This window comes from Lysobacter tyrosinilyticus (genome assembly GCF_054779815.1).
Genome location: NZ_BAAGXN010000001.1, coordinates 914,863 through 1,141,483 on the forward strand (window position 1 = coordinate 914,863; position 226,621 = coordinate 1,141,483).

General features: G+C 65.4%; 204 protein-coding genes, 3 tRNA genes, 1 other RNA gene, 1 pseudogene and 2 riboswitches (1 of these 211 cut by a window edge). Of the genes and pseudogenes, 136 read left to right on the forward strand and 73 right to left on the reverse strand.

Annotated elements, in window-relative coordinates; translation table 11 throughout:
- Window positions 1–169, forward strand: partial view of a dicarboxylate/amino acid:cation symporter gene (locus ACYVGK_RS03830; protein ID WP_460731909.1) — the 3' end only. Its footprint begins 1,151 nt before the window's first position; 169 of the gene's 1,320 nt are visible here — the last part of the coding sequence; its start codon lies beyond the left edge, outside the window; it ends in the stop codon at window positions 167–169.
- Between the two features lie 6 nt (window positions 170–175).
- On the opposite strand, the gene ACYVGK_RS03835 is transcribed toward ACYVGK_RS03830, so the two are convergent.
- A complete protein-coding gene (locus tag ACYVGK_RS03835) occupies window positions 176–796 on the reverse strand; it encodes a phosphatase PAP2 family protein (protein WP_460731910.1) in 621 nt (206 codons plus the stop codon).
- Between the two features lie 298 nt (window positions 797–1,094).
- On the opposite strand from ACYVGK_RS03835, the gene tkt reads away from it, so the two are divergent.
- Both tkt and ACYVGK_RS03845 read left to right on the forward strand, forming a co-directional pair.
- Window positions 1,095–3,077, forward strand: coding sequence for a transketolase (gene tkt, locus ACYVGK_RS03840; RefSeq protein WP_460731911.1), 1,983 nt, complete (start codon window positions 1,095–1,097; stop codon window positions 3,075–3,077).
- Between the two features lie 17 nt (window positions 3,078–3,094).
- A complete protein-coding gene (locus ACYVGK_RS03845; protein WP_460731912.1) occupies window positions 3,095–5,200 on the forward strand; it encodes a tetratricopeptide repeat protein in 2,106 nt (701 codons plus the stop codon).
- A gap of 72 nt (window positions 5,201–5,272) precedes the next feature.
- Here the strand turns inward: ACYVGK_RS03845 and ACYVGK_RS03850 are convergent, their stop codons facing one another.
- Complete coding sequence (locus ACYVGK_RS03850; protein WP_460731913.1) at window positions 5,273–5,731, reverse strand: hypothetical protein; 459 nt, start codon at window positions 5,729–5,731, stop codon at window positions 5,273–5,275.
- A 298-nt stretch (window positions 5,732–6,029) separates the two neighbouring features.
- Here ACYVGK_RS03850 and ACYVGK_RS03855 point away from each other — a divergent pair, with 298 nt between their 5' ends.
- The 4 genes from ACYVGK_RS03855 to ACYVGK_RS03870 all read left to right on the forward strand — a co-directional run bounded on the left by ACYVGK_RS03855 (window position 6,030) and on the right by ACYVGK_RS03870 (window position 10,622).
- Window positions 6,030–6,356, forward strand: coding sequence for a hypothetical protein (locus ACYVGK_RS03855; protein WP_460731914.1), 327 nt, complete (start codon window positions 6,030–6,032; stop codon window positions 6,354–6,356).
- 133 nt (window positions 6,357–6,489) lie between these two features.
- Window positions 6,490–8,535, forward strand: coding sequence for an oxidoreductase (locus ACYVGK_RS03860; protein ID WP_460731915.1), 2,046 nt, complete (start codon window positions 6,490–6,492; stop codon window positions 8,533–8,535).
- 160 nt (window positions 8,536–8,695) lie between these two features.
- Window positions 8,696–9,064, forward strand: coding sequence for a BlaI/MecI/CopY family transcriptional regulator (locus ACYVGK_RS03865; RefSeq protein WP_460731916.1), 369 nt, complete (start codon window positions 8,696–8,698; stop codon window positions 9,062–9,064).
- Complete coding sequence (locus ACYVGK_RS03870; RefSeq protein ID WP_460731917.1) at window positions 9,051–10,622, forward strand: TonB family protein; 1,572 nt, start codon at window positions 9,051–9,053, stop codon at window positions 10,620–10,622. Before ACYVGK_RS03865 ends, ACYVGK_RS03870 begins: the two co-directional genes overlap by 14 nt.
- A 58-nt stretch (window positions 10,623–10,680) precedes the next feature.
- On the opposite strand, the gene ACYVGK_RS03875 is transcribed toward ACYVGK_RS03870, so the two are convergent.
- The 3 genes from ACYVGK_RS03875 to ACYVGK_RS03885 form a co-directional block, all read right to left on the reverse strand.
- Complete coding sequence (locus tag ACYVGK_RS03875) at window positions 10,681–12,630, reverse strand: acetyl-CoA hydrolase/transferase C-terminal domain-containing protein (protein WP_460731918.1); 1,950 nt, start codon at window positions 12,628–12,630, stop codon at window positions 10,681–10,683.
- An 87-nt stretch (window positions 12,631–12,717) separates the two neighbouring features.
- Window positions 12,718–13,590: an MBL fold metallo-hydrolase gene (locus tag ACYVGK_RS03880; RefSeq protein ID WP_460731919.1), complete on the reverse strand. Its 873-nt coding sequence runs from the start codon at window positions 13,588–13,590 to the stop codon at window positions 12,718–12,720.
- The gene (locus tag ACYVGK_RS03885; RefSeq protein ID WP_460731920.1) at window positions 13,587–14,486 is read right to left on the reverse strand and encodes a S1/P1 nuclease; all 900 of its coding nucleotides are present in this window, start codon (window positions 14,484–14,486) and stop codon (window positions 13,587–13,589) included. Before ACYVGK_RS03885 ends, ACYVGK_RS03880 begins: the two co-directional genes overlap by 4 nt.
- Window positions 14,487–14,697: 211 nt before the next feature.
- On the opposite strand from ACYVGK_RS03885, the gene gap reads away from it, so the two are divergent.
- The 11 genes from gap (at window position 14,698) to ACYVGK_RS03940 (ending at window position 31,199) form a co-directional block, all read left to right on the forward strand.
- Complete coding sequence (gene gap, locus ACYVGK_RS03890) at window positions 14,698–15,702, forward strand: type I glyceraldehyde-3-phosphate dehydrogenase (RefSeq protein ID WP_460731921.1); 1,005 nt, start codon at window positions 14,698–14,700, stop codon at window positions 15,700–15,702.
- A 601-nt stretch (window positions 15,703–16,303) separates the two neighbouring features.
- A complete protein-coding gene (locus tag ACYVGK_RS03895) occupies window positions 16,304–19,063 on the forward strand; it encodes a DUF2339 domain-containing protein (protein ID WP_460731922.1) in 2,760 nt (919 codons plus the stop codon).
- A complete protein-coding gene (locus tag ACYVGK_RS03900; protein ID WP_460731923.1) occupies window positions 19,060–20,487 on the forward strand; it encodes a DUF3999 domain-containing protein in 1,428 nt (475 codons plus the stop codon). Before ACYVGK_RS03895 ends, ACYVGK_RS03900 begins: the two co-directional genes overlap by 4 nt.
- A 398-nt stretch (window positions 20,488–20,885) precedes the next feature.
- Window positions 20,886–22,058 (forward strand): phosphoglycerate kinase, encoded by a 1,173-nt coding sequence (locus tag ACYVGK_RS03905; RefSeq protein ID WP_460731924.1) that lies wholly within the window; start codon window positions 20,886–20,888, stop codon window positions 22,056–22,058.
- A 51-nt stretch (window positions 22,059–22,109) separates the two neighbouring features.
- Window positions 22,110–24,140 (forward strand): DUF3857 domain-containing transglutaminase family protein, encoded by a 2,031-nt coding sequence (locus tag ACYVGK_RS03910; protein WP_460731925.1) that lies wholly within the window; start codon window positions 22,110–22,112, stop codon window positions 24,138–24,140.
- Window positions 24,137–26,404 (forward strand): tetratricopeptide repeat protein, encoded by a 2,268-nt coding sequence (locus ACYVGK_RS03915; protein ID WP_460731926.1) that lies wholly within the window; start codon window positions 24,137–24,139, stop codon window positions 26,402–26,404. The genes ACYVGK_RS03910 and ACYVGK_RS03915 overlap by 4 nt, the downstream gene beginning before the upstream one ends.
- 17 nt (window positions 26,405–26,421) lie before the next feature.
- The gene (locus ACYVGK_RS03920) at window positions 26,422–27,060 is read left to right on the forward strand and encodes an HAD hydrolase-like protein (protein WP_460731927.1); all 639 of its coding nucleotides are present in this window, start codon (window positions 26,422–26,424) and stop codon (window positions 27,058–27,060) included.
- A gap of 115 nt (window positions 27,061–27,175) precedes the next feature.
- The gene (locus ACYVGK_RS03925; protein WP_460731928.1) at window positions 27,176–27,391 is read left to right on the forward strand and encodes a DUF6289 family protein; all 216 of its coding nucleotides are present in this window, start codon (window positions 27,176–27,178) and stop codon (window positions 27,389–27,391) included.
- Between the two features lie 146 nt (window positions 27,392–27,537).
- Entirely contained in the window at window positions 27,538–29,004 is a 1,467-nt protein-coding gene (gene pyk, locus ACYVGK_RS03930; RefSeq protein WP_460731929.1) for a pyruvate kinase, read from the forward strand.
- Between the two features lie 273 nt (window positions 29,005–29,277).
- On the forward strand, window positions 29,278–30,006 hold the full coding sequence (locus ACYVGK_RS03935) for a hypothetical protein (RefSeq protein ID WP_460731930.1): 729 nt from the start codon (window positions 29,278–29,280) through the stop codon (window positions 30,004–30,006).
- Between the two features lie 182 nt (window positions 30,007–30,188).
- Window positions 30,189–31,199 (forward strand): class I fructose-bisphosphate aldolase, encoded by a 1,011-nt coding sequence (locus ACYVGK_RS03940; protein ID WP_460731931.1) that lies wholly within the window; start codon window positions 30,189–30,191, stop codon window positions 31,197–31,199.
- 62 nt (window positions 31,200–31,261) lie between these two features.
- Here the strand turns inward: ACYVGK_RS03940 and ACYVGK_RS03945 are convergent, their stop codons facing one another.
- Complete coding sequence (locus ACYVGK_RS03945; protein ID WP_460731932.1) at window positions 31,262–31,933, reverse strand: DUF6498-containing protein; 672 nt, start codon at window positions 31,931–31,933, stop codon at window positions 31,262–31,264.
- Window positions 31,930–32,457 (reverse strand): O-acetyl-ADP-ribose deacetylase, encoded by a 528-nt coding sequence (locus ACYVGK_RS03950; RefSeq protein ID WP_460731933.1) that lies wholly within the window; start codon window positions 32,455–32,457, stop codon window positions 31,930–31,932. The genes ACYVGK_RS03945 and ACYVGK_RS03950 overlap by 4 nt, the downstream gene beginning before the upstream one ends.
- Before the next feature lie 144 nt (window positions 32,458–32,601).
- Between ACYVGK_RS03950 and ACYVGK_RS03955 the strand changes: the two genes are divergently transcribed.
- From ACYVGK_RS03955 to ACYVGK_RS03965, 3 genes are all read left to right on the forward strand, one after another.
- Entirely contained in the window at window positions 32,602–33,660 is a 1,059-nt protein-coding gene (locus ACYVGK_RS03955) for an efflux RND transporter periplasmic adaptor subunit (protein WP_460731934.1), read from the forward strand.
- Window positions 33,661–33,858: 198 nt separating this feature from the next.
- Window positions 33,859–36,984, forward strand: coding sequence for an efflux RND transporter permease subunit (locus ACYVGK_RS03960; RefSeq protein ID WP_460731935.1), 3,126 nt, complete (start codon window positions 33,859–33,861; stop codon window positions 36,982–36,984).
- Window positions 36,985–37,165: 181 nt separating this feature from the next.
- Window positions 37,166–38,143 carry a TrmH family RNA methyltransferase gene (locus ACYVGK_RS03965; protein WP_460731936.1) on the forward strand — a complete coding sequence of 326 codons (978 nt, stop codon included), beginning with the start codon at window positions 37,166–37,168 and terminating at the stop codon, window positions 38,141–38,143.
- Window positions 38,144–38,213: 70 nt separating this feature from the next.
- On the opposite strand, the gene ACYVGK_RS03970 is transcribed toward ACYVGK_RS03965, so the two are convergent.
- The 4 genes from ACYVGK_RS03970 to ACYVGK_RS03985 form a co-directional block, all read right to left on the reverse strand.
- The gene (locus ACYVGK_RS03970; protein WP_460731937.1) at window positions 38,214–39,638 is read right to left on the reverse strand and encodes a M28 family peptidase; all 1,425 of its coding nucleotides are present in this window, start codon (window positions 39,636–39,638) and stop codon (window positions 38,214–38,216) included.
- 152 nt (window positions 39,639–39,790) lie between these two features.
- Window positions 39,791–40,195: a large-conductance mechanosensitive channel protein MscL gene (gene mscL, locus ACYVGK_RS03975; protein WP_460731938.1), complete on the reverse strand. Its 405-nt coding sequence runs from the start codon at window positions 40,193–40,195 to the stop codon at window positions 39,791–39,793.
- Between the two features lie 90 nt (window positions 40,196–40,285).
- Window positions 40,286–41,008: a fumarylacetoacetate hydrolase family protein gene (locus ACYVGK_RS03980; RefSeq protein ID WP_460731939.1), complete on the reverse strand. Its 723-nt coding sequence runs from the start codon at window positions 41,006–41,008 to the stop codon at window positions 40,286–40,288.
- A 3-nt stretch (window positions 41,009–41,011) separates the two neighbouring features.
- Complete coding sequence (locus tag ACYVGK_RS03985) at window positions 41,012–41,296, reverse strand: hypothetical protein (RefSeq protein WP_460731940.1); 285 nt, start codon at window positions 41,294–41,296, stop codon at window positions 41,012–41,014.
- 106 nt (window positions 41,297–41,402) lie between these two features.
- Here ACYVGK_RS03985 and ACYVGK_RS03990 point away from each other — a divergent pair, with 106 nt between their 5' ends.
- Entirely contained in the window at window positions 41,403–41,756 is a 354-nt protein-coding gene (locus ACYVGK_RS03990) for a Rieske (2Fe-2S) protein (RefSeq protein ID WP_460731941.1), read from the forward strand.
- Between the two features lie 94 nt (window positions 41,757–41,850).
- On the opposite strand, the gene ACYVGK_RS03995 is transcribed toward ACYVGK_RS03990, so the two are convergent.
- From ACYVGK_RS03995 to thiS, 4 genes are all read right to left on the reverse strand, one after another.
- On the reverse strand, window positions 41,851–43,695 hold the full coding sequence (locus ACYVGK_RS03995; RefSeq protein WP_460731942.1) for an SLC13 family permease: 1,845 nt from the start codon (window positions 43,693–43,695) through the stop codon (window positions 41,851–41,853).
- Between the two features lie 122 nt (window positions 43,696–43,817).
- Entirely contained in the window at window positions 43,818–44,558 is a 741-nt protein-coding gene (trmB, locus tag ACYVGK_RS04000) for a tRNA (guanosine(46)-N7)-methyltransferase TrmB (protein ID WP_460731943.1), read from the reverse strand.
- Complete coding sequence (locus ACYVGK_RS04005) at window positions 44,558–45,364, reverse strand: thiazole synthase (protein WP_460731944.1); 807 nt, start codon at window positions 45,362–45,364, stop codon at window positions 44,558–44,560. The genes trmB and ACYVGK_RS04005 overlap by 1 nt, the downstream gene beginning before the upstream one ends.
- A 211-nt stretch (window positions 45,365–45,575) precedes the next feature.
- Window positions 45,576–45,665: riboswitch (cyclic di-GMP riboswitch) on the forward strand.
- Window positions 45,666–45,735: 70 nt separating this feature from the next.
- On the reverse strand, window positions 45,736–45,936 hold the full coding sequence (thiS, locus tag ACYVGK_RS04010; protein WP_460732440.1) for a sulfur carrier protein ThiS: 201 nt from the start codon (window positions 45,934–45,936) through the stop codon (window positions 45,736–45,738).
- Window positions 45,937–46,117: 181 nt separating this feature from the next.
- Between thiS and ACYVGK_RS04015 the strand changes: the two genes are divergently transcribed.
- From ACYVGK_RS04015 to ACYVGK_RS04040, 6 genes and pseudogenes are all read left to right on the forward strand, one after another.
- On the forward strand, window positions 46,118–47,947 hold the full coding sequence (locus ACYVGK_RS04015; RefSeq protein WP_460731945.1) for an autotransporter outer membrane beta-barrel domain-containing protein: 1,830 nt from the start codon (window positions 46,118–46,120) through the stop codon (window positions 47,945–47,947).
- 97 nt (window positions 47,948–48,044) lie between these two features.
- Window positions 48,045–48,118: transfer RNA gene (locus tag ACYVGK_RS04020), tRNA-Gly, on the forward strand.
- 119 nt (window positions 48,119–48,237) lie between these two features.
- Entirely contained in the window at window positions 48,238–48,780 is a 543-nt protein-coding gene (locus ACYVGK_RS04025; RefSeq protein ID WP_460731946.1) for an ATP-dependent zinc protease family protein, read from the forward strand.
- Window positions 48,777–49,649, forward strand: a pseudogene (rimK, locus tag ACYVGK_RS04030) (30S ribosomal protein S6--L-glutamate ligase); the annotation flags it as partial. The gene ACYVGK_RS04025 and the pseudogene rimK, both read left to right, overlap by 4 nt.
- 489 nt (window positions 49,650–50,138) lie before the next feature.
- Complete coding sequence (locus ACYVGK_RS04035; RefSeq protein ID WP_460731947.1) at window positions 50,139–50,819, forward strand: response regulator transcription factor; 681 nt, start codon at window positions 50,139–50,141, stop codon at window positions 50,817–50,819.
- 88 nt (window positions 50,820–50,907) lie between these two features.
- Window positions 50,908–52,254 carry a sensor histidine kinase gene (locus ACYVGK_RS04040; RefSeq protein ID WP_460731948.1) on the forward strand — a complete coding sequence of 449 codons (1,347 nt, stop codon included), beginning with the start codon at window positions 50,908–50,910 and terminating at the stop codon, window positions 52,252–52,254.
- Between the two features lie 31 nt (window positions 52,255–52,285).
- Here ACYVGK_RS04040 and ACYVGK_RS04045 read toward each other — a convergent pair whose 3' ends face one another.
- The 8 genes from ACYVGK_RS04045 to ACYVGK_RS04080 form a co-directional block, all read right to left on the reverse strand.
- Complete coding sequence (locus ACYVGK_RS04045; RefSeq protein ID WP_460731949.1) at window positions 52,286–53,017, reverse strand: 2OG-Fe dioxygenase family protein; 732 nt, start codon at window positions 53,015–53,017, stop codon at window positions 52,286–52,288.
- A 7-nt stretch (window positions 53,018–53,024) separates the two neighbouring features.
- Entirely contained in the window at window positions 53,025–53,672 is a 648-nt protein-coding gene (rpiA, locus tag ACYVGK_RS04050) for a ribose-5-phosphate isomerase RpiA (protein ID WP_460731950.1), read from the reverse strand.
- Between the two features lie 52 nt (window positions 53,673–53,724).
- Window positions 53,725–54,192: an EVE domain-containing protein gene (locus tag ACYVGK_RS04055; protein WP_460731952.1), complete on the reverse strand. Its 468-nt coding sequence runs from the start codon at window positions 54,190–54,192 to the stop codon at window positions 53,725–53,727.
- Between the two features lie 16 nt (window positions 54,193–54,208).
- Complete coding sequence (locus ACYVGK_RS04060) at window positions 54,209–54,814, reverse strand: 5-formyltetrahydrofolate cyclo-ligase (RefSeq protein WP_460731953.1); 606 nt, start codon at window positions 54,812–54,814, stop codon at window positions 54,209–54,211.
- Between the two features lie 148 nt (window positions 54,815–54,962).
- Window positions 54,963–55,149: non-coding RNA, 6S RNA (gene ssrS, locus ACYVGK_RS04065), on the reverse strand.
- Between the two features lie 145 nt (window positions 55,150–55,294).
- On the reverse strand, window positions 55,295–55,603 hold the full coding sequence (locus ACYVGK_RS04070; RefSeq protein WP_460731954.1) for a cell division protein ZapA: 309 nt from the start codon (window positions 55,601–55,603) through the stop codon (window positions 55,295–55,297).
- A complete protein-coding gene (locus ACYVGK_RS04075) occupies window positions 55,600–55,821 on the reverse strand; it encodes a TIGR02449 family protein (protein ID WP_460731955.1) in 222 nt (73 codons plus the stop codon). Before ACYVGK_RS04075 ends, ACYVGK_RS04070 begins: the two co-directional genes overlap by 4 nt.
- A 50-nt stretch (window positions 55,822–55,871) precedes the next feature.
- Window positions 55,872–60,425, reverse strand: a complete 4,554-nt coding sequence (locus ACYVGK_RS04080) for an EAL domain-containing protein (RefSeq protein ID WP_460731956.1) — start codon at window positions 60,423–60,425, stop codon at window positions 55,872–55,874.
- 102 nt (window positions 60,426–60,527) lie between these two features.
- On the opposite strand from ACYVGK_RS04080, the gene ACYVGK_RS04085 reads away from it, so the two are divergent.
- From ACYVGK_RS04085 to ACYVGK_RS04095, 3 genes are all read left to right on the forward strand, one after another.
- Window positions 60,528–61,091, forward strand: a complete 564-nt coding sequence (locus tag ACYVGK_RS04085) for a UPF0149 family protein (RefSeq protein ID WP_460731957.1) — start codon at window positions 60,528–60,530, stop codon at window positions 61,089–61,091.
- 16 nt (window positions 61,092–61,107) lie between these two features.
- Entirely contained in the window at window positions 61,108–62,436 is a 1,329-nt protein-coding gene (locus ACYVGK_RS04090; RefSeq protein WP_460732441.1) for an aminopeptidase P N-terminal domain-containing protein, read from the forward strand.
- Window positions 62,437–62,570: 134 nt separating this feature from the next.
- Window positions 62,571–63,380: a lytic transglycosylase domain-containing protein gene (locus ACYVGK_RS04095; RefSeq protein WP_460731958.1), complete on the forward strand. Its 810-nt coding sequence runs from the start codon at window positions 62,571–62,573 to the stop codon at window positions 63,378–63,380.
- 163 nt (window positions 63,381–63,543) lie between these two features.
- Here ACYVGK_RS04095 and ACYVGK_RS04100 read toward each other — a convergent pair whose 3' ends face one another.
- Window positions 63,544–64,047 carry a hypothetical protein gene (locus ACYVGK_RS04100; RefSeq protein ID WP_460731959.1) on the reverse strand — a complete coding sequence of 168 codons (504 nt, stop codon included), beginning with the start codon at window positions 64,045–64,047 and terminating at the stop codon, window positions 63,544–63,546.
- A gap of 160 nt (window positions 64,048–64,207) precedes the next feature.
- Here ACYVGK_RS04100 and ACYVGK_RS04105 point away from each other — a divergent pair, with 160 nt between their 5' ends.
- The 7 genes from ACYVGK_RS04105 to ACYVGK_RS04135 all read left to right on the forward strand — a co-directional run bounded on the left by ACYVGK_RS04105 (window position 64,208) and on the right by ACYVGK_RS04135 (window position 68,398).
- Complete coding sequence (locus ACYVGK_RS04105) at window positions 64,208–64,396, forward strand: CPXCG motif-containing cysteine-rich protein (RefSeq protein WP_460731960.1); 189 nt, start codon at window positions 64,208–64,210, stop codon at window positions 64,394–64,396.
- Window positions 64,397–64,679: 283 nt separating this feature from the next.
- On the forward strand, window positions 64,680–65,057 hold the full coding sequence (locus tag ACYVGK_RS04110; RefSeq protein WP_460731961.1) for an EF-hand domain-containing protein: 378 nt from the start codon (window positions 64,680–64,682) through the stop codon (window positions 65,055–65,057).
- 189 nt (window positions 65,058–65,246) lie between these two features.
- Entirely contained in the window at window positions 65,247–65,984 is a 738-nt protein-coding gene (locus ACYVGK_RS04115) for an HAD family hydrolase (RefSeq protein WP_460731962.1), read from the forward strand.
- Between the two features lie 141 nt (window positions 65,985–66,125).
- Window positions 66,126–66,617, forward strand: coding sequence for a hypothetical protein (locus ACYVGK_RS04120; RefSeq protein ID WP_460731963.1), 492 nt, complete (start codon window positions 66,126–66,128; stop codon window positions 66,615–66,617).
- Between the two features lie 145 nt (window positions 66,618–66,762).
- Window positions 66,763–67,179 carry a hypothetical protein gene (locus ACYVGK_RS04125; protein ID WP_460732442.1) on the forward strand — a complete coding sequence of 139 codons (417 nt, stop codon included), beginning with the start codon at window positions 66,763–66,765 and terminating at the stop codon, window positions 67,177–67,179.
- A gap of 102 nt (window positions 67,180–67,281) precedes the next feature.
- Complete coding sequence (locus ACYVGK_RS04130; RefSeq protein WP_460731964.1) at window positions 67,282–67,977, forward strand: hypothetical protein; 696 nt, start codon at window positions 67,282–67,284, stop codon at window positions 67,975–67,977.
- A 16-nt stretch (window positions 67,978–67,993) separates the two neighbouring features.
- Complete coding sequence (locus ACYVGK_RS04135; protein ID WP_460731965.1) at window positions 67,994–68,398, forward strand: GFA family protein; 405 nt, start codon at window positions 67,994–67,996, stop codon at window positions 68,396–68,398.
- A gap of 14 nt (window positions 68,399–68,412) precedes the next feature.
- On the opposite strand, the gene ACYVGK_RS04140 is transcribed toward ACYVGK_RS04135, so the two are convergent.
- Entirely contained in the window at window positions 68,413–71,820 is a 3,408-nt protein-coding gene (locus tag ACYVGK_RS04140) for a galactose oxidase-like domain-containing protein (RefSeq protein ID WP_460731966.1), read from the reverse strand.
- A gap of 131 nt (window positions 71,821–71,951) precedes the next feature.
- On the opposite strand from ACYVGK_RS04140, the gene dusA reads away from it, so the two are divergent.
- From dusA to ACYVGK_RS04165, 5 genes are all read left to right on the forward strand, one after another.
- Complete coding sequence (gene dusA / locus ACYVGK_RS04145) at window positions 71,952–72,953, forward strand: tRNA dihydrouridine(20/20a) synthase DusA (RefSeq protein WP_460731967.1); 1,002 nt, start codon at window positions 71,952–71,954, stop codon at window positions 72,951–72,953.
- A 25-nt stretch (window positions 72,954–72,978) separates the two neighbouring features.
- Window positions 72,979–73,890 carry an arginine deiminase-related protein gene (locus tag ACYVGK_RS04150; RefSeq protein WP_460731968.1) on the forward strand — a complete coding sequence of 304 codons (912 nt, stop codon included), beginning with the start codon at window positions 72,979–72,981 and terminating at the stop codon, window positions 73,888–73,890.
- 154 nt (window positions 73,891–74,044) lie between these two features.
- Window positions 74,045–74,416 carry a PepSY domain-containing protein gene (locus ACYVGK_RS04155; RefSeq protein WP_460731969.1) on the forward strand — a complete coding sequence of 124 codons (372 nt, stop codon included), beginning with the start codon at window positions 74,045–74,047 and terminating at the stop codon, window positions 74,414–74,416.
- A 159-nt stretch (window positions 74,417–74,575) separates the two neighbouring features.
- Entirely contained in the window at window positions 74,576–75,259 is a 684-nt protein-coding gene (locus tag ACYVGK_RS04160) for a response regulator transcription factor (RefSeq protein ID WP_460731970.1), read from the forward strand.
- Window positions 75,260–75,415: 156 nt separating this feature from the next.
- Window positions 75,416–76,813, forward strand: coding sequence for an ATP-binding protein (locus tag ACYVGK_RS04165; protein ID WP_460731971.1), 1,398 nt, complete (start codon window positions 75,416–75,418; stop codon window positions 76,811–76,813).
- A 70-nt stretch (window positions 76,814–76,883) separates the two neighbouring features.
- Here ACYVGK_RS04165 and ACYVGK_RS04170 read toward each other — a convergent pair whose 3' ends face one another.
- Window positions 76,884–77,639 carry a M90 family metallopeptidase gene (locus ACYVGK_RS04170; RefSeq protein WP_460731972.1) on the reverse strand — a complete coding sequence of 252 codons (756 nt, stop codon included), beginning with the start codon at window positions 77,637–77,639 and terminating at the stop codon, window positions 76,884–76,886.
- A 19-nt stretch (window positions 77,640–77,658) separates the two neighbouring features.
- A complete protein-coding gene (locus tag ACYVGK_RS04175) occupies window positions 77,659–77,922 on the reverse strand; it encodes a hypothetical protein (RefSeq protein WP_460731973.1) in 264 nt (87 codons plus the stop codon).
- A 126-nt stretch (window positions 77,923–78,048) separates the two neighbouring features.
- Between ACYVGK_RS04175 and birA the strand changes: the two genes are divergently transcribed.
- The 8 genes from birA to ACYVGK_RS04215 all read left to right on the forward strand — a co-directional run bounded on the left by birA (window position 78,049) and on the right by ACYVGK_RS04215 (window position 82,596).
- Window positions 78,049–79,053, forward strand: coding sequence for a bifunctional biotin--[acetyl-CoA-carboxylase] ligase/biotin operon repressor BirA (birA, locus tag ACYVGK_RS04180; RefSeq protein WP_460731974.1), 1,005 nt, complete (start codon window positions 78,049–78,051; stop codon window positions 79,051–79,053).
- Window positions 79,050–79,787 carry a type III pantothenate kinase gene (locus ACYVGK_RS04185; RefSeq protein WP_460731975.1) on the forward strand — a complete coding sequence of 246 codons (738 nt, stop codon included), beginning with the start codon at window positions 79,050–79,052 and terminating at the stop codon, window positions 79,785–79,787. The genes birA and ACYVGK_RS04185 overlap by 4 nt, the downstream gene beginning before the upstream one ends.
- 23 nt (window positions 79,788–79,810) lie before the next feature.
- On the forward strand, window positions 79,811–80,524 hold the full coding sequence (locus ACYVGK_RS04190; protein WP_460731976.1) for an SPOR domain-containing protein: 714 nt from the start codon (window positions 79,811–79,813) through the stop codon (window positions 80,522–80,524).
- 70 nt (window positions 80,525–80,594) lie between these two features.
- Window positions 80,595–80,670 (forward strand) — tRNA-Thr (locus tag ACYVGK_RS04195).
- A gap of 14 nt (window positions 80,671–80,684) precedes the next feature.
- The gene (rocF, locus tag ACYVGK_RS04200; RefSeq protein WP_460731977.1) at window positions 80,685–81,608 is read left to right on the forward strand and encodes an arginase; all 924 of its coding nucleotides are present in this window, start codon (window positions 80,685–80,687) and stop codon (window positions 81,606–81,608) included.
- A gap of 121 nt (window positions 81,609–81,729) precedes the next feature.
- Entirely contained in the window at window positions 81,730–81,864 is a 135-nt protein-coding gene (locus tag ACYVGK_RS04205) for an entericidin A/B family lipoprotein (protein WP_460731978.1), read from the forward strand.
- A gap of 207 nt (window positions 81,865–82,071) precedes the next feature.
- Window positions 82,072–82,224: an entericidin A/B family lipoprotein gene (locus ACYVGK_RS04210; RefSeq protein ID WP_460731979.1), complete on the forward strand. Its 153-nt coding sequence runs from the start codon at window positions 82,072–82,074 to the stop codon at window positions 82,222–82,224.
- A 171-nt stretch (window positions 82,225–82,395) separates the two neighbouring features.
- Entirely contained in the window at window positions 82,396–82,596 is a 201-nt protein-coding gene (locus tag ACYVGK_RS04215) for a CsbD family protein (protein WP_460731980.1), read from the forward strand.
- 97 nt (window positions 82,597–82,693) lie between these two features.
- On the opposite strand, the gene ACYVGK_RS04220 is transcribed toward ACYVGK_RS04215, so the two are convergent.
- On the reverse strand, window positions 82,694–83,500 hold the full coding sequence (locus ACYVGK_RS04220; RefSeq protein WP_460732443.1) for a hypothetical protein: 807 nt from the start codon (window positions 83,498–83,500) through the stop codon (window positions 82,694–82,696).
- A 169-nt stretch (window positions 83,501–83,669) separates the two neighbouring features.
- On the opposite strand from ACYVGK_RS04220, the gene ACYVGK_RS04225 reads away from it, so the two are divergent.
- Both ACYVGK_RS04225 and ACYVGK_RS04230 read left to right on the forward strand, forming a co-directional pair.
- Window positions 83,670–85,232 (forward strand): tryptophan--tRNA ligase, encoded by a 1,563-nt coding sequence (locus ACYVGK_RS04225; protein WP_460731981.1) that lies wholly within the window; start codon window positions 83,670–83,672, stop codon window positions 85,230–85,232.
- A 95-nt stretch (window positions 85,233–85,327) separates the two neighbouring features.
- Window positions 85,328–86,440 carry a GGDEF domain-containing protein gene (locus tag ACYVGK_RS04230; protein WP_460731982.1) on the forward strand — a complete coding sequence of 371 codons (1,113 nt, stop codon included), beginning with the start codon at window positions 85,328–85,330 and terminating at the stop codon, window positions 86,438–86,440.
- Between the two features lie 12 nt (window positions 86,441–86,452).
- Here ACYVGK_RS04230 and ACYVGK_RS04235 read toward each other — a convergent pair whose 3' ends face one another.
- The 5 genes from ACYVGK_RS04235 to ACYVGK_RS04255 all read right to left on the reverse strand — a co-directional run bounded on the left by ACYVGK_RS04235 (window position 86,453) and on the right by ACYVGK_RS04255 (window position 94,396).
- Window positions 86,453–86,839: a VOC family protein gene (locus ACYVGK_RS04235; protein ID WP_460731983.1), complete on the reverse strand. Its 387-nt coding sequence runs from the start codon at window positions 86,837–86,839 to the stop codon at window positions 86,453–86,455.
- Window positions 86,840–86,919: 80 nt separating this feature from the next.
- Window positions 86,920–88,302 (reverse strand): dihydrolipoamide acetyltransferase family protein, encoded by a 1,383-nt coding sequence (locus ACYVGK_RS04240; RefSeq protein ID WP_460731984.1) that lies wholly within the window; start codon window positions 88,300–88,302, stop codon window positions 86,920–86,922.
- Between the two features lie 163 nt (window positions 88,303–88,465).
- Complete coding sequence (locus ACYVGK_RS04245; RefSeq protein ID WP_460732444.1) at window positions 88,466–89,476, reverse strand: alpha-ketoacid dehydrogenase subunit beta; 1,011 nt, start codon at window positions 89,474–89,476, stop codon at window positions 88,466–88,468.
- 14 nt (window positions 89,477–89,490) lie between these two features.
- Window positions 89,491–90,564 carry a pyruvate dehydrogenase (acetyl-transferring) E1 component subunit alpha gene (gene pdhA / locus ACYVGK_RS04250; RefSeq protein WP_460731985.1) on the reverse strand — a complete coding sequence of 358 codons (1,074 nt, stop codon included), beginning with the start codon at window positions 90,562–90,564 and terminating at the stop codon, window positions 89,491–89,493.
- A gap of 169 nt (window positions 90,565–90,733) precedes the next feature.
- Entirely contained in the window at window positions 90,734–94,396 is a 3,663-nt protein-coding gene (locus tag ACYVGK_RS04255) for a Calx-beta domain-containing protein (RefSeq protein WP_460731986.1), read from the reverse strand.
- 185 nt (window positions 94,397–94,581) lie between these two features.
- On the opposite strand from ACYVGK_RS04255, the gene ACYVGK_RS04260 reads away from it, so the two are divergent.
- The 3 genes from ACYVGK_RS04260 to ACYVGK_RS04270 all read left to right on the forward strand — a co-directional run bounded on the left by ACYVGK_RS04260 (window position 94,582) and on the right by ACYVGK_RS04270 (window position 97,626).
- On the forward strand, window positions 94,582–95,472 hold the full coding sequence (locus ACYVGK_RS04260) for a tryptophan 2,3-dioxygenase (protein ID WP_460731987.1): 891 nt from the start codon (window positions 94,582–94,584) through the stop codon (window positions 95,470–95,472).
- 9 nt (window positions 95,473–95,481) lie between these two features.
- The gene (locus ACYVGK_RS04265; protein WP_460731988.1) at window positions 95,482–95,886 is read left to right on the forward strand and encodes an NUDIX hydrolase; all 405 of its coding nucleotides are present in this window, start codon (window positions 95,482–95,484) and stop codon (window positions 95,884–95,886) included.
- 231 nt (window positions 95,887–96,117) lie between these two features.
- Entirely contained in the window at window positions 96,118–97,626 is a 1,509-nt protein-coding gene (locus ACYVGK_RS04270; protein WP_460731989.1) for a peptide MFS transporter, read from the forward strand.
- A gap of 68 nt (window positions 97,627–97,694) precedes the next feature.
- Here ACYVGK_RS04270 and ACYVGK_RS04275 read toward each other — a convergent pair whose 3' ends face one another.
- Window positions 97,695–98,240 carry a MarR family winged helix-turn-helix transcriptional regulator gene (locus ACYVGK_RS04275; RefSeq protein WP_460731990.1) on the reverse strand — a complete coding sequence of 182 codons (546 nt, stop codon included), beginning with the start codon at window positions 98,238–98,240 and terminating at the stop codon, window positions 97,695–97,697.
- Window positions 98,241–98,315: 75 nt separating this feature from the next.
- Between ACYVGK_RS04275 and hppD the strand changes: the two genes are divergently transcribed.
- From hppD to hmgA, 3 genes are all read left to right on the forward strand, one after another.
- Window positions 98,316–99,407 (forward strand): 4-hydroxyphenylpyruvate dioxygenase, encoded by a 1,092-nt coding sequence (hppD, locus tag ACYVGK_RS04280; RefSeq protein WP_460731991.1) that lies wholly within the window; start codon window positions 98,316–98,318, stop codon window positions 99,405–99,407.
- A gap of 84 nt (window positions 99,408–99,491) precedes the next feature.
- The gene (locus tag ACYVGK_RS04285; protein WP_460731992.1) at window positions 99,492–99,881 is read left to right on the forward strand and encodes an endonuclease domain-containing protein; all 390 of its coding nucleotides are present in this window, start codon (window positions 99,492–99,494) and stop codon (window positions 99,879–99,881) included.
- 15 nt (window positions 99,882–99,896) lie between these two features.
- Window positions 99,897–101,195: a homogentisate 1,2-dioxygenase gene (gene hmgA / locus ACYVGK_RS04290; RefSeq protein ID WP_460731993.1), complete on the forward strand. Its 1,299-nt coding sequence runs from the start codon at window positions 99,897–99,899 to the stop codon at window positions 101,193–101,195.
- A 96-nt stretch (window positions 101,196–101,291) separates the two neighbouring features.
- On the opposite strand, the gene ACYVGK_RS04295 is transcribed toward hmgA, so the two are convergent.
- A complete protein-coding gene (locus ACYVGK_RS04295) occupies window positions 101,292–101,867 on the reverse strand; it encodes a hypothetical protein (RefSeq protein ID WP_460731994.1) in 576 nt (191 codons plus the stop codon).
- Window positions 101,868–102,040: 173 nt separating this feature from the next.
- Window positions 102,041–102,709, reverse strand: coding sequence for a hypothetical protein (locus tag ACYVGK_RS04300; protein WP_460731995.1), 669 nt, complete (start codon window positions 102,707–102,709; stop codon window positions 102,041–102,043).
- A gap of 95 nt (window positions 102,710–102,804) precedes the next feature.
- Here ACYVGK_RS04300 and ACYVGK_RS04305 point away from each other — a divergent pair, with 95 nt between their 5' ends.
- The 3 genes from ACYVGK_RS04305 to ACYVGK_RS04315 are packed head-to-tail and all read left to right on the forward strand — an operon-like array spanning window position 102,805 to window position 105,949.
- Window positions 102,805–103,827: a sodium:calcium antiporter gene (locus tag ACYVGK_RS04305; RefSeq protein ID WP_460731996.1), complete on the forward strand. Its 1,023-nt coding sequence runs from the start codon at window positions 102,805–102,807 to the stop codon at window positions 103,825–103,827.
- Window positions 103,828–103,836: 9 nt separating this feature from the next.
- Window positions 103,837–105,066: a Na+/H+ antiporter NhaA gene (gene nhaA, locus ACYVGK_RS04310; protein WP_460731997.1), complete on the forward strand. Its 1,230-nt coding sequence runs from the start codon at window positions 103,837–103,839 to the stop codon at window positions 105,064–105,066.
- A gap of 13 nt (window positions 105,067–105,079) precedes the next feature.
- Entirely contained in the window at window positions 105,080–105,949 is an 870-nt protein-coding gene (locus ACYVGK_RS04315) for an NAD-dependent epimerase/dehydratase family protein (RefSeq protein ID WP_460731998.1), read from the forward strand.
- 6 nt (window positions 105,950–105,955) lie between these two features.
- Here ACYVGK_RS04315 and ACYVGK_RS04320 read toward each other — a convergent pair whose 3' ends face one another.
- The 3 genes from ACYVGK_RS04320 to ACYVGK_RS04330 all read right to left on the reverse strand — a co-directional run bounded on the left by ACYVGK_RS04320 (window position 105,956) and on the right by ACYVGK_RS04330 (window position 108,453).
- Window positions 105,956–106,843, reverse strand: a complete 888-nt coding sequence (locus ACYVGK_RS04320; RefSeq protein ID WP_460731999.1) for a DMT family transporter — start codon at window positions 106,841–106,843, stop codon at window positions 105,956–105,958.
- Window positions 106,844–106,868: 25 nt separating this feature from the next.
- Complete coding sequence (locus tag ACYVGK_RS04325) at window positions 106,869–107,348, reverse strand: Mpo1 family 2-hydroxy fatty acid dioxygenase (protein WP_460732000.1); 480 nt, start codon at window positions 107,346–107,348, stop codon at window positions 106,869–106,871.
- A gap of 175 nt (window positions 107,349–107,523) precedes the next feature.
- Complete coding sequence (locus ACYVGK_RS04330) at window positions 107,524–108,453, reverse strand: phosphoribosylaminoimidazolesuccinocarboxamide synthase (protein WP_460732001.1); 930 nt, start codon at window positions 108,451–108,453, stop codon at window positions 107,524–107,526.
- 302 nt (window positions 108,454–108,755) lie between these two features.
- On the opposite strand from ACYVGK_RS04330, the gene ACYVGK_RS04335 reads away from it, so the two are divergent.
- The 12 genes from ACYVGK_RS04335 (at window position 108,756) to ACYVGK_RS04390 (ending at window position 119,296) form a co-directional block, all read left to right on the forward strand.
- Window positions 108,756–109,088 (forward strand): J domain-containing protein, encoded by a 333-nt coding sequence (locus tag ACYVGK_RS04335; protein WP_460732002.1) that lies wholly within the window; start codon window positions 108,756–108,758, stop codon window positions 109,086–109,088.
- 3 nt (window positions 109,089–109,091) lie between these two features.
- Complete coding sequence (rpe, locus tag ACYVGK_RS04340) at window positions 109,092–109,763, forward strand: ribulose-phosphate 3-epimerase (protein ID WP_460732003.1); 672 nt, start codon at window positions 109,092–109,094, stop codon at window positions 109,761–109,763.
- A 387-nt stretch (window positions 109,764–110,150) separates the two neighbouring features.
- Complete coding sequence (gene trpE / locus ACYVGK_RS04345) at window positions 110,151–111,644, forward strand: anthranilate synthase component I (RefSeq protein ID WP_460732004.1); 1,494 nt, start codon at window positions 110,151–110,153, stop codon at window positions 111,642–111,644.
- 199 nt (window positions 111,645–111,843) lie between these two features.
- A complete protein-coding gene (locus tag ACYVGK_RS04350; protein WP_460732005.1) occupies window positions 111,844–112,542 on the forward strand; it encodes a hypothetical protein in 699 nt (232 codons plus the stop codon).
- A gap of 185 nt (window positions 112,543–112,727) precedes the next feature.
- Window positions 112,728–112,946: a hypothetical protein gene (locus ACYVGK_RS04355; RefSeq protein ID WP_460732006.1), complete on the forward strand. Its 219-nt coding sequence runs from the start codon at window positions 112,728–112,730 to the stop codon at window positions 112,944–112,946.
- Window positions 112,947–113,303: 357 nt separating this feature from the next.
- Window positions 113,304–113,981, forward strand: a complete 678-nt coding sequence (locus tag ACYVGK_RS04360) for a response regulator transcription factor (protein WP_460732007.1) — start codon at window positions 113,304–113,306, stop codon at window positions 113,979–113,981.
- The gene (locus ACYVGK_RS04365; RefSeq protein ID WP_460732008.1) at window positions 113,978–115,351 is read left to right on the forward strand and encodes a sensor histidine kinase; all 1,374 of its coding nucleotides are present in this window, start codon (window positions 113,978–113,980) and stop codon (window positions 115,349–115,351) included. Before ACYVGK_RS04360 ends, ACYVGK_RS04365 begins: the two co-directional genes overlap by 4 nt.
- Before the next feature lie 84 nt (window positions 115,352–115,435).
- Window positions 115,436–116,014 (forward strand): anthranilate synthase component II, encoded by a 579-nt coding sequence (locus tag ACYVGK_RS04370; RefSeq protein WP_460732009.1) that lies wholly within the window; start codon window positions 115,436–115,438, stop codon window positions 116,012–116,014.
- Between the two features lie 63 nt (window positions 116,015–116,077).
- On the forward strand, window positions 116,078–117,112 hold the full coding sequence (gene trpD / locus ACYVGK_RS04375; RefSeq protein WP_460732010.1) for an anthranilate phosphoribosyltransferase: 1,035 nt from the start codon (window positions 116,078–116,080) through the stop codon (window positions 117,110–117,112).
- 174 nt (window positions 117,113–117,286) lie between these two features.
- Window positions 117,287–117,625, forward strand: a complete 339-nt coding sequence (locus tag ACYVGK_RS04380) for an antibiotic biosynthesis monooxygenase family protein (RefSeq protein ID WP_460732011.1) — start codon at window positions 117,287–117,289, stop codon at window positions 117,623–117,625.
- A 38-nt stretch (window positions 117,626–117,663) separates the two neighbouring features.
- Entirely contained in the window at window positions 117,664–118,455 is a 792-nt protein-coding gene (trpC, locus tag ACYVGK_RS04385) for an indole-3-glycerol phosphate synthase TrpC (RefSeq protein WP_460732012.1), read from the forward strand.
- 97 nt (window positions 118,456–118,552) lie between these two features.
- Entirely contained in the window at window positions 118,553–119,296 is a 744-nt protein-coding gene (locus ACYVGK_RS04390; protein ID WP_460732013.1) for a haloacid dehalogenase-like hydrolase, read from the forward strand.
- 113 nt (window positions 119,297–119,409) lie between these two features.
- On the opposite strand, the gene ACYVGK_RS04395 is transcribed toward ACYVGK_RS04390, so the two are convergent.
- Genes ACYVGK_RS04395 through crp form a run of 3 tightly spaced genes read right to left on the reverse strand, consistent with a single transcriptional unit; the run spans window position 119,410 to window position 120,921 of the window.
- Window positions 119,410–119,781 carry a TFIIB-type zinc ribbon-containing protein gene (locus tag ACYVGK_RS04395; protein ID WP_460732014.1) on the reverse strand — a complete coding sequence of 124 codons (372 nt, stop codon included), beginning with the start codon at window positions 119,779–119,781 and terminating at the stop codon, window positions 119,410–119,412.
- 27 nt (window positions 119,782–119,808) lie between these two features.
- Entirely contained in the window at window positions 119,809–120,270 is a 462-nt protein-coding gene (locus ACYVGK_RS04400; protein WP_460732015.1) for a GNAT family N-acetyltransferase, read from the reverse strand.
- Between the two features lie 15 nt (window positions 120,271–120,285).
- Entirely contained in the window at window positions 120,286–120,921 is a 636-nt protein-coding gene (crp, locus tag ACYVGK_RS04405; protein WP_460732445.1) for a cAMP-activated global transcriptional regulator CRP, read from the reverse strand.
- Window positions 120,922–121,214: 293 nt separating this feature from the next.
- Between crp and speD the strand changes: the two genes are divergently transcribed.
- On the forward strand, window positions 121,215–122,006 hold the full coding sequence (speD, locus tag ACYVGK_RS04410; RefSeq protein ID WP_187712885.1) for an adenosylmethionine decarboxylase: 792 nt from the start codon (window positions 121,215–121,217) through the stop codon (window positions 122,004–122,006).
- Between the two features lie 297 nt (window positions 122,007–122,303).
- Here speD and coq7 read toward each other — a convergent pair whose 3' ends face one another.
- Window positions 122,304–122,945, reverse strand: coding sequence for a 2-polyprenyl-3-methyl-6-methoxy-1,4-benzoquinone monooxygenase (gene coq7 / locus ACYVGK_RS04415; RefSeq protein WP_460732016.1), 642 nt, complete (start codon window positions 122,943–122,945; stop codon window positions 122,304–122,306).
- A gap of 25 nt (window positions 122,946–122,970) precedes the next feature.
- On the reverse strand, window positions 122,971–124,119 hold the full coding sequence (locus ACYVGK_RS04420) for a (Fe-S)-binding protein (RefSeq protein WP_460732017.1): 1,149 nt from the start codon (window positions 124,117–124,119) through the stop codon (window positions 122,971–122,973).
- A gap of 171 nt (window positions 124,120–124,290) precedes the next feature.
- Between ACYVGK_RS04420 and rplM the strand changes: the two genes are divergently transcribed.
- From rplM to maiA, 5 genes are all read left to right on the forward strand, one after another.
- Window positions 124,291–124,719 (forward strand): 50S ribosomal protein L13, encoded by a 429-nt coding sequence (gene rplM / locus ACYVGK_RS04425; RefSeq protein ID WP_386746969.1) that lies wholly within the window; start codon window positions 124,291–124,293, stop codon window positions 124,717–124,719.
- A 12-nt stretch (window positions 124,720–124,731) separates the two neighbouring features.
- The gene (gene rpsI, locus ACYVGK_RS04430) at window positions 124,732–125,124 is read left to right on the forward strand and encodes a 30S ribosomal protein S9 (RefSeq protein ID WP_460732018.1); all 393 of its coding nucleotides are present in this window, start codon (window positions 124,732–124,734) and stop codon (window positions 125,122–125,124) included.
- A gap of 57 nt (window positions 125,125–125,181) precedes the next feature.
- A tRNA-Gln gene (locus ACYVGK_RS04435) sits at window positions 125,182–125,256 on the forward strand.
- Window positions 125,257–125,417: 161 nt separating this feature from the next.
- A complete protein-coding gene (locus ACYVGK_RS04440) occupies window positions 125,418–126,404 on the forward strand; it encodes a fumarylacetoacetate hydrolase family protein (protein ID WP_460732019.1) in 987 nt (328 codons plus the stop codon).
- 117 nt (window positions 126,405–126,521) lie between these two features.
- Entirely contained in the window at window positions 126,522–127,181 is a 660-nt protein-coding gene (gene maiA, locus ACYVGK_RS04445) for a maleylacetoacetate isomerase (protein ID WP_460732020.1), read from the forward strand.
- 43 nt (window positions 127,182–127,224) lie between these two features.
- Here the strand turns inward: maiA and ACYVGK_RS04450 are convergent, their stop codons facing one another.
- Window positions 127,225–128,331: a PilT/PilU family type 4a pilus ATPase gene (locus tag ACYVGK_RS04450; protein WP_460732021.1), complete on the reverse strand. Its 1,107-nt coding sequence runs from the start codon at window positions 128,329–128,331 to the stop codon at window positions 127,225–127,227.
- 147 nt (window positions 128,332–128,478) lie between these two features.
- On the opposite strand from ACYVGK_RS04450, the gene ACYVGK_RS04455 reads away from it, so the two are divergent.
- The 14 genes from ACYVGK_RS04455 to ACYVGK_RS04520 all read left to right on the forward strand — a co-directional run bounded on the left by ACYVGK_RS04455 (window position 128,479) and on the right by ACYVGK_RS04520 (window position 144,237).
- A complete protein-coding gene (locus tag ACYVGK_RS04455) occupies window positions 128,479–129,660 on the forward strand; it encodes a DUF4398 domain-containing protein (protein WP_460732022.1) in 1,182 nt (393 codons plus the stop codon).
- A 353-nt stretch (window positions 129,661–130,013) separates the two neighbouring features.
- Window positions 130,014–130,232, forward strand: coding sequence for a YdcH family protein (locus ACYVGK_RS04460; RefSeq protein ID WP_460732023.1), 219 nt, complete (start codon window positions 130,014–130,016; stop codon window positions 130,230–130,232).
- Between the two features lie 218 nt (window positions 130,233–130,450).
- Window positions 130,451–131,827, forward strand: a complete 1,377-nt coding sequence (locus ACYVGK_RS04465; RefSeq protein WP_460732024.1) for a pyridoxal-phosphate dependent enzyme — start codon at window positions 130,451–130,453, stop codon at window positions 131,825–131,827.
- Between the two features lie 78 nt (window positions 131,828–131,905).
- Complete coding sequence (locus tag ACYVGK_RS04470) at window positions 131,906–133,078, forward strand: cystathionine gamma-synthase (protein WP_460732025.1); 1,173 nt, start codon at window positions 131,906–131,908, stop codon at window positions 133,076–133,078.
- Between the two features lie 6 nt (window positions 133,079–133,084).
- A complete protein-coding gene (locus ACYVGK_RS04475) occupies window positions 133,085–133,912 on the forward strand; it encodes an ABC transporter permease (RefSeq protein ID WP_460732026.1) in 828 nt (275 codons plus the stop codon).
- Window positions 133,912–135,315 carry an ABC transporter ATP-binding protein gene (locus ACYVGK_RS04480; RefSeq protein ID WP_460732027.1) on the forward strand — a complete coding sequence of 468 codons (1,404 nt, stop codon included), beginning with the start codon at window positions 133,912–133,914 and terminating at the stop codon, window positions 135,313–135,315. The genes ACYVGK_RS04475 and ACYVGK_RS04480 overlap by 1 nt, the downstream gene beginning before the upstream one ends.
- Window positions 135,302–135,937, forward strand: coding sequence for a CmcI family methyltransferase (locus tag ACYVGK_RS04485; protein WP_460732028.1), 636 nt, complete (start codon window positions 135,302–135,304; stop codon window positions 135,935–135,937). Before ACYVGK_RS04480 ends, ACYVGK_RS04485 begins: the two co-directional genes overlap by 14 nt.
- Before the next feature lie 22 nt (window positions 135,938–135,959).
- Window positions 135,960–136,550 (forward strand): methyltransferase domain-containing protein, encoded by a 591-nt coding sequence (locus ACYVGK_RS04490; RefSeq protein ID WP_460732029.1) that lies wholly within the window; start codon window positions 135,960–135,962, stop codon window positions 136,548–136,550.
- Window positions 136,547–137,713, forward strand: a complete 1,167-nt coding sequence (locus ACYVGK_RS04495) for a class I SAM-dependent methyltransferase (RefSeq protein WP_460732030.1) — start codon at window positions 136,547–136,549, stop codon at window positions 137,711–137,713. The genes ACYVGK_RS04490 and ACYVGK_RS04495 overlap by 4 nt, the downstream gene beginning before the upstream one ends.
- Window positions 137,714–137,741: 28 nt before the next feature.
- Window positions 137,742–140,246 carry a glycosyltransferase family protein gene (locus tag ACYVGK_RS04500; protein WP_460732031.1) on the forward strand — a complete coding sequence of 835 codons (2,505 nt, stop codon included), beginning with the start codon at window positions 137,742–137,744 and terminating at the stop codon, window positions 140,244–140,246.
- On the forward strand, window positions 140,243–141,229 hold the full coding sequence (locus ACYVGK_RS04505; protein ID WP_460732032.1) for a CgeB family protein: 987 nt from the start codon (window positions 140,243–140,245) through the stop codon (window positions 141,227–141,229). Before ACYVGK_RS04500 ends, ACYVGK_RS04505 begins: the two co-directional genes overlap by 4 nt.
- On the forward strand, window positions 141,226–142,008 hold the full coding sequence (locus tag ACYVGK_RS04510; protein WP_460732033.1) for a methyltransferase domain-containing protein: 783 nt from the start codon (window positions 141,226–141,228) through the stop codon (window positions 142,006–142,008). Before ACYVGK_RS04505 ends, ACYVGK_RS04510 begins: the two co-directional genes overlap by 4 nt.
- Window positions 142,005–143,606, forward strand: coding sequence for a hypothetical protein (locus tag ACYVGK_RS04515; RefSeq protein ID WP_460732034.1), 1,602 nt, complete (start codon window positions 142,005–142,007; stop codon window positions 143,604–143,606). The genes ACYVGK_RS04510 and ACYVGK_RS04515 overlap by 4 nt, the downstream gene beginning before the upstream one ends.
- Before the next feature lie 46 nt (window positions 143,607–143,652).
- Complete coding sequence (locus ACYVGK_RS04520) at window positions 143,653–144,237, forward strand: hypothetical protein (protein ID WP_460732035.1); 585 nt, start codon at window positions 143,653–143,655, stop codon at window positions 144,235–144,237.
- A gap of 45 nt (window positions 144,238–144,282) precedes the next feature.
- Here ACYVGK_RS04520 and ACYVGK_RS04525 read toward each other — a convergent pair whose 3' ends face one another.
- The 6 genes from ACYVGK_RS04525 to ACYVGK_RS04550 are packed head-to-tail and all read right to left on the reverse strand — an operon-like array spanning window position 144,283 to window position 150,408.
- Window positions 144,283–144,681, reverse strand: coding sequence for a GtrA family protein (locus ACYVGK_RS04525; protein ID WP_460732036.1), 399 nt, complete (start codon window positions 144,679–144,681; stop codon window positions 144,283–144,285).
- Window positions 144,678–145,997: an NAD(P)/FAD-dependent oxidoreductase gene (locus ACYVGK_RS04530; protein ID WP_460732037.1), complete on the reverse strand. Its 1,320-nt coding sequence runs from the start codon at window positions 145,995–145,997 to the stop codon at window positions 144,678–144,680. Before ACYVGK_RS04530 ends, ACYVGK_RS04525 begins: the two co-directional genes overlap by 4 nt.
- Entirely contained in the window at window positions 145,978–146,922 is a 945-nt protein-coding gene (locus ACYVGK_RS04535) for an NAD-dependent epimerase/dehydratase family protein (protein ID WP_460732038.1), read from the reverse strand. Before ACYVGK_RS04535 ends, ACYVGK_RS04530 begins: the two co-directional genes overlap by 20 nt.
- Window positions 146,923–146,924: 2 nt before the next feature.
- The gene (locus ACYVGK_RS04540; protein ID WP_460732446.1) at window positions 146,925–147,665 is read right to left on the reverse strand and encodes an SDR family oxidoreductase; all 741 of its coding nucleotides are present in this window, start codon (window positions 147,663–147,665) and stop codon (window positions 146,925–146,927) included.
- A complete protein-coding gene (locus ACYVGK_RS04545) occupies window positions 147,650–148,969 on the reverse strand; it encodes an FAD-binding oxidoreductase (protein WP_460732039.1) in 1,320 nt (439 codons plus the stop codon). The genes ACYVGK_RS04540 and ACYVGK_RS04545 overlap by 16 nt, the downstream gene beginning before the upstream one ends.
- Window positions 148,969–150,408, reverse strand: a complete 1,440-nt coding sequence (locus ACYVGK_RS04550; RefSeq protein WP_460732040.1) for a UbiA family prenyltransferase — start codon at window positions 150,406–150,408, stop codon at window positions 148,969–148,971. Before ACYVGK_RS04550 ends, ACYVGK_RS04545 begins: the two co-directional genes overlap by 1 nt.
- A gap of 204 nt (window positions 150,409–150,612) precedes the next feature.
- On the opposite strand from ACYVGK_RS04550, the gene ACYVGK_RS04555 reads away from it, so the two are divergent.
- Both ACYVGK_RS04555 and ACYVGK_RS04560 read left to right on the forward strand, forming a co-directional pair.
- Entirely contained in the window at window positions 150,613–151,107 is a 495-nt protein-coding gene (locus ACYVGK_RS04555) for a hypothetical protein (RefSeq protein ID WP_460732041.1), read from the forward strand.
- 96 nt (window positions 151,108–151,203) lie between these two features.
- On the forward strand, window positions 151,204–152,283 hold the full coding sequence (locus ACYVGK_RS04560) for a hypothetical protein (protein ID WP_460732042.1): 1,080 nt from the start codon (window positions 151,204–151,206) through the stop codon (window positions 152,281–152,283).
- Window positions 152,284–152,352: 69 nt separating this feature from the next.
- Here ACYVGK_RS04560 and ACYVGK_RS04565 read toward each other — a convergent pair whose 3' ends face one another.
- Together ACYVGK_RS04565 and ACYVGK_RS04570 are read right to left on the reverse strand one after the other, a co-directional pair.
- Window positions 152,353–153,291 (reverse strand): electron transfer flavoprotein subunit alpha/FixB family protein, encoded by a 939-nt coding sequence (locus ACYVGK_RS04565; RefSeq protein ID WP_460732043.1) that lies wholly within the window; start codon window positions 153,289–153,291, stop codon window positions 152,353–152,355.
- Entirely contained in the window at window positions 153,291–154,037 is a 747-nt protein-coding gene (locus ACYVGK_RS04570) for an electron transfer flavoprotein subunit beta/FixA family protein (RefSeq protein WP_460732044.1), read from the reverse strand. Before ACYVGK_RS04570 ends, ACYVGK_RS04565 begins: the two co-directional genes overlap by 1 nt.
- Before the next feature lie 375 nt (window positions 154,038–154,412).
- Between ACYVGK_RS04570 and ACYVGK_RS04575 the strand changes: the two genes are divergently transcribed.
- The 6 genes from ACYVGK_RS04575 to ACYVGK_RS04600 all read left to right on the forward strand — a co-directional run bounded on the left by ACYVGK_RS04575 (window position 154,413) and on the right by ACYVGK_RS04600 (window position 165,108).
- The gene (locus tag ACYVGK_RS04575; protein WP_460732045.1) at window positions 154,413–155,480 is read left to right on the forward strand and encodes a hypothetical protein; all 1,068 of its coding nucleotides are present in this window, start codon (window positions 154,413–154,415) and stop codon (window positions 155,478–155,480) included.
- Between the two features lie 189 nt (window positions 155,481–155,669).
- Complete coding sequence (locus ACYVGK_RS04580) at window positions 155,670–156,389, forward strand: CoA transferase subunit A (RefSeq protein ID WP_460732046.1); 720 nt, start codon at window positions 155,670–155,672, stop codon at window positions 156,387–156,389.
- Between the two features lie 16 nt (window positions 156,390–156,405).
- Entirely contained in the window at window positions 156,406–157,038 is a 633-nt protein-coding gene (locus ACYVGK_RS04585) for a CoA transferase subunit B (RefSeq protein ID WP_460732047.1), read from the forward strand.
- Window positions 157,039–157,143: 105 nt separating this feature from the next.
- Entirely contained in the window at window positions 157,144–159,501 is a 2,358-nt protein-coding gene (locus ACYVGK_RS04590) for an FG-GAP-like repeat-containing protein (RefSeq protein WP_460732048.1), read from the forward strand.
- A gap of 774 nt (window positions 159,502–160,275) precedes the next feature.
- Window positions 160,276–162,462 carry a reprolysin-like metallopeptidase gene (locus ACYVGK_RS04595; RefSeq protein ID WP_460732049.1) on the forward strand — a complete coding sequence of 729 codons (2,187 nt, stop codon included), beginning with the start codon at window positions 160,276–160,278 and terminating at the stop codon, window positions 162,460–162,462.
- A 279-nt stretch (window positions 162,463–162,741) separates the two neighbouring features.
- Window positions 162,742–165,108 (forward strand): reprolysin-like metallopeptidase, encoded by a 2,367-nt coding sequence (locus ACYVGK_RS04600; RefSeq protein WP_460732050.1) that lies wholly within the window; start codon window positions 162,742–162,744, stop codon window positions 165,106–165,108.
- 89 nt (window positions 165,109–165,197) lie between these two features.
- Here ACYVGK_RS04600 and ACYVGK_RS04605 read toward each other — a convergent pair whose 3' ends face one another.
- A complete protein-coding gene (locus ACYVGK_RS04605) occupies window positions 165,198–167,216 on the reverse strand; it encodes a glycoside hydrolase family 99-like domain-containing protein (protein WP_460732051.1) in 2,019 nt (672 codons plus the stop codon).
- A gap of 9 nt (window positions 167,217–167,225) precedes the next feature.
- Window positions 167,226–168,842, reverse strand: coding sequence for an electron transfer flavoprotein-ubiquinone oxidoreductase (locus ACYVGK_RS04610; RefSeq protein ID WP_460732052.1), 1,617 nt, complete (start codon window positions 168,840–168,842; stop codon window positions 167,226–167,228).
- Window positions 168,843–168,959: 117 nt separating this feature from the next.
- Here ACYVGK_RS04610 and ACYVGK_RS04615 point away from each other — a divergent pair, with 117 nt between their 5' ends.
- Window positions 168,960–169,550, forward strand: a complete 591-nt coding sequence (locus ACYVGK_RS04615; protein WP_460732053.1) for an alpha-ketoglutarate-dependent dioxygenase AlkB family protein — start codon at window positions 168,960–168,962, stop codon at window positions 169,548–169,550.
- A gap of 117 nt (window positions 169,551–169,667) precedes the next feature.
- Here ACYVGK_RS04615 and ACYVGK_RS04620 read toward each other — a convergent pair whose 3' ends face one another.
- From ACYVGK_RS04620 to ACYVGK_RS04635, 4 genes are read right to left on the reverse strand one after another with little or no spacing between them, the layout of a single operon-like run.
- The gene (locus ACYVGK_RS04620) at window positions 169,668–170,324 is read right to left on the reverse strand and encodes an ABC-type transport auxiliary lipoprotein family protein (RefSeq protein WP_460732447.1); all 657 of its coding nucleotides are present in this window, start codon (window positions 170,322–170,324) and stop codon (window positions 169,668–169,670) included.
- 5 nt (window positions 170,325–170,329) lie between these two features.
- Window positions 170,330–171,256, reverse strand: coding sequence for an MlaD family protein (locus ACYVGK_RS04625; protein WP_460732054.1), 927 nt, complete (start codon window positions 171,254–171,256; stop codon window positions 170,330–170,332).
- Window position 171,257: 1 nt separating this feature from the next.
- A complete protein-coding gene (locus ACYVGK_RS04630; protein ID WP_460732055.1) occupies window positions 171,258–172,073 on the reverse strand; it encodes an ABC transporter ATP-binding protein in 816 nt (271 codons plus the stop codon).
- Window positions 172,070–173,185, reverse strand: a complete 1,116-nt coding sequence (locus ACYVGK_RS04635; RefSeq protein WP_460732056.1) for an ABC transporter permease — start codon at window positions 173,183–173,185, stop codon at window positions 172,070–172,072. Before ACYVGK_RS04635 ends, ACYVGK_RS04630 begins: the two co-directional genes overlap by 4 nt.
- Before the next feature lie 214 nt (window positions 173,186–173,399).
- Between ACYVGK_RS04635 and ACYVGK_RS04640 the strand changes: the two genes are divergently transcribed.
- Complete coding sequence (locus tag ACYVGK_RS04640; RefSeq protein WP_460732057.1) at window positions 173,400–174,653, forward strand: threonine/serine exporter family protein; 1,254 nt, start codon at window positions 173,400–173,402, stop codon at window positions 174,651–174,653.
- Window positions 174,654–174,820: 167 nt separating this feature from the next.
- Here ACYVGK_RS04640 and ACYVGK_RS04645 read toward each other — a convergent pair whose 3' ends face one another.
- The 4 genes from ACYVGK_RS04645 to ACYVGK_RS04660 all read right to left on the reverse strand — a co-directional run bounded on the left by ACYVGK_RS04645 (window position 174,821) and on the right by ACYVGK_RS04660 (window position 177,755).
- Window positions 174,821–175,207 carry an H-NS histone family protein gene (locus ACYVGK_RS04645; RefSeq protein ID WP_460732058.1) on the reverse strand — a complete coding sequence of 129 codons (387 nt, stop codon included), beginning with the start codon at window positions 175,205–175,207 and terminating at the stop codon, window positions 174,821–174,823.
- 37 nt (window positions 175,208–175,244) lie between these two features.
- The gene (locus ACYVGK_RS04650; protein WP_460732059.1) at window positions 175,245–176,960 is read right to left on the reverse strand and encodes a proline--tRNA ligase; all 1,716 of its coding nucleotides are present in this window, start codon (window positions 176,958–176,960) and stop codon (window positions 175,245–175,247) included.
- Window positions 176,961–177,061: 101 nt separating this feature from the next.
- Window positions 177,062–177,355 (reverse strand): DUF4124 domain-containing protein, encoded by a 294-nt coding sequence (locus tag ACYVGK_RS04655; protein WP_460732060.1) that lies wholly within the window; start codon window positions 177,353–177,355, stop codon window positions 177,062–177,064.
- Between the two features lies 1 nt (window position 177,356).
- Window positions 177,357–177,755, reverse strand: a complete 399-nt coding sequence (locus tag ACYVGK_RS04660) for a DUF4124 domain-containing protein (RefSeq protein WP_460732061.1) — start codon at window positions 177,753–177,755, stop codon at window positions 177,357–177,359.
- A gap of 76 nt (window positions 177,756–177,831) precedes the next feature.
- Between ACYVGK_RS04660 and pssA the strand changes: the two genes are divergently transcribed.
- The 3 genes from pssA to rimI are packed head-to-tail and all read left to right on the forward strand — an operon-like array spanning window position 177,832 to window position 179,413.
- Entirely contained in the window at window positions 177,832–178,602 is a 771-nt protein-coding gene (pssA, locus tag ACYVGK_RS04665) for a CDP-diacylglycerol--serine O-phosphatidyltransferase (RefSeq protein WP_460732062.1), read from the forward strand.
- Window positions 178,599–178,931, forward strand: coding sequence for a hypothetical protein (locus ACYVGK_RS04670; RefSeq protein ID WP_460732063.1), 333 nt, complete (start codon window positions 178,599–178,601; stop codon window positions 178,929–178,931). The genes pssA and ACYVGK_RS04670 overlap by 4 nt, the downstream gene beginning before the upstream one ends.
- Window positions 178,928–179,413 (forward strand): ribosomal protein S18-alanine N-acetyltransferase, encoded by a 486-nt coding sequence (rimI, locus tag ACYVGK_RS04675; protein ID WP_460732064.1) that lies wholly within the window; start codon window positions 178,928–178,930, stop codon window positions 179,411–179,413. The genes ACYVGK_RS04670 and rimI overlap by 4 nt, the downstream gene beginning before the upstream one ends.
- Window positions 179,414–179,631: 218 nt before the next feature.
- Here rimI and ACYVGK_RS04680 read toward each other — a convergent pair whose 3' ends face one another.
- The 3 genes from ACYVGK_RS04680 to ACYVGK_RS04690 all read right to left on the reverse strand — a co-directional run bounded on the left by ACYVGK_RS04680 (window position 179,632) and on the right by ACYVGK_RS04690 (window position 184,529).
- Window positions 179,632–182,406 (reverse strand): valine--tRNA ligase, encoded by a 2,775-nt coding sequence (locus tag ACYVGK_RS04680; RefSeq protein ID WP_460732065.1) that lies wholly within the window; start codon window positions 182,404–182,406, stop codon window positions 179,632–179,634.
- Window positions 182,407–182,608: 202 nt separating this feature from the next.
- Complete coding sequence (locus ACYVGK_RS04685; RefSeq protein WP_460732066.1) at window positions 182,609–183,034, reverse strand: DNA polymerase III subunit chi; 426 nt, start codon at window positions 183,032–183,034, stop codon at window positions 182,609–182,611.
- Window positions 183,035–183,047: 13 nt separating this feature from the next.
- Window positions 183,048–184,529, reverse strand: a complete 1,482-nt coding sequence (locus tag ACYVGK_RS04690; protein ID WP_460732067.1) for a leucyl aminopeptidase — start codon at window positions 184,527–184,529, stop codon at window positions 183,048–183,050.
- Window positions 184,530–184,715: 186 nt separating this feature from the next.
- Between ACYVGK_RS04690 and lptF the strand changes: the two genes are divergently transcribed.
- Window positions 184,716–185,801, forward strand: coding sequence for an LPS export ABC transporter permease LptF (gene lptF, locus ACYVGK_RS04695; RefSeq protein ID WP_460732068.1), 1,086 nt, complete (start codon window positions 184,716–184,718; stop codon window positions 185,799–185,801).
- 13 nt (window positions 185,802–185,814) lie between these two features.
- The gene (lptG, locus tag ACYVGK_RS04700; protein ID WP_460732069.1) at window positions 185,815–186,918 is read left to right on the forward strand and encodes an LPS export ABC transporter permease LptG; all 1,104 of its coding nucleotides are present in this window, start codon (window positions 185,815–185,817) and stop codon (window positions 186,916–186,918) included.
- A 133-nt stretch (window positions 186,919–187,051) separates the two neighbouring features.
- Here lptG and ACYVGK_RS04705 read toward each other — a convergent pair whose 3' ends face one another.
- A complete protein-coding gene (locus tag ACYVGK_RS04705; RefSeq protein WP_460732070.1) occupies window positions 187,052–187,546 on the reverse strand; it encodes an RDD family protein in 495 nt (164 codons plus the stop codon).
- Window positions 187,547–187,571: 25 nt separating this feature from the next.
- Between ACYVGK_RS04705 and xerD the strand changes: the two genes are divergently transcribed.
- The 3 genes from xerD (at window position 187,572) to purL (ending at window position 193,846) form a co-directional block, all read left to right on the forward strand.
- Window positions 187,572–188,525 (forward strand): site-specific tyrosine recombinase XerD, encoded by a 954-nt coding sequence (gene xerD, locus ACYVGK_RS04710; RefSeq protein ID WP_460732071.1) that lies wholly within the window; start codon window positions 187,572–187,574, stop codon window positions 188,523–188,525.
- 307 nt (window positions 188,526–188,832) lie between these two features.
- Window positions 188,833–189,711, forward strand: a complete 879-nt coding sequence (locus tag ACYVGK_RS04715) for a DsbC family protein (RefSeq protein WP_460732072.1) — start codon at window positions 188,833–188,835, stop codon at window positions 189,709–189,711.
- A 187-nt stretch (window positions 189,712–189,898) separates the two neighbouring features.
- Window positions 189,899–193,846, forward strand: coding sequence for a phosphoribosylformylglycinamidine synthase (gene purL, locus ACYVGK_RS04720; RefSeq protein ID WP_460732073.1), 3,948 nt, complete (start codon window positions 189,899–189,901; stop codon window positions 193,844–193,846).
- 66 nt (window positions 193,847–193,912) lie between these two features.
- On the opposite strand, the gene ACYVGK_RS04725 is transcribed toward purL, so the two are convergent.
- A complete protein-coding gene (locus ACYVGK_RS04725) occupies window positions 193,913–198,859 on the reverse strand; it encodes an HYR domain-containing protein (RefSeq protein ID WP_460732074.1) in 4,947 nt (1,648 codons plus the stop codon).
- A 108-nt stretch (window positions 198,860–198,967) separates the two neighbouring features.
- Entirely contained in the window at window positions 198,968–199,627 is a 660-nt protein-coding gene (locus ACYVGK_RS04730) for a helix-turn-helix transcriptional regulator (protein WP_460732075.1), read from the reverse strand.
- A gap of 149 nt (window positions 199,628–199,776) precedes the next feature.
- Here ACYVGK_RS04730 and gspE point away from each other — a divergent pair, with 149 nt between their 5' ends.
- From gspE to ACYVGK_RS04800, 14 genes are all read left to right on the forward strand, one after another.
- Complete coding sequence (gene gspE / locus ACYVGK_RS04735; RefSeq protein WP_460732076.1) at window positions 199,777–201,498, forward strand: type II secretion system ATPase GspE; 1,722 nt, start codon at window positions 199,777–199,779, stop codon at window positions 201,496–201,498.
- 4 nt (window positions 201,499–201,502) lie between these two features.
- Complete coding sequence (xpsF, locus tag ACYVGK_RS04740; protein ID WP_460732077.1) at window positions 201,503–202,720, forward strand: type II secretion system protein XpsF; 1,218 nt, start codon at window positions 201,503–201,505, stop codon at window positions 202,718–202,720.
- A gap of 240 nt (window positions 202,721–202,960) precedes the next feature.
- Window positions 202,961–203,395, forward strand: coding sequence for a type II secretion system protein GspG (locus tag ACYVGK_RS04745; protein ID WP_460732078.1), 435 nt, complete (start codon window positions 202,961–202,963; stop codon window positions 203,393–203,395).
- Window positions 203,396–203,433: 38 nt separating this feature from the next.
- Window positions 203,434–203,886 (forward strand): type II secretion system protein XpsH, encoded by a 453-nt coding sequence (gene xpsH / locus ACYVGK_RS04750; protein WP_460732079.1) that lies wholly within the window; start codon window positions 203,434–203,436, stop codon window positions 203,884–203,886.
- Window positions 203,883–204,314, forward strand: coding sequence for a type II secretion system protein XpsI (gene xpsI, locus ACYVGK_RS04755; RefSeq protein WP_460732080.1), 432 nt, complete (start codon window positions 203,883–203,885; stop codon window positions 204,312–204,314). The genes xpsH and xpsI overlap by 4 nt, the downstream gene beginning before the upstream one ends.
- A complete protein-coding gene (locus ACYVGK_RS04760; RefSeq protein ID WP_460732081.1) occupies window positions 204,311–205,030 on the forward strand; it encodes a prepilin-type N-terminal cleavage/methylation domain-containing protein in 720 nt (239 codons plus the stop codon). Before xpsI ends, ACYVGK_RS04760 begins: the two co-directional genes overlap by 4 nt.
- Window positions 205,027–205,902, forward strand: coding sequence for a type II secretion system minor pseudopilin (locus ACYVGK_RS04765; RefSeq protein ID WP_460732082.1), 876 nt, complete (start codon window positions 205,027–205,029; stop codon window positions 205,900–205,902). Before ACYVGK_RS04760 ends, ACYVGK_RS04765 begins: the two co-directional genes overlap by 4 nt.
- A gap of 46 nt (window positions 205,903–205,948) precedes the next feature.
- Window positions 205,949–207,124, forward strand: a complete 1,176-nt coding sequence (locus ACYVGK_RS04770) for a PilN domain-containing protein (protein ID WP_460732083.1) — start codon at window positions 205,949–205,951, stop codon at window positions 207,122–207,124.
- The gene (gene gspM, locus ACYVGK_RS04775) at window positions 207,105–207,755 is read left to right on the forward strand and encodes a type II secretion system protein GspM (protein ID WP_460732084.1); all 651 of its coding nucleotides are present in this window, start codon (window positions 207,105–207,107) and stop codon (window positions 207,753–207,755) included. The genes ACYVGK_RS04770 and gspM overlap by 20 nt, the downstream gene beginning before the upstream one ends.
- Window positions 207,745–208,539, forward strand: a complete 795-nt coding sequence (locus tag ACYVGK_RS04780) for a type II secretion system protein XpsN (RefSeq protein WP_460732085.1) — start codon at window positions 207,745–207,747, stop codon at window positions 208,537–208,539. Before gspM ends, ACYVGK_RS04780 begins: the two co-directional genes overlap by 11 nt.
- 10 nt (window positions 208,540–208,549) lie before the next feature.
- Window positions 208,550–210,808 carry a type II secretion system secretin GspD gene (gene gspD / locus ACYVGK_RS04785; RefSeq protein WP_460732086.1) on the forward strand — a complete coding sequence of 753 codons (2,259 nt, stop codon included), beginning with the start codon at window positions 208,550–208,552 and terminating at the stop codon, window positions 210,806–210,808.
- Between the two features lie 9 nt (window positions 210,809–210,817).
- On the forward strand, window positions 210,818–211,660 hold the full coding sequence (locus tag ACYVGK_RS04790) for a glycosyltransferase family 2 protein (RefSeq protein WP_460732087.1): 843 nt from the start codon (window positions 210,818–210,820) through the stop codon (window positions 211,658–211,660).
- A 10-nt stretch (window positions 211,661–211,670) separates the two neighbouring features.
- Window positions 211,671–212,543 (forward strand): glycosyltransferase family 2 protein, encoded by an 873-nt coding sequence (locus ACYVGK_RS04795; protein ID WP_460732088.1) that lies wholly within the window; start codon window positions 211,671–211,673, stop codon window positions 212,541–212,543.
- A 69-nt stretch (window positions 212,544–212,612) separates the two neighbouring features.
- The gene (locus tag ACYVGK_RS04800; RefSeq protein ID WP_460732089.1) at window positions 212,613–213,410 is read left to right on the forward strand and encodes a DUF3667 domain-containing protein; all 798 of its coding nucleotides are present in this window, start codon (window positions 212,613–212,615) and stop codon (window positions 213,408–213,410) included.
- Between the two features lie 17 nt (window positions 213,411–213,427).
- Here ACYVGK_RS04800 and pyrF read toward each other — a convergent pair whose 3' ends face one another.
- The 4 genes from pyrF to ACYVGK_RS04820 all read right to left on the reverse strand — a co-directional run bounded on the left by pyrF (window position 213,428) and on the right by ACYVGK_RS04820 (window position 217,763).
- A complete protein-coding gene (pyrF, locus tag ACYVGK_RS04805; RefSeq protein WP_460732090.1) occupies window positions 213,428–214,243 on the reverse strand; it encodes an orotidine-5'-phosphate decarboxylase in 816 nt (271 codons plus the stop codon).
- A 38-nt stretch (window positions 214,244–214,281) separates the two neighbouring features.
- Window positions 214,282–214,761, reverse strand: coding sequence for a cupin domain-containing protein (locus ACYVGK_RS04810; protein WP_460732091.1), 480 nt, complete (start codon window positions 214,759–214,761; stop codon window positions 214,282–214,284).
- 189 nt (window positions 214,762–214,950) lie between these two features.
- Window positions 214,951–216,612: an energy-dependent translational throttle protein EttA gene (ettA, locus tag ACYVGK_RS04815; RefSeq protein WP_460732092.1), complete on the reverse strand. Its 1,662-nt coding sequence runs from the start codon at window positions 216,610–216,612 to the stop codon at window positions 214,951–214,953.
- 119 nt (window positions 216,613–216,731) lie between these two features.
- Window positions 216,732–217,763 (reverse strand): YeiH family protein, encoded by a 1,032-nt coding sequence (locus ACYVGK_RS04820; protein ID WP_460732093.1) that lies wholly within the window; start codon window positions 217,761–217,763, stop codon window positions 216,732–216,734.
- 72 nt (window positions 217,764–217,835) lie between these two features.
- Here ACYVGK_RS04820 and ACYVGK_RS04825 point away from each other — a divergent pair, with 72 nt between their 5' ends.
- The 10 genes from ACYVGK_RS04825 to nusB all read left to right on the forward strand — a co-directional run bounded on the left by ACYVGK_RS04825 (window position 217,836) and on the right by nusB (window position 226,555).
- On the forward strand, window positions 217,836–218,717 hold the full coding sequence (locus ACYVGK_RS04825) for a LysR family transcriptional regulator (RefSeq protein WP_460732094.1): 882 nt from the start codon (window positions 217,836–217,838) through the stop codon (window positions 218,715–218,717).
- A gap of 110 nt (window positions 218,718–218,827) precedes the next feature.
- Window positions 218,828–220,078 carry a serine hydroxymethyltransferase gene (gene glyA / locus ACYVGK_RS04830; RefSeq protein WP_460732095.1) on the forward strand — a complete coding sequence of 417 codons (1,251 nt, stop codon included), beginning with the start codon at window positions 218,828–218,830 and terminating at the stop codon, window positions 220,076–220,078.
- Window positions 220,079–220,164: 86 nt separating this feature from the next.
- On the forward strand, window positions 220,165–220,683 hold the full coding sequence (gene nrdR, locus ACYVGK_RS04835) for a transcriptional regulator NrdR (protein ID WP_460732096.1): 519 nt from the start codon (window positions 220,165–220,167) through the stop codon (window positions 220,681–220,683).
- Window positions 220,680–221,102 carry a hypothetical protein gene (locus ACYVGK_RS04840; RefSeq protein ID WP_460732097.1) on the forward strand — a complete coding sequence of 141 codons (423 nt, stop codon included), beginning with the start codon at window positions 220,680–220,682 and terminating at the stop codon, window positions 221,100–221,102. Before nrdR ends, ACYVGK_RS04840 begins: the two co-directional genes overlap by 4 nt.
- Window positions 221,095–222,198, forward strand: coding sequence for a bifunctional diaminohydroxyphosphoribosylaminopyrimidine deaminase/5-amino-6-(5-phosphoribosylamino)uracil reductase RibD (gene ribD / locus ACYVGK_RS04845; RefSeq protein WP_460732098.1), 1,104 nt, complete (start codon window positions 221,095–221,097; stop codon window positions 222,196–222,198). Before ACYVGK_RS04840 ends, ribD begins: the two co-directional genes overlap by 8 nt.
- Window positions 222,199–222,449: 251 nt before the next feature.
- Entirely contained in the window at window positions 222,450–223,202 is a 753-nt protein-coding gene (locus ACYVGK_RS04850; RefSeq protein WP_460732099.1) for a class I SAM-dependent methyltransferase, read from the forward strand.
- 173 nt (window positions 223,203–223,375) lie between these two features.
- Window positions 223,376–223,538, forward strand: a riboswitch (FMN riboswitch).
- A 132-nt stretch (window positions 223,539–223,670) separates the two neighbouring features.
- Window positions 223,671–224,276 (forward strand): riboflavin synthase, encoded by a 606-nt coding sequence (locus tag ACYVGK_RS04855; protein ID WP_460732100.1) that lies wholly within the window; start codon window positions 223,671–223,673, stop codon window positions 224,274–224,276.
- Between the two features lie 124 nt (window positions 224,277–224,400).
- Window positions 224,401–225,522: a 3,4-dihydroxy-2-butanone-4-phosphate synthase gene (gene ribB / locus ACYVGK_RS04860; RefSeq protein ID WP_460732101.1), complete on the forward strand. Its 1,122-nt coding sequence runs from the start codon at window positions 224,401–224,403 to the stop codon at window positions 225,520–225,522.
- A 110-nt stretch (window positions 225,523–225,632) separates the two neighbouring features.
- Window positions 225,633–226,100 carry a 6,7-dimethyl-8-ribityllumazine synthase gene (gene ribH / locus ACYVGK_RS04865; protein ID WP_460732102.1) on the forward strand — a complete coding sequence of 156 codons (468 nt, stop codon included), beginning with the start codon at window positions 225,633–225,635 and terminating at the stop codon, window positions 226,098–226,100.
- Window positions 226,097–226,555, forward strand: a complete 459-nt coding sequence (nusB, locus tag ACYVGK_RS04870; protein ID WP_460732103.1) for a transcription antitermination factor NusB — start codon at window positions 226,097–226,099, stop codon at window positions 226,553–226,555. Before ribH ends, nusB begins: the two co-directional genes overlap by 4 nt.
- Window positions 226,556–226,621: the final 66 nt, after the last annotated feature.

The window sequence follows — 226,621 nt, forward strand, 5'->3', positions numbered from 1 at the left end:
CGCCATGGTCGGGGTGCGGCCTGAGGGCATCGGCCTGATTCTGGGCGTCAACCACTTCCTCGACATGTGCCGGACCACGCTCAACGTGACCGGCGATCTGGCCATCGCGGCGATGGTGTCGCGGGATGAGAGCGCTACCCCGGCCGCTCGGGCCGACGCAGCGGGCTAGTCCGCATCAGAACTTTTTTGCGTAGCCGAGCATCACCCCGCCATGGGGCATCAGCCCCATGATCAGCGGCGTCTTGCGATGGTGTGCGTACAGGCCGATGCCCACGCCCACGGCGGCTCCGACCAGCACATCGCTCTGCCAGTGCCCGCGTACCTTGACTCGCGCCACTGCGTCGTAGGCGGGCAGCAGCGCGAGCGCATACACGGCCGGGTGGTCGTCGTGGTATTCGGCGATGAAGGGCGTGACGACGGCCGCCATCTCGGCGACTTCGCCGCTGGGAAAACTGCCGTAGCCGCTGCCGTCGAAGAAGTCGCTGGAGCTGGCGTTCTGGCTGGGGCGCTCGCGCGAAAACACGAACTTCATCGCCGTGGTTGTGCCGGCGGTGAGTACCATCGAGTCCAGCGCCTGATCGAAAGTGCGGCCAAGCCGCGTGTCGTTATCGCCGAACACCGCTCCGCCGATGGTGGTCAGTGCGAGGCCGGCGGCGAGGTCTTTCTGGTAACTGCGTTTCCAGATGCCCGAGTCGTCGTAGGTAACCCGGTGGTCGATCAGGAAGGGCCCACCCGCCCGCGCCGGCAGTGGCAGCAACCACAGGGTGCAGAGGGCGAACAGCGGCAGGGCGCGCATCGCGAGGTCTCCGCAGGAGATGCTCGAATCGTTGGGGGTGCCGGGTCGGAAAGGTGTCGGACTGCGATTAAAGAAAAGTTTATGCAGACGCTTCTGCCGACAAGAGGCTGTCGCTGGCCGCGTAACGGCATCGGGCTCACGCCCCCTGAAGCTCGCGCTCCCTACCGCGGGCTTGGGCGCCCTACGAATCCCGGGCAGGACCCCGGCCCCGCCTTCATGGGACAATGGCCGCCTTTCCGGCAGCCCCATGGACGATTCGGGTCGCCGCACCTCTTTTCCGCCTCAATTCCCAGCACCCATGACGACGCGCCGCGACCTCGCCAACGCCATCCGTTTCCTTGCCATCGACGCGGTCCAGGCCGCCAACTCCGGTCACCCGGGCATGCCCATGGGCATGGCCGACATCGCCGAAGTGCTGTGGAACGACTTCCTGCGCCACAACCCGAACAACCCGCAGTGGTTCAACCGCGACCGCTTCCTGCTGTCGAACGGCCACGGCTCGATGCTGCAGTACGCGCTGCTGCACCTGGCCGGCTATGACCTGTCGATCGACGACCTCAAGGCGTTCCGCCAGCTCGACTCCAAGACCCCGGGCCACCCCGAGCAGTTCATGACCCCGGGCGTGGAGACCACCACCGGTCCGCTCGGCCAGGGCTTCGCCAATGCCGTGGGCATGGCGCTCGCCGAGAAGCTGTTGGCGCAGCGCTTCAACCGTCCCGAGTTCGAAGTCGTCGACCACCACACCTGGGTGTTCATGGGCGACGGCTGCCTGATGGAAGGCATCTCGCACGAAGCCGCGTCGCTGGCCGGCACGTGGGGCCTGAACAAGCTGATCGCGTTCTGGGACGACAACAAGATCTCGATCGACGGCAACACCGACGGCTGGTTCACCGACAACACGCCGGCGCGCTTCGAGGCCTACGGTTGGAATGTCGTGCGCGGCGTCAACGGCCACGACGCTGTCGAGATCAAGACTGCGATCGAAACCGCGCTGAAGTCGAGCGACAAGCCGACCCTGATCTGCTGCCGCACCACCATTGGTTTCGGTTCGCCTAACAAAGCCGGCAAGGAATCCAGCCACGGCGCGCCGCTGGGCAAGGACGAAATCGCCGCCACGCGCGATGCGCTGAACTGGCCGCATGGCGCGTTCGAAATCCCGCCGGCGATCTACGACGGCTGGCGCGCCAACAACACCGGCACCGTGCGCGAACACCAGTGGAATACGCTGTTCGACAACTACGCCAAGCAGTACCCGGAACTCGCCGACGAGCTCGTCCGCCGCAACCGCAACGAGCTGCCGGAAGGCTTCATCGAAGCCGCCGATGCCTACATCGCCAAGCTGCAGGCCGAAGGTCCGGTGGTCGCTTCGCGCAAGGCGTCGCAGATGGCGATCGAAGCCTACGCGCCGCTGTTGCCGGAACTGGTCGGCGGCTCGGCCGACCTCGCGCATTCGAACCTGACCCTGTGGAAGGGCAGCAAGTCGGTCGCCACCGACGATCCGAATGCCAACTACATCTACTACGGCGTGCGCGAATTCGCGATGACCGCGATCAGCAACGGTCTGGGTCTGCACGAGTGCTTCATCCCGTACGATGCGACCTTCCTGGTCTTCAGCGACTACGCGCGCAACGCGGTGCGCATGAGCGCGCTGATGGGCGCGCACGCGGTCCACGTCTACACGCACGACTCGATCGGCCTGGGCGAAGACGGCCCGACCCACCAGCCGATCGAACACCTCGCCTCGCTGCGCTACATCCCGGACAACGACGTGTGGCGTCCCTGCGACGCGGTCGAGTCCGCGGTGTGCTGGAAGAAGGCGATCGAGCGCTACAACGGCCCGAGCTGCCTGATCTTCTCGCGCCAGAACCTCGCGCATCAGCCGCGTAACGCGCAGCAGGTCGCCGATATCGAACGTGGCGGCTATGTGCTGAAGGATTCGGTCGGCGCGCCGGAGATCATCCTGATCGCCACCGGCTCCGAAGTCGGCCTGGCCATGCAGGCCGCCGAGCAGCTCGGCGACAAGGTGCGCGTGGTGTCGATGCCCTCGACCGACGTGTTCGATCGCCAGGACGCGCAGTACCGCGACTCCGTACTGCCCAAGGCCTGCCGCAAGCGCGTCGCGATCGAAGCCGGCGTCAGCGACTTCTGGCGCAAGTACGTGGGTCTCGATGGCGCGGTGATCGGCATCGATACCTACGGTGCCAGCGCACCGATCGAGAAGTTGCTGCCGCACTTCGGCTTCACGGTCGAGCACGTGATCGCCGCGGCGAAGTCGCTGTAAACCACCGCCAGGCGGCGATGAGCGCAACGCAGGGACGCGCAGTCTGCAGCGTGGCGCTCGTCGCCACGCTGGGCCTGGCCGCATCGGTCGCCGATGCGGCCCCGGCCTGTGTTGCACGTCTGCTGCCGCCCGCCATGCCGACGGCAGCGCAATGCCGGCGCGAGCATTCGCCGGCCGATCCGATGGCCGCGGCTCAGGCATGGCTTGATGCCGCCCATGCCGACACCGGCGCCGGCCGCTTCGATGCGGCGGCGCAAGCACTCGATTGCGCCCAATCAGCCATTGCGAACCGCGAAGGGCCGCAGCTGTACCAGCTGGTTCGCCGCCGTGGGGCGTTGGCCTATCGGCGCGAAGACATTCCGCAGGCGCTGCGGCACTTCGAATGCGCGCTCGCCGTGGCGCGCGATCAGGACGACACCAGCGCTATTGCGCGCGAGTTGAGCAACATCGGAACCGCACTGCGCCGGTTGGGAGACCTGCGCGGCGCGTTGCAGGCGCTGATCCAGAGCCTGGACCTGCAGCGTCGCACCGGCACGGTCGGCGGCGCAGTGTTCAACAACATCGCGGACGTCTATCGCAAACAGGACGATCCGGTTCAGGCGATGGCCTACTACCAGCAGGCGCTGGAGGCGTTCCGTCGCGCCGACAACGCGATCGAAGCCGCACATGTGCTGGAAAGCATGAGCGCGCTCGATCTGGATCGCGGTATCGACAGTCACGCCGATGCCTGGTTACAGCAGGCGTTGCATACCTATCGCGAGCACGATCATTACGCGTATCAGCTTCGCGTGTACGCCGGCCTCATCCGCGTGGCCTTGCTGCGCAAGGAGCAGGCACAGGCCGGGCAGTGGCGCATACAGGCCATGGAATTGGCCCGGCGGCAGCTGCTGCCCGTGCCCGCGGACCTGTATCTGCAGGCCGTACGCAGTTTGCGTAAGACGGGGCAGGTCCCCGACGCGCGGACGTTGGTGAATCAGGCCCTGGCGGTCACACCCGCCGATGCACCAGAGCGCGTCGAGCTGCTGCTGGAGCTGGCGCAGCTGCAGCAGGCTACGGGCGATATCGCCAGCGCGTTGGAAAGCGAGCGCCGGGCGCACACACTCGAACGTGAGTCGGCCAGGGCGCAATACGATCGCCAGCTCGGTTGGTTGCGCACGCGTTTCGAAACCGCTCAGCGCGATCGCACCATCGCCAATCTGGCGGCGGAAAACCGGCTGAAGCAGGCGCAATTGCATCAGCGCAACCTGCTGCTTGGATTGACCATCGTCCTTGCTGTAGCCGTCGGGCTTGCCGTCTCGCTGGTGTGGTTGCGGCGGCGTCAGCGGACGCGCGTGCTGGAAGCGCAGCGTCAGGTCCATCAGGACGCCGCGCTGGCGAGCTATCGCCGAGAGACCGAGGCACTGAATGCCGATCGCGCGCGTCTTCAGGCGCTATTGGATAGCCGCGAAGACGCGGTCTGCCTGCTCGACGCCGAAGGCCAGGTGCTCGCCGCCAACCGCGCCGCGCGCGATCTGCTGCAAGGATCCGCCGAGGCGATGGGAACGCTCGGCGACTACGTGATTCCCGATGACCGCGAGTTGCTGAGCACCGCGCTGGAGCGCTGTGAGGACATCGCTTCGCAGCGCATCGAACTGCGCACCCCGGCATCCGCGCGGCCGCTGCAGGTGCAGCTCACCGCATGGAGTGGCAGCGAAGGCCTGATTGTCTTGACCCTGCGCGAAGGCGATCATCCGATGGATGCGGCGCCGGCATTGGAGTCCGGACCCGGCGAACCGCAGAGTCCGCTCGAAGAGGATCTGCGCGACGGGTTCCGGCGCGCGCTGGTCGAGTTGATGCTGTCGGTAGTGGAGGCGTGGGAGCGCGCCAGCGGACATAACTCCCTGGAGCTGGCCGAGCGCAGCCGCATCTGGCGCGTGACCATCGATGGTGGCCGGCTGCGCGCACGTGCCATGGAGCGCTATCTGACCCTGGCCAAGCTGCCGCGCCAGCCACGTTGGCGCGACGTCCTGCGCACGGCTTACTTCGTACAGGGCCACTGCGCGCTGAGCAGCGACGATCAGACGATCGTGCAGCAGCGGGTGGAAGCGCTCCTGACCTATACCCGCCGGCGCGCGCTGGTGTGAACCGGCTCACGACGTCCGGTAGCGGCCGCATCGTGCGGCTTTCGAGTCGATAGAGCCGAAGCAACGCGCAGTTCAGTACGTGCTGGTGCTGCTGCTTTCCGGTTTGACGCACACCACGCACACGCCGGTCAGGCCGTCCTTGAAACGGTAGAGCTTGTGATGGTCGGGCGCAGGCGCATAGAAGTAGGTCGGCAGCTGGACCTTGGGTGCCGGCGTGTCCTGCGCCAGCAACGACTTCTCCATCGGCGCGCACTGTTCCATCGCCATCGCACTGGCCCAGTACCAGTCATCGACGATGCCGCAGGATTTGTCTGGGCATTCCATCGGCGAGGCTTCGCCCGCGGCGATATGGGCGTCGCGGTATTGCTGCAGCTGTTGCGGGGTCAGGGTGAAGTGCGAAACCACCATTTCGGTCCCGCCGGCCGGGCAGAAGTTGGCCGGTCGCGTGTCGTGCGCATGCACCGTGGACACCAGCACCAGCCCACCGGCAAGCAGCGAGCGGAACACGAACGAGCGAAAACGACGATGCATGGCGAGCACTCCCCGGGTGCGTGATGGTCGCTGCAAGTGTAGAAGCCGCATCGGCCATCGTGACCTGCGTTCGGTGGCACAAAGTGGGCACAACTTGCGCGTAACTGATTGATTGCCTGTGGGCTTGTCCGCGGCATGCGCCAGAAGCCGGCACGGCAGCGGCATCGAATCGTTCCCACCTTCGCCCCAATTCGTCCCTGCTTCGTAGTGTTCGTCGGCGAGGCGGCTCTCTAGCGTGACCGTGCCCTGCAGTCAGGCCCGCCCGACTGCCGCAACGGCCAACTTTCGAGGACGACTCATGAGCCTTTCGCGTTCCACACTGGTTACCGCGCTTTCCACCACCTTGGCCATCGCGGCCCTGTGCGGCATCAGCGGCCCCGCCGCCGCTATTGATCCCAGCCACCCCAATCCCACCGGACCCACGCCGTATGAGCCTGGCGTGTGGCGCGCCCTGATCCGCTACCACGTGCCGTCGTACTACGTGAAAGGCCAGCTCTACTCGTGGAAATACGTCGAGATCACCGGCGAAACCCAGCAGTACTGCCAGAACCAGGTGCAGGCCTACGTCGACGGCGGCAACACCCAGGTCATCGACGCCTGTTACTGGGACGCGTACTACGACTGATCAGCATCACAGGGCTGAATCGGCCAGCCGCGCGAAACGGCGCCTCCGGGCGCCGTTTTTGCTGCACAGACCTCTTGTGGCGAAACCGGTTTCCCGGCATCGTGCGCGATCCATACGCACGCGTACGCTTGGCATGACGGCCGATTCCGCCTTTCCCCATTTGCTGGCCCCGCTGGAGCTCGGCTTCTGCACATTGCCCAACCGCGTGCTCATGGGTTCGATGCATACCGGCCTGGAGGACAAGGCGCGCGACTTCCCGAAGCTGGCCGCCTATTTCGCCGAGCGCGCGGAGGGTGGCGTGGGTCTGATGGTCACCGGCGGCTTCTCGCCCAACCTCGAAGGCTGGCTCAAGCCGTTCGGCGGAACGCTGCGCTGGCCGTGGGACGCGGGCAAGCATCGCGAGGTCACGCGTGCCGTGCATGCGCATGGCGGACGCATCTGCCTGCAGATCCTGCATGCCGGTCGCTACGGCTATCACCCGCTGCAGGTCGCGCCGTCGAAATTGAAGGCTCCGATCAATCCCTTCACTCCGCGCGCGCTGTCCGCCGGCGGCGTCGAACGCCAGATCAAGGCCTTCGTGCGCACCGCAAAACTCGCGCGCGATGGGGGCTACGACGGCGTCGAGGTGATGGGTTCGGAAGGCTATCTGCTCAACCAGTTCACCGTTCCGCGTACCAACAAGCGCGGTGATGCGTGGGGCGGCGATGCGGCCAAACGCATGCGCTTCGCGGTGGAGATCGTGCGCCGCATCCGCGAGGCTTGCGGTCCCGACTTCATCATCATTTACCGCCTGTCGATGCTCGACCTGGTCGAAGACGGCGGCACCTGGGACGATGTGGTCGCGCAGGCGCAGGCCACCGAAGCCGCGGGTGCGACGCTGATCAACACCGGTATCGGCTGGCATGAAGCGCGCATTCCCACCATCGCCACGTCGGTGCCGCGCGCGGCATTCACCGGCATCACCGCGCGGCTGAAGCCACACGTCGCGCTGCCGCTCATCACCACCAACCGCATCAACATGCCCGACGTCGCCGAACGCATCATCGCCAGCGGCGAAGCGGACATGGTGTCGATGGCGCGGCCGTTGCTGGCCGATCCGCAATGGGTGAACAAGGCGCGCGCGCGCCGCGTCGACGAGATCAACACCTGCATCGCCTGCAACCAGGCTTGCCTGGATCACGTGTTCCAGAACAAGACCGCGAGCTGCCTGGTCAATCCGCGTGCGTGCGCCGAAACCGAACTCGTCTATCGCGCCGCCGCCATGCCGAAAAAGATCGCCGTGGTCGGCGCCGGCCCGGCGGGGTTGGCAGCCGCCACGGTCGCGGCCGAACGCGGCCATCGCGTCACCCTGTTCGATTCCGCCGCGGACATCGGCGGCCAGTTCAATTTCGCCAAGCGCATTCCGGGCAAGGAAGAGTTCTACGAAACCCTGCGCTATTTCCGCCGCAAGCTCGAACTTGCCAAGGTGGATGTGCGCCTCAACACGCGCGCCGATACCACCACGCTGGCGACGTCGTTCGACGAAGTCGTGCTCGCCACCGGTATCAAGCCACGCCAGGTCGATTTCGCCGGCGCGACGCATCCCAAGGTGGTGAGTTACGTCGACGTACTCAGCGGCCGCGTGGTGCCGGGTGCGAAAGTCGCAATCGTCGGCGCCGGCGGCATTGGCTTCGACGTCGCCGAATTCCTGGTGCACGAAGGCCGATCGTTCGACAACGCGATGCCGTCGCTGGACGCGCAGCGCTGGCGTGCGGAGTGGGGTGTCGACCTGGGCTATGACGGTAACCGTGGCGGTCTGCGCGAAGCCGCGCCGGAAGCGCCGACGCGCGCGGTGTGGCTGCTCCAGCGCAGTGCCGGCAAGCCCGGTGCGAAGCTCGGCAAGACCACCGGGTGGATTCATCGCGCGACGCTCAAGGCGAAGCAGGTGCGGATGCTCGGCGGTGTCGAGTACGTGGGCGTCGACGACGATGGTTTCCACATCCGCGTCGATGGCGTGCAGCAGACCTTGCCGGTCGATCATGTCGTGATCTGCGCAGGGCAGGAGCCGCACCGGCCGCTGGCCGACGACCTGCGCGCGGCCGGCGTGCCCGTGCATGTGATTGGCGGCGCCGATGTCGCCGCCGAGCTGGATGCCAAGCGCGCGATCAATCAGGGCAGCCGCGTAGCGGCGCAGCTGTAGGGCGTTGTAGAGCGGAGCTTGCTCCGCTGCTCTTCCCGCAGACCAAGGCCGCGGCAGCGGAGCAAGCTCCGCTCTACAAAGCTTCTGCGACCGACGTTGGGCGGCCCTTGACACAACCGTTTACACCTGTAATCTGAAGAAAAGATTACGGATGTAAACGATGCAGATCAGCGAAGCCGAATCCGTCGTCATGGACGTGCTCTGGCGTCAGCACCCGCTGGCCGCCGAAGACGTCGTCGCTGCATTGGGCGACGTGCAGCAATGGCAGGAAGCCACGATCAAGACCCTGCTCAACCGCCTGCTCAACAAGGGCGCGATCACCGCCACCCGCGAGGGCCGGCGCTACCTGTATGCGCCGGTCCTCAGGCGCGAGGACTGGGTGCTCGAGGAAAGCCAGAGCCTGCTCGAACGCCTGTTCGACGGCCGCGTCGCGCCACTGGTCGCGCACTTCAGTCAGCACCGCAAACTGACCAGGAAGGACATCGACGAACTGCGCAAGCTGCTGGAGAAGCTCGATGAACAGCGCTGACTTCCCGTTGCTGCTGATCGAAACCACTTTCTGCAGCACCGGCGCGTTGCTGCTGGTATTGCTCCTGCGCCGGGTAACGCGACGCTACTTCGGTGCCCGCATCGCCTATGCGTTGTGGTGGACGGTGCCGGCGGCGCTGGTCGCGGTGCTGCTGCCTGCATCGGAATCGCCTGTGGTCGCGCCGGTACTGACTTTCGTACGTGCCAGCGTGCAGCCGGTCCTGGCAGTGCCGGTCGCAACAGCGCCGGACTACGGCGTGTGGCTGCTCGTGGCATGGGTGCTGGGCGTCACAGCCGCGACGGCGTGGTTCATCCATTTGCAGCAGCAGTTTCAACATGGCCTGGGTCGCATGCGGAAGCGCGCCGATGGCCTGTACGAAGCCGGGTCCGTGCAGGGGTTGCCCGCTGCAATGGGATGGTTGCACCCGCGCATCGTGGTGCCGTACGACTTCGACACCCGCTATGACGCGCAAGAGCAATTGTTGCTGCGCACGCACGAACACCAACACATCGAACATGGCGATCTGCGTTGGAACGCGTTGGCGGTGCTGTTGCGCAGCCTGTTCTGGTTCAACCCATTGCTGCACTACGCCGCGCGGCATTTTCGCCACGATCAGGAACTCGCCTGCGACCAGCGCGTGATCACCCTGCATCCGAAGGCCCGCCGTGTCTACGGCGAAGCCATGCTCAAGACCCAGCTCGCCGCACAGCCCCTGCCGCTGGGATGTCACTGGGGCTTCAGCCATCCACTCAAGGAGAGAATTGCCATGCTCGGACAACCTTCGCCTTCCACCCGGCGCCGCATCATCGGCCGCGCCGCTGTCGTCGCTCTGGCGCTGGCGTGCGGTTACACGGCGTGGGCCGCGCAACCGAAGAACATGCCCGCGGCTGCAGTGCCTGCCGGGCGCATCCAGGTGAAATCGGTGCTGCGCATCGATGGGGGGGATCCAAAGACGTTCACCTATACCGTTGCGCCGGGTGCGCAGCTGACCCTGTCGCAAGCACAGAACGGTAAGGACTGGACCATCGACGCAGTAGTGACCAAGAGCGAGGACGTGCGGAAAGGCATGCTGATGTATGCCGCCACGATCCGTCGCGACGGCGTAGTAGTAGGGACGCCGAAGATCGGCGTGAATAGCGGCGTGCCCGGCACGATCCGCATTGGCGAGGAGGGACCATCGGCTGCGTTCGAGGGCATCGAACTGGTGGTGACGCTCACCGATGGCGATGCGAACAACGTGGCAACTGCCAACAGCAGTGGCATCGGCGCGGCCGATGGCCTGCCGCCGCCCGCCTATCCCGCCGAAGCATTGGCGAAGAAGCAGGATGGCAAGGTAGTGCTGCTGGTCGACATGGACGCGACCGGGACTGTGACCGGCGTGAAGGTGGAGCGCTCGGAACCGGCCGGAGTCTTCGACGCCGCTGCGGTCGAGGCAGCATGGAAGTGGCGTTTCAAGCCCGAGCAGGAAACTGGCAAGGCCGTCGCAGGACGCGTGCGCGTGCCGGTCACCTTTGAGGGCGCCAAGGAAAGGGCCGGTAGCGCGACGCCGAAGGCGTGAGCCGCAAGCGACACACTGCATCGCATGAGACGAATCGAACGGCGCCACGGCGCCGTTCTTAGCTTCCTGCCGTCCTGTGCAACGTCTGCTGCAAACCCAACGCCAGCAGGCGCCCTTGCAGCCACTCGCCCGCGCTTGCGGGCTGTATCAGGCCCATGCGTTCGACCGCTTCCACATCGCTCGCCCGATCTGCAGTCAATGCACGCAGCACAGTACGAAGCTTGCCGCCGCGCGTGGCGGTGCTGCTCTTGAGCCAACCAAGCGCTCTGACCAGCCGCTGCTCGACCGGCGTGAAGTCACAGCCCAGCGGATAGTCGGGCAAGGTGCCGTCCGCGCGGAAGGATGCGAGTGCCGTACGAAGCTGTTGCGGCGTGTTGCGCCGCGCGCGGGCAGGGATGGCGTAGTCGTCGCGCAACTTGCCGTGGTCTACGGCGGTGCTCACCAAGTCATCCTGGAAGCGCGCATCGGCGATCGCCACCATGGCGGTAACGCAGTCCTCGTCGGCCAACCCGCGAATGTCGGCCAGGCCGTATTCGGTGACATACACATCGCGCAGATGGCGCGGAATGGTGGTGTGGCCGTAGTTCCACAGGATGCTAGAACGAACCTGCCCCGCCGCTTCGCGCGCGGCGCGCAGCATCAGCACCGAGCGCGCATCGGGCAGCGCGTGGGCCATCGCGACGAAGTTGTACTGGCCGCCAACGCCCGACACGACGCGGCCATCGCCCAGCGCATCAGACACCGCGGCACCCAAGGCCGTGGCCATCATGCACGTGTTGAAGAAGCGCGCATCGCGGCGTTGGAGGCGTTCCAGCGTTTCGTTGCCGCCGTAGAGTTCGTTGACTTCGCTCACCCGCTTCATGCCGATGGCGCGACTCTGGTCGGCGGGTAGATCGCGCAGCCACTGATAGAACTCGGACGAACCGAGGTAGAAGGCACCGTGCAGATACTCGCCGTCGCGTTCCAATCGTTGCCGATCCTCGTCCGTGGCCGAGCCATCGCCGAGTCGCCGCATCAGTGCCACGTCGTCGAGCACCTTGCGCCGGATCACGCCGACTTCGACCAGGCGACGGAAACCTTCGTTGAGCATCTCGCTGCAGCCATACAGGCCCTGCGCGAAAGGCGCTAGCGATGCGTCGTCCGCGCGCGGCGATCCCAATGCCGTAAGCACGCGGTGATAGGCGCGGTTGTCGGTATGGCGCAGCACCAGCGCATGGCACAACGCGTCGGCCAACGCGCCGATGCCGATCTGCAAGGTGCCGCCATCCATCACCAGGGTGCTGGCATGGAAGCCGATGGCGTAATCGGTGTCGTTGACCGGCTGCCGCGGCAAACCGAACAGCCTGGGATGCGGGCCGGGTGGAGTGACGATGAGGTCGAAGAAATCCGCATCGACCGCGGCGCTGCCGCCGAGCCAGGGCAGCTCCGGATCGACTTCCGCCACCATCAGCGGCCGCGGCAGGCCGCGCCCGACGATGGCATCGATCGCATCCGCGGTGAGGTCGGTATTGCTCGAAAGCGAGAGCCGCATGCCATCGGCCGAACGCGCCACCTTCTGCACGATGACATTGACACCGCGATCGGCCAGCGCCCGCGCGACATGGGTGTAGTTGAGACTGGCGTAGCGGCGCTGCGCCTGCGCTGCGTTCAGCAGCGCGCCCGACTGCAGGTAGAACTCCTCGACTTCGATATGCGCCGGCAACGTCCCGTGCTTGAGCGCGGCCACGTACGCAAGCCGCGGGAAGTCACTGCCGAAATGGCGCTGCACGAAAGGACCGAGGAAGCGCGCCTCCAGTCCCTTGCCTGGACCCGGCGGGTCCAGCGAGAGCGCCGTATAGAGATGCAGCCTGCGCGAGGGGTCGCGTTCCGCTGATGCGTACAACGCGTTGAGCAGGCGATGCGGCTTGCCCAGGCCCAGCGGCGCGCCGACATGCAGGTCGCCATCGATGCGCGCGAGCAGGGCATCGACGGCATGTTCCAGCGACTCGAGGTAAACGGGATCTGCCATGCGGGCAGTATGCAGCGGCGGCGCAAACTGCGGAATTCCATGCCGTCATCCCGGCGTTCGCCGGGATGACGATTCACTCAGAGGCGCCTAGAACTGATTGAGCGGGACGCGCAGATAGCGGATGCCGTTCGAAGCCGCGCTCGGCAGCGCACCCGCGCGCAGGTTCACCTGCAGCGACGGAATAATCAGCGCAGGCACCGCCAGGGTCGCATCGCGCGCCTCGCGCAGCGCGACGAACTCCGCTTCGCTGGTCTCGGCGCGCACGTGGATGTTACTGCGCTTCTGTTCGCCGATCGTGGTTTCGCAGGCGACCGCGCGTCCGCCCGGGCCGTAGTCGTGGCAGATGAAGACCCGCGTCGTTTCGGGCAGCTCGTACAGATGCTGGATAGAGCGGAACAACATCGCGGCATCGCCGCCGGGGAAATCGCAACGCGCGGTGCCCGCATCAGGCATGAACAGCGAGTCGCCGGTGAACAGCGCGTCGCCGATCAGATACGCCAGGCTGTCGCGGGTATGCCCCGGGACCGGAATCACCCGCGCGCCGATGCCACCCAGATTGAATTCGTCGTTGTCGCCGAACAGACAATCGAAGTTGTCCGCCGCGGCCTCCTCGTTGAGCTCGAACACGGGCGCGAAGGTGCGCTGCACTTCGCGGATACCCTGGCCGATCGCGACCATCGCATCCGGAAGCTGGGCCGCGAGCCACTGCGCCGCGGTCAGGTGGTCGGCATGGGCGTGGGTTTCGAGCAGCCAGCGCACCTGGTAACCGTGCTCGGTGACGCAATCGAGCAGCTGCTGCGCCGAGGTTTGCGAGGTGCGACCGGACTTGACGTCGAAGTCGAGCACCGGGTCGATAACCGCCGCCTGGCCGCTCTCGGCATCGGCGACGACGTAACTCCAGGTGCCGGTGTCGGCGTGATGGAAAGGATGGACCTGTGGCGGCGCGGCGTTTGCGTTCATGGCGAGGTCAATGTCTCGTTGAGCAGCGTCGCCAACCGGTATGCGGCGATGCGGATGCGCTGTTCGGCCAGCGCCCTGTGTTTGTCGGCATAGCTGCGGTCCAGCTTGTGCACTTCCTGGCCGTTCTGGGTGGGATACAGCCCGCGCAGTTCGGTCAGGCCGCAGGATTCGCTGGCCCACGAAGCGGGTGTCAGCGCGTTGCGATCCATCGCCGGCGGCCATGGCTCGTGGTCGAGACGGTCGGCGTACTGCGCCAGGTCGAGGCCGCGCTCGGCGAGCACGTAGTAGTCCCATACCGAATGCAGGTTGGTGCCCATGATCCCGCCGACGTAGCGGTCGCGTGCGTAGGCTTCAGGCTCCAGATCGGTGCGCAGGCTGATTTGGTACTTGTTGCCGCCCTGGTCGTTGCGCGAGTTCGCGTGCAGCGGCTGGTGCACGTCGCCGACGAGATGGACGAGGAACTTGAGCGCGTCGCGACGGGCCGCGAGCGGCTGGCTGCGATCGGCGAGGATCGCCCGCTGAGCGGCGATCGCCGCGACCACGCACTGGCCGTCCTTGCAGTCGCGCTCGGGCGAGTAACGACAGCTGTCGTTGGACAGGTTGACGTAGTGCCAGCGCGAGGTCTGCTTGAAGCGTTCCGGATCGCTGTCGCGCAGGGTGTCCGCCCAGGTGGCGACGCCGGCGAGGGTGGGGTCGGGCTCTCCGGCCAGCAGGCGCGCGACTTCGGCCTTCGCCGCCGGGGTGAGATGGCGCTGGGCCAGCTCGCCGACCAGCTTGTGGCCCAGGGCGCTCCAGGCGATGACCGGGCCCGCGACGAACAGGCCGAGGAGGACGACCAGCCAGGCCAGGCGTCGGGCAAGGCGGGAGGAGGGGGGGCGGGAGGTGGTTTGGCTCATGGCCGCACTTTAACGGAGCCGGGCCGCGCCTCCATTGCAGAGTCGGCCATTAGCCCCTCGGGCCGGATCTGCGGGAAGGCCGCTGGGGCCGGCCCCGTCGGGCCAAGACCGCGGCGACTCCGCGGTCCCGGCCGGACCGGGCGCGCCTGCTAAAATGACGGTTCCCCATCACCATCCCGCCGCGCCGACGCGGCCGCAGGAGTTTGCAGCAATGACGATCAAGGTAGGCATCAACGGCTTCGGCCGCATCGGACGCAATGTGTTGCGTTCGGCCGTGCAGAACTTCGGCAACGACATCGAAATCGTGGCCATCAACGATCTGCTCGAGCCCGACTACCTGGCCTACATGCTGCGCTACGACTCCGTGCACGGCCGCTTCAAGGGCGAAGTGTCGGTCGACGGCAACACCCTGATCGTCAACGGCAAGAAGATCCGCCTGACCCAGGAACGCGATCCGGCCAACCTCAAGTGGGACGAAGTCGGCGCCGATGTCGTCATCGAATCCACCGGCCTGTTCCTCGACAAGGTCACCGCGCAGAAGCACCTCGACGCCGGCGCGAAGAAGGTCGTGCTGTCGGCGCCGTCGAAGGACGACACGCCGATGTTCGTCTACGGCGTGAACCACACCAAGTACAACGGCGAAGCGATCATTTCCAACGCTTCGTGCACCACCAACTGCCTGGCGCCGATCGCCAAGGTCGTGAACGACAAGTGGGGCATCAAGCGCGGCCTGATGACCACCGTGCACGCCGCCACCGCCACGCAGAAGACCGTCGACGGCCCGTCCAACAAGGACTGGCGCGGCGGCCGCGGCATCCTCGAGAACATCATTCCGTCGTCGACCGGCGCGGCCAAGGCCGTGGGCGTGGTGATTCCGGAACTCAACAAGAAGCTCACCGGCATGGCGTTCCGCGTGCCGACCTCGGACGTCTCGGTGGTCGACCTCACCGTCGAACTCGAGAAGCCGGCCACCTACGCCGAGATCTGCGCCGAGATGAAGGCGCAGTCGCAGGGCGCGCTGAAGGGCGTGCTGGGTTACACCGAAGACAAGGTCGTGGCCACCGATTTCGTCGGCGAGACCTGCACCTCGGTGTTCGATGCCGAAGCCGGCATCGCGCTGGATGGCACCTTCGTCAAGCTGGTCAGCTGGTACGACAACGAGTGGGGCTACTCGAACAAGTGCCTCGAAATGGTCAAGGTGGTTGCCGGTAAGTAAGCGCCGGTTTTCGCCGAAGTCGAAAAGCCCCGCCTTGTGCGGGGCTTTTTGTTTGTGATGAGGAGGTCGTGGCGCTGCCTGGCTTGCTGATGTCGACTCCCGCGCTGGCTCTCGCTGTCGCGGTTGTTATTCCCTTGCCGGTGTCGCATTTGTCTTTGCTGCCGTCGTGCTGTTGCTCGTCATCCCGGCGAATGCCGGGATCCAGTTATTGATTTTGCTGTTCGCATTGAAGGCAAAGACAACAGCTGGATCCCGGCGTTCGCCGGGATGACGAGCCAAGGCGAAGCAGCGACAAGGCGAAGCAGCGACAAGGCGAAGCAGCGACAAGGCGAAGCAGCGACAAGGCGAAGCAGCGACAAGGCGAAGCAGCGACAAGGCGAAGCAGCGACAAGGCGAAGCAGCGACAAGGCGAAGCAGCGACAAGACGAAGCAGCGACCAAGGCGAAGCAGCGACCAAGGCGAAGCAGCGACCAAGGCGAAGCAGCGACCAAGGCGAAGCAGCGACCAAGGCGAAGCAGCGACCAAGGCGAAGCAGCGACCAAGGCGAAGCAGCCCTCAGCGCCCTGGTGTAACGTTCCCGCCAGCGAAACGGGGGACAGCGATGGAAGGACTGGTCATGCTCGCGGTACTGGTCGTACTGGCGGTGCCGGTACTGCTGATCGCCGCCCTGGTGATGATCGGCGGACTCAAGCGGCGCGTGAGTCAGCTGGAAAGCGATGTCACGCAGCTGCGCGCCGAGCGCACGGTAGTCGCTGCGTCGGGGGCACGGGAGCCGACGCTGGGCGACTGGATGCGCGAACGCGCCCCAGCGCCCGCGCCACCGGCACCCGCTCCCGCTCCCGCTCCCGAAACGCCAATGCCCCCGGTGCCCGTGACGGCAGCGACGCCGCCACCAGTCGAAGCTGCTCTGCCCGCCCAGGCAGTGCCGCCACCGCTGCCGGAGCAGCCTGCGCCACGCATCCCTGCACCGCGTCGTCCACAGGCACCGGCGCGCCCGGATCCGCTGACCCTGGCCGCGCGCGCGATCCGCCACTGGTTCACCGAAGGCAATGTGCCAGTGAAGGTCGGCGTGCTGGTGCTGTTCGCCGGCGTCGCCGCATTGCTCAAGTACGCCAGCGATCAGGGCTGGATGAGCTTCCCGGTCGAGTTGCGCCTGGCCGGTATCGCGGCTGCAGCGCTGGCCGGGCTGGTATTCGGTTGGCGCCAGCGCGAGGACAAGCGCGGCTTCGCCCTGAGTCTGCAGGGCGGTGCAATCGGCGTGTTGCTATTGGTGGTGTTCGCTGCGTTCAAGCTTTATCACCTGATTCCCGCGGGCGCGGCATTCGGGTTGAGCGTGGTGATCGTCGCCGGTGCCGGTGTGCTCGCGGTGGTGCAGAACGCCTTGGCGCTGGCACTGCTGGCAGTGCTGGCCGGCTTCCTCGCGCCGATCTGGCTGTCCACGGGTGGGGGCAGTCACGTCGCGCTGTTCGGTTACTACGCGGTGCTCAATGCGGCGATCTTCGGCATCGCCTGGTGGCGGCCGTGGCGTGTACTCAACGTGCTCGGCTTCGCCTTCACCTTCGGTATCGGCACGTTGTGGGGGCTGTGGAATTACCAGGCGGACAAGTTCGATAGCACCGAACCATTCCTGCTGCTGTTCTTCGCCTTCTACCTGCTGATCCCGATCCTGTACGCGCGGCGGCGCGCGGCAGGTCGGCGCGATCTGGTCGATGGCTGCCTGGTGTTCGGCACGCCCCTAGTCGCGTTTTCGTTGCAGGCGGGCCTGTTGAAAGGCCTGGGTCTGGAAGCCGCACGGATGCCGCTGGCGTACTGCGCGTTGGGCCTGGGCGCCTTGTATGCGCTACTCGCCTGGTTGCTGCAGAAGCGTGAGCACTACGCGGCCCTAGCCACGTCGTATGCGCTGCTGGCCGTCGGCTTCGCCACGCTGGCGGTGCCATTGGCGCTTTCGGCGCAGGCCACGGCGAGCGTGTTCGCGCTGGAAGGCGCCGCGCTGATCTGGCTCGGTTTGCGCCAGGGTCGGCGGTTGCCGCAATTGTCGGGGCTGCTGCTGCAATTGCTCGCGGCCGGCAGCTTCGCGATCGGCGTCAGCGATACGCTGCCGCCGCCCGAAGCGGTGTTGAATGCGCGCTTCATGGGCGCGCTGCTGATCTCGCTGGCCGGCTTCTTCAGCGCATGGAGCTACCGGCGCAACGCATGGCAACCGCAGCTCGCATTGCCGTACTACCTGTGGGGCCTGGCGTGGTGGATCGGTAATGGCGTCACCGAGATCGCCCGCTATGTACTGCAAGACACCCGCCCCGATGCGGTGCTGGCATTCGTGATCGTCAGCGGCTGGATCGCCGCGGAGTTTCATCGCCGCATGCCGGCGCGCGCATTGGCCTGGACGAGCGCCCTGGCGCTGGCATCGGGCTTCATTCTGGCGATCGTGCAGGACACGGTGCATGGCCAGCCGTTCCGCGACTTCGGCGCAGTGGCATGGCTGGCGTATGCGATCGCGGGCTGGCGCAGCCTGGTCGGTCTGCGCGATGGCGCTTACGGTGAACGCGAGGACATCGAGCATGTGGGCGGCGGTGCCGCTGGGTTCGGCCACTTCGCCTGGTTGTGGTCATGGCCGTTGGCGTTCGGATTGCTGCTTGAACAGCTCGCGCATGACGCACATCTGGGCGATGGCTGGCGCGTCGCTGCGTTCGGCCTGCCATGGCTGGGGATAGCCGCGCTGCTGCAATGGCGCGAACGCGTGGTCGCCGCACCGTTTGGCGAGATCTTCCGCCGCTGGGGTGCGCTGGTGCAGGGAACGATGGTGGCAGCACTGGCGCTGGCAGGTTTGTTCGCGCTGTTCTCCGCGGGCGACAGTCAGCCGCTGCGCTGGATTCCGTTGCTCAATCCGCTCGACCTCGCACAGCTGGCCGTACTCGGCCTGGTGCTGAAGTGGCTGGGCTCGGATGCCGCGCCGGAAGATCTGCGCGAACGCCGCATTCCTCTCATTGCCGCAGCCGCGTTCGCGCTGATCACCACGATCACCTTGCGCACCACGCATCACTGGGGCGGCGTGGCGTGGGACGACAGCATGTTCTCGACCAGCCTGGTGCAGACCACGCTCACCATCGTGTGGAGCGTGCTGGGCGTGGCAGGCTGGATCCTCGGCTCACGGCGCGGTCAACGCGGTCTGTGGCTGGCCGGTGCAGTCCTCATGGCGGTGGTGCTGGCCAAGCTGGTGCTGGTCGACCGCAGTCATCTCGGCAATCTGCTGGGCATCGCCTCGTTCATGGCGTATGGCCTGTTGTGCACGGCGGTCGGGTACTTCGCGCCCGCGCCGCCGCGCAGTGCCCCGTCCGATCATCCGGTGGAGGAATCCGTATGAAGCGCTTGGTATTCCTGGGCTTGCTCCTTCCCGTGATGGCGATCGCCGCGCCGCGCGACGAGTACGCGCAACAGTGGCCGCTGACCCTCGGACGCGACAATGCCGGTGCGTATCGCGTGACGCTGGATGAAAGGGTCTACCGGCAATTGCGTGATCCTTCGATCCGCGACGTCGTCGTGATCAATCACGATGGTGCCGCCGTACCGACCGACGTGTTCGCTCCGGAAGCGCCGCTGGCGAAATCCGCACCGCGAATAGCGTTGCCATGGTTCCCCCTGCCATCGACACCACCCGGCAATGCGGCCCAAGGTTGGGAGCTGGTGAGTCAGGCCGATGCCGACGGCCGCCTGCGCCGCGTCGAGGTGCGTACCACCGATGCCGGTGCCGCCGCGTTGCCGCGCACCGCGTTGTTGGTGGACGTGAGCCGCGTCCGTGAGGCGATCGCTGCGCTGGAGCTTGAATGGCTGCCCGTGGAGTCGCTCGATCTGGGCTATCGCGTCGAGGCCAGCGACGATCTCGACCACTGGCAGCTACTGGCGACACGCGGACGCATGGTCGATCTCACTCGCGAAGATCGTCGCCTGCTGCACCGGCGCATCGAGCTGTACGGATTGCTGCCGCAATATCAGAAGGTGCGCTATCTGCGCCTGACGCCGGACCGCAGCGACCAGCTCATCAGCGTCACCGGCGTGTTTGCCGACCTGGCTTCGGCTGGTGCGGCCGCGGTGCCGAATTGGGTCGAGCCACGCGGCCGTAGCGTGGATGTGCGCGGCAGCCCTGCCGGCACGGTGTTCGATTTCGACAGCGGCGGGCGCTTCCCGGTACGCCGGGTGGATGTCGTGCTGCCCGGCAACAGCGCGGTGGAATGGCGCCTGGAGAGCCGCGACAGTGACGAAGCCGACTGGCGTCTGCGTGCCGGACCCTGGGTCGCGTTCCAGGTCGGGCCCGACGGTGCTGCAACGCGATCGCCGGAGCAAAACCTTGGTGCCATGGTGCGCGATCGCCACTGGCGGCTGCGCGCGAGCACGCCAGTCGCGGGCGTGCCGGTTCTGCGCTTGGGTTACTACGCCGAAGTGGTGGTCTTCGTCACGCAAGGTGCCGCGCCTTATGCATTGGCAGGTGGCAGCACCCGATCCCGACGTCCGGATTCGCCGCTGCCACAGTTGGTGGCGGAAATGCGTCGGCAACGCGGCGCGCAGTGGCAACCGACCCCAGCCTATCTCGGTACACCGCAGGTGCTCGCCGGTGAGCGTGCGTTGAGTGCAGTGCGCGACTGGAAGTCGTGGCTGCTGTGGGGCGTGCTCAGCCTGGGTGCGCTGGTGGTGGCTGGTTTCGCGATTGGATTGCTGCGCGGCAAACCCGAGCCGGCTCCCGACAGTGCCGATTCGGCGGGCGAGGTGTCATCGGATCCGCCGGGCAGCTGACATCTACAGGACAAAAGCCCCGCTCATGCGGGGCTTTTGCTTCATCGCGGCGACGTAGCCGTTGCGGACGTTCCAGTGCGCCAAGGCTGTTCGGCGAGCTGCAGACCGTACCGTCGTATTCGATGCCCGCTTGCGCCGGCAGGAGTCCGATTATCGCCATGGGCGACGTGCGGAGGGCCGGGTGCCCGCGGGATCGCCGGTTCCCAGCACCGTGAAGCGCGGATCGGCACTGGCATCGCCGCTCCCGCGCTTCCGCTGTATCAGCCGTTGCGTTCGAACACACCCGCAACCCGCTCTGGCGGCCGTGCCCGCGCCATCCGCGCCTGGCGCGTTTGAAAGCCATGGCCGGGGGCCGGACAATGTGCGCCCGTTTTTGCCTGTCCGCCTCTGGAGCCCCAATGTCCATCCTCCGCATGACCGACCTCGACCTCGCCGGCAAGCGCGTGCTGATCCGCCAGGATCTCAACGTGCCCGTCGCCGACGGCAAGGTCACGTCCGATCAGCGCCTGACCGCTTCGATCCCCACGCTGAAGTTCGCGCTGGAAAAGGGCGCCGCGGTGATGGTGATGTCGCACCTGGGCCGGCCGAAGGAAGGCGTGTGGACCCCGGACGATTCGCTGGCGCCGGTCGCCGCGCGCCTGGGTGAACTGCTCGGTCGTGAAGTGCCGCTGGCGAAGGATTGGGTCGACGGCGTTGAAGTCGCGCCGGGCCAGCTTGTCCTCCTGGAGAACTGCCGCATGAACGTCGGCGAGGGCAAGGACGACGAGAGCCTTTCGAAGAAGTACGCCGAGCTGTGCGACGTCTTCGTCATGGACGCCTTCGGTACCGCGCACCGCGCGCAGGCGTCGACCCACGGCGTCATCAAGTTCGCGAAGCAGGCCGCGGGCGGCCCGCTGCTGATGGCCGAACTCGACGCACTGGCCAAGGCGCTCGACAACCCGGCGCGCCCGCTGCTGGCGATCGTCGCCGGCTCCAAGGTCTCGACCAAGCTCGAGCTGCTGTCGTCGCTGGTCAGCAAGGTCGACCAGCTGATCGTCGGCGGCGGCATCGCCAACACCTTCATTGCCGCGATGGGCTACAGCGTGGGCAAGTCGCTGGTCGAAATGGACCTGCTCGACACCGCGAAGCAGATCATGGCCGACGCGAAGGCACGTGGCGCCGACATTCCGATCCCGAGCGACGTGGTCGTCGCGCCGGCGTTCGCCGCCGATGCACCGGCGACGGTCAAGGCCGTCGATGCCGTGGGCGCCGACGACATGATCCTCGACATCGGCCCGCAGACCGCCGCGCGTTACGCCGAACTGATCAAGAGCGCAGGCACAGTGGTATGGAACGGCCCGGTCGGCGTGTTCGAATTCGACGCCTTCGGCAAAGGCACCGAGACTCTGGCGCGCGCGATTGCCGCGTCGAAGGCATTCTCGATCGCCGGTGGCGGCGATACGCTGGCGGCCGTGGACAAGTACGGCATCGAGCAGGACGTCTCCTACATCTCCACCGGTGGCGGCGCGTTCCTCGAATTCCTCGAAGGCAAGGAGCTGCCGGCGGTGGCTGCGCTCAAGGCGCGTGGCTGATCACTCGTTGCCAATGTGCGAACGCTAGAAGACTGAAGTCGGGGCCGATCGATGCGCGTTTTGTGGGGAGTGGTGCTCTCGCTGTTGATGGCGGGAGCGGCGGTAGCGGGTGAGGTGGAACACAAGCGTGGGGAATTCCGGTTCTCGGTCGGAACCCCGCCCACCTTCGTCGAGCCGGCAAAAATGCCGGAGTCATGGGACGCGAAGGCACCAGGAAGTACCGGTGCGACCTGGCGCGTGTGGCTGTACGACGAGCAGGTGGATCGTCGCGCCGGCCGCAACCATGCCTACGTCGACTACGCCTATGAAGCCAAGGCGTCGTCGCTGCTCGGCGATGCCGGTCGCTACCAGATCGTCTTCAATCCCGAGTACCAGCGACTGGTGATCCATGGCGTCGAGCTGCGCCGTGCCGGACATTGGCAGGATCGCCTGGATCCCGAGCGTATTTCGCTCGCGCGCCGTGAAGAGGATTTCGAAGAGGACATGGCCGATGGCAACGTCACCGCACTGATCGTGCTGGAAGACGTTCGCGTGGATGACGTGGTGCGCATCCGTTACTCGATCATCGGCGCCAATCCCATCCTCGAAGGGCAATTGCTGGATCTCAATGCCTTCGGCTGGCAGAGCCCCGTGCTCTACAGCCGTTTGCGTGTACTGCACGATCCGGGTAGCCAGCTGGATGTTCGACGTCGTTCGGGTGCGCCTACGCCGGTCACTCGCAATAGCAGCGACGCGTCCATGGTGTCGGTGGAGGCTTCTCGCCTGCCTGCGTATGCGGACGAGGGTTCCTATCCGCTGTGGTACCAGCCGTCCCCGACGGCGTATGTCTCCAGGAAGCGGCAGTGGGCGGACGTCGTCGCCTGGGCCTTGCCTTTGTATCCGGCACCGGGTGCGCTGCCCGCGGACCTTGAAGCCGACCTCGCTGCATGGTCGAAGCTTCCCGACCCGTATGCGCGCATCAAGGCCGCACTGCGGACGGTGCAGGAGCAGGTTCGCTACTTCGGCGTGGAAATGGGCGCGAACACGCATCGGCCCACCGCGCCCGCGGACACTTGGAAGCGCCGCTATGGCGATTGCAAGGACAAGGCCTATCTGCTGAAGACCCTGCTGGAACGCATGGGCATCCAGGCCGTTCCGGCACTGGTATCCACGAGTCGTGGTCGTGGAATCGAGGAAATGCCGCCGGCGGCCTCGGTCTTCGATCATGTGATCGTGCGGGCGCAGGTCGATGGAACCACGCTGTGGCTCGATCCCACCATTACCTCGCAAGGCGGAGACCCACGCGACAGCGATGCCAGCCTGTACGGAGTGGCTTTGCCGGTCGCCAAGGGTGTATCGGCGCTGGAAACGATCGTCGTTCCGGCGCAGCCCAAGAGCTCGATCAACGTGAGCGAACGCTATGAGCCCGCCGCCAACGGCCGCGAAGTGGCGTTGTTCATCGAGACGACGTACGAAGGCAAGCGGGCCGACAGCGCCCGCCAATCATTCTCCGGCACGCGCGACGACGAACTCTCCAGGCGTTATGCCGAGTACTACCGTAAGCGGTTTGGCGAACTGACCGTGGTCAAGACACCGACCATCCGGGATGACCTGGATGGCAACCGCCTGACCGTGACCGAGCAGTATCTGCTCAAGGCACCCTACGACACCGCAGGGCGAACGCGCGCGCTGGAGGTCTATGCCGAATCGCTGTCCGAAGTGGCGCGTCTGCCGGACTCGACGGTGCGCGACAGCCCGTTGTACGTGGGCATGCCGGCCCACTACCACCATACGATCGAGGTCCGGTTGCCCGAGCGCTGGAGTACGTCGCTGCGCGACGAATCGCAGAACTTGAATTCCGAAGCGTTTGCCTTCCAACGCCTGCTGACTGTTTCGGCGCGCAAGGTCGAGGTCTCGTACGACATGAAGGTGAACATGCGCGACCTGCCGGCGGACAAAGTGGCGGGACATCTGGCCGAGCTGCGCAAGGTGCGCGACAGCCTGTCGGCGCGGCTGCCACTGCAGCTGGCTGAAGGTGATCAACGCCAGGAGCGCGATGCTCGACTCAAGGCGTTGCTGAAAGACATTGGGGACCAGAAATGAATCTGCTGCGTACAGCCTGTGCCGGTTTACTGCTGGCGACCACCTCGGTGGCGATCGCCGCTCCGACGAATGCATCGAAGCCCGATGCAACGAAGATGTGGGCGGATTTCCTGGCCAAGGCCGACGACGAGAGCCTGAACGCCTTTGATGCGCTCGAAGCCGTGGGCTACGAGGGGGATGAGGTCGACGCGAAGCTGTGTGCCGACAACACCTCCGTGCTTGCGGCGGCCGTAAAGACCATACCTGTCAGCCTGGGCATTCGACGCGCGGCCTACCTGTGCGCCGACGCGACGGGCGACGCACCAGCCGCCGAATCCGAACTCCAGGTCCTGGCGGCGCTGTCGCGCCACGCGCTGAAGCAAGCGGGCGATCCGTCGCTGGCCAAGCCCATCCGCATCGTCGCCCCGGTGGATGCCTATGCGTTGCTGCGGAGCAGCGGCATGGAGCAGGCCTACGAGTACTACCTGTTTGCCCGGCCGGCGCGTTACTTCCCGCTGGTCGTGGTCGGGTGGGACGCAGACGCCAAGATCGAACGTCATTACGCCTTCGATTACGTGGACACGCTGTTGCAGCTGAAGAACCGTCAGCCTTTTGCCGGCACGCCGATCATGCGCGCTGCCCTGGCCGATGCGTACGTAAAGGCGAGCCAGGATACCGACGGGCTGGCGGCGGTCGACATCGCCGCAATACGCGCCGGGGCTGCCAGCGCCAGAGGCGACAAGGTCGCCAAGCTGCGCGGGGCTGCCACGGCTGGCGGAATCCAGTCGGCCAAGGCATGGTTGCTGGTGTGTTCGGGCCGATCCGCTACGCCGGATTGCACCGAGGGCCTGGTCGATGCGCTGATGCAACAGGCGGAGAGCAAGAACGCCTTCGCCATGTCCATGTTGGCGTACGCCTATCTGGAAGGCATCGGCACCAAGGCCGATCCGAAGTCGGCATGGCTTCTGCTCGACGCCGCGGATCGCCGCTGGCCGCAGGGCGCGTTGCTCGAGTTCGCCGATGTCTGGGTGAGCGCGCATGACAGGCAGCCCTTGCCCAAGGAGCTTGATAAGCGCCTTGCACGCGCGGCAGCTGCTGGCAATCGGCCGGTTAAGCGTCTGCTGCTTGGACTGAAAGCCGCGGCGGAAAAGCCACAGCTCAGCGACAGCGATATCGCATTCCTGGCGTCCCCGGAGCTGAACGGACGTGGCTTGGGATACGGCCTGCTCGTCGACTACTACAAGAAGCTGAAACAGCCGCACGACGTGTGGAAGTGGACGGTCCTGGGTGCCGAAGCCGGCAATGCGACGCTGCAGTCCTGGTACGCATCGGCGCTGATCTACGGCGATCAGACCGAGTTCAAGCGTGACCTGGTGAAAGGTGTGGCGATGGCGCAGGCTGCGGCGCACGGCGGAGATGCCTGGGGCGCGCTCGAAGCGGCCCGCCGCAGCAGGCTGGACCGTGATTTCAAGGCTGCCGAAGGATGGCTGATGGGGCCGGCGGATGTCGGTGATATCGACTCTTTCATGGCCTTGGCGGCCCTGTATGCCGAAGATCAGCCGGGCCTTTCCGGTGATGCCAAGCGAGCGGTGGAACTCTACGGAATGCTCGCCTCCGACAAGGCCCAAGGGGCTCCCGCACGCCGTGCGCTTGCGCAACTCGCCATCGCAGGCCACGGCATGGCGAAGGATCCTTCCAAGGCCCTGCAGTGGCTGAAGGAGGACGCGGAGCAGGGCGATCACGATTCGGAGCTCCAGCTCGGCAGTCACTACCTGCTGGGAGACTTCGGCAAAGTGGACGAAGCCGAAGGCACGCGATGGATGCGGCGGGCCATGAAGGGCGGCATCGAGGATGCCTACACCCTCTACAGTTCCTGGCTCTACTACAACAAAAACACCGACGAATCCCGCAAGCAGGCGCTGGCATTGCTGGCCGAAGCCGATGCCGCGGGAAACACCGGGGCCACCAACAACTACGCATGGACCCTTTGCACATCGCCGCGTGCCGATATCTTCGATCCCAAACGCGGACTGGACGTGAGCCGCAAGCTTGGCGACGTCGATGTCATGGGTGCGGGCGCGATCGACACGGTTGCTGCGTGCTATGCCGCCAATGGCGACTTCAAGAAGGCAGTGGAACTGCAGGAGCGTGCCGCCAAGGTAATGGCTGCTCTCGAGACGCCGGATTCGCGGAAGAAGCTCGGCGACAAGGTCCCCGGTTACCAGAAGCGCCTGGCCCTCTACCGCGACGGAAAGCGGTACCAGGAATTCGACCGCAATAACTGACAGAACGGCAGGGCTGAATGGCTACGGTTTTCTTCGACATGGACGGCACGCTGATCAATTCCGAGATCGGCATCACCCGCTGCGTCGCCCATGCGCTGACGCAGATGGGGCTGGAAGTGCCGCCGGATTCCGAGTTGCGGCGCTGGATCGGCCCTTCGTTGCGGACCAGCTTCGCGCCGCTTCTTCGCGACGAAGTGTTGGTGGAACGTGCGGTCGAACACTATCGCGACCGCTTTGAATCCCATGGCTGGGCCGAGCACGAGGTGTACGACGGCATCGCCGATACCATCGAGGCATTGCATGCAGCGGGGCACCGTCTTGCGGTGGTCACCGCGAAGAACGAACCGCATGCACGCAAGATCGCCGCGCATCTGCCTTTCGGTCATCGCTTCGTCGACATCATCGGCGCGACCATCGACGGTAGCCGCAGCGACAAGCCGGAACTGATCGCCGAAGCGCTGCGTCGCCTCGACGTGGCGCCCGATGCGTGCTGGATGATCGGCGACCGTCGCATGGATATCGAAGGCGCCCTGCACCACGACATGCGCCATGTCGGCGTGCTGTGGGGTTTCGGGGGCGAGGCCGAACTGCTCGATGCAGGTGCGGACACACTCGCTAGCCACCCGGAACAATTGCGCGAACTGCTGGCGGCCTGATGGCGTCGGTGGTCCGCCGCAGGGCGGAACCTGTGCGCTCCGTCATCGATTACCGACAAGGGACGACGCAGGATGCGCGGGCGGCATGAGGCCGCGATTCGACAAGGAAGCAATCATGCGTCGTACAAGGATTTTCGCTGTTGCTTTTGCGCTTCTGGCCGTCTCCGGCCTGACTTCCGCAGGCGGTTGCCTGCAGGGCACCTGGCACTACTACAACGCGTCCGGCCAGCTGGTGGGTGAGGAAACCTTCGGCTGCGGCGACATGGATGGCATGTGGGGCACGCCCACCGCCAACAAAGGCTTCACCCCGGGCTGCGCCTCGGCCATGTGATCGTGAACACACGAACGCCCTGCATTGCAGGGCGTTCGTGCAATCGGGTGCCGCCTGTGTTCGTTTTCATGGCACGCCGCAAGCGGGTGCAACTTTGGCTGTGCTACGTTCGGACTTCTCCAACGACCACACCGCCAGCGCAGCGCATGTCCAACAACCGTCGACGCACCAAGATCCTTGCCACCCTGGGCCCGGCCACCGATGCACCGGGCGTGCTCGATGCGCTCCTCAACGCCGGCGTGGACGTGGTTCGCCTCAACTTCTCCCATGGCGATCCGTCGGCACAGGTCGCACGTGCCCAGGCCCTGCGCGAAGCCGCGCATCGCGCGGGGCGTGAAGTCGGGATCCTGGTCGATCTGCCCGGCCCGAAGATCCGCATCGAACGCTTCGCCGAAGGCCGTGTGCAACTCAAAGCCGGCGACCGCTTCGACCTGGTCGCTTCCGACACTGCGCCGCCCGGTACGACCAGCGAAGTCGGCGTCAGCTACCTCGGCCTGCCCGGCGATGTGATTCCCGGCGACACGCTGCTGCTCGACGACGGCATGATGCAGATGCGCGTGGAGCGCGTAGAAGGCGAGCGCATCATCAATACTGTGCTCAACGATGGCGCGCTTTCGGACCGCAAGGGGCTCAACAAGCAGGGCGGCGGTCTGTCGCTGGGTGCGCTGACCGAGCGCGATCGCGAGCTGATCAAGGTCGCCGCTGAGCTCGGGGCCGACTTCATCGCGGTGTCGTTCTGCCGCAACGCCGAAGACATGGAGGAAGCGCGCCGCATCGCCCGCGCCGCCGGCAGCGATGCTGCGCTGGTTTCGAAGATCGAACGCGCCGAAGCGATCGAGAACCTGCGCGAGATCGTGCAGGCCAGCGACGTGGTGATGGTCGCGCGTGGCGACCTGGGCGTGGAGATCGGCGACGCCGAATTGCCCGGCCTGCAGAAGAAGATCATCCGCGAAGCGCTCGAAGGCGGCCGCGTCGTGATCACCGCGACGCAGATGCTGCAGTCGATGGTCGACAGTCCGATCCCGACGCGCGCGGAAGTACTCGACGTCGCCAACGCCGTCATCGACGGGACCGACGCAGTGATGCTGTCGCAGGAATCCGCAGCTGGTAAATACCCGGTGAAAGCGGTCGAAGCGATGGCGCGCATCTGCCTTGGCGCCGAACGCCAGTTCGAATTCGATACCGATTTCGAAGCAGCGCCGCGCAACCTCGAGCGCGCCGACCAGGCGATCGCGATGGCGGCGATGTTCCTGTCCGAACACATCGGCGTGCGCGCGATCCTCGCCGCGACCGAATCCGGCGGTACCGCACGATTCCTTTCGCGCTTCCGCTCCTCCGTGCCGATCTACGGCCTGTCGCGCCATGACGGTGCGCGTCGACGCATGGCGCTGATGCGCGATGTCTTCCCAATCGACTTCGACAGCCGCGGCTTGGCTTCGCGCGAAGCCGCACGGCAGTCGGTGAAGCAATTGTTCGATGCCGGCTTCCTCGCCGTGGGCGAGCGGGTGATCTTCACCAGCGGCGATCACATGGAGCATCACGGCGCGACCAATACGCTGCGCCTGTTGCAGGTGGGTCTGGGCGGCAAGGCCGAAGGCCTGGGCGAGCTGTAACGCACACTCGCAAGAGCGGCGCATCGAGTGGATGCGCCGCGCACTGAGTTTGCATCGACTGGCGGAAGCCAGGTTTTGCGGCGTCCCGTTACGCCGCTTTTACGCTTGTTTCACCGACTTCTCACAATTCGTGGCGCCGAATGGCCCGCAGTGCCTCTCGTCTCGCAGTTCCGCGTCTTGCGCGGGTGATGCAGCTCGTGGGCGTTGTCCGATGGCCCCCCTGCAGCGCGTTGGGCTTAGGCATGAACCCTTTTATGGAGAAGGGGGTGGGCCGTGGGGAAGCGTATCGACGAAACGTCCGCGCCGCGCGTGTCGTGGCCGGTGTGGAAGATGCCGGTGTGGAAAATGCTCGTTGTCCTGCTGCTGCTCGGACAATGCGCCTGCACCAGTGTCGGCGTGCATACCCGAAGTCAGTCCGCTCGCGACTATGGGCCACCCGCGCAACTGCGCGTCTGCCTGTTGCGCGCGGAAGGCGTCAGTCAGCAGCGTGCCGATGATCTCATCGCAGCGGTAAACGACGAGTTCAAGACATACGGAATCGAAGTAGTCGTGCCGTGGGTGCGGTCATGGGAGCGCCCCGGATTCGGGCATCGCACCCTGATCGACGATGTCGTTGCGCGCGAACTGGAACCGCCCTGCGATCGACTCGTTGCGCTGGTGGATCGCAATGCCGGTGACGCGCTCTGGGGCATGCTGATGCCGGAAGTGCTGGGCGCCGTCGATGATGCGACGCATACCCGCGGCTTCGTTGTGGCCAACGCCGCATCGCTCAACCAGTTGTTCATGCCGCCGTCGAAGGTCGCGGTGCATGAGTTCTATCACTTGCTCGGTTGCCCGCACGCCGCCTCGCTCACGCGGTGCTACGGGCAGATCGAACGCCTGAAGCGACAGATCGCCACCCGTCAGCCGGAGTTTTTCCCTGCCATGGATGCCTACGGCACCCTGCTGGTCACCCGGGACGAGGCCAACTCCGAGTTGCGCCGGGCACTGGCAGTGAAATAGGGGCGGGAAGCCCGGGGCGTCCACGCGAGGGCGCCCCGGGAGCCGGTGCGGCGGCTGCAACTGGTATTGGATTCGGGTGTGTGGGGCGCGCAAGTCCTTGATTTATTGCTGACTGCGCCGACGCGGGGCTCATGGCAGCCGCTATAATGTGCGGCTTCCCACCCGCACCCCGCAGGACTCCCATGAGCATCGAACAGCTCGCCGAAATTGCCCAGGCCATGGTCGCCCCGGGCAAGGGCATCATCGCGATCGACGAATCCACCGCTACCTGCGCCAAGCGTTTCGCTGGCGTCGGCATCGAGAACACCGAAGAGAATCGTCGTCGCTACCGCGAGCTGCTGCTCACCACGCCGAACCTGAGCGACTACATCTCCGGCGCGATCCTGTTCGACGAAACCATCCGTCAGTCCACGAGCGACGGCGTGCCGTTCGCGAAGTACATGATGGACAACGGCATGATCCCGGGCATCAAGGTCGACAAGGGCACCCACAACCTCGCCGGTTGCCCGGGTGAAGTCGTGACCGAAGGCCTCGACGGCCTGCGTGACCGCCTGGCCGAGTACTACAAGCTCGGTGCTCGCTTCGCCAAGTGGCGCGCGGTCATCAACATCGGCGACGACATCCCGTCGGGCACCTGCATCGAAGCCAATGCCCACGCGCTGGCGCGCTATGCCGCGCTGTGCCAGGAACAGGGCCTGGTGCCGATGGTCGAGCCGGAAATCATCATGGACGGCTCGCACGACATCGACGAATGCTTCCAGGTCACCGAAGTGATGCTGCGTTCGCTGTTCGCGTCGCTGGTCGAGCACAACGTCGTGCTGGAAGGCTGCATCCTGAAGGCCTCGATGGTCGTCCCGGGCACCACCAGCGGTGAGAAGGTTTCGGTCGAAGAAGTCGCCGCCGCCACCCTGCAGTGCTTGAAGTCGACCGTGCCGGCGATCCTGCCGGGCATCGTGTTCCTGTCGGGCGGCCAGTCGGATGAGGACGCCACCGCGCACCTCAACGCCATGAACCAGATGGGCCCGAACCCGTGGCCGCTGTCGTTCTCCTACGGCCGCGCCATGCAGGCCGCCGCGCTGAAGCTGTGGTCGCAGGACCTGGTGAACAACTTCGCCGCCGCGCAGAAGACCGTGTACGCCCGCGCCAAGGACAACGGCCTGGCTGCGTTGGGTGAGTGGAAGAAGGTCGCGTAAGCAACCTGCCTCACGCTACGGAAACGCCGGCCTCGTGCCGGCGTTTTTGTTTCCGGAGTCGGCTACTCGACCACGTTCGGCAGGGACTTGCCGCCTGCCTCCGCGCGCTGCAACCAGCGATGCTCGATCTTGTGCATCGCCACGTCCGCCACGGTCTTGAGCGAGCCGAACAGCAGCCGGCCCCAGTCGTCGCCCAGCGCCATGCCTAAGATGATCGTCAGATGCATCGGGAGCACGCGCAGGTAGGGCAGGAACATCAGCGTACCGATGTTGGGTACGCGTCGCAGGTCGGCGGCGACATGCTCGCGGTAGGAAGCCCGGTGCGAGAACCAGAACGAGAGCGCCAGGCCGAGGATCAGCAGCACATCGGAGCGATGCATGACGCCACCCGCTGACGCGGGCTCTCCAGACACGGAGCTCATCGTCAGCAGAAAGATCAGATAGACGAAGTGGAAGAGCCCGTAGTGCAAGGCGAAGAAATTCGCCGTAACCCGCTGGGTTTGTGGGGTGGGTTCCACTGCCTGGTCGTTGATCTTGAAGCCTTCGGTCGAGAACGTGTGCAGAGCCAGGATCCGCTTGCGCGCGAACCAGCCAATCACCAGCGACTGGCACCAGTACGGCCACAGCATCAGCGCGAGCGGCCAGTCCTGCCACCAGGCCGTCACCAGGGTGAGCAGGTTGGAGGCGACGATGCCGAGCGTGGCGCGGTCGTTGCGTATCGGCGTTGCAGTCATGGTTGGTGTTCCAGTGCATCGAGGTAGTGCCGCTCCATCCCGGCATCGAAGCAGCACAACAGCACGCGTTGCGGCAGCGCGTGATCCGATAGCCACTCGCTCACGACCGCGACCGCAATCCGTGCCGCCAGCACGGGCGGATAGCCGAATACCCCGCAGCTGATCGCCGGAAAGGCGATGGATAGCAGACGGTATTCCTCGGCCAGGTGCAGGCACTGCCGATAGCCGCTGGCGAGCAGTTCCGCCTCGCCGATGCTGCCTCCGTGCCAGACCGGCCCGACCGTGTGGATGATGTGGCGAGCGGGCAGGTCGTGGCCGCCGGTGATGCGCGCTTCACCCGTGGGGCAGCGCACATGGGGCCGGACCAAGGGAATGTCGCGGCATTCCTGGCTCAACCCCGGCCCTGCGGCACGGTGGATGGCGCCGTCGACCCCGCCGCCCCCGGACAGGGCTTCGTTGGCCGCATTGACCACGGCGTCCACGGACAGTCGGGTAATGTCGGCCCGGAGGACTTCAATCGGCATGTCGTGGTCCATCGTGGGCCGGGAGTGCCGGGCGATTTTGCCGCATCAGGGGGCAACCATTGGCCCATACGTGCGGTCATGGGTGGCCCGTAGAATCCGCCGTTCGCCTTCCCTCCCGCCGATGCCGCCTTTCCGGAGCCGCGCTTGATCCGCTCGCGCCTGACCACCGTTACCTTGGCCCTCGCGCTCCTCGGCGTTGCAGGCTGCAACAAGGACGCCGCATCGCAGCGCGATGGCAAGGGCGACCGGCCCGCGACCGTGACCACGCAAGTCGTGCGACCGCGGCCCTGGAGCGACAGCGTGCAGGCACTGGGTACGGTGCATGCGCGCGAGTCGATCACCGTGACCGCCAAGGTCAGCGAGATCGTGCAACAGGTGCATTTCGACAGCGGCGATGTCGTCGCCAAGGGCGCGCCGCTGGTCACGCTCAGTGGACAGGCGCAGCAGGCCGCGCTCACCGAAGCCAAGGCCGAAGCAAACGAAGCGGACAAGCTCTACCGCCGCCAGAGCGAACTGGCCGAACAGCAACTCATCGCGCGCTCCGCACTCGACACGCAGCGCGCAGCGCGCGATGCCGCCAACGCGCGCGTCGCGCAGATCCACGCGCAGCTCGGTGACCGCGTGATTCGCGCGCCGTTCGCGGGCGTGCTGGGCATCCGTCAGGTCAGTCCCGGTTCGCTGGTGACCCCGGGCACGTCGATCGCCACGCTCGATGACACCGCACGCGTCCATGTCGATTTCCCGGTGCCCGAGATCATGCTCGCGCAGCTCGCGCCGGGGTTGCAGGTCAGCGGCCGCAGCGAAGCCTATCCGCAGCGCCGCTTCGATGGCGTGGTCAGCACGGTCGATGCGCGCATCGATGAAGCCACGCGTTCGGTGACCGTGCGCGCCGACTTTCCCAACACCGATCGCGCGCTGCGTCCGGGCATGCTGCTGGAGATCGCACTGCAGCGACCGCAGCGCCAGGCGTTGCTGGTACCGGAAATCGCGATCGTGCAGGTGGGCAGCGATTCGTTCGTGTATCGCGTGGATGCCGACGGCAGTGTCGAACGCGCCGACGTCGAAGTGGGTGCGCGTCGCGACGGTCTGGCCGAGATCACCTCGGGCGTGAAGACCGGTGAGCGCATCGTCGTCGACGGCACGGTGAAGCTGCATCCCGGTAGCAAGGTGGTCGAAAGCGGTGAGAAGACCGCGGCGAAGTAGGCGTCGATAAACAGATCGCCGTCGCGCGCGGCGATTTTCCCCCTCCCTTTCGCCGCAGGCGAAGGGGAGGGCCGGGGAGGGGTGCTGTTGCTTTTGCTGTTGTCGAGAAAAGCAGAAGCAAAGACAAGAGCACCCCTCCCCAACCCTCCCCTGCGCTGCGCGCAAGGGAGGGGGTAAAAAACCAAGGGCAATGGCTGCATGAAACTCTCGGATCTCTCCATCAAGCGCCCGGTCTTCGCCACCGTGATCAGCCTGTTGCTGATCGTGCTGGGCGTGATGGCCTTCACCCGCCTGACCCTGCGCGAACTGCCGGCGATCGACCCGCCGGTGGTGTCGGTGGAAGTTGCCTATCCGGGCGCATCGGCCGCGGTGGTGGAGACGCGCATCACCCAGATCCTCGAAGACGCGCTCGCCGGCATCGAGGGCATCAACACGATCGAGTCGCGCAGCAGCAGCGGCCGCTCCAACATCAGCATCGAATTCAACCTGAGTCGCGACATCGAAGGCGCGGCCAACGATGTGCGTTCCGCGGTGAGTCGCGTCAGCGACCGCATGCCGGAAGAGGCCGACGCGCCGCAGGTATCCAAGGTCGAGTCCGATACCGACCCGATCGTCTGGGTCAACATGGACAGTTCGACCATGGACACGCTGCAGCTGTCCGACTACGCCCAGCGCTACATCGTCGATCGCCTGTCCAGCATCGATGGCGTTGCGCAGGTGCGCCTGGGTGGCCAGCAACGTTATGCCATGCGCATCTGGCTGGACCGTGATGCGATGGCTGCGCGCGGCGTTACCGCGGCCGATGTCGAAACTGCGCTACGCGCGCAGAACGTCGAGTTGCCGGCGGGACGCATCGAGTCGGAAACGCGCGATTTCACCCTGCGCGTCGCGCGCAGCTTCGAGAAGCCCGTCGACTTCGCGCAGATCCCGCTGCGCAAGGGCGCGGACGGTTACGTCATCCGACTGGGCGACGTGGCGAAGGTCGAACTCGCCTCCGCTGAGCGTCGCAGCTACTACCGCAGCAATGGCGAGCCCAACATCGGCCTGGGCATCATCAAGACCTCGACCGCGAACAGTCTCGACGTCGCGCGGGCGGTGAAAGCGGAAACCGAACGCATCCAGGAATCGCTGCCCAAGGGCACGAAGATCTTCATCGCCTTCGATACCACGACCTTCATCGATGCGGCGGTCGAGCGCGTGTACCACACGCTGTTCGAGGCGATCGCCTTGGTGCTGATCGTGATCTGGCTATTCCTGGGCAGCGCGCGGGCGGCGCTGATTCCGGCGGTGACGGTGCCGGTGTGCCTGATCGCCGCGTTCATTCCGCTGTACGCCTTCGGCTATTCGATCAACCTGCTTACGCTGCTCGCGCTGGTCCTGTGCATCGGACTGGTCGTCGACGACGCGATCGTGGTGCTGGAGAACATCCAGCGCCGCGCGGACCTGGGCGAGCCACGCCTGGTGGCCGCGCGCCGCGGTACGGCGCAGGTCGCGTTCGCGGTGATCGCGACGACGGCGGTATTGGTGTCGGTGTTCCTGCCGATCGGCTTCATGCAGGGCAATACGGGGCGCTTGTTCCGTGAGTTGTCGGTCGCGCTGGCAGGCGCGGTGGCGATCTCCGCCTTCGTCGCGCTGACGCTCACGCCGATGATGTCGTCGAAGCTGGTGAAGCCACATAGGGAAGAGAAATCGAATCCGCTCACGCGCTGGGTCAACGCGCGGCTCGATGCGGTGAGCGTGGGCTATCGCCGCTTGATCGACCGCAGCGTGGAACGGCCGTGGTTCTTCGGTGCATTGATGCTGGCCGCGCTCGGGTTGAGCTATGGCCTGATCAAGCTGGTGCCGTCCGAACTGGCGCCGGCGGAAGACCGCGGTGTGTTCTTCCTCATGTTGAACGGGCCGGAAGGCGCGGGCTTCGATTACACGGTCAAGCAGGTGCAGGCCGCCGAAAAGATCATCCGTCCGTATGTTGGCAAGGGCGGCCCGATCGAGCGCGCGAGTCCGCGCGTGCCCGGTTCGTTCGGTGCCACCGACGACATGCAGATGGGGCGCATCAGCGTGTTCCTGCGCGACTGGCGCGAGCGCGATCAGGACACCGCTGACGTCGCGCAGAAGATGCAGAAGGAACTGGGCAAGCTGCCGGGCGTGCGGGTGTCCTCGCAGGTGACCGGCGGTCTGGTGCGCACGCGCGGCCAGCCGATCCAGCTGGTGATCGGCGGTCCCGACTATGCGCAGCTGGCGCAGTGGCGCGACCGCCTGCTGGCGCGCATCGAACAGAACCCGAAGCTGGTCGGCGCCGATTCGGATTACAAGGAAACCCGGCCGCAGATGCGCGTGCAGATCGATCATCAGCGCGCGGCGGATCTGGGCGTCAGCGTCGGCGACATCGGTGGCACGCTGGAATCGATGATGGGTTCGCGTCGCGTCACCACGTTCGTGCGCGGTGGCGAGGAATACGACGTGATCGTGCAGGCATCCAAGGCGATGCGCGGTTCGCCGGCGGACCTCGCCGCGATCCAGGTGCGTACGCGCAGCGGCGATCTGGTCCCGCTGTCGAATCTGGTGACGCTCAAGGAAATCGCCGAGCCCGGTAACTACAACCGCTTCAATCGCCTGCGTGCGATCACGATCAGCATGGGTCTGGCGCCGGGCTATCGCATGGGCGACGCGATCACCTGGCTGCAGCAGGCGGTGAAGGAAGAACTGCCACAGCAGGCGCAGATCGACTGGAAGGGCGAGTCGCGCGAATACCAGGCCGCGGGCGGCGCGGTGTTGCTGACGTTCGCGCTGGCGCTGCTGGTGGTGTACCTGGTGCTGGCCGCGCAGTTCGAAAGCTTCATCCATCCCTTCGTTATCATGCTGACGGTGCCGCTGGGCGTGCTTGGTGCGCTGCTGGGCCTGTGGATCTTCGGCAGCACGCTCAATCTGTTCTCGCAGATCGGCATCGTGATGCTGGTGGGCCTGGCGGCGAAGAACGGCATCCTGATCGTCGAGTTCGCCAACCAGCTGCGCGACGAAGGCCGCAGCATCCACGAGGCCATCGTCGAGTCCTGCTCGGTGCGCCTGCGCCCGATCCTGATGACCTCGATCGCGACGGTGGTGGGTGCGATTCCGCTGGTGCTGGCCGGTGGTCCCGGTTCGGCCAGCCGCGCGACGATCGGCGTGGTGGTGATCTTCGGCGTGTCGTTCTCGACGCTGTTGTCGCTGTTCGTGGTGCCGGCGTTCTACAGCCTGCTGGCGCGCTACACGCGTTCTCCGGAAGCGGTCGCGCACGAACTGGCGAAGCTGGAGGAAGTCACGCCGCAGGCGGGCGGGCACGCCTGATTCCTCAGCTGCACGCCGCATTGAATCGTCATCCCGGCGAATGCCGGGATCCAGCCCCTCCGCCTTTGATCGTCATCCCAGCACGCGTAGGGCGGGCCTCGACCCGCCGTATGGACGTCGCGATGCCGCCCGCCCCGGCAGATTTCCTGATGGCGGGTCACGCCCGCCCTACAATGGCGGCATGTCCCACGATCATTCCCGCCCCCCGCGCCGCCCTTCGGCAGCTGGCCCCTGGAAGTCCGCGCCGACCGGCGAGCGCGCCCCCCGTTTCGAACGCGGTCCGCGTTCGCCGCGCAGCCTTGACGATGCGCCTTCCCGCGGCCCGCGTCCGCCCCGCAGTCACGACGATGCGCCTTCCCGCGCACCGCGCGACGACGCGTGGCACGACACGTCGATGGAAGACGCGCCGCAGCATCCCGCCCGCGCCCGTCGCGACACCGAATTGCGTCTGTACGGCCTCAATGCCGTGCATGCCGTCTTCGCCCGTCGTCCGCAGGCGATCCGCAAGCTCTATCTGCTCGAAGCGCGCATCCCCGCGGTGCAGCCGCTGCTGAAGTGGTGCGTCGCCCATCGCGTGGGCTATCGCATCGTCGAAGAAGCCGACCTCGATCGCCTCGCGGCCAGCACGCACCACGAAGGCATCATCGCCGACGTGCTGCGTGACGAGCCGCAATCGATGTCGAACTGGCTACGCGACCTCCCGGCCGGCCCGCAATGCGCTCTGTGGCTGGATGGCGTCGGCAACCCGCACAACTTCGGCGCAATCCTGCGCTCGGCGGCGCACTTCGGTGTCAGCGCGATCCTGCTGCCCAAACATTCGCCACTGGCGCTGTCCGGCGCGGCCGCGCGTGTGGCCGAAGGCGGCGCCGAAGCCGTGCCGATGGTGCGGCTGGGCCGGCAGGACAACGCGCTGGCGCAACTGCGCAGTTCCGGCTTCGCCCTCGCGGCGACGGTGGTGAAGGGCGGCAGCGATGTCTTCGACACGACGTTGCCGCAGCGGATGGTGTTCGTACTGGGCAGCGAAGGCGAGGGCATGGATCGCGAGCTCGCAGCGGCCTGCGATACGCGCGTGTCGATCCCGGGCAGCGGCGCGGTGGAGAGTCTCAACGTCGCCGCGGCGACGGCGGTGCTGCTGGCGGCGTGGCGTTCGCGGCTGTAACGGCATCGCATCATCGCAATGAAAAAGCCCGGGAATTCCCGGGCTTTTTCGTATCCAGCGAGCGGAAGTTTTATTCCGACGGCGGATTGACGGTCTTAGCTTCGCTGCCGAAATCGCCATCCGCACTCGCGGCGAGGTAGGAGAACACCGCATACGCCGCGACGTTCTGCGCCAGCGCCTTCGGGTCGATCTTGTCGAGCGTGTCGTCAGGTGTGTGGTGGTAATCGAAGTAGTCGGTGCCGTCCTGACGCAATGCGGCCCAGGCCAGGCCCTGTTCGGCGAATGGGCTGATGTCCGGACCGGGGCCGCCTTCCTGCGGTGCGTGCGCGATACCCAGCGGCGCCAGCACGTCGGCGATCTGCTTCACCGCGCCCTGCGCGTATTCCGGCGCGCCGCTGCGGAACGCGTAGATGCGACCGGCACCGAAATCGCTTTCGGCGGCGATCTGATGCTTGCGGATGTCGCCGATGTGCTTGGCGGCGTAGGCCTTGCCGCCGTACAGACCCTGTTCCTCGTTGGCGAACGCAACCACGCGGATGGTGCGCGCCGGACGCTGCGGCAGCTTGCCGATCAGCGCGCCTGCAGCCATGGTCAGGCCGACGCCGGCGCCGTCATCGATCGCGCCGGTGCCCGGGTCCCAGGAATCCAGGTGCCCGCCGATCAGCACGATTTCCTGCGGCTTGGACTTGCCGCGGATCTCGCCGATCACGTTGTGCGAGACCGCTTCGCCGTTCCAGCCGCAGTCCAGTGCCATGTGCACCCGCACCGGCCCACCGGCAAGCAAACGGCTGAGCTGATCCGCGTCCGGGGCGGACAGGGCGGCCGAAGGAATCGGGGTGAGTCCTTCATCGAAGCGGGTGATGCCGGTATGCGGCACACGGTGCGAGTCGGTACCGGCCGAGCGCATCAGGTAACCGGCCGCGCCGGCGCGGATCGCGGCCGACGGGCCACGACCGCGGACCTTGCCGCCCATGCCGTACCCGGCGCCATCGCGGGCGCGCTCCATGCGGTAATCGATGAAAGCGATCTTGCCGGCCAGGGAGCCGGCCGGAGCCTGCTCGAGCGCGGCCAGGTCGGCGAAGCGCACCACTTCAGCCTCGACCGTGCCGCCCGGGCTGCCGCCGAGCGCGAGGATCGACAGTCGTTGTGAGTGTGCGCCGACCACGGTGGCCTGCTCGCCGCGACGCTCCCACTTCGGGAAGCGCACTTCCTCCACCCATACCTTGTCATAGCCCAGCGCCTTGAACTTCGCCTGCGCCCACTCGACCGCCGCGGCATCCGCGTCGCTGCCGGCCAAGCGTGGACCGACTTCGGTGGTCAGCGACTGGGTGATCTCGTAGCCGAGGTTGCTGGCCAGCGCCTGCTCGCGCAGCTGCGCCGCCGCGGCCATGGCCTTGTCGGGGATGCGGGTCGGGGACTTGGCTGCGGGAGGCGCGGCGACCGCCACGCTGGTGAAGAGGAGGGAACTGGCGAGTAACCACGGCGCAACGCGCATCACGACTCCAGGAGCGGCAGGGAACATCGGGAAAAAACAGCGAAGCCGCGAGCTTAACCGCCCGCGGCCCCGTTCCGGTGTGCGCCATGCCAAAGCAGGCGTGAGACTTTTTGGCGGCAGCCGCGAATCGCGTTCGTGGCTGGCGAGGGCACTCAGCGCTTGAGCGAATCGCGGATCTCACGCAGCAGCAGGACTTCCTCCGCCGGCGCCGCCGGTGCGGCTTCGGCCGGCTTGCGCATGCGGTTGACGACCTTGACCACCATGAAGATCGCCAGCGCGATGATCACGAATTGGATGATGGCGTTGACGAATTCGCCAAGTCCGAGCACCACGGGGGGCACCTCCTTGCCGGCGGCGTCCATCGTCGCTTCCTTCAGCGTGATCACCCACTTCGAGAAATCCACGCCGCCGATCAGCAGGCCGATCGGCGGCATGATGATCTTGTCGACGAAGGCGGTGACGATCTTGCCGAACGCCGCGCCGATGACGACGCCGACCGCGAGGTCGAGCACGTTGCCGCGCGAGACGAATTCCTTGAATTCCGCAATCAGGCCCATCTGTCCCTCCGAGTGGAATATCGGCAACGAACGCCGCGGCCGACTATACCCGGCACTTCGGTGTCATGACGATTGGGGCGCGGACCGCGGTTATGGCGGAAGGATGCTGCCGCGCAGCACGATGGCATCGTCGAGCGAGGCCTCGAAGGCATCGCCCGGTTGCAGCGGACCCACGCCCGCCGGCGTGCCCATGAAGATCAGGTCGCCTGCGCGCAGGGCGTACAGCTTCGACAGCTCGTGGATGATGTCGGGGATGTTCCAGATCAGATCGGCCAGCGTGCCGTGCTGGCGCACGTCGCCGTTGATGCGCAGCGTCAACGCTCTTGCTTCGAGCGCACCGATGTCGCCGGCCGGCACGATCGCGCTGATCGGTGCGGCATGTTCGAACGACTTGCCGGTATCCCACGGCAGGCTCTTCGCCTTGGCAGCGGCCTGCAGATCGCGACGGGTCAGGTCCAGGCCGACCGCATAGCCGTAGACCAGCGCCATTGCGTCGGCTTCGGGCACGATTCCGGACGGCGCATCGCGTCCCAAGGCGACCACGAGTTCCACTTCGTGATGCAGCTCGCGAGTGCCACGCGGATAGCGCACCTGGCCGTCGATGACGAGGCTGTCGCTGGGCTTGAGGAAGAAAGTCGGGTTACCGCGTTCGGCCGCGGAGGCCGGTGCGGTCGCGCCCATCTCGCGGGCGTGATCGGCGAAATTGCGGCCCACGCAATACACGCGGTGGACAGGGAACTGGCCGTCAGTGGGAATGCCGGTGCCACGCACCGGAACACGCGGTTGCGGTAGCGCGGAGACGACGTCGGTCATGCGTCAGCGCGGGAGCGAAACGGGCTTCACCACGCGGAACTCGCCATCGAGTACGCGCGTATCGCGCGCGACGGGCTTGCCGCGCTGCTTCAACAGCTTCACCAGCAGGCCCGCGCCGATCATCGCGGCGCCCACGAACACACCGAACATCACCAGTACCGCAAGCAGGGCCAGACCGACGAGGCCCAACAACACACGCAGCGCGCGATGACGCGGCTTGCGCGGTGCGGAGAACACGTTGCGCACACGCGCATTGACCTGATCGAAGCGGAAAGTATGGGCAAACATTCGTCGTCGAACCCCTGTGGTGACACAATCCCGTCACGAAGACCGGGCGCGCAGTATCGGCCGGGCTTCGGGCCCAAGTGTGAGAACTGCGTTAAACAACGAGACCGTGGACACATCCAGCACATCCCAGCGTCATCCGCTGATTGCACTTGACAACATCGCCGACGGTGCCCTGGTGGAGACCGAGGTCACACTCGGCGACGATGCCGAATCGCTGATCCTGCATCGCGAAGGCGATGCCGTACGCGCGTGGCTCAACATCTGTCCGCACGCGGGCCGCCGCCTGGATTGGGCGCCCGGGCAATTCCTCAAGAGCAAGGAAGGCTTGCTGGTGTGCGCTGCGCACGGGGCCAGCTTCGAATTGCAGCACGGTGACTGTGTCGCCGGTCCTTGCCGCGGCGAGGCGTTGCGTGCGGTCGCTGTGGAAGTGCGCGACCGACAGGTGTGGCTGGTCGAGTGAGGCGCGTCAGTAGCGCCGAGCCTGCTCGGTGGGTCTTATCGTGCTCGGTACAAGAAGCAATCCGAGCAGGCTCGGATCTACGGGAGCGCAGGCGCTAGAACATCAGCTGGATCACGGCAACGATCACGACCGTATAAAGCAGCGCCAACGGTCCACCGATCCGCCACAGTTCCTTGCCGGTATAGCCGGCCGGACCGACGACCATCGAGATCACCGGATTCGAGGCGGTCATGAAGTTGTTCGACGCCGACAGCGCGACGATCAGCGCGAATGCGGTGGGGTTGCCTTCCGAAGCCAGAGCGAGATTGATCGCCAACGGCACCATCACGATGGTGGCGCCGACATGACTGATCACCAGCGAGAACGCGGTGGTCAGCACACCCACCAGCAGCTCCAGCACCCATACCGGCGTGCCATGCGGCAGTTGTTCCAATGAATGTCCGGCGACCCACGCTGCCGCACCGCTGGAGTCCATCGCCCAGCCCAGTGGAATCAGGCACGCCATCAGGAACACGGTGCGCCAGTTGATCGCGGCGTAGGCCTCTTCGATGTGCAGCACACCGGCGATCAGCATGCCGGCGACACCGGTCATCAGCGCGATCGACACCGGCAGGCGCGAGGACAGGGCCAGCAGCATCGACACCGTGAAGATCGCCAGCGCGATCTTGAGCTTGTGCGGCCGCTGTTCGCCCTTCGGGTAATCGGTGACGACGACCAGATCCTTGCTCTCGGCGGCTTCGGCCAGGTCGGTCCAGATGCTGTGCAGTACGAGCATGTCGCCGCTGCGCAGGGTGATGTTGCGCAGGTCCTCGCGCAGCACATGCTTGTCGCGATTCACCGCGAGCAGGCTCAGGCCGAGGTTCTTGCGGAAGCCCAGGTCGCCGGCCTTCTTGCCGAGGAATTTCGAAGTCGGCGGCACCACCGCTTCGGAAATGCCGGCGCGGCTGGGATTGAACAGGTCGGCGAAGTTGCGCAGGCGTGAACTCAGGCGCAGGAACTGGTTCTGCGCGAAGTCGGCGACCGCCTGCTTCTCGCCCATCGCACCGAGCACGCTGCCCACCCAGATGCGGGCATCGGCCGGCGGCGAAAGGCGCGAATCGTCGCCGTCTTTCAGCGCCAGCAGCAGCGGCGCACCACGCAGCGCCTCGGCTTCGCCGATCGACATGCCCACCAGCGGGCTGTCGGCGCTAACCGTGAGTTCGTACACATCGCCTTCGATGCCGTAGGTCTTGGCGAAATAGCTCTGTGTGCGCGCCGGGGTGGCGCCGCCTCCGGCTTCCTGCTTGTCGCGCAGCAGCTTGTCGCCGAAGAAATGGAAGTAGGCGAGCGAAGTAGCCAGCAGAGCCACGCCGATCGGCAGTGGCGCGAACATCTTCAGCGGTTCGATGGTCGCCGCACCTGAAGGCAGATTCGAATTGGCCGCGCTGAGCAGGTCGTTGAGCAGCATCAGCGGCGAATTGCCGACCATGGTCAGCGCGCCGCCCATGATGATCGCCGCTGCGATCGGGAACAGGAACCGTGGCAACGATACGCCGGTGCGCGAGGACAGGCGCGAGGCGACGGGCGTGTAGAGCGCCATCACCGACGGGTTCTGCATGAAAGAGGAGTTCAAGCCGGCGATGGCGGTGGTGAACAGCAATAATCGCTGTTCCACACCTTTCGCTCTTCGCAGCAACCAGCCGGCGAGACGATTGAGCGCGCCGGTACGGTCGAGGCCCGCGCCCAGGATCATCGTCGCGATGATGCTGATGACCGCGTTACCGGAGAAGCCGTTGAACAGCAGTTCCGGTTCGACCAGGCCCGACAGGCCGAGCAGGACCAGCACGACCAGGGCGACGACGTCCGCGCGGATCCGCTCGAACAGGAACATCACCATCGTGAACACCACCAGCCCGAGAACGAGCTTCATGTCGGTGGTGAGCGGGAGGGCGGTGTCCATCGCGATGTCTGGTTGCTCTGCTTTTCTGTAGAGCGGAGCTTGCTCCGCTGCCTTTTCTCAAGCGCGCCCGAAAGCAAGAAGCAGCGGAGCAAGCTCCGCTCTACAAAGCTGTGCCTTGCGCCTTAGGGCTTGTCGTACAACAGGTCCCACACCCCGTGGCCGAGCTTCTGGCCGCGGGTCTCGAAATGCGTTTGCGGACGCCACTCCGGTCGCGGCACCATCCCGCGCTCCCCGGCGCGATTGACGATGCCCTTTGTTGCGTCGAGCACATCCCACATCTGCTCGGCATAGTCCTGCCAATCGGTGGCGAGGTGCAAGCGCCCGCCGCTGGCGATTTTGCTGACGAGCAGTTTCGCGAAGTCAGGTTGCACGAGGCGGCGCTTGTTGTGGCGCTTCTTGTGCCAGGGATCGGGGAAGTAGATGCGGATCTCGTCCAGCGAGCCGTCGGCGATCTCGTTCGTCAGCACTTCCACTGCATCGTGGTGATACAGGCGCACGTGGTCGCTGCCGTCCTGCGCCAGAGCATTGAGCAGCCGGCCCACGCCGGGCGCGTGCACTTCGATGCCGATGTAGTTGCGCGAGGGATCCTGCTGTGCGGCGAAACGCAGCGCCTCACCGTTGCCGAAGCCGATTTCGACCACACGCGGGGCCTTGCGTCCGAACACGGCATCGTAGTCGCGCGCGCTGCCTGCGTAGTCGAGGCCGAACCGCGGCCACAGCTCGTCGAACGCGCGCTGTTGCGCCGGCGTGAAGCGGCCCTGACGCAACACGAAGCTGCGGACCTTGCGGTGGCCTTCTTCGACGGTGAAAGGCTTGGGCGGGGCCTTCTTGCTGCCCTGTCCATTGGTGTCCTGATCGACCATCAGGCGATCAGCCCATCCACCGGCGACGAAGCGCTGGCGTAACGCTTGCGCGGAATGCGACCGGCCTTGAACGCGGCGCGGCCGGCTTCGACCGCGAGCTTCATTGCATGCGCCATCAGCACCGGATCCTTCGCGCCGGCGATCGCTGTGTTCATCAGCACGCCGTCGCAACCCAGTTCCATCGCGATCGAGGCATCCGAGGCGGTGCCGACGCCGGCGTCGACGATGATCGGCACCTTCGCGTTCTCGACGATCTCGATCAGGTTGTACTTGTTCTGGATGCCAAGGCCGGAACCGATCGGCGCGGCCAGCGGCATCACCGCCACGCAGCCGATTTCCTCCAGGCGCTTGCACAGGATCGGATCGTCGCTGGTGTAGACCATCACGTCGAAGCCGTCCTTCACCAGCGTTTCGGCGGCGGCCAGGGTCTGCACGACGTCGGGATACAGGGTCTTCTGGTCGCCCAGCACTTCGAGTTTGACCAGGTTGTGGCCATCGAGCAGCTCGCGCGCCAGGCGGCAGGTGCGGACTGCGTCGTCGGCGGTATAGCAGCCGGCGGTGTTGGGGAGGATCGTGTACAGGTGCGGCGGCAGCACGTCGAGCAGGTTGGGCTCGCCCGGGTTCTGGCCGATGTTGGTGCGGCGGATCGCGACCGTAACGATCTGCGCGCCGGCGGCATCGGTGGCCCGGCGCGTCTCGTCGAGGTCCTTGAACTTGCCGGTACCGGTGAGAAGACGGGAGTTATAGGCCTTGCCGGCGATGACCAACGGGTCCGCGGGCGGCGTGAAGAGGGCGGGAAGCGTCATCCGGCGATTTTAGCAGTGCCGCTCACTTTGCCGGCCTGCTGGTGGGCGGGCGATGTCGACGGCATCCCCCATCTGGGGGGTGGGACCGGCTGGCCTGCAGGGCCATGCCTTCGCGTTGAATCGGAGAGCAGGAAACCTCGGGCCCGGAAGGGGGCGTTCCCCTGCGCTTCCCCGGCGAAGACTGCCTGCCACGCGCGGTTTGCACCGTGCGGTACGCAAAGAGCACACCCGGCGAGAGTCGGGGCCGCAAAGCCCACGGATCCAGACGCCTCCCTCCGTCTGTGATGGCCGGGTTCCCTTACCGCCGGTGCGGACCGCGTCCTTGCGCCGGCGGCGCCCGGCCCGGTCAGCCTCGAGGCGATAAGGGCAACTCAGCCGCCGCCCAGTGCGTGCACGATCTCGACGCGATCCCCGGCTTGCAGAGCATGTTCGCCATGGCGACTGCGCGGGACGATTTCGCCATTGACTTCGACCGCCACACGACGCGCGCCCAGGCCTTCGGCCTGCAGTAGTTCGAGCACGGTCGCCGGGGCAGCGAGCGCGCGCGGCTCGCCGTTGAGGATGACGTTCAAGGACTGGGATTCCATGCGCGTATTGTCCCCGCGCGCCGCGGTCACGGCCAGCGCGGATAGCGCTTGCGGCGTTGCGGCTTGTGCGCCGCGTCACGGCATGGTTCGATGCGACGCCATGCGTTGGCGTATGCGCCAACGCACAGGACCAACCATAAGAAAACCCATCGGGGAGAGAAAAGGAATGATGAACAAGCCCGTCCGCTGCCTGCTTGCCACGGCTCTGGCGCTCGCTGCGGCACCTGCATTTGCGGGAACCTTCAGCAATACGGTGTTCTTCGGCGACAGCCTGACCGACTCGGGCTTCTACCGCCCGTTCCTGGTGCAGAACGCCGGTCCCAGCGCCGCTACTGTCGGCCGCTTCACCACCAACCCGGGCCTGGTGTGGTCCGAGTACCTCGCCAACTATTACGGCACCGATGCTTCGTCCGCGTGGGGCCTGACCAATACCGGCATCGTGGCCGGCACCGGCAACAACTACGCCGCCGGCGGCGCTACGGTGAAGCTGGGGCTGGGCTTTCCGCCGTCGGTGCCGACCCAGTTCGCGCCGTCGCTCGGGCTCCAGGTCGGTGCCTATCTGACCCGCACCGGTGGCGTGGCCGATCCGAACGCGCTGTACACCGTTTGGGGCGGCGCCAATGACCTGTTCTACACGCTCAACGGCGGCATTACTCCGGCGCAGCTGATGGGTTCGGCGACGATGCAGGTCGGCCTGATCAACCAGCTGACCACGGCCGGCGCGCGCTACATCCTCGTACCGACCATGCCGGACGTCGGCGTCACTCCGTTCGGCCTGTCGCAGGGTCCGACCGGTTCGGCCAACATCACCGCGCTGGTGAACGGTTACAACCAGACTCTGTTCGGTGGCATCGCCGCGGCGAACCTGCGCGTGATTCCGCTCGACACCTACACGCTGCTGCACGAGATCAGTGCGAATCCCGGCGCGTACGGCTTCAATAGCGCGGTCATTCCTGCTTGCGCCGGCACTTCGCTCACCTGCGTGAGCGTGGGCAGCGGCCGCGCCTTTGCCGACGGCGTGCATCCGAGCAGCGAAGCGCACGCCATCCTGGCGGACTACGCCGTGTCGATCCTTGAGGCCCCGCGCCAGATCGCATTGCTGCCGAACTCGGCCTCGATGGTCGGTCGCTCGCGCGCCGAGCGCGTCGCCGCACATGCCGGCAAGCCCGACGCCGATGGCATGAAGTGGTGGAGCGATGTGCGTGGCGATTTCCAGCGTTACGGCGACGGTGATATCTACGACGGCGCTGGTCCGACGCTGACCTTCGGTGTCGACTGGAACCGCGGCAACCTGGTTTACGGTGCCTTCGCCGGTTACGGTCGCCAGGGTCAGGACTTCGGCCGTCGCGGCGGCAGCTTCGATCAGACCGACATGAGCCTGGGTGGCTTCGCCGGCTGGTACGGCGATAACGGCGCGTGGGTCAATGGCCAAGTGAGCTGGAGCAAGGTCGACTTCGACATCGATCGCGACGTGGTGCTCGGCCCGGTCGTGCGCAGGCACAGCGGCTCGGCAGACGGCGAGAACCTCAGCGCCGGCATCAGCGCGGGCTGGGAGTTCGGCGAGGGCGCGCTGCGCCATGGTCCGGTGGTGAGCGTGCTCGCACAGCGCATCGATATCGACGGCTACGCCGAAAACCATCCGGAGCAGTCGACTTCGCTAGCCTACGCGGACCAGAGCTTCGATTCGATGATCAGCAGCGTCGGCTGGCAGGCCAGCTACGCGATCAATGATCACCTCAAGCCGTACGCGCGCCTGACCGCGGACCACGAATTCGAAGACCAGGACAAGGAAGTGTTCGCGCAGCTCCAGTCGATGCCGAACACCGCGCCGTATGCCGTGCCGGGCGTCAAGTTCGACCAGAGCTACGCGACGCTGACCTTTGGTACGCGCACCAAGCTCTTCGGCCTGGATGCGAACATGGGTGCGAGCGTGACCACGGGGCAGAAGAACGCCGACCACGCTACGGTGTTCGTCACCGTCGGTGGCGGCTTCTGACGCTGCACCGCAGGTGAAAAACAGCAAGGGCCCTGCGGGGCCCTTTGCTTTTGCGTTGCCAAGCCGCCAAGCCGGGGCATAGACTGCGCCCCGTCAGGCGGGTGTAGTTCAATGGTAGAACTTCGGCTTCCCAAGCCGATAGCGTGGGTTCGATTCCCATCACCCGCTCCAGTTCGATGCGTGCAACAGGTGGCTGTAGTTGAAGGCTGCAACCAGTTGCCACGCAGCAACAAAACCGTAACGGCAGTCGCGTCACAGTGACTGCCGTTTTCTTTTCGCGAGTGCTGGACGTGAAGCGACAGATTTCCCAGGAGCGGATCGTGCTTGGCTGGCGGGAGTGGGTGGGCCTGCCGCGGCTGGGCCTGCCTGCGGTGCGATGCAAGATCGACAGCGGCGCACGCAGTTCGGCGTTGCACGTCGATGGTTGCTGGCGGTTCAGCGAACGCGGTGCGCCCTGGGTCGGCTTCCGGCTCAGCAACGACGGGCACGGCGAGGCGATGCTGCAGGCGGCCGCGCCGATCTACGATGAGCGCGATGTCATCGATTCCGGCGGACACCGCACGCGGCGCATCTTCCTGCGCACGACCCTGGCGCTGGCCGGACTCGAGCGCGAAATCGAAATAAACCTGACCGATCGGCAAGGCATGCTGTTCCCGATGCTGCTTGGACGCACGGCGATGGCCGGGCTGTTTGCGGTCGATCCGGGTCACTCGTTCCTGCACGGAAAGCCACGCCTTGCTCACCGGGAGCGTGGTTTCGCCAGGACGCCGGCCGTGACTGCCACCTTCAACGACACACGCAATCCGCTTACCTCTTTACGGCGTCTTCCATGAAACTCGCGATCCTTTCGCGCAACAGCAAGCTCTACTCCACACGGCGCCTGGTGGAAGCCGCGCGGGAGCGCGGCCACAGCGTGCGCGTGCTCGACCCGCTGCGCTGCTACATGCGCATCGCCAGCGACGGCTTCACCATGCACTACAAAGGCCGGGAACTGGCGGACTACGACGCGGTGATCCCGCGGGTGGGTGCGTCGATCACGCGCTATGGCTCGGCGGTGCTGCGCCAGTTCGAGCTGATGGGCACTTATTCGCCCAACTCTTCCGATGCGATCCTCAAGGCGCGCGACAAGTTGCGCTGCCATCAGCTGTTGGCGGCGCAGGGCATCGGCCTGCCGGCCACGGTGTTTGGCGACAACCCGGACGACACCCACGACCTGCTGGCGATGCTTGGCCCGCCGCCTCATGTGATCAAGCTCAACGAGGGCACCCAAGGCGCCGGCGTCATGCTCACCGAGAAGCCCTCGGCTTCGCGTGGCGTGATCGAGGCCTTGCGCGGCCTCTATGCCAATTTCCTGGTCCAGGAATTCGTCGCTGAAGCGAAGGGCGCCGACTTGCGTTGCTTCGTCGTCGGCGACGCGGTGGTCGCCGCGATGAAGCGGCAGGCACCTAAGGGCGACTTCCGTTCGAACCTGCATCGTGGCGGCACCGCCAAAGGCGTGAAAGCGACGACAGGCGAACAGGAGGTTGCGATCCGTGCAGCGCAGGCATTGGGATTGGGAATTGCAGGCGTTGATCTGATTCGATCCAAGCGTGGACCGCTCGTGCTTGAAGTGAATGCATCGCCCGGACTCGAGGGCATCGAGGAAGCCAGCGGAGTCGATGTCGCGGGCGCCGTGATCGACCACGTGGGGGCTCCGTTCCGGCGTCGCGGAGCCCGGGGGAATGGGGGCGAACGAGTTCTTAACGAAAAATCCGCCGCAAGCAATTTGCCAGCAAAATCATATGGTTAATTGTTAAATGCTGGTTTTTTTTCGGGGCGGGAGCGCCCAAATAACAGATTCTTACACCCCCGTTTTAACGGACTTTTAGTCCCGGCAGGCGTAGCCTGAGCACACCGGAATCCCGCTGCTTCCTCGTCAGTAGTCGGTTGCTGGATGACGGTAATCGGGGCAACACCCTTTTTGACCCGGATGCGGCGGCCCCGTATCCGGGTCTTTCTTTTTGCGCCTCTAATGCGTGATCGCGATTGCGGATTGCGTGCGCCATGCGCGGCGTCGGCGCGGCTCCTGCATTTCGAACAGATTTGTTAAGACAGATTTGTTAAGTTCGCACCGAACGCTCCGTCGCGCGTCGTGCCGACGGAACCCGGCGGCGACCGCAGGGTCGAAGCCCTACCTGATACGGACGGTCTCATGCGCATCCTCGTCATCGAAGATAACCAGGACATTGCCGCCAATCTCGGCGACTTCCTCGAGGACCGCGGCCATACCGTGGACTTCGCCGCCGACGGCATCACCGGCCTGCATCTGGCGGTGGTGCACGACTTCGATGCGATCGTGCTCGACCTCAACCTGCCTGGCCTGGACGGGTTGGAGGTGTGTCGCAAGCTGCGCAACGAGGCCCGCAAGCAGACGCCGGTGCTGGCGCTGACCGCGCGCGATTCGCTGGAGAACAAGCTGGCCGGCTTCGATGCCGGCCTCGACGACTACCTGATCAAGCCATTCGCGCTGCAGGAAGTCGAAGTGCGCCTGAATGCGCTGGCTCGTCGCGGCCGTGGCGTGCAGACCCGCGTGCTCAATGTCGCCGACCTCGAATACAACCTCGACACGCTGGAAGTCCGTCGCCAGGGCAAGCTGCTGCAGCTCAATCCGACCGCGCTGAAGATCCTGCAGGCGCTGATGGAAGCTTCGCCGGCGGTGGTGACGCGGCAGGAACTCGAAACCCGCGTGTGGGGCGAAGAACTGCCGGATTCGGATTCCCTGCGCGTGCACATCCATGGCCTTCGTGCCGTGGTGGACAAGCCTTTCGAGACGCAGTTCATCCAGACCCGCCATGGCATCGGTTATCGCATTGCGCCGCCAGAGCACGCCTGAGTGCGAATCACGGCGGCCCGCCGAAGCAGCGGTGGCGTGATTGCGTAATTCCGGTCGACGTCCCGCGCGCGATCTTTCGCTGTCCGACATGTCCAACGAACCCGGCCCCACCCCCGCCCGCAAGCCCAAGATCCGGTACCGGCGCCAGCTGCGCAGCCGCATCATCCTGGCGTTCGTGCTGCTCGGCTTCGGTTTGACCGCGTTGTTCGCCTGGGCGACCAATCTCACGCGTTCTCGCGTCGAGAACGCGCTGGTTGAAGACGTGATGAATCGCAATATCGACGAGTTCGCACGCCGCTACTTCGCCAATCCGGCGCGAAGCCCCGACCTGCCGGTGAAGCAGATGCTCGCCCGCGTAGTGAAGAGCAAGGATTTCGAGCAACTGCGTACCGAGCAGCCCGACTGGTATGTGTTTGGCGATGGGATCCACAGCGTCAGCGGTACCAATCCGGACGGCACGCCGTTCTCGTACAAGCTGGCCGTACGCAAGACTTCGAACGAATGGTTTTTCCTCGCCTACGACATGACCCAGACCCTGCGCGGCGAGGAGCAATTCAATCGCGCGATCTATGTCTCGGTGGTCGTGTTCACGCTGCTGTCGCTGGTAGTGGGTCTGTGGGCGTCTTCCCGCGTGATGAGCCCGGTGACCGAGCTCGCGAACCGGCTGAAGCAGTCCGGCAGCAGCTCGCAGCCTGAGGCGCTCGCCGCGCACTTTCCCAACGACGAGGTCGGCCAGCTGGCCGAGGCGCTGGACGATTACGCCGAACGCCTTACCCATGTAGTCCAGCGCGATCGCGAGTTCAATGCCGACGTCAGCCACGAATTGCGCACGCCTCTGGCGGTGATCAAGGGCGCGATCGAACTGCTGCTGTCAAGGCCGGAGCTCGATGAGAAGACCCGAGCCCGCCTGCAGCGCATCCAGCGCGCGGAGCAGCAGTGCACCGACCTGATCAACGCTCTCCTGCTGCTCTCGCGGAACGAGCGCGGCCACGGCGCCACCGACGTGGCGCGCGTCGCCGAGCAATTGCTGGACGCGCACCGCGCGCAGCTGGGCGGAAAGGCGCTCGACCTCATCATTGAGGGGCCGCGCGGCCTGGTCGTGGACGCGCCCGAAGCCGCGGTATCGGTGGCGCTGGGCAATCTGGTCGGCAACGCGGTGAAGTACACGACGCAGGGCGAGGTGGTGGTGCGCCTGCATCCGACCGCGGTCGAGGTGATCGATTCCGGGCCGGGGCTCAGTCCGGAAGATGCAGCGCGGTTGTTCGAGCGCGGTTACCGCGGAACCCACGCTGGCCATTCGCAGGGCGGCGGCATCGGTTTGTCGATCGTGCGCCGCCTGTGCGAATTGTACGGCTGGGATGTCCGCGTCCTGCCCGGCGAAGAGAAGGGCGTGGTGGCGATCCTGACCTTCGGCAGTCGGGAAGTGATCCCGTAGAGCCAGTCCGTTCCGTGGCGACCTGCGCCGCTCAGTCCGTTCCGCGCAGGGTCACCACCAGCACGTCGCGATGCGACGGCGCAGCCGGATCGAGCGGCGTGACCGGGGTTACGCCATGGAAGACGCGGGCGTCATCGACCAGCGCCGCGTCCAGCGCGTGTGCCAGGGTGAAACTGCCCAGCAGGGTGCCATCCTCGTGGTGGATGGTCGTGGTGCCGCTGGCGATGTTCTGCCGATCGATCAGCAGGACCAGCACGTAATCGACGCCGTCGCGATGCACGCCTTCGGGAGTGGGTTCGCCGGGCGCGTCGGGACGGGCTTCGATGCGGAACTGATGTACTTCGATGTGCCAGCGCCGGGTGGCGGGGGCGAGCTGCGCGAACAGGTCGCGGCTGAAACCCAGAATCGTATGCAGGCACGCGCTGGCACCGATCTCGTCGGTGATCGGCGCGAACCAGCGCTCGATGTCGCCCTGCAGGACGTTGTAGTTGCTCGACTGGTAATGCGGCTGATGGGCCTCGCGCACGACGGCGCCTTCGCCACTGGCCGAATAAACCGCGTGGCGCCGACGCCGCTGCCGACCGACCTGGGCGAGGTAGGTATCGGGCTCCAGTTCGTTCCAGCTGGCGGCGAACGCGCTCCAGTCAGGCAATTCGCCCGTTCCAAGCAGCAGCTCGCGCATCGCGTCGGCTTCGACGAATTCGAAGCCGTTGCGTTGCAGGGAGTCGAGCAGGCCGCGGTTGGAAGGGGCGGGTGCGTTCATGGCTTCGTCAGAACACCAGCGGCGGTTCGCCACCGACGATCACGACGTCGGCAGCACGGCGCGCGAACAGGCCGACCGAGACCACGCCCGGAATCTGGTTGAGCGCGGCCTCCATGCCAACCGGATCGACGATCGACAGGTTGTGCACGTCGAGAACGAGATTGCCGTTATCGGTGACCACGCCTTCGCGCCACACCGGCTGACCGCCGGTCTTGGCGAGGATCTGGCGCGCGACCAGGCTACGCGCCATCGGGATGACTTCCACCGGGAGCGGGAACTTGCCAAGCACGTCGACGCGCTTGGCAGGATCGATGATGCAGATGAACTTGTCGCTGGCCTCGGCGATGATCTTCTCGCGGGTCAGCGCCGCGCCGCCGCCCTTGATCAGGCGCTTGTGCGGATCGCATTCGTCGGCACCGTCGACATAGAGCGACAACGGGCCGGTGGCGTTGAGGTCGAGTACCTCGATGCCATGCATCTGCAGACGCTGTGTGCTCTGCTCGGAGCTGGACACGGTGCCGCGGATGCGATCCTTGATGCGGGCGAGGGCATCGATGAAGTACGCAACGGTCGACCCGGTGCCGACCCCGACGATCATGCCGTCTTCGACGTAATCGATGGCTTTTTCGCCGGCCAGACGCTTGGCTTCACTCATGGGATTGCGACTTTCTGTTTGGGAATTCGGAAAGGAGAGCGCGGTAGCGCGCTCACTCCAGCGAGAGCAGCAGCTTCCACTGCGCAGCCGTGACCGGCAGCACCGACAGGCGCGAGCCACGCTGGATCAGCGGGAAGCCTTCGCCCAGTTCTTCGGCGTGGCCGCGAATCTCGTCCAGCGCGATGGTCCGCTTGAGCTTGCGTTCGAAAGTCACGTCAACCAGATCCCAGCGCGGCTGTTCCTGCGTCGCCTTGGGATCGAAGTAATCAGACTTCTTGTCGAACTGGGTCGGGTCCGGGTACGGCGTGGTCGCCACGGTGGCGGTGCCGACGATGCCGGGAACGTCGCAGCTGGAGTGATAGAACAGCACGCCGTCGCCGACCTGCATCGCGCGCATGTGGTTGCGCGCCTGGTAATTGCGCACGCCGGTCCATGGTTCCGTGCCGATGCGCTGCAGGTCGTCGATGGAGAAGGCATCCGGCTCGGACTTCATCAACCAGTAGCGGCGGCGTGCGGTCATCGGAGAACTCGGAAAGTCAGGTGTTCGCGGCGAGGAAATCGATGCTGGCCGCTTCCGTGCAGACCGCATCCAGGCGCACGTCCCAGGCTTCGGCATCCAGTGGCGCCACCTGTTGCAGTGCGAATGCCGCGCCGACCAGATGCGGGGGCGCGGGCTGGTCGCGACGGAAATGGAAGGTGCGATCGTACCAGCCGCCACCCATGCCCAGCCGGTTGCCGCGGGCATCGAAGCCCACCAGCGGCATCACCACCAGTGATAAGGCTGTCGCTTCCAGCAATGAGGACGGCGCTACGTCCGGTTCCGGAATGCCGTAGCGATTGCTGACCAGTCCATCGCCCGGGCGCCAGGGGGCGAAGCGCAGGCGCTGGTCGTCGCTCAGCACGGGTAGGCAGTAAACGCACCCGCGCGGCAGCCGCAATTGCCAGGCGTGCAGGGCAATCTCGCCGTCCATGGCCCAGTAGCCGGCCACGTAGCCGGCCTGAGGCGCGAACGGGAGCGCGAGCAGATGCCGGGCGAGCGTGTCGGCGGCGGCGATGCGTTCGGGGGCGGGCAGGGCGCGGCGGCGTGCGCGCAGGTCCTGTCGCAATTGGCGGCGTTCGGCCGCGAGACTTCGGTCGTTCATGCGGTCAGCGCGGCGGAGTGATGCTCGCGGGACAGGCGGAGTCGCGGTTGCGATTCCACCATTCGCGAGTCTGGAAGTAGCGCTTCGATCGAATCGCTGCGCTCTGAATAAGCCATGCGGCGCCGGAGCGCCGCATGCGTGAAATAAGAAGTCCTCCGCCGGTGGGCGATGCCTGCGAAACGACCTTGAACCCGGGGTTCAAGTGGGAACGCTTGGATGCCTTCGGGCTTTCCGCTACGAGGCGGACTTGCACTCCAGGCTTCCGCTGCGCCCCCGTGGTCGTCATAAGGGACAAGGCGAATGTTTGCGCAGGCTGTCGCGCACAGCAGAGGACGTGCGCGAAGTATAACGCGGCAACTTCGATCGAGTAGCCCGCTCGTCGGCGCGAGAGTGTTGCGATTCAGATGTTGCGTAATCCAAACCACTTGATTTGTGTGCGCTGACGCAACATTTGTATGCCACGCCTTTGTCAGGAAAGTTTCAGCGCGGCGTGCCGTCGAACAAACCGTCGAGCTTGCGATGCAGATCGTCGAGCGTACGCACGAGTTCACGATCGCGGCCTTCGCCTTCATTGCGTAGCTGCTGCAATTCATGCGCAAGGTTCAATGCCGCAAGCACCGCCACGCGATCGAGCGCGGCCATGCGGTTGTTGCCGCGGATCTCGCGCATCTTGCTGTCGAGCAGTTTGGCCGCGGCCATCAGGCTGTCGCGCTCGTCGGGTTCGCAGCCGATGGTGTATTCGCGATCGAGCAGGCGGATGCTGACCGGTTCGCTGGTTTTGGAACTCACGTGTGCTGCTCCAGCGACTTGAGCCGGGCGATCATGGCTTCGACGCGCGTGCGTGCCTGCTCGTTCTTCGCCAGCAGGGTGGAGCGCTCATTGGCCAGCTGCTCCTGCTGCAAGCGCAGGCTGCGGTTTTCCTCGCTCAGACGACGTGCCTGCGCGCCCAGTTCGTCCAGGCGGGCCGACAGGTTCTGCAGTTCGGCGATGAGTTGGGAGCGATCCATAAGCGGGATGATGGGGAGCGGGCGGGGGGCGGTCAAGGCGACGCCAGCAACTAGCCCGGCACGGCCTGACGGTCGGTTTCGGCGGTCGCCGTCGCCCAGCTGTGCAGGAAGGTCAGGCACTCATCGGCGCCCAGCGGTCGCGCCAGCCAGTAGCCCTGGATCTCGTCGCAGCCGTGGTCATGCAGGAACTTGACCTGGGCCTCGGTTTCAACGCCCTCGGCGACCACCACCAGTTCGAGCGAATGCGCCATCGCGATGACCGCGCTGGTGATCGCCTCGTCGTCGGGATCGCGGGTCAGGTCGCCGATGAATTCCTTGTCGATCTTTAGCGTGGTGAGCGGCAACCGCTTGAGGTATGACAGCGACGAGTAGCCAGTGCCGAAGTCGTCGATTGCCAGGCCCACGCCGAGATTGCGGATCGCCTGCAGCATCGCCGAGTTCTGCTCTGGGTTCGCCATCAGCACGCTTTCGGTGAGTTCGAGCTGCAGACGTTCAGGTGGAATGCCGCGTCCGGACAACGCCCGCGCCACCACGTCGGGCAGATGGCCGCGGGCGAGCTGCAATGCGGAAACGTTCACCGCCACCGACACGTCTTCCAGGCCCTGCTCACGCCATTGCTGCAGCGTTGCGCAGGCTTCCTGCATCGCCCACTCGCCGATTTCCAGGATCAGGCCACTCTCCTCGGCCAGTGGAATGAAGCGGTCCGGCGGGATCTCGCCGTAGTCGGGACTGTGCCAGCGCAACAGCGCCTCGACGCCGGTGATGCGCATCTGGGTCAGCGACAGCTTGGGCTGGAACATCAATCGCAGCTCGTTGCGGTCCAGCACCTTGCGGAGCGCCGCGGAGATCGTCGCGCGCTGGCGGATCTCCACATCCATAGCGTCGGTGTAGCGCATGAACGTGCAGCGACCCGCGGCCTTGGCCTGGTACATCGCCGTGTCGGCGTGCTTGAGCAGGTCGGTCGGAATCTGCGCATGGTCCGGATACAGGCTGATGCCGATCGAAGGCGAGATCGACACATCGTGGCGATCGTCGATGTCCAGCGGCGCACCGAAGGCCTCGATGATCCGGCGCGCCATCTGTTCGGCTTCTTCCATCGTGTCGAGGTCTTCGAGCACGACGGTGAATTCATCGCCGCCCAGGCGCGCCACCGTGTGTTGCGGTCCCACCGTGCTCTGCAAGCGCGATGCGGCGGCGCGCAGGATGCGGTCGCCGGCGGCGTGGCCGAGCGAGTCGTTGATGTCCTTGAAACGGTCGAGGTCGAGGAACAGCACCGCGATCCGCTTGCCCTGTCGGCGCGCACGCACGATCGCCCGCGACAGCCGTTCCGACAGCAGCGTGCGGTTTGGCAGGCTGGTGAGCGTGTCGTAGTTGGCGAGATAGCGCAGTTCCTGCTCGGCGCGCTTCTGGTCGGTGATGTCGCCCAGCACGCCGACGTAATGGCTGCGCTGGCCGGTGGCGTCCAGCACGGCGCTGGCCTGCACCGAGCACAGGAATTCCTGGCCGTCCTTGCGTTGCTGCCATACCTCGCCCGACCAGCGTCCGTCGCGCTCGAGACGGAAGCGCATCTGCCGATAGAACTCGGGATCGTGCTGCGAGCTGTTGAGCAGGGAGGTATCGCGACCCAGTACTTCCAGGTCGGTGTAGCCGGTCATGCGGGTGAAAGCGGGATTGACCGACACGAAGCAGAAGTCGCGGTCGAACACGCATACGGCTTCGGCCATGCTGCGCAGCACTTCGCTGGCGATGCGGCGTTCGCGTTCGGCATTGCGGGTAGCGGTGACGTCGCGCGCGGTGCCGGCGATGCGCAGGGCGCGACCGCTGGCGTCGCGGTCGACCACGCGGCCACGTGCCAGCATCCAGGCCCAGTGACCGTCCGGCAGGCGCACGCGATGCTCCGACAGCAGCAGCGGCGTTTCACCGCGTAAGTGCTGGCGCATCAGCTCGCGCACCCGCGGCATGTCGTCCGGGTGGACCTCGTGCTGGTCGACGACTTCCATCTGCACCGCGTTGTCGGCGTCGACCAGGCCGTGTTCGTCGATTCGCATCGCGTGCATTTCGCCGCGTTGCAGGTCGTAATCCCAGAAGACTTCGCCGGAGCCCCACAGCGCGAGTTTGAGGCGCTGCTCGCGTTCGCGGATCGCATCGAACAGGCCGCGCTCGCGGCGGATCTGCTGGTGACGACGCAAGGCCAGTGCCGCCGCCAAGGCCAGCAGACCCAGGGTGGCTATCGCGATGACGCGCGGATGCCGCCACCACGGCGGCAGAACTCGGACCGGGACGCTGAGCTCTTGTGGCGTCCACACGCCGTCACGGTTCGTGGCTTGCACCCGCAACGTGTAATTGCCCGCCGGCAGGCGGGTGTAGGTGATGTCCTGCTGGTGACCGTTTTCGATCCATCCGGGATCGAAACCGTCCAGGCGATACCGGTACTGGATGTCGGCGGACGGGGCGTAGTCGAGCGCGCCCACGCGCAGGCGCAGCAGTCCGGCGCCATCCGGTATCGACAGGGTGCGCGACTGCCACGGCGTGCCTTCGTTCCCCGCGCCAGCCCCGATGCGCGCGGAAATCAGGCGCAACGGCGGCAGGTAACCCGAGTCGGTGATGTGGCGTGGGTCGAACAGATTCAATCCACGCACGCCACCGAAAGCGAGGCGACCGTCGCGAAGCATCGCGGCCGCGGCACCGTTGAATTCCAGGTCCTGCAGGCCGTCGGCGAGGCCATACAGACGGTAGCGGTCGGTGCGAGGTTCGAAACGGGTGATGCCGTTGTCCGTGCCCAGCCAGAGCGTGCCGGCAGGCGCTTCGGCGATCGAATACACCACCGGCACCGGACGATCGCGCAGGGCGTCGGCCAGCGGGTGGGCGAAGGAGATGCGGCCGTCACGCTCTTCGATCACGCGGCTCAGGCCCGCATGGGTGCCCACCCAGATCTGTCCGTCCGCCGCCTGCAGCAGCGCGCGCACCAGATTGCCCGGCAAACTGCCCGGCGCGTCGATGTTGTGGCGGAAGTGACGCAGCCGTCCGCTGGTTGGATCGAGCAGGTCCAGGCCGTCGCCGGTGCCAAGCCAGATGCGGCCGCGGCGGTCCTCGAGCATGGCGTGCACGGCCGGATGCGAGAGTTGGTGCGGATCGCCGTCGCGGTAACCGTAGTGCAGCACTTCACCGTCGGCCGGCGAATAACGCAAAGCGCCGTTGTCGCCGGTGCCGATCCAGAGGGCGCCGCTGCGCGCCAGCATCAGGCTGCGAATCCCGGTGCCGTTGTAGCTGCCCAGCGTCACCGGTGCCAGCGTGCCCTGGCGCGGGTCCAGCCGGAGCAGGCCACGCCCGGTCGCGACCCAGATCTGGCCGTCCGCGCCGCGCGCCAGCGCCATCACGCGCGAAGGAGTCTCGCCGGGCGCCACCGGAACGCGAGCGGTGTAGTCGTCGAAACGATCGCCGGCCAGGTCGTAGCGCAGCAGGCGCGCATCGTCCGTGCCGAGCCATAGCCCGCCGCTGGTGTCCTGGGCGATCGAGCGCACGCTGTCGTCGGTCGCCGGATTGTGATGGCCGCCAGCCGAGAGGTTGAGCACATAAGTGAAGCGGGTGCCCAGCGGATCGGTGACGGTCACGCCGCGAAACTGGCCACCCAGCCACAGCATTCCGCCACGGTCGATCATCAGGGTGTTGATGCCGTCTTCGGGCAGACCGGACAGCACGCCGGGCTGCTCGCGCAACTGCAGGGTGCGACCACTGCCCGGGTCGAAGCGGAGCATGCCTTGCGAAGCCACGGCCAGCCACAGCTGGTGATCGGGCGCTTCGACCACCGCGCGGACCTCGGTGCCCGGTGCGTCGGCTGCCGGCCATGCGCGCAACAGCGAATGGCCATCGGAGGCCAGTCGGAACAGCCCTTGCTCCGCGGCAATCCACAATTGGCCGCGATGGTCGAAGGTGAGGGCGCGTACCGACAATCCCGGCCGTAACCGTTCCACGCCGCCCCGTGCACCAACGCGATAGAGACCGGTTTGGGTGCCGTACCAGATCTCCCCTTCACGACCTGCCACCAGGGCCTGTCGCGGCCCCGCACGCAGCGCGCGGGGGTCCAGGGTGATCACCCTGTCGCGCGTGCCTGTCGCCGGATCCAGCCGCTCCAGGCCGGTCAGGGTGCCAACCCACAGCTTGCCCGCTTGGGGCAGTAGGGCCGCGACCTGGCGCTGGGCCTGTTCCCCGTTCGCGGCGACATCAAAACGGTGGATTTCCCCGGTGGTCAGGTCCAGCCGCGAGACGTACTGCGAATACGAGCCGACCCACAGGAAGTTGTTGCCTTCTGTCGCCAACGCGGTGACGTAGCTGTCGGGAAGGCTCGCCGGGTCGCGCGGATCGTGCCGGAGCTGGACATAGCGCTGCCCGTCATAGCGGTGCAGGCCGCCCTGCGTGGCGACCCAGACGAAGCCCTGGGCGTCCTGCACCATGGCGTTGATCGTGTTCTGGCCCAGCCCGCGGTCGCTGCCGATCCGCTCGAAGTAGTAATCGCGCGTCAACGCGGCGGCATCGAGTGGCATGCCCGCGAAGAAGCCTGCGAGCAAGGTGATCAGACAGGCGGAGAAGGAGGGAAAGAGACGCACGGACCCCGGCCGTTGGGCGCTTGCCGGCAGTGTAAGCCACCTCGCGGCTGCCGCCAGTCTGGCTAGTGCCGCTAAACTGCTGCCGTCCCCCGTTCGCACCCGATGTCACTTAACTACGTGTCCACCCCCGACCTGCCCCCGCTCAGCCTTCTGGATGCCGAAATCCGGAACCTCTCCCTGTCCGTTGCCGCGCCCGAGCTGCATGGCAGCCTCTGCGGCTGGCTAGCCGGCGGCGGCGCCTCAGAGCGCGGCTGGCTCGCGAAAGTGCTCGCGGATGCAAGCTTGCCCGAGGTCGCCGAGGGCAGCGCATTGGACGACATGCGCCTGGCCAGTGCCGCGCAGCTCGCCGATCGCAGCTTCGAATTCGAATTGCTGCTTCCCGATGCCGACGCCTCGCTGTCGGAACGCAGCGGCGCACTGTTCGACTGGTGCCGCGGATTCCTCGGCGGATTCGGCCTGGCCGCAGGCAAGGCGGAATCGCTTTCCGAAGACAGTCGTGAGGCGCTGGCCGACCTGGCCAAGCTTGCCGCCGCGCAGCCACAGGACGACGGCGACGAAGAGGACGAAGAAGCGCTGGTCGAACTGGAAGAATTCGTTCGTGTCGCCTCGCTGTTGCTGCACGGCGACTGCGTGATGGCGGCGCAGCATCGGCAGCGATTCAACTGACTCTGCAGCCGTGCGGATCGACCACAAGCCCCTGATCATTCCTTCCCGCACCTACGCCCGCCGGCGCAAGCAGCTGATGCGCATGGCCGGCGATGAAGCCATCCTGATCCTGCCCGCGGCGAAGGAAGTGGTGCGCAGCCGCGACACTCACTATCCGTATCGCCAGGATTCCGATTTCTGGTACCTCACTGGCTTCGCCGAGCCCGACGCCGTGCTGGTGCTGGTGCCGGGCCGCAAGCACGGCGAGACCCTGCTGTTCTGCCGCGAGCGCGATGCGGAGCGCGAAGCCTGGGATGGACCGCGTCATGGACCGGAAGGGGCAGTGGAAGCCTTCGGTTTCGACGATGCGTATCCGATCGGCGACCTCGACGACATCTTGCCCGGCCTGCTCGAAGGCCGTACCCGCGTCTACTACCACTTCGGTCGCGACCAGGAATTCGATCTCAAGCTGATCGGCTGGCTCAATCGCGTGCGCGCGCTGGTACGCCAAGGCGCGCAACCGCCGCACGAATTCCTCGAGCTCGGGCATCTGCTCGACGAGATGCGACTGTTCAAGGATCGCGACGAACTCAAGTTGATGCAGCGCGCCGCCGACATCAGCGTGCTCGCGCACGAAGCCGCGATGTGCGGCGTGCGCGTCGGCATGCGCGAATACGAGCTGCAGGCGGAAATCGAGCGTGTCTTCCGCCAACACGACGCGGAACCTGCGTACGGCAGCATCGTGGGCGCTGGCAGCAACGCCTGCGTATTGCATTACCGCGCCAATAACGCCTCGGTGCGCGATGGCGAACTCGTGCTCGTCGATGCCGGTGCCGAATACCGTGGCTATGCCGCCGACATCACGCGCACGTTTCCGGTCAGTGGTCGCTTCAGCAAGGAGCAACGCGCGCTGCACGACCTGGTCGATGCAGCGCAGTTGGCTGCACGCGTGCAGGCGCGGCCGGGTATTCCCTACGAAGCCGGCCACAACGCCGCCGTGGCCACGCTCACCGAGGGCCTGCTGCGACTAGGGCTGCTCAAGGGCAAGCTGGAAAAGAACATCGCCGACGGCAGCTACCGTCGTTTCTATCGTCACAAGACCGGTCATTGGCTGGGCCTGGACGTCCATGACGTGGGCGAATACCGCTTCGACGGCGAATCGCGTCTGCTCGAACCGGGCATGGTGTTCACCATCGAACCCGGTCTCTATATCGCGACGGACGACACCAGCATCGACGCGAAGTGGCGCGGCATCGGCATCCGCATCGAAGACGATGTGCTGGTGACGAAAGACGGCCACGAAGTGCTGACTCACAATCTGGCGCGTAGTGCGGACGAGATCGAAGCCTTGATGGCGCGGGCCTGATCTGCGCGTCAGCCACCGATCCAACGGTGGCGCCGGGCCGCGAGGCGCAATCCTGAGGGTGTAGCGCCTCTGCGTCGGTGGTTGGTAAGCCATCCGCACATGGTGATAACGCAGGATTCATAGACTCTGCGTCCATGGCCAGACGCCATGCCTCCGCCGGTTGCGCCTTCCCACGGGTGGTGCTCACCCTGGCGCTGCTGTGCGGCGCCACCGCTGCGGAAGCGCGCACGGTCTATCGCTGCATGCGCGACGGCATCATCAGTCTCGCCACCGCACCCGAGCCGGGCTCGCGATGCCTGGCGCAATACATCCAAGACGATGCCGTCAGGGTGCCCAACCTCTGGGGCGCGCTTGGTCGGGTCAATGGCACGCTTTACCAGCGCCAGCAGGACGGGCGCACGGTATACAGCACGCGCAATTTGCCGGGCTCGATACCGATCCTGTCGTTCACGGTGAATACGCCCGCGAGGGAGCCCGCGCATATCGGCATGGGGCGCGTGGGCAAACCGCGGCTCGACCGTTACGCGGCGCAGTTCCGTCGTGCGGCCAAGAAGCACAACGTCGATGACGCCTGGCTGCGTGCGATCGCACACGCCGAAAGCGGCTTCGACGCCAAAGCAGTTTCGCCCAAGGGCGCGCAGGGCGTGATGCAGCTGATGCCGGAAACGGCGCGCTCCTATGGCGTGACGGATGCATTCTCTGCTGGGCAGTCGATCGACGCGGGCGCGCGTCATCTGCAGGTGCTGCTGCGTCGCTATCGGGGCGACTTCACCCTGGCTACTGCGGCGTACAACGCCGGCATCGGCGCAGTGGCGCGTTTTGGCGGCGTGCCGCCCTATCGCGAGACCCAGGCCTATATCGCCAAGGTCGAAGCGCTGCGTGCCAGCTATCGCAGTGCGCTCGTTTCGGGGAACGTGGCCACGAACGGCCGAACGGCGCCTTGAAAAGAAGCGCCACGCAGCGCGGTTCGACAGCATTAGCGATGGCCTCTTGTCGAGCGCCGAGTGCCCGGCCTGGAAGGCCAATCGCAAATAGCTCGCCGACGAAAAGCAGTAGTAGCAAGGGCGCCTCAGGGCGCCCTTGTTTGTCCGGCCGCTACCGTCGCGATCAGCGGATCAGCGCCGTCGGCGATTCGAACGGCAGGGACAGCGCGCCGGTCCGGGTCACCGCACTCTCCACGGCGGGCAACAGGTCAACGGCTCCGTCGACCAGCACGAGAATCTTGCCTGCCTTAATTTCGCCATCGAATTTCTGGCGCACCGGATCAGGCAGCGACGAACCGACCAGTGCGGACGCAAATACGCCGACCAGCATGCAAGCCAGCGTCACCAGGCCTGCGCCGGCCCAGCTCATCCCGATCGAGGGAAATATAAGCACGGCAATCGCGCCTGCGATGAGGCCAGCGAGCCCGCCGAACAGGGCGCCGCGGAAGGCCGCCGGCACGAAGTCACTGTCGGCCTCCTTGCGCCGATTGGGGATGTGTCCGACTTCGATATCCGGTCGGGCCACCAGGGAGATGTCCTCATCGTGGATGCCGGCCTCCCGTGCGGCCTGTATGGCGGCGCGAGCGGTGACCAGGTCCGGAGTACTGAAAACGCGTCGGGTCTTCATCAGGTACTCCTCGTCGTCGCCGCGATCGGACAAGGGGCAGTGCGCCGCGCGGCTCCCAGCGCGCTGGCAGCTTTGCGCCGAAAAGGTTAGTGGCGCGTGACGACTCAGTCCTGGTGCCGGGAGCTACGCTTGGTCGACAGTCAGCTCCGGAGACCGCTCCATGCTGCCCACCATTGCCGTGCCCTGCCCGTATTGCGGCGAACGCGTCGAATTGATGATCGACGAGACGAATGACCTGCAGCGCTACGTCGAGGACTGCCCGGTGTGCTGTCGACCCATTGAGGTCTCCGTTGCCTTTGGTGCCGGCGGCGAATTATTGGTGAACGCCACCCGCGACAGTGATGCGTGATCGCAGAGACCGTCGCATTCACTTCGGCACTGCGAGCGCGCATTCGTAAATGTTGTGTTCTGTTCAGCTGTGGCGATAGCGCGTTTGTCGACGTGGATCACGCTTCAACGGGGTTGCATCGATAGCGCTAAACGCAATCGCTCCGCATGTGGTTAACACCGCGTGGAGATAGCGCATGCGAAGAGGCATTTCATTCATTTTGAAGCGGGCAAGGTTCAGCCCGTGCGGGCATTTCCCCCGATTCGTTATTCGCCACGCACGATCCTTAAGGAGAGAAAAGCTGATGAACTTCACCCGCAAGTCCCTGCTCGGTGCCTTCGCTGTCGTTGCCTCCCTGTCTGCCCCGCTGGCATTCGCCCAACAGTCCGATCCCGCCGGCGCTTCGGCGCAGGCGACTACGTCGACCGACGCATCCGCGCAGGCCACCGCCGCTGCACAGCCGACCACGTCCAATGACGCTGCAGCCGCGACTCCGGCCAGCGTTGCGAAGAAGAGCTGGGCCGACGTCGACCTCGACAAGGACGGCAACCTCAGCAAGGCCGAAGCCGCCGCCGTTCCGTCGCTCGGTCAGGTATTCGACAAGGCCGACAGCAATGCCGACGGCTCCCTGACCGCCATCGAGTACAAGGCCTACGTCAAGACGCAGGGCGGCAAGAAGTAGGGCATCCGCACCAAATCCCAGTCCTGCCGGAGACCTCTGGCCGGAGTTCCGGTTTGCCGGCGACCTGACCTTGCCGGTACAGCGGGGCGCGGATTCCTCCGCGTCCCGCTGCTTTGCGAAGTCTGCGCTCCGGCGGCCATGCCTTTTGCTGGAGAACGGCGCGGCCGGCGCGGCTGGCATACTGCGCACATGACTTCCAATGACGACACTTCCATTCGCCTGGTCGGCTTCGACGGCGATGACACGCTCTGGCGCAGCGAAGACTACTATCACGCCGCGCAGGCCGACTTCGAGCGCATTCTGCAGTCCTACGTGGATCTGCACGACGCGCGTACCCACGAGCGGTTGTATGCGGTGGAGATGCGCAATCTCGCGCTGTTCGGTTACGGCGTGAAGAGCATGACCTTGTCCATGGTGGAAGCCGCGGTGGAGATCACCGAGGCGCGCATCAGCGCATCCGACCTGCACCGCATCGTCGCGCTGGGCAAGGAGCTGTTGCAGCATCCGGTCGAGTTGCTGCCAGGCATTCGCGAGGCAGTGGAAGCCATCGCCGCGGATCACGAGATCGTGCTGATCACCAAGGGCGACCTGTTCCACCAGGAAAGCAAGGTGAAGCAGTCCGGTCTGGCCGACCTGTTCCATCGCATCGAGATCGTCAGCGAAAAAGATACGTCGACTTATGCGCGGGTGCTGTCCGAGTTCGACCTGCCGGCGTCACGCTTCGCGATGATCGGAAATTCGCTGCGCTCCGACATCGCGCCGGTGCTCGAACTGGGCGGCTCGGGCATCTACATGCCGTACCACGTGACCTGGGCCCACGAGACCGAGGCTCAGGTCGACGACAACGCGCCGCGTCTGCGTCGTGTTGCGACCCCTTCGGAGCTACCGGCAGCGGTGCGGTCGCTGACAATGCCCGTGGTGGTCTGACCGCTGCGTTGGATCTGCGCGATTAACTGGTGCCTGAGCGACGCTGGCGTTCACGTAAAAATTACAAGCCCGTTCACCGAGCCAGTCGCATCTTCCCTCGCATGCCCGCCAATGGTGGTGGGTAAAAGAGAGGAGAAGGCTATGGCCACTGTGACCCGCTGGCTTGCTTCGACCGCGCTGGCCGCCGGCCTCGGCCTGGCAACGCTGGCCGCGCCGACGCCGGTCCAAGCTCAAAGCAACGATGACCTGGTTCGCGTGATTGTCGACGTCGCCGACGTGATCTTCCGCGGCGGCTATCCGTACTACCGGTATGGCGATTACGGCTACAACGATAGGCTGATCGTGCAACGTGATCGTTACGGCCGTCCGGTCTATTACCGCTACCAGCCTCGCGACTATCGCTACGGTCCGCCGTACGGCAATGCGAACGGCTACTGGAAGAAGCATTCGCAAGAACGCCGGATGAGCTGCGACCATAGGGGTCGCTGCGTAACGCGCTACTACGATCCGCGTTACGACCGTCGGGACGATAACCGTTACGACAACCGCTACTACAGCTACGACCGCGACAACTACCGCGATCGTGACCGCTACTGGGATGGCCGTCGTTGGCGCGACCGCGACGACGATTGACCTCCGCTAAAGTACTGTAGAGCAAGGGCGGCGCCGCAAGGTGCCGCTCTTTTTTGTACTCGCGTCACTGATGTCGCCCGCAGTACACAGTGTTAGCCTTGCCGCACTCAAGCTTTGGAGTCGTGCAATGAAGTCTCGTCTGGCAATGCTGCTCTGTGCCGGCTTTCTGGTCAGCGCATCCACCCCTGCGTTGGCCGGTGGTCCGATCACTTGCAAGCTGACCTTCAACCTTTCGGGTTGGTCAATTTTCTACAAGACGGCGGGCGGTGATGGTCAGGTCAGTTGCGACGACGGCCAGAGCATGCCGGTGCACATCCGTGCCAAGGGCGGTGGCCTCACGGTCGGCAAATCGAAGATCGAGAATGGCCACGGCGAGTTCTCCGGCGTCTACAACATCAACGACGTACTCGGGACGTATGCCAGCGGCGAGGCGCATGCCGGTGCATCGAAGTCGGGAAAGGCGATGGCCATGACCAAGGGCAGCGTGTCGCTTGCGTTGGCGGGCAAGGGCGAGGGTTGGGACCTGGGAATCGCCTTTGGCAAGTTCGTGATCGAACCCTGATCCACGGGTGCCGCTGGAACTCACAACGAATTCATATCCCGCCACTGAACATGACCGCGCCGTCGAACCGCGGCTCCCGCCGCGAAGTACAGGAGTACTGGCATGCATGAGTCGCTTTCGACATTGAAGCGCGGCGCCTTCGCGTTGATGCTTGCGGCCGGTGTATTTGCCGCGGGCTCCGTTGGTGCACAGGACCTCACCGTTGGCTGGAATCCGCGCAGCGGTGATGTCTGGGTGGATACCTGGCTCGGCGATATGAATCGCTACGGTGCCCGCTATCCCGAGCCTTTCATCGACGAAATGGTGCGCTATCACGATGTTCCGCGCCCACTGGTCGTGGATCTGCTGCGGAGCCGGCATTGGGCGCCGGGCGATGTCTACTTCGCCTGTGCATTGGCGTCGGCATTAGGGCGGCCTTGCCGTTACGTCGTCGACTACTACGACGCTGCGCCCGGCCAGGGTTGGGGTGTCATTGCGCAGCGCCTGGGCATCAAACCTGGATCACCCGAATTCCACCGCTTGAAGAAGGGCTTCGTGCCGACCTACGACCGCTGGGCGCGTCCGATCGATCTCGACGACGATCTGCACCGCGACTTTCCCAATCGTGGCAAGGGTCATGACACCGCTGCGCACAGCAATTCCAAGGGCAAGGCCGCGGCTTCTGATAGCCATGGTTCCGGCAAATCATCCAAGACCGAGCATGGCCCGGCATCCGGCAAGGGCAAGTCGGACGAACACGGGTCAGGCGCTTCGCAAGGCAAGGGCCAAGGGGGCAAGAAGGGCAAAGGCAAGGGCTGAGTCTTAGACTACGAGCATGAACACGCCTGTACCTCTCGTGACGCATCGCGGCGGCTGTCATTGCCGCCGCGTACGTTTTGAAGTCGATGCCCCGGCGCAGATCGAAGTCCTCGACTGCAATTGCTCGATCTGCCGCATGACCGGCTTCCTGCACTTGATCGTCCCGGCGGCGCGGTTCCGCCTGATATCGGGGGCGGATGATCTCGGCGAATATCTGTTCAATACCGGGGCGGCGCGTCATCTGTTCTGCCGCCACTGCGGCATCAAGAGCTTCTACATACCGCGCAGTCATCCCGATGGTGTCGACGTCAACGCGCGTTGCCTCGACGACGGCACCATGGTTGGCATGCTAATCACGCCCTTCGATGACAACGACCGCCAGGCCGCCACGGCGGCGATCGCGCACCTGTCTTCCACATAGCGGATCGCCCTCGACTACTGGACCACGAACGACCCGGTGGCCACGGCAGTGGCGCCGGCGCTGGTGACCGTGGTCGTCAGCTGGTACGTGCCGATCGAACTCGACCCGGTGCCGGATACGAAGGATGCCGCCGCGTCGCCGTTGGTATCGGTCGTCGCGGTAAGTCGCACGTGATTGACGCCGTTGGGCTTGAGCGCGTCGAAGCTGACCTGCGCGCCCGATACCGGGGCGCCACCCCGGACCACGTGCGCAGTCAGTGTCACCGTTTCGCCGCGCGTGTATACGGACTTGTCCGATCCCGTAGTGGCCGCGAGCCCTGCGGTGTCGTTGTTGGTGATCGTGCAGGTTGCCGTCGCGCCCGATGCCAGGACGACGTTGGTGCAATTGGACAGGCTGGCGCTGTAGCCGGCCACCGTGGGCTCGGTGACAGTGTAGGTGCCGGCCGCAACGCTGAGTGCATTGCTGCCGTCGGCCTCGAATGCGACCGGCGCTGCACCGTTGACCGAAAAGCTGAAGTCCGATGCGATCTTGCTGCCGCCATCATCGTTCACCACGACCTTGTTGACGATCAGGGTGGCCGGCTGTGGCGCGCTGCTCTGCACGACGAAGCTTGCGTACGCCGTCGCCGTGGATCCGCTGCGGGTTGCGGTGGTCGTCAGCTGGTAGGTCCCGATCGAACTGGGCCCGCTGCCTGAGATGAACGAAGCGCTGGCATCGCCATTGCTGTTGCTGGTTGCGGTGAGCCGCACGTGGTTGACGCCGTTGGGTTTGAGCGCGTCGAAGTTCACCAATGCGCCACTTATCGGTACGCCGCCGTTGAGCACACGCGCCATCAGCGTCACCGTCTCGCCTGCGGTGTAGGTGGCCTTGCTGGTGCCAGTGGTAACGATGAACGAAGGTGTGTCGTGATTCGTGATCGTGCAGGTCGCGCTGTCGCCAGCCGCCAGCACGATGCCGGTACAGTTGGCCAAGCTGGGTGTGTAATCCGAGACCGGCGTTTCGGTCACCGTGTACGTACCGGCCGCCAGGTTGAGCACGTTGCTGCCGTCTGCCTCGAACTGCATCGGCGCGCCGCCGTTGATGGAGAAGGTGAAGTCCGACGGTTCCTTGGTGCCGCCGTTTTCGTTCACCATCACCTTGCGCACTGTAAGCGTCGCCGGCAAGGCATTTTGGACGGCGAAAGAACCGAACGCCTGGGCCGAACGCGTTCCGCTGGTTGCCGTCGTCGTCAGCTGGTAGGTGCCGATCGAACTCGGTCCCGTTCCGGATACGAACGAGGCGCTGGCGTTGCCATTGCTGTCGGTGGTCGCGGCAAGACGGACATGGTTGATCCCGTTCGGCTTGAGCGCATCGAAATTCACCTGGGCGCCGCTCACTGGAGCTCCCATCAACAGCACGTGCGCAGTCAATGTCACGGTTTCGCCTGGCAGATAGCTGGACTTGCTGCTGCCGGTGGTAACGAAGAACCCTGGAATGTCGTTGTTGGTGATGGTGCAGGTCGCGGTACTTCCGGCCGTCAGCACGATGTTGCTGCAATTCGCATAGCTGGCGGCGTAGTCGCTGGGGTTGGGCTCGGTAACGGTGTAGGTGCCCGCAGCAAGGTTGATGACGTTGCTGCCGTCCGCTTCGAATTGAATGGGGGCGCCGCCGTTGAGGGAGAAGCTGAAATTGGCGGCAACCCGGCTGCCACCGTCGTTGTTCACGACCACCTTGTTGACGGTCAGGCGTGCAGGATTGATGGTGTTGATGCGGAGCATCGCCGCTTCGGACGGCACGCCCTGGTCGTCAATCACGAACAGCATGTAGTAGCCCGGCGGCGTCAGGAATTGATTTGCCGGCAGGCTCGCCTGCAGCCCGTTACCACTGACCACGAATGGCAGCTCGAGGAAGCGCTGGTCCATGTCGAACGAATGCGTGACCGAACCGGTCTTTACCAGCGTCACGCGCGTAATCGCGGAGGGAACCGGTGTTCCGATCGCGATCGTCTGCGACGGAGCGGTGGTCATCGGAGCCGTGGAGATGATGGGTCGCGGCGCCGGCGTGCCATCGCCGTTGAACAAGTAGGGCGGGTAATAGACTTCCGCATTGAGGTTGAGTTGCGGTCCATTCGCGCCGCCGCCGAGCGTCAGAACGGTGGCATCGGGCAACAGCAGCGCGGACGAGTGATACAGCCGCATCCGCTGCGCGGTAGCGGCTTCCGACCAGGTATTGCTCACCGGGTCGTAGATCTCGCCGATGTAGTCGACACCGTTGACCGGATCGTTGTCGGCCACGCTGCCGCCGGAAAGGAACACGCGACCGTCCGGCAGCACCGTGCTGGTGCCCCAGTGGCGGCGATACAGCGGCGAAGCCACTTGCTGGACGACCGGTGTCGCCGAATTGATGTCGATCACATGCGCGTTGGGGCTGGCGAAGTCGATGTCGTAGCCGCCACCCGTCTGCAGGATCTTGCCGGGGCGGAACATCACTGCCGTCGAGCTCGCGCCCATGTTGCCGCTGAGGAAGCGGCCGGCCTTGGTGATGTGGCCGGTTCCAGTTGCGTCAACGCGATACATCTCTTCGTAGCGCGTGCCGAAGATATTCCCGTCAGGTGCGACGAAGTTGCGCGGATACAGGCCACCCAGGTAGGTCGTAGGTGCGCCGCTCAGCAGGCGGAAGTTGCCGGTGCTGGTGCGGACTTCGGGAAAATCCTCGCCACCGGTGCCGCCCTGGATGTAGACCTCGCCGTTGGGCAGGGTGGTCGCAGTGGCGTACCAGCGCTTGCGGAACATCTTCGCGGTGCGCGCCAGACTGTTGTCGAGAGGATTGAACAGCGTGGAATCGTCGTTGGGCTGCAGCGTGGCCTTCCCGGTGTCCAGGTTCACCACGTCGCCGCCCCACATCTCGATGTTGCCGCTGGGCAACAGCAGCTGGGCGTTACAGAAGATGTCGACCTGCGTGCTGTTGGGCAAGGTCGTGTGCGAACTGCTGCCCAGGCCGAGCTGCGGGTCCCATACGTCGTAAATGAAATATCCCGTTCGAAAGCCAGTGGCCGAAGTGCCGTAGCTCAGCACTCGACCATCGGGGGTGAGCACCGCATGGATGCCGACCAAGGGCCAATTGGCGACCGGCGAGAACGTTCCCTTGGCCGGATCCCCTTGCGCCGGCAAGGCGGTCAGGGCACCGCTGGTGCGCACAGTAGCAAACGATGCCAGCGCATCGGCATCGCCGTACATGACGCGATTTTCGTTGGCCCGGGTCTGGACGGCCGCGAGGATCGCCGGATCTCCACGGGCGGCGGCTACCGCTATCGCCTGGCGATCGTCAGAGGGAGCGACTCCGCTCGCCACATACACCATCGCCGCGGCCGTGAGTGCCGCCAGGAACAATGCCAATGCGATGGTGAAGCCACGGCGTGCAGGGGCAGGGGGTGAATCGCTCATCTTGTTCGTGCCTCGGCGCTACGGATTTGCCCCCAACCGTGAGTTCATTCCCCCAGTTGGGTTAACGCACCGCAGGGGCCAAGACGGACACGGGCGAACTCCGTGCGCGTCCCCTTTACAATTGGCGCCCAATGATCACGACTCCCGCCATTCCGCCGCCGCAACTCCGGCTTTCCGTCGCTCCGATGATGGATTGGACCGACTCGCACTGCCGTACCTTTCACCGCGTGCTGGCACCGCATGCGCGGCTGTACACCGAAATGGTGCATGCGAACGCCGTGATCCATGGCGACCGCGGGAAATTGCTGGCGATGGATTCCGACGAACATCCGGTTGCCCTGCAGCTAGGTGGCAGCGAGCCGGAGCTCTTGGCGCAGGCCGCGCGAATTGGCACGGATCATGGTTTCGACGAGATCAACCTCAATTGCGGCTGCCCCTCGGATCGCGTGCGGGCCGGGCGCTTCGGCGCCTGCCTGATGCGCGAACCCGGCGTGGTTGCGGAAAGCGTCGCGGCGATGATCGCGGCGTGTGACGTGCCGGTGACGGTGAAGTGTCGACTTGGCGTAGACGACGACCACGACTGGGATCGCTTCGCTCATTTCATCGACACGGTCGCTGCGGCCGGTTGCCGCATGTTCGTGATTCACGCGCGCAATGCCTGGCTGCAGGGACTGTCGCCGAAGGAGAATCGCGAAGTGCCGCCGCTACGCTACGACTGGGCGTACCGCTTGAAGAGCGATCGCCCGCAGCTGCAGATCGTGGTCAACGGCGGCATCGCGACGATGGAAGAGGCTACCCAGCACCTGGATCACACCGATGGCGCGATGCTCGGTCGCGCTGCCTACCACGATCCGTATCTGCTGCATCGTATCGATGTCGCCTGGTTCGGCGGCGAGCTGCGCACGCGCGGTGAACTGCTGCGAGCCTACCGGCCCTACGTCGAGGCGCAGCTCGCGCAGGGCGTCTATCTGAAGCACATCACCCGGCATCTGCTCGGCCTGTTCGCGGGCGAACGCGGTGGTCGCGCCTTCCGCCAGGTGTTGAGCGAGGGCGCGCACAAGCCGGGTGCCGATTGGTCGCTGGTCGAGCATGCGCTGTCGCTGACCGATTACCGCACCGCTGCTGCCGCCTGACAGCCGCCTTCAAGCAGGGACCCGCATGATCACCCGCGATACGCGCGCCTTCCTCGCCTTTGCCCGCGGCAGCGCAACCGATTTCGGTCCAGCCACGGCGCGTGCGGCTTTTTTGGTCGCTCCCGATGGATTCACGCTGGCCGAGCAGTCCGCGCAGGACAACCGCTACATGGCGCAGGCCGAGGCGTTCGACGCCACACGCGCTTCCCGACAGCACCGCGAGCTGCACTGCGCTTTTTCCGCCGAACTGCCTACGGTCTGTTTCGCCGGCAACCCGCGCACGCCCGACGCTTTGTTCCCCAACAACGTGTTCGGTACCACGGCCGGGCGCTATGTCGTGGGTCGCATGCGTCATGAGGTGCGCCAGCGAGAGGCCGAGCGCGACGACATCCGGGGCTTCTTCGCTGGTGTGCTGGACTATGCCGAGATCGACCTGTCGACGCAGGAACACCCGTGCGAACTCACTGGCGCATTGGTCATCGATCGTGCGCGCGGGCTGGGGTTCTGCGGCCTGTCGGAGCGCTGCGACGAGGAGGGCGCGCGGTTGATGCACGAGGCCTTCGGACTGCGTGCGACGCTGTTGTTCGACCTGGCCGCGGGCGAATACCACACCAATGTCGTGCTCGCCGTACTGGCAGGGCGTGCCGCGATCATTTGTCCGAGAGGGTTTGCCGACGCGGCCGTGGTCGACGCGATCGCCGGGCTTTACGCGCCCCACGCGATCCTGTGCTCGCCGGCGGAACATGCGGCTTTCGTGGGCAACGCGATCGCGCTGTCGCCGGACAAGGTGTGGATGAGTGCACACGCGGGGCGCGCGCTTTCGGCCGGGCACCGCGACCAGCTGCGTGGTGCCGGCTTCGAAGTGATGACGGTCGAGCTCGATGCCATCGAGGCCGGCGGCGGCTCGCTGCGGTGTTGCGTCGGCGAGATCTTCTGATACAGCAACCTCTGTGGTCCTACTTGAATCGCAGCACGGCGAGGGCTGAACCGCGGCCTCGCTGTGAAGGAAAAGTTCAGACCGGATTCACTGCCTCGTTCCAAGAATGCACACTCGTCGTTCCACCTTCGCCGCGCTGTTGCCTATAGCCCCCATGTCCCTGTCCGTTTCCCGCTTCGCGTCCCTGATCCTTGCTGTCGCCCTCGCGGTGCCGGCCGGGCAGGTTGCCGCGCAGAGCCTGGGCGGGCTGCTCGATCGGGGCGGTGCCGGTCGCGATGCCGCCGACCGCGCCAGCCGCGCGGATGATCGCCACAACCGGGGGGAGGACCATCGCGCCCTGTCGGACGCAGTCCGCCGGGTCGAGCGGCGTACTGGTGGCCAGGTCCTGAGTGCGGAGCGGGTCCCCTTCGACGGCCGCAACGTCAATCGGGTAAAGGTCATCGACTCCAGCGGTCGGGTCCGCGTCTATATGGATGACCCGCAGGGTCAGAACCAGCCGCCGCGTCAGCAGGGCGACGACGACTGAGACCGGTAGTTCCTCGGAGCCGATCAGCCCCGTTGGGACGAATTCATGAAGCTGAACGAAGGCAGGGTCGCCCGTCTGCCTACACGCGCCGGCGACAACCTGAACGACTAACCTGAATGCACCTGGCCACGACGGCCGTACTGCTCAAGGAGTCTCCCCATGCGCATTCTCCTGGTCGAGGACGAAGCTCCCCTCCGCGAAACCCTGGCCGCCCGCCTCAAGCGGGAAGGGTTTGCCGTCGACGCCGCCCAGGACGGCGAGGAAGGCCTGTACATGGGCCGCGAGGTTCCCTTCGACCTCGGCATTATCGACCTCGGCCTGCCCAAGATGTCCGGCATGGACCTGATCAAGGCCCTGCGCGAGGAAGGCAAGAAATTCCCGGTGCTGATCCTGACTGCGCGTTCCAGCTGGCAGGACAAGGTCGAGGGCCTGAAGCAGGGCGCCGACGACTATCTGGTCAAGCCTTTCCACGTCGAAGAGTTGCTCGCCCGTATCAATGCCTTGGTCCGCCGCGCCGCCGGCTGGAGCAAGCCGTCGCTGGAGTGCGGTCCGGTCACTCTCGATCTGGCCGCGCAGACTGTCAGCGTCAGCGGCGCCAACGTCGACCTGACCAGCTACGAGTACAAGGTGCTCGAGTACCTGATGATGCATGCCGGCGAGTTGGTCTCGAAGGCCGATCTCACCGAGCACATCTACCAGCAGGACTTCGACCGCGACTCCAACGTGCTGGAAGTCTTCATCGGCCGTCTGCGCAAGAAGCTGGATCCGGAGGGTGCGCTCAAGCCGATCGAGACCGTGCGCGGTCGCGGCTACCGCTTCGCCATCGCGCGAAGCGGCGACTGACGACGCGCGCTCGTAACGACGGCTGAGGTAGCGGATTGACCACTGCGTCGGATTTCGAGCGTCGGCTGATCGCGCGCAGCGCCCGCTCTTTGTACGCTGGCGGCACATGAATCCCGTGTCCGCCAGCGTTTCCCGCACCCATCACGAGGCCGTGCCATGAGCTGGCGCCAGCCACGCTCACTGCAGATCCGCCAGTTGCTGGCGGCCAGCCTGGGTCTGGTCGGATTCCTCGCGCTGGCCGGTTATGCGCTCGACCGTGCGTTCCAGCAGACTGCCAAGGACAACCTGCACCAGCGCCTGGAAAACTACGCGCTGGCCTATGCCGACAAGGGCGAATTCGCGCGCAACGGCGAGTTCATCCCTCCTTACGACCCGATCGACCCGCGCTTCGAGCGTCCGGGCAGTGGCTTGTACGCGGAAGTGGTGTTGCCCAATGCGCATTGGGATTCGCATTCGGCGCAGGGGCCGATGCTGCCGAGCTCGAAGATGCTCGATTCGAATGAAGAGCGCTTCGAAGGCCCGCTGCCAATTACCCAGATCAAGGGTTCGGCGGGTGAGGTGTACCGCTACGGCCGCGGCTTCATCTGGAGCGCGGAAGGCGATGCCAAGGCGGAGTTCCCGTACACGATCTACATTCTGGAAGACACGACCGCGCTCGCCCAGCAGGTCGCGGTATTCCGCGCGGCGCTGTGGCGCTACCTCGGCGGCGCGGGCCTGATCCTCGTGCTGCTGCAGACAGTGGTGCTGCGCTGGAGCCTGCGTCCGCTGCGCAACGTCATCCATGAGCTCAAGCGCGTGCAGCGCGGATTGGCTTCGCGCATGAGCGAGCGCCACCCGCGCGAGCTGGAACCCCTGACCGAAAGCATCAATGCTTTCATCGAGAGCGAACGCGAGAACCTCGATCGCCAGCGCAACACACTCGCCGATCTCGCCCACAGCCTGAAGACGCCGCTCGCGGTGCTGCGCGCGCGGCTGGATCATCCGGGACCCGAGGACGAATTGCGCGAAGAAGTAGCGGTGCAGCTGCGGCGCATGAACGATCTGGTGTCGTACCAGCTGGCGCGTGCGGCGCGCTCAGGGCATCACTTGTTCGCCGCGCCGGTCGCCATCGAGCCGCATGCCGAGCAGATCGTGACCGGCCTGGAAAAGGTGTATTCGAGCAAGGGCGTGCTGTGCGAATTCGATATCGCACCAGGCGTGCAATTCCACGGCGAGCCTGGCGATCTGCAGGAGTTGCTGGGCAACCTGTTGGAGAACGCGTTCAAGTGGGCGCGTTCGCGCGTGCTGTTGACCGTGCAGTTTGGCGAACGCGCGCCCAATCGGCGCCCCGGCCTACTGATCGCGGTGGATGACGACGGCCCGGGCATTCCGCAGGAAAAGGTCGCGCTGATCCTGCAGCGTGGTGTGCGCGGCGACGAGCGGGTGCAGGGGCATGGCATCGGCCTGGCGATCGTGCAGGACCTGGTGCGCGGGTATCGCGGCACGCTCGAAGTGATCGCGTCGCGGGAACTCAGCGGCGCGCGATTCGAGGTCAAATTGCCGCCGGGGTTGTAGCGGCCCCGCCAAGCGGCAGCACCGAGCCGGTTCGGCCTATTGCTGTCCGGGCCGCCGAGCAGGCTCGGCGCTACACGTGCAATGCAAATGGCGAGGGACCGTAGAAGCGCTCCAGATGCGCTGCCACCTTGGGCATTTCCGCGCGCAGCAATTGCGGATCGCTGAAGTGGTACTCGCTGACCACGGCGAAAAATTCCTCCGGTGCCTCGGCCGCATAACCATCGATCGCGGTCTCGCGACCTGCATCGATTTCCGCGGCGAGCGCGTCGTATGCAGCCTGGAAATCGCGCGCCCAGCCGCGCTGCCATGGGCCGGGCAGGGGTGGCGTTCCATCGAGCTCGCCGTCGAGCACGTCGATCTTGTGCGCCATCTCGTGCACCGCCACGCAGAAGCCGGCACGCGGATCTTCGCAGTCGGCCAGCACGTCGGCCCACGACAGGATCAACGGCCCAATCTCCCATGACTCGCCGATGAGTTCGTCTTCCCATTCGTGCAGCACGCCTGCGGCATCGACATGCGTGCGATTCACGCGGAAGGCTTCGGGATACACGATCAGCTGCGACCAGCCACGCAGGCCGGCTTCACCGAATTTCAGCAACGGCAGGCAGCACGCTGCGGCGAGCAGGCCGCGGTCGCGTTCGTCCAGGGTCAGATCGCCGATCGGCGTGATGGTCTTTTCGTGCAGGAAGCGCGCGACCAGCTGCGACAGGCGTGTTGCGCGTGCCTCGTCCAGCGCGGTCGCCCATGGCAATGCAGCGCGGATATCGCGCCAGAGATCGGGATCGATGGCCTGCGGAGATCGTCCGAGGCGCAGCCAGCCAAACAAGCGGAAGCGTTGGGTCGGCTTAGCGGAACATGCCCGGCAGGAAGCGGTGCCAACGTGGCGAGGGGAGGCGAACGTCGTCGCCGCCACCGCCGTTGGTGCTGGGCAGGGACTTGGTCTTCTTCGCCGGTGCCGGCAAGGCGGGGGTGTCGCGTTCGGCCGTGCGGGCTATCGACGTCTGGGCGCCGCGGCAGCTGCCGCCTTCGGCGTCGCTGAGTCGGGTTTCGCGCGCGGCTGCGCCGGTGCTGGCCAGTGCGATCAGCAGGCAGACGACAATGCGGCGCATGGGAAAGTCCTCTCCCGGAAGTCGGGAACCGCCGGACTATATCGCACTCCTTCGAGCAACGGGATTGCATTCGTCGGGCGGCTTGTGGTGCGCCGCAACACCAGTCGCGCCCCGCATAATTCGTTCATGGACGATCGTGACCTGCTGCTACATCTGATCCGCGGCCCCGCCAGCGGGGATGCCCTGGCCAAGGCCGCCGGACAGACCCGGGCGGCAGTCTGGAAGCGGATCGAAGCCCTGCGCCAGGCCGGGGTTGGCATTGCTGCCCAGGCCGGGCGTGGTTACGCCTTGACCCAGCCGCTGGACCTGTTGGACCCGGCGGCGATCCTTGCGGCACTCCCGGCAGATGCCCAATCCGGGCTCGCTGGCCTGGAGGTGGCCTGGAGCATCGATTCCACCAACAGTGAACTGCTGCGTCGCCGAGGCCCCGAAGCCGGCGCTCAGGTGTTGCTGGCGGAACGCCAGACCGGTGGCCGCGGCCGTCGTGGCCGCGTTTGGGCCTCGCCGCTGGCCGCGCATCTCTATCTGTCGCTGGCGCGCGGCTTCGGCGGCGGGCTGGCGCGGCTGGGAGGCCTGAGCCTGGTGGCGGGCGTGGCGGTCGCCGAGGGGCTTCAGGGCCTGGGCTTCAGCACGGTGCGCCTGAAATGGCCGAACGACATCGTGGTCATCGACCCGCAGGGCCTGCGCAAGCTCGGCGGGCTGTTGATCGAGGGCAGCGGCGAACATGCCGGACCCGCACGCGCGATCATCGGCCTGGGCCTCAATGTGCGCATGCCCGAGCCCGCGGCGCGCGAGATCGATCAACCCTGGTGCGACCTCGCCGGATTGGCAGAGGAATCCGGATCGGCGCTTCCCGATCGCAACGTGATCACTGCGAAGGTACTGGGGCGGTTGCTGCCGGCGCTCGACCAATTCGATGCCGAAGGCCTGGCGCCGTTCCTGCCTCGCTATGCGGAGCTGGATGCGCTCGCTGGCGAGCCGGTGACGCTGCATTCCGCCGGCGTGCCGCAGTCGGGAACGGCCATGGGTGTCGCCGAAGACGGTGCTTTGCGATTGCGCCTCGATGACGACGGTCGCGAACACCGCGTGCATGCGGGCGAAGTCAGCGTGCGCAAGGCGACGACCGCATGACTGCGTGGCTCTTCGACCTCGGCAACACCCGGCTAAAGTGTGCACCTCTGGTCGATGGCCGCGTCGGTGAGGTCATCGCGCTGCCGCACCGCGAGGCAGATCTGGCGGCCGTGCTCGCACAAGCACTGCCACCGCGCATCGATGTGGCCTATGTGGCCAGCGTCGCCAACGAAGACCTCCGCGTGGGACTGCTGCAGGCACTCACCATGCGTGCTCGCCGCATCTCGCTGGCGCGCACGCAGAAGGTGTTCCGCGACTTCCATATCGCTTATGCGCAACCGCATAAGTTGGGTGTCGACCGCTTCCTCGCGATGCTCGCCGTGCATGCGCGAAGCGAAGGGCCGGCACTACTGTGCGGTGTCGGCACCGCGCTGACCGTCGACCTGCTCGACGCGCAGGGCCAGCATCTGGGCGGCCGCATCGCGCCATCGCCCACCTTGATGCGGGAGGTTCTGCACGAGCGCGCGCCGCATCTGCCGGTACAGGGTGGCGATTTCACGGAGTTCGCGCGCGACACCGAGGATGCGTTGGCGTCCGGATGCGAAGGCGCCGCGCTGGCGCTGATCGAATCCAGCCGCAGCGCGGCGCAGCGCATGCTGGGTGAGCCCGCACGCCTGCTCGTGCATGGCGGAGGGGCAGACGAACTCATCGCTCTGCAGCCCGATGCCACCCGCGTCCCCAACCTCGTACTGGAGGGTTTGGCGATCTGGGCAGCGGTCGACGCCACGGGCTAAGGCGCTTCCCCTAGAATCCGGGGATGCTCGCACGCGCGCTCATCGTCCTGTTGTCGGTGCTCAACCTCGGCGTTGCCGCGTGGTGGATCGCGCACGACCCGCCGCCCGCCAAAGCAATGCCGCAGGTGCCGCCCGGCGTGGCCCGTCTGCTGCTCGTGCAGGAAGGCGCTCCGGGACCTGCGCCGACCGCGGTCGAGCAAGTCGCACCGAGCACCGCTGCGGATGCGAGCGCAACCTCCTCCGTAGCTGACGTCGTGGCGCCGGCGGCACCGCAGTGCTTCAGTTTCGGGCCGTTCGCTTCCAAGGATGCAGGAACCAAGGCGGCGGCCAAGCTTCGACCGCAGGTACAGAAGTTGAGCGAGCGCGAGCAGCCCGCGCCTGCGGCCGCGCGCGGCTGGCGTGTCTATCTGCCACCGCTGCCGTCGCTCGAGCAGGCGCAGACGACGGCCCAGCGCATCGGCGCCGCCGGTTTCAGCGATTTCCTGGTGGTTCGCGAAGGCGCGGAGGCGAATTCGATCGCCCTCGGGCGCTTCAGCAGCGAGGACGCGGCGAACAAGCATGCCGATGCGCTCAACGCCGCCGGCTTCGCTGCCCAGGCCGAAGCCGTGGGCGAGGCCGGCAAGGCCACTAACTCGCTGTGGCTGGATGTCGTCGCGGATGCGGCCTTCGATCCGCGCCGTGCACAGGCCGCCATCGCCGCGGGGCAGTACCGCAAGGCCGATTGCGCCGCGCGCTGACCGGAGCGATGCCGCGACAGGCTAGAATGCTCCGCTCGGCCCGAGCGACGTTCGTGGCCGCAACTCCCACGCCGGCTTAGCTCAGTTGGTAGAGCAACCGCCTTGTAAGCGGTAGGTCGTCAGTTCGATTCTGACAGCCGGCACCACACGGACCCGGTGCATGAGCCGCAGCTATCCTTCCGTTTCCCTGATCGGCGCACCTACCGACGTTGGCGCCGGTCATCGCGGCGCGCGGCTTGGGCCGGAAGCACTGCGCATCGCAGGTCTGGGCGAGGCGCTGGCGAAGCGGGGCGTCGACGTGATCGATCGCGGCAACCTCGATGGACCGCGCAATCCGTGGCAGAAGCCGGTCGAGGGCTATCGCCATCTGCCCGAAGTCGTCGAATGGAACCGCATCGTCATGGAGTCGGTCGCAGCGGAACTGCGCGAAGGCCGTATGCCGATCCTGCTTGGCGGCGACCACTGCCTTGGCTTGGGTTCGATCACGGCGGTCGCACGTCACTGCCGCGAAACCGGCAAGCAATTGCGCGTGCTTTGGCTCGATGCCCACGCTGACTTCAATACCAGCAAGGTGACGCCTTCGGGCAACGTGCACGGCATGCCGGTGGCCTGTCTGTGCGGTCTCGGTCCACGCGAGCTCACGCACCTGGGTGGCGACGCGCCGGCGGTCTCGCCCGACGTGATCCGCCAGATCGGCATCCGTTCGGTCGACGAAGGCGAGAAGCGCCTTGTCCAGGAATACGGCCTCGATGTCTACGACATGCGCTACATCGACGAAGTGGGCATGAAGCGGGCGATGGAGGAGGCGCTGGAAGGCGTCGACGACAACACCCACCTGCATGTGAGTTTCGACGTCGACTTCCTCGATCCGAGTATCGCGCCAGGCGTCGGCACTACCGTGCCCGGCGGCCCGAACTACCGCGAGGCGCAGCTGGTGATGGAGATGATCGCCGACAGCGGCCGCATGGGCTCGCTCGACATAGTCGAGCTGAATCCGATCATCGACAAGCGCAACCGCACCGCGAAGCTGGCGGTGGATCTGGTGGAGAGCCTGTTCGGCAAGTCGACCCTGATGCGCGACTGATCGCTGAACGCGACCGCGAACACGTGACCGGGGCCCTTGCACGGCTCACGCGACCGTCACACCATGCGCCGGCGCGGTGAGCCCCACCGCATCCCCCTTCGCATAGCTCTGGAGATTTCGAATGAAGCGTCTCGCTGCCGTGGCCCTGCTGGCCATTTTCTCGATCGCGACCCTGTCCGCCTGCAACACGATGGAAGGCCTGGGCAAGGATGTGAAGAAGCTGGGTGAGAAGGTCGAAGACAAAGCCAGCAACTGAGTCTGGCGTTCAAGATTCAAGTGACAAGGGCCGGAGCAATCCGGCCCTTGTGCTTTCCGGCGGAAGGGAAACTGGAAGCTGAATGTGTCGTGGCGCGGGGGGCCGTCTGCACAACGGGTTCATGCCCGTACGCGTTAGATGCGGAGGCGGAGGCGGCAAAAGTCGGCTCCCGAAGAAGGGTCATCCGACATCCCGAAGGAGAGCAATATGAAGCGTGTGATTTTCCTGCTGCTGCTGATCACCATCTCGTCCGGCTTCGTGACTGCGTGCAACACCATGGCGGGCGCCGGTAAGGACGTGCAGAAGGTTGGTGAAAAGGTCGAAGACAAGGCCGAGGACTGCAAAGACTCGCATTGCTGATCGCTTGAATCCGATGCATGCAAAGGCCGGGAATTCCCGGCCTTTTGCATTCTTCCGCCTGTTCATTCATGTAACAAAGGCTGCTAACGCCATCGTGATGCGCGCACAACATTACTGCCTGCATCCTCGCACGGCATCGAATGTCCGGTGCGGAACTTCAGGAGCGCAGGAATGAATAAAGACATCATCCAGGGAAAATGGACGCAGCTGAAGGGGCAGATCCAGTCACGCTGGGGCGAACTGACCGACGACGTGCTGGATGTGCGCGAGGGCAATACCGAATATCTCGCCGGCAAGCTGCAGGAACGCTACGGCTGGGACCGCGCTCGCGCCAATCGCGAAATCGAGGATTTCACCAAGACGCTGCATTGAGCCGAGCCTTGCGGCTCGTGTCGCGTTGACATCAGCAAGGACAACGGGCCGGTTTTCCGGCCCGTTGTATATCCGATGCTGTTTTCTGGGCGCGCGCCTACCACTGTGGATCGGCGACGAATCCATCCGGGAATGCGCGCGGTTCTTCGGCGTACCGACGCCACTCCGGCTGACGCGGCAGCACGCCGCGCGCCACCAACGTGTAGTGATCGTCGTAGCGCAGCTGCGTGACCTGAGTCGGTGAGCGCGTTGCGCGCACGAAGCCGGTGCGTGAAGCCGGCGCCCATTCACGCTGGCCGTGTCCGGTGCCCAGGGTCTGCGCTTCGGCTTCGTCGCGTTCCGAGCTGCGCGCCTCCGCCGCGGGGGCCGCCGCGCCCTGCATCGATCGCGCCTTCGCCGGCGATGCGCTGTCGCTGGCGACCGGCGGACTGCGACGCCAGATCGGTGCCGATTCGTACATCACGCGCGCCTCCTCAAATACGGCAATACCGATCACGCCCACGTTGTCCGGACGTCCGGTGCGCGCCGCATAACTGTCCGGGAGATCGGTGAAAACGAACTGGGCGACGTCGTCGAGTGACTTGCGCCAGCCGTTGATCTCGGCGCTTTCCCACGGCTCCAGGACGTAGCCGGCCTGCGACGGGTTTGCGGTCTGCCCGGTCACGGCGTTGATGCCGTCGACCGACAGCACCACCAGCACACGACCGCCGGTGGTATTGGTCAGGCGCACCGAATAGCGATGCCCGGGCTCGCCCTCGATCCAGTCCTGACCGCGGTGGTGGATCTCGCCCAGCCAGTCGCCGCGATCGCGATCGACCACGCCGATATCGACCAGGGGGCGGGCCTGCGCGGAGGAACAGGCGGCGAGTGCCAGACAAAGGGTGGCGGTGGCGATGCGGCGCAACATGGCGGTGGCTCCGGGTGAGGTACGCGGGCTAACGCACCGCCACCGCCAGCGGGGTTGCGAAACGCAGACGCGGGCGGTCCCGCTCAGCCAGCGGTCAGGGCCTGTTAACGCTACTGGGATAGGCCGCATTGCTCCTCAGAGGCCGTCAGGTGGTGCTGCGCGCCGAATGCGCCTTGCTGCTTGCAAGGTCAAGGTGCGCAGCGCCGCATGGCGGCCTCTGAGGAGCAACCCGAAGGGCCGGGTGTGGGGTGTGCGCGGTGCGGCGTCATCACTCGGTTGCGTATCGACATACGCGCCCTCGCTCTTCCTTGCATCGCGCACACCCACGCCCGGCGCGGCCTATCCCAGTAGCGTTAGCAGGCCCTACACTGCGCGACCGCGTCCTGAACCTCGGTCAGTTCCCCGCATGTCCCGCATCCGTGTCCTTACCGGCATCACCACCTCCGGCACGCCGCATCTTGGCAACTACGTCGGCGCGGTCCGCCCGGCCATCGCCGCTAGCCGCGATCCGAACGTGGACAGCTACTACTTCCTCGCCGACTACCACGCGCTGATCAAGGTCACCGATCCGGCCCGCGTGCAACGTTCGACGCTGGAGATCGCTGCGACCTGGCTCGCCTGCGGCCTGGACCCGAAGTCGGTGTGGTTCTATCGCCAGAGCGATATCCCCGAGATTCCCGAACTCACCTGGTTCCTCAGCTGCGTCGCCGGCAAGGGCATCCTCAACCGCGCGCACGCCTACAAGGCGTCGGTGGACAAGAACCGTGCGGAAGGCGTCGACGACGATGCCGCGATCACGGCCGGACTGTTCATGTATCCGGTGCTGATGGCCGCGGACATCCTGTTGTTCAACGCGCACAAGGTACCGGTCGGTCGCGACCAGGTGCAGCACATCGAGATGGCGCGCGATTTCGGTCAGCGCTTCAACCATCTCTACGGCGAACACTTCACCTTGCCGGAAGCGGCGATCGAAGAGCACGTGGCAACGCTGCCCGGTCTCGACGGCCGCAAGATGAGCAAGAGCTACGACAACACCATTCCCTTGTTCGCGCCGCGCGAGCAGCTGAAGAAGCTGATCGCGGGCATCGTCACCGACTCGCGTGCGCCGGGCGAGGCCAAGGACACCGAAAACTCCAACGTGTTCCAGCTGTACCAGGCCTTCGCCAGTACCGCGGAAACCGCCGCGATGCGTCAGGCCTACGCCGATGGAATTGGTTGGGGCGACGCGAAGCAGAAGCTGTTCGAGCGCATCGATAGCGAAGTCGCTCCGCTGCGCGAACGCTACGAAGCCCTGATGGCGAAGCCGGCGGAGATCGAGGCGATCCTGCGCGATGGCGCGGCACGACTGCGTGCGACCCATGCGACGCCGCTGCTGACCCGTCTGCGCGAAGCGGTCGGGCTGCGCAACCTGTCGAGCAGTGCAACGGCGGCAACGCAGAAGAAAGAAAAGGCGGCGCTGCCGCTATTCAAGCAGTACCGCGAGGCCGATGGTCGCTTCTACTTCAAGTTCGTCGATGGTGAGCGGATCCTGCTCCAAAGCGTTGGCTTCACTTCGCCGAAGGACGCGGGCCAGCTGATCGCACGCCTGAAGAAGGAGGGCGGCGCCCTGCTGCGGCATGCGGAGGCCGATGCGCTTCATCTGGGCGATGAGCTGATCGGGCACCTGCACGACGCCGCAGAACTGGCCGATGTGGTGGATGCGCTGGTGCAGCTGGCCGAGGAAGCGTGAAGCCAGGCTTTCCTGCCTGATAGCCGGGCTGCCCGCGGACTGCGGCAGCCGCCGCGTCACTTGACTGCACCCCGTTCGCGGCGGGATCGTGGGCCATGTCCCGTCGCGTACCCGCGCCGACCGTCGACACCGAAGCCGCACGCCAGGCGGCGTTGGACGCCTATGCCATCGTCGACACCGGGCCCGAACAGGCTTTCGACGACATCGTCACTCTCGCCGTAACGCTGTGCGGGGTGACGGCGGCTTCGATCTCGCTGATCGATCAGGACCGTGTCTGGTTCAAGGCGCAGATCGGCGTCGACCAGTCGCAGGTCGCCCGGGAACTGTCGCTGTGCAATCACGCCATCGATCAGCCTGGGCGCACGCTGGTGATCGACGACCTCGACATCGACCCCATTCCTGCGGCTAAGCGCCGGCGCCTGCACGGCAAGCCGCCCCGCTTCTACGCCGGTGTGCCGCTGCTCAGTCCCGACGGATATCCGTTGGGCACGCTGAGCGTCGCCGATGTGGTGCCGCGACATCTCACCCCGGAACAGATCAAGGCCCTCGAGCTGTTGGCGCGGCAGACACAGCATTTGCTGGAGCTACGACGCTTGATGTTCGAACAAGGCAAGTTGCTGACGGCACGCGAAGCCGCTGCGCAGCATGCCGAACAGGCGCGCGCCGAATTGCAGCGCCGCAATGAGGAGCTGCAGCGTACCGCGACCCGGGATCCATTGACCGGCCTGCTCAATCGCGCGGCGATGGAGGAAATCCTGAGCGAAACGCTCAAGCGCGATCCTTCGGAGCGCGTGCACTACACACTGCTACTGCTCGACATCGACCACTTCAAGCTCGTCAACGACGTGCACGGACATCTCGCCGGCGACCAGGCCCTCCGCGCAGTCGCGGATGCGGTGCTCGCTTCGACCCGCAAGAGCGACATCGCGGTGCGGTTCGGCGGCGAGGAGATCGTGGTGTACCTGCCGGGCACGGCACTGGACGGTGCGTCGGAAGTCGCTTATCGCATCCGCGAGCGTGTCGCGGGGGCGCCGCTGCCATTTCCAATCACGGTGTCGATCGGCATTGCAGCCGGCGATCCGCGACGCGATCGGCCGGAACAGACGTTCGATCGCGCCGATCAGGCGCTGTATCGCGCCAAGGCAGGTGGCCGCGATCGCGTGGTAATCGACGATACGCCGTTGTTCACGAGCATCAATCCGGTCTGATCCGGGCGACGATCAATCCCATTCGTTCGGCGCTGCGCCACGCTCGGGTTGCTTCATCTTCACCACGCAGAAGCGGTGGCCGGTCGGTGCTTCCATCACCCACCAGCGTTTGATGAAGGCGATCTTCTTCGCGCCCAGTCGTTCCAGACGCGCGGCTTCGGCATCGACATCGTCGGCTTCGATGTCCAGATGCACACGCGAGGGATGCTCGACCTTCTGCACTTCGATGTGCAGGTCGCCTGGCGTGTCGCCGAATTGCTGGTATTGCGCGGTCTCGTCGCCGGCGCTGCGGTCGGCGATGCTCATGCCGAGCGCCTGGCTCCAGAAGTCGGCGGCGCTATCTAGGTCGCCGGTATTGCAGTCGATGATGAAACCGGCGAGGCGGCTGCGGTGGGCCATGGGATCCTCGTAGGGCGGGTCTCGACCCGCCGGCTCGTCAATTGTCGATGCCGCAGCGGCGGGTCGAGACCCGCGCTACGTCAGTTCGGCGATGCCATGTCGTCCAGCAGCGCCTTCAGGAAGCGCGCCGCTTCGCCGCCCGTGCAGGCGCGATGATCGAACGTCAGCGAGATCGGCATGCGGCGATGCACCTCGATGCCGCCGATGACCGCGACCACATCGTGCGACAGCTTGCCCGCGCCGATGATGGCCACGCACGGCGGTACCACTACCGGCGTCGCATAACGGCCGGCGAACATACCGAAGTTGGACAGCGAGATCGTGTAGCCGCTGAGTTCGCTGGGCGGAATCGAGCGGTCCTCGACCTGCGCGCGCAGGCGCTGGATCCCGGTGCGGATGCCGGCGCCATCGAGCATGTCGGCATTGCGCAGCGCGGGCACGAACAGGCCGTCGTCGGTATCCACGGCGATGCCCACGTCGACCTGCGGATGCATGGTGCGGGTGAGGTTCTCGCCGTCGAACCAGGCATTCAGCGCCGGCACGGTCTTGCATGCGACGACGATCGCGCGGACCAGGCGCGCGGTGATGTCCTGCTTGCCGATCCAGGCATGCAGGTCGGCGTCGTCGACCAGCGTGGTCGGGACGACCTTGCTGTGCGCATCGGCCATGACGCGCGCCATGTTGCGACGCACGCCCTTGAGCTGTTCGGGCTGGCCGGTGGCGGCAACGCCTGGCGGCTGCGTGCGCATCGGCTTGCCGGACTGCGACAGGGTGCTGCGGGCGGCCGGGGCCGGAGCAGCAACGGCGGCAGGCGCCGGAGCCGCGGCGCGGGCTGCAGGCGCAGCAGCGCCGATCTTCGCGCTGCCATCGGCGGCAGCACGCTTCACGTCATCCATCGTGACCACGCCATCGGCGCCGGTCGCGCGCACGCGGGCGATGTCGACGCCGAGCTTGCGCGCCTGCGCGCGCACGGCCGGCATCGCCTTGACGCCGCCGACCGCGACCGCGGCTTCGCTACGCACGGCGTCGGAACTCTGCATCGCGCCGACCACGGTGCCGCTGTCCTCGCGCGCTTCGCCTTTCGGTGCAGGCGTGCCGGCGGCGCTGATCGTGCCGCCGTCGTCGGAGGCGATGACCTTGTCGTCGTTGCTAGGCGCATGGCTGCCGGCGCCATGATGGTGGCCGGTGTCCTGGCCTTCCGCGCGCTGCGGCAGGTTCGGATCGATCTCGAACTCGGCCAGCATCTTGCCCGTGATGATCACATCGCCTGCGCCACCGGCGAGCTTGACCACCTTGCCCGACACCGGCGAGGGCACGTCGACCACGGCCTTCGCGGTTTCCATCGACACCAGGTTGTCGTCGAGGCGGATAGTGTCGCCGACCTTCACGTACCACTCGACGATGGTCGCGTCCGGGAGGCCTTCGCCGAGATCGGGGAGCAGGAACGTCTTGGTTGCCGTCATTGCAATGTCCGTTGTCTTGGTTTTGTAAAGCCGAGCCCGCTCGGCTCCGCTTGATTCTGCTTTGTAGAGCGGAGCTTGCTCCGCTGCTCTCGATCTTCGAGCGACCCCTTCACGAGAGTCGCCGAAAGCAGCCGAGCAAGCTCGGCTCTACAAAGAGCGTGGGTCAGCCCGCAGCCAGCGTACGCTTCGCCGCGGTCACGATGCGATCTACGCTCGGCAGGTACTTCATCTCCAGCCGGAACAGCGGAATGTGCGTGTCGTAACCGGTGACGCGCTCGACCGGTGCCAGCAGGTCGTACATCGATTCCTCGGCCAGGCGCGCGGCGATCTCCGCACCAAAGCCGGCAGTCTTCGGCGCTTCGTGCACGATCACGCAGCGACCGGTGCGGCTGACCGACTCGGCGATGGTGGCAAAGTCGAGCGGACGCAGCGTGGCGACGTCGATGACTTCGGCGCTGATGCCTTCGGCTGCGAGCTTCTCGGCGGCCTCAAGCGTTTCCTTCACCTGCGCGCCCCAGGTCACCAGGGTCACGTCGGTGCCGTCGCGTAGCACGTAGCACACGTCCAGCGGCAGGGCTTCGCCGTCGTCGGGCACGAGCTCCTTGTACTGGCGATAGATGCGCTTGGGTTCGAAGAAGATCACCGGATCCGGATCGCGGATCGCCGCCAGCAGCATGCCGTAGGCGCGTGCGGGCGAGGACGGCATGACTACGCGCAGCCCGGGCACGTTGGTGAAGATGGCTTCGTTGGCTTCGCTGTGGTGTTCCGGCGCACGGATGCCGCCACCCCACGGCACGCGCAGCACCATCGGGCAGTGCAGCCGACCGCGCGTGCGGTAACGCATGCGCGCGGCGTGGCAGACGATGAAGTCGACCATCGGATACATAAATCCATCGAACTGCGCTTCGGCCACGGGCTTCATGCCCTGCGACGCCATGCCCACGGTCAGGCCGGCGATGGTGGTTTCGTCGAGCGGGGTGTCGAGCACGCGTTCCGAACCGAACGTCTGCTGGAGGCCGGCGGTGGCACGGAACACGCCGCCGTTGACGCCGACGTCCTCGCCGAGCACGACGACGGCGTCGTCATGGCGCATCTCCCAGGCGAGTGCCTGCGTGATCGCTTCGATCAGCGTGATGGGCGTGGTGGTGGCGGAACTGGTATCGATCTGGGGCATGGTGTCGGCCTTGTTCACGAGCGGCCCTCCAGCGCGAGCGCGGCGGCGCGGTGCGCAGCGACGTCCGGCGGCATGTCGGCGTAGAGGTAATCGAACATCGCTTCGACCGGCTGCACCGGTGTGTTGAGGTAGGCGTTGATCTCTTCGTCGACGCGCTTGCCGCAATCCTCGGCCCAGGCCTTCTCTTCGGCTTCGCTCCACAGACCCTGCGCGGTGAGGAAGGTGCGCAGGCGCGTCACCGGATCGCGCGTCCAGGCGGCCTTCACTTCGTCGTCGTTGCGGTAACGGCGCGCATCGTCGGCGGTGGTGTGGTCGTGCAGGCGGTAGGTCATGAATTCGATGACGGTGCCGCCTTCGCCCTTGCGGGCGCGCTCGGTGGCGCGACGCATGCCTTCCATCACCGCGAACAGATCGTTGCCATCGACCTGCAGGCAGTACAGGCCACCGGCCAGGCCCTTCTGCGCCAGCGTCTGCGCACCGGTCTGAGCCGAGCGCGGCACCGAGATCGCCCAGCCGTTGTTGATCACGCACAGCACCAGCGGCGAGCTGTAGGCGCCGGCGGAATTCAACGCGGCGTAGAAGTCGGTCTTGGACGAACCGCCATCGCCGCAGCACGCCACGGCGATGCGGTCCTGCTTGCGCAGCTTGAACGACAGCGCCGCGCCGGCGGCCATCAGGCACTGTGTGGAAATCGGCACGCACCACGGATAGTCGTGCTTCGGGCCGGAGAAATCGTTGCCGCGTTCGTCGCCGCCCCAGTACAGCAGCACTTCGCGCGGCTTCACGCCGCGCATGAACTGCGCGCCGTATTCGCGATAGCTGGGTGCGAACACGTCTTCCGGCCGCGTCGATGCGCCGATGCCGACGTGGGTCGCCTCATGACCCAGGCACGCGGCGTAGGTGCCGAGCTTGCCGGTGCGCTGCAGGGCGATCGCCTTGGTGTCGAACACGCGCACGAACAGCATCTGCTTGAACAGCGGCAGCAGTGCTTTGACGTCGCCGAAGGCCGGCGGAAGTTCGCCGACGAGCTTGCCGTCGGGGCCGAGGTATTGCAGGTATTCGATTTCGTAGGTTGCGGCGATCGACATGCGTGGGTTCCTGACCGGCTCAATCTGGTTAGCCGCCCGATCATACCCGCCCCGTGTAAATGCCTTGTTGCGCAATGCGGCAAGACGGGGGCGCACGCACAAACAAAAAGCGCGGCCGGAGCCGCGCTTTCTGCACTTGCCTTTACGACGATTTTGAGCGGGTGCCCGCTCAGCGTCCGCCGATGCCGACGATGCGGTTGCGGTAGATCGAGGTGTTGTCCGCCGGAGCGGTTTCGATCGAATCCGAACCCGCGGCGGCCGTCAGCGTCAGGTACTGCGTCGCGTTGGGACGCCACGGCACCTTGACCTGCAGGTCGAAGTGCTGGTTGGCATTGACCGCCAGAAGCGAAGCCGCAGCGCAGTCCGCCTCGAAGTTACCGGCATCGACAGCCACCACATTGCAGGTCCAGCCCGCCGGCGCGGCGATCGCCACGTTGCCCGCCGGCGCGTCGCCGCGCAGCGTCATCGTGGCGTGCTGGGCCGTGTACGGGCCGGCATTGCGCAGGTCGATGGTGAACGCAGCCAGGTCGGCGGTGTGCAGCTTCTTCTCGGGGCCGGCGATGCGCACGGACAGGTCGGTGCGGGCGACCACGTCCAGCGACGCGGAGGCCTGGTCGTTGCCCGGCACGCGGTCCAGCGACAGCGTGTCGACCGCGGCCGCCAGCGACACCGTCGCGTGCGCCGTATCCGGCGTGGCTGCTGCGGTGATCGCGAACGCCGCGTCGGCGTCCTTGGCCACGGTGGTGGCATGACACGCAACCGACGTACGGCCGCTGTCGACCTGTGCTCCATCGCAATTCCAGCCGGCCGGAGCCGTGACGGTCATGGTCGGCAGCACCGCATCGAGAGCGAAGCCGACGCCCACCGATTCGGCCGCTTCCGGACCGTTGTTGTGCACGGTTGCGGTGAAGGCGATCGTGCCGTCGACCGGCACGGCGGCGCTGTCGGCCGATGCGCTGATGGCGAGATCGGCGACCGCACGCGGATCGAAGTACGCGATCACCGGGTCGTGATCGGCGGTACGGATCGGCGTGGTGACGTCGCTGCGGTTGGTCTCGGTGAAGTCGGCGTTGATGCGCGCATGGTCGATCGAGCTGGTGCGCGTGGTGACGACCAGTTCCTCGTTCACCAGCACGTGGTCCAGTGTCTGCGCATTGCCGTCGAACACGAACGAATAGCGCTCGCTCGGCGGAGCCAGTTCGCCCAGGTTGACCAGGTCAGGATTCACCAGGTCCGCGCCATCGCCCGGGACCACGGTCTGCTCGTCCGCCGTCGGCGTGCCGCTGACCACGTTCATGGCATCGGTGAGGCCGTCGTTGAACGCGAACGCGTTGAAGTCGCCCAGCGTGACGATGCGGGTTTCCGGCGAGGCGCTCTGGCGCTGCTGGATGTAGTTGGCGAGGAATTCGGCCTGGCGCTGACGCTTCACGCGGATGCGGTTGGCGTCGGCGGTGTCTTCCTCGGCACCACGCAGCGAACGCTGGTGCACGCCGATCACGGTGATCGGGAATGCACGACCGTCGGCGTAATGCACGATCGCATCGAGCGCCAGCGGCGGGCGGTCGTTGAGGATGCCGTTGCTGCCGTCCGGCTGCACCCAGGTCTCGTCCTTGCCGACCTGCGTGACCGACACGACTTCCACGCGCGGGACGTCATTGCCGACCGTGGCGGTCTTCACCAGCACACCGGTGTCGATGCCGCCCACGTCGTTGCCTTCCATCAGGTAGGCGACGTACTGCGGATCGGGCTGGCCGGCGGCGACGGCATCGCTGTTGATGCGGGCCGCGATGGCCTGCAGCACGTCGAGCTTCTCGATCTCGATCGCGACCAGCACGTCCGGCGTGTGCAGGTAGTCGCGGATGCCCAGCGAGGCCTTCTGCAGGCGCTTCTGGTAAGCCGCGGCGGTAGCGACGCTGTCATCGACGTTGGGATCGTTGATGTTGTCGAAGAAGCGTTCGAGGTTGTACGAAGCGACGGTGAATTCGTTGCCCGCCGGCATGCGTGCGGCACGCGGGCCCGGGCCAGGAATCACGTTGATGGCTACGGCCGGATCGCGATGCAGCGTGTAGCGACGGAAGCCGTAATCGAGCGGACCGGTCAGGCCTTCGATCACGCTGCCGGCGGGCAGGTTGAGCAGGTAGCTCGATCCGCCGAGCGTGTCGCTGTCGATGGTCAGGATTTCCGGATTGCCGTCCCAGCGCGGGATCGGCTGCGCGCCGGCGCCACCGGGGATCGCATCGCGCACGTCGAAGCCCGCTTCGCGGAACGGACGCGGCACGCCGGTCACGACGGCCTGGATGATGCCGTTGACGCTGCCGGTCGCATTGAACGGCGTGGCGTTGCCTTCGGTCGGGGCGATGGTGGTCAGGCTGGCGGCGGTGACGCGCATGCCTTCCATCGCTTCGAGCTGGTCGTAGCCGCCATCGGGCTTGCTCATCTCGGCGGTGATCGGCGTGGGCGAGGGCAGGGCGTTGCCGGTCGAGAGCAGCGCGACCGTCGGGCTGCCACCGATTTCGGTCAGCGGACGCTGGCCGGGATCGGACGGCGGCACGAATTCGAACACGGTGCCACGCACACGCACGCGGTTGCCCACGGCTGCGGCGGCTGGCGGGGTGCTGCCGGTGTAGACGAACACGCCTTCCGAGGTCGACGGATCGGTATCGGCGTCCGCATCGCTGGCCTGCAGGAAGAAGCCGGTGCCCTTGCGGCCGGTCACGATGCCGGTGGTGGTGACGAACTGGCTCACCAGCGGCGAGGTGACGCCCGCGCCCTGGATGTCGTGGATCGGGGTGACGACGAAATCGTCGTTGCGCAGCGTCGCGATGCCCTGGCCATCGGCGACGACCGCACCGGTGACGTTGACGATGTCGAGGCTGAAGGTCTCGTCGGCTTCCGGCGTGGTATCGCCGATGCCATCGATGGAAACCGTTACCGAGGTCTCGCCGGCCGGGATCGTGACCGTCGACGTCGTCGCGGTGTAATCGCTGCCCGCAGCGGCGGTGCCGTCGTGGGTCGTGTATTCGATCACCACGCCGCTGGCGCCAGCCGACTTGTCCAGGGTGAAGGTGAAGAACAGCGGCGTGGCGCCGGCATCGCCTTCATCGGCGCTGGTATCGCTTACTTCCAGCGACGGCGGTCCACCCACCGGGCCGTGCACGGCCAGCGAGAAATCGTCGATGCCCAGGCCATCGTCGGAGCTGCTGATGTCGAAGTCGGTCCAGCGGATCCAGATCGTCGCGCCTGCCGGCAGCGAGAATCCGTCGAGCGTGGTCGCCAAGGCAGTGCGATTGCCTGCGGCGTTGCCGTCGCGGTTGCCTACTGTGCCGCCCAGGCCCGGCGTGGCGAAGTCGAGCGCGTCGATGTCGGTCCAGCTGCCGTCGGCGAGGCTGGTCGCGTTGAGGCTGTACTGGAAGTCGATGCGGTCCGCGGCGGTGCGGCTGCTGACGCCGAAGCGCCATTCCTCGCCGGTGTAGGCAAGGTCCAGCGCGCTGACCGCAGCGCCGGTGTTGTTGGTGAAGCAGGCGCCCCAACTCGGTACCAGGCTGCCGCTGCGCAATGCGCCCAACGCGCGTTCGCTGCTGGCGGCGGCGCCGAAGCTATAGGTATCGCCGGCAGTGCTGCTGCCAGTGCCGGCAGCGTACTGGCCGTTGGCGTTCGTGCCGGTCTCGCGGATGGCCCAGCCGGCCGGCAGAGCCGCCGATGTGCCGCTGTTCGCGAGCGAATTGAAGTCCTGTGAATAGACCGTGCTGGTGATGCTGATGCAGTCTGCGTGCGCGACGCCCGCAAGCGCCATCGTCAGCACTGCGGACACGCCGCGTGCAACTGGTTTCATGCTGCTTTCCCCTCGTGGATGCGCCGGGTCCGGCCCCAGATCGGCGCGTGGTTTGCCCCTGACGGGGGCAAAGATATAACCATTATCCATGAGCGCATTTCCCTGGTGTGACGCGGGTGGGCCCGACCTCCCGGTCGGGATGGGGCGATGCGGTACCCTTTGCGCCCCGCATACGCTCCACCGCCATGACCGTCGACAAGAACCAGCGCGATCTCGAATCCGGCATCCACACCGATCTTTCCGGCCGGATCAGCTACGGCGGCTACCTGCGCCTGGATCGCCTACTGTCGGCGCAGAGCCCGTTGTCGAATCCGCCGCACCACGACGAGATGCTCTTCATCGTGCAGCACCAGGTCTCTGAGCTGTGGATGAAACTGATGATCCACGAGCTGGGCGCCGCGATCGCGTACCTGCGCGACGACCAGGTGTGGCAGTGCCGCAAGGTGCTGGCGCGCTGCAAGCGCGTGCTCGATCAGCTGACCGGGATGTGGTCGGTGCTGGAGACGCTGACCCCGTCCGAATACATGGAGTTCCGCGACGTGCTTGGCCCCTCGTCGGGCTTCCAGTCGCTGCAATACCGCACCATCGAATTCCTGCTCGGCAACAAGAACGCGCAGATGCTCAAGGTGTTCGCGCACGACCAAGACGGCCACGCCGCACTGAAGGGCGCACTGGAATCGCCGAGCCTGTACGACGAATTCCTGATCTATCTCGCGCGCTGGGGTCACGACGTGCCGGCCGCGCAGCGCGAACGCGACTGGTCGAAGCCGCACGTGTCCGATGCCGGATTGGTGCAGGTGTTCGAGAAGATCTACGAAGACACGAACACCTACTGGCGCGAATACGCGCTGTGCGAAGACCTGGTCGACCTGGAAACACAGTTCCAGCTGTGGCGCTTCCGCCACATGCGCACGGTGCTGCGCATCATCGGCTTCAAGCGCGGTACCGGGGGCTCGTCCGGCGTGGGCTTCCTCAAGCAGGCGCTGGAACTGACGTTCTTCCCTGAACTTTTCGAAGTGCGCACCGCGATCGGCCCCGGCGTCAGTTACGGCGCGCCGGAATCGCCGGCCGGCTGACGCCGACACATGACCGGCACGATCCACGACTGCGTGGGGGCGCTGCTGGTCCGAAACGGCCGCGTACTGCTGGGACACCGCGCCAGCGACCGCGATTGGCTGGCCGATGCCTGGGATGTGTTCGGCGGCCATATCGAAGCGGGCGAGACCTCGCTGGCTGCGCTGCAACGCGAACTGGCGGAGGAGCTGGGCATTGTGCCGATCGAGCCGCGTCCTCTGGCTGCGATTGGCGGCGAATGCCCCGAACCTTGGCGGCTGCAGCTGTACGTGGTGACCGCCTGGCACGGCGAGGCCGACAATCGTCAGCCGGAGGAACATGCGGAAATCCGCTGGTGTACGCTGACGGAAGCGCAGGAGCGGCTGGCCACGGCGCATCCGGATTTTCCGCGTCTGCTGGCGCAAGTAATGGCCTGATGCGGAGGGCACGCCCCGCGCCGAATTCCCTTGCGCAGCAGGCAATTAGACCGGGAGCGCGGTATTGGTAGATCCCGGCAGTACTGCGGCGAATGCGTGGCTGAACAAATGTCTGCTGCAATGCAACAACCAGAAATCGGGTTTGACGCGCGCTAGGGCCGTCGGTGATCCTCGCCCGTCCCGCGCATGGCGCGGCTGTGTTTCCTGAATAAAACGACGGGGGAAAACCGCATGAGCGGTGCCGCAAATACGACAACGCCGGGCGCTTCAATCCCGGAATTCAAGCAGGTGATGGGTCATCCGCGTCCGCTGTGGATGCTCTTCATGTCCGAGTTCTGGGAGCGCTTCGCGTTCTACGGCATCCGCTGGGCGATGGTGCTGTACATCGTGGCTCAGTTCCATAACGGCGACGCCAGCGGCGAGAAGCCGGCGAGCGAGCTGTACGGCGCCTACCTCGCGCTGGTTTACGCGGGTGCGATCTTCGGCGGCTATATCGCCGACAAGCTGATCGGCTATCAGCGTTCGATCCTGCTCGGTGCCGTGATCATGGCCGCCGGTCTGTTCATGATCGCCATTCCGAGCGAGCAGATCTTCAAGCTCGGCTTGGCCACGATCATCGTCGGCAACGGCATGTTCAAGCCGATCATCTCGACCCTGGTCGGCAAGGTCTACGCGCAGGGCGATGAGCGCCGCGATTCGGGCTTCACCATCTTCTACATGGGCATCAACCTGGGCGCGATGGTCTCGCCGGTCATCACCCAGTTGCTGGCGCAGAAGATCTTCGGCACCGACGCGATGCCGGCCTACAAGATGGTGTTCATCGCTGCGGGCGTGGGCATGCTGCTGAGCCTGGTGTGGTTCTGGTTCGGTCGCGGCCAGCTCAAGGGCATCGGCGCCGCCGATGCGCAGACTGGCAGCATGGGCCGCCTGGCTGCGGTGGCGCTCGTGGGTCTCGCCGTGGGCGTGCCGATGTTCTACTTCCTGCTCACGATCAAGGCGCAGGTGCTTCAAGCCATCCTGATGACGCTGTTCATCGTGCCGGCGGTGCTGCTGCTGATCGAGGGCATCCGCGAAGGCCACGTCGCCCGCGACAAGGTCATCGCGATGCTGCTGATCTTCGCGTTCAACGTGCTGTTCTGGTGCTTCTTCGAGCAGGCCGGCAGTTCGTTCAACTTCCTCGCCGAGAAGATCGTCAATCGCGACCTCAGCGGTTGGGAATTCCCCACCGCGTGGTTCCAGTCGGTGAACTCGGTGGCGATCATCACCATCGCGCCGGTCATGGCGTGGATGTGGGTGCGGATGGGCAAGATGAATCCGTCGATCCCGCGCAAGTTCGGTCTCGGCCTGGTCTTCAACGGCCTCGCGTTCCTGCTGCTGATGTTCGCGCTGACCAAGCTCGTCGATCCGCAGACGCTGAAGATCCCGTTCTGGACGCTCACCATGGTCTACGTGATCCAGTCGGTGGGCGAGCTGTGCCTATCGCCGATCGGTCTGTCGATGACCACCAAGCTCGCGCCGGGTCGCCTGGCCGGCCTGTCGATGGGCTGCTGGTTCCTGTCGATCGCGATCGGCAACAACCTGGCCGGCATCTTCGCCGGCGAGGCCAGCGGCGAAGGCGGCCTGACCACTGCATCGGCGCTGACCGCCTACACCACCGGTTTCTATCTGCTGGCCGGTTCGGGCGTCCTGCTGTTCCTGATCGCACCGCTGATCCAGCGCCTGATGCACGGCGTGAAGTAACGCCCACGTCAGCAGCGACATGAAAACGGCGGCCCCAGGGCCGCCGTTTTCGTTTCCGGGCGATGCCGTCAGTCGCGCGGCAAGGGCATGTCCGGTTCGACATCCATCTGCGCCACGCCCTCCTGGAGTTTCTGCATCAGCCGTTCGAGCTGGGCGCGTTCGTCGGCGTCCAGGTGCGTGAGCAGGCGGCGTTCGTATTCCAGCGCCAGCGGCACGACTTCGTCGTAGATGCCGTAGCCATCGTTGCTCAGTTCCAGCACGGAGCGGCGGCGGTCGTCATCGTGGGTATCACGCGCGAGTAGGCCGCGCTCCAGCAGGCGCGCCACGGCGCGGCTCACCGCGACCTTGTCCATCGCCGTGCGTGCGGCGACGCCATTGGCCGACAGGCCCGGATAGCGGCCCAGCACGGCGATCACCCGCCATTCGGTGACGCTCAGGCCGAAACGGCGTGCATACGCTCCGGCGATGGTCTGGCTGACGCGGTTGGACAGGATGCTCAGCCGGTACGGCAGGAAGCGGTCCAGCTCCCAATGGGCGTGTTCCTTCAGGGGTGCGGACGAAAGGTCGCCCGGACCGGGTGCGGCTTTGCTATCGTGGCTTGTTGTTGGTTTCATATGAAACTATAGTGTCCCTGGCGATGCCCGCAGCCGCGGGCCAAGTAGCGCCCCACGTTATCAGGAGTCCCCGTCATGAGCGCCCAGCCCAACCTCGGCATGCAGGTCACCACGTTCGAGAATCCGCTCGGCATCAACGGCTTCGAATTCGTCGAATTCGCCGCGCCCGCAGGACAGGGCGAGATGCTGCACCACTACTTCCGCAATATGGGTTTCACCGCGGTGCTGCGCCACAAGTCGCGCCCGATCACGGTGTACCGTCAGGGCGGGGTCAACTTCCTGGTCAACGAAGACCCGAACAGCTTCGCCGCCGAGTTCGCGCGCAAGCACGGTCCTAGCGCCTGCGGCTTCGCGATCCGTTTCCAGAAGCCGGCGAGCGTGGTGTTCGACACCGTCGTCAACAATGGCGGCGAAGCGGTCGGCGAGCTGGCCGAGACCAAGGCGGTGGATGCGCCGGTGGTGAAGGGTATCGGCGACTGCATGCTCTATCTGGTCGACCGCTACGGCGACAACGGCAGCATGTACGAGGATTACCTGCCGATCCCGGGCGTCGCGCAGAATCCGGTCGGCTTCGGTCTGACCTTCATCGACCACCTCACCCACAACCTCTTCTTCGGCAACATGCAGAAGTGGTCGGACTACTACGAGCGGTTGTTCAACTTCCGCGAGATCCGCTACTTCGACATCAAGGGCGCCAAGACTGGCCTGGTCTCCAAGGCGATGACCGCGCCGGACGGCGTCGTGCGCATTCCGCTCAACGAATCGTCCGATCCGAAGTCGCAGATCAACGAATACCTCGATGCCTACAAGGGCGAGGGCATCCAGCACATCGCCTGCTTCACCGACAACATCTACGAGACGGTGGAAGCGATGCGCGCGCAGGGTGTGGAGTTCCTCGATACGCCCGACACCTATTTCGACGTGATCGACCAGCGCGTGCCGAACCACGGCGAGGACGTCGCGCGCCTGGCGAAGAACAAGATCCTGATCGACGCGGACGCCGAGACCAAGGAGCGCAAGCTGCTGCAGATCTTCACCCAGAACGCGATCGGCCCGATCTTCTTCGAGATCATCCAGCGCAAGGGCAACGAAGGCTTCGGCGAAGGCAATTTCCAGGCGCTGTTCGAGAGCATCGAGCGCGACCAGATGCGCCGCGGCGTGCTTTAAGCTCTGCTTCAAGCCCCTCTCCCCTCGGCGCCCGCAGGGTGTCCAAAGGTGAGAGGGGTTGGGGAGAGGGTTCGGAGCACAAGGATGCGCAAGCCACCATTACCCAGTCGAAGCCTCGATCGGTCCCGCAGCCTGCGCAAGGAAATGACCGACGCCGAGCGCAAGCTTTGGAATTGCCTGCGTGCGGGACAGATGGATGGCTTGAAGTTCCGTCGCCAGCATTCGATCCCGCCCTACATCGCGGATTTCTACTGTGATGCTGCGAAGCCGGTGATTGAGCTGGACGGGTCGCAACACAATGAGAGCGTGGATCGCGCTCGCACGGAATACCTGCAGGGACAGGGCTTCGAAGTCATGCGGTTTTGGGACAACGACGTCCTGTTGAACATCGAAAGTGTGGTGGATGCGATCTGGAACACCGTCGCGCACCGAACCCTCACCCCAACCCCTCTCCCGGTGGGAGAGGGGCTTTAAGCAAGGCAAAGGCACATGCCAATTGCAAGCAACGGTTATCAATCCGGATTCGGCAATGAGTTTGCGACCGAGGCGGTCGCCGGCACGCTGCCCGCAGGGCGCAATTCACCGCAGCGCGTGGCGCATGGCCTCTATGCGGAACAGCTGAGCGGCACGGCATTCACCGCACCGCGCTCGCACAACCGTCGCAGCTGGCTGTACCGGATTCGTCCTGCGGCGATGCACGGCAGCTTCGTTCCGTTTCTGCATTCGCATTTCCACAACGACTTCGGCACCGGCCCGATCACGCCGGACCAGCTGCGCTGGAGCCCGCTGCCGATGCCGCAGGCGCCGGTGGATTTCGTCGACGGTCTGTTCACCATGGCCGGCAATGGCTCGCCGGCTGCGCAGCACGGCGTCGGCATCCACCTGTACGCGGCCAACAAGTCGATGCAGGGCCGGTTCTTCTACGACGCCGATGGCGAATTGCTGATCGTGCCGCAGCAAGGTCGCCTGCATATCGCGACCGAGTTCGGTGTCCTCGACATCGAACCGCAGGAAATCGCGGTGATTCCGCGTGGCGTGCGTTTCCGTGTCGAACTGCCGGATGGGCAGGCGCGCGGTTACGTGTGCGAGAACTTCGGCGCGATGTTGCAGCTGCCGGACCTGGGACCGATCGGTTCCAACGGTCTGGCCAACCCGCGCGACTTCCTCACGCCGAATGCCGCGTATGAGGAGGCTGAAGGTGAATTCGAACTGATCGCCAAGTTCCAGGGCCACCTGTGGCGCGCGCCGATCAATCATTCGCCGCTCGACGTGGTCGGCTGGCATGGCAACTACGCGCCGTACAAGTACGATTTGCGCCGCTTCAACACGATCGGTTCGATCAGTTACGACCACCCGGATCCGTCGATCTTCCTCGTGCTGCATTCGCCCAGCGACACTCCGGGCACCAGCAACATGGACTTCGTGATCTTCCCGCCGCGCTGGCTGGTGGCGCAGGACACGTTCCGGCCGCCGTGGTTCCACCGCAACATCGCCAGCGAGTTCATGGGCTTGATCACGGGCGTGTACGACGCCAAGGCCGAGGGCTTCGCGCCGGGTGGTTGCTCGCTGCACAACTCGATGACGGGACACGGTCCCGATGCGGCGACATTCGAGAAGGCGAGCGCGGCGGACTTGTCGAAGCCGGATGTCATCAAGGACACCATGGCTTTCATGTTCGAGACCCGCGCGGTGATCCGCCCGACGCACCAGGCTGCCGAAGCCGCGCATCGCCAGCGCGATTACCAGGCGTGCTGGGCGGGACTGAAGAAGAACTTCGTCGCACCCTGAGTCGCGGCACGTTCTTTTGTAGAGCCGAGCTTGCTCGGCTGCTCTTGGTGACGGCAGAAAGCAGCGGAGCAAGCTCCGCTCTACAGAGTGGAGCGGCTACGCCACCGCGGACATCGACTCGATCCAGGCCGAGCGTGTCTGATCGAGTCGTACCAGGTACTGCTCCGGCAGGATTTCGGCGAGGCGGTCGCCGATGCGGCGCGCATAGCTCGCAGTCGCGACGGCCTGCACGTGGCGCAGGCCCAGCATCATGCGATAGACCAGCTCGTCCTCGCTGGGGCTGGTGTGGATCTGCGCGCGCAACGAAACCGATTCGGGATCGCGCTGCAGCTGCAGCATGTCGATCAGGTACATCTTGCTGGCCGCCAGCGAGCGCCGCGACGTCGTGCGCGCGGGCATGGGCGCCGGGACTGCCGGGTTCCCTGTCTTCGGCGCAATCGACGTGCCTCCAACCGACACCAGGCGCGGAGGAGTGACTCCCGCCGCGGACAGGTAGCCCTCGTCTACCAAGCGCTTCAGTGCCGTCAACGCTGCGGGGCCCAGCAATGCCACGACGTCATCGCGATTGCGTTTGCCGTCGCACAGGATCAGTGCCCGTCGCTCAGCCAAGCTCAGCGTGGCCGAGTGTTGTTGCAGCAAGGCGCGGCCCTTTTCGGTCTTGGTCAGTGCCATCACGTCCCCCCCAGGCTGCACAGGCTAGGCGACGTGCATGAAACCGGAGTTACAGCGGCGCAGCGCCACCCGCGCCGGTGGACTTGGCCTTGTAGAGCCGAGCTTGCTCGGCTGCTCTTTGGTCGAAACCGAAAGCAGCGGAGCAAGCTCCGCTCTACAAAGAAGCCGCGGCCTTACGCCACCGCGGAGTCGGATTCGGCCGAGGATGTACGAACGTACTGAAGCCGCGGCAGATATTGTTCCGGCAGGATTTCGGCGAGCCGCTCGCCTACGCGGCGCGCATAGCTTGCACTCGCGACCTCCTGCAGATGACGCACGCCATTCATCATGTGAAAGACCACTTCGTCGTCACTGGGGCTGGTCTGGATGAGGGTGCGCAACGCCACCGAGTGGGGATCGCGCTGAACCTGCAGCATGTCGGTCAGATAGATCTTGCTGACTGAAAGCGAGCGTCGCGTCGCTGGCGGCTTCGATGCCTCGGGAGCTGTGGGCTGCACTTTCGAGCCGCGGCTTCGTGGCGTCGCCGAGCGTGGCGCATCGCCATGGCCGGAGAGATAACCGGCATGAAGCAGGCGCTCGATCATTGGCAGAGCATCGGCGCCCAGCAGCGCCACGATGTCCTTGCGATTGCGACGGCCATCGCAAAGGATCAGCACGCGTCGTTCGAGCAGGCTGAGTCCAGCGGCCGATTGGGCCTGCAATGCATTACGTCCGTGTTCGGTTTTGCTCAAAGCCATGAAGAGGTCCCTGTGCGCGGGGCCGGGCACAAGCTCGAAATTGTAGTGACAGCTTCTGGCTTGTTTAGCGCCGGTCATTGACACTGAGACGGGCGTCTCGGTCATCCCCCAGAAATGGGTGTGTGACCAGCGGGCCGGCCTTGACCGCGCGCATCCGCCAAACCTCGTAAGATCGCCGCAACCTTTTGGAGGGGAACACGATGCTGACCGCCATCGGCTTGTTCGTGCTGGGCCTGGCGCTGCTGGCGCTGGGCGGCGATTCCATCGTGAAGGGTGCGGCGGGGCTGGCGCAGCGGTTCGGCCTGACGCCGTTCACGACCGGGCTGGTGCTGGTGGCGTTCGCGACCTCGTTGCCCGAACTCGCGGTCAATGCGATGGCGATCGTGCACGGGCAGGGCGAGCTGGCCTTGGGCAATGCCGTGGGCAGCAACGTCGCCAACATTGGTCTGACCCTGGGCGCGGCGGCGCTGGCGGCGCCGATCGTGGTGCGCTGGCGCGCGCTGAGTCCGATGCTGCTGGTGCTGGTGATCGGCACCGTCGCGGTGCTCGGCCTGGGTGCGGACGGCACCCTCTCGCGGCTCGAGGGCCTGGTGCTGCTGCTCGCTTTCGTGGCCGTGTTCGCCTTCGCCCTGGCACGCAGTCGCGCCGAGGTGGTGGAGGTGCGCGAACAGATTGCCCAGTTCGCGCAGACCAGCACCTGGCTGGCCCAGAACCTGATCCGTTTCGTGCTCGGTGCCGTGCTGCTGTGGCTGGGCTCGGCATTGATCGTCGGCGGCGCGGGCGTGCATCTGTTCGGCCTGGATCTCACGGAAGCGGGTGCAGGAGCGATCGGCAAGGCCTTCGGCCTGTCGCCGGTACTCACCGGCCTGTTGCCGGTGGCGATCGGCACAGCCCTGCCGGAAGTCGCCGCCGCCATTGCCGCCGCCCGCCGCGGGCAGGGCGACATGGTGATGGGGCACGTGATCGGTGCCAGCGTCTTCAACATCCTGGTGATCGTCGGTGGCATGGCGGCGTGCGGGACTTTGGCACTGCCAATGACACTGATGGGGCCGGGTCAGTTCGCCCTGCCGCTGGGCTATGAGTTGATCGCCGCGCTTGCCTTTGCGTTGATGTTGTATCCGGTGCTGCGCGGCGACTTGCGCGTGAGTCGTCGTGAAGGCGGCGTGTTGCTCGTCGCCTACCTCGCCTGGCTGATCTTTGAACTGTTGCTTGCAGGGAAATAAGCCGCCGCGATGAACGAATCCGCGACCTCTTCGCGGCGCATGCCGCGCGCGCTGCGTGCCCTGATCGAGTTCTTCCGTCTCGAAGCCGCCGGCGGCATCACGCTGATCGCGGCGTCGGCGCTCGCGCTGCTCGCCGCGAATTCGCCTGCGCACGACGGCTACGAGGCATTCCGTGGTTTCGTCCTGAAAGTCGGTGTGGGCGATGTTGCGATCGCCAAGCCACTGCTGTTGTGGATCAACGACGGTCTGATGGCGGTCTTCTTCCTGTTGGTCGCGCTCGAGATTAAGCGCGAGACGCTCAGCGGCCAGCTCGCCGGGCGTGAGCAACTGGTGTTGCCGCTGGTGTGCGCGATGGCCGGCGTCGTGGTGCCGGCCGTGTTGTTCGTGTCGCTCAATCATGGAGACGTCGCGGCCATGCGTGGCTGGGCGGTGCCAACTGCGACCGATATCGCCTTCGCTCTGGGCGTGCTGGCCCTGCTCGGTGCGCGCGTGCCGGTGGGCATGAAGCTGCTGCTGTCGACGATCGCGGTGGTCGACGACCTCATCGCCATCCTGATCATCGCGGTTTTCTATTCGCATGGGCTTTCGTTTGCCGCGCTTGGTCTGGCCGCACTGGTGCTCGTGGCGATGGGCTTGCTCAATCGCTTCAAGGTGATCGCGTTGTGGCCGTACCTGCTGCTCGGTGTGGTGCTGTGGGTGTGCGTGTTGAAGTCCGGCGTGCATGCGACGCTCGCCGGCGTGGCGACCGGGCTGCTGATTCCGCACGTCGACAAGAAGAACGCAGTTCCGGACGAGATCGAGCATTCGCCGCTGGAAACTCTGGAGCACGCCCTGCATCCATGGGTGGCCTACGCGATCCTGCCGGTATTCGCCTTCGCCAATGCCGGGCTCGTATTGGGTGGCTTGCAGGTGCAGGACGCGCTCGCGGCGTTGCCGCTCGGCATCGCGCTCGGATTGGTGATCGGCAAGCCGATCGGCATCGTCGGAGCGGCGGCCTTGATGCGCGCGATCGGTTGGACGCGCTATCCGACCGGCATGGACGGCCGCGCCATGCTGGGGCTGGGCGCGCTGTGTGGCATCGGCTTCACCATGAGCCTGTTCATTGCTTCGCTGGCGTACCAGGATCGCTTGCTCTACGAAGAATCCGTGCTCGGCATCCTGGGTGCGTCGGTGCTGTCGGCGCTGCTCGGGTTCCTGTGGCTGCGCGCGGTGTTGCCGGTGCGGAGCGCGGCTCAATGACACGCAGGTACGGATGAAGCACGCATTGGTATTCGGCGGCAGCGGCCAGATCGGGCGACCGCTGCTTTCACTCTTGCTGCGCGATGGCTGGCGCGTCACTGCGCTGTCGCGACACGCGCAGCACGAACGCCCGGGACTCACCTGGCTGCGCGGCGATTTCGCCGCCCTGCCGGCGATGCCCGTGCAAGTCGACGCGATCCTGAGTTGCGGGCCGCTCGATGCCTTCGCCGAGTGGTACGGCCGCGCACCGGTGGAATGCGATCGCGTGATCGCATTCGGCTCCACCAGCGTGGATGTGAAGCGCGGCTCGGCCGATCCGCGCGAGCGTGACGTGGCACAACGCCTGCGCGCCGGCGAAGAGAGTGTCCTGGCCACCGCCGCGCGGCGGTCGGCCCAGGCGACGCTGTTGCGGCCCACGCTGGTATACGGCGCCGGTCGCGATGCCACGCTCACGCGGATTGCGCGCCTGGCACAGCGCTGGGGGCGATTCCCGCTGCCGCGCAACGCGTTCGGACAGCGTCAGCCGGTGCATGTTGACGATCTCGCCACCGCGGCATTCGCCGCGCTGGATTGTCCGGCTTCGTACGGGCAAACCTATGCCTTGCCCGGCGGCGAAATGCTCGCCTATCGCGAGATGGTGCGCCGCGTGCTGACCGTGCTGCAGCCACCGGCGAAGCTGATCGAACTGCCGTCGCCGTTATTCAACCTGGCGCTCGCCGCCGCGAAGTTCGCGGGTGGTACTGGGTTGGGTGAAGCCGCGGTGCAGCGCATGCGCGCCGATCTGGTGTTCGACGACGCGCCCGCGCGTCGCGACCTCGGTTACGCGCCGCGTGCCTTCCGACCCACGGCGCGAATGTTCGAAGTGCGCGACGACGAGGAGTAGGGCAGGTCAGGGCGTTTCGCTGGCGGGAATCACCCGCGCCTTCGCGATCGCCCGCAGCGCGATGATCAGCACGCCACCAAGCACCATCGCGCCGCCCAGCCAGAGGCGCGGACCCGGACGGTCGCCCCAGAAGACGATGCCCAGGCTCACAGCGATTACGGGCACCAACAGCAACCACGGCGTCACCTGAGCGACCGGATGTCGCTGCACCAGCACGTAGTACAGGCCGTGACCGAGCAGCGAAGACACGAATGCGGCGTACAGCGCACCGGCCCATGCCACCCAGCTCACGTGCGGCAAAGTCATCAGCGCACCCGGCTCGATCGTCGCGCTGATCGCCAGCAGCGGCAGCACGCTGAAGAGCGCCATCCAGCCCTGTTGACTGAAGACGTCCAGGCCGCGCAATCCCTTCATCAGCACCGTGCCGATTGCCAGGAATGCGGCGGAGACCAGCATTAGCAGCAGCGACATCGGCTGGTCGAGCACCAGTGGATCGAAGCCCAGCACCAACACGCCGGCGAAGCTGGTCGCGATCGCGATACCCGTGCGCCAGGCGAAGCGCTCACCCAGCCACCACCACGCCAGCAGTGCAGTCATCGGAATGTAGCTCTGCATCACGATGGCAGGCGAGGACAGATCGCCGGCGAGCTTGAGCGCGCTGAAACTCAGGCCGAAATGCAGCACGCCCACACAGAAGGCGACCGCGAGCAGGCGCGGCCATTGTCCGTGCGCCGGGCGCTTGAGGAAGAACGCCAACGGCACTGCCAGCAGCGCGAAGCGCACGGCGGTGAACAGGTAGGGCGGAATCTCCCGCATCGCCAGTGCGGAAGTGAGGAAGTTGAACGCCCAGGCGACGCAGATCAGCAGGACCAGGGCGATGTCGCGAGCGGGCATCGAATGATTCGCGGAAAGAGTTTGCTCAGTACTGCCAGCCGAGCTTGCGATAGAGCTTGGCCAGCACCCATGCGGGGCCGATCAGCAGATAGGTGAGGTCGGTGAGGAAGCTCGGCTTGCGGCCTTCGATCTTGTGGCCGACGAACTGCCCGATCCACGCCACCACGAATACCGCGATTGCGGTGCGTAGCAGGCCCTGCAAGCCGATCGTGTCCTGCAGCATTCGGGTGAGGAAGCCCATCAGCACGAACACGGCCAGCATTCCAAAGCCCAGTGGCCGCGACGCGCGGTAGTAGAACGTCCAGGCGGCGAACATCGCGATGGCTGCCCATGCGCCCGGAACGAATAGTCCCGGTGGCACCGGAACGCACCACACCAACGCGATCACGCTCCACAGGATCGCCGGCACGCAGATCACGTGGATGAGTTGATTGGTCGGATTGCGGTGATCGCCGGAGTAGCTGGCGAACCAGCGGTCGATCGGGCGGTCGGTGGTCGCGTTCATCGCGGACTCCAAATGGACGGCCAGACTCTACGCCTCAGCGCGTGCCTTGTAGAGCGGAGCTTGCTCCGCTGCCCTTCGTAGCGCCGAGCCTGCTCGGCGCGAAAGGCGATCCGGCCGGGCTCGGATCTACCGGGCTAAGGCAGCGGAGCAAGCTCCGCTCTACAAAGAACCGCCGTCAATCGACGGAAATGCCCGCCAGTTTCTGCAGCGCCTCGGCGTAGCGCGCACGCGTGCGGTCGATGACTTCGGCCGGCAGCTTCGGGCCCGGCGGGCGCTTGTCCCAGTCCAGCGTTTCCAGGTAGTCGCGCACGATTTGCTTGTCGTAGCTCGGCGGACTGGTGCCGACCTGGTATTCGTCGGCGGGCCAGTAACGCGACGAGTCCGGCGTCAGCATCTCGTCCATAACGTACAGGCGGCCATCGGCATCGGTGCCGAATTCGAACTTGGTGTCGGCCAGCAGGATGCCGCGCTTGGCGGCGTAGTCGCGGGCGAAGGTGTAGAGGCGCAGCGTCGCGTCGCGGACCTGCTCGGCGAGCTCGGGGCCGACGGTTTTCACCACGGTATCGAAGTCGATGTTCTCGTCGTGGTCGCCGACGGCGGCCTTGGTCGACGGAGTGAAGATCGGCTCGGCCAGTTGTTCGGCCTGGCGCAGGCCGTCGGGCAGCGCGATGCCGCTGATGCGTCCGGTGCGCTGGTAATCCTTCCAGCCGCTGCCGATCACGTAGCCGCGCGCGATGCATTCCACCGGCACCGGCTTCAGGCGCTTGGTCACCACCGCACGCTTGGCGTACAGCGAGGCGTCGACGCCGGCGGGCAGTACCGATGCCACGTCGATGCCGGTGAGGTGGTTGGGAATGATGTGCTCGGTGAGGCCGAACCAGAAGTTGCTGATCTGGCAGAGCATCTCGCCCTTGCCCGGGATCGGGTCCGGCAGCACCACGTCGAAGGCGCTGAGGCGGTCGGTTGCGACCATCAGTAGGCAATTGCCGGCCGTCGAGCCGGCCGGCAGGCGGTCGCCGGGCAGGTCGAACACGTCGCGGACCTTGCCGCGATGGCGCAGCGTCAGGCCGGGCAGGTTGGATTCAAGCAGGTAGGGGCGGGACAAGGCGGGCATCCTTGGGAACTAGCCTCAAAAAAGCGGGCCTCTAAAAGCGGCCTTCAAGAAACGGCCTCAAAAAGCGGCCTCAATGGCTCGTGCCTGCCTGCGCATGGCGCGCGGGCGGGCGCGACAGGGCCGGGCAGTGTACGCCGGTCGAGGCGGGCTTGCAGGGTGAGCCCAGGTCGCTTGCGCGGCATGCCGCGCGGCCTGGGCGAACGCCCGGCGCGCTGCACCGGGCCGGGGCGTGACCGTAGGACAAGTTTGGTGTTGCCGTAAACTGCGCATCCCTCCGGTCACCCTCCGGCCAAATGAAACGCTGGTACGGAAAATTGCTGGGCTTCATCGCCGGGGCGGAGCTCCTGCGGCCCAATCCGCTGTTGGGCGCCCTGATCGGTCTGCTGATCGGCCACGCCTTCGACACCGACTGGTTCAAGCTGCGCCGCGATGACCCGTACGCCGTGTTCGGTCTGACTGAAGAGGCCAGCGACGCCGAGATCGACCTGGCGTACCGCCGCCTGATCTCCCAGTACCACCCCGACCGCATGGCCGGCGCCGCCGAAGAGCTGCGCCGCCAGGCCGAGGTCCGGGCGCGCGAGATCAACGCGGCCTACGACCGCATCAAGACCCTACGCAGGAAGTAATCCATGCAATCCACCGTCATCGCGCCCTCCATCCTCTCCGCCAACTTCGCGAAGCTCGGCGAGGAAGTCGACAACGTGCTCAAGGCCGGCGCCGACTGGGTGCATTTCGATGTGATGGACAACCATTACGTCCCCAACCTCACCATCGGCCCGATGGTGTGCGAAGCGCTGCGCAAACACGGCGTGACCGCGCCGATCGACGTGCACCTGATGGTCGAGCCGGTGGATCGCATCGTGCCCGATTTCGCCAAGGCTGGCGCCACGCTGATCAGCTTCCACCCCGAAGCCAGCGCGCACGTGCATCGTACGGTCCAACTGATCAAGGCGTCGGGCTGCCAGGCGGGCCTGGTGCTCAATCCGGCGACGCCGGTGGAAGTGCTGGACTACGTGCTCGAAGAGCTCGACCTGGTGCTGCTGATGTCGGTGAATCCCGGCTTCGGCGGCCAATCCTTCATTCCTTCGGCCTTGAACAAGCTGCGTCGCGTGCGCGAGATGATCGATCGCAGCGGCAAGCCGATCCGCCTGGAAATCGACGGCGGGGTGAAGGCCGACAACATCGCCGAAATCGCCGCGGCGGGCGCCGATACCTTCGTCGCCGGTTCGGCGATCTTCAATGCGCCCGACTATGCCGACGTGATCGGCAAGATGAAGGCCGCCGTCGCCGGCGTGCGCTGAGGTCGTCTTGTAGAGCGGAGCTTGCTCCGCTGCTTTTTGCCGTCATGTCCGGGCGTCGTAGCGCCGCGCCTGCGCGGTGCGACCGCAGACAGAGCGATCCGGGCAGACCGGATCTACGAAGACAGGAGCAGCGGAGCAAGCTCCGCTCTACAAAGCAGGGCGAGGCACCCGAAACAAAAAGCGGCAAGCCGTTGCCGGCTTGCCGCGGAAGATTGGAGGCAATCCCGCCTCCGCCCGTCGTCCTTGAGGATGGACTCTCATTCTCCAGACGGGCGATGACACCGATGTGACGAATTCTTCTTTGTCCCTAGCTCCCGGTGGCGCCGGCTGACGGTGCGCCAGTGGCATACTGCCCCGCCGCCTACGCGCATCCTGCGTTGCCCAAGCATGCAGCTCGACGCCGAACAGTTCCGCCAGCTCGCCGATGCCGGCTACACCCGCATCCCGGTCGTACGCGAAGTTTTCTCCGACCTGGACACGCCGCTGTCGGTGTACCTCAAGCTGGCCGATGGTCCGCACACCTACCTGTTCGAATCGGTCGAAGGTGGCGAGCGTTTTGGTCGCTACTCGATCATCGGTCTGCCGGCGCGCCGCGTGTACGCGTTTGCCGGGCACACCTTGTTCGTGACCGAGGACGGCGAACTGGTCGACCACCGTGTGGTGGAGGATCCTTTCGCCGAAGTCGAACGACTGCGTGCTGCGCATTCGGTACCGAAGATCGAAGGACTGCCCGGATTCACCGGCGGCCTGGTCGGTTGGTTCGGCTTCGAATGCGTGCAGTACATCGAGCCGCGCCTGGCGGCGCCGCAGAAGGATGGCACGCACAAGCCCGACGAGCTGGGCACGCCCGACATCCTGTTGATGCTCAGCGAGGAGCTGGCGGTATTCGACAATCTCAAGGGTCGCCTGTACCTGATCGTGCATGCTGATCCGCGCGAACCGCGCGCATTCGCGCGCGCGCAGCGGCGCCTGGATGAGCTCAACCATCGCCTGCGGCAGGGCGGTCCCGGTTATCCGGAAACGCGAGACGCGAATGTTCTGGACGAAGCCGACTTCATTTCCGGTTTTACCCGCGAAGGCTTCATCAGCGCGGTGGAAAAGTCGAAGGAATTGATCCGCGCCGGCGACATCTTCCAGGTCGTACTGAGCCAGCGCCTGTCGGTTCCGTTCAAGGCGCGTCCGGTCGACGTGTACCGCGCGCTGCGCGCATTGAATCCGTCGCCATACATGTATTTCCTCGATGTCGGCGGCACCCAGGTCGTGGGTTCCTCGCCCGAGATCCTGGTGCGCCTGATGGGCGACGAAGTCACCGTGCGTCCGATTGCCGGCACGCGCCCGCGTGGCGCGACCTTCGAAGAAGACCAGGCGCTGGAAGCCGAGCTGCTCGCCGATCCCAAGGAACGCGCCGAGCATCTGATGCTGATCGACCTGGGCCGCAACGATGTCGGTCGCGTCAGCGAGCCTGGCACGGTGCAGGTGGGCGAGCAGTTCGTGATCGAACGCTACAGCCACGTCATGCACATCGTCAGCGAAGTCACAGGCAAGCTGAAAAGCGGCCTGAGTTACGCCGACGTGCTGCGTGCGACGTTCCCGGCGGGCACGGTCAGCGGCGCGCCGAAGATCCGCGCGCTGGAAGTGATCCGCGAATTCGAACCGATCCGCCGCAACGTCTATTCCGGTGCGGTCGGTTACATCGGCTGGCATGGCGATGCGGATACCGCCATCGCCATCCGCACCGCGGTGATCCAGGACGGCCGCCTGCATGTGCAGGCCGGTGCCGGCATCGTCTACGACTCCGATCCGCAGAAGGAATGGGAGGAGACGATGAATAAAGGCCGCGCCCTGTTCCGTGCGGTTGCCGAGGCCGCGCGCGGACTCTGAACGAAGTCCGGCGCCGCGCGCGCCGGTCATCTACCCGTAACCGTTCATCCCCGTTGGTCGGGTTCGATCGTCGGACGCGTCCGCTCTGGACCGGCCTCAACGTTTTATTCACAAGAAGGACGATTCACTGCGCAGGCGGTGAGAGTTTTTCAGTGGGGATCCGTGTCGATGCCTTTGCGTGACCTCGAGGGAGTGCGCCATGCATCAGATTGCCGATAGCAGTATCCAGGCCCGTTTCGCCAACGGCTTCGCGCGTTCGATCGAATTGATCTGTCCGCGTTGCAATGAGAAGGCGATATTCGAGGCGCGGCCCTGGCAGGAGCATGGACGCCAGGTTGTTGCAACCGAAATGGCCTGCACGCGCTGCGAGCACGAAATGCTGCTGGTGCAGGTGCTGGATGAATTCGGCGGCTGCAAGCCCGCTTCGCTCTACACCCATCCGGCACCCGGTGGGCGCAAGGCCATGCCCGGCGTGGCGCATGTGCAGGCGTTGTCCGGCCCGCTGGCGCGCAGCTACGACTCGGCGTTGAAGCTGTACAACCACGCCGAATGGGGTCCCGCCGCGCTGACGGTGCGGCATCTGCTCGAAGGCCTCGTCGCGCGCCTGCTGCCCGACAAGCGCGACCTGCCGCTGACCAAGCAGCTCGAAGCGTTGCCGCGTGATCTCGATCTGGCCCGGCCGTTGCAGGACATCGCGCAGTTGATGGCACCGGACGGGGCCTTCGGACGTCACTTCGATGATGAAGCCGCCATCGACAAGGTCACCGCCGAACATTTGATCGAACTGACCGAGCAGCTGCTCCAGTACCTGGTGGTGCTGCCCGGTGAACTGGCCGATCTCAAGAGTCGCATCGCCACCGCACCGGTGCCGCTGCGGCGTGGCACCGGCGTGGCCTGAGCGATCTCACGAACCTGTAGCGACAACGCCACCTTCGGGTGGCGTTTTTGCGTGCGCCGCCATGCCGCAAACATTACCGATTGTTCATGCAGCGGAAAGGGCGCCGACAAGGGCTGGCGCGCAACCTGTGCCTGCGATGGGGATGCGCCCCACCCGCATCGAAAACTTTCCAACAGGAGCCTGCCATGACCAACATCCGCAAGACGCTGTTCGCTGTTGCCCTGACCGCGCTGACCGGTTCGGCCCTCGCCGCCACGCCGGCGGCCGCACCTGCGGCTGCCACGCCGGCCCCGGCCAAGGCCGCCACGGCCAAGACCACCATCACCAAGCACAAGCACGTTGCCAAGATGAAGAAGGTGGAAGACAAGTCCGCCACCCAGAAGGCCGACGGTAGCAAGGGCTGAACGACCCCTCGACGCCTCAGGGCCTGTTAACGCTATTCGGGTAGGCCGCGTTGCTCCGTAGGGGCCGCCAGGTGGTGTTGCGTGCCGCCGCGCCTTGCTGCTTGCAAGGTCAAGGCGCGCGGCGCCGCATGGCGGCCCCTGCGGAGCAACCCGAAGGGCCGGGCGTGGAAGCGCGCGATGCGGCGTCATCACTCGGTTGCGTATCGGCATACGCGCCCTCGCTCTTCCTTGCCTCGCACGCTTCCACGCCCGGCGCGGCCTACCCGAATAGCGTTAACAGGCCCTAGGTGGATGCGGGCCGGATACCCCGTCGGATGTTTTCGGCGGGGTATCCTTTTTTTGAGCTCGGGAGCTGACATGCGCATCCTGCTGGTCGAAGACGATCCCCACACCGCGGCATTCATCCTCAAGGGCCTGCGCGAGGACGGCCACGTGGTCGACCATGCCGCCGACGGCAAGCAGGGCCTGTTCCTGGCGACAACCGAGAATTACGACGCGATCGTGCTCGATCGCATGCTGCCGGGGCTGGATGGCCTCGTCGTGCTGCAGACGTTGCGCGGCGCCGGCAATCGCACCCCGCTGGTGCTGCTGACCGCACTGGGCGAAGTGGATCATCGCGTGGAAGGATTGCGCGCCGGTGCGGACGACTATCTGGTCAAGCCGTTCGCCTACGCCGAACTGAGCGCGCGCCTGGACAGCATCGTGCGTCGTCAGCGCAACGGCGACGAGCGCGAACCTACCCGCCTGCGTGTGGGCGAGCTCGAGCTCGACCTGCTCAGCCGCGAAGCGCGCCGTGGTGATCGACGCATCGAACTGCAACCGCGCGAGTTCCGCCTGCTCGAATACCTCATGCGCCAGGCCGAACGAGTGGTCACGCGCACCATGCTGCTCGAGGCGGTGTGGGACTATCACTTCGATCCGCAGACCAACGTCATCGACGTGCATATCAGCCGTCTGCGCCAGAAGATCGATCACGGCTTCGCACGTCCGATGCTGCATACCGTGCGCGGCGCCGGCTACCGGCTGGGCGAATGAAGGCGCGGCCGCTTTCCACCAGCACGCGGCTGGCGTTGGCGGTGATGGGATCGTTCCTGATCGCGTTCGTGCTGTTGGGCGCCGGCGTGTACTACGCGGTGTCGACCCTGCTGCTGCAGGACGCGCGCGAAGTGGTGCGTACCGACGCCGCTGGCCTGATCGACCTGTATCGCGAAGACGGACGTGGCGAGTTGCTCGCGGAATTGCAGCGCCGTCGCGCGAAGCCCGAGGACCCCGACGCCGTGTATGCACTGGTCTCACCACAGGGGCGGGGAGTGGGAAGCGCGGTGCGCACATCGAGCCATTTCTCCGGCTCGCGCTGGATCGAGTTCGATGAAGCCGGGGCCGCCGGAGACCACGACGCGCCGCTGCGCGTAATCGCCTACGAACAGAAGCTGGCGGACGGAAGCGTCCTGCTTACCGGCCTGCGCCTGCGCTCGCAGGACCGCTTCCTGGGGTTGATGCAGCGCACCGCTTTGGTGGCGTTCGTGTTCGCAGCCACCCTGGGCGCGCTGATCGGCTGGCTCACTTCGCGTTGGGTGTCGCACCGCCTGCGCAGCCTGGATGCGACGGCCGAACGCGTCGGCGGAGGTGAGCTCGCGCTGCGCGTCCCGCTCGACCACAGCGACGATGCTTTCGACCGGCTTGCCCGCCGCTTCAATAGCATGCTCGATCGCATCGAGGAGCTGCTCAGTGGCGTTCGCCATGCCACCGACCACATTGCCCACGACCTGCGCACGCCGTTGACGCGCCTGCGCAACCGGCTGGAGGAGTTGCGTCGGCAGCCGATCGATCCCCCGCAGACTGCCGCACTGGACGAGGCGCTGCTGGAAACCGACCAACTGCTGCAATCCTTCGGCGCCCTGCTGCGCCTGGCGCGCATCGAGGCGCAGGCGCCTGCGCCTGACGATCCGGTGGTCGGGCTGGACGAGCTGGTGGCGGATGCCGTGGAGTTGTACGTGCCTAGTGCCGCCGAGCGCGGCATTCGCGTCCGCGCCGAGCTGCACGATGCACGGGTGCGCGGCGATCGCGACCAGTTGTTCCAGGCCGTCGTCAACCTGCTCGATAACGCGCTGAAGTACGCCCCTGCCGGCAGCGACGTCCATGTGTCGTTGCACCTCGTGGCCGAGGAGGTCGAACTGGACGTCGATGACAGCGGTCCCGGCATTCCCGAAAACGACCGCGAGCGCGTCTTCGACCGTTTCCAGCGCCTGGAGGCCCATCGCGGCTCGCCGGGGGTAGGCTTGGGCCTGAGCCTGGTGCGGGCGATAGCGCAGCGCCACGGCGGGCGGATACTCCTGCTCGATCGCGCCCCGGGCCTGAAGGCGAAACTGATCCTGCCGTCGGCGGGCGACGGCGAAGTTTCATAAGCAGGCGCCAGCGTCCGCCAGGCGCATGCGATATCCTGCCGGGCCGTCCGCGCCCCCGCCGCGGCACCGGAAGCAGGCCGTTCCATGCTGTTGATGATCGATAACTACGACAGCTTCACCTTCAACCTCGTCCAGTACCTGCAGACGTTGGGCGCCGAGGTGAAGGTGGTGCGCAACGACGAACTGTCGGTGGCGCAGATCGAGGCGCTGGCGCCCGATCGCATCGTGATCTCGCCCGGGCCGTGCACGCCCAACGAAGCTGGCGTGTCGGTGGATGTAATCCGGCAGCTGGGTGCGCGGACACCGATTTTTGGCGTGTGCCTGGGCCACCAGAGCATCGGGCAGGCCTACGGCGGCGACGTGATTCGGGCCAAGACCATCATGCATGGCAAGACTTCGCGCATCCGCCATGAAGGACTCGGTGTATTCGCCGGCCTGCCGGATGGCTACGAAGCCACGCGTTACCACTCGTTGGTAGTGTCACGCGACACGCTGCCGGACTGCCTGGAAGTCACCGCGTGGACCGACAACGACGACGGTTCCTTCGACGAGATCATGGGTCTGCGTCATCGCGAACATCCGGTCGAAGGCGTGCAGTTCCATCCCGAGTCGATCCTCACCGAACACGGGCACGCGTTGCTGAAGAATTTCCTCGTGCGTTAAGGCGCGCGCGTACTGACGCCTTGGTCGCAGTGGGGGGTCGAAACCCGCCTTACGGAACCGAACATGCCCATAACCCCGCAAGAAGCCCTGCAACGCACCATCGAGCATCGTGAGATCTTCCACGACGAGATGGTGGACCTGATGCGGCAGGTCATGCGCGGCGAGGTTTCGCCGACGATGACCGCGGCAATCCTGACGGGTTTGCGGGTGAAGAAGGAAACCGTCGGCGAGATCGCCGGCGCCGCGACGGTGCTGCGCGAATTCGCGCGCCCGGTGCAGGTCGCCGATCGCACGCATATGGTCGATATCGTCGGCACCGGCGGCGATGGCGCGCATACGTTCAACATTTCCACCGCATCGATGTTCGTGGCTGCGGCGGCAGGCGCGAAGGTCGCCAAGCATGGCAATCGCAGCGTGTCGTCGAAATCGGGTGCCGCCGACGTGCTGGAAGCCCTGGGTGCGAAGATCGAATTGCAGCCCGAGCAGGTCGCGCAGTGCCTGGAGCGCTGCGGCATCGGCTTCATGTTCGCGCCGGTGCATCACCCGGCGATGAAGGTCGTGGCACCGGTGCGCCGCGAGATGGGCGTGCGCACCCTGTTCAACATCCTCGGGCCGCTGACCAATCCGGCCAATGCGCCGAGCATCCTGATGGGCGTGTTCCATCCCGACCTCGTGGGCATCCAGGTGCGTGTGCTGCAGGAACTGGGCGCGGAGCGCGCGCTGGTGGTGTGGGGCCGCGACGGCATGGACGAGCTCTCGCTCGGCGCGGCGACACTGGTCGGCGAGTTGCGCGACGGCGTGGTTCGCGAATACGAGGTGCATCCGGAAGATTTCGGAATCGCCATGGCCGCCTCCCGCAACCTGCGAGTGGCCGATGCGGAGGAATCCAAGGCGATGCTGCTCGGCGCGCTCGACAACAAGCCCGGGCTGCCGCTGGAAATCGTCGCTATGAATGCCGGTGCGGCGCTGTATGCGGCCGGCGTGGCCGACTCGATCGCTGACGGCATCGCGCGCGCGCGCGACGCGGTGGCCTCGGGCGCGGCGCGTGGGAAGCTGGAACAATTCGTCGCGACGACGCGAGAACTCGCGACAGAATGATGTTCTCCTGCCTCCCTTTCGCCGCAGGCGAAGGGGAGGGCCGGGGAGGGGTTGAGCGCCGTAGGCGCGAGCTCTTGCGGTTGCCTTTTGAAGTGCGACCGCAGGAGCACCCCTCCCCAACCCCCTTCGCTACGCGAAAGGGAGGGGGCAAAAGCGGCAACCATCGAGAAGACAATGAATCATCCCTTTGCCCAACTGCCCGAACCGCCGTATTACGCGGTGATCTTCTCCTCGCTGCGCAATGGCGACGACGAGGCCGGCTACGCCACTGCGGCGGAGCGCATGATGGAACTCGCGGCGCAACAGCCCGGCTACCTCGGCGCGGAATCCGTGCGTGGCGCCGATGGCTTCGGCATTACCGTCTCGTACTGGGAAAGCGAGGCCGCGATCGGCGCCTGGAAGCATCAGGCTGACCATGCAGCCACGCGCGCGCATGGCCGCAAGCATTGGTATGAACACTTCGAGCTGCGCGTGGCCAAGGTCACGCGGGCGTACGGAAAGCCCAAGATCTGAAGCGGTTCGCTTCGCCCCGAGCCTTTAGAATTGCCCCCATGAGCGACATTCTCACCACCATCCTCGCCCGCAAGGCCGAGGAGATCGAACAGCGCAGCCGTGTCCGTCCGCTGTCGGAAGTGCGCGATCGTGCGCTGAACCAGCCGGCGACGCGCGGCTTCGTACGCGCGATCCGCAGCAAGCTGCAGGCCGGCGACGCCGCGGTGATCGCGGAAGTAAAGAAGGCCAGTCCGTCGAAGGGCGTGATCCGCCCGGACTTCCGTCCCGCCGACATCGCGCGCAGCTACGAAGCCGGCGGCGCGGCCTGTCTGTCGGTGCTGACCGACGTCGACTTCTTCCAGGGCAGCAATCTGTATCTGAGCGAAGCGCGCAACGCCTGCCGCCTGCCGGTGATCCGCAAGGACTTCATCGTCGATCCGTACCAGGTGTACGAGGCGCGCATGATCGGCGCGGACTGCATCCTGCTGATCGTCGCGGCGCTGGAGGATGCGCAGATGATCGAGCTGGCCAGCCTTGCCGCCGATCTCGGCATGGACGTGCTGGTGGAAGTGCACGACATCGACGAACTCGAGCGCGCGCTGCAGACCGACTGCGAACTGATCGGTGTGAACAACCGCAATCTGCGTACCTTCGAGGTGTCGCTCGACACCACGCTGGCGTTGAAGGACGCGGTGCCGCGGGATCGGATTCTGATCACCGAAAGCGGTATCGCCACGCGCGAAGACGTGGCGAAGATGCGCGGTGCCGACGTGAATGCCTTCCTGGTCGGCGAAAGCTTCATGCGCGAAGCCGATCCGGGTGCGGCGCTGCAGCGTCTGTTCGGCGCATGATTCAGTAGTGCCGGGCCGCCTGCCCGGCACGCTTTTCCTGCAACGGTTGAAAATCAAGAGCGTGCCGAGCAGGCTCGGCACCTACGGGAACAGAGCGATGAGCGTGAAGGGCAAGCAGTACCCGAAGACCCAGGCCGGCGCGCCGCTGATCGTCTTCGACTTCGACCACACGCTCTACGACGGCGATTCGGGCAGTCACCTGTTCGCGTGGTTGATCCGGCGCTCATGGTGGCGGCGTCTGCTGGCGCTGCCGATGCTGCCAGTGTTCCTGCCGCTGGTGGCGTTCCTGCCGACGCGGCGCTTCGGTGTCAGCGCCTTCGTGTGGGCCGGCACGGTTGGCTTCCACCGCTCGAAGGAGCTCGACAAGCTCATCGATCGTTATGTCGCAACGCATGCCGAGGAAATCCGCCGGCGCCTGCTGCCGATCGGCATCGAAGCCCTGCACCGGCATCGCCAGGCCGGCGACCGCGTGGTTGTGGCTACCGGTGCGCCGCCGGAGCTCGCGCGCGCGATCCTGGCCTTCGTCGCGCATGAGGACGTGCCGGTCGTGGGTACGGATATCGGGCCGCGCTTGGGCGGGCTCGGCGCAAGGCGCCACTGCCACAACGAAATGAAGATGACGATGCTGCGCGAAGCCGGCTTCCACGACGAAGTGGCGGTGGCCTATACCGACAGCAGCGCCGACCTGCCGTTGCTGCTGGCCGCACGTAAGCCGGTGGTGGTGAATCCGAAGCCGGGTCGCGTCGAGATGTTCCGCCGCGTCTTGCCGGCGGGTACACCGATCCTCAACTGGGGTTGCCGCAAGCGCGGCGGCGAAGCGCCCGCAGCCTCATCCTTGTAGAGCGGAGCTCGCTCCGCTGCTCTTGCGGTTGCGCTTCGTAGCGCCGAGCCCGCTCGACGCCTGTGAGCAAGAGCAATCCGAGCAGACTCGGATCTTCAAAAGAAGCAGAGGCTTCAATCGCGCGCTGGCGCATCCATGTCGGCGAAGAACTCCGCCAGCGTGTGCTCGGCGAAGTCGCGGAACTCGCCGGCGTCGTAGTAGCGGCCGTAGCAGTTCTTGCAGCTCTCGAACCAGATATGCGGCTGCACCGGATCGACCATGCGGATCAGCGGCCAGTTGGCGCACTTGGGGCAGTTGATGCGGTCGATGCGGTTGTACTGCGCACCGACGGCGGCGTCGCCGGTATCGATTTGTTCGGCCAGGTCCTTGAGCCGCTCGTGATCGACCGGCTCGAACCACAGCCCCGCGCATTGGGTGCAGCGGTGCACCGTGGAGGACTGGTAGGCGACAGGCGCCATCGCGGAATCGCACTTCGGACACTGCATGGATCGTTTTTCCCCTGTGGGCGGGCGTCAGTCGCCCAGTAGCTTGATGAAATGCCTGGAGCCTTCGCTGTAGCCGCAACCCAGGTAGAAGGCGTGCGCCACTTCGCGGCGCGGGTTGCTGGTGACCTCGATGCGCGCGACCTGGGCCTTGCGCGCGATCGCTTCGGCTTCGCGCAACAGCAGGCGACCGATGCCCTGGCGACCGCTGTTGGCCGACACCACCAATGCGGTGATGCGCCCCAGGTCGGCGCCGCGGGCGACGGAGTAGTGCAGGGTCAATGACATCAACCCGCAGGCGACGCCATCGATCTCGGCCATGACCAGGAACAGCCGCGGGTCGTGCAGCACCCGCGAGATGCGTTCGATCGCCTCGTCACGCGTGCAGGGGTAGCCCAGCTGGTCGAGCAGATCGGCGACGTCGTTGGCGTCGCCGATCTGGGCCGGGCGGATACGGATTCCGGTCGCGGACGACCCGGCAAGCGTCCCCATCGGCGTCAGCAGGCCTTAATCGCGGGTGCCGTACAGCACGACGGTCTTGCCGCGGGCGTGCAGCTTGTTGTCGGCCTGCAGCTTCTTCAGCACTCGGCCAGCCATCTCGCGCGAGCAGCCGACCAGTCGGGAGAGCTCCTGGCGGGACACGCGGATCTGGGTGCCCTGCGGGTGGCTCATGGCCTCGGGTTCCTTCGACAGGTCGTGCAGGGCACGGACGATGCGGTCGGTGACGTCGAGGAAGGCCAGGCGGCCGGCCTTGCGGCTGGTGTCCAGCAGGCGGCGCGAGATCTGAGCGCCGATCTGGTACAGCAGCTTGGGGGCGTCGGTGGCGAGGCGGGTCAGGAGCAGGTCGTAGAAGCGTTCGTGGCCGATTTCGGCCAGTTCGCATGGGGTGCGGGTACGCAGCACCACTTCGCGACGGTCGCTTTCCACGAACAGACCCAGTTCGCCGATGAATTCGCCTGGGCCGAGGTAGCCCAGCACGAGCTCACGGCCGTCCTCTTCCTCGGTGATGATGCTCACCGAGCCGGAGATCAGGTAGTAGATCGTGTTGGCCGGGTCGCCAGGGCGGAAGACGTCGGTACGGGAGGGATAGCGGCGGCGGTGACAGTGAGCGAGGAAGCGCTCGATGGTGGCGCTGTCCGGCATCAACGGGCTGTTGGTCTTGCGCAGTGCTATCACGGGATCTACCAGTAATGTCGGTGAGGCGGGGGGATAGCCGCGGAGCTTAGGCCCAAGCGGCGGCATGGGCAAATCGTGCCGGATATTGCCGCTGGCGGTCACCCGTACGACGACAGACGTCGCAGTTCACGCGATGAACAGCGCGAGAGCCGGGTCGGCCGGCCCCCGTCGGCACTCCGTTTGGCCCCCGTGTCTCGATTGCCGCATAATCGCGCCCCTGCAAGCGCGGCCCTCCGCCGCCAGATCCGGGACTAATAGAAGTGGTCAAGCCGCTGCCGCGCCTGAAGCTCCAGGGCTTCAACAACCTCACCAAGGCGCTCTCGTTCAATATCTACGATGTCTGCTTCGCCGCCTCGGAAGACGAGCGCAAGCGCTACATCGAGTACATCGACGAGGCCTACAACGCCGACCGCCTGACCCAGATCCTGACCGATGTGGCGGACATCATCGGCGCCAACATCCTGAATATCGCCCGCCAGGACTACGATCCGCAGGGCGCCTCGGTGACGATCCTGATCTCCGAACAGCCGGTGATCGACAAGGCTGACGCCAAGGGCGTGATCTCGGAAGCCGTGGTCGCGCACATGGACAAGTCGCACATCACGGTGCACACCTATCCGGAAACCCACCCGGACAACGGCATTGCGACCTTCCGCGCCGACATCGACGTGGCAACCTGCGGCGTGATCTCGCCGCTGAAGGCCCTGAACTACCTGATCGAGAGCCTTGAGTCGGACATCGTGGTCATGGACTACCGCGTCCGTGGCTTCACCCGCGACATCAAGGGCAAAAAGCACTTCATCGATCACAAGATCAACTCGATCCAGGACTACCTGGCCAAGAACATCAAGTCGCGCTACGAGATGCTCGATGTGAACGTCTATCAGGAAAACATCTTCCACACGAAGATGCACCTGAAGGAGTTCGACCTCGATACTTACCTGTTCGAGGAAAAGGCCAAGAACCTGTCGTTCAAGGAGCGCATGAAGATCGAAGCGCGCCTGAAGCGCGAGATCGAAGAGCTCTACCACGGGCGCAATCTGGTCGATTGATCGGGTGCGATCCAGCAAAAAAGGCCGGCAATTGCCGGCCTTTTTTGTTTTTCCTTCTGCCCGCGTGAAGGGAGAAGGTCGGAGCGGCGTAGCCCGGAAGGGCGGATGAGGGGCAGCTTTTGCTGTCGCGTCCCGACACCACTGCCCCTCACCCTGCGTCGCTGTGCGACGCTGTCCCTCTCCCCGCAAGCGGGGCGAGGGGGGCTCATACGGGTTAGGTTTTTTGCCTTTCCTTCTCCCCGCGTGCGGGGAGAAGGTGCCCGCAGGGCGGATGAGGGGCGCGCGCGAAGCGCGCAATCAGACCCGGTAGGCGATCGTCTTCATCAGGTTGGAAGCCATCGCCATCAATGTCGGGACGGGCGGCGGCAGCACCCGGGCGCCTTGTGCCTGCGCGTCATCGGCATGGCGTGCCTCGTCGGCCTTCATCACTTCCAAAATGGCGCGGCTGCGCGCATCGGCGGCGGGCAGGGTCTGCAGGTGTTCGTCGAGGTGCGCTTCGACCTGACGCTCGGTTTCCACTACGAAGCCCAGGTTCCAGCCATCGCCGCGCAGCCCGGCGAGTGCGCCGATTGCGTAGCTGCCGGCGTACCAGATCGGGTTGAGCAGGCTCGGGCGGCTGTCGAGCTCGTCCAGGCGCTGCGCGCACCAGGCGAGGTGGTCGGTTTCCTCTTGTGCCGCCTCGAGCAGATGCGCACGTGTGGCCTCATCGCGCGCGACCGCGGCCTGGCCCACGTACAGCGCCTGCGCGCAGACCTCGCCGACGTGGTTGATGCGCATGAGACCGGCCGCGTGGCGGCGTTCGGCGTCGTCCAGGACGATTTCGGCTTCACCCGTTGCCGGGTTCGCACGCTGCGCCGGTGGGGCGCCGAACACGGTGTCCAGTGCGTTCTGGGCATCGATCAGCAGGCGGTCGATCGGGGAGAGGGCGCGGGAAGTCATGCGGAAAGTTTACGCCGCAGTGGGCTCAGACCAGGCAGCCGGCGATGAACTCCAGCGGATGTTCTACGGGGGCCGCCAATGCGTTGGCGAAATGCAGGCGGCAGCCGATGTTGGCGCTCAACAGGCGCGTCGCCCCGCTACGCTCGAACTGTTCCAGTAGCGGCTGTCGGTAAGCCTCGGCACGTTCCGGATCGAGCAGCATCTGGGTGCCGGCAGCGCCGCAGCAGCCGTAGCCGGCGCTCAGCTCGACAACTTCCAGGCCCGGCACTGCGGCCAGCATTCCACGTAGTGCGGTTACCGACTTGGCCGCATTGCGTTGGGTGCAAGGGAAGTGCACGGCGATACGTTCATGGCGTTCACGGAAATGCAGGCGTCCCAGGCGCGCATGCAGGAAGGTGATCGCATCGATGACTTGAGCGCTGCCGGACAATGCATCGCCAAGGGCGTCGTGACAGCCACTGGCGAGGCTCAGGACGGTGTCATGGCCGCCGAAGGCACTACGGTTTTCGCGCTTCTGCGTCGCTGCGCGATGGGTGTTGCCGGCATGGGCATGCAACGCGCCACAGCAGGTCTGCGCAGCTGGAATGCCGACGTGGACACCCGCCGCGGCGCACAGGCGAATGACGGCATCGCGCAGCGGCGCCTCGTAGCCGCGGGCGATGCAGCCTACGAACAAGGCGGTCGATTCCGTCTGCGTTGGCGAAGCCTGCGGTGCTCGTCGCGCAGGCGGCCGGGGCAGGAATCGCAACGCACGGGGCAGCGCGGGGAACGCATGCCTATAGAGTCCGAGCAATGCCGCCAGCCCGCGAGGGCGCGTTGCCAACCATTCCACCGCGCGCTGCTTCCAACCGGCCCCGCGGCGCTCGCGCTGGCGACTGCGAGCCTCGATAAGCAGATCGCCGTACTGCACCCCGGCCGGACAGACGGCTTCGCAGCTGCGGCAGCCCAGGCAGTGGTCCAGGTGCGTGTCGGCGGTTTCACTGGGGGCGATGGTGCCCTGCGTCCACGCGCGGGTCAGGGCAATGCGGCCGCGCGGCGATTCAGCTTCGGTGCGATCCATCCCGTAGGTCGGGCAGTGGGGCAGGCACAGGCCGCATTGGACGCAGCGGTCGGCCAGCGCCAGCAGCCGGTCCGGGGCGGATTCGGCGGGGGCGGGACGAGGGGCCGGAGGCATGGCCGGCGATGCTAGCACGGCGGATTTTGCGGGGTTGCGGCGCCCGGGAATGGCCGCTATCATTCCGCCTCTTTTCGTTCCACCCACAACGCGAAGCGAAGTTCCGCCGGTCGATCCCACGTGATCCTGCGCGTAATCAGCTCGACCAGATACACCTCAAGTAGAGCCGTCATGAAAACTTTCACCGCCAAGAACGAGACCGTCCAGCGCGACTGGTACGTCGTCGATGCCGAAGGCAAGACCCTCGGCCGCCTCGCCTCTGAGCTCGCCCGCCGTCTGCGTGGCAAGCACAAGCCCGTCTACACCCCGCACGTCGATACCGGCGATTACCTCGTGGTGATCAATGCCGAGAAGATCGCCGTCACCGGCAACAAGCTGCAGGACAAGATGTATTACCGTTTCACCGGTTACATCGGCAACCTGAAGTCCGAGACCCTCGGCCAGGCGCTTGAGCGCCACCCGGAGCGCGTGATCGAGATCGCCGTGAAGGGCATGCTCCCGAAGAACCCGCTGGGCCGCGCGATGTACCGCAAGCTCAAGGTCTACAAGGGCACCGAACATCCGCACGCCGCGCAGCAGCCGCAGCCGCTCGACTTCTAAGGCATCCAGCACATGGCACTCCAGCAGAATTACGGCACCGGCCGTCGCAAGTCCTCCACCGCCCGCGTGTTCCTGCGCAAGGGCGATGGCAAGATCACCATCAACCAGCGTCCGATCGATGAGTTCTTCGGCCGCGAAACTGCGCGCATGATCGTGCGCCAGCCGCTCGAGCTGACCAAGTCGACCGACAAGTTCGACGTCGTCGTCACCGTCGCCGGCGGCGGCATCACCGGTCAGGCCGGTGCGATCCGCCTGGGCATCTCGCGTGCGCTGGTCGAATACGACGAATCGCTGAAGGGCGAGCTGCGCAAGGCAGGCTTCATGACCCGTGACGCCCGCGAAGTCGAGCGTAAGAAGGTCGGTCTGCACAAGGCACGTCGCGCTACGCAGTTCTCGAAGCGCTAATCTTCGAAACTGTTGTGTGTGCCGGGTTTGCTCGGCACACTATGCAAATAGAAATACAGCCCCGTCGCCAAGCGGTAAGGCATCTGACTCTGACTCAGACATTCGGTGGTTCGAATCCATCCGGGGCTGCCAAATATCAAGAAACCCGCCGCAAGGCGGGTTTTTTGTTGTGCGGGATTCCAGGTTATTTCCGCTGCGCGGAGTAAGCGGAATAAGCTGGCGCGCGAAGCCGGTCAGTGCTTCAGTTACAATTGCAACTATCGCGCCTCGGCGCAGAATTCCCGGAGTTCCAGATGAAGCTCGGTTCCCTCAAGGAAGGCGGCCGCGACGGCACCCTCATCGTCGTTTCGCGCGATCTCACTCGCGCCGTCAAGGCCACCGGTATCGCCGACACGTTGCAGCGCGCGCTCGAGGACTGGTCGAACACCGCGCCGCGCCTCAATGCGCTCTCCGATGCACTCAATGAAGGTAAGGCCGAGGGTGCCTTCGACGTCGACATGGCTGCACTGGCCGCGCCGTTGCCGCGCGCCTACGAGTTCGTCGATGGCAGCGCCTACCTCCCGCACGTTGAGCGCGTGCGTCGTGCGCGTGGCGCCGAGGTGCCCGAGAGCTTCTACGTCGATCCGCTGATGTACCAGGCCGTCAGCGCCGGCTTCTACGGCCCGCGCGATCCGGTGCGGGTGGTTAGCGAGGACTACGGCATCGATCTCGAAGCCGAAGTCGTGATCGTCACCGATGACGTGCCGATGGCGGTGACGCCGGATGCCGCCGCGGCGCATATCCAGCTGGTCGGCCTGGTCAATGACGTCAGCCTGCGCAACCTGATTCCGGGCGAACTGGCCAAGGGCTTCGGCTTCCTGCAGTCCAAGCCGCGTTCGGCGCTGTCGCCGGTGTTCGTCACGCCTGACGAGCTCGGCGATGCGTGGCAGGACAGCAAGGTCCACCTGCCGCTGCTCACGCACATCAACGGCGAATGGTTCGGTGCGCCCGAAGCCGGCGTCGACATGCAGTTCAATTTCGCCCAGCTCGTGGCCCATGCGGCCAAGACGCGCCCGCTCATGGCCGGCACGATCGTGGGTTCCGGCACGGTGGCGAACGAGGACACCAAGCTTGGTGCCTCTTGCTTCGCTGAGCGCCGTACTGTGGAAACCCTGGAAACCGGCAAGCCGATCACCCCGTTCATGTCGTTCGGCGATACCGTGCGCATCGAGATGAAGACCCGCGCCGGCGTCGACATCTTTGGTGCGATCGAGCAACGCATCGAGCGCCAGCCGGTCTGACCGGCGGCAGGCGCGGGCCGGCGGAAGGGTGGTTGCCCTTCGCGCTCGCGGCTAAGGTGCGTTTTGGGCGCGGCCGCAGGGCTGGCGCACGGGGGTGAGCAGGTGGAAGATGCGGGCATGAACGACCAGTTGCGGCTGTTCTCATATTGGCGTTCCAGCGCGGCGTATCGCGTACGGATCGGGCTGAACCTCAAGGGCCTGCCGTACGAAATCGTGCCCATCCACCTGCTGCGCGACGGCGGCGAGCAGCGCACCGAGCAGTATCGGCAGATCAATCCCCAGGGTCTGGTGCCAGTGTTGCAGCACGGCAACCGTCAGATGCGGCAGTCGCTCGCGATCCTCGAATACCTCGACGAAACGTGGCCAGCACGCCCGTTGCTGCCCGCGACCGCGCGCTCGCGTCAACGCGCCCGCGCACTCGCGCAGGCGATCGCCTGCGACATCCATCCGCTCAACAATCTGCGGGTGCTGCAGTACTTCGAACACGAATGGCACGTGCCGCAGCCCGAGCGCGACGTGTGGGTCCGGCACTGGATCAATGAAGGCTTCGGCGCGATCGAGGCAATGCTCAACGACAACCTGTCGACCGGCCAGTTCTGCGAAGGCGAAACGCCGACCATCGCCGATTGCTGCCTGATCCCGCAGGCCTACAACGCGCGCCGCTTTGGCGTGGACATCGCACAGTTCCCGACCATCGCACGCATCGAGCAGGCGTGCCTGCAGCTGCCCGCGTTCGATCTGGCGCGGCCGGAAATGCAGCCGGACAAGCCGGCGTGAGATCGGAGTGGTGCCGGCGATGCCGGCACCGTGCGAGACGGAATTAAGTCGCCGCGAAGACGTCCGCGTACGGATCGTGCTCGCCGGTGCCGCCTTCGGACAGGCGGAACTTGAGATCGAGGCCATCGCGCGAGTCGGCCGCGCGCAGCGCTTCCTCGCGTTCGACCTTGCCTTCCTTGTAGAGACGGAACAGGCACTGGTCGAAACTCTCCATGCCTTCCTGCAGCGAGCCTTCCATCGCCGCCTTGATTTCGTGCACCTGGCCGCGGCGCATGAGGTCGCGGATCATCGGTGTGTTGATCAGCACTTCGGTCGCGGGCAGGCGGCGACCGTCCTTGCCCACGACCAGGCGCTGCGAAATGACCGCGCGCAGGTTAAGCGCCAGGTTCATCAGCACGTTCTTGTGCGCCGATTCGTGGAAGAAGTTAAGGATGCGCTCCAGCGTCTGGTCGGCGTTGTTGGAGTGCAATGTGGCCAGGCACAGGTGACCGGTTTCGGCGAAGGCGATCGCCGCTTCCATGGTGGTGGCGTCGAGGATTTCGCCGATCAGGATGACGTCCGGCGCCTCACGCATCGCGTTCTTCAGCGCGTTGTGGAAGGCGTGGGTATCGAGGCCGACCTCGCGCTGGTTGACGATCGACTTCTTGTGCTTGTGCAGATATTCGATCGGGTCCTCGATGGTGAGGATGTGGCCCGAGGTATTGGTGTTGCGGTGGTCAATCATCGCGGCGAGCGTGGTCGACTTGCCCGAGCCGGTGGAGCCCACGATCAGCACCAGGCCGCGCGGGGCCATGATGATTTCCTTGAGCACCTGCGGCAGCTGCAGCTCCTCGATCGAGGGGATGATGCTGCGGATGGCGCGGATCACCATGCCGACTTCGCCGCGCTGCTTGAACACGTTGACGCGGAAGCGGCCGGCTTCGGCCAATGCCAGGGCCATGTTCAGTTCGAGGTCACGCTCGAAGATCGGGACCTGACCCTCGTCCATCAGCGAGTAGGCGATCTTCTTGACCATGCCGGCTGGCAGGCCGGTATTGCCTAGGGGGTAGAGCTTGCCTTCGACCTTGATGTAGACGGGGGCGCCGGTAGTCAGGAACATGTCCGACGCGTTCTTTTCCGTCATCAGCTTCAAGAAGTAGCCGATGTCCATGTATCCGTCCCCTTAATTCGATGGCGGGGCGCCGTTGCAAGCGCCCCGCGAGCTTCCGACAATGGCTGCCGCCGAAGTTACACCCATTCCCGGTCGCCACGGCATCCCCCAATGAGCACAAGCTTCGCACAAATCCTAAAACTGTCGATGGCACTGGTTCTCGCTTCGACTTTGCCTGCCCGGGCTGCTACGCCGCCCACCGCGGAACTCGCCGCGGCACAACAGGCGGTGAGCCGAGCCGATAGCGCCGATGGCGATCAGTACGCCACGCAGGAGCTGACGGCCGCGCGTGCCGAACTCGCGCAGGCGCAGGCGGCCATGGCGGCCCGCAAGCACAAGGACGCGCTGGCCCTCGCGCTCGCCGCAGAGGCCGACGGCGATCTGGCGTATGCGCACAGTCGCGCGGCACAGACCCGCAACGAGCTTGCGCAGCGGCGCGCCGAAATCCTCGAATTGCGCCAGCGCCTCAAGATCAATGAGGGCGCCATGCAACCCAGTGCGCTGGACAACGACGCACCGCCGGCAGGCGACTACAACCAGCGCCTGCAGGTCCTCGCGGCCGATGCGCAATTGGCTCCCTTCGCCGCCTTCGAGCGCCTGCGCGCACGCCAGGCGGTGGACGCCCAGCTCAAGCTGCGCAAGAGCAAGCAAGTCGCTGCCGACTATCTGACCCAGCGCCGGGTCACGATCGCGGAACTCACGGCCCGTACCGACGCGTCGCGTCGCGATATCGACCAGCTGGACCGGGTGCGCTCGGAGCTGCTGATCGAAGCCAGTCGCCGTGATGCCGAGGCAGCGCGTGCCGAGGCCGAGCGCCTGCGGGTGCAGGCCCAGATCCAGGCCGAGGAAACCGAACGCCTGCGCCAGCAGGCCGCGCAGAGCGATGCTGAGCGCCAGAACATCGAGGATGCCATCGCCGGCGTCAGCGACGTCCAGGCGGCCAAGCTCAAGGCGGCCCGGGAGCGCGATGCCAAGCTGGCCCGCCAGGAAGCCGAACTGGTTGCCGGAGGCAAGCTCCCGGCTTCCCGCTGGGATGAGCGCGGCGAGGTCTTCACCCTGGGCAGCGACACCTTCGCGGCCGGCAAGGCCACGCTGAGCGAACGTGGTGCTTCCACCGTCCGTACCCTGGCGGCGTACCTGCAGGCCACGGCCGGCAGCGCGGCCCGCATCGAGGGCGTGGATGCCAAGGCCGGTTTGGCTCAGCAACGCGTCGAGGCAGTGCGCGACGCCCTGATCAAGGCTGGGGCAACCCGTCAGCAGGTGCGGGCTGCCGTGGGGGCGGCGGGCAAATCCAAGCCGCGGGTCGAAGTGGTTATTTCGACGAAATAGTCATATCAATCAAATGGTTGAGAGGTTGGTCTTCATCGGTGTTGCAGCCAGCGCCATTCGTCCGCGGCTGCTTGCCGAGCCCAGGAGGTAGGAGTAGGGTCAATTACCCAAGCGGTACAACAAACCGCCTGGTTGAGAGCCCCGGCCCATGACGCAAACGCCCCTTTCACAGGACACCGCCGCCACAAAAGACGTCGCGGCGGGCCTGCGTGAAGTCGGCCCGCTGATCCGTCATCCCGTCCGGCTCCCGCAGTCACCCGATGCAACGCCTCGGCCCCACGGCCGGGGCGTTTTTGCGTCCGGGGTCCTCGGCGTCACGCCGTCTGCTTCTGGCAATCGTTGAAGGAGGCTTCATGTTCGAAGAACAACCGCAGCAGGAAATCGATGCGCTGATGCGCGCCAATCCGGAATTCCGGCAGCTCTATCAGCGTCATCGTGACCTGGACAAGAAGGTGATGGACGCCGAACTCGGCGTATTGCCGATCGACGACGTGACCCTCGCCCAGATGAAGCGCGAGAAGCTTGCTGCGAAGGACCGCCTGGTCCGCCTTTACGACGCAGGACATCACTGACCCACGGAATTCCGCAGCCGGCCGACGACGGGCTCGGCCGGCCGCGCAGGGCCTCCAGATTGCCCGTACGAACCGGTTCTCATCACGGGCGGCGGCGCCTTCCTCGTCGGGACCGCCGCCGCCCGGGTGGGGTACCGCCACACTCAGGCCTGCCGCCTCATCCCGGGGGGCCGCTAGAATCCTACGTTCGCCGCACCGTACGCGGCCGCAGGATTCTCATGCCCATCCATGCTTCCGTTCTCGAGCTGATCGGCCGTACGCCGATCGTGAAGGCCCGTCGTCTCGATACAGGTCCCTGTGAGCTGTATTTCAAACTCGAATCGCAGAACCCCGGTGGTTCGATCAAGGACCGCATCGGTCTGTCGATGATCGAAGCCGCCGAAAAGGCCGGAAAGATCAAGCCCGGCGACATCCTGGTCGAAGGCACTGCCGGCAACACCGGCATCGGCCTCGCTCTCGTCGCGCAACAGAAGGGCTATCGGTTGATTCTCGTAGTGCCCGACAAGATGAGCCGCGAGAAGATCTTCAATCTCAAGGCGATGGGCGCGCAGGTGGTGCTTACGCGCTCCGACGTGGCCAAGGGGCATCCCGACTACTACCAGGACATGGCCGAACGCATCGCGCGCGAGACGCCCGGCGCCTACTTCATCAATCAGTTCGGCAATCCCGACAATCCGGCCGCGCACGAGTTCGGTACCGGCCCGGAAATCCTCGAGCAGATGGCCGAAGTCGGTGGCGTCGACGCCATCGTGTTCGGTTGCGGCAGCTCCGGCACCATGACTGGGCTGTCGCGCTGCTTCGCCGAGAAGTCGCCCCACACCGAGCTGATCCTGGCCGATCCGGTCGGCTCGATCCTGGAGGAATACATCAACCGCGGCACGCTGAGCGACAAGTCCGCGAGTTGGATGGTGGAAGGCATTGGCGAGGACTTCCTGCCGCCGATCTCGGACTTCACGCGAGTGAAGCAGGCCTACGCGATCAGCGACAAGGAAAGCTTCCTCACCGCGCGCGAACTTCTCGAAAAGGAAGGCATCCTGGGTGGTTCGTCCACCGGTACGCTGCTCGCTGCCGCGCTGCGCTACTGCCGCGCTCAGACCACGCCGAAGAAGGTGCTGACGCTCGTGCCGGACACCGGCAACAAGTACATCTCCAAGATGTACAACGACTACTGGATGCTGGACAACGGCTTCCTCGAACGCGAATCGACCGGCGACCTGCGCGACCTGATCACGCGTCCATTCTCCAAGCGCGACACGATCGTCGTCGCACCGACCGACCTGCTGGTCACCGCCTGGCAGCGCATGAAGCTCTACGACGTCAGCCAGTTGCCGGTGATGGAGGGCGACAACATCGTGGGCATCGTCGACGAAAGCGACGTGCTCCTGCATGTCTACGGCGACGAGGCCCACTTCCGCGATCCGGTGGCGACCGCAATGGTGAGCAAGCTGGACAAGCTCGACGTGCGTTCCTCCATCGAAACTCTGCTGCCAGTCTTCGACCGCGGCCACGTTGCGATCGTGATGGATGGCGAGAGGTTCGTCGGCCTCATTACCCGCATCGACCTGCTCAACTATCTGCGCCGGCGTGTGCAGTAAGTCGCTGAAAATGCAGGCTTGTGCGCGCCCCCCAATGCTAGAATTCAAGGCTGCGTGTCAGCCAGATGGAAGTAAGCAATGACTGAGAGCAACAAGGATCGCAAGCCCGGATTGGGAACTCTTGCGATCCACGGCGGACAATCGCCGGATCCGAGCACTGGCGCCGTGATGCCGCCGATCTACGCGACGTCGACGTATGCCCAGAGTAGCCCTGGCGAGCATCAGGGGTTCGAGTATTCGCGCAGCCATAATCCGACTCGCTTCGCCTACGAGCGTTGTATCGCCGCCCTCGAAGGCGGCACTCGCGGTTATGCGTTCGCATCCGGACTTGCGGCCACGTCGACCGTTCTGGAAATGCTCGATAGCGGCAGCCACGTCATCGCAATGGACGACGTATACGGCGGAACTTACCGCCTGTTCGAGCGGGTGCGCCGCCGTTCGGCCGGGCTGGACTTCAGCTGGGTAGACCTCAGTGATGTCGCAGCTTTCGAAGCGGCAATTCGTCCGAACACCAAGCTGGTCTGGATCGAGACGCCGACCAATCCGTTGCTCAAGCTCGTCGACATCGAGCAGATAGCGACGATTGCGCGCAAGCGCGGCTTGATCGTAGCGGTCGACAACACGTTCAGCTCGCCGATCCTGCAGCGCCCGCTCGAATTGGGTGCGCATCTGGTCATGCACTCGGCGACCAAGTACCTGAATGGTCATTCCGATATGGTCGGCGGAATCGTCGTCGTCGGGGACGATGCGGACATCGCCGAAAAGATGACGTTCCTGCAGAACGCCATTGGCGGCGTGCAAGGGCCGTTCGATAGCTTCCTTGCGCTGCGCGGCCTCAAGACGCTGCACCTGCGCATGAAGGCGCACTGCGAGAATGCGCAAGCGCTTGCCGAATGGTTGGAAACCCATCCTTCAGTTGAGCGAGTGATCTATCCGGGACTGAAATCGCACGCGCAGCATGCATTGGCCCAGCGGCAGATGGATGGCTTCGGCGGAATGATCAGCATCCTGGTCAAGGGCGGCCTCGAAGGCGCCCGTCGCATGATGGAGCGCTGCGAGTACTTCACGATCGCGGAATCGCTCGGTGGCGTGGAAAGCCTGGTCAACCACCCGGCGATCATGACGCATGCGTCGATTCCCGCAGAGCGGCGAGCGCAGTTGGGCGTCACAGATAACCTGGTGCGACTGAGCGTGGGCATCGAGCAGGCGAGCGATCTGCAGGCCGACCTCGATCATGCGCTTGCGGGGTAGTCGGTAATGACCCTTCAGATCGGTGCTTCGGCATCGCCGGCCGCCATGGTCGGCAGCCTGTGGCAGAACCGCAGCCTCATTGTCCAGCTGACGCGGCGCGAGGTCATCAGTCGTTATCGTGGATCGGTGATCGGACTGGCGTGGTCGTTCTTCAACCCACTCCTGATGCTCGCGGTATACACGTTCTTCTTTTCCGTCGTCTTCCGCTCCCGTTGGGGCGGGGAAGGCGCGGGCAAAGCCGAATTCGCCGCATTCCTGTTCGCTGGAATCATCGTGCATGGCGTCTTTGCGGAGTGCATCAATCGCGCGCCCACGTTGATCCTGGGCAACGTCAACTATGTGAAGCGGGTGGTGTTTCCGCTGGAGATCCTGCCATGGGTCGCCATGGGGTCGGCGCTGTTCCATGCGCTGGTCAGCCTGCTGGTGTTGCTGCTGGCACAGGCGGTCCTCAGTCACCATCTATCCTGGTCGGCGTTGTACTTCCCGATCATCATGGTTCCGCTGATCGTCATGACGATGGGCATTGCTTGGATGCTCGCGGCGGTCGGCGTATTCGTGCGCGATATCGGTCAGATCACCGCGGTGTTGACCACCGTGCTGCTGTTCCTGTCGCCGGTGTTCTATCCGGTGAGCAACATGCCTGAGCGATATCGCCCCTGGATCAATTCCAACCCGTTGACCTTCATCATCGAGCAATCGCGAACCGTCCTGCTGCTTGATGGCTCGCCCGACTGGGGTGGTGTGGTGAAGTATTCGCTCATCGCGGTCGTGGTGGCCGCCATCGGCTTTTGGATATTCCAGAAGATGAGGCGCGGCTTCGCGGACGTGCTGTGATGGCGCAAGTGGACAGCATGGCTACGGATGAAACATCGGGCGTTCCTGCCGGCGAGATTGCGATTCGCGTGGATGGCATCGCCAAGTGCTACCAGATTTACGACAACCCGCAGGACCGCCTCAAGCAGTCGCTGATGCCGCGGTTGCGGGGTCTGTTCGGAATGTCAGCGCGGCGATACTTCCGTGAATTCTGGGCGCTCCGCGGCATTGGCTTCGATGTTCCCAAAGGCGAAACCGTCGGAATCATCGGGCGCAACGGCTCGGGCAAATCGACGCTGCTGCAGATCGTCTGCGGCACGCTGACGCCCACCATCGGTGACGTGCAGGTGCGTGGCCGCATCGCGGCGTTGCTCGAGCTGGGTTCCGGCTTCAATCCGGAGTTCACCGGGCGCGAGAACATCTTCCTGAACGCAATGGTTCTGGGTTTGACTCGCGAACAGGTCGAGGCACGCTTCGACAGCATTGCCGCCTTCGCCGATATCGGCGATTTCATCGAACAGCCGATCAAGACCTATTCGAGCGGCATGGCGGTCCGACTGGCATTCGCCGTCATCGCGCATGTGGACGCCGACGTCCTGATCATCGACGAGGCGCTCGCGGTTGGCGACGCAGTGTTCACCCAGAAGTGCATGCGCTTCCTGCGTCGTTTCAAGGAGCGGGGCACCATCCTGTTCGTCAGCCACGACGTGGGTTCGATCATGTCGTTGTGCTCGCAGGCGGTGTGGCTGGACCAGGGCGAACTGAGGATGTTCGGTCCGGCGAAGGAAGTGGCTGACGCGTATGTGCGCTACTGCACCCAGCAGGTGCTTGGTGATGAGCGATCCGTTCGTGCGCTCAAAGAAGAAGTCGCGCCCAGCGCCGTGCCCGTCGAAGTGGATCGCGGTACGCGCATCGACTTTTTCGAGAACGTGATCCACTCGGATGGATGGGAAACGGGCGACGCCCGAATCGATGCGGTTTCGCTCACGGATACGTCCGGCGAGCGACTCGCCGCGTTCTCGGGTGGCGAGCGCGTGGAGTTGACCGTTACCGCCACTGCCTTGGGGACGCTGAGTAGTCCGATCATCGGTTTCCTGGTGAAAGACCGGCTGGGACAGTCGTTGTTTGGACAACACACCTACGACGAACTGGCCGTTCGACCGGCGAGCCCGGGTGATGAACTTCGGGCCACCTTCCGATTCTCATTGCCGATGTTGCCCAACGGCGAGTATTCGATGACGGTTTCGATTGCCGATGGCGATCCGGCCGTCAACGTGCAACACCACTGGCTCCATGATGCCGTGCTGATCAATGTCCAGTCGCAGAAGCTCCGCTACGGGCTCGTGGGCATTCCGTTCGAAAAAGTCGGCCTCGATATTCAACCGCACGAATCCCCCACCAGAGTTTCCAATGGCAATTCTTGAAGAATCCAAGTCGCTTCCGCTTGGTGAAGTGCTGAAGACGATGCAGGAGCGCATCGTGACCCAGACCTCGTATTTCGGGGTTCCCACCCAGAAGAATCCCCTGGACTTCTGGGTCTACCAGGAAATGATCAACGAACTGAAGCCGACAGTGCTGGTCGAGATCGGCAACAAGTTCGGTGGTAGTGCGCTCGCGTTCGCGCACCTGTTCGATCTGCTCGGCCACGGCCGGATCATTGCGGTCGATATCGATCAGAGCCAGATCCATCCGGCTACGCGCGCGCATCCCCGCATCACGTTCCTCGAAGGCGATGCGACGGCGTTGGCGCCCAAGGTCAAGGAAATGATCACGCCGGAAGATGAGGTCCTCGTGATCGAGGACAGTTCGCATACCTACGAGAACACTCTCTCGGTCCTGGAGCACTATTCGTCGCTGGTTAAGCCGGGCGGATATTTCATCGTCGAGGATTCGATCTGCTACCACGGATTGGACGTTGGTCCGCAGCCGGGCGCATACGAGGCCATCGATCGCTTTCTTGAAACGAACCACGACTTCGAGTGCGACCGCAGCCGCGAATCCTTTCTCATCACCTGGAATCCGAAGGGATTCCTGCGTCGAAAGTAACCGCTGACCCGCAGGGTAGAACGTGCATACCAGCTCCTATGAGCACATGGCCGATCTGGTGCGTCGCCACCTCGATCCGGCGCGACCGCTGTCCGTGGTGGACATCGGCTCCTACGACGTCAATGGCTCCTACCGGACGTTGTTCACGTCGCCGCAGTGGCGTTACACGGGAATCGACCTGGAGGCCGGCCCCGGCGTGGATGTCGTCCTGACCAGCCCTTACCGTTTTCCTCTCGCATCCGGCTCGGTGGACCTGGTCGTGTCCGGGCAGGCGTTCGAACACGTCGAGTACTTCTGGCTGTCGTTCCTGGAAATGCTGCGCATCCTGAAACCCGGCGGCATGATGTTCCTGATTGCGCCCTCGCGCGGCCCGGAACATCGCTATCCGCAGGACTGCTGGCGGTTCTATCCCGATGGTTACCGCGCGCTCGCCAAGTTCGGTCGCTGCGAACTGCTCGAGCTGAGCACCGACTGGGGACCGCATCCGGACCCGGATAGCGCCCAGTGGGGCGACACGGTGGGCGTATTCCGCAAGCAGCCCATGCCGCTGAGGCAGCGCATCGCGCAGAACATCATGAAGCGGGCGCTCGAATTCCAGGCGCGATCGACATGACCCAGTTCAATCTCAACAAAAGCATGTTCCTGGATCCCCGGGCCACGCCGGAGAGCGCATGGCTGGGGCACATTCCGATGGCGGGCTGGGTGATTGAAGCCGCACGCCCGCGCATTCTTGTTGAGCTCGGCACCCACCGGGGCGCTTCCTATTTCGCCTTCTGCCAGGCCGTGCAGGAAAACGGGTTGGATACGCGTTGCTACGCGGTCGACACGTGGCAGGGCGATGAGCACGCCGGTGAGTACGGTGATGAGGTGTTCAAGGCGGTGACGGATCACCACCGCGAGCACTACGACGGTTTTTCGAAGCTGATGCGCATGACCTTCGACGAAGCATGCGGCTACTTCGATGACGCCACCGTCGATCTGCTGCATATCGACGGCCTGCACACTTACGACGCGGTTCGACACGACTTCGAAACGTGGTTGCCGAAGATGTCATCGCGCGGCGTCATACTTTTCCACGACACCAACGTTCGCGAGCGCGACTTTGGCGTGTGGAAGCTCTGGTCGGAGCTGCGTGAGCGCTATCCGGCTTTCGAGCTTTCGCACACGCATGGCCTGGGCGTATTGCTGGTGGGATCGGATCCGCCGGAGGCGCTGCAGGCCTTCGTGCGCAACGCCATGAGTGCGCAGGCCGATGAGGTAAACCGGCTGTTCGAGCGGTTGGGTGTCCTGCTTACAACCCAGCAAAGGCTGGGCGAGCTGGCCAAGCGTCATGTCCACTCGGAAGGCGACAACGGCCATCTGCGTGGGGTTGTAGCCGAACGCGATGCGACGGTTGCACGGCTCCAGGAAGTTGCGCGTGAGCATGAGCTCCGGCTCGTCGAACTTGGTGCGCGGCTGGCAGAGCGCGATGCCGCGTTGACGGAACGCAATGCGGCGCTGGCTGCGGCAGCGGCGGATAACGCGACAGCCATGCTGCGTCAGGGGCAATTGAGCGCGGAGAACATCGCGCTTGGCGAGCGCCTTCAGGCCGTCGAAGAACTGCGCGTCGCGACCCTCGCTGCACACCAGGACGAAACCGAACGACTCGCTCGCGAACTGGTTGCTGCACGCACAAGCTTGTCCGAGATCCTCGGTTCGACCTCGTGGCGCCTTGGTGCTCCGATCCGGAAACTGGTTCGCCTGCTGCGTGGCGACCGCCCCGGCGCGGATGCATGAGGAACGGACAAACATCGGAAGTGATGAGATGAAGCAATGGCGCGTCCTGCTCCTTGATACCAAGCGAAGCAATCCCAACCACTACATCTGCCTCGCCATCGAGCGCGCGTTGCGGCAAAGCCCGCATGTGGCGTCCGTCGTCAAGGCGGACTATCTCACCGCCATCGAGCAGGCTCGCGCTGAGCACTGCGATCTGCTGCTGGCCTTTGACGGCGAGGAACTGGATCGCAGCATCGTCGCTCGGTTGGCGGCGATCTGCGGCACTAGCGTCGCGTGGGTCACTGAAGACCCCTACGAACAGCGCACCAACGTCGGCAACCTCGACCTGTTCGACCTGGTTTTCACCAACGACAGCGGCAGCGTGGCCGCCTATGGCAGCAAGGGCCGGCATCTGCCCTTCGCCGCGGACCCGCACCTGCACTTCCGTGAGATCCCGGACCGGGACGACGGCCATTACCTGTACGACCTGTTCTTCGCGGGCACCGCGTGGCCCAACCGGGTGGAGTTCCTGCGCGAGCTGCAGGGGGCGCTGACGGGCATCAACCTCAAGCTGGCGCTGCCCCACAATCCGCACATACCCGAGCCGGATCTCGATCTCAGCCCAAGCGCCTACCAGTGGCGAACGCCGAACTCCGAGTTCGCACGCTTCGCCAACCGCAGCCGCGCTGTCCTGACCCTGCACCGCGCGTTTTCGTCCTCGGGCAATGACGCGATCGCCAGAACGCCGGGCCCGCGTTTGTTCGAAGTGGCGCTGGCTGGCGGTGTGCAGTTCATCGACATGTCGATCCCGCAGATCGAAGTGGACCGCTACTTCACTGAGGACGTGGAGTTCGTCGGCTTCCGCTCGGCGCAGGAATGCATCGAGAAGCTCAGATTCCATCTCGCCAACCCCGAGGCGCGCATCGCCATCGCACGCGCGGCGCAGCGCCGGGCACAGAGCGAGCACCTGTACGCCAACCGCATCGAGACGCTGCTCGGCGAGGTCGCGGCGCTGCCCATGCGCGCTGCGGTGCCTGCCGCGGTGTCCATGAGGCGACCCAAGGTGCTGTTCGTGACGCACAACATCGCCGGCGTCGAGCCTTATGGCGGCGTGGAGGTCTACCAGGACCTGATCCGCAAGTCCCTGCGCGAGCGGTACGAATTCCTGTTCTACGTGCCCGACCGCAAGACGCCGCCGCTGGGTCGTCGCTACGTCGTGTACGACGAGAATCTGCAGTATCTGGAGGATCACGAATTCGCGGCGGAAGTCTCCGATGCGGACCTGGTCTGCGCCGAGCGCGAACGCCTGCTGTCTTCGATCTTGCTTCGCCACGAAGTCGACCTGGTGCATTTCCAGCACCTGATCGGGCACACGCCTTCGCTGATGTATCTGCCGCGGGCACTGGGCATCCCGAGCGTGCTGAGCCTGCACGACTACTACGGCATCTGCACCCACTTCAATCTGATCGGGTACAAGGGGCGCTACTGCAACATCGGCTCGCTGCCCAAATCCACGTGCGACGTGTGCTTGAACGCATCGGATGGCCTCGCGGCTGGCAGCCAGGCGCGCCGTCGTGCCTTCTTCGGTCGCGCGATGGAACAGGTCGATGTGTTGCACGCCAATACACCGGGCGTGGCCTCGCTGTTCCAATCGATCTATCCGCAGATGTTCGGCGACGAGCGCGTGCGCGTGTTCGGCGTGCCGATGCCGGCCGCAGGCGCGGCAATCGCTCGGCATGAGACTCCGACCTCCGAGAAGCTCAAGGTCGCCATCCTCGGCAACTTCACCCGCAACAAGGGTGCCGATGAACTGATCCATGCGTTCAACCAGATGCGTCACGATCCGGTGGAATTCACCATTTTTGGTGCGGTAGCCGCCCCGTACGGCTCGATTCTGGAGACCCTCGCGCTGCCCAACGTAAAGGTGCACGGCTCCTATACCGCGGGCACGCTGGGCGAGAAGCTGCAGGGCTTTTCGCTTTCGCTGCATTTCTCGATCTGGCCCGAGACCTATTGCATCACGCTGTCCGAGGCGTGGCAGGCTGGGTTGGTGCCGGTCGTGTCGGATATCGGTGCGCTCGGCGAGCGCGTGAGCGACGGAGTGAACGGTTTCAAGGTGCCCAACGCCGAAGCCGGTGCGCTGCTGGAGTTGCTGCGCACGCTTGCGCACGATCGTGAGCTTGTGGAGCGCGTGCGCGCGGGCATCACGCCGGATCTGTACGTCGATGGCGAAACGCACATGGCGTGGCTTTCCGGCGTCTATGACGAACTTGTCCTGGCCAAGCCCGTCCCGCACGCGACTGTCGCGAAGACGATGCGCTCCGATGCCAGGCACGCGCTGGCGGACTTCGGTGTGGTCCTCAATCACCGGGTCTGGTCCCGGTCCAACAGTGGACCAACCGTCGGCATTACCGCGACCACGCCGCCCACCGTCATCGGCAACGCATCGCTGGTTGGACGCGCGCTGTCTTATGCGCGACGTAATGGCGTGAAGGCGATGGTCAAGCGCGTGCTGCAGGAGCTCCCGTTCGGCAATCGCAGGAGCGCCCCATGAGCCCGCGCCATGTACTGGTTACCGGAGCCTCGCCGGACAACGAGAATCGCAACACGATCCTCCGGAACTATGTCGCCGAAGGATTCCGCGACGTGCTGGGCGCGGACGCCGTTACGCACGTGCCGCTCGAAATCGCGCTTGCCGCCGCAAAGCGACACGCTCCCGATCTGATCGTGTGTTTCGGCTCATGCATGCCTGATGACGCCGATTACCTTGCCCTGCGGCAGCATTGCGATACCACCGGTGCGACCCTCGCATTCTGGCTGCACGACGATCCCTACGAAATCGACTTCAGCTACCGCATCGACGGTATCGCGGACGTGGTCTTCTCCAACGATCGCTGGTCGGCGGAGCACTACAACCATCCACACGCGTATCACCTGCCACTCGCAGCGAGCCGTGCAGCGCACTGGCGTCCTATCAGTCAGTCGAAGGACATCGGGATCTTCTTCTGCGGCGTGGCGTTCGACAATCGCATCCGCCTCGTCAGGGATCTCAAGCAGGTGCTGCAGCGTTTCGATACGCGCATCCTGGGCGACCAGTGGCCTGAGCACGAACTTCCCTTCGCACGCAATCGCCGCCTGAGTAACGACGAGCTGTCGCGCAACTACGCGCGCGCGCTCATTACGCTCAACATGGGGCGCGATTTCCACTACGCCAACGAACGTTACCGGCTCGATCCCTCGACCCCTGGGCCGCGGACGTTCGAAGCGGCGATGGCAGGCACGACCCAGCTGTACTTCGTGGAGAGCCTCGAGATCGAGGATTACTACGCTCCCGAGAAGGAGATCGTGCTGTACAACTCGGTCGCCGAATTCGAACGCAAGGTCCAGGCACTTATGGCCGATCCGGCGCACTGCACCGACATCGCGGCAGCCGCGCAGTCGCGGACTCTGGCAGACCACACGTATACCAACCGCGCCCGCACCATCATTGATACCGTGGCCGCCATCGGCCAAGGACGAACACAGGAAACCGCATGAGCGCCAACCACACGTTATCGCCGCACGACCTGTTCGCCGATTCCTACGCCCGGTTTGACGACGAGCGCAGGCGGCAGGATGCCATCCGCCCGATCCGGGATTCGTTGCTGGATGCCTATCGAACCTCCACCCGGCGCGCCGCCGAAGGTTCGGCCCACGCCGAATACTGCGTCCTGCAGTCGACCTGGAATCAGAAGGTCATCGAGATTTCGAGCCGTTACGTCCTCGACGGCTCGATCGGACGCGACCGCGCGCTGTCGCTGGGTTCGTTCCTCGGTCTGGTCGAGATCGCTTACGCAAACGTGTTCCAGGAAGTCGTGTGCGTCGACCAGGACGACTATCTCGCCGAGTTCCGTCCGTCCAACCTCAGGTTGCACAAGGCCGACCTGGACACCTCGAAGTGGGTGATGCCGGAAGGTCGCTTCAACATCTGTTTCATGGTCGAGATCCTCGAGCATTTTCTGTGGTCGCCGGTGGCCCTGCTGAAATGGATCCATGCCAATTGCGACATGTTGATCATCACGACACCCGATGACCGCGAATGGCCGGCGCTGGCCAACAAGCCGTACATGCGGCATCAGCATTTTTCCGCGGTCCCTAGCGCGACGGGCGATGTCACCGGCAATCCGGAGCCGATGTCGCACTGCAAGCAATACACGCAGGAAGAGTTCATCGAGCTGTTGTCGTTCTGCGGATTCCGGTTGGTCGAGTTCCAGCGCGTAGGTGCAGGCTCCAACCAGATGCTGGCCGTGTGCACGCCGCGTCGGGGGGCTGCTTGAGTTTTCCGACCGATTCGCTGCTCGCCAGCCTGGCGCTGGCGGCTACCGCCATCGCATCCATCCTTGGCACGGGTCTGGCCGCGGCTCACGCGCTTTCGCGCGGTCGCCTGCAAGGTGCCTCGCTGCTCGCCTACGGCGGCGCCGCAGGCGTAGTCGTGCAGGCCTTGATCGGCCTGGTCACCGTCTGCCTGCCGTTCGCCTATCACGCCACCGCCCTGACATTGCTCATTGCGATCAATGTGCTTGCATGGCTGTACTGGTGGCGGCGTGGTGTGTACGCCGCACTGCGACACGATGGCGCATTTGCACCGGCGGCGCCGTTCGTGGCGTGGCTCGCACTGGTGACGATCTGCATCGGCATCAGCCATGTTCCGGTCAAGTTTCCGGAGCCGCTGTTCGATCCGCTCTACGTCATCAAGAACCACAACCTGCACGTCAAGGTTCAGACGATCACCGGTCACTTGCCGCCGGACAACTACGTGCCGTATGCGGTCGAGGAATTCCTGCTGCGCGACATCCAGCTGGCAGAGGAGCGACCCTTGCTGCCGGGGCAGGAAGTTTCCAACCGGCCCATCCTGATGGCTTTGGCAGCGCTGCCTTATCGTGCGGCGATTGATCCTCCGCCGAAGTTCCAGGGAAGACTGCCGACCTTCGAGTTCTCCGGGCGCTCATGGCCCGATGCGAGCGTATTGGGAGCGGACCGCTACTTCCGCCAGTTCCTCGTGATCGGCATCGTGCTGAACGCGATGTTCCTGCTGTCCGCGGGCTTGTTGTTCCGCGAAGCCGGGCTATCCCGCCGTTACCTGCTGGCGGGCCTGGTGCTGCTCGTCACCAGTCCCTACTACCTTAACCAGACGCTGTTCACCTGGCCCAAGGCGCTCGGTGCATTCTTTGTCGTGCTATCCGTGCATGCATTGATGTTCCGCAGATGGTGGGCAGTTGGCGGCGCGCTGGCCGCGCTGGCCTACCTTTCGCATCCTTACGCCATCGTATTCGCCGGCAGCTTTGGCCTCTACGTCGCGTTGCGGAATGGCATCCGTCGCATCGACTGGGCCGGGGCCACGCAGTATGCGGCCGCGTTCCTTGTGCTGGTGCTGCCGTGGCTGTTGTGGTCGCGGTTCTACCTGGACATTCCTTCCGATCTGGTCGAACAGAACATAGGTCCGACCGGAAACTGGTTGCAGGTCGTGTGGGCACGTCTTCAGAACGCCTATACGACGCTGATGCCCGGCTACTTCTCCATGCAAACGCTGGACCCCGATCAGTTCGTGCAGCACAGCCTGGTCAGCCTGACCGGCATCGTGGGGCTGTTCTTCTTCGCGCAGTGCTACGCCGGTGTCGCGGCGGCGTTCCGCACGATGACCGGGTTGGTGCTGTGCGGCGTGCTGATTCCTGCGACGCTGTTGATTTGCGTGTTCGGCATCCCCGCAGTTCCGGCCTTGCACGGCTTCCAGGCCGTCGCGCCCCTCGTGCTGCTGCTGGGCCTGAAGTTCATGCAGGAGCGATGGAGCCAACGTACGCTCGCGGTGCTTCTGCTGCTCCAGCTGCTGCTGAGTGCGCTCATGGTCTACGCGCGTGCAGTAACGCTCGGCTTATAAGTCCCCAAAGCTTCTCTCTCTCTTCCCCCAATCCCGGAGTCATCAGATGAAACTGCGCTTCCTCGGCCTAGCGGTCTCCGTCGTCGCCCTGGCCACTGCCTGCAACCAAAAGCCGGCCAACCCCGAAGCTGCGAAGGCCGATGCGCCTGCCGTCGCCGAGGCGCAGCCTGCTGCTGCGCCGGTCGTCGATCGCGGCAACGTCGATTTCGTCGAAGCACCGCTCGATGGATCGACCAATGAATCGCACGGCCTGAAGGCCGGTGAATCCATCTCGGGCGAGTTCGCTTCGCTGCGCGAAGGCAACGTCGTCGGTGTGGAGCTGCAGGTCGGCAATTACGGCAATTCGTCTGCCGGCAATCTCAAGGTCAAGCTGTGCCAGGCGGACAAGTGTGCGGACGGCAGCGCGGATTTGGCCACGTCCAAGGACAACGAGTACTTCCACGTTGCCCTGGCTTCGCCGCTCGCAGTGGCGATGGACAAGCCGCTGACCTACACGGTCACCCGCGAGTCTGGCGACAACCGCATGGCGGTGTGGTCGTATCCGGCGAGCGTTCCTACTTCGAAGCTTACGCTGGTGGACGGCAATGTCGTGCCGCGCACGCTGAAGCTCGGTCTGCGTTACAGCCGCTGAGATCCGTGTTCATCCGCCGCGCCAATGGGCGCGGCGGACGTTCAATCAGGTTCCGCTTTTGTGGCGGAACGTCAGTCGGTTGTGCGCGATGTAGCTCGTGACCGCCGGTGCCGCTACGCCGATGATGTGCGCAACGGTGTCGGCGTGCGGAACGCCGAACCTGGGCAGTACCCAGCGCGCCAGCACCAGGCTGATCACCACGGTCTGAAGTACCGCGAACACGTTGACGACGACGAACCAGGCGGCCTGCGCGTGCATCTCGCCAGGGCGATCCCGGAATACCAGCGCACGATTGAGCAGAAATGCCGTGGCCATGCCGACCAGGTAGGCCAGCACGATCGACGGCAGGTACGGCAGCCAGATGTCGAACACCAGGCGCGAGCCGATGTTGACCAGCGCAGCGCTGCCGCTCGCAGCCAGGAAGAGTAGGAAACGACGATTCACGCCGCAGCCTCTTGGGCCAGCCTTTGACCGACGGCGAGGCTTTCCGAGATGGAGCGGTCTTCCGGGTAGTAGTACGAGGTGTCGGCCATGTACAGCCCGTCGATCGGAGTGCGCATCGGCGGCAGCATGTCCTGGAAGCCCGGTGGGCAGATCGTCTGCGCGAAGTCGTAGCGATGGCAATGACGTCCCTGGATCCAATCCGGCTGGAAGGCGGGATTGATCCGCGGCAGGTAACCGATCACTTCCGCGATCAACTCGTCGTTGGACATCGCCCACTTGGGATGGGTCTTGGGCATGTAGAACGGCGCGTAGACAATGGTTTGCCCGGACTCCGGATTGAGGTTGGAGTATTCGATCAATCCGGGGATGGCGATGCCTTCATCGCTGATGTTGAGCCAGAAGTTCTCGGTCAGCGGGCGATCCAGCTTGAGGATTACGCAGGCGACCGGAATGTTCTTGATCGCATCGATGCGCGTCAGGAAGTCTGGGGGCAGTTGCGGGGCGAAGCGCGGCACGTACTGGATGGGCGCGGTGGAAAGCACCGCATCCGCTGCGATGGTTTCGCCGCCCACTACGACGCCGGTGACTTTGCCGTTTTCGGAGAGCACCTGGTCGATGCCCTTGCGCAGGTGAATGCGACCACCATGGCCCAGGATGAATTTCTCCATCTCGGCCAATAGGGTCTCCGAACCGCCCTCCAGATAGCCCAGCGATTCCTCCATCAGGTTCTTGCGCGACAAGGCGATCCGCTTGATGCGGGTGCCGATCCAAGCGGCGGACAGGTTGTCGGTGTACTCGAAGAACTTCAGTGCGAATGCGCGACGCCAAAGCACGTCGAAGCATTTTTCACCGAGCCAGCGCCGCAGCCAGGCAGTCGCGTTGACGCGGTCCAGCCGGCTCCAGTCGGTCACGCGCTTGGTGGCAAGAACGTGCAGGGCATAGCGGATCTTGCTGATGATGCCGAGCTTGGGGAAGGCAAGCAGCGCGAACGGCGTGCCCCACTTGTAGAGCTTTCCGTCGTAGAAGTAGCCCATCTTCGTCGACGTCCACTTCAATTTGTCCGACAGGCCCAACTGCTCCAACAGCGTGAACAGCGGATAGTCGGTCTTGCAGATGAAATGGTAGTAGCGCTCGATCGCCAGGCCGTCGAAGTCGAAGCTCGCCGACATGCCGCCGATGCGGTCGTCGCGCTCGTAGATGTCGACGCTATGTCCCTTGCGCAGCAATTCCATGGCAGCCATCAGGCCCATGGGGCCGGCGCCTAGCACGATGTAATTCACGGGCGAAACTCCTAGATCAGCGCTGCAATACGACATGCGAATAGGTGGGATCGGTATAGCTTTCGCGCACGGCGGCCTCGAAAGGCGTTTGGCGGACACCAAAGACTTCCCACGTGTCCACGCCCTTGAAGTCGTCGCCGGCGGAAAGCGCCTTCAGCTGATCGGCAGTGAAGGGCGGCTTGGAACTGAACAACGCATAGGTCTTCAGCAGGAAGGCGAAGAAGCCCATCGGAATGTGCACGATCCAGGTGCTCAGGCCTTTGACCCGCTTGATCGTGCGGATGATGTCGACGTAGTCGATCCGCGTATCACCGACCACGTCATAGACAACGCCATCGGGCTCGCCCTCGATGCATCGCACGATGCAGCGGCAGAAGTCGCGCTCGTACAACGGTTGGCGCATGAACCTGCCATCGCCGGGAATCGGGAACACCGGTGTCCTGGCCATGAAGCGCGACAACCAGCCAAGGTGCTTGGGGTCGAACCAGCCGAACATCAGCGTCGGCCGTAGCACGCAATGACGCAGGCCGCTCCCGACCACCAGCGCCTCCTGCGACTTCTTCGTATTGGTGTAATCGTCGTTGGCGACGGAATTGACCACGGACGAACTGATATGTACCAGGTAGGGCACCGAGTGCTGTTTGCACGCATCGAGGACGAGGCGCGAAGCGTCGATGTTGTTTCGCGTGAATAGCTCGGTGTACTTGCCGGTGATTTGCGCGTGCAGCTGGACGACGCAGGTGGCGCCCTCGAGTGCGCGCTGCCAGTCTCCCGGCTCGGCCAGGTCGGCCTCGATACGTTCGACGTCTGGATGCAGACGCCCCAGGATCGACAGGTTGTGCGCATGTTTGTCGATCGCGACGAGGTTGGTGTAGCCCTGCGCCTTGAGTTCGACGATCAGGTTCTGGCCCACGAGTCCGGCCGCGCCGGTGAGGACGATCTTGCGATTCTTGTTGTGCATGGTCACAGCCGGATGCGGCGGAAGATAAATTCTGGGATCGAGCGGATGACCAGCATGATCGGGAACCAGAACCACGGCAGGTAGGCGATGGACTGTCGTCCGTCGACGGCCCTGACGATGCCGCGAGCAATCTGTGTCGGCGTGGCCCACAGCGCGCCCTTCTTGAATGCCCTGGTCATCGGTGTGTCGACGAATCCAGGCTTGATCGTCAGGACATTGACGCCGCTTGCATTGAGGCTCTGGCGCAAGCCGCTGAGATACGCGCTTACCGCCGCCTTCGCACTGCCGTACACATAGTTGCTTGCGCGGCCGCGGTCACCCGCCACCGACGAAATCACGGCCAGCGTGCCCGAAGACTGCGCCTTGAGACGCTGTGCAACGAGGGCGCACAGCGCGATGGTGGAGGTGCCGTTGGTCGCGAACTCGCGCATTGCGAGTTCGCATGATGCTTCGCACGCAGCCTGGTCGGGCAGGGTGCCATGCGCTATCAGCACGATATCGATATTTCCGCCCATTGCCTTCGTCGCGGCATCGAGCATGGCGGCATGCTGGTCGAGGTCATTCACATCGAGGGTGAATGTGCCAATCGCCGAGCTTCCGCGTACTGCCAGATCGGCAGCAATGCTCTCCAGGCGGGTCGCGTCGCGCGCGGCGAGGAACAGCGCCGATCCACGCGCGGCATAAAGGCGCGCCGTTGCCTCCGCGATCGCGGAGGTGGCGCCGATGATCAGGATTCTTTGCATGAGGTCTCTGTTACCCGGCGCCAGAAGCCGGAAGAAAAGCGTGGATCGACAAAGTCGGAGAATTTTTCCCATTGCGGGAACGCGCGCCGAAAGCTCGCTCCGCCCAGTCGTGCATCCTTCGCCGGATAGACCGCGCCATTGGCAGCATCGACGATGCGATCCAGGCGCTCCATCAGCTCGAATACGCCGCGGCCGTCGTTGGGGAAATCGAGCGCAAGCGTAGTGCCCGGGCGCGGGAAGGACATCAGTCCCAGCGATTCGCGCGTGCCGAACTCCTTCAGCACTGCAAGGAATGAGCCGCTGCCGCTGGAGGCGATTTCGCGCATCAGGGCCGCGATGCCCTCGCGCGCCTCGGACGGTGGCAGCACGCATTGGTACTGCAGGAAGCCGCGGGGGCCATACATGCGGTTCCAGTTTCGAATGCCGTCGAGTGGATAGAAGTACGGCACGTAATGCACGACGCCGCGCGAACGAGCGCGATTCCGCCAGTAATAGAGCGTGTTGAAAGGCCTGAGCGTGAGCCGGTTGACCAGCGAAAACGGTGGCGTAACCGGCATGGACCGCCGCTCGTGTGGCGGCGCAGGGCGACGCTCCGGACAGGCGGGCGCGTGGTTGGCGCGCATGAACAATCCGCGCCCCAAGGCAGCGCCACGCGCAAGACAGTCGATCCACGCGACGGTGTACTCGTGATTCACAGCCGATTCGCGCGAGAGCGCAAAGAAGTCGTCGAGACACCCGAAACGGATCGTCTCGGCATCCATCCAAGGTCCACTGATGCGCCTGAGCCTGATGCTGGCCCAGGTGATCAGTCCGGTCAGCCCGAGTCCGCCGATTGTCGCTTCGAACAGACCATGTGCATCTCCAGGCCGGCACAGGATGCGGCTGCCATCGCTGCGCAGCAGTTCGAAGCATTCCACGTGGTGGCCGAAGCTGCCCGCAGCATGGTGATTCTTTCCATGCACGTCGTTGGCGATGGCACCGCCGACGGTGACTTGGCGCGTTCCGGGAGAAACCGGCAGGAACCAGCCACGCGGCACGACCTGTTCAAGGATCTCGCCGAGCAGTACCCCGGCTTCGCATTGCAGCTCGCCCGTAGCCGGATCGAAGGCAATGAAGCGATCGAGGCTGCGTGCGCGCAGCAAGGTTCCATCCGGGTTGAGACAGCTGTCGCCGTAGCTTCGACCATTGCCGAAGGGCAGGGCCGTGCCTTCGAACGAAGGCAACGGGACGTGCCTGTTCGTCACCTCATGGACGAGGTGATCGGCACGGGGATAACGCCCCCAAGATTGGCCGGCTGCGGTCATCAGATCGCGCTGGCCACTATCGCGCCGGATATCAGCAGCAATGCCTGGCTTGCTCGGTCCGTCACGGCGAAGACGACCGGGTCGTCGTCCATGCCGCCGCGATGCGCAATGACCCACACTCGGCTGACCCAGTAAAGCAGCACCGGGCACAGCAGCCAGAGCAGCTGCGGGCGGTGATACAGCACGAGGCTCTCGGGGCTGTTGATGTACAGCGCCAGGACCAGCACCGCCAGGTAGCCGCTCGCGCCGCCCAGCGACTGCAATAGCGGGAGGTCTTCGACGATGTAACCGCGGCCGCTCGCCGTCGTTCTGCCGTCCGCCAGCATCACGCTGAGTTCCGCGTAGCGCTTGAGCAGTGCCAGGCTGAGGAACAGGAACATCGAGAACGCCAGCATCCAGAAGGACAGAACCGATTCCAGTGCGACGGCACCGCCGATGATGCGCACGGTATACAAGGCCGCCAGCAGCACGACGTCGACCATGACCACGCGCTTCAGCCGCAGCGAGTACGCAAGCGTCATGCAGTAATACGCAAGCAGGACCGCCATGAACATGGGGTTGACCACGAATGCCACGGCTAGACCACTGAGCGTCAGCAAGGGCGCGGCAATCATTCCGTGCAGCAGCGAGAGCGTGCCGGAAGCAAACGGCCGCAGACGCTTGCGCGGGTGCTGCCGATCGGAAGGAAGGTCGAGCAGGTCGTTGAGCAGATAGACGCCGGAAGCGCATAGCCCGAACGAGACGAACGCCAGGGCCGAATTGATGACGGCTGGAGCGTCCAGGAGCCGATGCGAAGCCAGCAACGGCAGAAACACCAGCAGGTTCTTCAGCCATTGGTGCACACGGATCGCCTTGATCCAGGTGCGCAAGCCGCGACCCTGGGGAGGCAAATGCCCGGCAACCTCGCACTCCGTGGCAGCGCGCGCAGCCAGGCTGCGCGACGCATTCACGACCCAGGCGCGGCGGGCGCGCCGCCAGACGGCAAGGTCGATGCGGTCGTTGCCCATGTAGTCGAAGCCGCGGTCGCCGAAGCGGGCAGCGAGTACGTCGGCTTTGCGGCTTCCGGACAGATTGGTTTCGCCATCGCTGGCCAGTACGACGTCGAACAGTCCCAGGTGCTCGGAGACGGCGTTGGCGAGCTGCGCATCGCTCGCGGTGCAAAGCACCCGGGTGCGGTCGGATGCCTCGCGCAATTGCGCGAGCAGGCGTTCGTCGTAGGGAAGATGCCGCGGGTCAAGCTCGACACGCGACGAAATCTCTCGCTTCAGCGCAGCCTTGCCTCGCAGCAGCCACCACGGAAGCGCGAATACATAGAGCGGGTTTCGCGAAAGGAGAGAGAGGACGGACTCCAGAAGCAGGTCGCTCTTGAGTAGAGTTCCGTCGAGGTCAACGCAGAGCGGAGTGTCGCTCCGCGAGACCGAATTCGCCCGTTGTTCCATGCATCCTCACTGAAAATCGGCCGCTTCTGATGGCCGACAGGCGATTATAGCGACGCGTATGAACCGCCATGCCGTCACGTGTGGCCCCTGACGTGCTGCGTCCGACCATGGATGTGTGACTGAGTGCCGGATCGAGCTACCATCTGCGTTGGCTGGTGGGGAGCGCCCCGTGGACGGCCCAGGGAACATGAAGACGGGGTGGGCATGAAACAGTGGTTTTGCTTGGCGGCAGCAGTTTGTCTTTTGGCCGCCGGATGCAGCGGTCAGGGGAAAAAGCCGGTTTCCAGCGATGCGAGGCCGCAAGCGCTGCAAGGCACGGTGGCTTCGTCCATTGGGGCCATGTGCTTCCTGGAAAAGGTCAACCAGAAGTCCGTGCGAGCTCACCCGCAATTGAAGGCCGGGCAGCCGGGCGTATTTTCGGGCTGGGCCAACGTTGCAGATGCTGCACACCCGGCCCCCGAGCTGGTTCATCTGGTTCTGCGGCCGATTGGCGCGGGACCGAACGGCGATGTCTATCTGACGATGGGGCGCATGCCCCGGCCGGACATGGCTGGCGACGATCCGCGTCGGGAAATGATCGGTTTCGAGGGCGAAGGCACGCTGCCTGCGTCCGGTGCGTACGAAGTGCTGGTGTCCCAATCCAACGGCAAGTGGCAGGCGTTCTGCCGGACCGGGGCAAGGTTGGAAGTGGTGCAGTAAAGTCGCCCGTTGCTGGCGGCGACCAATCAGTCTTGGTTGGGTAACAAATGATCGGATGTCCCGGGGTGGGCATCCACAACTCAAGGGGAAGAAAAAATGAAGCGTGCTGTGATCTGGGCGGCCTTGGCCGCTGCCCTCGCGATGTCGGCGGGAACTGTCAATGCGGCGCGGGCCGACCAGACGACGGTCCGGGCCGGCTCGCTTTCGCCTTCGCAGCGAGGCGAGATGGCCAAGTCGTTCGTGATGCGCTGGGGCACCTACGTGCAGAAGGTGTACGGCATGGACGTGCATGTCTGGGCGAAGCGGATGGTAGGGACGTTCGTCCAGGCTGATCCGACCAACTTCAAGCACGCCCTGCAGCGCTCGACGTACGAAGGCGCGATGGCGGAACTCGACGGCCGTGGCCGCAAGCTGAGCGATAACAAGGTCATCACCAAGCTGGCGATGTCCACGACCGGCACGATTTCGCCGTCTTCTGCCGCGGACGGCATCGAAGACCTGGTCTACACCCCGCTTGAGCCCTGCCGTGTCGTGGATACGCGCAACACCGGTGCGGGTGCGATCACGGGCGGCACCAGTCGCGGCTTCTATGCGTGGGGCTTTGACAGCTTCGCTCCGCAGGGCGGCTCCGCCACGGATTGCGGTGGGCTTCTGGCCCAAGCGCCGCAAGCGATCGTGGTGAACGTCACCGTGGTCGGTCAAACCGAGCTGGGCTATGCAACCCTGTACCCCGCCGCGGCCGCAGCTGTGCCCACCACGGCGACGATGATCTATTACCCCAACGTCATCCTCAGCAATGCGGCGACGGTGACGCTCGGCAGCGTCGGTGAGACCGACTTCAGCATCTTCAGCCAGCGCACCGCGAACTACATCGTGGACATCGTCGGTTACTACGATTTCCCGCACGCGATTGAACCGGAATGCGCTCCGCAGTTCATCAGCCAGAACATCGCGGCGTCCGCGAACTTCGACTTCGCGATTCCGTCGTGCGCCGCTGGGTTCGCGTTGACGGGCGCCAACTGCCGCACCCTGAGTGTTGGCCAGGCGTCCTGGGCGACCAATGGTCTGATGACGTCGAACGAGCAGGTCTCGGCCCGTTGCGCAGGTACCAATCTGACCGGTGGTCAGATCACGGTCGAAGGCACCGCGCAGTGCTGCCGCGTTCCCGGTCGCTGATGCACTGACCAGCAGCAAAAGAAAAAGCCGGCGAAAGCCGGCTTTTTCTTTGGTCCGGGGTTTGTCCCCTCAGAGCGCGTTCTGAAGCTCGGGCAGGAGGGTGAACAGGTCGCCCACCAGCCCGATGTCGGCGATCTCGAAGATCGGCGCATCGCCATCCTTGTTGATCGCCACGATCGTGCCGGCGTCCTTGATGCCGGTGAGGTGCTGGATGGCGCCGGAAATGCCGACCGCGACGTACAGCTCGGGGGCGATGATCTTGCCGGTCTGGCCGACCTGCAATTCGTTCGGCACGTAGCCGGCATCGACGGCCGCACGCGAGGCACCCACTGCGGCACCGAGCTTGTCGGCCAGGTCGTAAATGATTTTGAAGTTCTCCGCCGAACCGACGCCGCGACCACCGGAGACGACGCGCCTCGCGCTCTGCAGGTCCGGACGGTCGGACTTGCCGGCGGCGAGGCCGACATGACGGGTGTGCGTCGGCAGTGCGGCATCGACGTTGACGGCTTCCACGGCCGCATTGCCGCCGCGCGCGGCTTCAGGCCACGAGGCGGTGCGCACGGTCGCGACCACGGTGTGATCCGTCGGCGCTTCGACCGTGATGATCGCGTTGCCCGCGTAGATCGGACGCTTGAAGGTATGGCTGCCCTCGACGGCCATCACGTCGGAGACCTGGGCCACGCCAAGCAGCGCGGCGACGCACGGCATCAGGTCCTTGCCGAACGTGGTCGACGGGCCGAACACGTGCGAATAGCCCGCAGCAGCCTTCGCGATCTGCGGCGCCTGCACCTGCGCGATCGCGTTGGCGTTGGCGGCATTGGCGATGGTGAGCACCTTCGACACGCCGGCGATCTGCGCGGCTGCGGTCGCGATGCCGGCCGGATCGGCGGCGAGCACGACGATGTCGATGGCTTCGGGCTTCAGTGCCTGTGCGGCGGAGACGCACTTGGCGGTGGATGCGTTGAGCTTGCCGTCCAGATGTTCGGCGACGATCAGTACCTTGCTCATCACAGCAGCCCCTTAGCCTTGAGTGCGGCAACCAGTTCGGCCGCGTCCTTCACCATCACGCCCTTGCTGCGCTTGACCGGCGCGGCGTAGTGCGTGGTCTTGAGCGTGTCGCCCGTGTCGACGCCGAGGTCGGCGAAATTGATCGACTCCAGCGGCTTGCTCTTGGCCTTCATGATGTCCGGCAGCTTGATGAAGCGCGGCTCGTTGAGGCGCAGGTCGGTGGTGACCACTGCCGGCAGATCGACTTCCAGCGTTTCCAGGCCGGCATCGACCTCGCGCGTCACCGTGGCCTTGCCGCCCGCGACTTCGAGTTTCGAAGCGAACGTGGCCTGCGGTCGGCCCCACAACGTGGCCAGCATTTGGCCGGTCTGGTTGGCGTCGTCGTCGATGGCCTGCTTGCCGAGGATGACCAGATCCGGCTGTTCCTTCTCGATCAGCTTGAGCAGGGTGCGGGCCGCGGTCAGTGGCTGGATCGGCTGGTCGCTGACCACGTGGATGGCGCGGTTGGCGCCCATGGCCAGGCCATTGCGCAGGTGTGCCTGGGCGTCGGCGGGGGCGATGGTGGCGACGACGACTTCCGTCGCAATGCCCTTGTCGCGCAGGCGCAGGGCCTCTTCGAGGGCGATTTCATCGAACGGGTTGGCCGACAGCTTGACGCCATCGGTGACCACGCCGGAGCCGTCCGGCTTGACCTGGATGCGGACGTTGAAGTCCACCACGCGCTTGTAGCCGACGAGAATCTTCATCGGGAGGGGATCCTGGGGGTTTCAAGGCCCTGCGGCCGAGGACCTCCAATTCTAGCGGAGAGCCCTCGTCGGCGCAGGCATCGCTACCAGCGAGACTGGCTGCCGCCCCAGCGCCGGCTTGCATTTCCTGCGCTTCCATGCCGCAGCGTGGCAAGCATGACGGCGCGACCCGGCAGCAAACGCGAAGTTGTCGACAAGCAGGTCATCCCCGGCGCGGCCGCACATGGAAATCCGCAGCGCGAAGGCCGTGAAGGGTATTGGCAGACCCGCGCCACTGTCCGCCTTCGACTGACGATGGCGTTAGTGAGTTGGGCAGAAAGAATTTTGCCTGCGTGCTCGAGCACGTCCAATCCAATTGGGGAAATGGGGAAAAGGATGAAAGCTAACTTCAAATTGAGCTGCGCAATCGCGGCGGTGATGATGGTGTGCGCCGGTGCCAGCAGCGCGCAGGATGCGGCTCCTCCCGCACGGTCCATGAAGACGACACTCACTCCCAGCGAACGCGGTCAGCTGGCTGGGCAGTTCGTGCGCAAGTGGGGCACATACGCGAGCCAGGTCTATGGCATCGATGTTCGCACCTGGTCCAAGCGCATGGTCGCTACGTTCGTACATGCGGACCCAGTGAATTTCCAGAACGCGTTGCAGCGCTCCACGTATGAAGGCGCCTTGGCCACACTCGATGGCGCCGGACACAAGCTGAGCGATGACAAGGTCATCACCGCGCTTGCCAAGTCCAGCGATGGCGTCATCACTCCGGCGGCGCTCGGCGATACGACCGAGGACCTGGTGTTCACGGCGGTTGAGCCGTGCCGAATCGTCGATACCCGCGGCACCGGTGCTGGCGCGATCGCAGCGGGAACCAATCGCGGCTTCTTTGCATGGGGTTTTGCCAACTTCACCTCGCAGGGTGGTTCGGCGACGGACTGCGGATTGACCGGGCAGAGCCCCGAAGCGATCGTCGTCAATCTGACTGCGGTGGCGCCGTCGCAGACGGGATTCGCGACGCTGTACCCCGCCAGTGGCACGCAGCCGACTGCCGCCGCCATGATCTATCAGGCGGGTCAGGTGCTCAGCAACGCCGTGACGGTCAAGCTGGGAACGACCGGTTCGGTGGATTTCCGCATCTTCAGCGAAAAGACCGCGCATTACGTCGTGGACATCGTGGGCTATTACGACGCCCCGCATGCGACTGCATTGGACTGCACGACGGTGACGGCAGACATCAGCATGGCGGCGCTGAGCACGGGATCCGCGACGGCCAACTGTCCTGCCGGATACACCGTCACCGGCGGCGGTTGCAACAGCGCCGGGTTTACTTCCGCCGACGGCATGATCAATGCGTTTCCCAACCTGAATGGCTATTTCTGCCGCACTGCCAACAGCGGCGGCACTCCGCGAACGGGTACGGCATATGCCACCTGTTGTCGCGTGCCTGGTCGCTGAGCAAGTGCAGCGCAAGACAACGGAATGGGCGCGAATATCGCGCCCATTCTTTTTTTGACGGACCGCTACGCGGACGCAATACGGAAGTCAAGTTCGACCAGTAGCGGCTTCCGGACCATGCCCGAAAGTACGGTATGGCGCCGTGCGTGCTCGCGCTAAACTTCGCGCCTCCCCACTTGGAGTCGCACGATGGCCGTGGCCACCGCCAGGAGCAAGGTTTACCCGAACGCCGCCGCGGCGCTGCAGGGACTGATCGCAGACGGGCAGACGCTCGCCGTGGGCGGTTTCGGGCTGTGTGGCATTCCCGAGTCGCTTATCGCCGCATTGCGCGATACCGGCGCGAAGGAACTTACCGCGATTTCCAACAACGCCGGCGTCGATGGCTTCGGCCTCGGCATGCTGCTGACCACGCGACAGATCAAGAAGATGATTTCGTCCTATGTCGGCGAGAACAAGGAGTTCGAACGCCAGTTCCTCTCGGGCGAACTCGAGCTCGAATTCAACCCGCAAGGCACGCTCGCCGAGCGCCTGCGTGCCGGTGGCGCGGGCATTCCCGCGTTCTTCACTCGCACCGGTTACGGCACTGTCGTGGCCGAGGGCAAGGAAACGCGCCAGTTCGACGACGGGCACTGGTATGTAATGGAAACCGCGCTCAAGGCCGACGTCTCACTGGTCAAGGCATGGAAGGCCGACAAGGCCGGCAACCTGGTGTTCCGCAAGACCGCACGCAACTTCAATCCTGCCTGCGCGATGGCCGGCAAGGTGTGCATCGCCGAAGTCGAGCAGCTGGTGGAAGTCGGCGAGATCGATCCGGATCACGTGCATCTGCCCGGCATCTATGTCGACCGCATCGTGGTGAATGCCACGCCCGAAAAACGCATCGAGCAGCGCACCACGCGCGCCGTCTGACCTGAGGAATTTTCATATGCCCTGGACCCGCGACCAGATGGCGCAACGCGCCGCGCAGGAACTCACCGACGGCGCCTACGTCAATCTCGGCATCGGCCTGCCGACGCTGGTGGCCAATTTCATTCCCGAAGGCATGGATGTGTGGCTGCAGAGCGAAAACGGCCTGCTCGGCATCGGTCCATTCCCGCTGGACTCGGAAGTCGATGCCGACCTGATCAACGCCGGCAAGCAGACGGTCACCGCCCGAGACGGCGCGAGCTATTTCGGCAGCCACGATTCCTTCGCGATGATCCGCGGCGGCCACATCGACCTGGCTATCCTCGGTGCCATGCAGGTCACCGACACAGGCGATCTCGCTAACTGGATGGTGCCCGGCAAGATGGTCAAGGGCATGGGCGGCGCGATGGACCTGGTCGCGGGCGTGAAGCGGGTGGTGGTGCTGATGGAACACACCGCAAAGAACGGTGAGCACAAGATCCTGCCCGAATGCACCCTGCCGCTCACCGGCGTGGGTGTGGTGAATCGCATCATCACCGAGCTGGCGGTAATGGACGTGGACGCATCGGGCCTTCAGCTTCGTGAACTGGCCCCCGGGGTGACCCTGGACGAACTCCGGGAAAAAACCGGCGTCTCGATCAGCGCGGCCTGACGGTCGGTCGGTACGGGCTGACCAATCGCCAAAAGCTTGACACCGCACCATTGATTGCGGTGCTCGGAGCCCGCACGATGCCCGCATGCCACCGGGTGTTTCGCCATGCGTAGCGTTCTGCTCCTGAGTTCCCCGATCCTGCTGCTGGCAGCCTTGTCGGGCGGTTGTTCCAAGTCAGTCCCGCAGTCCGGTTCCACCGCCAGCGCGATGGCCAAGGCACAAGCTGCGGCCCCGCTCAGCCCGGCGGGCGCCGTGCTGCGAACGACCGCCTTCGCCGGTCTCGCCGACCACGGCGATCTGGTCGCGTACCCGGCGCAACGCGTCGTACGCAAGGAAGGCGCGTCTACCTGGTATCGCGCCGATATCAGTGAAGCCCATGCCTTGCGCGCGGTAACGTCCGGCGAGATCACCGTGACCGCGCCGGATGGCCAGCCGATCCGGTTGCAGTACGAGCGCCACATCGAACACCCGAACGGCAACTGGACATGGGTGGGCCGCGATGCCTACGGCGAGGACGCCGTCCTGACCTTCGGCGAGAAGGCGGTATTCGGCAGCATCCCGCAACACGGTCGCTACGAACTGCATCTGGCGACGCTGGAGGGACGCAGCTGGATGGTTGAGGCCGACCCCAGCAAGCAGCATCACCCGGATTCCAAGCAGCCCGACTTCGTCGTGCCGCCTGAGCTGGCCGCGTCGCTGGCGACCGCCGCGACGACAAGCACCGCAACGGCAACCGCGACGGCGTCCAGTCCGACGTCAGCCGCTGCCACCGCCACCGCCGCGACGACGGTCGATGTGGCCTTGGGCTATTCGACAGGATTCGCCAGCGAACTGGGTGGCGACTCGCAAGCCGTGACCCGCTTGCAGAATCTCGTCGACATCACCAACCAGGCGTATGCGAACAGCCAGATCAATGCGCAGATTCGTCTGGTAAAGACGCTCTCGGTGAACTATCCGGACGCCACCAGCAACGATGACACTCTGACGAAGCTGAGCGGTTACAAGTCAGGTACCGGCCCTGGCACCGGCAAGATTCCCCCGGATGCGGCCTTCAGTGCGTTGCGCGCGGCACGCGAGCAGTACGGCGCCGATCTTGTATCGATGGTCCGCCGATTCCGTACTCCGGAAAACGATGGTTGCGGCATCGCATGGCTGATCGGCGGAAGCCTGTCACCGATCGACAGCTCCGATTCCTACTTCGGCTATTCGGTGGTGAGCGACGACCTGGATCGCGGCGACCTGGATGAAACCGACCACAAGACCTACGTGTGTCGCAAGGAGACGCTTGCGCACGAACTGGGCCACAACATGGGCCAGCAGCACAACGTCGAGGACAGTGGCGGCGACAAGGGCGCACACGAGTATTCCTACGGCTATCGCGAGACGTCGACTACCGGGTTCTACACCGTGATGGCATATCGCCTGCCGGACAGCAGTCAGCGCGCTGTCCGCTATTTCGCCAATCCGAATGTCATCGAACCCGTCAGTGGCCATCCAGCCGGCGTGGCCAATTCGTCCGACAATGCGCGCAGCATGACCCAGACGATGCCGTTGATCGCGCAATTCCGAGCCACGGTCGTGACGACGCCGACGCCAACGTTCGACCTGTTCGCGATCGGCAAGCAGGGCGCTTCCGGCAAGACCGAAGTGCACGTGATGGGGCAGCAGTCGGGCTACCAGTCCTACCTGATGAACCAGGCGACCTACCTGCACAACACCGGCTCGAACTACCAGTGGCGCTTCCAGCTGGGGGATTACAACAACGATGGATTCCTGGATCTGTACGCGATCAACCGGATGGGCGCGTCGGGAACCACCGAAGTCCACATCCTCAATGGTGCCAACCACTACCAGAGCTTTCTGCTGAATACCGCCAGCGTGTTGCATCCGACGGGAACCGATAACGGTTGGATGTTCCGTGTCGGCGACTACAACCAGGATGGTCACCCGGACATCTACGTCATCGCGCGCAACGGCGCATCCGGGCACACCGAAGTGCACGTGATGAATGGTGCGACCAACTACACCTCCTACCTCGCCAACATCGCCACACCGCTGCCGACGACCGGCACGGATGGCACGTGGAATTTCCTGTTGGGCGACTACAACAAGGACGGCAAGCCGGACATCTACATCGTGTTGAAGAACAACACGGGCTCGGGCATGACCGAAGTGCACGTGGCGGACGGCGCGACCAATTTCAGTACCTTCCCGCTGCACGCTGCGACGGCGCTGCACATGACCGGCAGCGACAACGCGTGGGACTTCAAGCTGGGCGACTACAACAACGATGGCACGCTCGATCTGTACGCCATCGCCAAGCAGGGCGCCTCGGGACACACGGAAGTACATGTCCTGGACGGTACTTCGACGTTCCGCACGTTCACGGCGCACATCGCCACCGTGCTGCACAACACCGGTAGCGACGACACCTGGGAGTTCGAGCTGGGTACCTTCCGCTGAAGGCTGAAGATGGCGGCGCGCTGACGCGCCGCCATTTGTTCGCTCGTTCCGTGCGACCACAGCGCGAATCACTGGGTGTCGCCATCTTCTGAAGCCGACCGCTTCGGTCGCGGACCTACTTCATGTTCGCTCGTGGAGCCTGACGCTCTGAGCGCGACGCAGGACCCTTCGCGGCAGCGACCAGAGTGCATGTGAACCTGGCGCGCGCTTCCGCGGCGTGCGGGTCTGCTTTCGATATCACCCTTTCGGGGGGCTTGTACGGAGGCGTGGCGTGTTCTTCCCGGTTTCCTTCGCACGAAGATCATTTCGTACTTCAACGCTTAGGTGAATCGTTGAGCGTCGACGCGGCGAATCGAAAGCCGGAGCGAATTGACGTGTCGGCCGTCAATGCGAAGTGAATAGAACTCGATGCGAAGTTAAAAAATCGCGGTGCGCCAGCTGCGTATGCCCGGCATGAAAAATGCGAGAGCATCCTTGGTTGGGGTGCGTGAATGTGGCCGCTATCGCCTGTTCAAATGCGTATTACAAGTACCAGCCCGACAGGGGGCATTGGGGTACAGGTACATGCGCGCCTTTCTCTTTGTTGTTGCCGTAATGCTGGCCGTCGGCCTGCTTGTTACGGTAGATCGTCCGAGTACCCCGATGCCTGTGGCATCGCACGCCGCCTCTGTGAGGTCCTTGAGCGCCGTCGGGATTGGTCCGCGCAAGGTCGCGTCATCCGTCGCGGCCTATCCGGACCAAGGGCAATTGCTTGCCTATGATGAGGACCGGGAAGTGATCCATTCGGGTGCATCGACCTGGCACCCGGTACAGATCAGTGAAGCACACGCACTGCGCGCCATCGGCGAAGGCGGAATGACGGTGCGTGCGCCCGATGGCCAGACCTTGCATCTGCGCTACGAGCGTCATTTTGAACATCCGGATGGCAACTGGACCTGGGTGGGGCGCGAGGAAGGAGGGGCGCCTGGTACGGAAACCGTGCTGACCTTCGGCGAGAAGGCCGTGTTTGGCACGATTCGCCAAGGCAACGCGGATCTGAGTGTGGCCACCGAGGCTGGCTCAATCTGGCTGGTGGAAACGGATTACAGCCGGATCGATCGCAATCGGCTGGCCGCGAATGACGAGGCTTTCGCGGTCCCGAAGGCGGGGAGTGTGCCCGAACCCCTGCGGGCCTCCAGCAATACCGTCAAACGGCTTGCCAGCATGCCCGCCGCGGCGGCGGCGGTGACACCCACGACCGTCGACATCGCCATGGGCTTTACGGCGGGATTCGCGACGCGTCTGGGCGGCGAATCGCAAGCCCGCACCCGGTTGAACTTTCTTGTGGACATGACCAACCAGGCGTTCGTGGCCAGCGGCATCAATGCCCAGATCCGTCTCGTGCGCTCGCTGCAGGTGGATTATTCGGATCTCACGCCCGCCCGGACGGCGCTGTTCGAGCTCACGGGCGTGGATTGCACGACGCAAACCAACGGCAGCCACTACCTGAGCGACAGGCGCGTCGACTGCACGCCGATTACACGGCCCGCCGGGTTGCTACCGCTACTCGCTGCACGCGACCGGTACGGCGCGGATCTGCTCGTACTCGTCCGCAAGTTCGAGGATCCCGAACAAGTCAGTTGCGGTTCCGCTTGGATGCTGGGCGGCGGCCAGACTCCGCTCGATGCGAGCAGTGCTGATTTCGGCATGGCGATGGTCAGCGATTCCAGCGGTGACATGTTCCCCGACAACGGCAATACCTGTTCCGAATTGCAGCTGGCACACGAACTCGGCCACGACTTCGGCCAGCAGCACGACGTGGTCAACGCCGCTGGCGACGACGATTCCGACAACAACGGCAGCCTGCTCGATCCCGAAGAGTTCGGTCACCACCCGTACTCGTTCAGCTACAGCACCGATGGCACCGGGGCCGATATCTCCACGATCATGTCCAACCGGCGGCCCAGCCAGACCAGGTATCGCGTCTACGCCAACCCGCTCATCACGGCGTGCGGTGGCGCGCCGTGCGGCGACGCGGCCACGGCGGACAACGCGCGCAGCATGACGCAGACGATGCCAGTGGTCGCGCAGTTCCGGGCGACGGTGCCCGGCGAGCAGAACCTCGATCTCTACGCGATCTACAAGACCGGCCTGTCGGGGATGACCGAAGTGCACGTGGCGGACCAGTTCCAGGGCTACCAGTCGTTCCTGCTGCATCAGGCGACCATCCTGCACCAGACCGGTTCGGACTACGCCTGGCGCTTCCAGCTGGCCGATTACAACGGCGACGGCGTCCTCGATCTCTACGCGATCTTCCGCATGGGCGCATCGGGAACCACCGAAGTACACGTGCTCAACGGCGCCGATTACTTCCGCAGTTTCCTGCTCAACACGGCCACCGCGCTATTCCCGACCGGGTCCGACAACGGCTGGATCTTCCGGGTCGGCGACTACAACCGCGACGGCCGGCCAGACATCTACGTGATCGCACGCAGCGGCGCGACCGGCACGGAAGTGCATGTGCTCAACGGTGCGGACAATTTCGGCAGCTGGCTCGCGCACATCGCCACGCCGTTGCCGCAATCCGGTACCGATGGTCGGTGGGATTTCCTGCTGGGCGATAACAACCACGACGGCATTCTTGACCTGTATGTGATCCTGCGCAGTGCCACCGGGTCAGGCAAGACTGAGGTCCATGTCGCCGACGGTGCGACCAACTTCAACACGTTCCCGGTGCATGCGGCGACGGCGCTGCCGACGACGGGCGTGAACAACGACTGGAACTTCAAGCTGGGCGACAACAACGGCGACGGCGTGCTCGACCTGATCGTGATCTTCAAGAATGGTGGGTCGGGCAAGACCGAGGTGCACGTGGCGGACGGCGCGTCCGGATTCCAGCTGTTCCCGGTGCACGTTGCCACGGCGGTGCCGAGCAGTGGCAGCGATGACGCGTGGGAGTTCGAGCTGGGCGGCTTTCGTTGAGGTTTCGATGCGGCTTCAGGGCTGGTTGCGGCCGGTCCTGACGGCTTCCTCGGCGCAGATGCAGAGCGCTCGCTCGATCGCCAGTGTTACGAGCGATCCAGCGTGCTTTGCCTTTTTCACGCCACAGCCGATGCAAATGCGAGTTGAACGTTGGCGTGTGTGCGCTGCGTGAAGAATTAAGCAACATCCCGTATGCCCACATGCGCTTGTGGCCGCCTTCGCCAGGGGAAATGCGTATTACAAGTACCGGCCCAAGCACGGGCCTGGGGGGATGGGGATATGCGCGTTCTTCTCGTCGCTGCCGCGGCAATCCTGGTCGTCGGCGGGCTCATTGCGATGGATCGTCCGGATACCGGAATGCCGGTGACGCCAAGCACCGCCTCCGTGGGGGCGGCCGGGTCGATGGGCCTGCGTAAGGGCACGTCGTCCGTCGCGGCGTATCCGGACCGTGGGCAACTCCTCGCCTACGATCAGAACCGTCGGGTGGTCCATTCCAGCGGTTCGGTCTGGTACCCGGTGCAGCTCAGTGAAGCGCACGCCTTGCGCGCCATTGCCGAGGGTGGAATGACGGTGCGCGCGCCCAATGGCGAGCTCATCCGCCTGAACTATGAGCGTCATTTCGAGCATCCGGATGGCAACTGGACCTGGGTAGGACGCGAGCGCGGAAGCGCACCCGGCACGGAAACCGTGCTGACGTTCGGCGAGAAGGCGGTATTTGGCGTTATCCGACAGGGCAAGGCCGACCTCAAGCTGACCACCGAAGCTGGTTCGACCTGGTTGGTGGACAGTGGGCAAGCCGATGGCAGCCAGACTGCGAATGTCGATGACATGCTCGGCCTTCCGAACCTGAAGGTTCCCACTGCCGCAACCAGCGGTGCGGTGGTTCAGCAAGTCGCTGTCATGGACGCAGCGCAGCCGAAGCCGACCCTGGTCGACATCGCGGTGGGCTTCACCAAGGGGTTCGCGGCGCGGCTGGGCGGCGATTCGCAGGCCCGCACCCGTGTGAACTTCCTGCTGGACGTTACTAACCAGGCTTACCTGGCCAGCGGCATCAACGCGCAAGTCCGGCTCGTGCACGCGCGGCAGGTGGATTACCCCGACGATACGTCGGACCGTGCAGCGTTGTTCGACCTTACAGGCATGAATTGCACGGAGCAGGTCAGCGGCGCCAACTACATGAGCTCTGCGCGTTTTGACTGTGCGCCGATTACGCAGTCGGTCGGTTTGCAGCCGCTGACTGCCGCGCGGGAGACGTACGGTGCGGATCTGCTCGTTCTGGTCCGCAAGTACGTGGCGCCGGAAAACGTAAGTTGTGGTTCGGCCTGGATGCTGGGCGGCGGTCAGAACCCGATCGATGCGAACAGCGCTGCGTTCGGCACGGTGGTGGTCAGCGATTCCAGCGGCGACATGTTCCCCTCCAACGGCGCCACCTGTCCCGATGTGCACCTGGCACACGAGCTCGGCCACAGCTTTGGCCAGCAGCACGACGTGGTCTCGTCCATGGGCAGCGACGATTCCGACAACGACAACGACCTGCTCGATCCCGAGGAGTACGGCTACCAACCGTATTCGTTCGGTTACAGCACCGATGGCACCGCGTCCGACATCGCGACCATCATGTCCAACCGGCGGCCCAGCCAGACCCGGTATCGCGTCTTCTCCAATCCGCTCATTTCATCGTGCGGCGGCGCGCCTTGCGGCACCGTGGAGCGGGAAGACAATGCGCACAGCATGTCGGAGACGATGCCACTGGTGGCGCAATTCCGCGCCACGGTCGAGTCGCTTCCGACTCCGTTCGTGTCGCTGTACGCCATCTCGAAGTCGGGAGGCGGAGGGTTCACCGACGTGAATGTGCTTACCGGCGAATCCTGGTACCAGGCGTTCAAGCTGCAGGCGCCCACCAGCCTGGCCCAGACCGACAACGAGTGGCAGTTCGCCCTGGCCGACTTCAATCACGATGACGTGCCGGACCTGTACTCCATCCATCGGCAAGGCGCCTCGGGCCACACGGAAATCACCGTGCTCGACGGCGCGCACGACTATCAAACCTCGCTACATCAGGTTTCGACGGTCCTTCCGGTGACCGGTACCGGGCTGGAATGGGTCTTCCGCCTAGGCGATTACAACCGCGACGGCATCACCGATCTCTACACGATCTATCGTATCGGCGCGTCCGGCACGACCGAAGTCCATGTCGTCGATGGGGCGACCGATTTCCAGACGTATCTCGCGCACCTCACCACTGGACTGCCTCAGACGGGAACCGCCAACGACTGGCAGTTCGGCCTGGCCGACCGCAACAGCGACAAGGTGCTCGACCTGTACTGCATCAATCGCGCGGGCGCGCAGCATACGGAAGTGCGGGTGTTCAGCGGTGCGAGCGGCTTCCAGGTTCCGTTGCTGCAGGTCGAGACCGCGCTTCAACCGACCGGTACGGGCAACGAATGGAACTTCAAGCTTGCGGATTACAACCGCGACGGCATCGCGGATATCTATGCGATCTATCGCACTGGGACATCCGGGAAGACCGAGCTGCACGTGCTCGACGGAAAGTCCAAGTTCGGTCAATTCGGCGACCACATCGCCACCGGACTGCCGACAACCGGAACCGACGCATCCTGGGAGTTCGAACTCTGGCCTCACTGATGGCGCCAGCGTAGGGACTGGTCCCTGGTTGCTGATCCCGAGGATCCCGAAGCGGCACTGCCAAAACCGTTGAGATGCCCCGACCAGCTTCAGTGCTGGTCGGGGCGAGTCATGGTGCGGAACCCGGCCGCATCGACACAGATGCCCACCATGCGTTCGATCGCATGCGCGAGCGTTCCGTCGATCTGACCGGCTTCGGCTTCAAAGTCCGATTCCGCCAGGTGCGCATCCAGCAAAGGCGAAAGCGCCGCCGATCGCGTCCAGAACATTGTTCCGGACGGGAACCGGTCGCGCGCCGCATCTGGCTCGCGGATGCCGAGGCGCGCGGCGAGGGAGCGCATGGTGTCCTCGTTCGCGCCCCAGGTCTGGGCTAGGGAGGGATGGTGTGCTTCCACCGCGACCAGGCCCAGATGCCCATCGGATGCAAATGCCTCCAGCACCGAATGCGCGTCACCCAGCAGCCCGTGCACCAGTTCCTGCCGCCAGCGCGCGCCATCGGCGACATGCGGCGATTGCTTGGTGTGCAGCTTGAGCAGGACGTCCTCGCCTTCCGCACGCAGTCGGGTGGCGGCGCGAATGAATGGCAGAACATCGCGGCCGCGGTTCTCACCGACCTCGATCTCGGCCGCGATGCCCGAGCGGGCAAGGATCGATCGGATCGCGTCGACTTTTTCCGGTGCCGTCGTGACGACAAGGCGGTAGGCAATACCTGAGCGCGACAGGGCTTCGAGAATTTCCCCGAACGTATCCGGATACCACGCGTGCACGATGACGCACACGCGCTGCTGCATTGCCGAAGGCGCATGCGTGGCGGCGATGAGCGCGTCACGCGTTGCCTGCAGCCACGCATGGCCAAGGCGTGCATCCGGTTCGAGCACCGCGCCCTCGGCCCATTCGTTCCAGGCGTTGATGAACACCAGTCGCCGATCCGGTGCGGTCGCGCCGAGACGTTCGGTAATGGTTCGCCGCAGCCACTGGCCGTAGCGATGTGGCGAAGCGTGCGCCAGAACGCGTCCGCGTCCGGCGCGCCTGGGTTCGTTGTCCCATCCGCAATTGACGCCGGGAAACAGCGGATACGCGGGCAACGACCGGCTTTCGTAATCGCGGGCGAGTTCGCGCCAGTCGACGACGTCGCCATCGAAGTCGGGATTGATCAATCGTTGCTGCGCCGACAGCGAGGGCGGCGTCGACAGGTTCGGCGGGAATTCCACCGCCGCGTCGAAACCGATCTGCGCCGGATTGACGCTGTCGAACGACTGCACGTAAGCGAGGTGGATTTCGCCGACGCCATTGTCGCGGCACCATGCACGCCAGCGTTTCGCGGTGGCGGCTGCATCGGGCAGCAGGCCAGGCCGGTACACCAGCAGCAGCGGTTTGCCCTCGTGGCGCAGATAGCGCGGGTCCCGAAGGTAGCGGGTGGCGTGTGCAATGAAGGCCAGGTCATCGTCCGCGTCGTGCGCCTGTGCGATGAGGACGTCGTCCGCACGGCCGTCCCAGCGGCGCGACCAGTTTTCGTTGGCCCAGCACAGGCAGAAGGGCTGCTCGATCGATGGATCGTCGAGCCATTGCTGCAGCGGCGCCTCCAGCAGCGTCTTGCCGCCGAACCAGTAGAAGTAGAAGCAGAACGCGCCGATGCCGTATTCGCGAGCGAGCTTGGCCTGGTCACGCATGACCTGTGGATTGCGCAGGTCGTAGAAGCCCAGGTCGCCCGGAAGGCGCGGTTGCGCATGGCCCTCGAACTGCGGCAGCGCGCGCGTCACGTTGCGCCATTCGGTGAAGCCCTTGCCCCACCAGGCGTCATTTTCGGGAATGGCGTGGAACTGCGGCAGATAGAAGGCGACGAGCGTGGCCGGCAAGGGGTCCGGTAGCGCTCCAATGCGGTGTTCGACGTAGCCCAGTGCGCGGCCGCCTGCGTGGACGTACGGACGACGGCCGCCGGTCATGCCGGCGATGCCGCGTGCGGTGGCAGGGCGGATGGAAGGGAAGCGAGCGAGGAAATGCTGACGCCACGCATCGCGCCGTGCTTCGTCTATCGGCAGCGCGCGGAACGCGGCGCGCAACGCACGAAACAGTGCGCTGCGCAGTCGCGTGGGGGCAGTGGAACTCATCGATCCGCGTCAGAGATTCTGGTAGTTGGGTCCCGATCCGCCTTCCGGCGTGACCCAGGTGATGATCTCGTACGGATCCTTGATGTCGCAGGTCTTGCAGTGCACGCAGTTGGCGGCGTTGATCTGCAGGCGCTTGCCCGCCTCATCCTGGACGATCTCATACACGCTCGCCGGGCAGAACCGCGTGCACGGATTGTCGTATTCCTCGGCGCAGCGGGTGATGCAGATGTTGGTGTCGGCGACCTTCAAATGCACCGGCTGATCCTCGTCGTGCTCGGTCGCGGCGAAGTAGACGCTCGCCAGGCGATCGCGCGGGGCGAGGGTGCGGTCGAGATAGTCGCGCTTGGGCTGCTCGTGTTCGCCGACCTTGTTGAGCGAGGACCAATCGGCCTTGTTCTTCAGCGTCCAGGGCGAACGGCCGCCGGTGATCGTTTCCCACGCGGCGTTCAACATGCCGAACCACAGGCCGCGCTTGAAACCTGGCTTGATGTTGCGGACCTTCTTCAGTTCCGCCATCGCGTCGGATGCGCGCAGCTTGGCGTCGAAACCTTCCGGCGCGAGCTGCGCGGCGACGAGGTGTTCGGCGGCGAGCATGCCCGAGCGGATCGCCTGATGCGTGCCCTTGATCTTGGGTACGTTGAGCAGGCCGGCGGTATCGCCGATCAGCAATGCGCCCGGCATCTCGACCTTCGGCAACGACTGCCAACCGCCGGTGACGATCGCGCGCGCACCGGCGGAGACGATGCTGCCGCCGTCGAGCAGCGACTTGATCGTCGGATGGTTCTTCCATTGCTGGAAGGCTTCCCACGGCTTGTATTCGGGATCGTGGTAATCGAGTCCGCTGACATAGCCCAGCGCGATGCGGCCCTTGTCCAGGTGATAGAGGAAGCTGCCGCCGTAGGTCTTGCTGTCGGCCGGCCAGCCGAAGCTGTGCACGATCTTGCCGGGCTGCACGCGGTCTTCCGGCACCTGCCACAGTTCCTTGATGCCGATCGAATAGCCCTGCGGATCGCTGTCGGCGTCGAGCTTGAACTGCTTGATCAGGCGCTTGGTGAGATGGCCGCGCGCGCCCTCGGCAAGCACGGTGACCTTGGCGCGGATGTCGATGCCCTGGGTGTAACCGGGCTTGTGCGAACCGTCCTTGGCCACGCCCATGTCGCCGATGCGCACGCCGACGACCTTACCGGTCTCGTCGTGCAGTGTTTCCGAAGCGGCAAAGCCGGGATAGATCTCCACGCCCAGCGCTTCGGCCTGCGGCGCCAGCCATGCACACATCGCGCCGAGGCTGACGATGACGTTGCCGTGGTTGTTCATGCCCGGCGGCACCGGCAGCTTGCGGCCGCCGGTCTTGCTGAGCAGCCAGAACTCGTCTTCGGTGGCCGGCACGCAGATCGGCGGTGGGTTGTCGCGCCACTTGGGCAGCAGCGCGTCGAGCGGGCCGGTTTCGATCACCGCGCCGGACAGGATGTGCGCGCCGATCGTCGAAGCCTTTTCGATCACGCAGACCGAGATCTCGGGGTTGAGCTGCTTGAGCCGGATCGCGAACGCCAGGCCGGCCGGGCCGGCGCCGACGGTTACGACGTCGTATTCCATGACATCGCGTTCGGTTTCTAGGGCGTCGGTCATCGGTTGGCTCCGCAGATGGGGCGTGGCTGTGAATCCGGCAATTTTCGCGGCTTGGGGCGGGCGGGGCAAATGGTGGTTACGCGAGGCCGGTCCGCGAGGGCGTGCTAGCGTCCTTATATGAGCCTGAGCGTGGTGCCCCTGGTCGATGCCGATATCTCATTCGACCCTTGCTGGCTGGGCGCCGCCGAGGCGGATCGGCTGCTGCAAGGCCTGCGCGAGGAGATCGCCTGGGAGAACCATCGCATCCGACTATTCGGCCGCGAGCACGCCTCGCCGCGCCTGAGCTGCTGGATCGGCGATCCGGGCACGGCGTATCGCTATTCCGGGGCGCTGTTCGAGCCGCGCCCATGGCCACTCCTATTGCGGCCGGTGCGCGAGCGCCTGTGCGAGGCGCTCGACGTTGGCTTCAACAGTGCGCTGGCCAATCGGTACCGCGACGGTCGTGACTGCATGGGGTGGCATAGCGATGACGAGGCCGAGCTGGGCGCCGCACCCGTGATCGCTTCGCTGAGCCTGGGCGCGACGCGGCGCTTCGTGCTGAAGCATCGCCGGGATCCGGAGCAGAAACTGGCGCTGGAACTGCCGCATGGCAGCCTGCTGGTGATGGCCGGCCCTACCCAGCGCAACTACCGGCATGCGTTGCCGCGGACGACGAAGGTGGCAGAGGAGCGGATCAACCTGACCTTTCGCCAGATCCGCCCCCTATAGCAGTTGGCGCCCCAGGATGAGGAATGCCGCGCGGGCCGCCCCCTGCAGCGATGGGCGCCCGAGCATGACGAATGCCGCGCGGGCGGCGGGTGATGGCGAACCACGAAACGCGGACGCTCAATGCTGCAAGCGCTCGTGCTGCTCACCCGTCTGCAGCGCCCAGCCGGCGATCTGCCCGCTCACCGCGCCCAGCGCCTGATCGAACGCATTCACCACATCCGGCACTGCCGTCGTCGACGCGGTCTGCGTCTGCAGGAACGTGCGCGAGCCGGCGAGCTGCTGGTCCTTCACGTGCAGCAGCTTGGCGGTGACCTCGATCGTCGCCGCCGGCACCGCGGCACCGGCGTAATCGGATTCGAAGCGACGCACGTCGAGCAGCAGCCGGTAATCGGACCCGAAGCCGCTGCCCTGGCGAGCGACTACCGCGATACGGCCGGAATCCTCCAGCGCATGCAGCACGCCGTCCTCGAGCATGTCGCCGGGCGACTTCGCCCACTGCGCGTTCTTGTACACCTGCAGTTCGTTGGGCGCCGGACGCACTGCGATGCGCAGGCTGTCGGCGGTGCGCGCACCGCTGCTGCGGCCCAGTGCAAGTTGCCAGCGGACCTGCGGCCAGTCCTGGCCCGGTTGCACATGGGAATCCGGAGCGTAGATCGTCGAAGTCTGCTTGCTGCCGCCAAGCAGCGAGGTACAGCCGCCCAACAATGCCAGCGTCGCCATTGCCAAGGCGAGGTGTTTTGCCATGCGCGCCGAATCGCGCGTCACGAGTCCCATCGTCTTCATTTCGGCTCGAACTCCTTGGGGGCATCACGACCGAGCAGGTATTTCGTTGGGCCACTGTCGAGGCGGTCGCTGATGCGGCGCAGATCGCGCACCAGGCCGCGCAGTTCGATCATCGTCGGGCCGATCTGTCCCAGCCCTTCGTTGGTGAAGTTGCTGATCGCGGAGCGGTTGTCGCTGACGATGCCATTCACGCCGCTGGCGGCGGAATCCATCTTCGACAAGGTCGAATCCAGCTTGGCGATCAGCGCGGGCAGCTTCTGCACCAGTTCCTGATCGACCTTGGTGACAGCCTGGTCGGTCGTGGCGAGGGTCTTCTCCAGCTGTTCGCTGGAATGCCGCGCGCTGACGATCAGGGCACGGATGTCTTCGTGCTGGTCGCCCACCGCGCCGGTCATGGCTTCGATGTTGGCAAGCGAGTTGGAGATGCGCTTGATGTTCTCTTCGCTGAGCAGTTCGTCCATGCGTGCGACGAGCTTGTTTGCGGTATCGGCGATGTTCTGCAAAGCCGAGGCCTCGGCCTTGATGACCGGGATCTCGTTGTGGTCGACCTCGACCAGCAGACGCGCCTGCGGGCTGCCGCCGGTGAGCTGGATGATCGGCGGCGCAGTCAGGCTGGGCGTGGAGATCTTCGCGTGGGTATCGGTCTTGACCGGCACGCCCGAGCGGACGCGCAGGATGGCGACGACGCGGCGCGGATCGTCCAGGGCGAGGCGCAGCGAATCGATCGTGCCCACGGAAATGCCGTTGTAGAGCACGGGGCTGCCTTCGCTCAGGCCGGTCACCGGCTCCTCGAACACCACCGCGTACTGCTGCCAATCCTTCTCCGACGAATACTTCGCCGCCCACAGCGCGAACAGCAGCAGGAACAGCGTCACCACGATGGTGAACGCGCCGATGAGGACGTAGTTGGCCTTGGTTTCCATGTCAGTTTTCCTTGCCGTGCCGCTCGCGTCCCGCTTGTGCGGCGCGGGCGCGCGGACCGTGGAAGTAAGCCTGCACCCACGGGTGATCGTAGCGTTCCACTTCCGCGATGGGAGCGCAGACGACCACCTTGTGGTCGGCGAGCACGGCGACGCGATCGCAGATGGCGTACAGCGTGTCGAGATCGTGGGTGATGAGGAAGACGGTAAGTCCCAGCGCCTGCTGCAACGTCCTGATCAGGCGATCGAAAGCGGCGGCGCCGATCGGGTCCAGGCCGGCGGTGGGTTCGTCGAGGAACAGCAGCGGCGGGTCCAGTGCCAGCGCGCGCGCCAGGCCCGCGCGTTTGCGCATGCCGCCCGAGAGTTGCGAGGGCAGCTTGTTGATCGCATCGGCTGGCAGGCCTGCGAGTTTGACCTTGAGCAGCGCCAGCTCGTAGCGCAACGAATCGGGCAAATCGCGGTGGTATTCCTTCAGCGGTACCTGCACGTTCTCGCCGACGGTAAGCGATGAAAACAGCGCGCCGTCCTGGAACAGCACGCCGGTATTCCGCTCGATCTGGCGATGCGTGTCGGCGGCAGGGTCGCGTGCATCGATCCCCAGTACTTCGATCCGGCCGGCATCGGGTTCGCGCAGGCCCAGGATCGAACGCATCAGTACCGACTTGCCCGTACCCGAACCGCCGACGATGCCGAGGATCTCGCCCGGGCGGACATCGAGATCGAGGTCCTCGTGCACGACCTGTTCGCCGAAGCGGTTGACCAGGCCGCGCACGCGGATGATCGGTGTCGACGAATCGTCAGTGGCCAGGACGGCGTTCAATAGCCCATCTCCATGAACCAGATGGCGGCCATCGCATCGAGCACGATCACCAGCGAGATCGTCTGCACCACGCTGGAGGTCGTGCGTTGTCCGACCGACTCGGCGGTGCCTTCGACCTGCAGGCCTTCCAGGCAGCCGATCAGGGCGATGACCAGCGCGAAGAACGGCGCCTTCACCAGGCCGACGACGAAGTGGCGCAGCTCCATGGTGTCGTGCATGCGCGTCAGGTACTGCGTCGGTGGAATGTCGAGGCCGTAGGCGCCGACGGTCAGGCCGCCGAGCAGGCCGAACACCATCGCGATGAAGGTCAGCAATGGCAGCATCACCAGCAGCGCCAGCACGCGCGGGATCACCAGTAGGTCGATGGGATCAAGGCCCAGCGTGCGGATCGCATCGACTTCCTCGCGGCTCTTCATCGCGCCGATCTGCGCGGTGAAGGCGCTGGCAGTGCGGCCGGCGAGGATGATCGCGGTCAGCAGCACGCCGAATTCGCGCAGGAAGGCGATGCTGACCAGCTCGACGACGTAGATGGTCGCGCCGAAGTCGCGCAGGATGTTGGAGCCGAGGAACGCGATCACCGCGCCCACCAGGTAGCTCAGCAGCGCGACTAGCGGCACCGCGTCGAGACCGACCTGCTCCATGTGGTGCACGGTGGCGGTGGGGCGGAAACGCGTGGGTTCCTTGAAGGTGCGCACCAGCTTCACCAGCGTCTCGCCGAAGAAGCCGATCAGCGCGCGCACTTCGCCCGCATTGTCATTGACCGCGTAACCCAGGCGCGCCAGTGCGGCGGCGATGCCGTATTCGCGCTTCTTCTTGGGGCGGTCGTCGGCGACGTCCTCGATCGCGGACACCAGGTTGCGGTGTTCGTCGCGGAAGTCGATCAGATCGAAGTCGATGCCGCGCCGGCGCGAGAAGCGCAGCAACTGCAGCACGCCCAGCGAGTCGAGGCGATCGATCGCGCTGGCGTCGACCGACGCCACTTCGCGCGGCGCCGAAGCGAGTGCCTGGCTGATGCCGTCGGCGTATTCGAGCGTCCATTGCCCCGACAGCTGCAGGCGGGCCGGACTGCCTTCGGTGACTAGCTGCGGTCGGGTGACGTTCGGAGCGGTCATAGCGTGTGCGCAGGATACAGGCGGAAGCGCTCGGATGGTCTAGGGCCTATCCCCATAGCGTTAACAGGCCCGAGCCGCTTCCGGACTCATTCGCGATGCGAAGGCGAAGGGCTGCGGGCAGTTTCAGGTCCATGGTCACGCTCATGTCGAGCGGGTATGCGGAATGATGCCTGGGCATGCGATGCTTTGCGGGTCGCGTAATGGTCCTGCGCCTTTGTCCTTGAATACCGTGTCCTTCCAGTCGATCAGCTTCGCCGAGCGGGTCGCTTTCCTGGTCGAAATGGCCGAGCGGCTGCACATCTACGGCACCACCGCGCAGCGTCTGGAAGGCGCGATCACCGCGGTTTCGCGCCAGCTGCATGTAGCCTGCGAACCCTGGTCTAACCCGACCGGCATGATCCTGACCTTCAGCGATCCACAGCGTCCGGAAGGCGATAGCGAGGTGACACGTGTGCTCCGGCTGCCGTTGGGCGATACCGACTTGTATCGGCTGGCGGAGACCGATCGCATTGCCGAAGCGGTGATGGCCGGCACCCTGGGCTTGCGCGAGGCGCATGCGCTGATGGGCGCGCTGGACCGGCCGCCAAGCCGGCGTAGCAGGATCATGCAGATTCTCGGCTTCGGCCTGGCCGCTACGGCGATCGCCGGGCTGTTGCGACTGCCATGGCTCGACATCGCCGTGGCCGGGCTCAACGGCTTGATGATCGGCGCGTTGATCGACTATTCCGGCTCGCGGCCGCGCCTGAAGGAAGCGACCGATGCGATCGCGGCGATGCTGGCGGCATTCACCACGGTGCTGGTGGCGAGCTTCATCGCGCCACTCAACCAGAACACGGTGATCATCGCCTCGCTGATCGTGCTGCTGCCCGGTATGGCGCTGACCAATGCGGTCAACGAACTCACCAGTCAGCATCTCGTTTCGGGCACGGCACGCTTTGCCGGCGCGGTGACGACGGTGCTCAAGCTCACCGTCGGCGCGGTGATCGCGTTGTACTTCACGGACCTGATCGGGCTGCACCCGGAAGTACGTGCCTCGCGCCCGCAACCGGCTTGGGTGGAGGGGGCTTCGCTGCTGCTGGCGACTTTCGCCTTTGCCGTGCTGTTCCGCGCGAACCGCCGCGACTACATACGGGTGATGCTGGCCGCGGCATCGGGTTATCTCATTGCGCGCTATGCCGGCGAAGCCTTCGGCAGCCCGGCAGGCATCTTCCTGGCCGCGCTGATCATGACCGCGGTCGGCAACGCTTATGCACGCTGGTGGAAGCGCCCCGGCGCGATCATCCGCCTGCCCGGCATCATCATGCTGGTGCCCGGCAGTACCAGCCTGCGTGGGCTGTTGAGCATGATCCAGCAGCAGGACACGATCGTCGGCCAGGATGCACTGCTGGCCGTGGTGAACATCCTGCTGGCGCTGCTGGCGGGGCTGCTGTTCGGCAATCTGTTGTTGTCGCCGGGGCGGAATCTCTGACTCTTGCCTTGTAGAGCAGAGCTTGCTCCGCTGCTCTTGATCCGACGAGGGTAAAGGCAAAGGCAGCGGAGCAAGCTCCGCTCTACAAGGTGACGCGCGGAAAGATTGAGGAAAAGAAAACGCCGGCTCGTGCCGGCGTTTATGTAGGGATCTGTTTGCGCGATCGCTCAACGAATCAGGAACTCGTCGACCCGGCGACCCTGGTCCAGATACACCGCCAGCCACTTCGGCGGCTTGCCGCGTCCGGCCCAGGTCTCCGCGGTGTTAGCCGGATTGCGGTACTTCGGCTCGACCTTGCCGAGCTTGTAGCCCTTGGTGGTCTTGCGTGCCTTCGCCTTAGCAGCCGTGGGCTTCGCCGCAACGTTGCCCTTGGCCACGGAGGCGGCGCCGAACAGTTCCGCGATCGTGTAACCCTCGGCCCGCGCCAACTCGGTCAGCTTCTTGCGCACCGTCGCGATCGGCTTGCGCTTGTTCAACGTCGTCTTGCGCTTCTTCGCCTGGTTGATCAGCGCGTCCAGTTCCTTCGCGGACAGGCCGGTGATGTCGATGGACATGAAACCTCCGTGATTCGGGGAATGCGTTCCGGCCCGATTATGCCGCGCCCAGGCGAGCAAGCAACGCGGCGCGGTCCAAGCTCTCGGCTTCGCTGGCGCGACGGTGGCGGTACTCGAACGAACCGGCGGCCAGGCCGCGCTCGGACACCACCACGCGGTGCGGAATGCCGATCAGCTCGATGTCGGCGAACATCGCGCCCGGACGCAGGCCGCGATCGTCGAGCACGGCTTCGACGCCGGCCGCGTTGAGTTCGCGGTACAGCGCATCAGCCGCGGCGGAGACGTTGGCGTCGTTCTTCGGGTTGATCACGCACACGGCGACCTGCCACGGCGCCATCGCGTCCGGCCAGATGATGCCGTTGTCGTCGTGGTTCTGTTCAATCGCCGCGGCGACGATGCGCGAGACGCCGATGCCGTAGCAGCCCATCGCCGGTTCGACCGCCTTGCCGCTGGAGTCGAGCACGGTGCACTGCATGGCTTCGGAATACTTGCGGCCAAGCGCGAACACGTGACCGACTTCAATGCCGCGCGCGATGCCGAGCGTGCCCTTGCCATCGGGCGAGGCATCACCGGCGACGACGTTGCGGATGTCGGCGACTTCATTCGGTTCGGGCAGGTCGCGGCCCCAGTTGACGCCGGCGATGTGGAAGCCCTTTTCGTTGGCGCCGACGACGAAGTCGGCCATCGCGGCGACGCTGCGGTCGGCGACGATGCGAACTGCCTTTTTCGGTGCGACCGGCCCCAAGAAACCAGGCTCGCTGCCCAGGTGCGCATCGATCTCGCCTTCGGTGGCCAGGCGGTAGTCGCCCAGGCCGGCGAGCTTGGCCAGCTTGATCTCATTGACGATGTGGTCGCCGCGGACCAGCGCGAGCACGAACTGCGGGTTGCCCTCTGCATCGACGCCCATCAGCGCCACCGACTTGACCGTGCGGGTGAGGTCGATGCCCATCAGCGCAGCGACGTCCTCGCAGGTCTTCTGCGTCGGCGTGTCGATCTTGCGCATCGATTCGGATGCGGCGGGGCGCGGGCCCGGGGACATCGCTTCGGCCTTCTCGACGTTGGCGGCGTAGTCCGAGCCGGTGGAGAAGGCGAGCGCGTCCTCGCCCGAGTCGGCGAGCACATGGAACTCATGTGAGGCGCTGCCGCCGATCGCGCCCGTGTCGGCAGCCACCGCGCGGAACTTCAGCCCCAGGCGGGTGAAGATGCGGCCGTAGGTGTCGTACATGTTCTTGTATTCGGCGCCGAGCGATTCGTCGTCGATGTGGAACGAGTACGCATCCTTCATCAGGAATTCGCGCGCACGCATCACGCCGAAACGCGGACGGATCTCGTCGCGGAACTTCCACTGGATGTTGTAAAAGTTGACCGGCAGCTGCTTGTAGCTGGACAGCTCGTTGCGCGCAAAGTCGGTGACGACTTCCTCGGCGGTGGGGCCGTAGCAGTAGCCGGCTTCCTTACGGTCCTTGATCTTGAGCAACTGGCCGCCGAACTTCTGCCAGCGTCCGGTTTCCTCCCACAGCTCCTGCGGCTGCATGGTCGGCATCAGCAGTTCCAGCGCACCGGCGGCGTTCATTTCCTCGCGCACGGCCGTCTCGACCTTGCGCAGCACGCGCAGGCCCAGTGGGCTCCACGTGTACAGGCCGGCGGCGAGCTTGCGCATCATGCCGGCCTTGAGCATCAGCTTGTGGCTGATGACTTCGGCCTCGGCGGGGGTTTCCTTGACGGTGTGGAGGTGGAACTGCGACAGGCGCATCGGTGGGGCTTCACGCAAAGGGAAGCGGGCATTTTGCCATGCGGGGTGCGGATTGACCGGCTCGGCCGGTGCGGAGCGGTCGCACCACGAGAGCAGGGCGGCTACTGCCCGGGTGGTTCGGGCAGGTCGGCGTTGCGCTCGCCGTGGACTTCGATGCCTTCGTACGGCTCGCGCTCGAGCCTGGTGTACTTGCGGCCCTTGGGCGGCTTCTCGGTGATCTGCAGTACGCCGTTGGCATCGCGCCAGCGGTAGAGCACGGGGCGGGCGGCCTCGGCTGCTGCTGCGGCCTTGTGCTCGCGTTCGATGCGGGCGTGTTCGCGCTCGTCGCGCGTGGTCCACCACCACAGCGCGAGGCCCAGGGCGACACCGCCGACGAGGGCCCAGCCGAGGCGCATGTCAGGGCTTGGCTGCCGGCTTGTTGCAGTAGGTCCTGAGCATTAGTTCGGTCTGCTGGACGTACAGGCTGCGTTCTTCCGCGGTCATTTCCTTGTCCAGCTGGCCATCGCCGTTCGCGTCGAAGCCGACCGGGCCGCTGTTGCCCTTGAGCTGCTCGACGTTCTTGCGTGCGGTGGCGCAGTTCTCTTCTTCGGTCGGCTTGGCGCCGATCTGGGCAAGGACGGGGCCCTTGTCCTTGAGCTGGCGGTGCTGGACGCCCTGCTGCGCAGGCGGCGGCGCGTCGGAGTAATGGGTGACGCCGTTGGCGTCCTTCCATTGATAGACCTTGCCGGCGAACGCGGGCAGGGCCAGGGCCAGGGCGACAAGCCCGAGGGCCAGACAGATCGTGCGGCTGGGCATGGCAATGCTCGAATCAGCGGCGGAACCCGGATTGCAGCACCGTACCCTCGCGCAGGCAAGCGTTAAACTCGTGGACATGGACGAATCGCACACCCCACGGCCGCGCGGCCGCGGCATCTACCTTCTGCCCAACCTGTTCACCACCGGCGGCATGTTCGCGGGCTTCTACGCGATCATCGCGGCTACGCAGGGGCGCTTCGAGCACGCCTGCGTCGCCATCTTCATCGCCGCGATCCTGGACGGCCTGGACGGGCGCGTCGCGCGCCTGACCAACACCCAGAGCGAATTCGGCGTGCAGTACGACTCGCTCGCGGACCTGATCAGCTTCGGCCTGGCGCCGGCGCTGGTGATGTACCACTGGGCCTTGTCCTCGACCCGGCTGGACGGCGTGGTGCCGGGCAAGATCGGCTGGATCGCGGCCTTCCTATATGCCGCGTGCGCGGCGATCCGGCTGGCGCGCTTCAACTCGCAGGTGGGGCAAGTCGACAAGCGCTGGTTCATCGGACTGGCGAGCCCGGCCGCGGCGGGGCTGGTGGCGAGTTTCGTGTGGACCTGCGCCGACAACGGGTTCTCGGGCGAAGAGCTGCGTTGGTTCGCGCTCGGCGTGACCGTGTCCGCGGCGCTGCTGATGGTGAGCCGCCTGCGCTATTTCAGCTTCAAGGGCGGCGGTCCGCGCAGCGACCGCATGCCGTTCCTCGGCATCATCATCGTGCTGGCGGTACTGGTGGCGATCGCGATCGATCCGCCCTCGGTGCTGCTCACCATCGGCCTGCTCTATGCGTTGTCGGGCCCGATCTATTCGCTGTGGCGGCGCCTGCGCAAATTGCCGCCGGAGAACGCCGCATGAGTTCCCACGATCTGCCCTGGAGTGCCGAGCAGCGCGAATGGTTGCAGGCACTGGGTCATGACGTGCTGATGCTGGCGTCGACTACTGCGGCAGAGCCACAGCCGGAGCTGCGGGAAGCGGTAGCGCCGGCGTCGAAGCCGGAAACAGGAGCCCGGCCGGCTGCGGCCTCGCCCTTGTTGCGTGCACTGGCGCGCGCGGCGGGACGCAGCGAGCAGGATGCCGACTTGTTGCAGGTGCTGCCCGACCTCGCGACGCTGCGCGGCAGCCCCGCGGCGCGACGCGCGCTGTGGCCGCACCTGCGCGCGCTGCGGAAGCGGACAGCGCGATGAACGCGCGCGTCGACGACAAGGCGCTTCCGGTATCGCTGCGCGCTATGCGCGAGGACGATCTGCCCGCCGTGCACATGATCGAAGCGCGCGCCTATGAGTTCCCCTGGACCGTGGGCATCTTCCGTGACTGCCTGCGCGCGGATTACCCGGCATGGGTGCTCTATAACGACGCGCGCATCGTCGGCTACTTCCTGATGTCGATCGCGGCCGGCGAGGCGCATGTGCTCAACGTCTGCGTCGCGCCGGAATTGCAGGGGCAGGGCCACGGACGGCGCTTGTTGCACGCGCTGCTGGAGATGGCACGCGGGCGCAATGTCGCGCGCGTGTTCCTGGAAGTGCGGCCGTCGAACGCGAATGCGATCGCGCTGTACCACGACGAAGGTTTCAACGAGATCGGGCGCCGCCCACGTTACTACCCCGCCGCGGACGGGCGCGAAGATGCGCTGGTGATGGCGATGGAGTTGTTACCCGCCCTCGACTGACTCGAAGCCGCGGAATTTGTGGAAGCCGCGCGGGCGGCTGGCGATGGCGAACTACGCCTTTTACGGCCGACCCAAGGTGCTGGGCGAGTCGGGCGCCTACAAATCATGCTCGTCATCCCGGCGAATGCCGGGATCCAGCTTTTGATTTCTCAGGCAACAGCAACGGCTGGATCCCGGCGTTCGCCGGGATGACGAGTGGATTTGGATGACGTCGAAAGTCAGCCCAGCTTGGCCCGCTGCGCGGTCAGGCCTTCCAACTGCGTGGTCCAATCGACCAGACGCTGGCGTTCCTGCTCCACCACCGCCGCCGGCACCTTGTCGGTGAACTTGGCGAGCTTGGCTTCGCTCTTTTCCTTTTCGCTGGCGACGCGGGCGATTTCCTTGTCCAGGCGCACACGTTCCGCCGACAAGTCGACCAGGCCTTCCAGGGGCACCAGCAGGTGCAGCTCACCCACCACGGCCGGCGCGGAAGCAGGCGCGGACTTGGCGTCGGCGATGAAGTCGATGCGTTCCAGCTTGGTCAGGAAGCGCAGCTGCGAGTCGAAGCGTTGTGCACGTTCGTGGTCGGCGTGCGTGCCTTCGGCCAATAGGAGCGTCACCAGCTTCGACGGCGCGACGTTGAGCTCGCTGCGCACGCGGCGCAGGGCCGACACCATCGCCTTGAGCCATTCGATATCGGCTTCGGCCCGGGCGTAATCCGTACCGGCGAAATCGTCCGCCTGCGGGTACGGACGCAGCATGATCGTCTGCTCGGCGATGCCGAGCTTCGGTGCGACTGCCTGCCACAGTTCCTCGGTCACGAACGGGATCAGCGGGTGCAGCAGCGACAGCAGGCGCTCGAGCACATACAGCAGGGTGTGGCGTGTGCTGTTGGCGGCAACGGCGTCGTCGCCGTTGAGCGCCGGCTTGGCGAACTCGACGAACCAGTCGCAGAAGTCGTTCCACGCGAACTCGTACAGCGCCTGCGCCAGCAGGTCGAAGCGGTAGGACGCGAAATGCTGTTCGGCTTCGGCCGCCGTCTTGGCCAGCTGCGCGAGGATCCAGCGTTCGGCATCCGTCTTCGGCTGCGGCGTGCCAGTGAACTGTGCGCCTTCAGTGTTCATCAGAACGAAGCGCGTGGCGTTCCACAGCTTGTTGCAGAAGTTCTTGTAGCCTTCGGCGCGGCCCATGTCGAACTTGATGTCGCGGCCATGGCCGGCCAACGCAGCGATGGTGAAGCGCAGCGCGTCGGCGCCGAAGGCGGGAATGCCTTCCGGGAATTCCTTGCGCGTGGCCTTCTCAATCTTCTCGGCCATCTTCGGCTGCATCAGGCCGCCGGTGCGCTTGGCGACCAGGTCGTCCAGCGCGATGCCATCGATGATGTCGATCGGGTCGAGCACGTTGCCCTTCGACTTGGACATCTTCTGCCCGTGCGCATCGCGGATCAGACCGGTGATGTACACGTCCTTGAACGGCACGCGGCCGGTGAAGTGGTCGGTCATGAAGATCATGCGTGCGACCCAGAAGAAGATGATGTCGAAGCCGGTGACCAGCACCGACGAGGGCACGTAGTTGTCGAAGCCACGCTCGGCCATCAACGCATCGTTCGGCCAGCCCATGGTGCTGAACGGCCAAAGCGCGGAGGAGAACCAGGTCTCCAGCACGTCGTTGTCCTGGGTCAAAGCGACATCGGCCGCGAGCGAGTGCTTCGCACGCACGTCGGCTTCGTTGCGACCCACGTAGAAATTGCCCTGCGCGTCGTACCACGCCGGAATGCGATGGCCCCACCACAGCTGGCGGCTGATGCACCAGTCCTGGATGTTCTCCATCCAGTGGCGATAGGTGCTGATCCAGTTCGCCGGCACGAATTCGATGTGGCCTTCCTCGACCAGATCGAGGCCGCGCGTGGCGAAGCCGTCCATCGCCACGAACCACTGGTCGGTGAGGTACGGCTCGATCACCTGGTTAGTGCGGTCGCCGCGCGGCACCTGCAGCTTGTGCGGCTTGGTTTCGACCAGCAGTTCGGCCGCTTCCAGGTCGGCGAGCACCGCCTTGCGCGCGACGTAACGATCCAGGCCACGGTACTTCTCCGGCACATTCTCGTTGGTCACCGCTTCAGGGGTGAAGATGTTGATCATCGGCAGCTTGTGGCGCTGGCCGACGGCGTAGTCGTTGAAGTCGTGCGCAGGCGTGACCTTGACCACGCCAGTGCCAAATTCGCGGTCGACGTAGGCGTCGGCGATCACCGGAATCTGGCGATCGGTCAGCGGCAGCGACACGGTCTTGCCGATCAGGTGCGCGTAGCGCTCGTCTTCCGGGTGCACCATCACCGCGGTGTCGCCGAGCATGGTTTCCGGGCGGGTGGTGGCGACGGTGAGCGTGCCGCTGCCGTCGGTCAGCGGATAGCTGATCGACCACAAGTGACCGTCTTCTTCCTCATTCACCACTTCGAGGTCGGAGATCGCGGTCTTCAGCACCGGATCCCAGTTGACCAGGCGCTGGCCGCGGTAGATCAGGCCCTGTTCGTGCAGCTTCACGAAGGCTTCGACCACCGCGTCGGCCGCCATCGGGTCCATGGTGAAGGTGCTGCGGGACCAATCACCCGACGTGCCCAGGCGGCGCATCTGGCGCTCGATGGTGTCGCCGGATTGCTGCTTCCACTCCCACACCTTGCTGATGAACCCTTCGCGGCCCAGTGAATCGCGCGTTTCCCCCTTGCCCTCGGCAGCGAGGTTGCGCGAGACCACCATCTCGGTCGCGATGCCGGCGTGGTCCGTGCCCATCTGCCACAGCGTGTCGTAGCCGCGCATGCGGTGGTAACGGATCAGTGCGTCCTGCAACGTGTGCTGGAACGCATGACCCATGTGCAGCGTGCCGGTGACGTTCGGTGGCGGCAGCAGGATGGTGTAGGGCTCGCCCTGGCCGGTGGGCTTGAATACGCCGCTGCTCTCCCACTGCTGATACAGGCGGGTTTCGAACTGGGTGGGATCGTAGCTGGAGGAGAGCGTGCTCATGGGTTTCGCTTTTGCTTTTGCTCGTCATCCCGGAGAACGCCGGGATCCATTTTGTTGTTGCTGTTGCTCGTCATTCCGCTCGCGGAATCCAATGACGTTGCTGCACGCAGGCGGAGCAAGATCAAAATGGATCCCGGCGTTCGCCGGATGACGATGCTGGTGGGGCAGACAATCCGGCATTCCCGGAACGCCGCCGGCACACCTACATGTCGAACTTCTTCAACTCCAACCCACGCGCCTGGTACTGCTTCCAACGCTCGCGCAGCGGACCGCGCGCGGATTCGTCGGCAGGTACCACTTCCAGTACGCGGTCGAAGTCGCCATCGACCGCGGCGTCGCGCAGGTTGATCACCAGCGGGCGCAGCGGTGCGTCCACGTCGGGCGAGGCGATCAGCACGGCGGCTTCTTCCTCGTCGATGTCGCCGCCGGCAAGCTGGTGCGGGATGTAGACGTCGTCGCCCATGTCCCACAGCAGGTCGTCGAGCTGCTCGGCCTGGGTCGCATCGCGCGCGAGCACTAGCGTCCACAGGCCGGCGTCGTGCGCCTTGCGCGCGAGCTCGCACACCAGGCGCAGCGGTTCCGCGCGGAACCGCTCCTTGGCGATCAGATAGAAGTCGGCGCGGGGCACGGGATCAACGCGCTCAGGCCGACGCGCGGTCGAGCAGCCACTGGCTCAGCAGGCCGACCGGACGGCCGGTGGCCATGCCGCGCTTGCCTTCATCGTTGGACACGCCGGCGATGTCGAGGTGCGCCCAGCGCTGGTTTTCGGTGAAGCGCGACAGGAAGCAGCCCGCGGTGATCGCACCGGCCCAGCGGCCGCCGATGTTGTAGACGTCGGCGAAGGTGGAATCCAGTAGCGACTGGTATTCGTCCCACAGCGGCAGGCGCCAGGCGCGGTCGAACACGTTCTCGCCCGCTTCGGACAGCTCGGCGGCGAGGTCGTCGTGCTTGCTCATCAGGCCGGTGGCGTACTTGCCCAGCGCGATCACGCAGGCGCCGGTCAGCGTGGCCACGTCGAGCAGGGCCTGCGGCTCGAAGCGCTGCGCGTAGGTCAGCGCATCGCACAGGATCAGGCGGCCTTCGGCGTCGGTGTTGCCGACTTCGATGGTCTTGCCCGACATCGAGGTGAGCACGTCGGACGGACGATACGAATCCGCGTCGGGCATGTTTTCGACGGCGGGCACGATCACGACGAGGTTGATCGGCAGCTGCATGCCGACCGCCGACACGAACGCGCCCATCACGCTGGCGGCGCCGCACATGTCGTACTTCATTTCCTCGATGCCGCCCTGCGTCTTCAGGTTGATGCCGCCGGTATCGAAGGTGATGCCCTTGCCGACCAGCACGAAGGGCTTGGCGTCGCCGCCGTTGTTCCACTTCATCACGATCAGCTTGGGCGGATTGGCCGAGCCGCGCGCGACCGCGAGCAGCGAACCCATGCCCAGTTCCTGCATCTGCGCGCGGTCGAGCACGTCGCACTCGGTCTTGTCGAAGCGAGCGGTGAACTCCTGCGCCTGCTCGGCCAGGTAGGCCGGATTGCAGATGTTCGGGGGCAGGTTGCCCAGTTCGCGGGTGAAGGCGACGCCGGCGGCGATGGCCTTGCCGTGCGCGAGTGCCGCGACGTCTTCGCCACGGATCGACAGATGCTTCAGGCCGGTTTCCTCGCGCTTCTTGTTCTTGGCGCCGAGGGTCGCGATGTAGCTGTAGCAGGCGTGGTCGGCGACGATCGCGGCCTGGCGCAGGTTCCAGGCCTGGTCGCGGCCCTTGACCTCGATTTCGCTCAGCGTGAGCAGCGCGTTCGCGACCGGACCGGTCTTCAGTGCGCGCGCCGCATCGCCCACGGCCTTGATGTATTGCGGCACGCCGAACTTGCCGGTTTCACCCAGGCCGACCACCAGCACGCGCGGCGCGGTGACGCCCGGCAGGTCGTGCAGCAGTGCGGTCTTGCCGGTCTTGCCGCTGGCATCACCGCGCTCGAGCAGCGCGGTAAGACGGCCGCCACTGGCCTCGTCGATGGCCCGGCCCGACGGGCTCAGGGTCTTGTCGGCGAAGGCGCCAACGACGACGCAATCGGTCGCGAAGGTCGCGGGGGCAACGTGGTTCAGGTCGAATTCGAGTGCCATCCAACAGATTCCGGGGGAAGTTGAAAGAAACGATCCGGTGCGCCGGTGTACCGAACCCTTCCGGTACTACCAGTACAATCGCGGGTCGGTCGCCGACCGGTCGGCAGTGCCAGACCGGACCAAACCTCAAGTCTACCAGCCCCTTCAAGCGGCCCTCCCCAGGCCCAAGCCCCAAGCCCGCCCCTGATGCTCAAGCTCGATCGCTACCTGTTCGGCGAATTCGTCCAGTCCACCTTCGCCGCCAGCGTCGTGCTGATGATCGTGGCCTTCGGCGGCGTCTTCACCGACGTGCTGCGCGACATGGCGACGGGGCGCATCCCGGTGGGGATGCTGCTGCCGCAGCTGGGCTTGGTGATGCTGAACTGGCTCCCCTTGATCCTGCCGCTGGCGTTGATGCTCGGCCTGATGCTGGGTACCGGTCGCCTGTATCGGGATTCGGAGATGCCCGTGATCGCGGCGATCGGTGTCGGGCCGCGGCGCATGCTCAAGCCGCTGCTGATGCTGGTCGTGCCGATGGTGGCCGTGGTCGGTGCCTGCTCGCTGTGGCTGGGGCCGTGGGCCGAGCGCGTGTCGCGGCAAATGGTCAACCAGGCCAGCCGCAACCTGATCGTGGCCGGGCTGGAGCCCGGAGCCTTCACCGAGATTCCGGGGGGCAACGGGGTGATCTTCGTCGGTGCGATGAGCCCGGACGGAAGCCACTTCGACCGCGTGTTCGTGTATCGGCAGAAGGGCGACCGGCTCGATGTCACGACCTCGAACGACGGCCAGGTCACGGTCGATGAAAACGGCGAGCGCTACCTGACCCTCAACAACGGTTTCGAGGTGGAAGGGCCCCACGAGCAGGGCCTCAACTACCGCCTGCTCAACTACAAGCGCAACGACGTGGCAATGCCGGCAGGCGAACAGAAGTTCGACCCGAACGATCCGGAAATGTTGTCCACCCGGCAGCTGCTCGGCGACAAGCGCCGCGACGCCAACGCGCAGCTGCATTCGCGCCTCGCACCGCCGCTGTTGACCTTGGCGTTCGCGCTGATGGCGATCCCGCTGGCGCGCAGCATGCCGCGGCAGGCTCGCTACGGCCGCGTGATGAGCGGCTTCCTCGCCTACATGATCGGCATGAACTTGATGCTGATGGGGACCAAGTGGCTGGAGAAGGGCAAGATCCCCGCCGAGCTGGGGCTGTGGTGGCTGGTGTTGCCGCTGCTGGGGGTCGCGCTCTGGCTGTATTTCTTCGACGGCCGCATGCGCCGCTCGAAGCCGGCGCAGTCTTGAGGGGCGCTCTGCGATGAGACCTTTCCCCCGAATCCACGACGTCTACGTCGGTCGCGTCATCTTCGGCACCGTGCTACTCGCATGGGCCGTGCTGCTTGGCCTCGACCTGATGCTGAGCTTCGTCGGCGAGTTCAGCGACATCGGCAAGGGCAACTACAGCATTGCCACGGCGATCGCGTACATGGCTCTCACCGTGCCGCGGCGTGCGTACGAATTGTTCCCGTATGCCGCAGTGGTGGGCGCGTTGATGGCGTTGGGACAGCTGGCGGCTTCTTCGGAACTTACTGCCTTGCGCGCATTGGGACTCTCGCGCCGGCGCTTGAGTGTCGCCGTGGCCGGCGCGCTCGCGGTGCTGACCCTGCTCATGGTGATCAGCGGCGAGACCACGGGGCCCTGGGGCGATCGCCGCGCCAACGCGCTGAAGGCGACCGCCAAGTCCAAGGACATGATCGTCGCGCGCTACTCGGGCCTGTGGGCGCGCGAGGGCGATGTGATCCTCAATGCCAATGGCGGTGAGGAACGCGACAACGGCAGCGGCGATCGCTGGCTGGAACTGCACGATGTGCGGTTGTACGAATTCGCCGACGACGGCCGGTTGAAGTCACTGGCGCTGGTGAAGGTCGCGGAGCATCGGCCGGGCGGATGGCTGCTGCGCGATGTGACCCGTACCAACTTCCAGGCCAAATCGGTGACTCAGACCAAGGTGCCCGTCGAGCGCTGGGCTTCCAAGCTCGATGCCGTCGCCTTGACTGCGGGCACCGACAAGCCGCGCTATCTGACCGCGGGCGAACTGCGCAAGGCGATCGAATACCGCAAGCGCAACAGCCTGGATGCCTCGGAGTTCGAGGTGATCTATTGGGGGCGCTGGTTCTATGCGCTGAACATCCTTGCGCTATGCCTTGCGGCAGTGCCGTTTGCGTTTGGCACCCTGCGCAGCGGCGGCCTGGGCAAGCGCTTGTTCATCGGCATCGTGTTCTCGCTCGGCTTCTGGCTGCTGCAGCAGCAGTGCGTGCGTCTCGCGCAGGTCTACCACTTCGATTACCGCCTCGCCTACGTGATGCCCACGCTGGTGATGCTGGCGGTGTCGTGGTTCCTGTTCCGCCGCCGGTCGGGGTGAGGCAGGCAGCGTACGCGGCACTGCCGTGGCGAATGATCGTAGTGTCGAGCCTGCTCGGCACGCTTTGGAACTGACGAAGAGCGTGCCGGGCAGGCTCGGCGCCTACAAAAGCAAGGGTGCCGCAGCGGTGGAACTACGTGCGCGCTGCTTTAGGTCGGCGGATCAGCCGAGTCGCGCTGGCACGGTCATGCCAAGTCAACTTTCCCCGATCAAACCACGCCCACCAGAACCCGATCCCGCCGACCAGCAGCGACACGGTGGCGATCGCATAACGAAGCCAAAGTTGCGACCAGCCCGGCTTGCCACCGTTGGCCGTCGTTACCTGCAACCGCCACGGCCGCATGCCCAACGTTTGCCCACCGCGTCGCCAGCTCACCGTCGCGTACACCCCGGCGACCGCCCAGCAGATCAGCCACAGCAGCCAGCTCAGCAGTGAAAACGGCGGGATGTTCTGGTGCGGATCGTGATGGCCGACGAAGGTGTAGCACAGCGTGAACGCCGTTGACGCCACCATCCACAGCGCAAGCACCGGCCAGAAATCGTAGACGAGTGCCAGCAGGCGCCAACCGATCAGTGCGGCGGGCTTGGAGGCGAGCGGGGGAGTGGCAGGCGTGTCGGATGCAGTCATCGCACCAGCATATAAGCTTTGCCCCATGAGTCCGCATACGCCCGCCGAGCGCCGCACGCAGACAATGGCCCTGCCGCCATTGCCCGATGCCGATGCCGCGGTGATCAACCGCTTCCTGGATGCGACCTGGGCCGAAAGCGGTTTGTCCCGACAGACGCTCGACAGCTATCGCCGCGATCTTGAAGGCGTGGCGCGCTGGCGCGATGGTAAGGGCGGTGGCCTGGCCGCTGCGGATCGCGCGGTCTTGTTCGACTATCTCGCGTGGCGCAGTCGCAACGGTTATTCGCCGCGCAGTAATGCGCGGTTGTTGTCGGCGTTGCGCGCCTTCTTCGCTCATTGCGTGCGCAATGGTGCGCGCGCTGAAGATCCGACCGCGTTGCTCGATCCACCCAAGCTGCCGCGTTCATTGCCGAAGGCGTTGGGCGAAAGGCAGATCGATGCCCTGCTGGGCGCCCCGGATACCGCCGCGCCATTGGGGCTGCGCGACCGGGCCATGCTCGAACTGATGTACGCCTGCGGTCTGCGCGTGAGCGAACTGGTCACTCTCCCGGCCACGGCCGTCAACCTGCGCCAGGGCGTGTTGCGGGTGACCGGCAAGGGCAGCAAGGAGCGCCTGGTACCCCTGGGCGAAGAAGCGCAGCACTGGCTGGAGCGCTATCTGGCCCATGCGCGCCCGCAGCTTGCGGGCAAGCGCGCGTTGACGCCGCTGTTCCTCAACGCGAGTGGGGAAGCGCCCACGCGCCAGCAGTTCTGGCTACTGGTGAAGCGTTATGCAGGTGTCGCGGGTATCGATCCGGCAAAGATCAGCCCGCACGGACTGCGCCACAGTTTTGCGACGCACCTGCTGAATCACGGCGCGGATCTGCGCGCGCTGCAGATGCTGCTGGGGCACAGCTCATTGTCGACTACGCAGATCTATACGTTGGTGGCGCGGGAACAATTGAAGCAGCTCCACGCCAAACATCATCCGAGAGGGTGAGCGGCAGCGTTTAGCCGATGCCCTATCGGCATCGGCTGCTGACGCGAACGCCCGGCCATGGATGGCCGGGCCGGGACTATCCGAAGCCGGGTCAGTTCCGCCACGGAAGGCTGCGCCGACGTGATCGAAGCCAGTGCCATGCCGCCGAGCGCTGCCGTGCATGAACAGGAGGCAGGTCCCAATGCGTGACCCAGCGCACCCCGCCGCTGGCACCCGCGGCCGCGCCGTCCGTCGCGCCCGTGCGACAATCGGGAAACTTCACGCCGTTCCGGCGTTCCAATGCCGGTCACTCATGCAAGGACTTCCCATGAAGCGAATTCTGTTTGCCCTGCTGGGCGCGATCAGCCTGTCGGCTTGCGCCCAGGGGCCCCAGTCGGGTGCCGGTGCCGGGAAGGCTCCGGGCTCGCAGGCTGCTACGGCAAACAATGCCGCGCCGGTCGGTGCCGCCCCCAGTGTGGCCGCCAACACGCCCGAAGCGCGCGCCATTGCGGCCGTGCGCACCCTGAATCCGCGCGTCGACATCGACAAGGTCCGCGCCGCGCCGATGCCCGGCTTCCGCGAGGCGATCGTGGGCGGCCAGGTCGTGTACGTCAGCGATGACGGCCGTTACCTGTTCCTGCCCGGCCCGCAGGGTGCACTGTTCGACACCACCCAGAAGAAGAACCTGAGCGAGCAGTCGCTCGCCTCGATTCGCAAGGACCTGCTCAAGACCATTCCGGTCAGCGAGCGCATCGTCTTCTCGCCGCCGAATCCGAAGTACACCGTCTCGATCTTTACCGACGTGGAGTGCGGCTATTGCCGCAAGTTCCACAGCGAGATCGCCGAGTACAACAAGCAGGGCATTGAAGTGCAGTACATCGCCTTCCCGCGCATGGGCCTGGGCAGCGATGACCACAAGAAGATGATTTCGGTCTGGTGCGCACCGGACCGCAAGAAGGCCCTCACCGACGCCAAGAACGACCGTCCGCTCCCGATGCGCGACTGCAAGAACACCATTTCCATGCAGTACGACATCGGCCAGCGCGTCGGCCTGTCGGGCACGCCGATGATCATCGCCGAAGACGGCACCACGGTCGGTGGCTACCTGCCGCCCCAGCAGCTGCGCGAGGCGCTGGACAAGGTGGCTCACGGTGGCAAGACGACTCCGGCGGGCGGGACGGATCCGGTGGCGACGACCGGGGGCTGATTCGGTCACCGGAGTCAGGTAGAAAACGAAACGGAGGCTTCGGCCTCCGTTTTGCTTTAGGGCGCCGGAGCGGGCAAATCGCTGTGGCCTGGCATGGCTAGCCGCGGGGGCGGCCCGGACTTCGCGGTGGTTTGGGTCCATCGCGGCCCGCTACAATAGCCGGCCCGTCTCCCACGGTTCCCCGGACATGATGGTCCTCGAGGGCGCATCCGCCCTGTCTTCGTTCCGCCGCGAACGCCTGCAAGCCCGTCTCCAAGCCGTCCACCCCGAGCTGCGCCTGTTGGGCGCCTGGTGGACCTATTGGGTCGTCCCTGAAGCCAACGCCCAGCCTGACGGCGCCACTCTCGCGCGCATCCTGCAGGGCGGGTTCGAGGAAGTGCCGCGTGCGGCCGGGGCCGTGTCCCGCTATGTCACCCCGCGTCTGGGCACGCTGTCGCCCTGGGCCAGCAAGGCCACCGAGCTGCTGCACGGCGCCGGGCAGCCGGTGAAGCGCGTCGAGCGTGGCCTGCGTTACGACCTGTCCGGTTGGCCGACCGATGCGGCGACGCAGGGCGCGCTGGCCAAGCTGCTGCACGACCCGATGACCCAGTCGCTGCTCGAAGCGCGTGACGATGCCGCGGCGTTGTTCACCGTGCCCGCACGCGGCGAGCTTGAGCGCATCCCGCTGGCATCGCTGGAAGAAGCCAATTCGCGCCTCGGCCTCGCCCTGGCCGACGACGAAATCGCCTATCTGCGCGAGCGTTTCACCGTGCTGGGCCGCGACCCCGCCGACGTCGAACTGATGATGTTCGCGCAGGCGAACTCGGAGCACTGCCGGCACAAGATCTTCAATGCATCGTGGACGATCGACGGGCGCGAACAGCCGCTGTCGCTGTTCAAGATGATCAAGAACACCCACGCGACCACGCCGCAGTACACGCTGTCCGCGTACAGCGACAACGCCGCGGTGGTCGAAGGCTATGGCGCTCGCCGTTTCCGCCCGCAGCCGGGCACGCAGGCCTACACGAGCGAAGCCGAGCAGCCGTCGGCGTTCTGCATCAAGGTCGAGACCCACAACCATCCGACCGCGATCGCGCCGTTCCCGGGCGCGAGCACCGGCAACGGTGGCGAGATCCGCGACGAAGGCGCAACCGGCCGCGGTGGTCGTCCGAAGGCCGGCCTGAGCGGCTTCTCGGTTTCGCACCTGCGCATCCCGACGCTGCCACAGCCGTGGGAAGCGCCGCGTTCGCTCAATCCGCGCATGGCGCCGGCGCTGGAAATCATGCTCGATGGCCCGCTCGGCGGCGCTGCGTTCAATAACGAATTCGGCCGCCCGAACCTCACCGGCTATTTCCGCAGTTTCGAGTTGAACGAAGGCGCGCACACGCGTGCCTACGACAAGCCGATCATGCTCGCCGGTGGCCTCGGCGCGATCGATCGCGTGCAGGTGCAGAAGCATTCGCTGCGTCCGGGCGACGCCGTCGTCGTCCTCGGTGGTCCGGCGATGCTGATTGGCCTGGGCGGCGGTGCCGCCAGCTCGGTGGCTTCAGGCGAGAGCGCGGAAGAACTCGATTTCGCCAGCGTGCAGCGTGACAACCCGGAAATGGAACGCCGCTGCCAGGAAGTGCTGGATCGCTGCGTCGCGATGGGCGAGAACAACCCGATTGTCACCGCGCACGACGTCGGCGCCGGCGGTCTGTCCAACGCGATTCCCGAACTGCTGCACGATTCCAGCGTCGGCGGCGTGATCGACCTGGACAAGGTGCCCAAGGACGACCCGTCGCTGTCGCCGATGCAGCTGTGGTGCAACGAATCGCAGGAACGTTACGTGCTCGGCCTGCCGGCCGACCGCATCGCCGAGTTCGCCGCACTGTGCGAACGCGAGCGCTGCCCGTTTGCGGTGGTCGGTTACGCCACCAGCGAAGAACACCTCGTCGTCGGCTATGGCGCCACCGTCGCCAACGCCCGCGAAGCAGGGCGCGACTGGCCGATCGACTTCCCGATGGATGTGCTGTTCGGCAAGCCGCCGAAGATGCACCGCGATACGAAGCAGCCGGCCGCCGCGCCGTGGCCGGCGCTGGACTGGACTGGTCTGAACCTGCGCGAAGCCGCGCTGCGCGTGCTCGCGCATCCGACCGTCGCGTCCAAGCAATTCCTGATCACGATCGGTGACCGCACCGTCGGTGGTTTGACCGCGCGTGATCAGCTGGTCGGCCCGTGGCAGATGCCGGTCGCGGACTGCGCAATCACCCTGTCCGGCTTCGACGGTTACGTCGGCGAAGCGATGGCGATCGGCGAGCGCACCCCGCTGGCGCTGCTCGATGCCGCCGCAGCCGCGCGCATGGCCGTGGGCGAGGCGATCACCAACCTTGTCGCCGCGCCGGTGGAATCGCTGGACCGCATCAAGTTGTCCGCGAACTGGATGGCCGCCGCCGGTCATCCGGGCGAAGACGCGCTGCTGTTCGATGCGGTCAAGGCCGTGGGCATGGAACTGTGCCCGGAGCTCGACCTCAGCATCCCGGTGGGCAAGGACTCGCTGTCGATGCAGGCGCAATGGCACAACGACGGTGAGGCGCACAAGTCGGTGTCGCCGGTATCGCTGATCGTCAGCGCGTTCGCGCCGGTCACCGATGTGCGCGAACAACTCACGCCGCTGCTGTCGCGCGAGGAAGACTCCGAGCTGTGGCTGATCGGTCTGGGTGCCGGCAAGCAACGCCTTGGCGGTTCGATCCTTGCGCAGTGCTTCCCGGAAGCCGGTGCGAATCATTTGCCGGCATTTGCCGGCCGTTCGGCGGATCGCGACGACGCGGCAGTGCCGGATCTCGACGATCCGCAGCGCCTGCGCGCGTTCTTCGAACTGATCCGCGACGCGCGCGCAAGTCGCCTGCTGCGCGCCTATCACGATCGTAGCGACGGCGGCGCGCTCGCCACGCTGTGCGAGATGGCGTTCGCTTCGCACCTCGGCCTCGATATCGATCTGGACGGTTGGGGCGAGGACCGTGCAACCGACGCATTCCGCACGCTGTTCAACGAAGAGCTCGGCGCTGTCGTGCAGATCGCTTCGGAGGATCGCGCTGAATTCGCGGACCTCGTCGCTCGCCACGGCCTGATCGACTGCGCGCAACGCATTGCCAAGCCGACCACGGCCGCGGTGATCCGCGTGCGTCAGGACGGCGAGACGCTGGCCGAATGGCGCTGGGAAGAACTCTTCGACGCCTGGTGGTCGGTCACGCACGCGATGCAGAAGCTGCGCGACAACCCGGAATCGGCCGACCAGGAACGCGCTGCCGCGCGCGATTTCAACGCGCCCGGCCTGAAGCCGAAACTCAGCTTCGATGCCAACGAAGACATCGCCGCGCCGTACCTCAACCTCGCTGCGCGTCCCAAAGTCGCGATCCTCCGCGAGCAGGGCGTCAACAGCCAGATCGAGACCGCCTACGCGTTCGACCGAGCCGGCTTCGAAGCCTTCGACGTGCACATGAGCGACCTGATCAACGGCCGCTTCAAGCTCGACGACTTCACCGGTTTCGTCGCCTGCGGCGGTTTCAGTTACGGCGACGTGCTCGGTGCCGGTCGCGGCTGGGCGACGTCGGTACTGGAACGCTCCGCGCTGCGCGACGCGTTCACCGCCTTCTTCAACCGTGCCGATACCTTCGCCCTCGGCGTGTGCAACGGTTGTCAGATGTTGTCGCAGCTCAAGGACCTGATTCCGGGCGCCGAGCACTTCCCGCAGTTCCTGCGCAATGCCAGCGAACAGTACGAAGGCCGCGTGGCGCTGCTGGAAGTCGCCCAATCGCCGTCGCTGTTCCTGCAAGGCATGGCTGGCTCGCGCATCCCGGTCGCGGTGGCGCACGGCGAAGGCCGCGCTTCGTTCGAAGCCACCGGCGATGCCTCGCGTGTGGCCGTGGCGCTGAACTACATCCAGGGCGACGGCAGTCATGCGACCAGCTATCCGGCCAATCCGAACGGTTCGGCGAATTCGATCGCCGGCCTGTGCAGCGACGACGGCCGCGTGACCATCCTGATGCCGCATCCGGAACGCACCCTGCGTAACGCCAACTTCAGCTGGGCGCCGCGGGAGTGGGATGGCCCGCTGTCGACAGGCGCGTCGCCGTGGCAGCGGATGTTCCGCAACGCCAGGGTCTGGGTGGGCTGATCGCCCGAGACAGCAGAAACAAAAGAAGCCTGGCTTTCGCCAGGCTTCTTTTTTGGAGCTGCGCTGTCACTTGAACTTGAACAGCGCCGTCTTGCTGCCGCCATCCTTCAACTTGATCTGCAGGATGCGGCACTGGCCCACCCAGCTCTTCTCGGTCTTCCAGACGTAGATGTATTGCCCCGCTCCTGCGTCGTACTGCAGGCTGCTGCTGCCGGCGGTCACGGTCTCTTCGATCGCGTCGCCTTCCGTCACACCGCAGGCGATCACGCCCGACGCCGGATTGGACTGGAAGATGTTCATGCCCTGATTGCCGCCGAGGCTGAACTTCACTGGCACCGCGTTGCCGGCCTTGACCGAGTTGAGCGCCGGCGAGTTGTCCACGGGCTGGAAGAAGCCGGTGAACGCATAGTTCACTGCCACCGAGAACGTCCGCGAGCCCTGGTTGCCGTGGTTGTCCCGCGCGGTGCAGTTCACGTCGGTGCTGCCGACATTGAACGCGCCCTGCGGCGGCGTGCAGTTGACCGCAACGGTGCCGTCGACCAGATCGCTGGCGGTAGGCATGCCGTAGTTGACCGTTGCGGTGGAGTTGCCCGTCGCGGTCGCCGTGACGTTGCCATGGGCAGAGATCGCCGGTGCGGTAGTGTCCTGCACCTTGATCGTGAAGCCGCCGCTCGTGTTGTTGCCGGCGTCGTCCGTGCCGGTGCAGTTCACCGTGGTGGTGCCGAGCGCGAAGGTATCGCCCGAATTCGCCGAACACGTCATGGCCACGCTTGTATCGACGAGGTCGTACCCCCACGCGTTGAATGCCACTGCGGCGCCGTTCGGTCCCGTGGCCTCGGCAGTGATGCTGGCGGGCAGGTGCAGGATCGGTGCGGTGGTGTCCTGCACCCTGATCGTGAAGCTGCCACTGGTGCTGTTACCCGCATCGTCCGTGCCTGTGCAGTTCACCGTCGTGGTGCCCAGCGCGAAGGTCGTGCCGGAGTTCGGCGAGCAGCTCATCGCCACGCTGGTATCGACTAGGTCGTAAGCCCAGGCATTGAACGGCACTGCGGCACCATTCGGCCCCGTAGCTTCCGTCGTCACGTTGGCCGGCAGGTGCAGGATCGGTGCGGTGGTGTCCTGCACCTTGATCGTGAAACTGCCGCTGGCGCTGTTACCCGCATCGTCCGTGCCGGTGCAGTTCACCGTCGTGGTGCCCAGGGCGAAGGTCGCACCGGAGTTAGGCGAGCAGGTCATCGCCACGTTCGTGTCCACCAGATCGGTAGCCGAGGCGGTGAAGCTCACCACGGCGCCGCCGGAGCCTTTAGCTTCGCTGGTGATGTTCGACGGCAGATGCAACGTGGGTGCCGTCGTGTCCTGCACCTTGACCTTAAAGCTGCCGCTGGTGCTGTTGCTGGAGTCGTCCGTGCCGGTGCAGCTCACGGTCGTGGTGCCCAGTGCGAAGGTGTCGCCGGAGTTCGCCGAGCAGGTCAGGGCCACGTTCGTGTCGACGATATCGGTAGCCGATACGGTGAACGTCGCTGCAGCGCCGGTCGGTCCCGTAGCCTCGATGGTGATATCGGCCGGAAGATTCAGCGCCGGCGCGGTGGTGTCCTGCACCTTGATTGCGAAGCTGCCGCTGGTGCTGTTGCCGGAGTCATCCGTGCCGGTGCAGTGCACCGTCGTCGTGTCCAGCGCGAAGGTATCGCCGGAGTTCGCCGAGCAGGTCAGGTCCACGCTCGTGTCGACGATATCGGTGGCCGAGACGGCGAACGTCACCGCCGCGCCGCTGGGCCCGGTGGCCTCCCTCGTGATGTCGGACGGCAGATGCAGCGCGGGCGCGGTGGTGTCCTGCACCTTGATTGCGAAGTTGCCGCTGGCGCTGTTGCCCGAATCATCCGCGCCGGTGCAACTGACTGTCGTTGTGCCCAGCGCAAAGGTGTCGCCGGAGTTGGCCGAGCAGGTCAAGGCCACGTCCGTATCGACGATATCGGTGGCCGAGACGGTAAACGTCACCGCCGCGCCACTAGGCCCGGTGGCCTCCATCGTGATATCGGACGGCAGGTGCAGCGCAGGCGCCGTGGTGTCCTGCACCTTGATCGTGAAGCTGCCGCTGGTGCTGTTGCTGGAGTCGTCCGTGCCGGTGCAGTGCACCGTCGTCGTGCCCAGTGCGAAGGTATCGCCGGAGTTCGCTGAGCAGGTCAGGTCCACATGTGTGTCGACGATGTCGATGGCTGAGACGACGAACGTTGCTGCGGCGCCGGCCGGTCCCGTGGCCTCGGTGATGATGTTGGCCGGAAGATTCAGAGCAGGCGCCGTGGTGTCCTGCACCTTGATCGTGAAGCTGCCGCTGGTGCTGTTGCTTGAGTCGTCCGTGCCGGTGCAGCTCACCGTCGTCGTGCCCAGTGCGAAGGTATCGCCGGAGTTCGCCGAGCAGGTCAGGTCCACATGCGTGTCGACGATGTCGATGGCGGAGACGACGAACGTTGCTGCGGCGCCGGCCGGTCCCGTGGCCTCGGTGATGATGTTGGCCGGAAGATTCAGAGCAGGCGCGGTGGTGTCCTGCACCTTGATCGTGAAGCTGCCGCTGGTGCTGTTGCTTGAGTCGTCCGTGCCGGTGCAGCTCACCGTCGTCGTGCCCAGTGCGAAGGTATCGCCGGAGTTCGCCGAGCAGGTCAGCTCCACATGCGTGTCGACGATGTCGATGGCGGAGACGACGAACGTTGCTGCGGCGCCGGCCGGTCCCGTGGCCTCGGTGATGATGTTGGCCGGAAGATTCAGAGCAGGCGCGGTGGTGTCCTGCACCTTGACTGCGAAGCTGCCGCTGGCGCTGTTGCCCGAATCATCCGTGCCGGTGCAACTGACTGTCGTTGTGCCCAGCGCAAAGGTGTCGCCGGAGTTCGCCGAGCAGTTCAGATCGACGCTCGCATCGACGAGGTCGCTTGCCGAGACGCTGAACGCCACCACCGCGCCGGCCGGTCCCGTGGCCTCCATCGTGATATCGGCGGGGAGTTGCAACGTAGGCTTGGTGGTGTCCCGCACCGTGACGGAGAAATCGCCGCTGGCGCTGTTGTCGGCATCATCGATGCCGGTGCAATGCACCGTCGTGGTGCCGAGGACGAAGGTATCGCCTGAGTTCGGCGAGCAGCTCAGATCCACGTTCGCATCGACCAGGTCGGTGGCGGAGGCGCTGAACGAAACTGCCGCGCCGTTTGCGCTGGTCGCCTCGGCGATGATGTCGGCCGGCAGGTGCAGGGCCGGCGCCGTGCGATCGAGCACGCTCACGTGGAATGCCGCCGCGCTGTCGTTGCCGCGTGTATCGACCGCTTTGCAGTCGACATTGGTTTGGCCCAGCGGGAACACGTGCGGCGATGCTGGTGTGCAGGTGACGACGACGTTGCCAAGGTCGACCAGATCGCTGGCCGAAGGCAGTGCGAAGTTCACTGTGGCGCCGGACGCCGAAGTAGCTTCCTCGGTCACGTCCGCGAACGAGGCCGGATCGAAGGCCGGCGGCGTGGTGTCATGCACCGCGACTTCGAACGTTTTGGCTTGAGCGGCGTTGGCGTGCGCGTCGGTCGCGTTGCAGGTGACGGTAGTAGTCGGCCCAGGCGCATTGATCGCGAACATGGAGCCGGAAGCGGGAGCGCATACCGCGTCCTTTTCGCCGTCGACCGCGTCCGTCGACTTGGCGACATAGTTGGCAGTGGCGCCGGCAGGTCCCGCGGCTTCCACCGCGAATGACAAAGGAACGTTGATGGAGGGCGCGGTCGTGTCGACGACGCGGACCGAGAAGCCTGCGGTCGCTTGGTTGCCGGCCGAATCGAGCGCGCTGCACAACACCGGGGTCGCGGCGTCGAGCGCGAACAATGCGCCCGAGGGCGGAGCGCAGAGGAAGTAGCTGGTGTAGTTCACTACCGGCAGGCTGCCGTCGACGATGTCGAAAGCGGATACCGCATAGCCGACATTGGTACCGGCGGCAGAGCTCGCTTCCGCGACGATGTTTGCCGGTGTCGTGATCACCGGTTTGGTGACGTCGTGGATGAAGATCGAACAATCCGCGGAGCTCTTGGCGCCGCTGTAATCGGTCACGGTCAGTTTGAACGGCACGACGCCGGATTGCTGGAATCCCAGCTGTGGCGCGTTGAAGGTTTTCGTCGCCGTGTTCCAGGTGTCGATTCCGGCAACCGCGGGCAGGCCGACCAGCTGCTGCCACTGGTACGAAGCGATGCCGTCGTCGCTGTCGCTGGACGCGCTGCCGTTCAGGGTCAGCGCCTGGCCTTCGTTGACTTCGAGCGGACAACTCAATGCCGCAACCGGCGGCTCGTTGATCCAGACCACGCTGACCAGGGCGGTATTCGAGTCCGAAAGCGACCCATCCGATACGGTCAGACGGAATGTGAGCGTTGTCGTCGCAGTGACATTCGGCGCGGTGAATGTGGTGATCGCCTGATTCGGCGCCGCCAGCGTCACCGTCGGTCCACCGATCTGCAGCCAGCTGTAGCTGAGTGCATCGCCGTTCGGATCGGATGATGCGCTGCCATTGAGCGTTACCGTGGTGCCTTCATTCGGCGAAGCCGGACTCGCGCTGGCTACCGCGTGCGGCGCGGCATTCACCACGATGTCGTGCGCATCGGTGATGTTGATGGTGTAGGTGTCGCTCGCGCTACCGCCGCAACCGGTAACGGTCAAGCGCAGCCTCACGGTCGCACCCGCGGCGCCCACGTCCGGCGCGGTGAACAGCATCTGCGGCGTGGTGGCATTGGTGAGCGTGCCAGCAGGCCCGCTGATCTGCGTCCACTGATAGAGACCGCCCTGATTCGTCTTCGGCGACGACGGTTGACCGCTGACGGTGGCGGTCGTGGGCGTCCAACCGCCGCTGACGGCGGTGAAGTCGGGGATGGTGAGGGATGCAGGACCGCCGAATTTCACTTCCGGGCAGGTGGCTGCGAAGGCCGGAGTGACGAACAGAGCCAATAGCGCGAAGACGACGATGCGCAGGCTCATCCCTGGCCTGGGCGTCCAAAGGCGGTTCATGTTTTTCCCCCTGTGAGGAGCGCTGAGGTGGCTCCTGGCCCAAACGCTAGGTAGGGGGATGTCCCACCGTCATCGCCCATCTGGTGTACGTGCCGGCGAACGGTCGGATCAGGCGCTCGATCGGTGAGCCACCAATGCGACGAGGCCGGCTTGGGTGTGGGTTCCCGTTTTTTGCATTGCCGCTTTCAACTGAGTGCGCACGGTGTGGATGGATTTGCCGGTGCAGCGCGCCAGTTCGTCGATGGAGCCCATCGCATGCAGTCCGAGTGCCGCCTCTGCCTCCTTGCGCGTGAGTCGGAATTCGGTGCATAGCTGTTGCAGTCCGCGTTCTGGTGATACCGATTCGCGCAGCTCCAGCATGAGTACTGTGGACACCGGCAAGTCCCTACTCGCGCCGAAATCCAGCAGTTGCACGCACGCAGTGGCAGTGGCAGGACCGGCCGACGATGGCAGCCGCAGCTGCTGAGGATGGCCGGGACCGAGTTCGCGCGCGCGGGCGATGGCCTGCATCACTGCCGAGGCGTGCGCCGATGCGACGAGCAACAAGCCATCGCGCATCCGCAATTCCGGGTGGATGCTCAAGCGATGACGCGCGGCGGCATTCGCGTGCCAGACCCGGAGCGGTTCGCCGGGCAGCAGCAGGGCAATGGGCGAGGGCAGCAGATCGAGCGCGGCGGCCAGCGTTCGCGCCTGTGCGATCCAGCGCAGCTGGTCGGGATCCCGCTCGCGGCGTTGCCGGCGTTCTACCAGCCGGGCTGTTTCGTCCATTTGCCATCCTCCCCCAAGGATGTTGGCCCCACGATACCGCGAAGTACGCATGAAGCGATGGGTCCTATACACCGCCCTGCACCGGATATGCCCGCGCCAGCTGGTAAAGTCGGACCCCCCAAGGAAGCTCCGCCCGAGGCTGGACGAATGTGAACGCGGCAGTCGCCAACGACACCACCACGGATCCCGGTACCGACGAGCGCATCGTCGCCGCGCTGCTGGAAAAGGGCCGGCTGAAGGAGGCCGACCTCGGCCGCGCGCGCCGTCTCCAGGAGGACGCGGGCGGCAGCCTGTTGTCGCTGCTGACGCGTCTGGGCCTGGTCTCCGAGCGCGACCACGCCGAAACCGTCGCCGCCGTCCTCGACCTCCCGCTGGTGAGCGCCAAGGACGCGCCGGAGCTCCCGCCGGAAGGCGTGGCGCTCACGGCCAAGTTCATGAAGCAATTTCATGTGTGCCCGATCGCCGAGACCGAGCAAAGCGTCGACGTGCTGATGGCCGATCCGCAGGACAGCTACCTGCTCGATGCCGTGCGCCTGGCTACGCAGCGCGAAGTGCGTCCGCTGGTGGCGTTGCGCTCCGAAATCGACGACCTGGTCGAGCGTTGGTACGGCCAGGGCCGCAGTGCCATGGGTGCGATCGTCGAAACCGCAGAAGGCGAGGGCGCGGGCGATCTGGAAGATGTCGAGCATCTGCGCGACCTCGCGTCCGAAGCGCCGGTCATCCGCCTGGTCAACCTGATCATCCAGCGTGCGGTCGAACTGCGCGCGTCGGACATCCACATCGAGCCGTTCGAGAACCGCCTCAAGGTGCGTTACCGCATCGACGGCGTGCTTGAGGAAGGCGAATCGCCGCCGGCCAATCTCACTGCCGCGGTGATTTCGCGCGTCAAGATCATGGCCAAGCTCAACATCGCCGAGCGGCGCCTGCCGCAGGACGGCCGCATCATGCTGCGTGTGCAGGGCAAGGAGCTCGACCTGCGCGTGAGCACAATGCCGACCTCGCACGGCGAGTCGGTGGTGATGCGATTGCTCGATCGCGAGACCGTGGTCTTCGATTTCCACAAGCTCGGTTTCACCGACCACTTCCTGCCGCAGTTCCAGCACGTGCTCGACCAGCCGCACGGCATCCTGCTGGTGACCGGTCCGACTGGTTCGGGCAAGACGACGACGCTGTACACCGCGCTCTCCAAGCTCAACACGCCCGACGTCAAGATCCTCACCGTCGAAGATCCGGTCGAATACCAGATCGAAGGTATCAACCAGATCCAGGCCAAGCCGCAGATCGGCCTCGACTTCGCCCATGCGTTGAGGTCCATCGTACGCCAGGATCCGGACATCATCATGATCGGCGAAATGCGCGATCTGGAGACGTGTCGCATCGCGATCCAGTCCGCGCTTACCGGCCACCTGGTGCTGTCGACACTGCACACCAACAACGCGGCAGGCGGCATCACCCGTCTGCTCGACATGGGCGTCGAGGACTACCTGCTCACCTCGACCATCAACGGCATCCTCGCGCAGCGCCTGGTGCGCCGCCTGGAGTCGACGCACGCCGAGCGCTATCCCGCTTCGCCCGAGGAAATCGAGAAGTTCAGCCTGCGCAAGTACCAGCCGCACGGCGACATCTATCTCTACCGTCCGCGTGGCTCCGCGATCGCGCCGACCGGCTATCTCGGTCGCACCACGATCATGGAATTCCTGGTCATGAACGACGAGCTGCGTCGCGCGGTGATGCGTCATGCGGGTATGGGCGAGATCGAACAGATCGCCCGCCAGGCCGGCATGCGCACGATGTACGAAGACGGCATCGTCAAGGCGCTCGCCGGCGAGACCACGATCGAAGAAGTGCTGCGCGTAACCGAGGACGCGTGATCGCATGCCTCTGTATCACTACCAGGCCCTGAATTCGCGCGGCGAAATGCTCGATGGCCAGATGGAGGCCACGAGCAGCGGCGAGGTCATCGCGCGCCTGCAGGAGCAGGGGCACCTGCCGGTCGAAGCCACACTGGCGAGCGAAGCGCGCGGTACCGCGCTGTGGAAGAACCTGTTCAAGCCCAAGCCGTTCGCCGGCGCGCGGCTGGTGCAGTTCACCCAGCAGCTGGCGACCCTGCTCGGCGCCGGACAGCCGCTCGATCGCGCGCTGGGCATCCTGCTCGAATTGCCTGAAGACGAGGTCGCCAAACGCACCATCGCCGATGTACGCGACGCCGTGCGTGGCGGCAGCTCGTTGTCGACGGCGCTGGATCGCCAGCACGGCACGTTCTCGCGTCTGTACATCAACATGATCCGCGCCGGCGAGGCTGGCGGCAGCATGCATGAAACGCTGTCGCGCCTGGCCGACTACCTCGAACGTGCCCGCGAGCTGCAGGGCCGTATCATCAATGCGCTGATCTATCCGGCCATCCTGCTGACGATGGTGGGACTGAGCCTGTTGTTCCTGCTCGGCTATGTCGTGCCGCAGTTCGCGCAGATGTACGAAAGCCTGGATGCGGAGCTGCCTCTATTCACCAAGATCGTGCTCGGCATTGGCCTGTTCGTGCGCGATTGGTGGATCCTGCTGTTGGTGATCCCGGCCGTGGGCCTGTGGTGGTTCGACCGCAAGCGTCGCGATCCCGCATTCAGGGAGGCCTTCGATGCCTGGCTGCTGCAGCGCCGATTCGCGGGTGCGTTGGTGGCAAAGGTCGAGACCGCGCGTCTGGCGCGCACGCTGGGCACTCTGGTGCGCAACGGCGTGCCGCTGCTGACGGCCCTGGGCATCGGTCGCAACGTCCTGGGGAACCGGGTGCTGGCCGCCGATGTCGAAGCTGCTGCGGAAGAGGTGAAGAACGGCGTCGCGCTGTCGACCGCGCTGGCTCGTGGCAAGCGCTTCCCGCGACTGGCCCTGCAGATGATTTCGGTGGGCGAGGAATCCGGCGCGCTCGACACGATGCTGGTAAAGACCGCCGAAACCTTCGAGCAGGAAACCGCGCTGAGCCTGGACCGCATGCTCGCCGCGCTGGTGCCGGTGGTGACGGTGGTGCTGGCGGGGGTGATCGGCGTCGTGGTGATGTCGGTGCTGCTGCCGCTGTACGACCTGACCAACGCGATTGGGTGAGCGACTGCGTTTGTACGCCTCTGGTGTGCGCGGTCGCGAACGCCCGGCCATGGAGGCCGGGCCGGACGATCCGAAGGCCAGTGAAGTTGCGCCACGGACGGCAGCGGAAAGCCGAAAGTCGCGCGGTAGCGACACTAACCGCAACTTTGAACATTGAAACAAACGCAACACGCTCCGCTTACTATTGAACCAACAGCCGTGGGCCCGGCTTCCGATCACTCTCTTTTTCTGGAACCAACCATGCGTAACCTGCGTTCGAATCCCCGCTTCGCCTCGGCCGCCAAGCAGCGCGGCATGAGCCTGCTCGAAATCATCATCGTGATCGTGCTGATCGGTGCGGTGCTGACGTTCGTCGGAAGTCGCGTGATCGGCGGCAAGGAGCGCGGCGACTACAACCTCGGCAAGTCGGCGGTGCAGACGCTGGCCGGCAAGGTCGAGTCGTTCCGCATGGACACCGGTCGCCTGCCCAATTCGCTCGATGAGCTGGTCACGGCTCCGGGCGACGTCAGCGGCTGGCTCGGTCCGTATGCGAAGGAAACCGAGCTGAAGGATCCCTTCGGTCACGCCTACGAGTACCACGTACCGGGCGAGAAGGGCGACTTCGACTTGGTGTTCCTGGGCAAGGACGGCAAGCAGGGCGGCAGCAGCATCAACGCCGACATCAAGTACGAATAAGCCGCGACGCTCGGCCCGATCGGCGCACAAGGCAGTCCATGCGCAAGGCACGCGGTATCTCTTTGCTGGAAATGTTGCTGGTGGTGGCACTGCTGGCCGCCATCAGCGTGCTCGCTGCCGGCGCGATGACCGGCGGCTTCGCGGGCATGCAACTGCGTAGCCAGGCCAAGCAGATCACCGCGCAGCTGCGCTTCACGCGCACGCAGGCGATCGCGACCGGGCAGCCGCAGCGTTTCACCATCGACCCGCAGGCGCATACATGGACCGCGCCCAATGACCGCCATGGCGAGATTCCGGAAAAACTGCACATACGTTTCATCGGTGCGCGCGAGGTGCAACCGCGGCAGGGCGAGGGCGCGATCATGTTCTTTCCCGACGGCGCGTCCACCGGTGGTCGCGTGCAGTTGAGTGCGCAGAAGGCGGCGATGAACATCGACGTGACCTGGTTGACCGGCGAGGTGCGCCTGCGTCGCGGCGAGGTGACGCCGTGAGCGGGCTTGGTCGCGGGCGCCAGCGCGGCTACACGCTGATCGAAGTCATCGTCGCGTTTGCCCTGCTTGCGGCGGCGCTGACGCTGCTGCTGGGCACCCTGTCCGGCGCCGCGCGCCAGGTACGCGGCGCGGCCGATGCCGGACGTGCCGCGTTGCACGCACAGAGCCTGATGGCGCAGGTGGGTGTCGGCGAGGCAATCAAGACCGGCACCGAAAGCGGCGAGCTGGAGAATGGCCGCTATCGCTGGTCGCGCGAGATCAAGCGCTGGCAGGATCCGTCGTTGCCGGCCAATGCGCTGATCGATCCGAATGCGCCGGTCCTGCTCGAAGTACGGCTGGGCATCGAATGGGGGGAGGGCGGCCCCGGTCAACGTTTGTTGCTGCGTACGCTGCGGCTGACTGTGCCGACTACCGGGGCACCGTTATGACCAAGCGAATCGCGCGCAGCCTCAGTCCGGCTTCTAGGCATAGCCGCGGGGCGTTCAGCCGGCTTGGCGGCAGTGCCGCCAAAGCAGCCGGCTTCACCCTGATCGAAGTGCTGATCGCTACGGTGCTGCTCGCGGCCGGCCTGACTCTGGCATTCGCCACGATCGGCGCCGCCACCAAGACCACGCAGCGCGGCGAGGCCATGGCCGCGCACAGCGAGCGGATCCGCGCGGTCGAAGGTTTCCTGCGTCGCCGTCTTGAAGCGGTACGACCGATTCCCTTCAATTTCGACCAGAGCAGCGGAAGCACCCAGCGCTTCCTCGGCGAACGTGACCGCATGCGTTTCGTGGCCGATCTGCCGGACTATCTCGGCCGCGGCGGGCCCTACCTGCACGACTTCGCGATCGAAGATGGCGGCGAGCGCATCACTCTCGCACTCAGCATGGTGCTCGCCGGACAGACCATCGAGGAAACGCAGCCGCGCCCACCGGAAGTGCTCGTCGAGGGCCTGAAGTCCGCGCGGTTCCGCTACCGCTCCTATGCGGCCGAAGGCGGCCTGGACGAGTGGCAGGAGGAATGGAAGAACGGAGAACAACTGCCCCTGATGGTCGAGATCACGTTGACCGATGGGAACGGTGAGGAATGGCCGCCGATAGTGGTGGCATTGCCGTTGGCTGCGGCCACGACTTCGGGGCCGGTGCCGCCGGTGACGCAATGAGCAGGCCTTTCTCCCAGGCCGGCGCCGCGCTGTTGCTGGTGATGTGGCTGATCGCGTTGCTCGCCGCGCTGGTGGGCGCATTCGCGCTGATCTCGCGTACCGAACACCTGCAGGGGCGCGTGCTGGTGCGCGGCATGGTCGCGGAAAACGCCGCACGTGCCGGAATGGAATACGCCATGACCCGCGTCGCCGCGACCGAGCCGCGCCTGCAGTGGCTGCCGGACGGACGCGTGCATCGCTGGCGTTACGGCGATGCGCAGGTCGAAGTCAAAATCATCGACGAGAACGGCAAGATCGATCTCAACCAGGCCGACATGACCCTGCTGACGGAATTCATCCGTCGCTTCGAGCCTGATCAGCAAAAGGCCGCGCAACTGGCCGCGGCGATCATCGACTGGCGCGATCCCGACAGCCTGACCCAGCCCGCGGGTGGCGGCGAAGATGCCGATTACGCGAGCGCCGGCCTTCCTTATGGCGCCAAGGATGCGCAGTTCGAAAGCGTCGCCGAACTCGAACAAGTGCTCGGCATGACGCCGGAGCTGTACGCGAAAATGGCGCCACACCTGACCGTGTTCAGTGGCCGTACGCGACCGGATCCGGCGTTCGCTTCAGCCGAGGTGCTGAGTGCGATGGGAATGAATGGCGCGGACGTGGTGGCACGCCGCGAGCGCTGGAATCCGGCTTCCGGCCAACCCCCGCCGACGCTGCCCGACGGCACCGCGCTCGTGGGCGGCAGCAGCGGCACGTATAGTATTGAGAGCCGCGCGCGTCTGGCAGATCGTCGCGAAGCGGTGTTGCGGGCCGTGGTACGTGGAGGGGGATCGATGCCCGGCGCGGCCTACACACCGTTGCGTTGGCAGGCGGGGGATTGATGGCCTGTCGTTTTCATCAGCCAGTGGAGGAAGGAGCGTCGCCACCATGAGCACACCTGCAGCAGGACGGTTGCAGGACCGTCTAGGCCGTCTTGGTGCCCGGTTGAGCGGATCCACGCTCAGGACCGGTACCGGCGGTTTTCTCTCGTGGTGGTGGAATGCGCTGGCATCCTGGCTGCCGCCGCGCACGCGCCAGCTGCTCGGCATGGACCGCGGTCGCCTGCTGCTGGTCGTCGAAGGCGGGGCACTGCGCCTGCGTCTGCAACGCGGCGATGAGATTCGCGACCTGGGCAACCTGCCCGCGTTGGACGACCTCGACGTGGTTGCCGGGCGGGATCCGCTGGCGCGCGTGTTGGGATTGCGCCTGGCCGACTTGCCGCGCTGGCTGCTGCTGCCTGCAGGCAGCGCGCTGCGTCGCCGCCTCTCGCTGCCTGCCGCCGCCGCGGAGCGCCTGCGTGATGTAGTGGGCTTCGAGATCGAACGACAGACGCCCTTCGCCGCCGACGCCGTGGCGTACGACGCCCGCGTGATCGAGCGCCGCGAAGGCGACGGTCCGATCGACGCGGAACTCGTCGTGGTGCCGCGAGCCGCGCTCGATCCGCAACTGGGCATGCTGGGCCCTGCCGCGCCTTCGTTGGCCGGCATCGACGTAGCCGGTGCCGATGGCGTACCGCTGGAAGTCAATCTGCTCCCGCCTGCGCAGCGGCAGCGCGTTCGCGATCCGTGGCGGACCTGGAACCTCGGTCTGGCCGCGGTCTCCGTATTCGCGTTGGGGCTGACGCTCTGGCTGGTGCTCGAGAACCGTCGCACTGCCGCCGACAACTTCGATGCGCAGGTCGCGCGCGAAGCCGAGCCTGCGCGGCGCGCCTCCACCCAGCAGCAGGAACTGACCAATCTCATCCAGGGGCAGGCGTTCCTCCAGCGCAAGCGCGCGGCGTATCCGACCGCGGTGGAAGTGATGGACGAACTCAGTCGTCGCCTGCCCGATGGCACCAGCCTGGAAAAGCTGGCGATCGAGGAAAACCGCCTCACGCTGATCGGCCTGAGCAACGAGGCGCCGGCGCTGGTCGGCCGCCTGCAGGACTCCAAGCTGTGGCGTTCGCCCGGACTCGACGGCGCGCTGCAGACCGATCCCACCACGCGTAAGGATCGCTTCACTCTCACCGCCGATATCGGCCCCGCCGATACCAAGGAGACGTCCGGTGCACGCTCCGGTCAGTAAACGCGACCGCTGGCTCGCACTCGGCCTACTCGTGGCCGCGCTGGCGCTCGCCTATGGCGTGCTGATCCACCCGTGGTTCACCGTGCCATTGCGCGAAGTGGAGGGTCGCATCGACGCCGCGCGCGAGCGCGAACTGCGCCTGCGCATGCTGGTCAAGCAGGGGCCGCAGGTACAGCAGCGCCTGCAACAGGCTCGCAGCCAGCTCGCACGCACCCCGGGCTTCCTGCCCGAGCGCAACCCCGAGCTTGCGACGGCCGCCCTGGTGCAGCGCCTGGAAGCGGTGGTGGCCCAGGCCAGCCCCGGCGGACGCGCGTGCGAGATCACCAACCGCTCGCCTTTGCAGGAACCGTCACGTGAGAACTATCCGCGCGTGACCGTGCAGGTGCGTCTGCGTTGCGGCACTCCGGAACTCGCCAATGTCCTGTATGCGCTGGAAGGTGGTTCACCGCGCCTGTTCGTGGGCAATCTCAATGTGTTGTCGCAACGGGTGTTCTTCGGCCCGGGGCAGAGCGGCAACCAGGGCGGCCTGGATGTGAGCTTCGACCTGTACGGCTATCTGCCACCGGGCGTGAACGCCCCCGCATCGCAACGGACGGCGGGATCCCGCACGGGGGTGGGCGATGCGCTTTGACAGTGCCGGTCCGCGTACCTGGCTGCTTGCAGCGACCGCGACGTGGGCGTTGCTCGCCCTGCTGCTCGCCCTGTTCGGCATGGGCGGACATGTCTCCACCTTGCCCGAAGACTTGGCGCTGCTGAAGGCACTGCCTGTGCTGCCGAAAGCGCCGCCGGAACGTCTGGGATTGCTGACGCAATACAGCGAGATCGCCAACCGTCCGGTGTTCGCCGACGATCGCCGCCCGCATGCGTTCTCGCTGCAGCCGCAGGGCGAAGAGCAGGTCAAGGCCTTCGACTACGTGTTGACCAGCGTGATCATCACGCCGACCTTCAAGATGGCGATCATCCAGCCGCCGGATAACCGCAGCCCGCCGCTGCGGATCAAGCTGGGCGAACACGACGACTCGCTGCCCAACTGGACCCTGCAATCGATCGAGCCGCGCACTGCTGTCTTCATCGGCCCGGAAGGCGAACGCAAGCTCGAACTGCGCGTCTACAACGGCGTCGGCGGCGAAGCCCCGACTGCCGTCACCAAGACCGATGCGCAGCCCGCAGGTCAAACCGTGCCCGCACAGCCGGGCATGACGGGGCCGGATGTACCTGCTACGCAGGGGCCAGCGGTCGTCGCATCACCAACGCCGGCACCTCCCGCACCGGCACCCCCTGCGTCCAACCAGCCCATGACGGAACAGGCGCAGATGGAAGCCATCCGCAAGCGCATCGAAGCACGCCGTGCACAGCTGCGGCAGGAAGCCCTGTTGCAACAGCAGCAGCAGAAACAAAAACCGCCGGTCAAATAGAGTCGCCCGCATGAATCGTCATCCGCATTCCACGTCCCGGTCCGCCCGTTCTGCCGTCAACACGGCGATCGGCACCGTGGTCGCCATCGCATTGACGGCCTGCGCCGCGGCGCCGGTCGCCACTGTCCGTCGCGACGCCGATCCGCGCGCGCTGCAGGCGCAACAGGCCGGTACCTCGTCGGCAACGACGACGACCACAACGCCGAGCGGCGAAACGGTCATCAGCGCCACGCAGCCGCTGCCCGACGAGCGCGGTCCGCAGCCGCGCATCCGTCGCGGCACTGGCCAGGTGATCAACCGCCAGGCCGCTTCGGCTCCGCCGCCGTCGCTGTCGACAACCGGCGCCGGCGCGACCTTCAACTTCGAAGGCGAATCGGTGCATGCGGTGGTGAAGGCCATCCTCGGCGACATGCTCCAGCAGAACTACGTGATCGCACCGGGCGTGCAGGGCACCGTCACCCTAGGCACGCCGAAGCCTGTGAGCCCGGCCGAGGCATTCAACCTGCTGGAAATGGTGCTCGGCTGGAACAACGCCCGCCTGATCTACTCCGGTGGGCGCTACAACATCGTGCCGGCCGACCAGGCACTGGCCAGCGGCGCAGTGGCGCCGCGCACCGGCGCACCGTCGCTCGCGCGCGGCTACGAAGTGCGCACCGTGCCGCTGCGCTACATCTCCGCCAGCGAAATGGAGAAGGTGCTCAAGCCGTACGCGCGTCCCAACGCCGTGGTCAACGTCGACAACGCGCGCAACGTCATCAGCATCGCCGGCACGCGCACGGAGCTTGAGAACTACCTACGCACGATCGAGATCTTCGACGTCGACTGGCTGTCGGGCATGTCGGTGGGCGTGTTCCCGCTGACGACCGGCAAGGCCAACAAGGTCGTCGCCGATCTGGAAAAAGTCTTCGGCGAACAGAGCAAGGCGCCGGTCGCGGGCATGTTCCGCTTCATGCCACTGGAAGGCGCCAACGCAGTGCTGGTGATCACGCCGCAGGCCAGCTATCTCGACGACATCCAGGACTGGCTCGACCGTATCGACAGCGCCGGTGGCGACGTCCAGCTGTATTCGTACGAACTCAAGTACATCAAGGCCAAGGATCTGGCGGATCGCCTGTCCGAAGTCTTCGGCGGCCGTGGCAGCGGTGGCGGCGCTTCGACCGGCGCGCCTTCGCTGATGCCGGGCCTGGAATCGGTGGAGCTGCAGGACAGCGCCAGCGGTGGCAGCACCGCTGACATCAAGGGCGGTAACGGCACGTCGTCGTCGTCGGGCTCGAGCGGTACCGGTGGTGGCGAAATGTCGCTGGGCGCGCGGCAGGGCGGCAACGCGGCGGTGACGCTCGACGTCAATGGCGATCGCGTCGGCGTGTCGGCCGTGGAGGAAACCAACGCGCTGCTGGTGCGCAGCACGCCGTCGGCGTGGAAGTCGATCAAGGATGTGATCGCGCGCCTCGACGTGATGCCGATGCAGGTGCACATCGAAGCGCAGGTCGCGACGGTGCAGCTCTCCGGCGACCTCAGCTACGGCGTCAACTGGTATCTCGAGGGAGCCAAGCAGGAAATCGGCCTGCCTCCGAACAGCCTGGGCATTCCCAAGTGGAGCACCATCGCGGGCAAGCTCACCAACGTCGGTGGTGCCGCGTGGACGCTGGTCAACAACGACGCCGCGGCGGTGATCACCGCGCTCGATGCGGTCAGCGACGTGCAGATCCTGCAATCGCCTTCGGTGGTCGTGCGCAACAATGCCGAGGCGACCTTCAACGTCGGTAGCCGCATTCCGATTTCGTCGGTGACGGTCAATCCGACCGCGGGCACCAACAACACGATCAGCCAGGTGCAGTACTTGGATACCGGCATCATCCTCAAGGTGCGTCCGCGCATCAGCAAGGACGGCATGGTCTTCCTCGACATCGTGCAGGAAGTCAGTACGCCCACTGGCGCCCCCGATGTGAACGGCAATGTGCGCATCGATACGCGCAAATTGAAGACGGAAGCGGCCATCCAGGACGGCGATACGGTCCTGTTGGCCGGGCTCATCGACGACGGTGTGACCCGCGGCAGCGCCGGGCTCCCGGGCCTGAGCCGCATTCCGGTGATCGGCGGGCTGTTCGGACGACAGTCGTCGAAGACCTCCCGCAACGAGACCATCGTGCTGCTCACGCCGACGATCATCCGCAACCCGCAGGAAGCACGCGACGTCACCGACGAATACGGCGCCCGCTTCCGCGCGTTGGCGCCGCTGCAAAAGCAGCCGCGCGATCCTCGGAAATAATCGCGGGGCATGCCCACCGCCTCCGCGCTTCCCATCGTGATTCTGCCGGTAGGCGTCGACGACGAGTCGCTCGACGCCTGCCTCGCCGCGCTGGAGGCGCACACGCCGCCGGGAACGCGCATCTGGCTGGCGGACGACGCGCAGGCCGGGCCACGCGGACACGCGATCATCGAGCGCTGGATCGCCAGCACCGCGTTGCAGGCGCACTACACGCGCCGCCAGCGCAGTGTCGGCGAGGTGGCGCATCTCGACGAAGTGCTGGTGGCGTGCGGCGATGCCGACGTCGCCGTGCTCGCTAGCGATGCGATGCCGTTGCCGGGCTGGCTGACCCGTCTGTCCACGTGCCTGCAAGCCGATGGTGCGATTGCCTCGGCGACACCGTGGAGCAATGCCGGCGAAACCGTTTCGTTCCCGCGCATCGGCGAAATCAACGATGCACCGGCCGATACCGAGCGACTCGCACGCGCCGCCGCAGCAATGCCGGGCAGGGCCGCTGAGCTGCCGACCGCATTGACCCATGCCGTGTTGCTGCGCGGCAGCGCCCGTCAACGCGCGGGTGGCCTCGATACCGCCAGTTATGGTTCCTGGTACGCCGCGCTGATCGATCTGTCGCTGCGCTTTGCCGGATTGGGGTGGCGCAACGTTCTGTGCGAGACCGCGTTCGTCGCGCGCCGCGCCGAAGGTATGCCCGGTGATGGCGATCTCGATGCCATCGCCGCGCGTTGGCCGACCTGGCACGCACGCGTCGCCCACTTCCTGATGGACGATCCGCTGCGCGCTACTCGTGAGCAACTGGAACTCCTGCTCGCCACCATCGGGCCACCCGATGTCCAGGGCGACCTGTTTGCATGAAACGCCACGCATGACCCAGGCCGACATCGCCGCCATCGTCGTCAGTTTCCAGAGCGCCGAAACCATCGACGACTGCCTGCTGCGCCTGCGCGCTGCCGACGGCGTCATGGCGATCCGCGTGGTCGACAACGGTTCCGATGACGGCACGATGGAAATCGTGCAGCGCCATGCCACCCGCGATCCGCGCGTGCACTTCATCGCCAATCCCGACAACCCCGGCTTCGCCGTCGCGTGCAATCAGGGTGCGGCGGATCTGCCACGGCAGGATGGCGTGCGCTGGCTGGCCTTCGTCAACCCCGATTGCCTAGTCGAAGTCGACACGCTGGCGCGCCTGCGCGCGCATGCGCTGACGGGCGAACGCGAGGCGCTGCTGGGCGCCGACCTCGTCGACGAAGCCGGCGTTCGCGATACGGCAGCGCGACGCCGCGATCCGGACTTCGCTGCCATGCTGGAATCATTGCTGCGCGGTGCGGCCGCATCCGGCGCGCAGTTGGGCGTGGCGGTCGACGATGCGCGGCCATTGCAGCCGGTGGAGGCGGTGTCGGGTGCGTTGATGTTGCTGGATCGCAACCTGTTCGATCGCCTGGGTGGCTTTGACAGCGGCTATCGCCTGCACGCCGAGGACCTCGACCTGTGCCGGCGCGTGCGCGACAGCGGGGCGCTGGTGGCAGTCGCAAACGATGTGCGCGTGGTGCATATCCGCGGCGTTTCGTCGCGCTCGCGGCCCGTGTTCGTGGAATGGCACAAGCATCGCGGGCTGTGGCGCTATTACCGCAAGTTCGATGCATCGCGCCAGCGCATGTCCACGCGTGTGGCGGTGTTCACGATGATCTGGGTGCGCTTTCCTTTCGCGCTGGCGCGCAAGCTGTTCGCGGCTCGTTGAGCCCGCAAGGCCGTCGCCGTAATCGCCCTCGACCCCGGCTACAATCGACGCTCCGACCAGGGGAACGGAATGCTCCACGCGAACCATTGCGCCAACTGCGGGCGCACCGTCGGCGCGCCCGAGCAGCATTACTGCCCGGGCTGCGGCCAACCGACTCCGGCGCACCGCATCGATTGGCACTTCCTCGGTCACGAGATCGAGCACAGCGTGCTGCATATGGACCGCGGCGTCCTCTACACGCTCAAGAGCCTGATGCTGCGGCCCGGGCAGCTGATCCGCGACTACTTGGAGGGACGGCGGGCGAACCACGTCAAGCCGTTCCTGCTGGTGATGATCGCGGCCACCGTGATGGTGTTCCTGGGCAAGTTGCTCGGGCAGGGCGACCTGATGGGGGCACCGCTGCAGGCGGCCATCGACGACTCGCGCGCGGGCGGCGGAAACCCTGGCGCCGATGCCATGCTCGTGGCGCGGGTCTTCGAGAGCGTGCGGGACTGGATGAACCATCACATCGCCGCATTCACCCTGATCCTGTTGCCGTTGGAGGCATCGGCCTTCCAGTTGGCATTCCGCCGCTACCGGGAACTCAACTATCCCGAATGGCTGGTGATCACCACCTTCCTCACCGCGCAGACGATGGTGCTCTGGGTGCTGGCGATGCTCCTGGAGCGCTGGTATGCGGGGCTTTCGCAGCTGGTCATGCTGCCGGCGATGGCCTATGGCGTCGTCTCGCTGGTGCAGTTCTTCAAGGGACAGCCGCGCTGGAAGATCGCCCTGCGCGCGATCTGGGGCTACGTGCTCTTCTTCCTGGTCAATTTCCTGTTGACGGTGGCTCTGGTTTTCGTCGTGCTGGCCATGGCCCGGACCTGAGTTCGCCCTGCGGGAGCTCAGCGGTAGCGGTTGATCGCGTCACGCAGCGAGCGGGCCTCGCGCGCGGCCGCGTCGGCGAAATCCGCGCCGGCCGATGCGTAGAGGATCGCGCGCGACGAACTGACGACGAGGCCGGTGCCGTCGCTGGCCTTCGCGTTCGTCACCACCGCTTCGACGTCGCCCCCCTGCGCGCCGACGCCCGGCACCAGGAACGGCACCGCATCGCCGACGATCGCACGCACTTCCCTGAGCTGCTCGGGCCACGTCGCGCCCACGACCAGCGCGCAATTGCCGTGCGCGTTCCACTCGTGCGCGATCTTCGCCGCCACGTGCTGGTAGAGCGGCTGATTGGCCACGAGCAGGTCCTGCAGGTCGCCGGCGCCGGGGTTCGAGGTGCGGCACAGGACCACCACGCCGCGATCGGCGCGGTCGAGGAACGGCTGCACCGAATCACGGCCGAGGTACGGGTTCACCGTCACCGCGTCGGCGGCATAACGGTCGAAGGCTTCGCTGGCGTAATGCTGCGCGGTGCTGCCGATGTCGCCGCGCTTGCTGTCGAGGATTACCGGGATGCCGGGATGCGTGTTGTGGATGTGCGCGATCAGACGCTCCAGCGCGTCCTCGGCACCCAGCGCGGCGAAGTGCGCGATCTGCGGCTTGAAGCTGCAGGCGAACTCGGCGGTCGCATCGACAATCGCACGGCAGAAGTTGAACACCGCGTCCGGATCATTGGCGAACTGCGCGGGGAACTTCGCCGGTTCGGGATCGAGTCCCACGCAGACCAGCGAGTTGGCCTGGGTCCAGCGCGTGCGCAATGCCTGCATGAAGCTCATCGTCGATCCTCGGTGGTGCGCGTTGCCGCGCCGCGGGTTCAGTAGGGTTGCCCGTCTTTGTGGGAGAAGCGCCAGCGGCCATCGACCCGCTGCACGGCCAGGTCGTCGTCCGGGTAGTCGACACTCTCGTCCGCGCAACGAGTGCCGACTTCGAGGTAGACCACGTCACTGTCGCTGCGGTTGATCAGATGGTGTGCATCGCCGTTGCCGGCGGCGAAGCCCGCGCACATGCCGGGCTGCAGCAGGGTTTCACCGGCGTTGGTGATCAACGTCGGCGTGCCTTCCAGGATGTAGACGAATTCGTCTTCCTTCGCATGCGCGTGGCGCAGCGCCGAGCTGCTGCCTGGCGGCATGTGGGTGAAGTTCACGCCGAAGCTGGTGAGGCCGAAGATGTCGCCCAAAGTGCGCTTGGTGCGTCCGGCCACCCGTGCTGCGAACGGCTCGGGGTAGGTCGAGCCGATGCGCAGCGGCGCTTCGTTCGCGTCGATGGCGATGGGGCGTGTGGTGGCTTCGGTCATGGGCGATTTGCCTTTGCTTTTGCTCGTCATCCCGGCGAACGCCGGGATCCATTTTGCTTTTGCTTCGAGAAGCGTGCCGGGCTGGCCCGGCACTACAACAGCAACAGCCACAGCTGGATCCCGGCCAAAAGCACGCCGGGATGACGATTTGGCAAAGCCGTGCCCGCTAAGCGGGCACGGGCCAAATCGTCACTTCAGTGCCTTGAACCGCAGACGATGCGGTGCCGCACCTTCCGCACCCATACGACGCTTCTTGTCTTCTTCGTACTCGCGGTAGTTGCCCTGGAAGAACTCCACGTGCGAGTCGCCTTCGAAGGCAAGGATGTGCGTGGCGATGCGATCCAGGAACCAGCGATCGTGCGAGATCACGAAAGTGTTGCCCGGGAACTCGAGCAGCGCGTCTTCGAGCGCACGCAGGGTTTCGATGTCCAGGTCGTTCGACGGTTCGTCGAGCAGCAGCACGTTGCCGCCCTGCAGCAGGGTCTTGGCCATGTGCAGACGGCCGCGTTCACCACCGGACAACGAGCCGACCATCTTCTGCTGGTCCTGGCCCTTGAAGTTGAAGCGGCCGATGTAGGCGCGCGACTGGATCTCGATGCCGTTGATGTTGAGGATGTCCAGACCGCCGGACACTTCCTGGAACACGTTGTGGTTGCCGGTCAGCGCGTCGCGGCTCTGGTCGACATAGGCCAGCTTCACGGTCTGGCCGGTTTCGATCGTGCCGGTGTCGGGCTGTTCCTTGCCGATGATCATCTTGAACAGCGTCGACTTGCCGGCGCCGTTGGGGCCGATGATGCCGACGATCGCGCCAGCGGGCACGGAGAAGCTCAGGTCGTCGATCAGCAGACGGTCGCCGAACTTCTTGCTGACGTTCTTGAACTCGATGACCTTGTTGCCCAGACGCTCGCCCGGCGGAATGAAGATTTCATTCGTTTCCTGGCGCTTCTGGTAGTCGACCGACTGCAGCTCTTCGATGCGCGCAAGACGCGCCTTGCCCTTGGAGCGGCCGCCCTTGGCGTTCTGGCGAGCCCATTCCAGTTCCTTCTGGATGGCCTTCTGGCGCGACTTTTCCTGGTTCTCTTCCTGCTTGAGGCGCTCGTCCTTCTGCACCAGCCACTCGGTGTAGTTGCCCTTCCACGGGATGCCGCGGCCGCGGTCGAGCTCGAGGATCCACTCGGCGGCGTTGTCGAGGAAGTAGCGGTCGTGGGTCACGGCCACCACGGTGCCGGTGTAGCGGGCGAGGAACTGTTCCAGCCATTCGACGGATTCGGCATCGAGGTGGTTGGTCGGTTCGTCGAGCAGCAGCATGTCGGGCTTCTGCAGCAGCAGCTGGCACAGCGCGACGCGGCGCTTCTCACCGCCCGACAGGTTGCCGATCACGGCTTCCCACGGCGGCAGGCGCAGCGCGTCGGCGGCGACTTCGAGCTGGTTTTCCAGGGTGTGCGCGTCGCCGGCGGCGAGGATGGATTCCAGGCGCTGCTGTTCGGCGGCGAGCTTGTCGAAGTCCGCGCCTTCCTCGGCGTAGGCGGCGTAGACGGCATCGAGCGCGGCCTGTGCATTGATGATTTCGCCCAGGCCCACTTCCACGGCCTGGCGCACGGTGTGGGCGGGATCGAGCTGCGGTTCCTGCGCCAGGTAGCCGACCTTGATGCCCGGCTGCGGGCGCGCTTCACCGACGAAATCCTGGTCGACGCCGGCCATGATCTTCAGCACCGTCGACTTGCCGGCGCCGTTGAGGCCAAGCAGGCCGATCTTCGCGCCCGGGAAGAAGGACAGCGAGATGTCCTTGATGATCTGGCGCTTCGGCGGCACGACCTTGCTGACGCCGTTCATGGTGTAGATGTATTGCATGGGGGCTCCGGTGACGCAGACCGTCGGAAAGGCGGGCCGCGGGGCAAACGACGGCGTCCTGCGCGGGGCAGGGCCGGGGAGAAACGGGATCGCGGAATTATAGCGGCTGCGCGCGGCGCTCAGGTCTGGGCCAGCAGCGTCTGCACCAGCAGGCTGCTGGTCGCCACCGCCAGCCAGACGCCCAGACCCAGCAGGATCGGGCGTATTCCAGTGGCGGCCATGCGCTTGAGGTCGGCGGACAGGCCGACGGCGGTCAGCGCCATCACCATCAGGAAGCCAGCCGCGCCGTGCAGCAGCGGCAACGCGGCCGTCGGTACCAGACCGGCGCTGCGCACGGCGGAGGCGCCGAGGAACCACAGCACGAACCACGGCACCACGCGGTGCAGGTCCACACGTCCGGCACCACTGCGGTTCGCGCGCCAGGCCACGGCGGCAGCGAGGATCAGGCACACCGGAATGATCAGCGTGGCGCGCGTGAGCTTGACCACGGTGGCCACGTCGCCGGCTTCGCGGCTGTAGGCATAGCCGGCGGCGACGACCGAGGAGGTGTCGTTGATGGCCGTGCCGGCCCAGGTGCCGAAGCCGGCATCGCTCAGATGCAGGGCATGGCCCAGCAGCGGGAACAGCAGCACGGCGACGAGGTTGAACAGGAAGATCGTGGTCAGTGCGTAAGCCGTTTCGTGCTCGTCGGGCTGCACGATCGGTGAGGTCGCGGCGATGGCCGAACCGCCGCAGATCGCCGTGCCCACGCCCACCAGCAGGCCGAGTCGGGCCGGCACGCGCAGCACGCGGCCCAGCCACCAGGCCGTGGCGAAGGCAACCGAGAGCGTCAGCAGCGTGACCGGCAGCGAGGCCAGGCCGGTGCGGGCGATCACGCCCAGGTCCATGCCGAAGCCGAGCAGCACGATGCTCCACTGCAGCAGCGTGCGGGTGGCGAAGGCGATGCCCTGCTTGTGTCGCGCGTGCGGCGTCCAGCGCGTGCGCACCAGCACCCCCAGCGCGATACCGCACACGGCGCCACCGAGCAGCGGCAGGGCCCGGCCCGCCAACCAGGCGAGGATCGCCAGGGCGAGAACCAGGGTCAGGCCGGGCCAGCGCGAGGCTGCGCTCGGGGCGGGGAGGGCGCGGGGCGAAATTGCTGCTTGCTGCATGGCGGCGCAGTCTGCGCGGCAGCAAGGATCAAATAAACTTTCGATTATTTATGTATGCGATAAAGTTATTTGATGCTCAACGTCAGTCCACGCCAGCTCGAGGTCTTCGTCCATGCCGCCGCCAGCGGTAGCCTGAGTGGCGCGGCCGCGCGCCTGCACCTGACCCAGCCCGCCGCCAGCATGGCCCTGGCGGAGATGGAGCGCCTGTTGGGCGCGAAGGTCTTCGACCGGGTGCGCGGCGGCTTGCGCCTCAATCCGCGCGGCCGTGAACTGCTGCCGCTCGCACAGGAATTGCTGGAACGCCACGCCGAATTCGCCCGCGCCGCCACCGATCGCGGGGCGGTGCTCGCCGGCGAGCTGCGCATTGGCACCAGCAACACGGTGGGTAACTACCGGGTCGGCGAGTTGCTGGGGGCCTTCGTGCGAGACCAGCCGCAGGTCGCCATCCGCCTGCAGGTCGCCAATACCGAGGCCATCGCGCAGGGTGTGCTCGATCACGCACTGGATGTCGGCTGCGTGGAAGGGCCGGTGATCCATCCAGAACTGCAGGTGCAGCCGTGGCGCGACGATGCGCTGGTGGTATGCGCGCCGCCCGGACATCCGCTGGCCAAGCGCCGCAGCCTGCAGCCGGAGGATTTCCGCGACGCGCGCTGGGTGCTGCGCGAGCCCGGCTCGGCGACGCGCGCGCTGAGCGAACAGGTCCTGGCCCAGCTGCCGCCGCCGCGCAGCCGGCTGGAACTGAGCCAGACCGAGGCGATCAAGCAGGCCGTGGCGGCTGGGCTGGGTATCGCGGTGCTGCCGGAGGTGGCGGTCGGCGAAGCCCTCACCGCAGGCCGTCTAGCGGTGCTGCGCGCGCCGTTCCTGCGGCCGTTCCTGCGCCGCAAGCTGTCGCTGCTGCTGCACCGGCGCAAGTACCGGGGCGCGCTGCTCGAGGCCTTCCTGCAATCCCTGTGAAGCCCTGGCGCCGGGTTCGAGCCGCCCTCCCGTTTTTGGAATGAGGGCGCGGCCGCAATGCCCGGTAAACTTGCCGCTTCCCTCCCCACACCCCACCTGCCGGAGTACCGATGTTCCCGCGTGACGCCCGTATCGAAGGTTTTGACCCCGAACTCGCCCAGGCCATCGCCAACGAGAACCGCCGCCAGGAAGACCACGTCGAGCTGATCGCGTCGGAAAACTACGCCAGCCCGCGCGTGATGGAAGCGCAGGGCAGCAAGCTCACCAACAAGTACGCCGAAGGCTATCCGGGCAAGCGCTACTACGGCGGTTGCGAATACGTCGACATCGCCGAGCAGCTCGCGATCGACCGTTGCAAGCAGCTGTTCGGCGCCGACTACGCCAACGTGCAGCCGCATTCGGGTTCGCAGGCCAACCAGGCCGTGTACTTCGCGCTGCTCAATCCGGGCGACACCATCCTCGGCATGTCGCTGGCCCACGGCGGCCATCTGACCCACGGTGCCAAGGTCAATATCTCCGGCAAGCTGCTCAACGCCATCCAATACGGCGTCAACGATCAGGGCCTGATCGATTACGACGAAGTCGAGCGCCTGGCCGTTGAACACAAGCCGAAGATGGTCGTTGCCGGCTTCTCGGCGTATTCGCAGGTGATCGACTGGGCGCGCTTCCGCGCCATCGCCGACAAGGTCGGCGCCTACCTGTTCGTCGACATGGCCCACGTCGCCGGCCTGATCGCCGCCGGCGTGTATCCGAACCCGGTCCCGCACGCGCACGTCGTCACCTCGACCACGCACAAGACCCTGCGCGGTCCGCGCGGCGGCATCATCGTCGCCAAGGCCGATGCCGAGATCGAAAAGAAGCTGCAGTCGATCGTGTTCCCGGGCATCCAGGGCGGTCCGCTGATGCACGTGATTGCGGCCAAGGCTGTCGCCTTCAAGGAAGCACTGGAGCCCGAATTCACCGCCTACCAGCAGCAGGTCGTGAAGAACGCGCAGGCGATGGCCAAGACCATCATTTCGCGCGGCTACAAGATCGTGTCGGGCGGTACGCAGAACCACCTGATGCTGGTCGACATGATCGGCAAGGGCATCACCGGCAAGGCCGCCGAAGAAGCGCTGGGCAAGGCCCACATCACGGTGAACAAGAACGCCGTGCCGAACGATCCGCAGAAGCCGTTCGTGACTTCGGGCCTGCGCATCGGCACTCCGGCCGTCACCACCCGCGGTTACAAGGAAGCCGATTGCGTTGCGCTGGCCGAGTGGATCTGCGACGTGCTCGACAACCCGAACGACGACAAGGTCATCGCCGGCGTGCGCGAGAACGTGACCAAGCAGTGCCAGCAGTTCCCGGTCTACGGTTGATGTGAAACGACTCCCCGCCGCGTGCGGGGAGTCTGCTTTTGGAAGTCGTGCTTGATCCCGCGTGAAGCCGAGGCCACCCTAGACACATGCATTGCCCCTTTTGCCAGCACATCGACACCCGCGTGATCGACTCGCGCGTTTCCGACGACGGCGCCACGATCCGTCGGCGCCGGGTCTGCGAGGCCTGTGGCGAGCGCTTCAGCACGCTGGAAACCATCGAGCTGAAGCTGCCGCTGATCATCAAGAGCGACGGTCGCCGCGAGGCGTTCGACGCACGCAAGCTGCGGGCCGGCTTCGACCGTGCGCTGCAGAAGCGGCCGGTGGCGGAAGAGCAGATCGAAGCCGCCGTGCGCGCCGTGGTCCACCATCTGCGCATGACCGCCGAGCGCGAACTGGATTCGCGCCGCGTCGGTGAATACGTGATGGCGGAACTGCGCAAGCTCGACCACGTGGCTTACGTGCGGTTCGCGTCGGTGTATCGCGCCTTCGAGGACGTCGCCGATTTCCGCGAAGTCCTGGACCGGCTGGAACACGACAATGCAACCGAAGGCCAGCTGGCGCTGATCGAAGACGAACCGCCGCCGACCAAGAGCCGCAAACGGTGAATGCCCTTCGCGCCGGTTTCGTCGCCTTCGCGCTGACGCTGTCGGTGGCGATGTCGGCGCAGGCGGGCAAGCTGCGCAAGCCTGAAGCGGTGGTCGTGAAAGTCGAGCAGAAACTCGCCGGTCACTATTACCTCGAAGGCATCATGGAAACCGGCTCGGAGCTGCAGCTCGACGAACGCGGGCATTTCCAGTGGTATTTCAGCTACGGCGCGCTCGATCTCACCGCCGACGGGAGCTGGAGTTACGAAGGCGGCAACGTCGTGCTGTCGCCCGAGCACTTCCAGTTTCCGCCGCAATATCCCGAAACCGAATTCAAGCGCATGCAACTGCGCGTCGACGGCGCCGATCTCGTTCCCGCGTGGCCGTGGGAAGAGGGCGCCGAGCGCGGCCGTTATGTGCTGAGCAAACCGCATGAGTGACCCGATGTTCAGTGCTACCGATCACCTGATGATGGCCCGCGCCCTGCGCCTGGCCGAACGAGGCGCCTACACCACTCGTCCCAATCCCATGGTCGGCTGCGTCATCGCGCATGGCGAGGACGTCGTCGGCGAAGGCTTCCATGCCAAGGCCGGCGAACCGCATGCGGAAGTCCTCGCGTTGCGCGCCGCCGGTGAGCGTGCGAAGGGCGCCACCGCCTACGTCACGCTGGAACCGTGCGCGCATGTCGGCAAGACCGGTCCGTGCGCCGACGCGTTGATCGCCGCAGGTGTGTCGCGCGTGGTCGCGGCGATGCGCGATCCGTTCCCGCAGGTCGACGGTGTCGGTTTCGAGAAGCTGCAGGCCGCTGGCATCGCGGTGGAAATCGGTTTGATGGAAGCACAGGCGCGCACACTCAATCGCGGCTGGCTGTCGCGCATCGAGCGCGGCCGGCCGTGGCTGCGGGTGAAGCTGGCGACCAGTCTCGACGGACGCAGCGCATTGGCCAGCGGTGAATCGAAGTGGATCAGCGGCGAGGCGTCGCGCCTCGACGTGCATCGTTGGCGCGCGCGTGCTGGCGCGATCCTGACTGGCGCGGGCACGGTGTTGATGGACGATCCCAGTCTGACCGTGCGCTTCGAAGACGGCACCCCGTTCGAGCCGCCGCTACGCGTGGTGCTCGATCCGGGTCTGGCCACCGTCGCGCGCGGACACGTGCGAGAGGGCGATGCGCCCACGCTCTACATCCATGCGCCCGACGCGAAGCCGCCGCGTGGCATCGATGCGCAGACTGCGCCTGCGCCGGTGCATGAGGGTCGTTTCGATCTCGCCGCCGTGCTGCAGCTGTTGGCGGCGCGCAACATCAACGAAGTGCAGGTCGAGGCCGGTGCGACGTTGGCCGGTGCGTTCCTCGCCGCAGGACTGGTCGACGAAATCCTGCTGTATGTCGCGCCTGTTTTGCTGGGGGATCGTGCAAGGCCGCTGTTCGATGGCCTGCACATCGACGAGATGACGCAGCGGCTGCACATGCGCATCGTCGAGTCGCGGCGGATTGGTGATGACGTGCGCTTGCTGTTGCAGCCGAGCACCGAAGGCTAAGCCGGCGCGACGGAAACAGGCCCCGGGGCGGTTGTGCGCGTGAAAGGCGAAAGAACCGATGAAACGTCGCGGAGCAGGTGCTTTTGCTCGTCATCCCGGCGAACGCCGGGATCCAGCAGTTGCTGTTGCTTCCAATGAGAATCAAAGGCTGGATGATCAGCCTTCGGCTGCTGTAAAGCGCCTCCGACGTTCGCCTGGATGACGAAGTCGTGGTAACGATGTTGTTTGTGTGATGGCCTAGGAATGCGCTCATGAGCTTCAAGGACCATTTCTCCGGCGTGGCGGATGCCTACGCCGCCGCCCGTCCCGAATATCCGGACGAGCTGTTCGATCTGATCGCGACGCACGTGCCGCGTGAGGCACGCGTCTGGGAACCCGGTTGCGGCAGCGGCCAGGCCACGCGCGGCCTGGCCGCACGCTTCCCGCACGTGTACGCGACCGATCCGAGTGCGCAGCAGATCGCCCAGCATTGGGCGCAGGCCGGCGCCCGCAATGTCAGCGTCGCGGTGGAACCCGGTGAGCGCACGACGTTGCCCGATGGCAGCGTGGAGTTGGTGGCGGTCGCGCAGGCGCTGCACTGGTTCGATCGCGCGGCCTTCTTCGCCGAATGCGAGCGCGTGCTGGTTCGTGGCGGCCTGCTGGCCGCGTGGGGTTACGGCGATTTCATCGCGCCCGAGGGCATGGTCGAGGCAGTCGAGGACTTCCGCGCGTTGATTGAACCGTACTGGCCGCCGGAACGCGCCCTGATCGACGCGCACTACGCCGGCCTCGAATGGCCATTCCCGGCCCAGCCGGCGCCGGCGTTGTGGCTGGAGGCGGAGTGGTCGCTGCCGCATTTCCTGCGGTATCTGTCGAGCATGTCGGCGGTGGCCCGTTGCCGTGCCGACCTCGGTGAGGATCCCGTGTCTCGGCATGCGCCCGCGCTTACCCAGGCATGGGGCGAAGCGGACGATGTGCGCACGATCCGCTGGCCGTTGTTCCTGCACCTGCGAAGGACGCCGTAGGTCTGAAGGGGCCGAGATCAGCGCTTCGCGTCTGAGGCTCGCCTTTCCGGTGAAAAGCGCCCGCACGCGGACTGACTCGGCGCGCGGCGGCGCGTTCGGCAGCGAGGTGGTCGGGGCTCCCCGCGGCGCGGTGTTAGAATGCGCGCCGCCGGTCCGCCGGCACTCACAACTCGTAACGTCTTCAGGGCGGGGTGCAATTCCCCACCGGCGGTAGGTGCGATGAGGCCCGATGGGCCGAGCGCACGAGCCCGCGAGCGCCTCCAGAGCATCGGAGGGTCAGCAGATCCGGTCGAATGCCGGAGCCGACGGTCATAGTCCGGATGAAAGAAGACGGCTTCCGCATGGCATCCGCTGCCGTGCGTGTGCCTCATGCCTTGGGGCGTTTTTCGCCAGCTATTTCGCGGGAAACGTTCACATGTCCAAGCTCCAGTTCCACCTGGTCACCGCCTCCGTGCCGGAGGTGCGCTGATGTTCACCGGCATCATTGAAGGCGTCGGCCGCATTGCGATGCTCGAGTCGCGCGGCGGCGACGTGCGGCTGCGCGTCGAAGTCGGCACCTTGCCGTTCGAGGCGGTGCAGCTCGGCGAAAGCATCGCTGTAAACGGCGTCTGTCTCACCGTGATCGAATTCGACGCGATCGCGTTCGCTGCCGATGCGTCCAACGAAACCCTGTCGCTCACCACGCTCGGCCGCCTGCAGGTCGGTGCGGCAGTGAACCTCGAACGCGCGATGCGTCCCACCGATCGTCTCGGCGGTCACCTGGTCAGCGGTCACGTCGACGGCGTCGGTCGTGTGCTCTCGATCGCAGAGGATGCACGCGCGCAGCGCTGGCGTTTCGCCGCACCCACCGCGCTGCTGCGCTATATCGCGAAGAAGGGTTCGATCTGTGTCGACGGCGTCAGTCTGACCGTCAACGAAGTCGATGCCGAGGGCTTCGAGGTCGCGCTGATTCCGCACACCGTGTCGCACACCGCCTTCGCGCAGACGAAGGTGGGCGACGCGGTAAATCTCGAAATTGATCTGGTCGCGCGTTACGTCGAGCGATTGCTGACAGGTCGTAGCGACAACAACTGAACAACCACTTCGTCATCCCGGCGTACGCCGGGATCCAGCCTTTGACCTCAACGTGCAAGGGCAACCGCTGGACCCCGGCGTGCGCCGGGGCGACGAGCAAGAAATGACGCCGAGGCATAAAACCATGTCCTTTTCCCCCATCCCCGAACTGCTCGAAGAAATCCGCGCCGGCCGCATGGTCGTCATCGTCGATGACGAGGACCGCGAGAACGAAGGCGACCTGATCATGGCCGCTGAACTGGTGCGCCCGCAGGACATCAACTTCATGGTCACGCACGCGCGCGGGCTGGTCTGCCTGTCGCTGACGCGCGAGCGTTGCCGCCAGCTCGGCCTGCCGCCGATGGTGCGCGACAACACGTCGCCGCATCACACCAACTTCACCGTCTCGATCGAAGCGGCCGAAGGCGTGACCACCGGGATCTCCGCCTACGACCGCGCGCATACCGTGCGCACCGCGGTGCGTCCGGATGCGAGCGCGGCCGATCTGAGCCAGCCCGGCCACATCTTCCCGCTGATGGCGCAGCCCGGTGGTGTGCTCAACCGCGCCGGCCACACCGAAGCGGCGAGCGATCTCGCCTTGCTCGCCGGCATGGAGCCCACCGGCGTGCTGGTGGAGATCCTCAATCCCGACGGCTCGATGGCGCGCCGTCCCGAGCTGGAAGTCTTCGCCCGCGAACACGGGTTGAAGATGGGCTCGATCGAAGACCTGATCCGCTACCGCCTCGCCACCGAACACACCATCGAGCGCGTCGACGAACGCGAGATCGAGACCGAACATGGCGCCTTCCGCCTGGTGAGCTACCGCGATCGCCTCAGTCACGCACTGCATTTCGCGATGGTGCGTGGCGAAGTCGACGCGGATAAGCCGACGCTGGTGCGCGTGCACGTGCAGAACCCATTGGCCGACGCGTTGCACTGGCGCCGGGCCGATTTCGGTCCCGCCGTCGGCGATGTCCTGGCCGCGATCGCGCGTGAAGGCCGCGGTGCGCTGGTACTGCTCGGCGACCACGCCGACGCCAATGCGCTACTGGCACGCGTGCGCGCGCACGATGCCGACCACGCGGAGCCGAGCCAGCGTCCGAGCCGCGGTCATGCCCTGGCCGAATGGCGCCGCAATGGCGCGGGCGGGCAGATCCTCGCCGATCTGGGCCTGGGCAAGCTGCGCGTGCTGGGTACGCCGCGCAAGCAGATCGGCCTGGCTGGCTTCGGCCTGGAGGTGGTCGAGTACGTCCAGATCGACCCGTAGGTGCCGGGCTTGCCCGGCACGGCGATCCAGGCACGCGCCGAATAAACCCGGCACGGACCAGACCTCACCCCCGGCGCGGTAAACTGCGCGCCCCCACGAGACCATCGTCCATGTCCCATTACGAAGGCGATATGCGCGCCGCCCCCGGCGCCCGCTTCGCGATCATTGCCAGCCGCTGGAACCCGCGCATCACCGATACGCTGGTCGCCGGCGCGCGCCGTACCTTCGCCGATCACGGCGTGGCCGAAGAGGCCGTCGACGTGATCCGCGTGCCGGGCGCGTGGGAGCTGCCGCTCGCGGCCGCGCGGCTCGCGAAGCAGGGTTCGCATGCCGCCATCGTCGCGCTGGGCTGCGTGGTGCGCGGCGATACCCGCCATTACGAGCAGGTCGCCGACGGTTGTTCCGATGGCCTGATGCGCGTGGCGCTCGACCACGGCGTGCCGGTGGCCAATGGCGTGCTCGCGGTCGACCGCTTCGAGGATGCGCAGGCCCGCGCCGGCGGCAGCCATGGCAACAAGGGCGAAGAGTGCGCGCTAGTCGCGCTGGAAATGGCGCAACTGCTGGAGCAAATCGCATGAATCGTCGCCGTTCCGATGGCATCGACCCCGTCGCCCGTTCGCGCGCGCGTCGTCGCGCGCTGCAGGCCGTGTATGCCTGGCAGATGTCGGGCGCCAGCGCGCGCGAAGTGATCGCGCAGTTCGCCCACGAACAGGCCCACGAAGTCGCCGACCTCGAATACTTCGAGGACCTGGTGAACGGCGTCGACAAGCACTGCGACGAACTCGATACCGCGCTCGCGCCGTTCCTCGATCGCGACATCGAACAGGTCGATCCGATCGAACGCGCGGTGCTGCGCATCGCCGCCTACGAACTGCGCCAGCGTCGCGACGTGCCGTACCGCGTAGTGATCAATGAGGCGATCGAAACCTCCAAGCGTTTCGGTGCCGAACACGGCCACACCTACGTCAACGGCGTGCTCGATCATGCCGCGGCGCAATGGCGTTCGGTGGAAGTGCAGTCGGCCAGGAAGTAATCGGAGCTTCGGCTCCGGCTCGCTCGATGAAGGAAAAGCATTACGGAGGCGCAGTGAACCCTGATC

Bases quoted from the DNA above. Each gene is read 5' to 3' on its own strand.
- ACYVGK_RS03835 (WP_460731910.1), bottom strand. From the start codon at position 796: ATGCGCGCCCTGCCGCTGTTCGCCCTCTGCACCCTGTGGTTGCTGCCA.
- tkt (WP_460731911.1), top strand. From the start codon at position 1,095: ATGACGACGCGCCGCGACCTCGCCAACGCCATCCGTTTCCTTGCCATC.
- ACYVGK_RS03845 (WP_460731912.1), top strand. From the start codon at position 3,095: ATGAGCGCAACGCAGGGACGCGCAGTCTGCAGCGTGGCGCTCGTCGCC.
- ACYVGK_RS03850 (WP_460731913.1), bottom strand. From the start codon at position 5,731: ATGCATCGTCGTTTTCGCTCGTTCGTGTTCCGCTCGCTGCTTGCCGGT.
- ACYVGK_RS03855 (WP_460731914.1), top strand. From the start codon at position 6,030: ATGAGCCTTTCGCGTTCCACACTGGTTACCGCGCTTTCCACCACCTTG.
- ACYVGK_RS03860 (WP_460731915.1), top strand. From the start codon at position 6,490: ATGACGGCCGATTCCGCCTTTCCCCATTTGCTGGCCCCGCTGGAGCTC.
- ACYVGK_RS03865 (WP_460731916.1), top strand. From the start codon at position 8,696: ATGCAGATCAGCGAAGCCGAATCCGTCGTCATGGACGTGCTCTGGCGT.
- ACYVGK_RS03870 (WP_460731917.1), top strand. From the start codon at position 9,051: ATGAACAGCGCTGACTTCCCGTTGCTGCTGATCGAAACCACTTTCTGC.
- ACYVGK_RS03875 (WP_460731918.1), bottom strand. From the start codon at position 12,630: ATGGCAGATCCCGTTTACCTCGAGTCGCTGGAACATGCCGTCGATGCC.
- ACYVGK_RS03880 (WP_460731919.1), bottom strand. From the start codon at position 13,590: ATGAACGCAAACGCCGCGCCGCCACAGGTCCATCCTTTCCATCACGCC.
- ACYVGK_RS03885 (WP_460731920.1), bottom strand. From the start codon at position 14,486: ATGAGCCAAACCACCTCCCGCCCCCCCTCCTCCCGCCTTGCCCGACGC.
- gap (WP_460731921.1), top strand. From the start codon at position 14,698: ATGACGATCAAGGTAGGCATCAACGGCTTCGGCCGCATCGGACGCAAT.
- ACYVGK_RS03895 (WP_460731922.1), top strand. From the start codon at position 16,304: ATGGAAGGACTGGTCATGCTCGCGGTACTGGTCGTACTGGCGGTGCCG.
- ACYVGK_RS03900 (WP_460731923.1), top strand. From the start codon at position 19,060: ATGAAGCGCTTGGTATTCCTGGGCTTGCTCCTTCCCGTGATGGCGATC.
- ACYVGK_RS03905 (WP_460731924.1), top strand. From the start codon at position 20,886: ATGTCCATCCTCCGCATGACCGACCTCGACCTCGCCGGCAAGCGCGTG.
- ACYVGK_RS03910 (WP_460731925.1), top strand. From the start codon at position 22,110: ATGCGCGTTTTGTGGGGAGTGGTGCTCTCGCTGTTGATGGCGGGAGCG.
- ACYVGK_RS03915 (WP_460731926.1), top strand. From the start codon at position 24,137: ATGAATCTGCTGCGTACAGCCTGTGCCGGTTTACTGCTGGCGACCACC.
- ACYVGK_RS03920 (WP_460731927.1), top strand. From the start codon at position 26,422: ATGGCTACGGTTTTCTTCGACATGGACGGCACGCTGATCAATTCCGAG.
- ACYVGK_RS03925 (WP_460731928.1), top strand. From the start codon at position 27,176: ATGCGTCGTACAAGGATTTTCGCTGTTGCTTTTGCGCTTCTGGCCGTC.
- pyk (WP_460731929.1), top strand. From the start codon at position 27,538: ATGTCCAACAACCGTCGACGCACCAAGATCCTTGCCACCCTGGGCCCG.
- ACYVGK_RS03940 (WP_460731931.1), top strand. From the start codon at position 30,189: ATGAGCATCGAACAGCTCGCCGAAATTGCCCAGGCCATGGTCGCCCCG.
- ACYVGK_RS03945 (WP_460731932.1), bottom strand. From the start codon at position 31,933: ATGACTGCAACGCCGATACGCAACGACCGCGCCACGCTCGGCATCGTC.
- ACYVGK_RS03950 (WP_460731933.1), bottom strand. From the start codon at position 32,457: ATGCCGATTGAAGTCCTCCGGGCCGACATTACCCGACTGTCCGTGGAC.
- ACYVGK_RS03960 (WP_460731935.1), top strand. From the start codon at position 33,859: ATGAAACTCTCGGATCTCTCCATCAAGCGCCCGGTCTTCGCCACCGTG.
- ACYVGK_RS03965 (WP_460731936.1), top strand. From the start codon at position 37,166: ATGTCCCACGATCATTCCCGCCCCCCGCGCCGCCCTTCGGCAGCTGGC.
- ACYVGK_RS03970 (WP_460731937.1), bottom strand. From the start codon at position 39,638: ATGCGCGTTGCGCCGTGGTTACTCGCCAGTTCCCTCCTCTTCACCAGC.
- mscL (WP_460731938.1), bottom strand. From the start codon at position 40,195: ATGGGCCTGATTGCGGAATTCAAGGAATTCGTCTCGCGCGGCAACGTG.
- ACYVGK_RS03980 (WP_460731939.1), bottom strand. From the start codon at position 41,008: ATGACCGACGTCGTCTCCGCGCTACCGCAACCGCGTGTTCCGGTGCGT.
- ACYVGK_RS03985 (WP_460731940.1), bottom strand. From the start codon at position 41,296: ATGTTTGCCCATACTTTCCGCTTCGATCAGGTCAATGCGCGTGTGCGC.
- ACYVGK_RS03995 (WP_460731942.1), bottom strand. From the start codon at position 43,695: ATGGACACCGCCCTCCCGCTCACCACCGACATGAAGCTCGTTCTCGGG.
- trmB (WP_460731943.1), bottom strand. From the start codon at position 44,558: ATGGTCGATCAGGACACCAATGGACAGGGCAGCAAGAAGGCCCCGCCC.
- ACYVGK_RS04005 (WP_460731944.1), bottom strand. From the start codon at position 45,364: ATGACGCTTCCCGCCCTCTTCACGCCGCCCGCGGACCCGTTGGTCATC.
- ACYVGK_RS04015 (WP_460731945.1), top strand. From the start codon at position 46,118: ATGATGAACAAGCCCGTCCGCTGCCTGCTTGCCACGGCTCTGGCGCTC.
- ACYVGK_RS04035 (WP_460731947.1), top strand. From the start codon at position 50,139: ATGCGCATCCTCGTCATCGAAGATAACCAGGACATTGCCGCCAATCTC.
- ACYVGK_RS04040 (WP_460731948.1), top strand. From the start codon at position 50,908: ATGTCCAACGAACCCGGCCCCACCCCCGCCCGCAAGCCCAAGATCCGG.
- ACYVGK_RS04045 (WP_460731949.1), bottom strand. From the start codon at position 53,017: ATGAACGCACCCGCCCCTTCCAACCGCGGCCTGCTCGACTCCCTGCAA.
- rpiA (WP_460731950.1), bottom strand. From the start codon at position 53,672: ATGAGTGAAGCCAAGCGTCTGGCCGGCGAAAAAGCCATCGATTACGTC.
- ACYVGK_RS04055 (WP_460731952.1), bottom strand. From the start codon at position 54,192: ATGACCGCACGCCGCCGCTACTGGTTGATGAAGTCCGAGCCGGATGCC.
- ACYVGK_RS04060 (WP_460731953.1), bottom strand. From the start codon at position 54,814: ATGAACGACCGAAGTCTCGCGGCCGAACGCCGCCAATTGCGACAGGAC.
- ACYVGK_RS04075 (WP_460731955.1), bottom strand. From the start codon at position 55,821: ATGGATCGCTCCCAACTCATCGCCGAACTGCAGAACCTGTCGGCCCGC.
- ACYVGK_RS04085 (WP_460731957.1), top strand. From the start codon at position 60,528: ATGTCACTTAACTACGTGTCCACCCCCGACCTGCCCCCGCTCAGCCTT.
- ACYVGK_RS04095 (WP_460731958.1), top strand. From the start codon at position 62,571: ATGGCCAGACGCCATGCCTCCGCCGGTTGCGCCTTCCCACGGGTGGTG.
- ACYVGK_RS04100 (WP_460731959.1), bottom strand. From the start codon at position 64,047: ATGAAGACCCGACGCGTTTTCAGTACTCCGGACCTGGTCACCGCTCGC.
- ACYVGK_RS04105 (WP_460731960.1), top strand. From the start codon at position 64,208: ATGCTGCCCACCATTGCCGTGCCCTGCCCGTATTGCGGCGAACGCGTC.
- ACYVGK_RS04110 (WP_460731961.1), top strand. From the start codon at position 64,680: ATGAACTTCACCCGCAAGTCCCTGCTCGGTGCCTTCGCTGTCGTTGCC.
- ACYVGK_RS04115 (WP_460731962.1), top strand. From the start codon at position 65,247: ATGACTTCCAATGACGACACTTCCATTCGCCTGGTCGGCTTCGACGGC.
- ACYVGK_RS04120 (WP_460731963.1), top strand. From the start codon at position 66,126: ATGGCCACTGTGACCCGCTGGCTTGCTTCGACCGCGCTGGCCGCCGGC.
- ACYVGK_RS04125 (WP_460732442.1), top strand. From the start codon at position 66,763: ATGCTGCTCTGTGCCGGCTTTCTGGTCAGCGCATCCACCCCTGCGTTG.
- ACYVGK_RS04130 (WP_460731964.1), top strand. From the start codon at position 67,282: ATGCATGAGTCGCTTTCGACATTGAAGCGCGGCGCCTTCGCGTTGATG.
- ACYVGK_RS04135 (WP_460731965.1), top strand. From the start codon at position 67,994: ATGAACACGCCTGTACCTCTCGTGACGCATCGCGGCGGCTGTCATTGC.
- ACYVGK_RS04140 (WP_460731966.1), bottom strand. From the start codon at position 71,820: ATGAGCGATTCACCCCCTGCCCCTGCACGCCGTGGCTTCACCATCGCA.
- dusA (WP_460731967.1), top strand. From the start codon at position 71,952: ATGATCACGACTCCCGCCATTCCGCCGCCGCAACTCCGGCTTTCCGTC.
- ACYVGK_RS04150 (WP_460731968.1), top strand. From the start codon at position 72,979: ATGATCACCCGCGATACGCGCGCCTTCCTCGCCTTTGCCCGCGGCAGC.
- ACYVGK_RS04155 (WP_460731969.1), top strand. From the start codon at position 74,045: ATGTCCCTGTCCGTTTCCCGCTTCGCGTCCCTGATCCTTGCTGTCGCC.
- ACYVGK_RS04160 (WP_460731970.1), top strand. From the start codon at position 74,576: ATGCGCATTCTCCTGGTCGAGGACGAAGCTCCCCTCCGCGAAACCCTG.
- ACYVGK_RS04165 (WP_460731971.1), top strand. From the start codon at position 75,416: ATGAGCTGGCGCCAGCCACGCTCACTGCAGATCCGCCAGTTGCTGGCG.
- ACYVGK_RS04175 (WP_460731973.1), bottom strand. From the start codon at position 77,922: ATGCGCCGCATTGTCGTCTGCCTGCTGATCGCACTGGCCAGCACCGGC.
- birA (WP_460731974.1), top strand. From the start codon at position 78,049: ATGGACGATCGTGACCTGCTGCTACATCTGATCCGCGGCCCCGCCAGC.
- ACYVGK_RS04185 (WP_460731975.1), top strand. From the start codon at position 79,050: ATGACTGCGTGGCTCTTCGACCTCGGCAACACCCGGCTAAAGTGTGCA.
- ACYVGK_RS04190 (WP_460731976.1), top strand. From the start codon at position 79,811: ATGCTCGCACGCGCGCTCATCGTCCTGTTGTCGGTGCTCAACCTCGGC.
- rocF (WP_460731977.1), top strand. From the start codon at position 80,685: ATGAGCCGCAGCTATCCTTCCGTTTCCCTGATCGGCGCACCTACCGAC.
- ACYVGK_RS04205 (WP_460731978.1), top strand. From the start codon at position 81,730: ATGAAGCGTCTCGCTGCCGTGGCCCTGCTGGCCATTTTCTCGATCGCG.
- ACYVGK_RS04210 (WP_460731979.1), top strand. From the start codon at position 82,072: ATGAAGCGTGTGATTTTCCTGCTGCTGCTGATCACCATCTCGTCCGGC.
- ACYVGK_RS04215 (WP_460731980.1), top strand. From the start codon at position 82,396: ATGAATAAAGACATCATCCAGGGAAAATGGACGCAGCTGAAGGGGCAG.
- ACYVGK_RS04225 (WP_460731981.1), top strand. From the start codon at position 83,670: ATGCGCCTTGCTGCTTGCAAGGTCAAGGTGCGCAGCGCCGCATGGCGG.
- ACYVGK_RS04230 (WP_460731982.1), top strand. From the start codon at position 85,328: ATGTCCCGTCGCGTACCCGCGCCGACCGTCGACACCGAAGCCGCACGC.
- ACYVGK_RS04235 (WP_460731983.1), bottom strand. From the start codon at position 86,839: ATGGCCCACCGCAGCCGCCTCGCCGGTTTCATCATCGACTGCAATACC.
- ACYVGK_RS04240 (WP_460731984.1), bottom strand. From the start codon at position 88,302: ATGACGGCAACCAAGACGTTCCTGCTCCCCGATCTCGGCGAAGGCCTC.
- ACYVGK_RS04245 (WP_460732444.1), bottom strand. From the start codon at position 89,476: ATGCCCCAGATCGATACCAGTTCCGCCACCACCACGCCCATCACGCTG.
- pdhA (WP_460731985.1), bottom strand. From the start codon at position 90,564: ATGTCGATCGCCGCAACCTACGAAATCGAATACCTGCAATACCTCGGC.
- ACYVGK_RS04255 (WP_460731986.1), bottom strand. From the start codon at position 94,396: ATGAAACCAGTTGCACGCGGCGTGTCCGCAGTGCTGACGATGGCGCTT.
- ACYVGK_RS04260 (WP_460731987.1), top strand. From the start codon at position 94,582: ATGACCGTCGACAAGAACCAGCGCGATCTCGAATCCGGCATCCACACC.
- ACYVGK_RS04265 (WP_460731988.1), top strand. From the start codon at position 95,482: ATGACCGGCACGATCCACGACTGCGTGGGGGCGCTGCTGGTCCGAAAC.
- ACYVGK_RS04270 (WP_460731989.1), top strand. From the start codon at position 96,118: ATGAGCGGTGCCGCAAATACGACAACGCCGGGCGCTTCAATCCCGGAA.
- ACYVGK_RS04275 (WP_460731990.1), bottom strand. From the start codon at position 98,240: ATGAAACCAACAACAAGCCACGATAGCAAAGCCGCACCCGGTCCGGGC.
- hppD (WP_460731991.1), top strand. From the start codon at position 98,316: ATGAGCGCCCAGCCCAACCTCGGCATGCAGGTCACCACGTTCGAGAAT.
- ACYVGK_RS04285 (WP_460731992.1), top strand. From the start codon at position 99,492: ATGCGCAAGCCACCATTACCCAGTCGAAGCCTCGATCGGTCCCGCAGC.
- hmgA (WP_460731993.1), top strand. From the start codon at position 99,897: ATGCCAATTGCAAGCAACGGTTATCAATCCGGATTCGGCAATGAGTTT.
- ACYVGK_RS04295 (WP_460731994.1), bottom strand. From the start codon at position 101,867: ATGGCACTGACCAAGACCGAAAAGGGCCGCGCCTTGCTGCAACAACAC.
- ACYVGK_RS04300 (WP_460731995.1), bottom strand. From the start codon at position 102,709: ATGACCGAGACGCCCGTCTCAGTGTCAATGACCGGCGCTAAACAAGCC.
- ACYVGK_RS04305 (WP_460731996.1), top strand. From the start codon at position 102,805: ATGCTGACCGCCATCGGCTTGTTCGTGCTGGGCCTGGCGCTGCTGGCG.
- nhaA (WP_460731997.1), top strand. From the start codon at position 103,837: ATGAACGAATCCGCGACCTCTTCGCGGCGCATGCCGCGCGCGCTGCGT.
- ACYVGK_RS04315 (WP_460731998.1), top strand. From the start codon at position 105,080: ATGAAGCACGCATTGGTATTCGGCGGCAGCGGCCAGATCGGGCGACCG.
- ACYVGK_RS04320 (WP_460731999.1), bottom strand. From the start codon at position 106,843: ATGCCCGCTCGCGACATCGCCCTGGTCCTGCTGATCTGCGTCGCCTGG.
- ACYVGK_RS04325 (WP_460732000.1), bottom strand. From the start codon at position 107,348: ATGAACGCGACCACCGACCGCCCGATCGACCGCTGGTTCGCCAGCTAC.
- ACYVGK_RS04335 (WP_460732002.1), top strand. From the start codon at position 108,756: ATGAAACGCTGGTACGGAAAATTGCTGGGCTTCATCGCCGGGGCGGAG.
- rpe (WP_460732003.1), top strand. From the start codon at position 109,092: ATGCAATCCACCGTCATCGCGCCCTCCATCCTCTCCGCCAACTTCGCG.
- trpE (WP_460732004.1), top strand. From the start codon at position 110,151: ATGCAGCTCGACGCCGAACAGTTCCGCCAGCTCGCCGATGCCGGCTAC.
- ACYVGK_RS04350 (WP_460732005.1), top strand. From the start codon at position 111,844: ATGCATCAGATTGCCGATAGCAGTATCCAGGCCCGTTTCGCCAACGGC.
- ACYVGK_RS04355 (WP_460732006.1), top strand. From the start codon at position 112,728: ATGACCAACATCCGCAAGACGCTGTTCGCTGTTGCCCTGACCGCGCTG.
- ACYVGK_RS04360 (WP_460732007.1), top strand. From the start codon at position 113,304: ATGCGCATCCTGCTGGTCGAAGACGATCCCCACACCGCGGCATTCATC.
- ACYVGK_RS04365 (WP_460732008.1), top strand. From the start codon at position 113,978: ATGAAGGCGCGGCCGCTTTCCACCAGCACGCGGCTGGCGTTGGCGGTG.
- ACYVGK_RS04370 (WP_460732009.1), top strand. From the start codon at position 115,436: ATGCTGTTGATGATCGATAACTACGACAGCTTCACCTTCAACCTCGTC.
- trpD (WP_460732010.1), top strand. From the start codon at position 116,078: ATGCCCATAACCCCGCAAGAAGCCCTGCAACGCACCATCGAGCATCGT.
- ACYVGK_RS04380 (WP_460732011.1), top strand. From the start codon at position 117,287: ATGAATCATCCCTTTGCCCAACTGCCCGAACCGCCGTATTACGCGGTG.
- trpC (WP_460732012.1), top strand. From the start codon at position 117,664: ATGAGCGACATTCTCACCACCATCCTCGCCCGCAAGGCCGAGGAGATC.
- ACYVGK_RS04390 (WP_460732013.1), top strand. From the start codon at position 118,553: ATGAGCGTGAAGGGCAAGCAGTACCCGAAGACCCAGGCCGGCGCGCCG.
- ACYVGK_RS04395 (WP_460732014.1), bottom strand. From the start codon at position 119,781: ATGCAGTGTCCGAAGTGCGATTCCGCGATGGCGCCTGTCGCCTACCAG.
- ACYVGK_RS04400 (WP_460732015.1), bottom strand. From the start codon at position 120,270: ATGGGGACGCTTGCCGGGTCGTCCGCGACCGGAATCCGTATCCGCCCG.
- crp (WP_460732445.1), bottom strand. From the start codon at position 120,921: ATGCCGGACAGCGCCACCATCGAGCGCTTCCTCGCTCACTGTCACCGC.
- coq7 (WP_460732016.1), bottom strand. From the start codon at position 122,945: ATGACTTCCCGCGCCCTCTCCCCGATCGACCGCCTGCTGATCGATGCC.
- ACYVGK_RS04420 (WP_460732017.1), bottom strand. From the start codon at position 124,119: ATGCCTCCGGCCCCTCGTCCCGCCCCCGCCGAATCCGCCCCGGACCGG.
- rplM (WP_386746969.1), top strand. From the start codon at position 124,291: ATGAAAACTTTCACCGCCAAGAACGAGACCGTCCAGCGCGACTGGTAC.
- rpsI (WP_460732018.1), top strand. From the start codon at position 124,732: ATGGCACTCCAGCAGAATTACGGCACCGGCCGTCGCAAGTCCTCCACC.
- ACYVGK_RS04440 (WP_460732019.1), top strand. From the start codon at position 125,418: ATGAAGCTCGGTTCCCTCAAGGAAGGCGGCCGCGACGGCACCCTCATC.
- maiA (WP_460732020.1), top strand. From the start codon at position 126,522: ATGAACGACCAGTTGCGGCTGTTCTCATATTGGCGTTCCAGCGCGGCG.
- ACYVGK_RS04450 (WP_460732021.1), bottom strand. From the start codon at position 128,331: ATGGACATCGGCTACTTCTTGAAGCTGATGACGGAAAAGAACGCGTCG.
- ACYVGK_RS04455 (WP_460732022.1), top strand. From the start codon at position 128,479: ATGGCACTGGTTCTCGCTTCGACTTTGCCTGCCCGGGCTGCTACGCCG.
- ACYVGK_RS04460 (WP_460732023.1), top strand. From the start codon at position 130,014: ATGTTCGAAGAACAACCGCAGCAGGAAATCGATGCGCTGATGCGCGCC.
- ACYVGK_RS04465 (WP_460732024.1), top strand. From the start codon at position 130,451: ATGCCCATCCATGCTTCCGTTCTCGAGCTGATCGGCCGTACGCCGATC.
- ACYVGK_RS04470 (WP_460732025.1), top strand. From the start codon at position 131,906: ATGACTGAGAGCAACAAGGATCGCAAGCCCGGATTGGGAACTCTTGCG.
- ACYVGK_RS04475 (WP_460732026.1), top strand. From the start codon at position 133,085: ATGACCCTTCAGATCGGTGCTTCGGCATCGCCGGCCGCCATGGTCGGC.
- ACYVGK_RS04480 (WP_460732027.1), top strand. From the start codon at position 133,912: ATGGCGCAAGTGGACAGCATGGCTACGGATGAAACATCGGGCGTTCCT.
- ACYVGK_RS04485 (WP_460732028.1), top strand. From the start codon at position 135,302: ATGGCAATTCTTGAAGAATCCAAGTCGCTTCCGCTTGGTGAAGTGCTG.
- ACYVGK_RS04495 (WP_460732030.1), top strand. From the start codon at position 136,547: ATGACCCAGTTCAATCTCAACAAAAGCATGTTCCTGGATCCCCGGGCC.
- ACYVGK_RS04500 (WP_460732031.1), top strand. From the start codon at position 137,742: ATGAAGCAATGGCGCGTCCTGCTCCTTGATACCAAGCGAAGCAATCCC.
- ACYVGK_RS04505 (WP_460732032.1), top strand. From the start codon at position 140,243: ATGAGCCCGCGCCATGTACTGGTTACCGGAGCCTCGCCGGACAACGAG.
- ACYVGK_RS04510 (WP_460732033.1), top strand. From the start codon at position 141,226: ATGAGCGCCAACCACACGTTATCGCCGCACGACCTGTTCGCCGATTCC.
- ACYVGK_RS04520 (WP_460732035.1), top strand. From the start codon at position 143,653: ATGAAACTGCGCTTCCTCGGCCTAGCGGTCTCCGTCGTCGCCCTGGCC.
- ACYVGK_RS04530 (WP_460732037.1), bottom strand. From the start codon at position 145,997: ATGTCGTATTGCAGCGCTGATCTAGGAGTTTCGCCCGTGAATTACATC.
- ACYVGK_RS04535 (WP_460732038.1), bottom strand. From the start codon at position 146,922: ATGCACAACAAGAATCGCAAGATCGTCCTCACCGGCGCGGCCGGACTC.
- ACYVGK_RS04540 (WP_460732446.1), bottom strand. From the start codon at position 147,665: ATGCAAAGAATCCTGATCATCGGCGCCACCTCCGCGATCGCGGAGGCA.
- ACYVGK_RS04545 (WP_460732039.1), bottom strand. From the start codon at position 148,969: ATGACCGCAGCCGGCCAATCTTGGGGGCGTTATCCCCGTGCCGATCAC.
- ACYVGK_RS04550 (WP_460732040.1), bottom strand. From the start codon at position 150,408: ATGGAACAACGGGCGAATTCGGTCTCGCGGAGCGACACTCCGCTCTGC.
- ACYVGK_RS04555 (WP_460732041.1), top strand. From the start codon at position 150,613: ATGAAACAGTGGTTTTGCTTGGCGGCAGCAGTTTGTCTTTTGGCCGCC.
- ACYVGK_RS04560 (WP_460732042.1), top strand. From the start codon at position 151,204: ATGAAGCGTGCTGTGATCTGGGCGGCCTTGGCCGCTGCCCTCGCGATG.
- ACYVGK_RS04565 (WP_460732043.1), bottom strand. From the start codon at position 153,291: ATGAGCAAGGTACTGATCGTCGCCGAACATCTGGACGGCAAGCTCAAC.
- ACYVGK_RS04570 (WP_460732044.1), bottom strand. From the start codon at position 154,037: ATGAAGATTCTCGTCGGCTACAAGCGCGTGGTGGACTTCAACGTCCGC.
- ACYVGK_RS04575 (WP_460732045.1), top strand. From the start codon at position 154,413: ATGAAAGCTAACTTCAAATTGAGCTGCGCAATCGCGGCGGTGATGATG.
- ACYVGK_RS04580 (WP_460732046.1), top strand. From the start codon at position 155,670: ATGGCCGTGGCCACCGCCAGGAGCAAGGTTTACCCGAACGCCGCCGCG.
- ACYVGK_RS04585 (WP_460732047.1), top strand. From the start codon at position 156,406: ATGCCCTGGACCCGCGACCAGATGGCGCAACGCGCCGCGCAGGAACTC.
- ACYVGK_RS04590 (WP_460732048.1), top strand. From the start codon at position 157,144: ATGCGTAGCGTTCTGCTCCTGAGTTCCCCGATCCTGCTGCTGGCAGCC.
- ACYVGK_RS04600 (WP_460732050.1), top strand. From the start codon at position 162,742: ATGCGCGTTCTTCTCGTCGCTGCCGCGGCAATCCTGGTCGTCGGCGGG.
- ACYVGK_RS04605 (WP_460732051.1), bottom strand. From the start codon at position 167,216: ATGAGTTCCACTGCCCCCACGCGACTGCGCAGCGCACTGTTTCGTGCG.
- ACYVGK_RS04610 (WP_460732052.1), bottom strand. From the start codon at position 168,842: ATGACCGACGCCCTAGAAACCGAACGCGATGTCATGGAATACGACGTC.
- ACYVGK_RS04615 (WP_460732053.1), top strand. From the start codon at position 168,960: ATGAGCCTGAGCGTGGTGCCCCTGGTCGATGCCGATATCTCATTCGAC.
- ACYVGK_RS04620 (WP_460732447.1), bottom strand. From the start codon at position 170,324: ATGGGACTCGTGACGCGCGATTCGGCGCGCATGGCAAAACACCTCGCC.
- ACYVGK_RS04625 (WP_460732054.1), bottom strand. From the start codon at position 171,256: ATGGAAACCAAGGCCAACTACGTCCTCATCGGCGCGTTCACCATCGTG.
- ACYVGK_RS04635 (WP_460732056.1), bottom strand. From the start codon at position 173,185: ATGACCGCTCCGAACGTCACCCGACCGCAGCTAGTCACCGAAGGCAGT.
- ACYVGK_RS04645 (WP_460732058.1), bottom strand. From the start codon at position 175,207: ATGTCCATCGACATCACCGGCCTGTCCGCGAAGGAACTGGACGCGCTG.
- ACYVGK_RS04650 (WP_460732059.1), bottom strand. From the start codon at position 176,960: ATGCGCCTGTCGCAGTTCCACCTCCACACCGTCAAGGAAACCCCCGCC.
- ACYVGK_RS04655 (WP_460732060.1), bottom strand. From the start codon at position 177,355: ATGCGCCTCGGCTGGGCCCTCGTCGGCGGTGTCGCCCTGGGCCTCGCG.
- ACYVGK_RS04660 (WP_460732061.1), bottom strand. From the start codon at position 177,755: ATGCCCAGCCGCACGATCTGTCTGGCCCTCGGGCTTGTCGCCCTGGCC.
- pssA (WP_460732062.1), top strand. From the start codon at position 177,832: ATGGACGAATCGCACACCCCACGGCCGCGCGGCCGCGGCATCTACCTT.
- ACYVGK_RS04670 (WP_460732063.1), top strand. From the start codon at position 178,599: ATGAGTTCCCACGATCTGCCCTGGAGTGCCGAGCAGCGCGAATGGTTG.
- rimI (WP_460732064.1), top strand. From the start codon at position 178,928: ATGAACGCGCGCGTCGACGACAAGGCGCTTCCGGTATCGCTGCGCGCT.
- ACYVGK_RS04680 (WP_460732065.1), bottom strand. From the start codon at position 182,406: ATGAGCACGCTCTCCTCCAGCTACGATCCCACCCAGTTCGAAACCCGC.
- ACYVGK_RS04690 (WP_460732067.1), bottom strand. From the start codon at position 184,529: ATGGCACTCGAATTCGACCTGAACCACGTTGCCCCCGCGACCTTCGCG.
- lptF (WP_460732068.1), top strand. From the start codon at position 184,716: ATGCTCAAGCTCGATCGCTACCTGTTCGGCGAATTCGTCCAGTCCACC.
- lptG (WP_460732069.1), top strand. From the start codon at position 185,815: ATGAGACCTTTCCCCCGAATCCACGACGTCTACGTCGGTCGCGTCATC.
- ACYVGK_RS04705 (WP_460732070.1), bottom strand. From the start codon at position 187,546: ATGACTGCATCCGACACGCCTGCCACTCCCCCGCTCGCCTCCAAGCCC.
- xerD (WP_460732071.1), top strand. From the start codon at position 187,572: ATGAGTCCGCATACGCCCGCCGAGCGCCGCACGCAGACAATGGCCCTG.
- ACYVGK_RS04715 (WP_460732072.1), top strand. From the start codon at position 188,833: ATGAAGCGAATTCTGTTTGCCCTGCTGGGCGCGATCAGCCTGTCGGCT.
- purL (WP_460732073.1), top strand. From the start codon at position 189,899: ATGATGGTCCTCGAGGGCGCATCCGCCCTGTCTTCGTTCCGCCGCGAA.
- ACYVGK_RS04725 (WP_460732074.1), bottom strand. From the start codon at position 198,859: ATGAACCGCCTTTGGACGCCCAGGCCAGGGATGAGCCTGCGCATCGTC.
- ACYVGK_RS04730 (WP_460732075.1), bottom strand. From the start codon at position 199,627: ATGGACGAAACAGCCCGGCTGGTAGAACGCCGGCAACGCCGCGAGCGG.
- xpsF (WP_460732077.1), top strand. From the start codon at position 201,503: ATGCCTCTGTATCACTACCAGGCCCTGAATTCGCGCGGCGAAATGCTC.
- ACYVGK_RS04745 (WP_460732078.1), top strand. From the start codon at position 202,961: ATGCGTAACCTGCGTTCGAATCCCCGCTTCGCCTCGGCCGCCAAGCAG.
- xpsH (WP_460732079.1), top strand. From the start codon at position 203,434: ATGCGCAAGGCACGCGGTATCTCTTTGCTGGAAATGTTGCTGGTGGTG.
- ACYVGK_RS04760 (WP_460732081.1), top strand. From the start codon at position 204,311: ATGACCAAGCGAATCGCGCGCAGCCTCAGTCCGGCTTCTAGGCATAGC.
- ACYVGK_RS04765 (WP_460732082.1), top strand. From the start codon at position 205,027: ATGAGCAGGCCTTTCTCCCAGGCCGGCGCCGCGCTGTTGCTGGTGATG.
- ACYVGK_RS04770 (WP_460732083.1), top strand. From the start codon at position 205,949: ATGAGCACACCTGCAGCAGGACGGTTGCAGGACCGTCTAGGCCGTCTT.
- ACYVGK_RS04780 (WP_460732085.1), top strand. From the start codon at position 207,745: ATGCGCTTTGACAGTGCCGGTCCGCGTACCTGGCTGCTTGCAGCGACC.
- gspD (WP_460732086.1), top strand. From the start codon at position 208,550: ATGAATCGTCATCCGCATTCCACGTCCCGGTCCGCCCGTTCTGCCGTC.
- ACYVGK_RS04790 (WP_460732087.1), top strand. From the start codon at position 210,818: ATGCCCACCGCCTCCGCGCTTCCCATCGTGATTCTGCCGGTAGGCGTC.
- ACYVGK_RS04795 (WP_460732088.1), top strand. From the start codon at position 211,671: ATGACCCAGGCCGACATCGCCGCCATCGTCGTCAGTTTCCAGAGCGCC.
- ACYVGK_RS04800 (WP_460732089.1), top strand. From the start codon at position 212,613: ATGCTCCACGCGAACCATTGCGCCAACTGCGGGCGCACCGTCGGCGCG.
- pyrF (WP_460732090.1), bottom strand. From the start codon at position 214,243: ATGAGCTTCATGCAGGCATTGCGCACGCGCTGGACCCAGGCCAACTCG.
- ACYVGK_RS04810 (WP_460732091.1), bottom strand. From the start codon at position 214,761: ATGACCGAAGCCACCACACGCCCCATCGCCATCGACGCGAACGAAGCG.
- ettA (WP_460732092.1), bottom strand. From the start codon at position 216,612: ATGCAATACATCTACACCATGAACGGCGTCAGCAAGGTCGTGCCGCCG.
- ACYVGK_RS04820 (WP_460732093.1), bottom strand. From the start codon at position 217,763: ATGCAGCAAGCAGCAATTTCGCCCCGCGCCCTCCCCGCCCCGAGCGCA.
- ACYVGK_RS04825 (WP_460732094.1), top strand. From the start codon at position 217,836: ATGCTCAACGTCAGTCCACGCCAGCTCGAGGTCTTCGTCCATGCCGCC.
- glyA (WP_460732095.1), top strand. From the start codon at position 218,828: ATGTTCCCGCGTGACGCCCGTATCGAAGGTTTTGACCCCGAACTCGCC.
- nrdR (WP_460732096.1), top strand. From the start codon at position 220,165: ATGCATTGCCCCTTTTGCCAGCACATCGACACCCGCGTGATCGACTCG.
- ribD (WP_460732098.1), top strand. From the start codon at position 221,095: ATGAGTGACCCGATGTTCAGTGCTACCGATCACCTGATGATGGCCCGC.
- ACYVGK_RS04850 (WP_460732099.1), top strand. From the start codon at position 222,450: ATGAGCTTCAAGGACCATTTCTCCGGCGTGGCGGATGCCTACGCCGCC.
- ACYVGK_RS04855 (WP_460732100.1), top strand. From the start codon at position 223,671: ATGTTCACCGGCATCATTGAAGGCGTCGGCCGCATTGCGATGCTCGAG.
- ribB (WP_460732101.1), top strand. From the start codon at position 224,401: ATGTCCTTTTCCCCCATCCCCGAACTGCTCGAAGAAATCCGCGCCGGC.
- ribH (WP_460732102.1), top strand. From the start codon at position 225,633: ATGTCCCATTACGAAGGCGATATGCGCGCCGCCCCCGGCGCCCGCTTC.
- nusB (WP_460732103.1), top strand. From the start codon at position 226,097: ATGAATCGTCGCCGTTCCGATGGCATCGACCCCGTCGCCCGTTCGCGC.